At 42.4% G+C, this 230,686-nt stretch carries 255 protein-coding genes, 1 tRNA gene and 1 pseudogene (2 of these 257 running past the window's edge); 113 read left to right on the top strand and 144 right to left on the bottom strand.

The annotated features are described in order from the left end of the window. The 6 genes from surA to BI198_RS02840 all read left to right on the top strand — a co-directional run. On the top strand, positions 1-318 hold the end of the coding sequence (surA, locus tag BI198_RS02865; protein ID WP_070048198.1) for a peptidylprolyl isomerase SurA. The gene continues 972 nt to the left of window position 1, outside the view; the window shows 318 of its 1,290 coding nt (coding positions 973-1,290); its start codon lies beyond the left edge, outside the window; its stop codon occupies positions 316-318. Then, the gene (pdxA, locus tag BI198_RS02860; protein WP_070048197.1) at positions 318-1,313 is read left to right on the top strand and encodes a 4-hydroxythreonine-4-phosphate dehydrogenase PdxA; all 996 of its coding nucleotides are present in this window, start codon (positions 318-320) and stop codon (positions 1,311-1,313) included. Before surA ends, pdxA begins: the two co-directional genes overlap by 1 nt. Continuing rightward, a complete protein-coding gene (gene rsmA / locus BI198_RS02855; RefSeq protein WP_070048196.1) occupies positions 1,306-2,118 on the top strand; it encodes a 16S rRNA (adenine(1518)-N(6)/adenine(1519)-N(6))-dimethyltransferase RsmA in 813 nt (270 codons plus the stop codon). The genes pdxA and rsmA overlap by 8 nt, the downstream gene beginning before the upstream one ends. Continuing rightward, positions 2,115-2,492 carry a Co2+/Mg2+ efflux protein ApaG gene (gene apaG / locus BI198_RS02850; protein WP_070048195.1) on the top strand — a complete coding sequence of 126 codons (378 nt, stop codon included), beginning with the start codon at positions 2,115-2,117 and terminating at the stop codon, positions 2,490-2,492. Before rsmA ends, apaG begins: the two co-directional genes overlap by 4 nt. A 31-nt stretch (positions 2,493-2,523) precedes the next feature. Then, positions 2,524-3,342: a symmetrical bis(5'-nucleosyl)-tetraphosphatase gene (locus tag BI198_RS02845; protein ID WP_070048194.1), complete on the top strand. Its 819-nt coding sequence runs from the start codon at positions 2,524-2,526 to the stop codon at positions 3,340-3,342. A gap of 73 nt (positions 3,343-3,415) precedes the next feature. Then, complete coding sequence (locus BI198_RS02840; protein WP_070048193.1) at positions 3,416-5,428, top strand: methyl-accepting chemotaxis protein; 2,013 nt, start codon at positions 3,416-3,418, stop codon at positions 5,426-5,428. A gap of 78 nt (positions 5,429-5,506) precedes the next feature. On the opposite strand, the gene BI198_RS02835 is transcribed toward BI198_RS02840, so the two are convergent. The 5 genes from BI198_RS02835 to rplU all read right to left on the bottom strand — a co-directional run bounded on the left by BI198_RS02835 (position 5,507) and on the right by rplU (position 8,373). Further along, the gene (locus BI198_RS02835; protein ID WP_070048192.1) at positions 5,507-5,878 is read right to left on the bottom strand and encodes a DUF3718 domain-containing protein; all 372 of its coding nucleotides are present in this window, start codon (positions 5,876-5,878) and stop codon (positions 5,507-5,509) included. A gap of 89 nt (positions 5,879-5,967) precedes the next feature. Next, on the bottom strand, positions 5,968-6,456 hold the full coding sequence (gene folA, locus BI198_RS02830) for a type 3 dihydrofolate reductase (RefSeq protein ID WP_074467403.1): 489 nt from the start codon (positions 6,454-6,456) through the stop codon (positions 5,968-5,970). Positions 6,457-6,465: 9 nt separating this feature from the next. After that, positions 6,466-7,635: an Obg family GTPase CgtA gene (gene cgtA / locus BI198_RS02825; protein WP_070048191.1), complete on the bottom strand. Its 1,170-nt coding sequence runs from the start codon at positions 7,633-7,635 to the stop codon at positions 6,466-6,468. A gap of 156 nt (positions 7,636-7,791) precedes the next feature. Then, a complete protein-coding gene (rpmA, locus tag BI198_RS02820) occupies positions 7,792-8,049 on the bottom strand; it encodes a 50S ribosomal protein L27 (RefSeq protein ID WP_070048190.1) in 258 nt (85 codons plus the stop codon). 15 nt (positions 8,050-8,064) lie between these two features. Next, positions 8,065-8,373: a 50S ribosomal protein L21 gene (rplU, locus tag BI198_RS02815; protein WP_070048189.1), complete on the bottom strand. Its 309-nt coding sequence runs from the start codon at positions 8,371-8,373 to the stop codon at positions 8,065-8,067. 211 nt (positions 8,374-8,584) lie between these two features. Between rplU and ispB the strand changes: the two genes are divergently transcribed. Continuing rightward, on the top strand, positions 8,585-9,556 hold the full coding sequence (gene ispB, locus BI198_RS02810) for an octaprenyl diphosphate synthase (protein WP_070048188.1): 972 nt from the start codon (positions 8,585-8,587) through the stop codon (positions 9,554-9,556). Positions 9,557-9,670: 114 nt separating this feature from the next. Here ispB and mdh read toward each other — a convergent pair whose 3' ends face one another. Beyond that, positions 9,671-10,609 (bottom strand): malate dehydrogenase, encoded by a 939-nt coding sequence (mdh, locus tag BI198_RS02805; protein ID WP_070048187.1) that lies wholly within the window; start codon positions 10,607-10,609, stop codon positions 9,671-9,673. 184 nt (positions 10,610-10,793) lie between these two features. Between mdh and argR the strand changes: the two genes are divergently transcribed. Next, positions 10,794-11,261 carry a transcriptional regulator ArgR gene (argR, locus tag BI198_RS02800; RefSeq protein ID WP_070048186.1) on the top strand — a complete coding sequence of 156 codons (468 nt, stop codon included), beginning with the start codon at positions 10,794-10,796 and terminating at the stop codon, positions 11,259-11,261. Between the two features lie 35 nt (positions 11,262-11,296). Here argR and BI198_RS02795 read toward each other — a convergent pair whose 3' ends face one another. Both BI198_RS02795 and ilvC read right to left on the bottom strand, forming a co-directional pair. Beyond that, positions 11,297-12,235, bottom strand: a complete 939-nt coding sequence (locus BI198_RS02795; RefSeq protein ID WP_070048185.1) for a Dyp-type peroxidase — start codon at positions 12,233-12,235, stop codon at positions 11,297-11,299. Positions 12,236-13,156: 921 nt separating this feature from the next. After that, on the bottom strand, positions 13,157-14,635 hold the full coding sequence (ilvC, locus tag BI198_RS02790) for a ketol-acid reductoisomerase (RefSeq protein WP_070048184.1): 1,479 nt from the start codon (positions 14,633-14,635) through the stop codon (positions 13,157-13,159). A 142-nt stretch (positions 14,636-14,777) separates the two neighbouring features. Here ilvC and ilvY point away from each other — a divergent pair, with 142 nt between their 5' ends. After that, complete coding sequence (gene ilvY / locus BI198_RS02785; protein ID WP_070048183.1) at positions 14,778-15,662, top strand: HTH-type transcriptional activator IlvY; 885 nt, start codon at positions 14,778-14,780, stop codon at positions 15,660-15,662. Positions 15,663-15,687: 25 nt separating this feature from the next. Here the strand turns inward: ilvY and BI198_RS02780 are convergent, their stop codons facing one another. The 8 genes from BI198_RS02780 to zapE all read right to left on the bottom strand — a co-directional run bounded on the left by BI198_RS02780 (position 15,688) and on the right by zapE (position 21,793). Then, positions 15,688-16,101, bottom strand: coding sequence for a ClpXP protease specificity-enhancing factor (locus tag BI198_RS02780; RefSeq protein WP_070050589.1), 414 nt, complete (start codon positions 16,099-16,101; stop codon positions 15,688-15,690). A 5-nt stretch (positions 16,102-16,106) separates the two neighbouring features. Next, entirely contained in the window at positions 16,107-16,745 is a 639-nt protein-coding gene (gene sspA / locus BI198_RS02775; RefSeq protein ID WP_070048182.1) for a stringent starvation protein SspA, read from the bottom strand. Between the two features lie 74 nt (positions 16,746-16,819). Beyond that, the gene (locus tag BI198_RS02770; RefSeq protein WP_070048181.1) at positions 16,820-17,557 is read right to left on the bottom strand and encodes a cytochrome c1; all 738 of its coding nucleotides are present in this window, start codon (positions 17,555-17,557) and stop codon (positions 16,820-16,822) included. Then, on the bottom strand, positions 17,557-18,831 hold the full coding sequence (locus BI198_RS02765; RefSeq protein ID WP_070048180.1) for a cytochrome b: 1,275 nt from the start codon (positions 18,829-18,831) through the stop codon (positions 17,557-17,559). Before BI198_RS02765 ends, BI198_RS02770 begins: the two co-directional genes overlap by 1 nt. Further along, on the bottom strand, positions 18,831-19,421 hold the full coding sequence (petA, locus tag BI198_RS02760) for a ubiquinol-cytochrome c reductase iron-sulfur subunit (RefSeq protein WP_070048179.1): 591 nt from the start codon (positions 19,419-19,421) through the stop codon (positions 18,831-18,833). Before petA ends, BI198_RS02765 begins: the two co-directional genes overlap by 1 nt. 241 nt (positions 19,422-19,662) lie before the next feature. Beyond that, complete coding sequence (gene rpsI / locus BI198_RS02755) at positions 19,663-20,055, bottom strand: 30S ribosomal protein S9 (RefSeq protein WP_070048178.1); 393 nt, start codon at positions 20,053-20,055, stop codon at positions 19,663-19,665. A gap of 12 nt (positions 20,056-20,067) precedes the next feature. Beyond that, a complete protein-coding gene (rplM, locus tag BI198_RS02750) occupies positions 20,068-20,496 on the bottom strand; it encodes a 50S ribosomal protein L13 (RefSeq protein ID WP_070048177.1) in 429 nt (142 codons plus the stop codon). 205 nt (positions 20,497-20,701) lie between these two features. After that, on the bottom strand, positions 20,702-21,793 hold the full coding sequence (gene zapE, locus BI198_RS02745; protein ID WP_070048176.1) for a cell division protein ZapE: 1,092 nt from the start codon (positions 21,791-21,793) through the stop codon (positions 20,702-20,704). A 125-nt stretch (positions 21,794-21,918) separates the two neighbouring features. On the opposite strand from zapE, the gene BI198_RS02740 reads away from it, so the two are divergent. From BI198_RS02740 to BI198_RS02730, 3 genes are all read left to right on the top strand, one after another. Further along, positions 21,919-22,365, top strand: coding sequence for a YhcB family protein (locus BI198_RS02740; protein WP_070048175.1), 447 nt, complete (start codon positions 21,919-21,921; stop codon positions 22,363-22,365). Positions 22,366-22,451: 86 nt separating this feature from the next. Beyond that, complete coding sequence (locus BI198_RS02735) at positions 22,452-23,801, top strand: DegQ family serine endoprotease (protein WP_070048174.1); 1,350 nt, start codon at positions 22,452-22,454, stop codon at positions 23,799-23,801. Between the two features lie 94 nt (positions 23,802-23,895). After that, positions 23,896-24,978, top strand: a complete 1,083-nt coding sequence (locus BI198_RS02730; RefSeq protein WP_070048173.1) for a trypsin-like peptidase domain-containing protein — start codon at positions 23,896-23,898, stop codon at positions 24,976-24,978. 74 nt (positions 24,979-25,052) lie between these two features. Here BI198_RS02730 and murA read toward each other — a convergent pair whose 3' ends face one another. From murA to BI198_RS02695, 7 genes are read right to left on the bottom strand one after another with little or no spacing between them, the layout of a single operon-like run. Then, positions 25,053-26,312 (bottom strand): UDP-N-acetylglucosamine 1-carboxyvinyltransferase, encoded by a 1,260-nt coding sequence (murA, locus tag BI198_RS02725; protein WP_070048172.1) that lies wholly within the window; start codon positions 26,310-26,312, stop codon positions 25,053-25,055. A gap of 6 nt (positions 26,313-26,318) precedes the next feature. Next, on the bottom strand, positions 26,319-26,576 hold the full coding sequence (locus BI198_RS02720; RefSeq protein ID WP_070048171.1) for a BolA family protein: 258 nt from the start codon (positions 26,574-26,576) through the stop codon (positions 26,319-26,321). Between the two features lie 9 nt (positions 26,577-26,585). Next, complete coding sequence (locus tag BI198_RS02715) at positions 26,586-26,879, bottom strand: STAS domain-containing protein (protein ID WP_070048170.1); 294 nt, start codon at positions 26,877-26,879, stop codon at positions 26,586-26,588. Continuing rightward, a complete protein-coding gene (locus BI198_RS02710) occupies positions 26,876-27,526 on the bottom strand; it encodes an MlaC/ttg2D family ABC transporter substrate-binding protein (protein ID WP_070048169.1) in 651 nt (216 codons plus the stop codon). Before BI198_RS02710 ends, BI198_RS02715 begins: the two co-directional genes overlap by 4 nt. A gap of 3 nt (positions 27,527-27,529) precedes the next feature. Further along, positions 27,530-27,994 (bottom strand): outer membrane lipid asymmetry maintenance protein MlaD, encoded by a 465-nt coding sequence (mlaD, locus tag BI198_RS02705; protein ID WP_070048168.1) that lies wholly within the window; start codon positions 27,992-27,994, stop codon positions 27,530-27,532. Position 27,995: 1 nt separating this feature from the next. Then, positions 27,996-28,778, bottom strand: coding sequence for a lipid asymmetry maintenance ABC transporter permease subunit MlaE (gene mlaE, locus BI198_RS02700; RefSeq protein ID WP_070048167.1), 783 nt, complete (start codon positions 28,776-28,778; stop codon positions 27,996-27,998). Further along, positions 28,775-29,578, bottom strand: coding sequence for an ATP-binding cassette domain-containing protein (locus tag BI198_RS02695; RefSeq protein WP_070048166.1), 804 nt, complete (start codon positions 29,576-29,578; stop codon positions 28,775-28,777). Before BI198_RS02695 ends, mlaE begins: the two co-directional genes overlap by 4 nt. A 292-nt stretch (positions 29,579-29,870) precedes the next feature. On the opposite strand from BI198_RS02695, the gene BI198_RS02690 reads away from it, so the two are divergent. The 11 genes and pseudogenes from BI198_RS02690 (at position 29,871) to BI198_RS02640 (ending at position 37,588) form a co-directional block, all read left to right on the top strand. After that, entirely contained in the window at positions 29,871-30,845 is a 975-nt protein-coding gene (locus BI198_RS02690) for a calcium/sodium antiporter (protein WP_201243385.1), read from the top strand. A 9-nt stretch (positions 30,846-30,854) separates the two neighbouring features. Then, positions 30,855-31,823, top strand: coding sequence for a KpsF/GutQ family sugar-phosphate isomerase (locus tag BI198_RS02685; RefSeq protein ID WP_070048165.1), 969 nt, complete (start codon positions 30,855-30,857; stop codon positions 31,821-31,823). A 1-nt stretch (position 31,824) separates the two neighbouring features. After that, complete coding sequence (gene kdsC, locus BI198_RS02680; protein ID WP_074467402.1) at positions 31,825-32,379, top strand: 3-deoxy-manno-octulosonate-8-phosphatase KdsC; 555 nt, start codon at positions 31,825-31,827, stop codon at positions 32,377-32,379. Further along, on the top strand, positions 32,376-32,930 hold the full coding sequence (gene lptC / locus BI198_RS02675; RefSeq protein ID WP_070048164.1) for an LPS export ABC transporter periplasmic protein LptC: 555 nt from the start codon (positions 32,376-32,378) through the stop codon (positions 32,928-32,930). The genes kdsC and lptC overlap by 4 nt, the downstream gene beginning before the upstream one ends. Further along, positions 32,920-33,411: a lipopolysaccharide transport periplasmic protein LptA gene (gene lptA, locus BI198_RS02670; protein WP_070048163.1), complete on the top strand. Its 492-nt coding sequence runs from the start codon at positions 32,920-32,922 to the stop codon at positions 33,409-33,411. The genes lptC and lptA overlap by 11 nt, the downstream gene beginning before the upstream one ends. Beyond that, positions 33,408-34,130 (top strand): LPS export ABC transporter ATP-binding protein, encoded by a 723-nt coding sequence (lptB, locus tag BI198_RS02665; protein WP_070048162.1) that lies wholly within the window; start codon positions 33,408-33,410, stop codon positions 34,128-34,130. The genes lptA and lptB overlap by 4 nt, the downstream gene beginning before the upstream one ends. 48 nt (positions 34,131-34,178) lie before the next feature. Further along, positions 34,179-35,661, top strand: a pseudogene (locus BI198_RS02660) (RNA polymerase factor sigma-54). A 25-nt stretch (positions 35,662-35,686) separates the two neighbouring features. Then, positions 35,687-35,974, top strand: coding sequence for a ribosome hibernation-promoting factor, HPF/YfiA family (hpf, locus tag BI198_RS02655; protein ID WP_070048161.1), 288 nt, complete (start codon positions 35,687-35,689; stop codon positions 35,972-35,974). Between the two features lie 7 nt (positions 35,975-35,981). Next, positions 35,982-36,452: a PTS IIA-like nitrogen regulatory protein PtsN gene (ptsN, locus tag BI198_RS02650; protein WP_070048160.1), complete on the top strand. Its 471-nt coding sequence runs from the start codon at positions 35,982-35,984 to the stop codon at positions 36,450-36,452. Next, complete coding sequence (gene rapZ, locus BI198_RS02645; RefSeq protein ID WP_070050582.1) at positions 36,452-37,309, top strand: RNase adapter RapZ; 858 nt, start codon at positions 36,452-36,454, stop codon at positions 37,307-37,309. The genes ptsN and rapZ overlap by 1 nt, the downstream gene beginning before the upstream one ends. A gap of 9 nt (positions 37,310-37,318) precedes the next feature. Further along, a complete protein-coding gene (locus BI198_RS02640) occupies positions 37,319-37,588 on the top strand; it encodes an HPr family phosphocarrier protein (RefSeq protein ID WP_070048159.1) in 270 nt (89 codons plus the stop codon). 30 nt (positions 37,589-37,618) lie between these two features. Here BI198_RS02640 and BI198_RS02635 read toward each other — a convergent pair whose 3' ends face one another. Genes BI198_RS02635 through BI198_RS02610 form a run of 6 tightly spaced genes read right to left on the bottom strand, consistent with a single transcriptional unit; the run spans position 37,619 to position 43,511 of the window. Then, on the bottom strand, positions 37,619-37,990 hold the full coding sequence (locus tag BI198_RS02635) for a Na+/H+ antiporter subunit G (RefSeq protein ID WP_070048158.1): 372 nt from the start codon (positions 37,988-37,990) through the stop codon (positions 37,619-37,621). An 8-nt stretch (positions 37,991-37,998) separates the two neighbouring features. After that, positions 37,999-38,268: a K+/H+ antiporter subunit F gene (locus tag BI198_RS02630; RefSeq protein ID WP_070048157.1), complete on the bottom strand. Its 270-nt coding sequence runs from the start codon at positions 38,266-38,268 to the stop codon at positions 37,999-38,001. Then, entirely contained in the window at positions 38,262-38,789 is a 528-nt protein-coding gene (locus BI198_RS02625) for a Na+/H+ antiporter subunit E (protein ID WP_070048156.1), read from the bottom strand. The genes BI198_RS02630 and BI198_RS02625 overlap by 7 nt, the downstream gene beginning before the upstream one ends. Continuing rightward, positions 38,786-40,372 (bottom strand): monovalent cation/H+ antiporter subunit D, encoded by a 1,587-nt coding sequence (locus tag BI198_RS02620; protein ID WP_083256538.1) that lies wholly within the window; start codon positions 40,370-40,372, stop codon positions 38,786-38,788. Before BI198_RS02620 ends, BI198_RS02625 begins: the two co-directional genes overlap by 4 nt. Then, positions 40,372-40,716, bottom strand: a complete 345-nt coding sequence (locus tag BI198_RS02615; RefSeq protein WP_070048155.1) for a Na+/H+ antiporter subunit C — start codon at positions 40,714-40,716, stop codon at positions 40,372-40,374. Before BI198_RS02615 ends, BI198_RS02620 begins: the two co-directional genes overlap by 1 nt. After that, entirely contained in the window at positions 40,716-43,511 is a 2,796-nt protein-coding gene (locus BI198_RS02610; RefSeq protein WP_070048154.1) for a monovalent cation/H+ antiporter subunit A, read from the bottom strand. The genes BI198_RS02615 and BI198_RS02610 overlap by 1 nt, the downstream gene beginning before the upstream one ends. Positions 43,512-43,902: 391 nt before the next feature. Between BI198_RS02610 and BI198_RS02605 the strand changes: the two genes are divergently transcribed. The 8 genes from BI198_RS02605 to BI198_RS02570 all read left to right on the top strand — a co-directional run bounded on the left by BI198_RS02605 (position 43,903) and on the right by BI198_RS02570 (position 54,815). After that, positions 43,903-45,279, top strand: coding sequence for a class II fumarate hydratase (locus tag BI198_RS02605; RefSeq protein ID WP_070048153.1), 1,377 nt, complete (start codon positions 43,903-43,905; stop codon positions 45,277-45,279). Positions 45,280-45,410: 131 nt separating this feature from the next. After that, the gene (locus BI198_RS02600; RefSeq protein ID WP_070048152.1) at positions 45,411-47,069 is read left to right on the top strand and encodes an amidohydrolase; all 1,659 of its coding nucleotides are present in this window, start codon (positions 45,411-45,413) and stop codon (positions 47,067-47,069) included. Beyond that, complete coding sequence (locus BI198_RS02595) at positions 47,066-47,815, top strand: TrmH family RNA methyltransferase (protein WP_070048151.1); 750 nt, start codon at positions 47,066-47,068, stop codon at positions 47,813-47,815. The genes BI198_RS02600 and BI198_RS02595 overlap by 4 nt, the downstream gene beginning before the upstream one ends. A gap of 144 nt (positions 47,816-47,959) precedes the next feature. Beyond that, complete coding sequence (locus BI198_RS02590; protein ID WP_070048150.1) at positions 47,960-49,348, top strand: porin; 1,389 nt, start codon at positions 47,960-47,962, stop codon at positions 49,346-49,348. Between the two features lie 22 nt (positions 49,349-49,370). Beyond that, complete coding sequence (locus BI198_RS02585; protein ID WP_070048149.1) at positions 49,371-50,996, top strand: BCCT family transporter; 1,626 nt, start codon at positions 49,371-49,373, stop codon at positions 50,994-50,996. Positions 50,997-51,180: 184 nt separating this feature from the next. Continuing rightward, positions 51,181-53,046 carry a DUF294 nucleotidyltransferase-like domain-containing protein gene (locus BI198_RS02580; protein WP_070048148.1) on the top strand — a complete coding sequence of 622 codons (1,866 nt, stop codon included), beginning with the start codon at positions 51,181-51,183 and terminating at the stop codon, positions 53,044-53,046. 3 nt (positions 53,047-53,049) lie between these two features. Then, positions 53,050-53,811, top strand: coding sequence for a 3'-5' exonuclease (locus BI198_RS02575; protein ID WP_070048147.1), 762 nt, complete (start codon positions 53,050-53,052; stop codon positions 53,809-53,811). 107 nt (positions 53,812-53,918) lie between these two features. Then, the gene (locus BI198_RS02570; protein ID WP_070048146.1) at positions 53,919-54,815 is read left to right on the top strand and encodes a hypothetical protein; all 897 of its coding nucleotides are present in this window, start codon (positions 53,919-53,921) and stop codon (positions 54,813-54,815) included. Here the strand turns inward: BI198_RS02570 and BI198_RS02565 are convergent. Both BI198_RS02565 and BI198_RS02560 read right to left on the bottom strand, forming a co-directional pair. Next, positions 54,784-56,463, bottom strand: coding sequence for a methyl-accepting chemotaxis protein (locus BI198_RS02565; protein WP_070048145.1), 1,680 nt, complete (start codon positions 56,461-56,463; stop codon positions 54,784-54,786). The genes BI198_RS02570 and BI198_RS02565 overlap by 32 nt on opposite strands. A 321-nt stretch (positions 56,464-56,784) precedes the next feature. After that, positions 56,785-58,464 carry a methyl-accepting chemotaxis protein gene (locus BI198_RS02560; RefSeq protein ID WP_070050580.1) on the bottom strand — a complete coding sequence of 560 codons (1,680 nt, stop codon included), beginning with the start codon at positions 58,462-58,464 and terminating at the stop codon, positions 56,785-56,787. 240 nt (positions 58,465-58,704) lie between these two features. Between BI198_RS02560 and BI198_RS02555 the strand changes: the two genes are divergently transcribed. The 6 genes from BI198_RS02555 to BI198_RS02530 all read left to right on the top strand — a co-directional run bounded on the left by BI198_RS02555 (position 58,705) and on the right by BI198_RS02530 (position 64,537). Next, a complete protein-coding gene (locus tag BI198_RS02555) occupies positions 58,705-59,931 on the top strand; it encodes a threonine/serine exporter family protein (protein WP_074467401.1) in 1,227 nt (408 codons plus the stop codon). Between the two features lie 255 nt (positions 59,932-60,186). Beyond that, the gene (locus BI198_RS02550) at positions 60,187-60,984 is read left to right on the top strand and encodes a MipA/OmpV family protein (protein ID WP_141728828.1); all 798 of its coding nucleotides are present in this window, start codon (positions 60,187-60,189) and stop codon (positions 60,982-60,984) included. Then, positions 60,984-61,358 (top strand): DUF3019 domain-containing protein, encoded by a 375-nt coding sequence (locus tag BI198_RS02545; RefSeq protein ID WP_070048143.1) that lies wholly within the window; start codon positions 60,984-60,986, stop codon positions 61,356-61,358. The genes BI198_RS02550 and BI198_RS02545 overlap by 1 nt, the downstream gene beginning before the upstream one ends. Next, on the top strand, positions 61,358-62,050 hold the full coding sequence (locus BI198_RS02540; RefSeq protein WP_070048142.1) for a winged helix-turn-helix domain-containing protein: 693 nt from the start codon (positions 61,358-61,360) through the stop codon (positions 62,048-62,050). The genes BI198_RS02545 and BI198_RS02540 overlap by 1 nt, the downstream gene beginning before the upstream one ends. A 9-nt stretch (positions 62,051-62,059) precedes the next feature. After that, positions 62,060-63,286 (top strand): ATP-binding protein, encoded by a 1,227-nt coding sequence (locus BI198_RS02535; protein WP_070048141.1) that lies wholly within the window; start codon positions 62,060-62,062, stop codon positions 63,284-63,286. A gap of 72 nt (positions 63,287-63,358) precedes the next feature. Further along, positions 63,359-64,537: a multidrug effflux MFS transporter gene (locus BI198_RS02530; protein WP_070048140.1), complete on the top strand. Its 1,179-nt coding sequence runs from the start codon at positions 63,359-63,361 to the stop codon at positions 64,535-64,537. Positions 64,538-64,553: 16 nt separating this feature from the next. On the opposite strand, the gene BI198_RS16025 is transcribed toward BI198_RS02530, so the two are convergent. Further along, the gene (locus tag BI198_RS16025; RefSeq protein WP_201243383.1) at positions 64,554-64,709 is read right to left on the bottom strand and encodes a hypothetical protein; all 156 of its coding nucleotides are present in this window, start codon (positions 64,707-64,709) and stop codon (positions 64,554-64,556) included. A gap of 139 nt (positions 64,710-64,848) precedes the next feature. Here BI198_RS16025 and pyrC point away from each other — a divergent pair, with 139 nt between their 5' ends. Continuing rightward, entirely contained in the window at positions 64,849-65,883 is a 1,035-nt protein-coding gene (gene pyrC / locus BI198_RS02525; protein ID WP_070048139.1) for a dihydroorotase, read from the top strand. Between the two features lie 15 nt (positions 65,884-65,898). Here the strand turns inward: pyrC and BI198_RS02520 are convergent, their stop codons facing one another. Together BI198_RS02520 and BI198_RS02515 are read right to left on the bottom strand one after the other, a co-directional pair. Beyond that, on the bottom strand, positions 65,899-67,401 hold the full coding sequence (locus BI198_RS02520) for a YifB family Mg chelatase-like AAA ATPase (protein ID WP_070048138.1): 1,503 nt from the start codon (positions 67,399-67,401) through the stop codon (positions 65,899-65,901). 65 nt (positions 67,402-67,466) lie between these two features. Continuing rightward, positions 67,467-68,045, bottom strand: a complete 579-nt coding sequence (locus BI198_RS02515) for an SRPBCC family protein (RefSeq protein ID WP_070048137.1) — start codon at positions 68,043-68,045, stop codon at positions 67,467-67,469. 193 nt (positions 68,046-68,238) lie between these two features. Between BI198_RS02515 and BI198_RS02510 the strand changes: the two genes are divergently transcribed. Together BI198_RS02510 and BI198_RS02505 are read left to right on the top strand one after the other, a co-directional pair. Next, a complete protein-coding gene (locus tag BI198_RS02510) occupies positions 68,239-71,442 on the top strand; it encodes a DEAD/DEAH box helicase (protein WP_070050576.1) in 3,204 nt (1,067 codons plus the stop codon). Between the two features lie 96 nt (positions 71,443-71,538). Then, positions 71,539-72,300, top strand: a complete 762-nt coding sequence (locus BI198_RS02505) for an endonuclease (protein WP_070048136.1) — start codon at positions 71,539-71,541, stop codon at positions 72,298-72,300. A 42-nt stretch (positions 72,301-72,342) separates the two neighbouring features. On the opposite strand, the gene BI198_RS02500 is transcribed toward BI198_RS02505, so the two are convergent. The 7 genes from BI198_RS02500 to BI198_RS02470 all read right to left on the bottom strand — a co-directional run bounded on the left by BI198_RS02500 (position 72,343) and on the right by BI198_RS02470 (position 79,458). Further along, positions 72,343-72,879 carry a phosphatase PAP2 family protein gene (locus tag BI198_RS02500; RefSeq protein ID WP_070048135.1) on the bottom strand — a complete coding sequence of 179 codons (537 nt, stop codon included), beginning with the start codon at positions 72,877-72,879 and terminating at the stop codon, positions 72,343-72,345. Positions 72,880-72,969: 90 nt separating this feature from the next. Next, positions 72,970-73,380: a TM2 domain-containing protein gene (locus tag BI198_RS02495; protein WP_235605202.1), complete on the bottom strand. Its 411-nt coding sequence runs from the start codon at positions 73,378-73,380 to the stop codon at positions 72,970-72,972. Continuing rightward, positions 73,355-73,612: a membrane protein insertion efficiency factor YidD gene (gene yidD, locus BI198_RS02490; protein ID WP_070048134.1), complete on the bottom strand. Its 258-nt coding sequence runs from the start codon at positions 73,610-73,612 to the stop codon at positions 73,355-73,357. The genes BI198_RS02495 and yidD overlap by 26 nt, the downstream gene beginning before the upstream one ends. A gap of 1 nt (position 73,613) precedes the next feature. After that, entirely contained in the window at positions 73,614-73,832 is a 219-nt protein-coding gene (locus tag BI198_RS02485; RefSeq protein WP_070048133.1) for a DUF4177 domain-containing protein, read from the bottom strand. 30 nt (positions 73,833-73,862) lie between these two features. After that, a complete protein-coding gene (locus BI198_RS02480) occupies positions 73,863-75,128 on the bottom strand; it encodes a hypothetical protein (RefSeq protein WP_235605201.1) in 1,266 nt (421 codons plus the stop codon). Further along, positions 75,125-75,745, bottom strand: a complete 621-nt coding sequence (locus BI198_RS02475; RefSeq protein WP_070048132.1) for a condensin complex protein MksE — start codon at positions 75,743-75,745, stop codon at positions 75,125-75,127. Before BI198_RS02475 ends, BI198_RS02480 begins: the two co-directional genes overlap by 4 nt. Continuing rightward, entirely contained in the window at positions 75,742-79,458 is a 3,717-nt protein-coding gene (locus tag BI198_RS02470) for an ATP-binding protein (protein WP_070048131.1), read from the bottom strand. Before BI198_RS02470 ends, BI198_RS02475 begins: the two co-directional genes overlap by 4 nt. A 258-nt stretch (positions 79,459-79,716) precedes the next feature. Here BI198_RS02470 and BI198_RS02465 point away from each other — a divergent pair, with 258 nt between their 5' ends. Then, positions 79,717-80,652, top strand: a complete 936-nt coding sequence (locus BI198_RS02465) for a PEP-CTERM sorting domain-containing protein (protein ID WP_070048130.1) — start codon at positions 79,717-79,719, stop codon at positions 80,650-80,652. Positions 80,653-80,701: 49 nt separating this feature from the next. Here the strand turns inward: BI198_RS02465 and BI198_RS02460 are convergent, their stop codons facing one another. Further along, complete coding sequence (locus BI198_RS02460; RefSeq protein ID WP_235605199.1) at positions 80,702-81,340, bottom strand: trimeric intracellular cation channel family protein; 639 nt, start codon at positions 81,338-81,340, stop codon at positions 80,702-80,704. Between the two features lie 273 nt (positions 81,341-81,613). On the opposite strand from BI198_RS02460, the gene BI198_RS02455 reads away from it, so the two are divergent. Next, the gene (locus BI198_RS02455) at positions 81,614-82,561 is read left to right on the top strand and encodes a hypothetical protein (RefSeq protein WP_070048128.1); all 948 of its coding nucleotides are present in this window, start codon (positions 81,614-81,616) and stop codon (positions 82,559-82,561) included. A gap of 73 nt (positions 82,562-82,634) precedes the next feature. Here the strand turns inward: BI198_RS02455 and BI198_RS02450 are convergent, their stop codons facing one another. Next, a complete protein-coding gene (locus tag BI198_RS02450) occupies positions 82,635-83,042 on the bottom strand; it encodes a VOC family protein (RefSeq protein ID WP_070048127.1) in 408 nt (135 codons plus the stop codon). Between the two features lie 72 nt (positions 83,043-83,114). Here BI198_RS02450 and BI198_RS02445 point away from each other — a divergent pair, with 72 nt between their 5' ends. Then, complete coding sequence (locus tag BI198_RS02445) at positions 83,115-83,600, top strand: redoxin domain-containing protein (protein WP_070048126.1); 486 nt, start codon at positions 83,115-83,117, stop codon at positions 83,598-83,600. A 5-nt stretch (positions 83,601-83,605) separates the two neighbouring features. Here BI198_RS02445 and BI198_RS02440 read toward each other — a convergent pair whose 3' ends face one another. The 7 genes from BI198_RS02440 to BI198_RS02410 form a co-directional block, all read right to left on the bottom strand. Then, on the bottom strand, positions 83,606-84,082 hold the full coding sequence (locus BI198_RS02440) for an NYN domain-containing protein (protein WP_070048125.1): 477 nt from the start codon (positions 84,080-84,082) through the stop codon (positions 83,606-83,608). A gap of 18 nt (positions 84,083-84,100) precedes the next feature. Then, the gene (locus tag BI198_RS02435; RefSeq protein WP_070048124.1) at positions 84,101-85,645 is read right to left on the bottom strand and encodes a phospholipase D family protein; all 1,545 of its coding nucleotides are present in this window, start codon (positions 85,643-85,645) and stop codon (positions 84,101-84,103) included. Positions 85,646-85,688: 43 nt separating this feature from the next. Then, on the bottom strand, positions 85,689-86,084 hold the full coding sequence (gene yqfB, locus BI198_RS02430) for a N(4)-acetylcytidine aminohydrolase (RefSeq protein WP_201243382.1): 396 nt from the start codon (positions 86,082-86,084) through the stop codon (positions 85,689-85,691). A gap of 116 nt (positions 86,085-86,200) precedes the next feature. After that, entirely contained in the window at positions 86,201-86,452 is a 252-nt protein-coding gene (locus BI198_RS16450) for a DUF6868 family protein (protein WP_070048122.1), read from the bottom strand. Between the two features lie 43 nt (positions 86,453-86,495). Next, on the bottom strand, positions 86,496-87,026 hold the full coding sequence (locus tag BI198_RS02420; protein WP_070048121.1) for a DUF488 domain-containing protein: 531 nt from the start codon (positions 87,024-87,026) through the stop codon (positions 86,496-86,498). A 17-nt stretch (positions 87,027-87,043) separates the two neighbouring features. Beyond that, positions 87,044-87,310: a DksA/TraR family C4-type zinc finger protein gene (locus tag BI198_RS02415; protein ID WP_070048120.1), complete on the bottom strand. Its 267-nt coding sequence runs from the start codon at positions 87,308-87,310 to the stop codon at positions 87,044-87,046. Between the two features lie 167 nt (positions 87,311-87,477). Further along, positions 87,478-87,909 (bottom strand): MgtC/SapB family protein, encoded by a 432-nt coding sequence (locus BI198_RS02410; protein WP_070048119.1) that lies wholly within the window; start codon positions 87,907-87,909, stop codon positions 87,478-87,480. Positions 87,910-88,048: 139 nt separating this feature from the next. On the opposite strand from BI198_RS02410, the gene BI198_RS02405 reads away from it, so the two are divergent. Further along, positions 88,049-89,689: a M28 family metallopeptidase gene (locus BI198_RS02405; protein ID WP_070048118.1), complete on the top strand. Its 1,641-nt coding sequence runs from the start codon at positions 88,049-88,051 to the stop codon at positions 89,687-89,689. Positions 89,690-89,809: 120 nt separating this feature from the next. On the opposite strand, the gene BI198_RS02400 is transcribed toward BI198_RS02405, so the two are convergent. The 4 genes from BI198_RS02400 to BI198_RS02385 all read right to left on the bottom strand — a co-directional run bounded on the left by BI198_RS02400 (position 89,810) and on the right by BI198_RS02385 (position 94,082). Beyond that, positions 89,810-91,207: a mechanosensitive ion channel family protein gene (locus tag BI198_RS02400; RefSeq protein ID WP_070048117.1), complete on the bottom strand. Its 1,398-nt coding sequence runs from the start codon at positions 91,205-91,207 to the stop codon at positions 89,810-89,812. A gap of 51 nt (positions 91,208-91,258) precedes the next feature. Continuing rightward, positions 91,259-91,726, bottom strand: coding sequence for a potassium channel family protein (locus BI198_RS02395; protein ID WP_070048116.1), 468 nt, complete (start codon positions 91,724-91,726; stop codon positions 91,259-91,261). Positions 91,727-91,835: 109 nt separating this feature from the next. Next, positions 91,836-93,002, bottom strand: coding sequence for an MFS transporter (locus tag BI198_RS02390; protein WP_070048115.1), 1,167 nt, complete (start codon positions 93,000-93,002; stop codon positions 91,836-91,838). Positions 93,003-93,194: 192 nt separating this feature from the next. After that, positions 93,195-94,082, bottom strand: coding sequence for a LysR family transcriptional regulator (locus BI198_RS02385; protein WP_070048114.1), 888 nt, complete (start codon positions 94,080-94,082; stop codon positions 93,195-93,197). Positions 94,083-94,186: 104 nt separating this feature from the next. Here BI198_RS02385 and BI198_RS02380 point away from each other — a divergent pair, with 104 nt between their 5' ends. Beyond that, the gene (locus BI198_RS02380; protein WP_070048113.1) at positions 94,187-94,687 is read left to right on the top strand and encodes a lactoylglutathione lyase family protein; all 501 of its coding nucleotides are present in this window, start codon (positions 94,187-94,189) and stop codon (positions 94,685-94,687) included. A 13-nt stretch (positions 94,688-94,700) separates the two neighbouring features. On the opposite strand, the gene BI198_RS02375 is transcribed toward BI198_RS02380, so the two are convergent. From BI198_RS02375 to BI198_RS02350, 6 genes are all read right to left on the bottom strand, one after another. Then, positions 94,701-95,696 (bottom strand): 2-hydroxyacid dehydrogenase, encoded by a 996-nt coding sequence (locus BI198_RS02375; protein ID WP_070048112.1) that lies wholly within the window; start codon positions 95,694-95,696, stop codon positions 94,701-94,703. Between the two features lie 68 nt (positions 95,697-95,764). After that, positions 95,765-96,286: a GrpB family protein gene (locus BI198_RS02370; protein ID WP_070048111.1), complete on the bottom strand. Its 522-nt coding sequence runs from the start codon at positions 96,284-96,286 to the stop codon at positions 95,765-95,767. Positions 96,287-96,322: 36 nt separating this feature from the next. Further along, entirely contained in the window at positions 96,323-96,703 is a 381-nt protein-coding gene (locus BI198_RS02365) for a VOC family protein (protein ID WP_070048110.1), read from the bottom strand. A 92-nt stretch (positions 96,704-96,795) separates the two neighbouring features. Continuing rightward, positions 96,796-97,206: a DUF1801 domain-containing protein gene (locus BI198_RS02360; RefSeq protein ID WP_070048109.1), complete on the bottom strand. Its 411-nt coding sequence runs from the start codon at positions 97,204-97,206 to the stop codon at positions 96,796-96,798. A 44-nt stretch (positions 97,207-97,250) separates the two neighbouring features. After that, complete coding sequence (locus BI198_RS02355) at positions 97,251-97,634, bottom strand: VOC family protein (RefSeq protein WP_070048108.1); 384 nt, start codon at positions 97,632-97,634, stop codon at positions 97,251-97,253. Between the two features lie 89 nt (positions 97,635-97,723). After that, a complete protein-coding gene (locus BI198_RS02350) occupies positions 97,724-99,901 on the bottom strand; it encodes a TonB-dependent receptor plug domain-containing protein (protein WP_070048107.1) in 2,178 nt (725 codons plus the stop codon). Between the two features lie 127 nt (positions 99,902-100,028). Here BI198_RS02350 and BI198_RS02345 point away from each other — a divergent pair, with 127 nt between their 5' ends. The 3 genes from BI198_RS02345 (at position 100,029) to BI198_RS02335 (ending at position 101,077) form a co-directional block, all read left to right on the top strand. Beyond that, entirely contained in the window at positions 100,029-100,421 is a 393-nt protein-coding gene (locus tag BI198_RS02345; protein ID WP_070048106.1) for a MerR family transcriptional regulator, read from the top strand. Positions 100,422-100,511: 90 nt separating this feature from the next. Next, the gene (locus tag BI198_RS02340) at positions 100,512-100,727 is read left to right on the top strand and encodes a DUF6500 family protein (protein ID WP_070048105.1); all 216 of its coding nucleotides are present in this window, start codon (positions 100,512-100,514) and stop codon (positions 100,725-100,727) included. 83 nt (positions 100,728-100,810) lie between these two features. Continuing rightward, the gene (locus BI198_RS02335; RefSeq protein ID WP_070048104.1) at positions 100,811-101,077 is read left to right on the top strand and encodes a hypothetical protein; all 267 of its coding nucleotides are present in this window, start codon (positions 100,811-100,813) and stop codon (positions 101,075-101,077) included. A gap of 41 nt (positions 101,078-101,118) precedes the next feature. Here BI198_RS02335 and BI198_RS02330 read toward each other — a convergent pair whose 3' ends face one another. Beyond that, positions 101,119-101,460, bottom strand: a complete 342-nt coding sequence (locus BI198_RS02330; RefSeq protein ID WP_070048103.1) for a cupin domain-containing protein — start codon at positions 101,458-101,460, stop codon at positions 101,119-101,121. A gap of 247 nt (positions 101,461-101,707) precedes the next feature. Here BI198_RS02330 and BI198_RS02325 point away from each other — a divergent pair, with 247 nt between their 5' ends. The 3 genes from BI198_RS02325 (at position 101,708) to BI198_RS02315 (ending at position 105,325) form a co-directional block, all read left to right on the top strand. Further along, entirely contained in the window at positions 101,708-102,052 is a 345-nt protein-coding gene (locus tag BI198_RS02325; RefSeq protein WP_070048102.1) for a PadR family transcriptional regulator, read from the top strand. A gap of 2 nt (positions 102,053-102,054) precedes the next feature. After that, the gene (locus BI198_RS02320; protein WP_070048101.1) at positions 102,055-103,002 is read left to right on the top strand and encodes an HAAS signaling domain-containing protein; all 948 of its coding nucleotides are present in this window, start codon (positions 102,055-102,057) and stop codon (positions 103,000-103,002) included. A gap of 244 nt (positions 103,003-103,246) precedes the next feature. Continuing rightward, positions 103,247-105,325: a TonB-dependent receptor family protein gene (locus BI198_RS02315; RefSeq protein WP_070048100.1), complete on the top strand. Its 2,079-nt coding sequence runs from the start codon at positions 103,247-103,249 to the stop codon at positions 105,323-105,325. 124 nt (positions 105,326-105,449) lie between these two features. Here the strand turns inward: BI198_RS02315 and BI198_RS02310 are convergent, their stop codons facing one another. The 43 genes from BI198_RS02310 to BI198_RS02100 form a co-directional block, all read right to left on the bottom strand. Continuing rightward, on the bottom strand, positions 105,450-106,016 hold the full coding sequence (locus BI198_RS02310) for a dienelactone hydrolase family protein (RefSeq protein ID WP_070048099.1): 567 nt from the start codon (positions 106,014-106,016) through the stop codon (positions 105,450-105,452). Between the two features lie 162 nt (positions 106,017-106,178). Beyond that, entirely contained in the window at positions 106,179-107,165 is a 987-nt protein-coding gene (locus BI198_RS02305) for a diaminopimelate dehydrogenase (RefSeq protein ID WP_070048098.1), read from the bottom strand. A 97-nt stretch (positions 107,166-107,262) separates the two neighbouring features. Further along, positions 107,263-109,356 carry a VWA domain-containing protein gene (locus BI198_RS02300; protein WP_070048097.1) on the bottom strand — a complete coding sequence of 698 codons (2,094 nt, stop codon included), beginning with the start codon at positions 109,354-109,356 and terminating at the stop codon, positions 107,263-107,265. 322 nt (positions 109,357-109,678) lie between these two features. Then, entirely contained in the window at positions 109,679-110,365 is a 687-nt protein-coding gene (locus BI198_RS02295; RefSeq protein WP_070048096.1) for a type 1 glutamine amidotransferase domain-containing protein, read from the bottom strand. Positions 110,366-110,498: 133 nt separating this feature from the next. Then, complete coding sequence (locus BI198_RS02290; RefSeq protein ID WP_070048095.1) at positions 110,499-110,900, bottom strand: putative signal transducing protein; 402 nt, start codon at positions 110,898-110,900, stop codon at positions 110,499-110,501. 33 nt (positions 110,901-110,933) lie between these two features. Further along, positions 110,934-111,149, bottom strand: coding sequence for a TIGR02450 family Trp-rich protein (locus tag BI198_RS02285; protein WP_070050571.1), 216 nt, complete (start codon positions 111,147-111,149; stop codon positions 110,934-110,936). A 220-nt stretch (positions 111,150-111,369) separates the two neighbouring features. Beyond that, positions 111,370-111,816: a hypothetical protein gene (locus BI198_RS02280; RefSeq protein WP_070048094.1), complete on the bottom strand. Its 447-nt coding sequence runs from the start codon at positions 111,814-111,816 to the stop codon at positions 111,370-111,372. A gap of 49 nt (positions 111,817-111,865) precedes the next feature. Then, positions 111,866-112,441 carry an undecaprenyl-diphosphatase gene (locus BI198_RS02275; RefSeq protein WP_070048093.1) on the bottom strand — a complete coding sequence of 192 codons (576 nt, stop codon included), beginning with the start codon at positions 112,439-112,441 and terminating at the stop codon, positions 111,866-111,868. Between the two features lie 80 nt (positions 112,442-112,521). Next, the gene (locus BI198_RS02270) at positions 112,522-112,710 is read right to left on the bottom strand and encodes a hypothetical protein (RefSeq protein ID WP_070048092.1); all 189 of its coding nucleotides are present in this window, start codon (positions 112,708-112,710) and stop codon (positions 112,522-112,524) included. A 14-nt stretch (positions 112,711-112,724) separates the two neighbouring features. Continuing rightward, positions 112,725-113,132 carry a VOC family protein gene (locus BI198_RS02265; RefSeq protein WP_070048091.1) on the bottom strand — a complete coding sequence of 136 codons (408 nt, stop codon included), beginning with the start codon at positions 113,130-113,132 and terminating at the stop codon, positions 112,725-112,727. Positions 113,133-113,166: 34 nt separating this feature from the next. Further along, positions 113,167-113,637, bottom strand: coding sequence for a DUF2306 domain-containing protein (locus tag BI198_RS02260; protein ID WP_070048090.1), 471 nt, complete (start codon positions 113,635-113,637; stop codon positions 113,167-113,169). A 474-nt stretch (positions 113,638-114,111) separates the two neighbouring features. Then, positions 114,112-114,525 (bottom strand): hypothetical protein, encoded by a 414-nt coding sequence (locus tag BI198_RS02255; protein ID WP_070048089.1) that lies wholly within the window; start codon positions 114,523-114,525, stop codon positions 114,112-114,114. Between the two features lie 58 nt (positions 114,526-114,583). Further along, a complete protein-coding gene (locus BI198_RS02250) occupies positions 114,584-114,970 on the bottom strand; it encodes a hypothetical protein (protein ID WP_201243381.1) in 387 nt (128 codons plus the stop codon). 220 nt (positions 114,971-115,190) lie between these two features. Next, positions 115,191-115,628: a thiol-disulfide oxidoreductase DCC family protein gene (locus BI198_RS02245; protein WP_070048087.1), complete on the bottom strand. Its 438-nt coding sequence runs from the start codon at positions 115,626-115,628 to the stop codon at positions 115,191-115,193. Between the two features lie 120 nt (positions 115,629-115,748). Beyond that, positions 115,749-116,651 carry a GGDEF domain-containing protein gene (locus tag BI198_RS02240; protein ID WP_070048086.1) on the bottom strand — a complete coding sequence of 301 codons (903 nt, stop codon included), beginning with the start codon at positions 116,649-116,651 and terminating at the stop codon, positions 115,749-115,751. 120 nt (positions 116,652-116,771) lie between these two features. Further along, entirely contained in the window at positions 116,772-117,524 is a 753-nt protein-coding gene (locus tag BI198_RS02235) for an RluA family pseudouridine synthase (protein ID WP_070048085.1), read from the bottom strand. Next, positions 117,517-117,999, bottom strand: a complete 483-nt coding sequence (locus tag BI198_RS02230) for a GNAT family N-acetyltransferase (protein WP_070048084.1) — start codon at positions 117,997-117,999, stop codon at positions 117,517-117,519. The genes BI198_RS02235 and BI198_RS02230 overlap by 8 nt, the downstream gene beginning before the upstream one ends. Positions 118,000-118,116: 117 nt before the next feature. Then, positions 118,117-118,416, bottom strand: coding sequence for a DUF6958 family protein (locus tag BI198_RS02225; protein ID WP_070048083.1), 300 nt, complete (start codon positions 118,414-118,416; stop codon positions 118,117-118,119). A gap of 94 nt (positions 118,417-118,510) precedes the next feature. Further along, the gene (locus tag BI198_RS02220) at positions 118,511-119,053 is read right to left on the bottom strand and encodes a DUF4287 domain-containing protein (protein ID WP_070048082.1); all 543 of its coding nucleotides are present in this window, start codon (positions 119,051-119,053) and stop codon (positions 118,511-118,513) included. Positions 119,054-119,127: 74 nt separating this feature from the next. Beyond that, positions 119,128-119,628: a DUF3592 domain-containing protein gene (locus tag BI198_RS02215; RefSeq protein ID WP_070048081.1), complete on the bottom strand. Its 501-nt coding sequence runs from the start codon at positions 119,626-119,628 to the stop codon at positions 119,128-119,130. Between the two features lie 147 nt (positions 119,629-119,775). After that, a complete protein-coding gene (locus tag BI198_RS02210) occupies positions 119,776-120,216 on the bottom strand; it encodes an SRPBCC family protein (RefSeq protein ID WP_070048080.1) in 441 nt (146 codons plus the stop codon). A gap of 293 nt (positions 120,217-120,509) precedes the next feature. Next, positions 120,510-120,716 (bottom strand): cold-shock protein, encoded by a 207-nt coding sequence (locus BI198_RS02205; protein WP_070048079.1) that lies wholly within the window; start codon positions 120,714-120,716, stop codon positions 120,510-120,512. A gap of 498 nt (positions 120,717-121,214) precedes the next feature. Further along, entirely contained in the window at positions 121,215-121,916 is a 702-nt protein-coding gene (locus BI198_RS02200) for a Crp/Fnr family transcriptional regulator (RefSeq protein ID WP_141728825.1), read from the bottom strand. A 198-nt stretch (positions 121,917-122,114) separates the two neighbouring features. Then, positions 122,115-122,321 (bottom strand): cold-shock protein, encoded by a 207-nt coding sequence (locus BI198_RS02195; protein ID WP_070048078.1) that lies wholly within the window; start codon positions 122,319-122,321, stop codon positions 122,115-122,117. 234 nt (positions 122,322-122,555) lie between these two features. After that, positions 122,556-122,981, bottom strand: a complete 426-nt coding sequence (locus BI198_RS02190; RefSeq protein ID WP_070048077.1) for a hypothetical protein — start codon at positions 122,979-122,981, stop codon at positions 122,556-122,558. A 28-nt stretch (positions 122,982-123,009) separates the two neighbouring features. Next, entirely contained in the window at positions 123,010-123,432 is a 423-nt protein-coding gene (locus BI198_RS02185; RefSeq protein ID WP_070048076.1) for a Replicative DNA helicase, read from the bottom strand. Between the two features lie 70 nt (positions 123,433-123,502). After that, positions 123,503-123,853, bottom strand: coding sequence for a hypothetical protein (locus BI198_RS02180; protein WP_070048075.1), 351 nt, complete (start codon positions 123,851-123,853; stop codon positions 123,503-123,505). A 71-nt stretch (positions 123,854-123,924) separates the two neighbouring features. Beyond that, a complete protein-coding gene (locus BI198_RS02175; protein WP_235605198.1) occupies positions 123,925-124,125 on the bottom strand; it encodes a YkgJ family cysteine cluster protein in 201 nt (66 codons plus the stop codon). 274 nt (positions 124,126-124,399) lie between these two features. After that, on the bottom strand, positions 124,400-125,896 hold the full coding sequence (locus BI198_RS02170) for a helicase HerA-like domain-containing protein (RefSeq protein ID WP_070048073.1): 1,497 nt from the start codon (positions 125,894-125,896) through the stop codon (positions 124,400-124,402). A gap of 184 nt (positions 125,897-126,080) precedes the next feature. Then, positions 126,081-126,362: a DUF503 domain-containing protein gene (locus BI198_RS02165; RefSeq protein WP_070048072.1), complete on the bottom strand. Its 282-nt coding sequence runs from the start codon at positions 126,360-126,362 to the stop codon at positions 126,081-126,083. 30 nt (positions 126,363-126,392) lie between these two features. Next, positions 126,393-126,629 carry a hypothetical protein gene (locus tag BI198_RS02160; RefSeq protein WP_070048071.1) on the bottom strand — a complete coding sequence of 79 codons (237 nt, stop codon included), beginning with the start codon at positions 126,627-126,629 and terminating at the stop codon, positions 126,393-126,395. Between the two features lie 44 nt (positions 126,630-126,673). After that, positions 126,674-126,895 (bottom strand): hypothetical protein, encoded by a 222-nt coding sequence (locus BI198_RS02155; protein WP_070048070.1) that lies wholly within the window; start codon positions 126,893-126,895, stop codon positions 126,674-126,676. A 287-nt stretch (positions 126,896-127,182) separates the two neighbouring features. After that, the gene (locus BI198_RS02150) at positions 127,183-128,055 is read right to left on the bottom strand and encodes a mechanosensitive ion channel family protein (RefSeq protein WP_083256536.1); all 873 of its coding nucleotides are present in this window, start codon (positions 128,053-128,055) and stop codon (positions 127,183-127,185) included. A gap of 77 nt (positions 128,056-128,132) precedes the next feature. Beyond that, positions 128,133-128,471, bottom strand: a complete 339-nt coding sequence (locus BI198_RS02145; protein WP_070048069.1) for a tRNA-binding protein — start codon at positions 128,469-128,471, stop codon at positions 128,133-128,135. A 151-nt stretch (positions 128,472-128,622) separates the two neighbouring features. Beyond that, positions 128,623-128,841 (bottom strand): hypothetical protein, encoded by a 219-nt coding sequence (locus BI198_RS02140; protein ID WP_070048068.1) that lies wholly within the window; start codon positions 128,839-128,841, stop codon positions 128,623-128,625. A gap of 145 nt (positions 128,842-128,986) precedes the next feature. Then, entirely contained in the window at positions 128,987-129,439 is a 453-nt protein-coding gene (locus BI198_RS02135) for a DUF302 domain-containing protein (RefSeq protein ID WP_070048067.1), read from the bottom strand. 224 nt (positions 129,440-129,663) lie between these two features. Continuing rightward, on the bottom strand, positions 129,664-130,398 hold the full coding sequence (locus BI198_RS02130) for a CPBP family intramembrane glutamic endopeptidase (protein ID WP_070048066.1): 735 nt from the start codon (positions 130,396-130,398) through the stop codon (positions 129,664-129,666). A 114-nt stretch (positions 130,399-130,512) separates the two neighbouring features. Next, positions 130,513-130,755 (bottom strand): hypothetical protein, encoded by a 243-nt coding sequence (locus BI198_RS02125; RefSeq protein WP_070048065.1) that lies wholly within the window; start codon positions 130,753-130,755, stop codon positions 130,513-130,515. A gap of 81 nt (positions 130,756-130,836) precedes the next feature. Further along, on the bottom strand, positions 130,837-131,469 hold the full coding sequence (gene catB / locus BI198_RS02120; protein WP_070048064.1) for a type B chloramphenicol O-acetyltransferase: 633 nt from the start codon (positions 131,467-131,469) through the stop codon (positions 130,837-130,839). Positions 131,470-131,522: 53 nt separating this feature from the next. Next, on the bottom strand, positions 131,523-132,341 hold the full coding sequence (locus BI198_RS02115) for a hypothetical protein (RefSeq protein ID WP_070048063.1): 819 nt from the start codon (positions 132,339-132,341) through the stop codon (positions 131,523-131,525). A 98-nt stretch (positions 132,342-132,439) separates the two neighbouring features. Then, on the bottom strand, positions 132,440-132,781 hold the full coding sequence (locus BI198_RS02110) for a hypothetical protein (RefSeq protein WP_201243380.1): 342 nt from the start codon (positions 132,779-132,781) through the stop codon (positions 132,440-132,442). 108 nt (positions 132,782-132,889) lie between these two features. Continuing rightward, positions 132,890-133,219 (bottom strand): hypothetical protein, encoded by a 330-nt coding sequence (locus BI198_RS02105; protein WP_070048062.1) that lies wholly within the window; start codon positions 133,217-133,219, stop codon positions 132,890-132,892. A gap of 103 nt (positions 133,220-133,322) precedes the next feature. Further along, a complete protein-coding gene (locus BI198_RS02100; protein WP_070048061.1) occupies positions 133,323-133,703 on the bottom strand; it encodes a VOC family protein in 381 nt (126 codons plus the stop codon). A gap of 143 nt (positions 133,704-133,846) precedes the next feature. Here BI198_RS02100 and BI198_RS02095 point away from each other — a divergent pair, with 143 nt between their 5' ends. Further along, the gene (locus tag BI198_RS02095; protein ID WP_070048060.1) at positions 133,847-134,890 is read left to right on the top strand and encodes an IS110 family RNA-guided transposase; all 1,044 of its coding nucleotides are present in this window, start codon (positions 133,847-133,849) and stop codon (positions 134,888-134,890) included. 464 nt (positions 134,891-135,354) lie between these two features. Here BI198_RS02095 and BI198_RS02090 read toward each other — a convergent pair whose 3' ends face one another. The 5 genes from BI198_RS02090 to BI198_RS02070 form a co-directional block, all read right to left on the bottom strand. Next, positions 135,355-135,768 (bottom strand): SRPBCC family protein, encoded by a 414-nt coding sequence (locus BI198_RS02090; protein WP_070048059.1) that lies wholly within the window; start codon positions 135,766-135,768, stop codon positions 135,355-135,357. 116 nt (positions 135,769-135,884) lie between these two features. Then, positions 135,885-136,244, bottom strand: a complete 360-nt coding sequence (locus BI198_RS02085; RefSeq protein WP_070048058.1) for a nuclear transport factor 2 family protein — start codon at positions 136,242-136,244, stop codon at positions 135,885-135,887. 108 nt (positions 136,245-136,352) lie between these two features. Then, a complete protein-coding gene (locus BI198_RS02080) occupies positions 136,353-136,703 on the bottom strand; it encodes a hypothetical protein (protein ID WP_070048057.1) in 351 nt (116 codons plus the stop codon). A gap of 239 nt (positions 136,704-136,942) precedes the next feature. After that, positions 136,943-137,233, bottom strand: a complete 291-nt coding sequence (locus tag BI198_RS02075; protein ID WP_070048056.1) for a hypothetical protein — start codon at positions 137,231-137,233, stop codon at positions 136,943-136,945. Positions 137,234-137,617: 384 nt separating this feature from the next. Continuing rightward, positions 137,618-138,589 carry a LysR family transcriptional regulator gene (locus BI198_RS02070; RefSeq protein WP_201243379.1) on the bottom strand — a complete coding sequence of 324 codons (972 nt, stop codon included), beginning with the start codon at positions 138,587-138,589 and terminating at the stop codon, positions 137,618-137,620. 73 nt (positions 138,590-138,662) lie between these two features. Here BI198_RS02070 and BI198_RS02065 point away from each other — a divergent pair, with 73 nt between their 5' ends. Continuing rightward, on the top strand, positions 138,663-139,712 hold the full coding sequence (locus BI198_RS02065) for a zinc-binding alcohol dehydrogenase family protein (RefSeq protein ID WP_070048055.1): 1,050 nt from the start codon (positions 138,663-138,665) through the stop codon (positions 139,710-139,712). A gap of 11 nt (positions 139,713-139,723) precedes the next feature. Beyond that, positions 139,724-140,014: a putative quinol monooxygenase gene (locus BI198_RS02060; protein WP_070048054.1), complete on the top strand. Its 291-nt coding sequence runs from the start codon at positions 139,724-139,726 to the stop codon at positions 140,012-140,014. A gap of 261 nt (positions 140,015-140,275) precedes the next feature. Here BI198_RS02060 and BI198_RS02055 read toward each other — a convergent pair whose 3' ends face one another. After that, complete coding sequence (locus BI198_RS02055; RefSeq protein ID WP_141728824.1) at positions 140,276-140,719, bottom strand: VOC family protein; 444 nt, start codon at positions 140,717-140,719, stop codon at positions 140,276-140,278. 242 nt (positions 140,720-140,961) lie between these two features. Here BI198_RS02055 and BI198_RS02050 point away from each other — a divergent pair, with 242 nt between their 5' ends. Then, positions 140,962-141,930 carry an integron integrase gene (locus BI198_RS02050; protein ID WP_070048052.1) on the top strand — a complete coding sequence of 323 codons (969 nt, stop codon included), beginning with the start codon at positions 140,962-140,964 and terminating at the stop codon, positions 141,928-141,930. Between the two features lie 70 nt (positions 141,931-142,000). Here the strand turns inward: BI198_RS02050 and leuD are convergent, their stop codons facing one another. Genes leuD through leuA form a run of 4 tightly spaced genes read right to left on the bottom strand, consistent with a single transcriptional unit; the run spans position 142,001 to position 146,776 of the window. Then, positions 142,001-142,603, bottom strand: coding sequence for a 3-isopropylmalate dehydratase small subunit (leuD, locus tag BI198_RS02045; RefSeq protein WP_070048051.1), 603 nt, complete (start codon positions 142,601-142,603; stop codon positions 142,001-142,003). After that, the gene (gene leuC / locus BI198_RS02040) at positions 142,600-144,021 is read right to left on the bottom strand and encodes a 3-isopropylmalate dehydratase large subunit (RefSeq protein WP_070048050.1); all 1,422 of its coding nucleotides are present in this window, start codon (positions 144,019-144,021) and stop codon (positions 142,600-142,602) included. The genes leuD and leuC overlap by 4 nt, the downstream gene beginning before the upstream one ends. Positions 144,022-144,023: 2 nt before the next feature. Beyond that, positions 144,024-145,199, bottom strand: coding sequence for a 3-isopropylmalate dehydrogenase (leuB, locus tag BI198_RS02035; protein WP_083256535.1), 1,176 nt, complete (start codon positions 145,197-145,199; stop codon positions 144,024-144,026). Continuing rightward, entirely contained in the window at positions 145,196-146,776 is a 1,581-nt protein-coding gene (leuA, locus tag BI198_RS02030) for a 2-isopropylmalate synthase (protein ID WP_070048049.1), read from the bottom strand. The genes leuB and leuA overlap by 4 nt, the downstream gene beginning before the upstream one ends. 618 nt (positions 146,777-147,394) lie before the next feature. Between leuA and BI198_RS02025 the strand changes: the two genes are divergently transcribed. The 9 genes from BI198_RS02025 (at position 147,395) to BI198_RS01985 (ending at position 156,634) form a co-directional block, all read left to right on the top strand. After that, positions 147,395-147,481: transfer RNA gene (locus BI198_RS02025), tRNA-Leu, on the top strand. A 313-nt stretch (positions 147,482-147,794) separates the two neighbouring features. Continuing rightward, the gene (locus BI198_RS02020; RefSeq protein WP_070048048.1) at positions 147,795-149,918 is read left to right on the top strand and encodes a YfaP family protein; all 2,124 of its coding nucleotides are present in this window, start codon (positions 147,795-147,797) and stop codon (positions 149,916-149,918) included. Between the two features lie 352 nt (positions 149,919-150,270). Then, positions 150,271-151,497 (top strand): adenosine deaminase family protein, encoded by a 1,227-nt coding sequence (locus BI198_RS02015; RefSeq protein ID WP_070048047.1) that lies wholly within the window; start codon positions 150,271-150,273, stop codon positions 151,495-151,497. Between the two features lie 364 nt (positions 151,498-151,861). Continuing rightward, the gene (locus tag BI198_RS02010) at positions 151,862-152,074 is read left to right on the top strand and encodes a hypothetical protein (protein WP_070048046.1); all 213 of its coding nucleotides are present in this window, start codon (positions 151,862-151,864) and stop codon (positions 152,072-152,074) included. A gap of 191 nt (positions 152,075-152,265) precedes the next feature. Then, on the top strand, positions 152,266-153,684 hold the full coding sequence (locus tag BI198_RS02005; protein ID WP_070048045.1) for a sensor histidine kinase: 1,419 nt from the start codon (positions 152,266-152,268) through the stop codon (positions 153,682-153,684). Continuing rightward, positions 153,681-154,286, top strand: a complete 606-nt coding sequence (locus BI198_RS02000) for a hypothetical protein (protein ID WP_070048044.1) — start codon at positions 153,681-153,683, stop codon at positions 154,284-154,286. Before BI198_RS02005 ends, BI198_RS02000 begins: the two co-directional genes overlap by 4 nt. Further along, the gene (locus BI198_RS01995; RefSeq protein WP_070048043.1) at positions 154,273-155,622 is read left to right on the top strand and encodes a sigma 54-interacting transcriptional regulator; all 1,350 of its coding nucleotides are present in this window, start codon (positions 154,273-154,275) and stop codon (positions 155,620-155,622) included. The genes BI198_RS02000 and BI198_RS01995 overlap by 14 nt, the downstream gene beginning before the upstream one ends. A 75-nt stretch (positions 155,623-155,697) precedes the next feature. Beyond that, the gene (locus BI198_RS01990; RefSeq protein ID WP_070048042.1) at positions 155,698-156,051 is read left to right on the top strand and encodes a DUF2288 domain-containing protein; all 354 of its coding nucleotides are present in this window, start codon (positions 155,698-155,700) and stop codon (positions 156,049-156,051) included. A gap of 31 nt (positions 156,052-156,082) precedes the next feature. Then, positions 156,083-156,634 (top strand): acyl-CoA thioesterase, encoded by a 552-nt coding sequence (locus tag BI198_RS01985; RefSeq protein WP_070048041.1) that lies wholly within the window; start codon positions 156,083-156,085, stop codon positions 156,632-156,634. A gap of 107 nt (positions 156,635-156,741) precedes the next feature. Here the strand turns inward: BI198_RS01985 and ggt are convergent, their stop codons facing one another. Beyond that, complete coding sequence (ggt, locus tag BI198_RS01980) at positions 156,742-158,466, bottom strand: gamma-glutamyltransferase (RefSeq protein ID WP_070048040.1); 1,725 nt, start codon at positions 158,464-158,466, stop codon at positions 156,742-156,744. Between the two features lie 129 nt (positions 158,467-158,595). Then, a complete protein-coding gene (locus BI198_RS01975) occupies positions 158,596-158,991 on the bottom strand; it encodes an acyl-CoA thioesterase (RefSeq protein WP_070048039.1) in 396 nt (131 codons plus the stop codon). 134 nt (positions 158,992-159,125) lie between these two features. Here BI198_RS01975 and BI198_RS01970 point away from each other — a divergent pair, with 134 nt between their 5' ends. Next, complete coding sequence (locus tag BI198_RS01970) at positions 159,126-159,848, top strand: 2OG-Fe(II) oxygenase (protein ID WP_070048038.1); 723 nt, start codon at positions 159,126-159,128, stop codon at positions 159,846-159,848. A 30-nt stretch (positions 159,849-159,878) separates the two neighbouring features. Here BI198_RS01970 and BI198_RS01965 read toward each other — a convergent pair whose 3' ends face one another. The 5 genes from BI198_RS01965 to BI198_RS01945 all read right to left on the bottom strand — a co-directional run bounded on the left by BI198_RS01965 (position 159,879) and on the right by BI198_RS01945 (position 165,853). Further along, a complete protein-coding gene (locus tag BI198_RS01965) occupies positions 159,879-160,334 on the bottom strand; it encodes a GNAT family N-acetyltransferase (protein ID WP_070048037.1) in 456 nt (151 codons plus the stop codon). 31 nt (positions 160,335-160,365) lie between these two features. After that, a complete protein-coding gene (locus BI198_RS01960) occupies positions 160,366-162,789 on the bottom strand; it encodes a putative bifunctional diguanylate cyclase/phosphodiesterase (protein ID WP_070050563.1) in 2,424 nt (807 codons plus the stop codon). Between the two features lie 3 nt (positions 162,790-162,792). Continuing rightward, on the bottom strand, positions 162,793-163,986 hold the full coding sequence (locus BI198_RS01955; protein WP_235605197.1) for a hypothetical protein: 1,194 nt from the start codon (positions 163,984-163,986) through the stop codon (positions 162,793-162,795). Then, complete coding sequence (locus tag BI198_RS01950; RefSeq protein WP_070048036.1) at positions 163,976-164,389, bottom strand: type 2 periplasmic-binding domain-containing protein; 414 nt, start codon at positions 164,387-164,389, stop codon at positions 163,976-163,978. The genes BI198_RS01955 and BI198_RS01950 overlap by 11 nt, the downstream gene beginning before the upstream one ends. Before the next feature lie 177 nt (positions 164,390-164,566). Then, positions 164,567-165,853, bottom strand: coding sequence for a DEAD/DEAH box helicase (locus tag BI198_RS01945; RefSeq protein WP_083256533.1), 1,287 nt, complete (start codon positions 165,851-165,853; stop codon positions 164,567-164,569). Positions 165,854-166,142: 289 nt separating this feature from the next. Between BI198_RS01945 and BI198_RS01940 the strand changes: the two genes are divergently transcribed. The 5 genes from BI198_RS01940 (at position 166,143) to argA (ending at position 171,310) form a co-directional block, all read left to right on the top strand. After that, entirely contained in the window at positions 166,143-167,450 is a 1,308-nt protein-coding gene (locus BI198_RS01940) for a hypothetical protein (protein ID WP_070048035.1), read from the top strand. Between the two features lie 114 nt (positions 167,451-167,564). After that, a complete protein-coding gene (locus BI198_RS01935; RefSeq protein WP_070048034.1) occupies positions 167,565-167,978 on the top strand; it encodes a DUF350 domain-containing protein in 414 nt (137 codons plus the stop codon). A gap of 9 nt (positions 167,979-167,987) precedes the next feature. Next, positions 167,988-168,635, top strand: a complete 648-nt coding sequence (locus tag BI198_RS01930) for a DUF1190 domain-containing protein (RefSeq protein WP_070048033.1) — start codon at positions 167,988-167,990, stop codon at positions 168,633-168,635. Between the two features lie 3 nt (positions 168,636-168,638). After that, positions 168,639-169,787 (top strand): glutathionylspermidine synthase family protein, encoded by a 1,149-nt coding sequence (locus tag BI198_RS01925; protein WP_070048032.1) that lies wholly within the window; start codon positions 168,639-168,641, stop codon positions 169,785-169,787. A 203-nt stretch (positions 169,788-169,990) separates the two neighbouring features. Further along, positions 169,991-171,310 (top strand): amino-acid N-acetyltransferase, encoded by a 1,320-nt coding sequence (gene argA, locus BI198_RS01920; protein WP_070048031.1) that lies wholly within the window; start codon positions 169,991-169,993, stop codon positions 171,308-171,310. A 2-nt stretch (positions 171,311-171,312) separates the two neighbouring features. Here argA and BI198_RS01915 read toward each other — a convergent pair whose 3' ends face one another. The 3 genes from BI198_RS01915 to BI198_RS01905 all read right to left on the bottom strand — a co-directional run bounded on the left by BI198_RS01915 (position 171,313) and on the right by BI198_RS01905 (position 174,123). After that, a complete protein-coding gene (locus BI198_RS01915) occupies positions 171,313-172,389 on the bottom strand; it encodes a glycerol-3-phosphate dehydrogenase/oxidase (protein WP_070048030.1) in 1,077 nt (358 codons plus the stop codon). A gap of 11 nt (positions 172,390-172,400) precedes the next feature. Then, complete coding sequence (gene proB / locus BI198_RS01910) at positions 172,401-173,504, bottom strand: glutamate 5-kinase (protein ID WP_070048029.1); 1,104 nt, start codon at positions 173,502-173,504, stop codon at positions 172,401-172,403. A 100-nt stretch (positions 173,505-173,604) separates the two neighbouring features. Next, positions 173,605-174,123 (bottom strand): DUF4124 domain-containing protein, encoded by a 519-nt coding sequence (locus BI198_RS01905; RefSeq protein WP_070048028.1) that lies wholly within the window; start codon positions 174,121-174,123, stop codon positions 173,605-173,607. Positions 174,124-174,370: 247 nt separating this feature from the next. On the opposite strand from BI198_RS01905, the gene BI198_RS01900 reads away from it, so the two are divergent. Then, positions 174,371-175,018, top strand: a complete 648-nt coding sequence (locus BI198_RS01900; RefSeq protein ID WP_070048027.1) for an OmpA family protein — start codon at positions 174,371-174,373, stop codon at positions 175,016-175,018. Between the two features lie 83 nt (positions 175,019-175,101). Here BI198_RS01900 and BI198_RS01895 read toward each other — a convergent pair whose 3' ends face one another. The 3 genes from BI198_RS01895 to speE form a co-directional block, all read right to left on the bottom strand. Next, complete coding sequence (locus tag BI198_RS01895) at positions 175,102-177,672, bottom strand: TonB-dependent receptor plug domain-containing protein (protein WP_070048026.1); 2,571 nt, start codon at positions 177,670-177,672, stop codon at positions 175,102-175,104. Between the two features lie 198 nt (positions 177,673-177,870). Beyond that, complete coding sequence (locus BI198_RS01890) at positions 177,871-178,320, bottom strand: DUF4124 domain-containing protein (RefSeq protein ID WP_070048025.1); 450 nt, start codon at positions 178,318-178,320, stop codon at positions 177,871-177,873. A 108-nt stretch (positions 178,321-178,428) separates the two neighbouring features. Beyond that, positions 178,429-179,286, bottom strand: a complete 858-nt coding sequence (gene speE / locus BI198_RS01885; RefSeq protein WP_083256532.1) for a polyamine aminopropyltransferase — start codon at positions 179,284-179,286, stop codon at positions 178,429-178,431. 136 nt (positions 179,287-179,422) lie between these two features. On the opposite strand from speE, the gene speA reads away from it, so the two are divergent. Together speA and BI198_RS01875 are read left to right on the top strand one after the other, a co-directional pair. Continuing rightward, complete coding sequence (speA, locus tag BI198_RS01880; protein ID WP_070048023.1) at positions 179,423-181,309, top strand: biosynthetic arginine decarboxylase; 1,887 nt, start codon at positions 179,423-179,425, stop codon at positions 181,307-181,309. Positions 181,310-181,515: 206 nt separating this feature from the next. Next, positions 181,516-182,406 carry an acyltransferase gene (locus BI198_RS01875; RefSeq protein ID WP_070048022.1) on the top strand — a complete coding sequence of 297 codons (891 nt, stop codon included), beginning with the start codon at positions 181,516-181,518 and terminating at the stop codon, positions 182,404-182,406. Between the two features lie 35 nt (positions 182,407-182,441). Here BI198_RS01875 and BI198_RS01870 read toward each other — a convergent pair whose 3' ends face one another. Beyond that, complete coding sequence (locus BI198_RS01870) at positions 182,442-183,674, bottom strand: methyltransferase (protein ID WP_070048021.1); 1,233 nt, start codon at positions 183,672-183,674, stop codon at positions 182,442-182,444. A gap of 171 nt (positions 183,675-183,845) precedes the next feature. Between BI198_RS01870 and BI198_RS01865 the strand changes: the two genes are divergently transcribed. Further along, on the top strand, positions 183,846-184,232 hold the full coding sequence (locus BI198_RS01865) for a response regulator (protein ID WP_070048020.1): 387 nt from the start codon (positions 183,846-183,848) through the stop codon (positions 184,230-184,232). A 20-nt stretch (positions 184,233-184,252) separates the two neighbouring features. On the opposite strand, the gene BI198_RS01860 is transcribed toward BI198_RS01865, so the two are convergent. After that, positions 184,253-185,098, bottom strand: coding sequence for a tetratricopeptide repeat protein (locus BI198_RS01860; protein WP_083256531.1), 846 nt, complete (start codon positions 185,096-185,098; stop codon positions 184,253-184,255). A gap of 369 nt (positions 185,099-185,467) precedes the next feature. Here BI198_RS01860 and BI198_RS01855 point away from each other — a divergent pair, with 369 nt between their 5' ends. From BI198_RS01855 to BI198_RS01830, 6 genes are all read left to right on the top strand, one after another. After that, positions 185,468-187,207: an acetolactate synthase 3 large subunit gene (locus BI198_RS01855; protein WP_070048019.1), complete on the top strand. Its 1,740-nt coding sequence runs from the start codon at positions 185,468-185,470 to the stop codon at positions 187,205-187,207. 1 nt (position 187,208) lies between these two features. Beyond that, positions 187,209-187,700: an acetolactate synthase small subunit gene (gene ilvN / locus BI198_RS01850; RefSeq protein WP_070048018.1), complete on the top strand. Its 492-nt coding sequence runs from the start codon at positions 187,209-187,211 to the stop codon at positions 187,698-187,700. A 267-nt stretch (positions 187,701-187,967) separates the two neighbouring features. Continuing rightward, positions 187,968-189,878 (top strand): S9 family peptidase, encoded by a 1,911-nt coding sequence (locus BI198_RS01845; RefSeq protein WP_070048017.1) that lies wholly within the window; start codon positions 187,968-187,970, stop codon positions 189,876-189,878. A 4-nt stretch (positions 189,879-189,882) separates the two neighbouring features. Further along, on the top strand, positions 189,883-191,184 hold the full coding sequence (locus BI198_RS01840) for an APC family permease (RefSeq protein WP_070048016.1): 1,302 nt from the start codon (positions 189,883-189,885) through the stop codon (positions 191,182-191,184). Positions 191,185-191,367: 183 nt separating this feature from the next. Continuing rightward, the gene (locus BI198_RS01835; RefSeq protein ID WP_070048015.1) at positions 191,368-191,634 is read left to right on the top strand and encodes a hypothetical protein; all 267 of its coding nucleotides are present in this window, start codon (positions 191,368-191,370) and stop codon (positions 191,632-191,634) included. Between the two features lie 2 nt (positions 191,635-191,636). Continuing rightward, positions 191,637-191,885 (top strand): GNAT family N-acetyltransferase, encoded by a 249-nt coding sequence (locus BI198_RS01830; RefSeq protein WP_070048014.1) that lies wholly within the window; start codon positions 191,637-191,639, stop codon positions 191,883-191,885. Here BI198_RS01830 and BI198_RS01825 read toward each other — a convergent pair. Then, on the bottom strand, positions 191,877-193,139 hold the full coding sequence (locus BI198_RS01825) for an NRAMP family divalent metal transporter (RefSeq protein WP_070048013.1): 1,263 nt from the start codon (positions 193,137-193,139) through the stop codon (positions 191,877-191,879). The genes BI198_RS01830 and BI198_RS01825 overlap by 9 nt on opposite strands. 209 nt (positions 193,140-193,348) lie before the next feature. On the opposite strand from BI198_RS01825, the gene BI198_RS01820 reads away from it, so the two are divergent. The 3 genes from BI198_RS01820 to BI198_RS01810 are packed head-to-tail and all read left to right on the top strand — an operon-like array spanning position 193,349 to position 195,240. Continuing rightward, a complete protein-coding gene (locus BI198_RS01820) occupies positions 193,349-193,948 on the top strand; it encodes a peptidoglycan recognition protein family protein (RefSeq protein ID WP_070048012.1) in 600 nt (199 codons plus the stop codon). Further along, on the top strand, positions 193,948-194,319 hold the full coding sequence (locus BI198_RS01815; RefSeq protein WP_070048011.1) for a hypothetical protein: 372 nt from the start codon (positions 193,948-193,950) through the stop codon (positions 194,317-194,319). Before BI198_RS01820 ends, BI198_RS01815 begins: the two co-directional genes overlap by 1 nt. A gap of 57 nt (positions 194,320-194,376) precedes the next feature. Next, positions 194,377-195,240 carry a hypothetical protein gene (locus BI198_RS01810; protein WP_070048010.1) on the top strand — a complete coding sequence of 288 codons (864 nt, stop codon included), beginning with the start codon at positions 194,377-194,379 and terminating at the stop codon, positions 195,238-195,240. Between the two features lie 73 nt (positions 195,241-195,313). On the opposite strand, the gene ilvA is transcribed toward BI198_RS01810, so the two are convergent. From ilvA to ilvG, 4 genes are all read right to left on the bottom strand, one after another. Then, entirely contained in the window at positions 195,314-196,861 is a 1,548-nt protein-coding gene (gene ilvA, locus BI198_RS01805) for a threonine ammonia-lyase, biosynthetic (RefSeq protein WP_201243561.1), read from the bottom strand. A gap of 123 nt (positions 196,862-196,984) precedes the next feature. Then, positions 196,985-198,850, bottom strand: a complete 1,866-nt coding sequence (ilvD, locus tag BI198_RS01800; RefSeq protein ID WP_070048008.1) for a dihydroxy-acid dehydratase — start codon at positions 198,848-198,850, stop codon at positions 196,985-196,987. Positions 198,851-198,887: 37 nt separating this feature from the next. After that, positions 198,888-199,142, bottom strand: coding sequence for an acetolactate synthase 2 small subunit (gene ilvM / locus BI198_RS01795; RefSeq protein WP_070048007.1), 255 nt, complete (start codon positions 199,140-199,142; stop codon positions 198,888-198,890). Beyond that, complete coding sequence (gene ilvG / locus BI198_RS01790) at positions 199,142-200,797, bottom strand: acetolactate synthase 2 catalytic subunit (protein WP_070048006.1); 1,656 nt, start codon at positions 200,795-200,797, stop codon at positions 199,142-199,144. The genes ilvM and ilvG overlap by 1 nt, the downstream gene beginning before the upstream one ends. 441 nt (positions 200,798-201,238) lie before the next feature. Between ilvG and BI198_RS01785 the strand changes: the two genes are divergently transcribed. Then, a complete protein-coding gene (locus BI198_RS01785; protein WP_070048005.1) occupies positions 201,239-201,481 on the top strand; it encodes a DUF1289 domain-containing protein in 243 nt (80 codons plus the stop codon). Between the two features lie 25 nt (positions 201,482-201,506). Here the strand turns inward: BI198_RS01785 and BI198_RS01780 are convergent, their stop codons facing one another. Next, positions 201,507-201,752 carry a GlsB/YeaQ/YmgE family stress response membrane protein gene (locus tag BI198_RS01780; protein WP_070048004.1) on the bottom strand — a complete coding sequence of 82 codons (246 nt, stop codon included), beginning with the start codon at positions 201,750-201,752 and terminating at the stop codon, positions 201,507-201,509. Further along, the gene (locus tag BI198_RS01775; RefSeq protein ID WP_070048003.1) at positions 201,749-202,327 is read right to left on the bottom strand and encodes a 4'-phosphopantetheinyl transferase family protein; all 579 of its coding nucleotides are present in this window, start codon (positions 202,325-202,327) and stop codon (positions 201,749-201,751) included. Before BI198_RS01775 ends, BI198_RS01780 begins: the two co-directional genes overlap by 4 nt. Positions 202,328-202,479: 152 nt before the next feature. On the opposite strand from BI198_RS01775, the gene BI198_RS01770 reads away from it, so the two are divergent. Genes BI198_RS01770 through BI198_RS01745 form a run of 6 tightly spaced genes read left to right on the top strand, consistent with a single transcriptional unit; the run spans position 202,480 to position 206,820 of the window. Further along, positions 202,480-202,875 carry a hotdog family protein gene (locus tag BI198_RS01770; protein ID WP_070048002.1) on the top strand — a complete coding sequence of 132 codons (396 nt, stop codon included), beginning with the start codon at positions 202,480-202,482 and terminating at the stop codon, positions 202,873-202,875. Beyond that, a complete protein-coding gene (locus BI198_RS01765) occupies positions 202,868-203,755 on the top strand; it encodes an ABC transporter ATP-binding protein (RefSeq protein ID WP_070048001.1) in 888 nt (295 codons plus the stop codon). Before BI198_RS01770 ends, BI198_RS01765 begins: the two co-directional genes overlap by 8 nt. Continuing rightward, positions 203,752-204,939 (top strand): ABC transporter permease, encoded by a 1,188-nt coding sequence (locus tag BI198_RS01760; protein ID WP_070048000.1) that lies wholly within the window; start codon positions 203,752-203,754, stop codon positions 204,937-204,939. Before BI198_RS01765 ends, BI198_RS01760 begins: the two co-directional genes overlap by 4 nt. Next, the gene (locus BI198_RS01755) at positions 204,921-205,187 is read left to right on the top strand and encodes an acyl carrier protein (RefSeq protein WP_070047999.1); all 267 of its coding nucleotides are present in this window, start codon (positions 204,921-204,923) and stop codon (positions 205,185-205,187) included. The genes BI198_RS01760 and BI198_RS01755 overlap by 19 nt, the downstream gene beginning before the upstream one ends. Continuing rightward, positions 205,184-206,275, top strand: coding sequence for a beta-ketoacyl synthase N-terminal-like domain-containing protein (locus tag BI198_RS01750; RefSeq protein ID WP_070047998.1), 1,092 nt, complete (start codon positions 205,184-205,186; stop codon positions 206,273-206,275). The genes BI198_RS01755 and BI198_RS01750 overlap by 4 nt, the downstream gene beginning before the upstream one ends. After that, a complete protein-coding gene (locus BI198_RS01745; protein WP_070047997.1) occupies positions 206,275-206,820 on the top strand; it encodes a hypothetical protein in 546 nt (181 codons plus the stop codon). Before BI198_RS01750 ends, BI198_RS01745 begins: the two co-directional genes overlap by 1 nt. A 4-nt stretch (positions 206,821-206,824) precedes the next feature. On the opposite strand, the gene BI198_RS01740 is transcribed toward BI198_RS01745, so the two are convergent. From BI198_RS01740 to BI198_RS01725, 4 genes are read right to left on the bottom strand one after another with little or no spacing between them, the layout of a single operon-like run. After that, the gene (locus tag BI198_RS01740; RefSeq protein WP_070047996.1) at positions 206,825-207,829 is read right to left on the bottom strand and encodes a BtrH N-terminal domain-containing protein; all 1,005 of its coding nucleotides are present in this window, start codon (positions 207,827-207,829) and stop codon (positions 206,825-206,827) included. Position 207,830: 1 nt separating this feature from the next. Next, positions 207,831-208,247, bottom strand: coding sequence for a hypothetical protein (locus BI198_RS01735; RefSeq protein ID WP_070047995.1), 417 nt, complete (start codon positions 208,245-208,247; stop codon positions 207,831-207,833). Further along, the gene (locus BI198_RS01730; RefSeq protein WP_070047994.1) at positions 208,234-209,397 is read right to left on the bottom strand and encodes a beta-ketoacyl-ACP synthase III; all 1,164 of its coding nucleotides are present in this window, start codon (positions 209,395-209,397) and stop codon (positions 208,234-208,236) included. Before BI198_RS01730 ends, BI198_RS01735 begins: the two co-directional genes overlap by 14 nt. 51 nt (positions 209,398-209,448) lie before the next feature. Beyond that, positions 209,449-210,366, bottom strand: coding sequence for a hypothetical protein (locus BI198_RS01725; RefSeq protein WP_070047993.1), 918 nt, complete (start codon positions 210,364-210,366; stop codon positions 209,449-209,451). 171 nt (positions 210,367-210,537) lie between these two features. Between BI198_RS01725 and BI198_RS01720 the strand changes: the two genes are divergently transcribed. The 23 genes from BI198_RS01720 to BI198_RS01615 are packed head-to-tail and all read left to right on the top strand — an operon-like array spanning position 210,538 to position 227,856. Next, positions 210,538-211,242, top strand: a complete 705-nt coding sequence (locus BI198_RS01720; RefSeq protein ID WP_070047992.1) for a beta-ketoacyl synthase chain length factor — start codon at positions 210,538-210,540, stop codon at positions 211,240-211,242. After that, a complete protein-coding gene (locus BI198_RS01715) occupies positions 211,230-211,994 on the top strand; it encodes a lysophospholipid acyltransferase family protein (protein WP_070050559.1) in 765 nt (254 codons plus the stop codon). Before BI198_RS01720 ends, BI198_RS01715 begins: the two co-directional genes overlap by 13 nt. A gap of 1 nt (position 211,995) precedes the next feature. Beyond that, positions 211,996-212,259 (top strand): phosphopantetheine-binding protein, encoded by a 264-nt coding sequence (locus tag BI198_RS01710; RefSeq protein ID WP_070047991.1) that lies wholly within the window; start codon positions 211,996-211,998, stop codon positions 212,257-212,259. Between the two features lie 3 nt (positions 212,260-212,262). Further along, complete coding sequence (locus BI198_RS01705; RefSeq protein WP_070047990.1) at positions 212,263-212,532, top strand: acyl carrier protein; 270 nt, start codon at positions 212,263-212,265, stop codon at positions 212,530-212,532. Next, positions 212,510-213,064 (top strand): COG4648 family protein, encoded by a 555-nt coding sequence (locus tag BI198_RS01700; protein ID WP_083256529.1) that lies wholly within the window; start codon positions 212,510-212,512, stop codon positions 213,062-213,064. The genes BI198_RS01705 and BI198_RS01700 overlap by 23 nt, the downstream gene beginning before the upstream one ends. Continuing rightward, positions 213,045-214,397: an AMP-binding protein gene (locus tag BI198_RS01695; RefSeq protein WP_070047989.1), complete on the top strand. Its 1,353-nt coding sequence runs from the start codon at positions 213,045-213,047 to the stop codon at positions 214,395-214,397. Before BI198_RS01700 ends, BI198_RS01695 begins: the two co-directional genes overlap by 20 nt. Further along, entirely contained in the window at positions 214,390-214,746 is a 357-nt protein-coding gene (locus BI198_RS01690) for an ApeI family dehydratase (protein WP_070047988.1), read from the top strand. Before BI198_RS01695 ends, BI198_RS01690 begins: the two co-directional genes overlap by 8 nt. After that, complete coding sequence (locus tag BI198_RS01685; RefSeq protein ID WP_070047987.1) at positions 214,739-215,485, top strand: glycosyltransferase family 2 protein; 747 nt, start codon at positions 214,739-214,741, stop codon at positions 215,483-215,485. Before BI198_RS01690 ends, BI198_RS01685 begins: the two co-directional genes overlap by 8 nt. After that, a complete protein-coding gene (locus tag BI198_RS01680) occupies positions 215,475-216,458 on the top strand; it encodes an LpxL/LpxP family acyltransferase (RefSeq protein WP_070047986.1) in 984 nt (327 codons plus the stop codon). The genes BI198_RS01685 and BI198_RS01680 overlap by 11 nt, the downstream gene beginning before the upstream one ends. Next, the gene (locus BI198_RS01675; RefSeq protein WP_070047985.1) at positions 216,439-218,028 is read left to right on the top strand and encodes an HAL/PAL/TAL family ammonia-lyase; all 1,590 of its coding nucleotides are present in this window, start codon (positions 216,439-216,441) and stop codon (positions 218,026-218,028) included. The genes BI198_RS01680 and BI198_RS01675 overlap by 20 nt, the downstream gene beginning before the upstream one ends. Then, positions 218,018-218,443, top strand: coding sequence for an acyl-CoA thioesterase (locus BI198_RS01670; RefSeq protein WP_070047984.1), 426 nt, complete (start codon positions 218,018-218,020; stop codon positions 218,441-218,443). The genes BI198_RS01675 and BI198_RS01670 overlap by 11 nt, the downstream gene beginning before the upstream one ends. After that, on the top strand, positions 218,440-218,961 hold the full coding sequence (locus BI198_RS01665) for an outer membrane lipoprotein carrier protein LolA (protein WP_070047983.1): 522 nt from the start codon (positions 218,440-218,442) through the stop codon (positions 218,959-218,961). Before BI198_RS01670 ends, BI198_RS01665 begins: the two co-directional genes overlap by 4 nt. Beyond that, entirely contained in the window at positions 218,961-220,031 is a 1,071-nt protein-coding gene (locus BI198_RS01660; RefSeq protein ID WP_070047982.1) for an MMPL family transporter, read from the top strand. Before BI198_RS01665 ends, BI198_RS01660 begins: the two co-directional genes overlap by 1 nt. A gap of 35 nt (positions 220,032-220,066) precedes the next feature. Continuing rightward, the gene (locus BI198_RS01655; protein ID WP_141728822.1) at positions 220,067-221,227 is read left to right on the top strand and encodes an MMPL family transporter; all 1,161 of its coding nucleotides are present in this window, start codon (positions 220,067-220,069) and stop codon (positions 221,225-221,227) included. Then, a complete protein-coding gene (locus BI198_RS16020) occupies positions 221,214-221,582 on the top strand; it encodes an NAD(P)/FAD-dependent oxidoreductase (protein ID WP_201243378.1) in 369 nt (122 codons plus the stop codon). The genes BI198_RS01655 and BI198_RS16020 overlap by 14 nt, the downstream gene beginning before the upstream one ends. Before the next feature lie 2 nt (positions 221,583-221,584). Then, positions 221,585-222,448: an NAD(P)/FAD-dependent oxidoreductase gene (locus BI198_RS01650; RefSeq protein ID WP_201243559.1), complete on the top strand. Its 864-nt coding sequence runs from the start codon at positions 221,585-221,587 to the stop codon at positions 222,446-222,448. After that, positions 222,436-223,002 carry a DUF3261 domain-containing protein gene (locus BI198_RS01645; protein ID WP_070047980.1) on the top strand — a complete coding sequence of 189 codons (567 nt, stop codon included), beginning with the start codon at positions 222,436-222,438 and terminating at the stop codon, positions 223,000-223,002. The genes BI198_RS01650 and BI198_RS01645 overlap by 13 nt, the downstream gene beginning before the upstream one ends. Then, the gene (locus BI198_RS01640) at positions 222,999-224,183 is read left to right on the top strand and encodes a beta-ketoacyl-[acyl-carrier-protein] synthase family protein (RefSeq protein WP_070047979.1); all 1,185 of its coding nucleotides are present in this window, start codon (positions 222,999-223,001) and stop codon (positions 224,181-224,183) included. Before BI198_RS01645 ends, BI198_RS01640 begins: the two co-directional genes overlap by 4 nt. Beyond that, complete coding sequence (locus BI198_RS01635; RefSeq protein WP_070047978.1) at positions 224,180-224,632, top strand: hotdog family protein; 453 nt, start codon at positions 224,180-224,182, stop codon at positions 224,630-224,632. Before BI198_RS01640 ends, BI198_RS01635 begins: the two co-directional genes overlap by 4 nt. A gap of 2 nt (positions 224,633-224,634) precedes the next feature. Then, on the top strand, positions 224,635-225,357 hold the full coding sequence (locus BI198_RS01630; RefSeq protein ID WP_317133692.1) for a 3-ketoacyl-ACP reductase FabG2: 723 nt from the start codon (positions 224,635-224,637) through the stop codon (positions 225,355-225,357). Further along, positions 225,357-226,586: a beta-ketoacyl-ACP synthase gene (locus BI198_RS01625; RefSeq protein ID WP_070047976.1), complete on the top strand. Its 1,230-nt coding sequence runs from the start codon at positions 225,357-225,359 to the stop codon at positions 226,584-226,586. Before BI198_RS01630 ends, BI198_RS01625 begins: the two co-directional genes overlap by 1 nt. 3 nt (positions 226,587-226,589) lie before the next feature. Continuing rightward, positions 226,590-227,432 (top strand): MipA/OmpV family protein, encoded by an 843-nt coding sequence (locus tag BI198_RS01620; protein WP_070047975.1) that lies wholly within the window; start codon positions 226,590-226,592, stop codon positions 227,430-227,432. Next, the gene (locus BI198_RS01615; protein WP_070047974.1) at positions 227,422-227,856 is read left to right on the top strand and encodes an excinuclease ABC subunit A; all 435 of its coding nucleotides are present in this window, start codon (positions 227,422-227,424) and stop codon (positions 227,854-227,856) included. Before BI198_RS01620 ends, BI198_RS01615 begins: the two co-directional genes overlap by 11 nt. A gap of 66 nt (positions 227,857-227,922) precedes the next feature. Here BI198_RS01615 and BI198_RS01610 read toward each other — a convergent pair whose 3' ends face one another. The 4 genes from BI198_RS01610 to cysC form a co-directional block, all read right to left on the bottom strand. Then, on the bottom strand, positions 227,923-228,531 hold the full coding sequence (locus BI198_RS01610; RefSeq protein WP_235605196.1) for an START domain-containing protein: 609 nt from the start codon (positions 228,529-228,531) through the stop codon (positions 227,923-227,925). 43 nt (positions 228,532-228,574) lie between these two features. Further along, a complete protein-coding gene (gene rsuA / locus BI198_RS01605; protein ID WP_070047973.1) occupies positions 228,575-229,264 on the bottom strand; it encodes a 16S rRNA pseudouridine(516) synthase RsuA in 690 nt (229 codons plus the stop codon). 121 nt (positions 229,265-229,385) lie between these two features. After that, complete coding sequence (cysQ, locus tag BI198_RS01600) at positions 229,386-230,159, bottom strand: 3'(2'),5'-bisphosphate nucleotidase CysQ (RefSeq protein WP_070047972.1); 774 nt, start codon at positions 230,157-230,159, stop codon at positions 229,386-229,388. Then, on the bottom strand, positions 230,160-230,686 hold the 3' portion of the coding sequence (gene cysC / locus BI198_RS01595; protein ID WP_070047971.1) for an adenylyl-sulfate kinase. 109 nt of this gene lie beyond the right edge of the window; only the last 527 of its 636 coding nucleotides appear in the window; the start codon falls outside the window, past its right edge; it ends in the stop codon at positions 230,160-230,162.

Raw genomic sequence — 230,686 nt, 5'->3', positions numbered from 1 at the left:
GCTAAAGAGTACTCTGAAGATCCAGGTTCTAAACTCAATGGTGGCGATTTAGGTTGGAGCGATCCAAGTGTTTTTGTACCGGCATTTAAAGATACCCTTAATCGCTTACAACAGAATGAAATTAGTGAGCCATTTCGTACCGAACATGGTTGGCACATCGCGCAAGTACTTGATAAGCGCACTATGGATGCTACTGCCGATAAAAAGAGTGAGCAAATATACCGAATGATATTTAATCGTCGCTATGCTGAAGAGTCAGCAAACTTTTTACGTGAGCTACGTAACGATGCGCATATTGAAGTGATGTCGGAGGATTAATGACATTACGCATTGGTATTACACCTGGAGAACCAGCAGGTATAGGCCCAGATTTAGTGATTGCACTGGCGCAGCAAGATTGGCCAGTGCAACTGGTCGTTTGTGCCAATGCCGACTTAATGCAGCAACGTGCTGCACAGCTTAACCTGCCTTTGCGGATTATTCCTTATAACAAAGCTGAAATAGCGACACCACAAGCCGCTGGTACTTTAACCATAGCCGACTTTGCGATAGAAGAACCAGTAGTAGCTGGACAATTAAATCCGGCTAATGGTCAATATGTGGTGAGCACCTTAAATTATGCGGGTGAAGCTGCAATCAATGGTGAGTTTGACGCTATTGTCACCGGGCCTGTGCATAAAGGTATTATCAATAAATCTGGTATCCCTTTTAGTGGTCATACTGAGTTTTTTGCTTTATTGTCCAACTCAGCGCATGTAGTCATGATGCTGGCAACAGAAGGGCTAAGGGTCGCGTTAGCCACGACTCATATTCCGTTAGCGTATGTTGCTAAAGCCATTACCCGCGATAGATTAATCAATGTCACTCGAATATTGCATCATGATCTGAAACACAAATTTGCCATTGCAGATCCTAAAATTTATGTCTGTGGCTTAAATCCCCATGCTGGTGAAGACGGTCATTTAGGTCGAGAGGAAATAGATATTATGATCCCTGCCCTAAATGAATTGCGGGCAGAAGGCATGAACTTAATTGGCCCTTTACCTGCCGATACCCTGTTTCAACCTAAATACTTACAGCATGCCGATGCCGTATTAGCCATGTATCACGACCAAGGTTTACCGGTGCTTAAATATATGGGCTTTGGTAAATCGGTTAATATTAGCCTTGGCTTGCCACTGATCCGTACCTCTGTAGACCATGGCACCGCGATTGATTTAGCCGCTACAGGCAAAGCCGATACTGGCAGCTTATTTCATGCTGTCCATCAAGCCATTCACTTGGCCACAAAAACGAACTTAACTCATGACTGATAATGTACACCAGGGCCATCGTGCCCGTAAGCGCTTTGGCCAGAACTTTTTACATGACCCGCACGTTATTGATCGCATTGTTAAAGCAATTGCGCCAAAACCACACGACTTTTTAGTCGAAATAGGCCCAGGCTTAGGTGCTTTAACTGAACCCGTTGCTGAAAAGTCAGGTCATCTAACGGTAATTGAGCTAGACCGCGACTTAGCCCAGCGCTTACAACAGCATCCAACATTAGCTGATAAGCTTACTGTGCATCAAGCTGATGCCATGAAGTTTGATTTTGCTAGCTTAGTACCAACAGATAAAAAAATGAAAGTGTTTGGTAATTTGCCCTACAACATTTCAACCCCATTACTATTTCATTTATTTCAATATGCTGACCAAATTGAAAATATGCATTTTATGCTGCAAAAAGAAGTCGTGATGCGCATGAGTGCTAGCCATGGCAGTAAAGCTTTTGGCCGTTTAAGTGTTATGACCCAGTTTTTTTGTCATGCAATGCCAGTGGTTGAGGTTGGCCCAGGCGCGTTTAAGCCGGCTCCTAAGGTTGACTCAGCCGTTGTCCGCTTAATACCGCGCCCAGTATCAGAGCGGCCAGATGTCCCAGCAGAAGTATTAAACCGGGTGTGTTTAGAAGCCTTCAATCAACGGCGTAAAACTCTGCGCAACTGTTTTAGTAATATAGCTACTGCAGAAGATTTAGAACAATTAGGCCTAAATCCAGGCTTGCGTCCTGAACAACTCGCCGTCGAAGACTTTGTCCGTCTTGCCCAGTGGCTACATCAGCAGGAGATTAATAAATGAGTTCGCATTTCAACGTTCCGGTTGAGGTAGAAACTTTTTATATTGCTGCACAATCTGATCCGGCAGCAGAACGTTATGTGTTTGCCTACACTATAACCATCCGCAATTTAACCAGTGATACTTTACAACTTTTACGCCGCTACTGGTTAATTAACGACGCCAACGGTAAACAAACAGAGGTTAGCGGTGATGGCGTGGTAGGCGAGCAACCGCAACTGGCTCCAGGCAGCAGTTATCGCTATACCAGCGGCGCAGTATTAGAAACTCCCGTTGGCACTATGCAAGGCCATTACGAGCTGATTACCGCGCAAAAAGAAGCCGTAACCGCGACTATTCCATTATTTCGTCTTGCTATGCCTAACATTTTAAATTAATGGCATCCTCAACTACTAGCAGCTTAAAGTAATGGCTACCTACGTTATTGGTGATTTACAAGGTTGTTATGAGCCGTTACAACGTTTATTACAGCATATCAACTTTGCACCCGAACGAGATAAGTTATGGTTTTGTGGCGATCTTGTCGCGCGAGGCCCGCAGTCACTAGAATGCCTTAATTTTATTTATAATTTAGGTGATGTCGCTCAAGTAGTGTTAGGCAATCACGATTTACACTTTATTGCCTGCCACTACGGGGTTAGTGAGGTAAACCCTAAAGATCAACTTCAGCCATTACTTGAAGCCGAAAATGTTGAGCAATTAGTTAATTGGCTAAGACAACAGCCATTAATCCATGTTTGTCCGCAGCGTAATGCCATGATGGTTCATGCCGGTTTAGCGCCTGACTGGCAATTATCTGATGCCTTAACGATGGCATCCGAGGTGCAACAGCAATTACAGCAACAGCCATTGTACTTACTGCAAAATATGTATGGTAATAAACCGCACCGCTTTGCTAAAGCCAACACGCCAGAGCAGCGCTGGCGTTATACCATTAACACTTGTACCCGCATGCGCTTTTGTTCTACTAGCGGAGCCTTAGAGTTAAAGCATAAAGGTCATCCCGACAATCAACCCGATTTAGTCCCTTGGTATGAATTTTGTCGAGATAAAGCCTTACCTCAACTATTTTTTGGCCATTGGGCTGCACTGAATGGTTATAGTCCTGTCCCTAATATTCATGCCTTAGATACCGGTTGCGTATGGGGAAATCGGTTAACTGCCTTCTGTATTGATAATCAACAGCGATATAGTGTGGCAGCAACTGAACATAAGCTGTATATTTGAGCGTCTTAAGTATCTTAAAACCAGATTAACATGGTTGTAGCTATCGGCTATTGCGCACATATTGGGAGTTGTTATGAAGTTAACTGTAAAATTAAGAGTGATTGGTGGTTTTATTATCACCTCGCTACTGCTACTTATTATTGGTAGCGCCTCTTATTTCAGTTTAAATAGTATTAGTCAGTCTACAAGCGAAGTAAACCAGGTTTCTATACCTGCTTTAGAGCAAAGCGCGATTATGAAAAGCGAATTTGTTTTAATGAGTAAATTAAACCAAGCCGCTTTTTATGCAACCTCCTTGTCAGACTTAGCCACACTACAACAGCAGTTTAACGTTGAAAAGAAAACCTATGAAAATAGTTATGCCAATTTAGTAAAAGTGGTCGCTAACGATGCCGTACTAAAGCGCGCGGCCAGTAACACCAATGATGTTTATGCCAGTTTCACGCCTATTGCTAGCCAATTATTCAGCACGCTGCAGTTTAGCCTACAAACTCAAGAAACCATCAATAGTGATATGTCTGACTTAGAAGATAATGCAGATAATATGGCCATGTTGATCTTAGACTTTACCGATGTCCGTGACGTACAACGCCGCTTCCCTAAAGCCTATGCTGCAGCAACATCAATAGAAACCGGCATTAACACCTTAATTAGTAGCGTAATAGACTTAAATCGTACCGCCTCTAGCAGCACAGCTGCTACGTTAAGTAATGAAATCAGCTTTCGGTTAGAAGAAATTAACAATCAATTCTCTAGTATCCAAACGGAAACCGCTGGCCAAGTTAACTTAGTTAGCGAGTTAGCAGAAAAAGTTACCAATATTAGTAAATTACTAAGCAGTGACAATGGTATTCCACAATTAAAAACACAGCATTTAAATAGCTTGGCACAAGCAACCTTACTGTTAAGCCAAACCGATGAGCAAACCGTTATTGCCATGAAAAGCTTAGATGCACTACTGAACCAAGCAAGTACCGCAGCAGAAACTATTCAACAAGCCACAGAGCAGAGTGTATCGAACGCTATCTCGATGATATTTGTCGTGGTGATCCTGTCTATTTTATTTTCAATCTTAATTGCCACGCTAACGGTGCGCAGTATCTCTATACCGCTGGCTAAAGTGAATCATATTTTAGGCGTTGTAGCCTCTGGTGATTTAACCCAGAAGTTAGATGATAGTGCTAAGGATGAATTTGGTACCTTAGCCACAAACTGCAACAAAGTTATTCAGAGCTTACAGGCATTAATTCAAGGGATTATCTCTCGCTCGACTCAACTTGCAGCGGCATCTGAGCAAACGTCGGCTATTACTATGCAAACTACGCATGCTATTCGAGAACAAAAATCGCAAGTGACTCAAGCCGCTACGGCAACCACCGAAATGAGCAGTACCGCACAAGGCGTATTACAAAGTGCAAATGACGCAGTAATCGTAATAAGAAATGCTGATAACGAAACCGAACGGGTAAAAGGTATTTCGTTAGAAAATAAAAACATTATTTTGCAGCTATCTCATGAAGTTGATCAAGCTTCGGTCGTCATTAACAAGTTGCATAAAGATAGCGCTTCTATTGGCAGCATCTTAGATGTCATCCGCAGCATAGCTGATCAAACTAACTTATTAGCACTGAATGCCGCTATTGAAGCTGCCCGTGCCGGTGAGCAAGGCCGAGGATTTGCGGTTGTTGCCGATGAGGTACGTTCTCTTGCTAGCAAAACTCAAGCCTCTACTCAAGAAATTCAGGCTATGATCCAAGTACTGCAAAGTGGTGCTCATGCCGCTGTTGAAGCGATGGCAAAAGGTAAAAAACAAGCCGAAAACTGTGTGCAGAAAACTGAAATTGCTACTACTGCATTAGATTCAATAACTGATGCTGTGCATTCTGCTCATGACCGTAGTGAGCAAATTTCAGATGCGGCTAAAGAGCAGAATCAAGTGTCACACGAAATAAGTAAACTATTAGAGTCTATTGTCTCTATTGCTGAAGAAACCGCTTCTGGTGCAGAGCAGACATCTGAGTCTAGTCATGAAGTCGCGCGCTTAGCAGAAGAGTTACGCTTGTCGGTAGCACAGTTTAAAGTTTAACGGTTGCACATCGATTTAAGCCATAAAAAAATCCGCTAGTTAGCGGATTTTTTTTCTAAATATTACTATTACTGAGTATTATTCTGCACGTTGTTTTAACACATCTAATAAAGCCGAGGCATTATGGCCATTGGCTTCAGCCCAAGCAATATCACCTGAATCTGCAACCGCTGACGAAGGTAGTTGCTTAATAATAAACTCGCCAACATCGGCGGCATTATTAATAAACGCATAACGGATCAAGCTATTGCCATCACAAAATATACCCTCATAAACATTTCGTAATCTTAATCGCTGATCACTTAAAACCTTACGCAATCTATTTTTATCGTCTGCAGCAACATAATCACACATTGAAGCAGCTATCTGATCATCAGCTAAGGCCACAGGCGACGAAAACGTCGCAAATCCAACTACAACACTGCAAAGCAAAGTTGGTACTAATCTCATGTACTACTCCTGACTGACTGAATGGATACCAGACTATACTAACAACATGCCAATAAGGGCGCAAATAACTGGCCGTTTTATACTCGGTTTTAGTTACGCTCTAGAGTTATAAAGCGACATGAGTGTGGGTTACGTTGATCCGCCGCATGATATTGCTCATCAACCAATTGCCAGTTTGCTACGGCTTGATAATCCGGAAAAAAAGCATCACCTGGCGTGCTTAAAGCAATTTCTGTTAAGTATAAGCGCTGAGCGAAGGGTAAACATTGCTGATAAATTTGACCACCACCAATCACCATAATTTCTTCAGCATCAGACAATAAAGCGAAAGCTTGCTCTAAATCAGTGACCCAATCAGCGCCTTTATTATCTTGCGGCGATTGTCGGCTAATAACGACATTACGCCGGCCAGGTAATAATCGACCTATAGAATCAAAGGTTTTACGCCCCATCACCACAGGCTTACCTAAAGTAACCGCTTTAAAGTGCTGTAAATCAATGGGCAGATGCCAAGGCATTTGATTATCTAGGCCAATAACACGGTTATTGGCCATCGCTGCAATCATAGAAATTTTCATCAGCTAACCTTAGCGCTGATAAATAACTTCAACGTCATAATCGTCATCATCAAAATCGTCGTCGTCATCATCATCAGCAACGTCAGCTTGGGCTTGTTGTTGCTGTTGAGTTTCTTCATCATCCCACTTAAAGCTAACAGGATCTGTTAATTTTTCAGCAGGCTCTTCAACTGGCATCAATTCAATATAACTAAGTATATCAGCCGCTAAGCGTTCAGTATTGGTGTGACTTGCAGCAGCAATTTTGCATACTGGACCTTGCCAATCTAGCGCAGCAATAACTTTCTGGACTGTTTCTTCTAGCTCATCATCCAGCACTAAGTCTATTTTATTAAAAACTAACCAACGTGGTTTATTCGCCAGTTTAGTGCTGTATTTTGCTAGCTCTTGCACGATGGTTACCGCATTTTCTGCTGGGTCTGAGCCATCAGCAGGTAACACATCAATTATATGTAACAATAAACGGCAGCGTTCTAAATGCTTTAAAAATTGAATACCAAGGCCCGCACCATCGGCAGCCCCTTCAATTAAACCTGGAATATCCGCAATAACAAAAGAACGGTGCGTTTGCACCCTTACTACACCTAAGTTAGGCACTAAGGTAGTAAAAGGATAATCAGCTACTTTTGGCTTAGCTGCCGATACTGAGCGTATCAAGGTAGATTTACCCGCATTAGGTAAACCTAACAAGCCAACATCAGCTAATAATAATAATTCTAAACGTAAGTTACGTATTTCACCTGGAGTACCATTGGTTTTTTTCCGTGGAGCACGGTTAGTACTACTGGCAAAACGGGTATTACCTAAACCATGCCAACCGCCCTTAGCCACCCGTAATTTTTGGCCATGCACCGTTAAATCACCAATAATCTCATCAGTATCAACATCAACAGCACGGCTACCTACTGGAACTTTTAAGGTTAAATCAATACCGCGCTTACCGGTACAGTTAGTACTGCCACCTTTCTCACCGCTTTCTGCGCGATGAAATTTTTCAAATTGATAATCTACTAAGGTACTTAGGTTTTCATCTGCTTGTATATAAACATCGCCACCATCGCCACCGTCGCCACCATTCGGGCCACCCTTAGAAATAAACTTTTCACGTAAAAAACTGATAATACCGTTGCCACCATTTCCGGCTTCAACACGAATTATCGCTTCATCTACAAACTTCATGGGGAGTTCCTGCTTAACGAGGTTAATGAGCTGCTAGCTACTAGCTGACCTATAAGTATAACTTAGCTTAGGCTAAAAATATAAAATACCTAGATCAAAATGAATTTTTTTAATAAAAAACCCCGCACAAGGCGGGGTTTTTTCACAGCAGTAAGCTTATTCGCTTACAATGCTGACGAATCTACGATTGTGCTCGCCTTTCACTTGAAACTTCACTTTACCTTCAGTTAAAGCGAATAAAGTGTGATCTTTACCAATACCAACGTTAGAGCCAGCGTGGAATTTAGTACCACGTTGACGCACAATGATGCTACCAGCTAGAACCGACTCACCACCAAAACGCTTAACACCTAAACGTTTAGATTCTGAATCGCGACCGTTTCGAGTGCTACCTACACCTTTCTTACTTGCCATGTGTCGATACTCCTGTTACGCGCTGATGCTGGTGATTTTCACTTCAGTAAACCACTGGCGGTGGCCCATCTGATTACGTGAATGCTTACGACGGCGGAATTTAACGATTTTAATTTTATCGCCACGGCCATGATTGACCACTTCCGCTACCACTTTACCACCTTCTAATAAAGGTGCACCGATGCTGATTTCTTCGCCATTGGCGATCATCAAAGGTGTAAATTCGATTGTTGCGCCGGTTTCTAAATCTAGTTTTTCTAGACGTAGAGTTTGACCTTCCGTCACACGGTGCTGTTTACCGCCACTTTGGAAAACCGCGTACATAGTTAACTCCGTACAAAGCACGCCATAGCCATATTAAAGGGGGCGTGTTAATTCAATTCACAGGGCGCGAATTGTACGCAATTTCCACTACAGCCGCAAGTAGAAATAAAAAAAGATCATTGATAAGCTAAAATGATCGAGTTTTACTTTGGGACTCGCCTCACGATAGTGTAGAATTGTTACCATTCTTGGGTTTAAGCAGTTGTTTTTTATGTCTCTTCAACAGATCCAGCAACTTACTGCCACCGATATGGCAGCAGTGAATCGGCATATTTTTTCACAATTAAATTCAGACGTAGCGCTAATTAATCAATTAGGCATTTATATTGTTAATAGTGGCGGTAAACGTTTGCGGCCTCTGCTAGCAGTATTAGCAGCGAGAGCCTTAGGCTATCAAGGTGAACAACACCTGTCTATTGCCGCTATTATTGAGTTTATTCACACCTCCACACTATTACATGATGATGTTGTAGATGAGTCTACTTTACGTCGTGGTAAACAAACAGCAAATGCCGTGTTTGGTAACCAAGCCAGTGTATTAGTTGGTGATTTTTTGTATAGCCGCTCGTTTCAGATGATGGTTGAGCTAAATAATATGCGCATCATGCATATATTAGCGGATGCCACTAATATTATTGCTGAAGGTGAAGTGTTGCAGTTAATGAATATTAACGACCCAGACACCACTGAGCAAAGCTATATGCAGGTAATTTATTGCAAAACAGCTAAATTATTTGAAGCGGCTACCCAGCTTGCTGCTGTTATAGCTGAGCAGCCCGAAGCGATAGTTGAAAGCATGCAGCGATACGGTATGCACTTAGGTACTGCGTTTCAGTTAATTGATGATGTGCTGGATTACCAAGCAGATGCTTCTGAGCTGGGAAAAAATATCGGCGATGATTTAGCTGAAGGTAAACCAACGTTGCCGTTAATCTATGCCTTAAAACATGGTACTGCTGAACAACAAAGCCTAATTAAAGCGGCGATAACCGATGGCAATGGTTTAACCCATCTTGATGCTATTATGGCAGCGCTTAATGAAACTAAAGCGTTTGAATATACTCGGAAAATAGCAGAGCAAGAAGCTGAAAATGCTCGGCAAGCTTTGGTTAATATTCCTGAATCTGAATACAAAGATGCTTTGCTGGCATTGGCTGATATTGCGGTATCACGCAATCATTAAGCATTTCTTCTTAAGTATCTATAACTTAAGTTTATATAATAATTAAATCAAACAACAAAAAAGGCGCTAAGCGCCTTTTTTTATCTCTTCATTATAAAGAAGTGAGTTTAAAACTTAGTTATTTTTAACAAAGTCTTCGCCAAGCGTAATATCACCTTGTAACGTTGGTAACATGTCGTTCATGGCTTTTTGTTCAAAAGCACTTAATTCGCCAATAGGTAATAGCTTTTCTACGCCGTTTTTACCTAAGACTAAAGGCTGGGCGAAGAAACGAGCGTGCTCACCGTCACCTTCTACATAAGCGTATTCATTAACCGCTTCACCTTGTAAGCCTTTAACTAATGACAAGCAAAAACGTGCTGCAGCTTGGCCCATAGATAAAGTCGCTGATCCGCCACCGGCTTTCGCTTCTACCACTTCAGTACCCGCATTTTGGATCCGAGTTGTTAATGATGCAACTTCGTCATCCGTAAAGCTAACACCGGCAACTTGAGATAGTAATGGCAGAATAGTTGTACCACTGTGTCCACCAATAACTGGCACGTGTACATCTGTTGGATTCTTACCTTTTAACTGGCCAATAAAGGTTTCAGCACGGATAACATCTAGTGTGGTTACACCAAATAAACGACGAGCATCGTAAGTACCGGCTTTTTTAAATACATCGGCTGCAATAGCAACAGTGGTATTTACTGGGTTAGTAATAATACCCACTAAGGCTTTAGGGCATTGCTGCACAATGGCTTCAGCTAAGGTTTTTACTACACCGGCATTAATATTAAATAAATCTGAACGGTCCATACCTGGCTTGCGTGGCATACCCGCTGGGATCATCACAATATCGGCATCTTTTAATGCTGTATTTAAATCTTCTTTACCATAGCCTGTTACGGTTACAGCTGTTGGGATATGGCTTAAATCAACCGCCACACCTGGTGTAACAGGAGCCAGATCATATAATGCCAAATCTGTTCCAGCTGGTAAGTCTAACTTTAATAGCAAGGATAATGCCTGACCTATACCACCGGCGGCACCTAAAACGGCAACTTTCATGATTCTCTCCAAGTAATGGTTCTATGAAAACGCGTCAACAATACTGAAACCGCGCAAAAATTACAATTGACTTCAGCCTAAAGTCTAAGCATTTTACCTAAATTTAGTGTACTTTAGCCAACAAAGTTTCTTATTATGCCTAATTATTTACCATGCGGGCACACTATAGGAGTATTCAAGCTATATGACTAAGCAAGCCAAACAGGAAGCCTTAATTCAAGCTTTTAAAGCTGTACTTAAAACCGAAGGCTACGGCTCACAAAGTGAGATTGTAGAGGCTTTAAAAACTGCGGGCTTTGACAATATAAGCCAATCTAAAATTTCACGCATGCTTACCAAGTATGGCGCAGTACGCACCCGTAATGCCAAGCAAGAAATGGTTTACACTTTGCCCGCTGAATTAAGTGTACCTACTACACGTAGCCCGTTACGACAATTAGTGTTAGATATTGAGCATAATGATGTCATGATTATTGTGCGTACTAGCCCTGGCGCGGCACAATTAATTGCCCGTTTACTCGACTCTATAGGCAAGGCTGAAGGTGTGTTAGGGACTATTGCCGGTGACGACACTATTTTTATTGCGCCGCAAAGCGTAAAAAATATTAATTTCACCTTAAATAACATTACCGAACTATTTGAAAAAGTATAGGTTGAGAAACTATAAACCGCACTTTATCTAGAGTATTAAGGTTGATGATTAATAGCTAGTTCTAAAAAGCTTATTGAGGGAGCATAAAACGCAGCGCTAAAAGCAAACTGACAATAATGCAATAATTGATCAGGCATCTTAATCTCAGCAGCGTCACTGCTACCTAAACGACGCAGTAAATGAGTAACTAGTGCGTCGGCCGTTGTGGCAAAGCTTACTTCGATATTTCCCTGCTGATTTAGTTGGGCAAACGGCATATTTTGCCGTAGCAGCATCGTTGATATCTCATCACCAACTGACTGAGTTAGCACGGCATGGCTATCTGGGCTAACCAGATCTTCAGCCAGTTCTTTACCCGCTACCTTACTCATGCCCATAACACTTTCTTGCTCAGCTATTGTTAACTGCTGCCACGCTTTTAAATCATAGATAACCTGTTGTACAAAGACATAACTGCCGGCAGCTAATAACGGTTGTAATTCATGATTGACTAAGGCAACTTGGCGCTTTAAACGTCCTTTTGGCGGATTAACCACATCGATAAACCCGGTTAAATTACGACCATCTAAATATCTAAAACCTTGAATTAAATCTTGAATTTCAACATCGCCATCTAATAATTGCAGCACTTGCTGGCAAGCAATATAGGTTACATCTTGTCGATCAGAACGAATTTGAATAAATAAATCAATTGGTGTTGCGGCTAATTCAATATCAATATGTTGTGGATTAGGAAAGGGGGCTAAACCAAGTGGTCGCGTATCTGGGTATAAGCTATCCCAAAAATTACTGCCAATCGCAATGACGCTTGTTAACATGGCTTCTGAGAAATGATCAGACAAACGTTCTATCAATGCGGGTAGGCGGGCTAATTTATAACGTATCTGCCGTTCGTGACCTTCCAGCGCGTTTAACAGCAAATAACTACCATGTAAATTAGCTTCAGTACATATTCCTAACTGTTCGCGAGCCATATTCATCCTTGTGCTTGTGGCAAATCAAAAAGAAAGTCTATACCTAAGGGCTTTCTGCCGACGATCTTGTGAGATATATCTCACAAACTAGTGCGCTTTAACGTCAAAACGCTGTAGTCACATTTGTAATTTATTACATAATGCTTTGTATTTATTACATATAATTACAAAGCCAACTGCATTGCAATAAGTTTACTGTATCCCGATTGATAAAAGTAGCCTCTTTTTCAACATCAAATAGTGCATACTGAATTTGTCGAATGATTGACGGCCTGACAAGATGTTAGGACACAGCAGGACGCTGTAAACTGCAAGGATAGCACAAGGACCGAAACGAGGACATGCTCAGGATGAGCAGAACTATTTAAACGGATATTTGAATAGTAGCAGGATGCGATAGGACACACTTGGATAAGTGTACATTGTTAGGATAACAATGTTTAAGGATAATAGGACAGGCAAGATGCCTTTGGGACACTCCAGGATGGAGCCAAGGATGATAGGCTAAGGACAGTACCGCAATGGATGCAGAACAGGCCTTAGGTGAGCGCGTAGTATGCAGCTCACCTTACCCTGTGCCTTTACCACTTATATATAATATAGATACAATATAGTTATAGTTGCTCGCTTTAATTTTACTGATACATCCCCTTTTCTTTTATTCCCTCTGCTTTATTTACTGGCATGTACTACTTTTCATTTTAATTTTCTGCAGCTTTATTTTTATTCCGTTAATGTGTCTATATTTCTTTCGAAGCTCATGCTTTGAGCAAGGCTATTATTTTAGAAAAAAAAAAGCCCTGCAAGCAGGGCAAAACAACCAAGGTCCACATATAACACCGTTATTGGCTAGAGGCTAAGTTACAAAGGTAACTCAAGCATCGTTAGCCACATTATTCTTTTTAAGCTTGCTCCACTATATTAAACTTGTTCCACTAGGCGTTTCATTGCTTTCATATAACCACGCAATGTTTTACCCACTTGTTCTACTGGATGCTGCCTAATCGCTTCATTCACCGCGATTAATTTTAAATTATCGACACCCGTATCAGCTTGACTGGCGTGACCAATATAATCAGGCGTTAGATTGTTTATGATGCCTGATAATAACGGCACAGCCGCATGCGAAAACAGATAATTACCGTATTCTGCCGTATCTGAAATGACCACATTCATTTCATATAACCGCTTGCGCGCTATGGTATTAGCAATTAGCGGAGTTTCATGTAATGACTCATAATAAGCAGATTCTGCTACAATGCCGGCATCAACCATGGTTTCAAATGCCAATTCCACCCCGGCTTTTACCATAGCCACTAATAAGATGCCTTGATCAAAATAGGTTTGCTCATTAATGGTTGCAGTTGAGGCTTGAGCTTGTTCAAAGCCACTACTTAGAGTTTGCTCACGCCAAGTTAATAAGTCTTTATCATCATTAGCCCAGTCGGCCATCATAGTTTGTGAAAACTTACCGCTGATAATATCGTCCATATGTTTTTCAAATAATGGCCGTAACGTTTGTTTTAACTGCTCAGCTAAATCATAGGCTTTTATTTTTGCTGGATTGCTTAGCCGATCCATCATATTAGTGATGCCACCGTGCTTCAGCGCTTCAGTTACGGTTTCCCAACCGTATTGCAATAACTTAGCGGCATAAGCAGCTTCAACACCATCGGCGACCATTTTATCAAAGGCTAATAACGCCCCTGTTTGCAGCATGCCACATAAAATAGTTTGCTCGCCCATTAAGTCTGATTTTACTTCTGCAATAAACGATGAATGTAACACCCCTGCTCTGTCACCACCCGTTGCTACGGCATAAGCTTTAGCAATGGCTAAGCCTTGGCCTTTAGGATCGTTTTCAGGGTGCACTGCAATTAAGGTTGGCACACCAAAGCCACGTTTATATTCTTCACGTACTTCTGTACCTGGGCATTTTGGTGCCACCATAATCACCGTAATATCGTCGCGAATTTGCTTACCTTCTTCAACAATATTAAAACCATGCGAATACGCTAATGTTGCACCTTGCTTCATTAATGGCATTACCGCATCAACTACAGCACTATGTTGCTTATCTGGGGTTAGGTTTAATACAAGATCGGCCGTAGGAATTAACTCGGCATAATTGCCAACAGTAAAGCCGTTACTGCTAGCCTTTTCATAAGATGCTCGCTTTTGAGCAATCGCTTCTTCGCGTAAGGCATAACTAATATTTAAACCAGAGTCACGCATATTTAAACCTTGGTTTAAACCTTGCGCACCGCAACCAACAATAACGATATTCCAATCTTTGAGTAATTCACAGCCGGCAGTAAATTCTTCAGGTTGCATAAAACGGCATTGTGCTAACTGCTGTAATTGCTGGCGTAAATTTAAAGTATTAAAATAATTGGTCATGTTATATCTCAACTGCTGGCTAACGGCTTATATACAGACTCATTTCGTCTGTTTAGATTGATATTGATGCTAACGGATGTAACTAATTGTCGGAAGTGATATATTCACAACTCTGTATTTCACTTTATGAAAGACAAGACTTATGGACTTACGTAGCGCGCAATTATTTCAACATTTAGCCAGTAGTTTAAATTTTAGCAAAACCAGCGAACAGATGTATGTTAGTGCCCCAACGTTGACGCGGGTAATACAACGACTTGAGTTAGAGTTAGGTAGCCAATTATTTTATCGGGATAAGCGTTCAGTAAAATTAACCGATGCCGGTATACGCTTTCAGCTTTTTGTTCGCCGTTGGCTAGATGAATGGCATCAATTACAGCTCGACTTACAGCTATCTAGTGTTGAATTGACCGGCGAAATTAAATTATTTTGTACCGTTACGGCCAGTTATAGCCACTTACCGTCGATTTTAGATCGATTTCGTTTACTCTGCCCTAAAGCCGATATTAAATTAACCACCGGTGATGCCGCTTCGGCTATAGAGAAAGTACGGCAAGGTGAAGTTGATATTGCGTTAGCGGCACATCCTACGGTATTACCCATCAATATGGCATTTCGCAGTATTGCTAAATTACCAGTACACCTTATAGCCCCGACTATTCCCTGCCGAGTAAACGATTTACTGGGGCAAACTCCTGTGCCATGGCAAGATATTCCGATGATTTTACCCGAGCACGGTCCAGCTAGGCAGCGCTTAGATGATTGGTTAGCTCATCTAGGCATTAAAGCTAAGATTGTTGCTAAGGTAGATGGTCATGAGGCTATGGTATCTATGGTTGCATTAGGCAGTGCTATATCACTGGCAGCAGCGCCTGTTATTCAACATAGTCCGGTACGGGATAGGGTGAAAATAATAGCAACAGACTATCATTTTGAAGAATTTGATCTAGGGATTTGTATGCTGACAAAGCGGCTCAATGAGCCGCTCATTCAGTCTTTTTGGCAAGTTGCGCTAGCTAAAAGTTAACTAAAACCAACCAGAAGCTACTCGCTTATTTAACCACTGTGAGGTGAGAGCCCCTTTTTGGCTTAGTCGGTTCAGGTGTTGGGCTATCGTCTTCAAGGCTGTTGCTGAATATTTCGGCTTCATCCTCTTCTTCTTCTAGCGTAAACACCGTACCGGCACCATTTTCTTTAGCATAAATTGCTAATACAGCTATGGTAGGGATATATAACGAAAATGGCTGACCACCAAACCTAGCATTAAAAGTAATAGCGTCATTACCTAACTGCAGGTTTGCTACCGCAGAAGGTAATACGTTAAGTACTATTTGGCCATTTTGAATAAATTGCGCTGGCACTTTTACACCCGGTGCCACTGCATCGACAACTAAATAAGGGGTACAGTCGTTATCAACTATCCATTCATAAAACGCCCTTAACAAATAAGGGCGGTTTGCGGTCATTTTCATTACAGCTTCATTCCTCGACGGATTTCGCGCTCAACTTCTGTTAAAGAAGCTTGGAACGCATCACGTTCAAAAATACGTGTCATATAAATTTTAAGTTCTTTACTGCCTGGGCCTGTTAGGTCTATGCCTAATAATGGTAAGCGCCATAATAACGCCGCCATATAACAATCCACTAAGCTAAACTCTTCACTCATAAAGTAAGGTGTTTCGTTAAACAAAGGCGCTATTGATAATAAGCCTTCGCGCAATTCTTGACGGGCAATAGCAGCATGTTCATCATTATTTAAAATTTTCAACGCTTGCTGATACCAATCTTTTTTAATCCGATGCATCATCAAGCGTGCTTGGCCACGAGCAACCGGATAGACTGGCATTAAAGGTGGATGCGGAAAACGCTCATCCAAATATTCCATAATAATGTCAGCTTCATATAATGCTAACTCACGATCTAATAAAGTGGGTAAGCTACCGTATGGATTAACCTCGTATAAGTCTTCTGGTAGATTGTCAGCAGCTACCTGAAGAATATCAACGGTGACGCCTTTTTCAGCTAACACAATACGCACCTGATGGCTGAACATATCTTCAACCGACGAAAAAAGTGTCATCACAGGGCGTTTATTGGCAGTGATCGCCATGTATCCTCCAGTAAAATAAAAAAACGGCAAAGGGGCGCTAGGCCCCTATTAACATTACTAATTGTAATAACTAGTTAATGTACATCTTTCCAATATTCTTTCTTCAAAAAATAAGCAAATACGAAGAAAATAAGTAGGAAAACCATTACTTTAATACCGAGTGCTTTAGACTCAAGTTTTGATGGTTCACCTACATACTCCAGATAGTTTACCAGATCTGCAATGGTTTGGTCATATTCTTCGCTATTTAACGCTCCGGTGCCATCGGTTTTCAAGCCAACATAGACTTGTTTAGGTTCGCCATCGACTAAACGCGTCTCGTAAGCTTTATAGGGCATGCCCTGTAAACTCTCTAAGACATGCGGCATACCCACTAATGGAAACACGGTATTATTAACACCAAATGGACGACTTGGATCAGCATAGAAGCTACGTAAATAGGTATATAGCCAATCTGGACCACGTACTCTAGCCACGTTAGTTAAATCTGGTGGTGCTGCTCCAAACCACTTTTCGCCATCTTTAAGCAGCATGTTATTGGTAATATGATCACCGACTTTTTCACCGGTGAACATTAAATTTTCCATACCAATATCTTCTGGTATTCCTAAGTCGCTGAAGGTACGGGAATAACGCTGATACTGCATTTGGTGACAACCTAAGCAGTAATTCTGAAATGTCCGAGCCCCTTTTTGTAATGATTCTTTGTCCGTTAGATCAATTGGCGCCTTATCTAAATGCACTGAACCACCCGCCGCCAACACTGCTGATGAAGCAAGTAAGGCAACGACAGTAAATAAAGTCTTAATCATCAGCTTAACCTCTCTGGTAACGGTTTAGTATTCTCATTTTTACTGTAGAACCATAGTAAAATAAAGAAGCCAAAATAAGTAAATGAGAAGATACGAGCTAAAATTGTATAGGTTTCTGTAGCCGGTAATACACCTAACACCCCTAGCGCAACAAAGCTGACACAGAAAATGATCAAGTTAACTTTATGCATGCCACAGCGATAGCGTATTGAACGCACGGTACCACGGTCTATCCAAGGTAATAATGCTAAGGCAATAATGGCTAAGAACATAAATACTGCACCTAACAATTGATCAGGCACGGCACGTAAAATCGCGTAAAAAGGCGTGAAATACCATACTGGTGCAATATGATCCGGTGTTTTCATTGGATTCGCTGCTTCAAAGTTTGGCGCTTCAAGGAAGTAACCGCCACCTTCTGGCATAAAGAAAATAAACCAAGCAAATACCAATAAGAAACCGGCAACACCAACTAAATCTTTAACGGTGTAATACGGATGGAATGGGATCGCATCAACGATAATCTTCTTACCGCCTTTGGTATAATACTGATGGAACGTAAACTTCTTATCTGCTTCAGTTTGCTCGACGCTACCATCGTTATCACGTTTAATTTCAATACCATCTGGGTTATTTGAGCCCACTTCATGTAATGCCATTAAGTGTAAGAACACTAAAATAACTAACACTAAAGGCAGTGCAATAACGTGCAAAGCAAAGAAACGGTTTAATGTCGCGCCAGAAATAACGTAGTCACCACGGATCCATAACGTTAAATCATCACCAATGCCGGGGATTACACCGAAAATTGAGATGATAACTTGGGCTCCCCAGAAAGACATTTGTCCCCAAGGCAGCATATAACCCATAAAGGCTTCAGCCATTAAGACTAAGAAAATAAGCATACCAAAAATCCACAGTAACTCGCGCGGTTTCTGATAAGAGCCGTACATCATGCCTCTTAGCATGTGCAGGTAAACAACAATAAAGAATGCAGAGGCACCAGTAGAATGCATATAACGCAGCAGCCAACCGTAATCGACATCTCGCATAATGTATTCAATCGAAGCAAAGGCACCTTCGGCTGTTGGTACATAGTTCATGGTTAGCCAAATACCTGTCAATATTTGGTTGACTAGTATCAACATGGCTAACGAGCCAAAAAAGTACCAAAAGTTAAAGTTTTTTGGGGCGGGATATTGAGTAACATGCAAGTCCATTTTTTCTTTAAACGGCATGCGATACTCGAGCCAATCCATTAAGTTTTTAAACATTATGCGCTCCCCTCATCTTCACCAATCATCAGTGTATTGTCATCGAGGAACATATAAGGCGGAATCTGAAGGTTTTTCGGTGCAGGCACCCCTGAAAAGACCCGACCAGCCAAATCATAAGTTGAACCATGACAAGGACAGAAGAAACCTGAATCTACGCCCTTAACATGGGCTGCAAATTCAGTTGGGATGTATGTCGGAGAACAACCTAAGTGAGTACAAATACCTACCGCTACAAATATTTCAGGCTTTTTAGAGCGATGAATATTTTGCGCGTATACTGGTTGCTGATCATCTTCAGACTCTGGGTCGGCTAATTGATTATTAATAGTCGGTAATAGCTCTAGCGATTCTAGGCTGCGTTTAACAACCCACACTGGTTTGCCACGCCACTCTACACGAATTAATTGGCCAGTTTCCAGCTTGCTTATATCAGCCGTCACGGCAGCTCCAGCTTGCTTAGCTCGCTCACTGGGGTTCCAAGACGCAATAAAGGGTACGGCAACACCGACAGCTCCTACACCCCCTACCACTGAGGTTGCAATGGTCAGGAAGCGGCGGCGACCTTGATCTACGGGCGCATTGCTCATCCACTCATCTCCAGGTTAACGCTTAAAGACAATTTAAGCATTTCTATAAGTTTAAAAAATATCGCTGATCATAATGAAAAGCCTTGCTTTACACAAGGATTAAGGCAGCCTGAATCGATATTATCTCACCGCATTACGTTAGATAGTAGTTAATTTTGCTTTGTTTTTGCAGGCTAATAACGATTTTAAGCATAAAAAAACCCGGCGAATAATTGCCGGGTTTTTAATTCTACAAAAACGATTAACGTTTTGAGAACTGTGGACGTTTACGTGCTTTACGTAGACCCACTTTTTTACGCTCAACTTGACGAGCATCACGTGTTACGAAGCCTGCTTGACGCAAGGCTGGACGTAATGTTTCATCAAACTCCATCAGTGCACGAGTAATACCGTGACGGATAGCGCCTGCTTGACCACTGATACCACCACCTTTAACAGTGATGTACAAGTCAAACTTTTCAACCATATCAACTAATTCTAATGGTTGCTTAACAATCATACAGGCTGTTTCGCGACCGAAATATTCAGTTAATGCGCGCTGATTTACAGTAATTTTACCTGAACCAGCTTTGATAAATACACGGGCCGTTGAGCTTTTACGACGACCAGTTCCGTAATATTGATTCTGTGCCATGATATGCTCCGATTAAATATCTAATACTTGCGGTTGCTGAGCAGCATGTTGATGCTCTGCGCCGGCGTAAACTTTTAACTTACGGAACATAGCGCGGCCTAATGGACCTTTTGGTAACATGCCTTTGATAGCAAGTTCCAAAACCATTTCAGGTTTTTTCGCGATCAATTTCTCGAAACTGATTTCCTTGATGCCACCTGGAAAACCAGTGTGTGAATAATATATTTTGTTTTGCGCTTTATTGCCCGTTACAGCCACTTTTTCAGCATTAATAACGATGATGTAATCACCCGTATCAACATGCGGCGTGTATTCTGGCTTATGCTTACCACGTAAACGGGTAGCTATTTCAGTTGAGATACGACCCAGCGTTTTACCTGCCGCATCAACAACATACCAGTCACGTGTTACGCTTTCTGGTTTTGCACTAAAAGTTTTCATTTAACTCTATCCAAATATAAACATAGTTACACCTGATACAGTGCAGGGCTATTGCATCCTGTATCGTTCGCGCACCCCTTCGAGTACATCACTACCGGGCTAACGGCAGTATAAGGCTGTAACGTAGGCCGGGCGCGGATTATATATTAAGCAATTTTAAAAATCAGCATTACAGACAAAAATATCTGCATATTAATGAAAATAGTTAAGCTAAATGCTGTTTTGCTAAATATTCATGAGATTGCATCTCTTGCAAACGACTAATACAGCGTTTAAATTCAAAATTTAATAGACCATCTTGATATAGCTGTTCTAGTGGTTGCTCGGCAGAGACAATCAATTTAACGTGTCGTTCATAAAACTCATCAACTAAGGCAATAAACCGTCTGGCAACATCATCGTTGTACCGGCCCATTACGCTAATTTTAGAGATAAAGACGGTATGATAACATTGACTAAGCTCCATGTAATCATACTGGCTGCGAGCCGTTTCACACAACTCGGCAAAATCAAACCAAATAACACCATCGGCTTCTGCTTTAGCATTAAGTTGGCGGTTAGCCACATCTACTTTAACATTAAAACGCTGCGGTTCTGCCGATAAAGCCATAAAATATTGCTGTAAATTCTGCTCTGCCTGCTCATCCGCAGGATAATGAAAAATATTGGCTTTCTCTAATGTCCGTAACCGATAGTCTATGCCGCTATCAACATTAACAATTTGGGTGTGCTGGTTAATTAAGGCAATCGCTGGCAAAAATCTGGCGCGTTGTAAACCATTCAGATATAAACCATCCGGTTCAATATTAGATGTTGCCACTAAGGTAATACCACGCGCAAATAACGCCTGCATTAAAGTGCCTAAGATCATCGCATCGGTAATGTCGGAGACAAAAAACTCATCGAAACATAAAATATCCGTTTCTTGTTTAAATTTATCAGCCACTTTTTCTAATGGATTGGCTTCACCGTGCAAAAGTTTAAGTTCTTCATGCACTCTATGCATAAATCGATGAAAATGAATGCGTAACTTACGTTTAGTCGGTAGACTTTGGTAAAATGTATCGACAAGGTAGGTTTTACCACGGCCAACTCCGCCCCAAAAGTACAGGCCTAGTAATGGTTTAGTCGACTTTTTGTTTGAAATAAAGCGCTGCCACCAAGAAGGAGTTTCTAAGCGGCTATTACAATAATCGTCATACAAGCGTTGCAGTTGTTTAACGGCATATTCTTGGGCGGCGTCGTATTGAAAATCGTCTCGTGTTAAGTCTTGTTGATACTTTTCTATTGGTGTCATTGAAATCTTGCTTGAAAGCTAATGGCTTTAACCCTAAATTCAGATTTCAATTGTAACATGCCTTACCACTAGGGATAAGAAGTTGGGTTACACTAACTAAAAGAATTTACTTTTCTGGAGCTATTATGGATTTTGTTGTTATCGCCATTGCTACAAGCATAGGTCTAATACTAGGCGCTATTATTAGTCGCTATTTTACGTTACGGCAATTTAATCACGATAAACTGCAACAGGAGCTGCAGTTAAGTAAAAGCCAGCTACACCAGTATCGACAAGATGTTTCGTCGCATTTAGAGACGACCAATCAGTTAATGATGCAATTGCAGGATAATTATGGTCGCATTGCACGGCATATTGCTGACTCTAAAATGCAATTAGTAGAGCAGCCTGCGGATAAACCTGATAGTGAACTTAATTATTTATCGGGTGATATTGCGTCACATATTCGTCAATCACTGGATCAAATTGATGAAAAGCGCCGTGTATATTCTGACACTGTGCAGCAACCGCGTGACTACTCAGGTCAAAGTAGTGGCTTAATTAAGCAAAAAGCGGTTGAGCAAACTAAATAAGCTTTAGATGTTTTATCTAGCATAACGGAACTTTTTTAACAGTTTGCGGTTCTTAACCGCGAACTGTAATTGGAGACTTTTGCGCTATGAATAAGAAATTGTCATTAGTTAGTGCTGCTATCGCAGCAGGCTTGATGTTGGCTAACCCTTTACCAGCTGAAGCCAAAATACCGTTTTTCTCAAGCTCTGAGGAAATACCTACTTTAGCCCCTATGCTTGAACAAGCCACTCCCGCCATTGTCCATATCTCTGTTGAAGGCAGCCGTGAAGTACAACAACGGATACCCGAAGCGTTTCGTTATTTTTTTGGTCAACGTGGCCCAAATGAACAACGCCAAGAACGACCGTTCAAAGGTTTAGGTTCAGGTGTTATTATCGATGCCGATAAAGGCTATATTGTTACCAACAATCATGTTATTGAAGACGCCGACAATATACAAATCCGGCTCAAAGATGGCCGGACTTTTAAAGCTAAGAAGCTTGGTACTGATGCCCAAAGTGATATTGCCTTATTACAAATTGAAGCCCAAAAACTAGCGCAAGTCCCCCTGGCTAACTCGGATAAGCTTCGAGTTGGCGACTTTGCCATTGCGGTTGGCAACCCTTTTGGTTTAGAGCAAACCGTTACTTCAGGCATTATTAGTGCATTAGGTCGTGGTGGTTTAGGCATTGAAGGCTTAGAAGATTTTATTCAAACTGATGCTGCTATTAATAGCGGTAACTCCGGTGGCGCGCTATTAAATTTACGCGGCGAACTTATCGGTATCAATACCGCTATTCTTGGCCCAAATGGTGGCAATATTGGTATTGGTTTTGCTATCCCGACTAATATGATGAAAAACTTAGTTGATCAAATTATTGAGTACGGCGAAGTTAGGCCTGGCAGCTTAGGCATTCGCGGTGGAGATGTTACGGCCGATCTTACCGAAGCGATGAATTTAAAAGTGAGTAGAGGCGCGTGGGTAAATGAAGTCATACCCGATAGCCCAGCAGATAAAGCCGGTTTAAAGTCGGGTGATGTTGTCATAAGTATGAATGACAATCGAATTAGCAACTTTAATGAATTGCGGGCCAAAGTTGCCACCTTAGGAGCGGGCAAGAAAGCTAAGTTGGGTATTTTACGTGATGGTAAAGAGCGTAGTGTAACCGTGACATTAGGTAGCTTAACGGAAGCAACCGTATCCGCTAACGAAATGCATCCTATGTTGCAAGGTGCCGCTTTATCTAATGCTGACAAAGGGGTTAAAGTTGACACTGTCGAAGCTAACTCACCCGCGGCTCAAATAGGCTTAATGGCCGATGACCTTATTATAGGGGTTAACCGACAAGCGATTAAAAATGTCAGTGATTTGCGTAAAGCCTTAGAAAATCGTAATGGTATTGCTGCGCTCAACATCCAGCGAGGTAATACTAATCTGTATGTTTTAATTCGATAGTAAGCCATTAGGCTAGGCAGTGGTTAACTCTACTGCCTAACCTTATTTAGTGCTATGCTAGGCGCATTGTTGTTAAGTATTATTTTAGGTTGCTGTGCGCGCATTTCTCTTATTCCTGTTTAAAAGTATTGCTTATGGCTTAGCCTTAGCTTTTGTTTTGCTATGGCTATTTCCGCTATTAAATAACTTAAATCTGCCAACAATTCAGCATAACAATAATGAAACCCTGCCCGCGCCAATTAGCTATAACCAAGCCGTACGACGCGCTGCGCCTGCGGTGGTTAATGTGTACACCCGCAGTACTTTAGTTGATCCTCGTGGCTTACGGCCTCGCACTATAGAGCGTCAAGAGCTTGGATCAGGCGTGTTAATGAGTGCTAAAGGCTATATTCTAACTAATTATCATGTTGTCTATGGTGCTGATCATATTGAAGTCGCCTTGCAAGATGGTCGTTGGTTAGAAGCGGTATTAATTGGCCAAGATAAAATGACCGATTTAGCGGTGCTTTATGTCCAAGCTGAAAATTTACCGGTTATTCCTCAAGATCCCGAGCTTGAACCTCAAGTTGGTGATGTCGTACTGGCGATTGGTAACCCGTTAAATCTTGGCCAAACCATTACCCAGGGCATTATCAGTGCTAATGGCAATAATGGCTTAAGCTCTCAAGGTAGCTATTTGGACTTTATGCGCATGGATGCAGCTATTAATAGAGGTAATTCTGGAGGCGCCTTAGTTAACACTAATGGTAGTTTAGTTGGCATCAATGCTGCAGCTTACCAGCTAGAGAATCAGGATGTGCAAGGTATTTTCTTAGCCGTCCCCTATCAACTGGCATTAAATGTCATGCAAAAAATTATTAAACATGGCCGTGTTACTCGCAGCTATCTAGGCTTGTCGGGTGATGCTGTGTTAAATGCTTCTGGTGAGCGCTTAACCTCTTCAGGCCAATTATTGTATGGCATTAGGATCACTGCCGTGAGTGCCAATGGCCCGGCAGCAGAAGCTGGGGTACAAGTGGACGATATTATTTTAGAAATAAATGGTCAACGTTTTCGTAATGTACAAGCGGCGTTAAATTTAATCGCAGAAACGGCGCCTAACGCCACGTTAGAATTGACCATAGAGCGCAATTCACAACGCTTATCTTTAACAGCTATCGCCCGCGAAGTTATCTAAAAAAAACGGCCTGCATTAAGCAAGCCGTTTCTTATTCAAGCATCCACTGTTTAAAGTAGAGTAAACAATGCTTATTAGCTTGCGTCCACTCGCTCTATTTGGGCACCTAAACCTTTAAGTTTAAATTCAATTTGCTCATAACCACGGTCTATATGATAAATTCTATCGACCACAGTGGTACCATCCGCCACTAAACCGGCAATCACTAAGCTAGCAGATGCACGTAAATCAGTTGCCATCACTTGGGCGGCTAATAACTTTTCGCTGTGCTGACATACCGCAGTATTGCCCTCTAAACGAATTTTAGCGCCCATGCGTTGTAACTCAGGTACATGCATAAACCGGTTTTCAAAAATAGTTTCTGTCACCATACCCACGCCATGTGCCACTACGTTTAACACCGTAAACTGGGCTTGCATATCTGTAGGAAAGCCAGGGTGCGGCACGGTTTTAACATCAACAGATTTTAATTGACGGCCTGTCATATTAGCCCGGATCCAGTCTGGACCTGTGCTAATTTCAACACCGGCTTCACGCAGCTTCTCTAGCACCACTTCAAGTTCAGTAGGATCGGCATTGCGGCAGGTCACATCACCGCCGGTTACCGCAGCAGCCACTAAGAAAGTACCGGTTTCAATACGATCTGGCAGTACGCTATGTTCAGCTGTATGCAACGACTTGATACCTTCAATGGTAATCGTATCAGTACCTGCGCCAGTAATTTTGGCACCCATGCTATTTAAATAAACGGCTAAATCAACCACTTCAGGTTCACGAGCCGCATTGTCTATGGTGGTGATACCGTCGGCTAAAACAGCCGCCATCATTAGGTTTTCTGTGCCAGTAACACTGACCATATCCATAATAATGTTGGCACCTTTTAAGCCTTTTGAAGTGGCTTTAATATAGCCATTTTCAACTACGATTTCTGCGCCCATTTTGCGTAAACCGTCAATATGTAAATTGACAGGCCTAGCACCAATAGCGCAACCACCGGGTAATGACACTTCAGCTTTACCAAAACGGCTTAACAGAGGCCCTAGCGCAAGAATAGATGCACGCATGGTTTTTACTAACTCGTACGGTGCGAATTGGTTGTTTACACCCGCACCATCGACCGTAACCACGTTATCTGCAAAGCTAACTTCAGCACCAAAAAGTTGCAAAAGTTTAATGGTTGTTTCGATATCTTTTAATTTAGGCACATTGCGAATAGTGCTCGTTGATGCTGATAACAAGCTCGCAAATAAAATTGGCAGGGCGGCATTTTTGGCCCCAGAGATGGTCACATTACCCTGCAAGGGTTGGCCACCTGTTACAAGAAATTGTTGCATATAATACTACGCTGGAGGATTTAAAAGTTTTTCTCTACGCCATTGTTCTGGCGTAAAGGTCTTGATGCTAACAGCGTGTATTCTGCCATCAGCGATTGCGTCCATTAAAGGTGCATACACCATTTGCTGCTGTTTTACCCGACTAACATCGGCAAAACAGCTGCCAACTGCAATCACATTATAATTGGTACCCTCAGCCTTAACATACACTTCTGCTAACGCTAGCTGCTCTAATAATAAATGTTCTAATTGCTTAATATCCAAAGTTCAACCTTACTCAACAATTGGCAATAACGCCCTTACTGCACTCACATCAGCCAATGATAACAGCTGCTGTGGGACATTACACAACTCAATTTTTAAGCCAGTCGCTTGGGCTTGGGCTAATTGCTGGAGCAACCACGCTAAGCCTGCAGTATCAACCACTGTTAATGCTGAAAAATCAAACTGTACCCTTTGTGTTACCGTATTTAACAACTTAAAGGGTGAATACAGCATTAACGTATCACGATTTAGTGCGCCGTCAAAACGAAAGCGATTACCCTCAGCTGTTATCTCAAGTCTCACTTCTGTTCAGCCTTTTGAATTGGCGCCTTGGCTTTTTCAAGTAAAAGGCTAGTCACACTGGGTAAACCTTGCTGGCGAATGATATTGCTTAGCTCTGCCCGCTTACTGTCCAGCAGTGAAATGCCTTCGGCAACCATATCAAATACTAACCAGGTATCACTGTTTTTGCCTCGGCGTAATTTAAACTCAATATTAATATCAGGTTTACCCGGATCGATAACACGCGTTTTAATACTAATAATTTTTTGATTACCAATATCAGAAGCTGGTTCAATCATCACTTTTTGATCAGTATACTGGGTAAAGACACCAGCATAAGTAGCGACCATATATTCTTGAAACGCATCAACAAAGGCTAATAAGTCTTCACGCGGCATATTGCGCAAATCAGCACTATTACCGATAACCCGAAGTGCGGCATATCGGCTATCAATATAAGGTACCAGTTCTTCATTGACAATAACCCGTAAATAATCTGGATCGGCTTCCACTTTAAGCTTATCTTTTGCCATCCGGCTAAAGGTTTTGTCCGCGACCACTTCCATCATTTTGTAAGGATCGGTATAAGTTTCCACCTCTGCTTGTGCAGAAAAAACAAGGCTGCAACAACTAATAAGCACGCCCATTATTAAGGTTGTTAGTTTCATAGATTAGCTTCCTCGATTAAATAAGAATTGGCCGATTAATTCTTCCAGCACAATGGCTGACTTGGTATCTTCGATATAGTCACCGTCAGCCAATATTTCAACGGTTTCATCTATAAAGCCAGGTTGCAGCCCCAAATACTGCTCGCCCAATAAACCAGAGGTTAAAATGGCCAACGAGCTAGTTTCAGGAAAGTTACTATAAGCACTATTAATGGCTATGCTAACAACCGGCGTATAGCGGCTAGTATCTAAGTTTATTGCGGTCACTCGACCAACAACGACTCCGCCCACTTTTACCGGCGAGCGTACTTTTAAGCCACCGATATTATCAAACCTAGCTTGTAATAAGTAGGTATCGCTACCGCCACCTACACCGCTATTAGCAACATTTAATGCCAACATAAAAAATGCAGCTATGGCTAACACTATAAAGCTGCCGACGAGTAATTCAATTTTCCGCGTGGTCATCTTATCCACCAAACATAATTGCAGTTAAAATAAAATCGAAGGCCAGCACGGTTAAAGATGCTGTTACGACCGTTTCAGTTGTGGCTCGGCTAATCCCCTCAGAAGTGGGTACAGCGTCATAACCTTTGTGTAAAGCAATCCATACGACGATAATTGCAAATACAAAACTCTTAATCACGCCATTCATAATATCCTGATATAAATCGACGTTTGCTTGCATAGCTGACCAATAACCGCCGCCATCTACACCTAACCATTCGACGCCAACTAAGTGGCCGCCTAAGATACCAACAGCGTTAAAAATTAACGCTAATAACGGCATACTAATTACACCCGCCCAAAAGCGCGGGGCAATAATACGGCGTAATGGATCGACCGCCATCATTTCCATACTCGATAGCTGCTCGGTTGCTTTCATTAAGCCAATTTCTGCGGTTAGTGCACTACCGGCACGACCCGCGAACAATAGCGCTGTTACCACTGGGCCTAGTTCGCGCAATAAGCTTAAGGCGACTAAAGGCCCCAGCATTTGTTCGGCACCAAACTTAACCAGCACCGTATAGCCTTGCAACGCAAGCACCATACCAATAAATAGGCCTGATACGACAATAATCAGTAACGACAGCACACCGACTACATATAACTGGCGCATTAACAGCGGAAAATTGCGCCGGAAATCGGGTTTGCCGATTAAAGCTGAAAACAGCATAGTGCCAGCTTTACCAAATCCTTGTACGCTAGATATTGCTGCATGGCCTAGTTGTTGAATTTTATGGGCAATCACTTAGCAAGCTCCATTAACTCTTCCTCATAAGGTGCGGCATTAAAATGAAACGGTACTGGGCCATCTGCTTCACCTTTTAAGAATTGCTGAACTAAAGCAGAAGGATGCTGACGCAATTGTTCCGGCGTACCATGACCCACTACGGTTTTTTCTGCGATAACATAAACATAATCTGCAATGCTCATCACTTCATTAACATCATGGGTTACTACAACCGAGGTTAAACCTAAGGCATTATTTAATGACTTAATTAACCGCACAATAACGCCCATCGAAATTGGATCTTGGCCAGCAAAGGGTTCGTCATACATAATAAGTTCTGGGTCTAGCGCAATCGCTCGAGCTAATGCCGCTCTGCGTGCCATACCGCCAGATAACTCGCCCGGTAATAAATCACGCGCGCCTCTTAAACCAACGGCTTCGAGTTTCATCAATACAATTAAACGAATTAAAGATTCACTTAACTTAGTATGTTCTCGAATTGGGAAGGCTACGTTGTCAAATACCGACATTTCTGTAAACAAGGCACCACTTTGAAATAGCATGCTCATTTTTTTGCGAGCTTGATATAACTCAGATCGAGAAAGCGTAGGAATATCTTGGCTATCAAACATAATATGGCCTTGGCTTGGTTTTAACTGACCACCAATCAAGCGCAGTAATGTTGTTTTACCAATACCACTGGGGCCCATAACGGCAGTAACTTTACCACGGGCAAATTGCATATTAAGGTCGCGATATATCTCTCTATCACCACGACTAAAGTGCAAATGTTGAATATCTATTATCGTATCCGACAAATTATTTCTCCGTATATCAAACCGTATATTAGCGCTTTATGAATACCGCGGTTATACCTTGATTATACTCATTTATAGAGGGCGACAATATACATACATGTGTGTATGTTTGCAATTAACACCAACTTGGTTACTATCATTGTAAACCCGTTCAGGTGTAAAGTCGTTACTAAAAATCGTTACAAACTGTGTAGAAATGCTAACATTTAGCTAATTAACAGCTTTTTTTGCATTTCAGCCTGATAAGCTGGAAAATACTATAGATATGCTATTACTGCAGAGGAACTAACAATTGTCACCCTTGCTCATCGCGATTATTGTGGTATTTGTTGGCTTAGTACTTCTGGTTTGGAGTGCTGATCGTTTGATCTATGGCGCTGCCTCTGTCGCGCGCTATACCCGCATATCGCCTATGCTGATTGGCTTAACCGTCATTGCACTTGGCACTTCTATGCCTGAAATTCTAGTGTCTTCCATTGCAGCATATAAAGGTCATTTAAGCACTGCTGTGGGTAATGCGCTGGGTTCAAACATAACTAATATATTATTAGTTATTGGTTTTGCAGCTTTACTGAAACCCATTAGAGTGACCTCGCTGACCATTAAACGTGAATATCCGTTGCTACTTGCCAGTACCTTTTTAGGTTTTTACTTTTTAGCCGACCATCAGCTAACTCAGTTGGAAGGGTTGATATTACTGGCAACTTTTTGCTGTTTTATTGCTTTTATGGTGTATTGCGCCCGTACCGTTAAAGTAGACGACCCTTTGTTACACAATATTAGCCATGAAGAAAGCTTGCCTATCTCACTAAGCCAAGCATTATTTTGGCTTGTTCTTGGCATGATATTACTGCTTGCGGCTTCACAGCTATTAGTCCACGGCGCTGTGTATATCGCCCGTTATGTTGGTGTCAGCGATTTAGTTATCGGCTTAACCATCGTTGCCTTAAGCACCAGTTTACCTGAGTTAGCCACCAGCATTGTTGGCATTATTAAAGGTGAAGTTGATTTGGCGTTAGGTAACATTATTGGTTCTAATATTATTAATATTCTAGCGGTACTGGGATTAAGTGCCGTTATCGCCCCTGGGGCCATTGACCCACAAGCGGGTAATCAAGATGCATATATTATGATTGCCGCGACCCTAGTGTTACTACTAATGTCATTAAGGCCAACCAGCCGTCCCCGATTGAGTAAAGTTGAAGGCCTGCTATTATTAACAGCATTTATTGGCTATCAATATTATTTATTTTCATCCATTGCCTAAGAGAGAACCATGAGCACAGATTTTCGTATCCGCGCCAGAGAAGTTATTGCCATTGAAGCTAATGCAGTAGAGCAATTGGTCCAATATATAGATGATGAGTTTAATCTTGCCTGTGAACTTATTATAAATAGTAAAGGCAAAACCATTGTTTCTGGCATGGGTAAGTCTGGCCATATTGCCAATAAAATTGCGGCCACTCTAGCCTCAACCGGTACGCCTGCTTTCTCTATCCACCCAGGTGAAGCTAGTCATGGCGATTTAGGTATGTTGTCAGCTGAAGATGTAGTGATAGCAATATCTAATTCTGGTGAAACAACAGAAATGTTAACTATCGTGCCGGTGATTAAACGCCGCGGAATTAAGCTTATTGCCATTACCGGTAATCCCGAGTCAACTTTAGCTAAATTAGCCGATGCCCACTTATGTGTGAAAGTTGCTCAAGAAGCCTGTTCACTTGGCCTAGCCCCAACCTCCAGCACTACGGCAACTTTAGTGATGGGCGATGCACTAGCTATGACCTTATTAGATGCTCGCGGCTTCTCTGCCGATGACTTTGCTTTATCGCATCCCGGTGGCAGTTTAGGCCGCAAATTATTACTGCGTTTAGAAGATGTTATGCATAAAGATGACAATGTGCCTATTGTCAGCCTAAATGCCACTATTAAAGATGCCTTGCTAGAAATCTCCAAGAAAGGCTTAGGTATGACCGCTATTGTTGATGAAAACGGCGTTATGGCAGGAATTTTTACTGACGGTGATTTACGGCGTATTTTAGATCTTCGGCTAGATATCCATAGCTCTTTAATTAGTGACGTTATGACTCGGCACTGTATTACAGCCAATAGCCAAATGTTAGCAGCCGAAGCATTACAAATTTTACAGCAGAAAAAGATTAACGGCCTTATCGTAGTCGATAGTACTAATGTGCCCGTTGGCGCGATGAATATGCACGATTTATTACGTGCTGGGGTACTATAAGGTGGCATTATTTACCCAGCTATACCAAGCAGTAACAGATGATGTTATGGCACGCGCGGCTAAAATAAAGCTGCTAATTTGCGATGTTGATGGCGTGTTTTCAGATGGTCGAATTTATCTAGGTAATAACGGTGAAGAACTTAAAGCCTTCCATACCCGTGATGGATATGGCATTAAAGCCTTGCGCACTGCGGGCATTGAAGTCGCTGTTATCACCGGTCGCACATCAGCCATTGTTCAACAACGAATGACCTCATTAACGGTGCCTTATATATATCAAGGCCAAGAAAATAAACTGGCCGCTTTTGCGGAACTGCAACAAAAAATGCAACTTACCCCAGATCAAATGGCCTATATTGGTGATGATTTAGCCGACTGGCAAGTTATGCAACATTGTGGTTTAGCCGTAGGTGTCGCTGATGCTCACCCTTACTTGCGTCTTAACGCCCACTACAACACCAGTTTAGCCGGCGGTTATGGCGCTGTACGCGAATTATGCGACTTATTATTAATTAGCCAGCAGCAATTTTTGCAATTTGATGGCAGCAGCACATGAGAAAACTATTCGTTATACTGGTTATATTACTAGTTATTACTGCAAGTTATTTATGGTTTCAGCCGGATGACAACTCAAGTATGCTGCAAGCGGGTCAAGAGTTACGCCCAGATTATATTGCTAGTGATATAACCCGTACGTTATATAACGCCGAGGGATTTAAAACTGATTCGGTGACTGCCGAGCGTTTAGAGCACTTTGAATTACTCGGTTTTACTCAGTTCGAGCTACCTATTTATACCCTATATAACGGGCAACACCTGCCTAGCTGGACCGCGCATAGCAAAATAGCCACTTGGTATCCAGAAGATAGAATCATCCTGGAACAGCAAGTCGTTATTGAAAGTTTATTACAGAATGAACTGATAGAGCGCATAGAAACAGATACACTAGAGATGTTATTTCCTGATAACCGCTTGCAAAATAATCAGCCAGTGCGGGTACAAGGTAAAGGTTTTTATATTGAGGGTGTCGGTATTCAGGCAGACTTAACCGAGAAGACCCTACAGTTATTACAACATAATAAAACGGTATACCAAAATGAAGGCTAATTATATTACGGCTGCAGCCCTACTGCTAATGACTTTTAGTACTGTCGCTGCCGAGCCAGATTACAAGCAACAAATTCAGATTGACGCCGATAACTTGTCTTCGATCAAAGAGAATGTGCTGACATACCGTAATAATGTCATTATTACGCAAGGCTCAATGCAAATGAAAGCCGATTTATTAGAGATTGATGCCAGCGCCGGTAAAGGCAAAGAAATTTATATAGCGACTGGCCAACCGGTGCTTTACTCACAATTGCTAGAAGGCGGCAAACAAGTCACCGCTGAAGCCAAACAAATGCGTTATGAGCCCTCTTCACGCACTTTAACCTTAAGTGGCGATGCTGAATTAGCCCAAAGTGGTAGTGTTGTTCAGGCATCCACTATCCGTTATAACGTTGAAAAGCAGCAATTGAGTGCCGATAGTAATAAAAACAAACGGGTAACTACCATTTTTACGCCAGAGGAAAAAAATAACCCATGAAGTTAGTCGCAGCAAATCTGGCAAAAAGTTATAAAGGCCGACAAGTGGTTAAAGACGTCAGCTTAGAAGTTAATGCCGGACAAATTGTTGGCTTACTTGGCCCTAATGGTGCCGGTAAAACCACCACTTTCTATATGATTGTTGGCTTAGTGCCGTCTGATAAAGGCAGTATTACCCTTAATAATCAAGATATGACGTTTGAACCCATTCACGCTAGAGCGCGCCAAGGTATTGGTTATTTACCCCAAGAAAGCTCTATTTTTCGTAAGCTTAGCGTGTATGATAACTTAATGGCCATTTTAGAAACCCGTAAGTCACTTAGCCGTGCCAAGCGTGAAGAAATAGCTGATGAGTTATTAGAAGAGTTCCATATCGGCCATATTAAACATAGTTTAGGCATGAGTTTATCTGGTGGTGAACGCCGCCGAGTAGAAATTGCCAGAGCGTTAGCTGCCGAACCTGCTTTTATTTTACTCGACGAACCTTTTGCTGGTGTTGACCCAATTTCAGTATTAGATATTAAAAAAATTATCCAGCATTTAGGTCAACGAGGTATTGGGGTATTAATTACCGATCATAATGTGCGTGAAACGCTCGATGTTTGTGAAATCGCTTACATCGTTAGCCATGGTGAATTAATTGCCTCTGGTCCACCACAACAAGTGCTTGCTGATCAAAAAGTACGGGATGTATACCTAGGTGAACAATTCAGGCTATAGTAAGCAAGCATTGTTATCACTTAAGTTTCAGGAGAAAAGCAGAAGTACATGAAACCATCTTTGCAACTTCGTTTAGGGCAACAGCTGACCATGACGCCACAGCTGCAGCAGGCTATTCGCTTACTGCAACTGTCGACTATTGAGTTACAGCAAGAGATCCAAGAAGCGCTGGATGCTAATCCGTTATTAGAAGCTGATGATGACGTTACGCCAAGTAACGATGAAAATTTACAGCAAAACAGCCAAAAAGAAGATAACGCTATTGCTGAAAATGATAGCAAAGTTGATAACTCAGAAACCGATGCTAGTGATGGCATGGCTGAGCAAAATATTCAAGAAGACTTACCGCTAGATAATGATTGGGATGACTTGGTTAGTGCTATGCCTGTTAGTTCAAGCAGTAACAGTATTAGCGACGATGATAATGCGTACCAAGGTGAAACCAGCCAAAGCTTGCAGGACTACCTACGTTGGCAAATGCAACTCACTCCTTTTTCTGAAATTGATTTAATTATTGCTGAAATTATAATTGAAGCGATTGATGAAAATGGCACCCTAACTATCAGCTGTGACGATATATTACAGTCTCTCGATATAGACGATGTTGAAGCGGACGAAGTAGAAGCAGTCATTAAGCGCATTCAATTATTTGACCCCATCGGCGTTGGTGCTCGCTCAGTACAAGAATGCCTATTAGTCCAATTACGTCAGTTTTCAGCCGACACACCTTTTTTTAGCTCAGGCTCAGGCCTTATTACTTGAACATACCGACTTTTTAGCTAATAGAGACTTTCGTTCTTTGATGCGAGTGACTAGACTCAAAGAAGACGAACTTAAACAGGTGATGCAACTGATTCAAAGTTTAAACCCGCGGCCAGGTGCCGATGTGATAAAACAAGAACAACAATACGTTATCCCTGATGTTAGTGTGACCAAAGTAAAAGGTCGCTGGCAAGTAGAGTTAAACGCCGAGGCAATGCCTAAAGTTAGGGTTAATCAGCAATACGCTGCTATGTCCAGAACAGCTAAAAGTAGTTCCGACAGCCAATTTATACGCTCGCATTTACAAGAAGCAAAATGGTTTATAAAAAGTTTAGAAAGTAGAAACGAAACCCTATTAAAAGTGTCCAACTGTATAGTACAACAACAACAAGGCTTTTTTGAGCTTGGCGAAGAAGCCATGAAACCGATGGTATTGAATGATGTAGCAGAAATGGTTGGCATGCATGAGTCAACTATTTCCCGAGTAACTACCCAAAAGTATATGCATACACCTAGAGGAATATTTGAACTGAAGTACTTTTTCTCTAGTCATGTAAGTACCGATAGCGGTGGCGAATGTTCATCCACTGCGATTCGAGCCTTTATTAAAAAATTAGTGGCGGCGGAAAACCCGGCCAAACCGCTTAGTGATAGCAAAATGGCCGAAATACTACTAGAACAAGGGATAAACGTTGCAAGGCGTACTATTGCCAAGTATCGTGAGTCTTTATTTATTCCACCGTCAAATCAGCGCAAGACCTTGATGTAAGTAAGCCAAAAAGAGGAATATGTCTATGCAAATCAATCTAACTGGTCGTCATGTCGAAATCACAGCCGCATTAAAGGAATATGTAGACACTAAATTCGCTAAATTAGCCCGACACTTTGAGCATATTAATAACGTAAATGTTGTTTTAACGGTAGAAAAGCTCAAGCAAATAGCTGAAGCTAAGATTAATTTAAGTGGTGCAGAAGTATTCGCTATCTCTGATGATGAAAACATGTATGCCGCCATTGACCAGCTGATCGATAAACTTGATCGACAAGTAATTAAACACAAAGAAAAGCTAATTCGACACTAAATTAACTATGATAAATTTAACCACAATGTTGACGGAGAACTGCACTAAAAGTGCAGTTCTTTTTAATAGTAAAAAGCGTATTTTAGAATATATTGCTGAGCTTGCGCAGCAGCAATTACCTGAAGTAACTGAATACAGTATTCTTGAATCACTAATGGCGCGTGAAAAGCTTGGTTCTACAGGCATAGGTGGTGGTATCGCTATACCGCACGGTAAACTTAGCAATGTAGAAAAACCGATTTTGGTGTTTGTCGTCAGTAAAGAAGCCATTGCTTTTGATGCTAACGATAATCAACCAGTCGATATATTTTGTGCGATTTTATTGCCAGAAGATCAGTGCCAAGCCCATTTAAGTACCTTATCTAGTATTGCTAAGCTACTCAGTCAAAAAGAATTAACCAAGAAAATTCGTAATGCAGAAACTAACCAACAACTCTATCAACTGCTTATAGAGTATTGTGAGGCTAATACAGAATGATGAAGTTGCTTGTTGTCAGTGGGCGTTCTGGCTCTGGTAAATCAGTCGCTTTACGAGTAATGGAAGATCTAGGATATTACTGCGTAGATAATATTCCGGTTAATTTACTGCCTACGTTAGCAACAACAGTAATGGGTCAGTACGAGCGAGTCGCAGTCAGTATCGATGTCCGCAACTTACCAGTAAACCCTGATGACTTAACGGAAATCTTGTCATACTTACCACGCAAAGTTGACTTACATATACTGTATTTAGATGCTGATCACAGCACCTTAATTCGCCGGTTTAGTGAAACCCGTCGCATGCACCCGCTGTCACACCAAGCCATGTCTTTAGATGAAGCCATTATGCGGGAACAGCAGTTACTCGACCCCATAGCCAGCGCTGCAGACTTGTACATTGATACCACAGAGCTAAATGTTCATCAGCTAGCAGAGCAATTACGTGAACGTATTTTAGGTCAAAAAACCGGTCGTTTAGTTATTCTGTTTGAATCTTTTGGCTTTAAGTACGGTATTCCCAAAGATGCAGACTATGTATTTGACGCTCGGTTCTTGCCAAACCCGCATTGGGAGCCTGATTTAAAACCCTTAACGGGTGTGGATCAACCGGTAAAAGATTATCTGGCTTCGCAGCCAGTCGTTGCCAAATATATTTGGCAAATTAATAGCTTTATTAGTAGCTGGTTACCACATTTAGAGCGTAATAACCGTAGCTACTTAACCGTTGCAATTGGTTGCACTGGCGGCCAACATCGTTCAGTTTATATTGCTGAATGTTTAGCAGAAAGCTACCGTAATCAACGTGACGACGTGCAAATACGTCATCGAGAGTTAGTACGTCACCACCAACGTTAGAGCCAGCTTATGCGATGCAAACAAGACGTCACTATCGTTAACCATCTTGGCTTACATGCGAGAGCCGCCACTAAGTTGGCTCAATTATGCCAGCAGTTTTCAGCGAAAATACAATTAATTCAAGATAAACAAACCGCAGATGCTAGCAGTGTATTAGCGCTATTAATGTTAGCTAGCAGTAAAGGAAAGACCTTGCAAGTTGCGACTGAGGGTGAGGATGCAGAGCAAGCATTAGCCGCAGTAGTCAGTTTAATTAATAATGGCTTTGACGAGACCTAATTCAGCTAGAGCCAGCTAAAATCATTAAAGTTATTGCTCTGCGTTTTCGTCGGTCTTGTCTACCAGTGCTTTATCACCAATATTCTCTATACCTTGAGTCTTATCGATGGCTTTAAGCTGATGATGTATCGCGGCTTTAATTAACATATGGGCGCTAATTGGCGCTGTAATCAATAGAAATATGGTAATTAATAGCTCGTGAGCACTAAAGTTTCCTTGGCTACTAAAGAAAAATATAGAGCTGAGTAAAATTCCGCCCATGCCCACAGTTGTGGCTTTAGTTGGGCCATGTAAGCGCATAAAAAAGTCAGGCATCCTCATCAAACCAATAGAACCAATAAGCACAAAGGTGCCACCAATTAGCAGAAAGCTCACCACTACCCATTCCATAAATTGTTGCATGTCTGTTCCTATTCGATTATATCGCCACGCAGTAAAAACTTACATATCGCAACCGTACTAACAAAGCCTAACATCGCTAACAATACTGCGGCCTCAAAGTACAACCAAGAGCGCATTAGCAAGCCATACAAGGAGATTAAGGCGATGCTATTAATATACATAGTATCTAACGCTAACAAGCGATCAGGTAAGCTTGGACCGCGAAATAAACACCATATGTTTAATAACAAAGCTAAACTTATCATGGCAAACACTAAAATTATGACGTTGTCTAACATTGGAATATTTCCTTTAAGGGTGCTTCATACCGCTGTTTAATCGAGGCAATTAACTTGGCTTCATCGGTTAAATCTAAGACATGAATTAATAACCAACGTTGCGGTAATGGCTGACTAGAGTCAATCGATTCAGCATGCGGATAAATATCAGCACTCACAGTACCCGGAGTCAAAGACACGGTATTTGCCAGTATGGTCAGCGGCAAACTATGGTGCAAATCAATGGGCACCCGCACAAAAGCGGGCTTTAATTTATGTCTCGGCCCCAAGATAATAATCGCCACTTGCACATTGGCAACAATAATATCGGCTAATACTCGTAGCATATAGCGTAGTGCCAATAACGGTCGTTTGATTCGCGGTTGTGGATCTCGAAATCTGGCGGTGACTAATGGCAAAATAACAGCCAAAATGACACCAAAAAATATATGCACGGCAGCAATACTTTGGCTTAATAATAACCAGACAAAAAATAATACTAAGCTACTAAAAGGAGCCGGTAGTAAACGATTGCGCATCATTGGCCTCCTATCGCTGTGTTAGTGCTTATATTTGAAGTTATATTAGGGATTAGATTAAGTGTTTCAGGTGTCATGTCAAAACTTGGGCTACCCAATACTCGTTCAGTTAAGCTGTTAATATCGTATAGCTCGCTAGCCGCATTTTGGCTTAATTGAGTCAGTGGGCCAGCAAAGACGACTAACAATATACTGGCGAGCAATAGCCAACCCACTGCGACTGTTTGAAGTGGTTTGACATGCTCTGCGTCTGATTCTGTACCGCTAACCCGCCAGAACAACGTAGTACCAGCCCGAGATAAACCTATAATGACCAGTAAAGTACAGCTTAATACCACGCCCCATATCAGCAGTTTATTCATTGGCTCTACTACCGCTTGCAATACCATGAGTTTACCAATAAAACCGGAAAACGGTGGAATACCGGTAACACTCAGCACAGCAATAAAAAACATAGTACCTAATAGCGCTGGTTGAGCTATACGTCGCCCGGGTACTAAACGGTCACCTGCTTTGCCGCGTTGATTAGCCACTAAATCGGCAATTAAAAATAAAGCTGCACACACTACCGTTGAATGTACGGTATAAAACACTACCGCGCTGGCAGAGGCTGGTGTTTGTAAAGACACTAACGTTACTAAGGTTCCTACAGAAATAAGCACTAGGTGCGCTACAATTTTACGAAAATCTTTGCTGGATATCACACCTATAGCACCGATGACGATAGTGATTAAACCCACAGGCAATAACCATACAGAGGCAATGCCTGCTAAAGGGCCAGCATGTTCACCAAATATAGTGCTATAAACCCGGAGCAAACCATAGACACCAATTTTTGTCATAACCGCAAATAGCGCCGCCACTGCGGGTGAGGCGGAAGAATAAGCAGCAGGTAACCAAAACTGCAAGGGTAAAATTGCGGCTTTTAACGCAAATACAATCATCAGCATTAATCCGCCAGCTTTTACCAGCATGACATCTTCAGGCGCTATATTGGCAACTTTGCCAATCATGTCTGCCATATTTAAGGTGCCTAAGGTGCCATATAACACAGCTAAAGCAATCAGAAATACTGCCGATCCCGTTAAGTTAAGTACGACATAATGCAGGGCAGCTTTAGTTTTATTTTTACCACCGCCATGCACTAATAAAGCGTATGAAGCGATAAGTAGCACTTCAAAAAATACAAACATATTAAACAAGTCGCCGGTTAAAAATGCACCATTAATGCCCATCACTTGGAATTGAAATAATGGATGGAAAAACGAGCCTTTTTCATCTTCGCCAGCACTACCATAGATAATAGCACCCAAGGCTAAAAAGCTGGTTAGGCACACCATAACCACAGAAAGAGTATCGGCAACTAACACTATGCCAAACGGGGCCTGCCAATTACCTACTGCATAATGTAATAAACCGTGCTGCTGAACTTGCAATAGTAGTACTACAGCAATAATAAATTGGATACCTGCCGATATCATACTGACCCAGCGTCGTCTGGATGGCCGACGATGTATTGGTGGTAAAATAATCAACAACGCCGTTAGCATAGGCAAAATAATCGGTAAAACCACTAAATGCCACATTAACGCTGCCCCTTGCCTGTTTCTGGTAATTTACCATCAACATGATCATTACCTAAATCTGCCCGTGCTCTAATCGCTAAAATCACCAAAAAAGCCGTCATGGCAAAACCAATAACAATGGCGGTTAAAACTAAAGCTTGTGGTAAGGGATCTGCATAATTATCTGAGTTACCTAATACCGCCGCGCCGCGTAAGGTCAGTCGACCTGACGAGAAAATAAATAAGTTAACCGCATACGACAACATAGTTAAACCCATCATCACCGGGAACGTGCGGCCGCGAAGCATTAAAAACACGCCGCAACTGGTTAAAAAACCAATACAGCTGGCAAACAATGTTTCCATTAGATTGTTTCCTTATGTACAGGTCGATGGCTAGTGGTCATTTTGCCTAAATTGGCCAAAATCAATAACGTTGCCCCCACTACTGTAATATAGACGCCTAAATCAAACGCTATCGCACTGGCTAGCTCAATTTCGCCTAATATCGGTATATGATAATAATCAAACCAAGAGGTTAAAAAAGGCCGGTTAAATAACATGCTACCTATGCCGGTGACTAAGGCGATAGTTAAACCAATTGCAATCACTCGCTGATATTCCACATCCATTCGGGTTTTAACCCAATCCACACCATGAGCAATATATTGTAAGATAATGGCAACTGCAGTCACTAAGCCTGCAATAAACCCACCACCTGGCAAGTTATGACCACGGAAGAAAATAAACACCGATACCATTAACGCTAACGGTAATAAGCCTTGCGATACGGTGGCTAATAACAATGAATGACGCTCAGTACTCCAAGGCCGGCCATCGCCATCGCTGCTGGGTTTAAATAACGGAATTCGGGTAAGTAACTTAAAGATACCTAAAGCGGCAATACCTAAAACCGTAATTTCACCCAAGGTATCAAAGCCCCGGAAGTCGACCAAAATAACGTTAACCACATTAGTACCGCCACCGCCGGTTTTAGCATTAGCAATAAAGAAATCAGAAATAGTGCTAAAAGGTCGAGTCATTAAAGCGTAACTTAAGCTACCCACGATAACACCTACCATGCTGGCAATACCGACATCTGACAGTACTCTTCTTGCGCTCGACTGTTTCGGTGTTTTATGCGGTAAAAAGAACAACGCTAGCATTAATAAAATAATGGTCACGACTTCCACTGAGAATTGAGTTAGCGCTAAATCGGGCGCAGAGAAACGGATAAAGGCAATTGATACTATTAACCCCACTACCGAAATCATCAACAAAGCCACTAAACGATAGCGGTGCAGCACTGTGGTGGCAAAAGCACCCATCATTAACAACGCAGCACCGGTAATATCCACCGCACCCACTTGTAACTCTGTGCGACCGCCCCATAACGTATCTAACTGTAATAATGGCACACCTGCCAATACCACAAAGCAAAGTAATAATAGCTTCATATAACGCTGCATCGAACCGTTATCCAGCCAAACATAGACCGCATTACAGCCACGAATAAATTTAGCCAGATATAACTCAAAGCTTTGCAACACATCAATGCCAGGCAACGTATGCTGAAAATCGAATAAATGCTTACGGTTAACGTAGATAATCGTACCGCCTATTAGCGCCAGCGCACTCATTAATAGCGGTAAATTAAAACCATGCCAAATCGCTATGCTGTATTCTGGAACCGGCCCACCCAATACCGCCACTGCTGCAGCATTTAAAATGTCTTGCACAAAATAGGCTGGGAAAATACCGACTAAAATACACAATGCCACTAACACCTCTACCGGCACTCGCATGTAACGCGGCGGCTCTTTTGGTGTTTTAGTTAATCCTTTTGGCTGGCCATTAAAAAACACATCGTGAATAAAGCGCATAGAATAAGCGACCGAGAATATACCAGCTACAGTAGCTAACACCGGTATTACCCACGACAGTGAGCCAAGTAAATGCTGATGTATGGTTTCAGTAAAAAACATCTCTTTGGATAAAAAGCCATTTAGCAGCGGCACGCCCGCCATGGCTGCAGCCGCCACCATGGCTAAAGTGGCCGTAATGGGCATAAAGTGCCATAGCCCATTTAACTTTCGCATATCACGCGAGCCGGCCTCATGATCAATAATACCCGCCGCCATAAATAATGATGCTTTAAAGGTGGCGTGATTTATAATATGGAATATACCGGCAATGGCGGCTAAGTCTGAGCCAATACCAAACAACATGGTAATTAAGCCTAAGTGGCTAATAGTGGAATAAGCTAATAAACCTTTTAAGTCATGTTTAAATAGCGCTAAATAAGCACCAATCAGTAAGGTGATGAGACCGGTAACACTAACAATAACAAACCATAATTCAGTACCCGACATCACCGGATAAAAACGGGCTAATAAAAATATACCGGCTTTTACCATAGTCGCAGAATGTAAGTAAGCACTTACCGGTGTGGGTGCGGCCATGGCATTAGGTAACCAAAAATGAAACGGGAATTGTGCCGACTTAGTAAAGCAGCCAATTAAAAACAGCACTAGCATCAGCGGATATAAATGATGCTGTAAAATAATATCCTTACTTGCCAGCACTAGATCTAAATCGTAACTACCTACTACTTGGCCAATTAAAATAAAGGCTGCTAATAAGGCTAAGCCGCCAGCACCTGTTACTGTTAGGGCCATACGAGCCCCTTGGCGGGCTTCAGTTTGCTGCCACCAAAAGCTAATCAGTAAAAACGAGCTAATACTGGTTAATTCCCAAAATACCCATAGCTGTAGCAGATTTCCCGACAATACTATGCCCAGCATGGCGGTCATAAATAGAATTAAATAAGCATAAAATCTCGGCAATGAATCTTGTGTGGATAAGTAATAACGAGCATATAAAATTATCAGCAAACCAATGCCAAGAATTAAAAGGCTAAATAAGTACGCTAGGCCATCTAAGCGTATAACAACTTCTAAACCTAGAAGCGGCACCCACTCTAATGTAAAGCGTAATACTTCGCCGCTAAATACTTCACCGGTTAATGAAACCAATATGGCTAATGCTAATGCAGGGGGAATAGCTGTAAATAGTGCGCATGCGCTACGGCTAGTTTTTGCACTCAATATTGGTGCAAAAGTGCCAAGCATGGGTAACAGCAAAATCCATAAAAGTGTCATAGTTACAGCTTGTCCTTATCGCGGTGTGCAAATGTAATAAGCTCATTCGCTCTTAGCAGCAATGGCAATGGAATATTTAAAATAATAAACCGCTTTCTAAACATAATAGGCGACTTGTGGTCAAAACGATGGCTAATAGAAAAAACCAGAGGCCATAATGGCGATATATATACCGTTATCTCAGTGAAAAGTCCATAAAAGCCCAAGGGCCTCACTGGGTTTTAGTCGCATCATTTAGCCTATTTGACGAAGATTTCCATTACCTATACTAGTAGTTTTAATAGTGTTACGAGGACTAATATTAACAGTGATCCAACTCATTAGTATGATCTTTGCTATGCTCAGACAATATTCCTTAATCTAAAACGGCAATAAATCTTTTGGAGTCCAAATGAAAACCAGAACCGAACATGACAGCATGGGCGAACTACAAGTACCTGAAAACGCTTTGTATCAAGCCCAAACCCAACGAGCCGTACAAAACTTTCCGTTTAGTGATCTTGTTTTCCCTAAGCCGTTTATCGCCGCTTTATTGCAGATTAAAATAGCCGCAGCTCAAGCTAACCACAGCCTAGACTTATTAGATAACAAAAGGTGTCAAGCTATCTGCCAAGCGGCCGAACAACAATTAGCCAATATTGATATGCAGCAGTATCCCATTGATATCTTTCAAACCGGCTCTGGCACCAGCACTAATATGAATGTCAATGAAGTACTGGCTACCCTTGCGTCTAAATCATTGGGCGAAACGGTACACCCAAATGACCATGTTAACTTAGGCCAAAGCAGCAACGACACTATTCCTACCGCTATTCACGTTAGTGCTGCCTTAGCCATTGCACAGCAATTAATGCCAGCCCTGCAGCAATTACAGCACAGCTTAAGCAACAAAATAGCAGATATTGGCCATATCGTTAAAACCGGCCGTACGCATTTAATGGACGCCATGCCAGTAAGCTTTGCCCAAGTACTCGGCGGCTGGCACAGCCAATTACAACACAATCAGCATCAACTAGAGCAGCAGTTACAGCAACTACAAGGATTAGCCCAAGGCGGTACAGCGGTAGGAACGGGTATCAATGCCCACCCCGACTTCGCTAAGCAATTTAACCATAAACTAAACCAGCTAACGGCAATGCAGTTTCGTCCTGCTGACAATTTATTTGCCGCTATTAGCTCACAAGACAGCGCAGTAGCCTGCTCTGGATGTTTAAAAACCATAGCCGTCAGTATTATGAAAATAAGTAATGACTTACGTTTGATGAACTCAGGACCGCTAGCTGGTTTTGCCGAAATAGAGCTAGCCGCCTTGCAACCTGGTTCGTCTATTATGCCGGGTAAAGTTAACCCTGTGATCCCTGAAGCGACTGCAATGATTTGTGCCCAAGTTATTGGCAACGACAGCACGATAACGATTGCGGGGCAGTCAGGTAACTTTGAGCTTAATGTTATGTTGCCGGTTATTGCCTACAATTTATTGCAAAGTATCCAATTACTTAGCACTGCTTGCAATGAGCTAGCCAGCCAAGCTATCGATAGCTTCACCGTACGTGAAGATAATATTGATAAAGCCTTAGCGCGTAACCCTATTTTAGTCACTGCCCTTAATTCTGTAATTGGCTATAGCAAAGCGGCGACTATTGCTAAACAAGCCTATCAACAGCAGCGACCGGTTATAGATGTTGCTTTAGAGCACACTGATTACAGCAGAGCACAACTTACTGAATTACTCGATCCAAAAGCACTTACTAAACAATCAGCTAATTAACAGCAACTAAGCTGTGCAGTTGCATGGTCTATTTAGTTTTACCGATTTAGTTTTTCCGATTTAGATATGCCGATTTCGTTAAAACACTTTTGTTGTTATAGTTGAACGTCTATTCATGGGAGTTATCATTTATGTTATTACTTACCCGCTGTTCATTGCTTGGATTGCTTTTTAGCGCCAGCAGCTTACTCGCTGCACCCGTCGTGGTTACTAATATCAATGGTTACGGCTTTAATGCTGAACGAGAAGTTAGCCCGTTTAAAGTATTAGTATTCGATGATGCAACGGGTAAAATTATCGCTCGTGGTGATAATGACTTAGCAGCAAAGTACGCAGCGGCTAAAACTATAGACGGTAAAGGTAAAACACTATTACCAGGGCTAATCGATGGTCACGGCCATGTTTTGGGCTTAGGTTTTAACTTATCCATGACCGAACTTCGTGGTAGTTCAACTGAGCAAGACGCCGTTAAACGGGTTGCTGAGTTTGCTGCTAAAAATCCAGAGCTAAGTTGGATTAAAGGTCGTGGCTGGAACCAAGTATTGTGGCCAGAAAAGCAATTCCCTACCTCAACACTATTAGATGAAGCTGTTGCCAATAAACCCGTATGGTTAAGACGCGTTGATGGCCATGCCGGTTGGGCTAATAGCAAAGCGCTAGCGTTAGCAGGTGTCACTAAAGACACCCTTGACCCAGCTGGCGGTGAAATTATTCGCGATGCTAAAGGTAATCCTACTGGCGTATTAATTGACAATGCTATGGCATTAATTGAAAAACATATTCCAGAAAGTACTGATGCCGAAAAGCTGCATGCCCTTAATGCTGCTTTTAAACATTTATTAGCACTAGGTATTACCAGTACCCATGATGCCGGTGTTGATACCGCCACGGTAAAGTTATACCAACAACTAGCAGCAAAATCTAAGTTGCCACTACGAATATACCCTATGTTAGCTGCCAACGATCCTGAGCTAGCCAACTGGTTAAAGGCCGGCATTATTGATGATAAAACGGATTTTTTAGATATTCGCTCGGTGAAAATTTATGGTGATGGCGCTTTAGGTAGCCGCGGTGCAGCTTTAATAAAGCCTTATAGTGATAAACCGGATCAAAGTGGCTTATTAGTTACCGAGCCAGACCAACTGCATGCCGTTATGCAGCAAACCATTAATGCTGGCTTTCAAGCTAATGTGCACGCTATTGGTGACTTATCTAACCGGATTACTTTAGATCAGTTTGAGCAATTAGTGCCCGCAGAACAACGTATAGCCAGTCGTCATCGTATCGAACATGCGCAAATTATTGCCCCAATCGATATACCGCGCTTTGCAAAACTAGGTGTTATTCCCGCCATGCAGGCAGTTCATGCCACTTCAGATAAAAATATGGCGGCCGATCGTTTAGGTGAAGAACGATTACGTGGTGCTTATGCATGGCGTACTTTTATTGATCAAGGCAGTATTATTGTCGGCGGGTCAGATTACCCTGTAGAATTAGCCGAGCCGTTTCATGGTATTCATGCCTCGGTAACGCGCCAAGACCAGCACAATCAACCAAAAGGCGGTTGGATCCCTGAGCAGCGTTTAACCTTAACCGAAGCTCTACGCTCCTTTACTGTAGATGCCGCTTATGGCGCCTTTCAAGAAAATATGATGGGCACTTTAGCACCCGGCAGCTGGGCTGACTTTATTTTGATCGATCGTGATATTTTCACTATCCCTGAAACTGAGCTATGGCAAGTTGAAGTAGAACAAACTTGGGTCAACGGTGAGCAGGCTTTTAATAAATGATCAGTCAGAAGTGGAGTAAGTTAATTCGGGGTTTACACCAAAAAAAGCAGCGTAAAATTGAGCAGTGTTTTATTGTTGAAGGTGAAAAAGCTGTATTGGAATTATTAGCGTCAAACTGGCAGATAACAGCGTTATTTGCCACAGAGCGCTTTTTACAACAACACGCCAGCGCGGTTACTGAGCTAACGCTGGTGCAAAGTTGCAGTGCTGACGAGCTAGCCAAAGTTGGCACGTTTTCAAGCAATGATGCGGCTTTAGCTGTAGTGGCCATGCCGGAGGCACAAGCTTTTAGCTTAGCTGAACCTGCTTGGATATTAGTGTTAGATCAAATTAACGACCCCGGTAACCTTGGCAGTATTATTCGTATTGCTGATTGGTATGGCATTAAGCATATTGTCTGTTCAACCGATACCGCTGATATGTATAACCCTAAAGTGATTGCCGCAGCCAAAGGCTCTTTTTTACGGGTAAATTTATATTATCAAGATTTAGCCCCAGTTTTAGCCCAGCAGTTGCAACCCGTTTATGGCGCTTACCTTGGCGGAGAATCAGTACACTCGCTTACGTTAAAACAGCCAGGCGGTTTTATCGTTATGGGTAATGAAGCCAATGGCATTAGCGCTGAACTGAGTCCATTAATCACTAAAAAAATCACCATCCCTGCTTATGGTGCTGCTGAATCGCTAAATGTAGGTATAGCGACGGCCATTATTTGTGACAACCTATGTCGGTTAAGTGTCGGCTAAGCGTCGTTTAATGTCGCTTTAATAGCCCGTTATTCCATACCCAAGTAAGGATACTAATATGCAATATTAGCCCTACTTGGGCTCTAAGCGGAATTTTGCTATACTATAGAGATGTTTAATCACTGCCCTATGCAAAGGAACCACATGGCTATCCGAACTAGCTTGGCACTCAGTATTTTATTACTTTGTAGTCCAGCTATCGCACAACAAACTCAAGACCACGACCTAACCGAATTAAAACAGCAACTAGAACTTCTAAAACAACAAGTTGCGATACTGGAACAAAAGCTACAAGCCCCCAGCAAACAACAAGTTAAAACCATTAAAGTCTTATCTCTCGATTCAGACGACACTTCCTCTGCCAGCCAATTAGCCGAAATAGAGCAAATCATTGCTGAGCATGGTGCCGCCGACCAAAACAATACCCTTATCATCCAAACCGTTGCAGCGGACACTCCTGAGCCTGAGTCTACAGACGGTATTAATCTTGGTGGTGCCATCCGAACCAATTACAGCCACACTTCTTATAGCGATGGTAATAAAAATCGCGGTGGTGATTTTGCTTTTGATATTTTCCGCTTAAATTTAAATGGCAGTGTCGGGGATGTCACCCTTAATGCTGAAATCCGTTTTTTTGATTATATGACTGCCGTGAAATCAGCTTACGTTGGCTATGGTTTTAGCGATAATTGGCAAGTTTTAGCCGGTATCACTCAAGTACCTTTTGGTAACTGGCCGTATAACTCGCATAACTATTTTTTTAGTAGCAACTACTATCTGGGTTTAGAAGACGATTACGATTTAGGCATTATGTTTAAACGAGCTATTGCCGATAATTGGCAATTAGATTTAGGCTTCTTTAAAAACGATGAATTAGGTGGTGTTGACGGTTATGTAGGCAGCCGCTCTGATCGCTATTCTTACGATATCGTTGGCAGTCGCTTACCGGCAGATGGTATTTATGATGACCCAGCGCAACCCTTAGGTGAGTACAATACCTTTAGTGGTCGCTTTGGCTATCACTTTAGCCATAACGATATTAATACCGAAGTCGGTGTTTCAGGGTTAGCCGGTGGTTTGCATGATGGCACGCGTCGCGCAGGTGATTATTATGCTTGGGCCGCACACTTAAATAGCACTTACGATCGCTGGAATTTACAGCTGCAATACACCCAATATAAATATCAGGTCGATAACAGTAACAGTATCGCAGTGGGCGCTTATGCTTTCTACGACTCCATTGCCGCAGAAGCAACTTCTGCTACAGCAAACATTGCTTATAGCTTACCGCTAGCATGGGGCCCAGTTAGTGGCATCCAGTTTTATAATGACTTTAGTTTAATTTATGACAAGTCAGACAATACCGCTAATACCATGATGAATGTCACCGGTTTTTCTGTTGCTGCTGGCGGCTTATTTACCTATTTCGATCTAGTCCATGCCCGTAACCAACCCTTTGTTGGCGGTAGTATGGCGGGTGATGACAGTGAAACCGAACGTCGATTTAATATCAACATTGGCTATTACTTCTAATAAGAGATACAAGGATTAAAAAATGACAAATAAGAAAGATCCGATGATCCCAGATGGCCAAGTCAATCCTATTGATACTGACTACCAAGTTGGCCAAGATAATATTTTAGTGAAAGTAGGCCCTTTCGGCCTAGATATTCATAACCGAGTATTTTTAATCTCGGGTTTAACGATTATCATTTTTGTGGCGCTAACCATTATATTTCAAAACCAAGCTGAGCCTATTTTTAGCAGTATGCGAGGTTGGCTTACCAGTAATTTAAGCTGGTTTTTTATGTCGGCTGCTAATATTTTTGTGGTTTTATGCTTAGGCTTAATTATTTCGCCATTAGGTCGGGTGCGTTTAGGCGGTACAGAAGCGAAACCTGACTATGGTTACCTTGGTTGGTTTTCAATGCTGTTTGCTGCTGGTATGGGTATTGGCTTAATGTTTTACGGTGTATCAGAGCCGTTAACCCATTATGGTACCTCTATGGCTGGTGTCAGTGTAACCGACGGTGTACGTACTGACTGGGCGCCACTAGGTGGTGCAGAAGGCGACGCAGCTGCTGCCGCAAGTTTAGGTATGGCCGCCACTATCTACCATTGGGCATTACACCCTTGGGCAATTTACGCCATTTTGGCCTTAGGTTTAGCCTTATTCTCGTTTAATAAAGGTTTACCGTTAACCATGCGCTCTGTGTTTTATCCACTATTAGGTGAGCGTGTTTGGGGTTGGCCTGGGCATATTATTGATATTCTAGCCGTGTTTGCTACCTTGTTTGGTTTAGCGACTTCACTGGGTTTTGGTGCTGCTCAAGCGGGCGCAGGCTTACATTACTTATTTGATGCGCCTGAAGGGTTAACCGTACAAATTCTGTTGGTTATTGGTATTACCTTAATCGCGTTATTATCAGTAGTCGCGGGCTTAGATGCCGGTGTTAAACGACTATCAGAAATCAATATGGTACTAGCAGCATTATTATTGCTGTTCGTTATTATTGTTGGCCCAACATTAGCCATTTTAACCGGTTTTTTTACTAACTTAGGCTCTTATTTACAACATCTACCGGCTTTAGCCAATCCATTTGGTCGTGAAGATGCCAATTATAGCCAAGGCTGGACCGCCTTTTATTGGGCATGGTGGATAAGCTGGTCACCATTTGTTGGTATGTTTATCGCTCGCGTCTCGCGGGGTAGAACTGTCCGTGAATTCTTAATCTCAGTATTAGTGATCCCTTCTTTAGCCTGTGTATTATGGATGACAGTATTTGGTAGCACCGCCATCAGCCAAGTGGTAAACGATGGTTATAACGCCGCTATGAATGCCGATGTACCATTACAACTTTTTGTGATGTTAGATGCCTTACCATTCGCTCAAGTGACTTCTTTTATTGCCATCATTTTAGTCGTGGTGTTTTTTATCACCTCGTCTGACTCTGGCTCATTAGTCATTGATACTATTGCCGCTGGCGGTAAAGTGGATGCCCCTCTACCACAACGAGTGTTTTGGTGTACATTTGAAGGTTTAGTGGCTATTGCCCTAATGGTGGGGGGGGGCTTAGTTTCGTTGCAAGCCATGGCCGTTTCAACTGGTTTGCCTTTTACTATAGTGTTGCTAGCAGCCAGTGTTGCAGTAGTGAAAGGCTTAATGTCAGAGCCGAGATAGCCCTGCATTGATGACAGTACTTTAATAAGAGTGCTTTAATAACAGTACCTTAATAACAGCACTTTAATAACAGTACTGTCATCACAAGACTTAAATAGCCATCAATATCCAGCTGATAAAAGCTGGATTAAAACTAGCACTGATTAAAAAATTGCGGATTAACTGCACTGGTTGATAAAGTATTATGGAAATAGAACAAATTGAAATTCTTGAGTTCCTAAAGCGGCATCCGCCGTTTCAGGACTTGCCAGAGCAAGAGTTACTAGATATTGCACTGAACACTGACATTGCTTATTTTCAAGCTGGCAGTGAGATTTTAATCTTTAATCAACCGCTTAGTGCCTTGCACTTAATCCGTAGTGGTGTTGTAGAAACTTTCCGCCGAAATGGCGACTTATATAACCGCCTCACTGAAGGCGGTATATTAGGTGAACAAGGTTTATTACGCGGCGGTAAAGTGCGTTTTCCGGCCACGGCCGTTGAAGATAGTTTAATTTATTTAATTCCAGATCATATTTTTCAACACATATTTGATAGCAATGACCTGTTTGCTGACTATATTGAAGTCGGTGACACTGAGCGGCGTAAATCGGCTAAAAGCATTAAACAAGCTGAAACCGATTTATTAAGCGCCCAGGTAAGAACCTTAGTCAGGCGAGAGCCAGTGTGTATAGAAACCACTGCTAGTGTTTGGGATGCGGCAAAAATCATGACTGAACAAGGTGTGTCCTGTTTACTCATTTTACATGGTCATGACCACCCTGAGTTTGCAGGGACCTTAGCGGGCATAATGACTGACCGAGATATTCGTTCGCGGTTAGTCGCCCCAGGCCTTAAATCTGAGATTGCCGTCAGTGACATTATGTCTACTGAGCTGGTAACCATTGAACAGCAACAATATGTATTTGAAGCTATGATGCTAATGTTACGCCATAACGTGCATCATTTACCCATCGTAAGGCAGCATAAACCGGTCGGTATTATTGCCCTGTCGGATATTATTCGCTATGAATCTCAGAATAGCTTATTTGTGGTCAGCAGTATCTTCCGCCAACAAAACGTTGCTGAGCTAAGTGCCCTAGTACCCGATGTTGAAGCGAGTTATATTCGCATGGCAAACGAAGATGCTAACTCACAATTTATTGGCAGTGCCATGGCCGCCATTGGCCGCAGTTTTAAACAACGACTTATCGAACTGGCTGAACAAGAATTTGGACCACCGCCCATTCCTTACTGTTTTATCGCCCTTGGCTCTATGGCGCGGGATGAGCAACTGATAGTGACCGATCAAGACAATGCTTTAATCTTAGATAACAGCTTTGATCCTAAGCTACACGATGACTATTTTTTAAAACTAGCTAATTTTGTTTGCGATGGTTTAGCCGCCTGTGGCTATACTTATTGTACCGGTAATATTATGGCCACTAACCCGCAATGGCGGCAACCGTTAAAAGTTTGGCAGCAATATTTTACCGACTGGATTAACAAGCCAACAGCAGAACGTTTACTACACAGTTCTATATTTTTTGATTTAGAGGCAGTGTCAGGCCAAATGCGCTGGGCGGATCAATTAAATCAACTGATTATAAAATTGGCTAAAAACAATCAACATTTTCTCGCTTGTATGACCCGTAATGCATTACAGCGCACCCCTCCGTTAGGCTTTTTCCAAGACTTTGTCATGGAAAACGATGGCCGGCATAATAATAGTTTAAATATTAAACGACGCGGCACAGCGCCTATGGCCGATTTAATTCGGGTTCATGCTTTAGCTATTGGCTCTGAAGCCACCAATTCATTTGAGCGCCTCAATGATATTATTGCTGCTAATGTGCTGCCCAAAGGTCGAGGGGAAGATTTACGTGATGCTTATGAAGTGATAGCCATAACGAGGATCAAGCAACAAGCTTTAGCCATGCAGACAGGTGACATTGTCGATAATAATGTTATGCCTGAGCATTTATCTGAATTTGAACGCAAACATTTAAAGTCGGCATTTTCGGTATTAAGCAGTGCGCAAAAATTTCTTAAATTTCATTTTAGGGCGTAAATCATGCTTTATTTAGGGCCAGTAAAAGCCCCACCACGTAGCACCTCTACACTGGATTGTGGCATTACCGACTGGCAACAATATTATCAACAGCAAGCGGACCTTGTTAAGCACCCTTTACTGAAACAATTTTATCAAGCTGGTATGGTGGCCGCGGATACGCCATTAAGCCAAGTACCATTAGTAGCTTTAGATTTTGAAACTACCGGTATCAATCCTTCTAGTAATGGCATTGTTAGTATCGGTTTAGTATCAATGACCTTAACTCGCATTGCTAGTTCTAAGGCTAAGCAATGGTTACTAAAACCTAAATTTGCCTTAGACGAAGACTCCATTACCTTGCACGGCATCACTCATTCTGATATTGCCCAAGCGCCCGATTTAGTCGATATTTTACCGCAGTTATTACCTTATCTTGCCGGTAAAGTCATAGTGGTACATTATCGTGGTATTGAGCGGCCTTTTTTACAAGCCGCAATACAGGCTCGTTTGGGTGAGAGTATTCTATTTCCGGTTATTGATACTATGGATTTAGAAGCCAAACTGCACCGCCAACAATCCGCATCGTGGTGGAGTAAATGGACCAAAAAACAGTTAAAACAACAAGCCTCTATTCGCTTAGCCGACAGCCGCAAGCGTTATAGCTTGCCAGATTATCGTCCTCATCATGCCGTCACTGATGCTATAGCTTGTGCTGAGTTACTGCAGGCACAAATTGCCGCTCGCTTTGATCCTGACGTGCCCATTTGCCAACTGTGGCGCTAATAACAGCAGGATAACTATAGTGACGTAATTCTGCTTTAACTGTTGCTGCTAGTCGGTAATACTGCCATAAGTTATATTATGTCTAACTTAGTATGTCGGAGAGCCAGATGAAAGCATTGTTTAATCGTATCGCTAAAACTCGTGGCCAGCGCATACTATTATTACTCATGGTTTTAGCTTTATTAACTACAGCTATATACAGCGGCTTTTTGCAACAACGCATCGTTAATCCTTTATTGGCTCCGCTAGATAATAAAGCTCACATTGCGCTAAAACAGAGCTTAGTGTTAAGCAGTGCCTCTTTTGCCACCGCGCGCTTAATCGATCGTGGCATTGCTTTTGTTTCAGAGGCCGAAGTGGGCGTTGGGGTAGCCAGTATTAAACCTGGCCAATTACTTAAACCGCTACAAGATATGGCGGTGCGCTATTCCGACTTAATGGTGGTCGCCATGACCTCGGTTGGCATGCAATTATTTCTTTTAGAATTTGGTAAAGTTGCCGCCTTACCCTTATTTGCTAGCGGTATCGTCGTCATGCTGTTAGCGTTATTGCTCGGGCCCCGTGCTTGGCAACAAAGCTCATTGTTTTTACTGCGAACCTTTGTCGCATTACTGGTCGTTATCCGCATTGGCATTCCGCTAGCGGCTTTTGGTGTGGCATCGTTATCCGATTGGGTATTAGAGCCACAGCGTATCGAGGCGCAAGCAGCGTTAAGTGGGGCGACGGCAACACTGAATACTGAACCTGCTTTGCCAACTGAAGATGGCGGCACGTTAAGCTGGTTAAAGTCTAGTGCTAATAGCGCTAATGAAGTATTTAATGCGGTCAAACATTTTACTGATGGTATGGTCGAAAACTTAGTACAACTTATTGTCGTCTATACCCTACAAACGCTAGTCTTTCCGTTGTTATCATTATGGCTGCTGTGGCATTTAGGCCGTTGGTTTGTCCAACGGCCTTATTTACAGCCGACTAAACCCGAAACGCCTGCACCAGCGCACTAAGACGTTGCTCTAAGCTGGCGAGTTCACGGGTAGATTGGGCTAAGGCCGCCGCATTATCAGCTGCCTGATCTGCCAAGCCAGCAATATCATGAATACTGCGGCTAATATCGGCAGACACCGCAGTTTGCTCTTCTGCTGCCGTAGCAATTTGTATATTCATTTGGGTAATAGTGCTTACCGATTGGGTAATCGTTTGTAGCGATGCACTGGCTTTACCGGCTTGCTCAATGGTTTGTATTGATTGCTGCCGGCCCCGTTGCATAACAACGACCGCTTCTTTAGTACCTTGCTGAAACTTATCAATCATCTTTTGAATTTCATTAGTACTTTGCTGGGTACGGGTGGCTAAGGTGCGCACTTCATCGGCTACGACCGCAAAACCTCGGCCTTGCTCACCGGCTCGCGCGGCTTCAATCGCCGCGTTTAAGGCTAATAAGTTAGTTTGTTCAGCAATACCGCGGATCACGTTAACCACAGTACCAATTTGTTCCGCATCTACCCCAAGTTGCTCTAATTTATCACCGGCATGGTTTACATCTTCGGCCAGTTTATTAATCGAGCTAATGGTTTGAGCCACACTTTGTTGACCACCACTGGCTTCTTTATCGGCTTCCTGGGCTGCACTAGCGGCAAGCCCTGCACTGGTGGCTACTTCCTGCACTGCTGTCGACATTTCGTACACAGCCGCAGCAACTTGAATTGTTTCTGATTTTTGGGTATTAGCATCTTGATCGGTACGACGCACAATATTTTCAATATGGGCAGTTGAGTCACTTAATGCCAGTACCGCTTGTTTCACTTCGCTAACGAGTTGCTGGATTTTCTGCGCAAAAGCGTTAAAACCCTGAGCCACTTCGCCCACTTCATCTTTACTATTAGCGCTTAAACGCTGAGTAAGATCACCCTCACCTTGGCCAATATTTTTTAGCGCGGCTGATGTTTGCTGTAACGGCTGCACCATTATCCTAACCACAAATAATGTCAGTAGGACGATGATAATTAGTAATACAATAGCGCCAAATAAAATCATTATTTGAGTACTATAAATACGCTGGCTTATTTCTGTTTGTTTAACTAATACGCCGCGCTCAATATCATCAATATAAAAGCCACTACCTAGCATCCATTGGTTTTTGAATAAAGGTAAAGCGTAACTTAGCTTTGGTGTTAAACCGCCTCGTGTTTTTTCATCCCACATATAGGAAACAAAACCACCACCTTGCTGAGCTGCGGTTAACAATTGCCGAATAACATAAACGCCATTTGGATCTTGCAGTTGACTTAAATCTTTACCTTCTAAGCTAGCATTGGAACCATGAACTAAATTGATACCGTTTAAATCATAAATAAACATATAACCGTCATCAGAAAAGCGCATCGCCCGCAATACGGCTTTCGCTGCAGAAATTTGCTGCTCCGTCGGTGTAGTTTGATTTAAATACGGTGCAACTGCACTGGCCGCAATTTGCACATGACTGGTTAAAGCTGCTTGCTTTTCTTGCAGCATATCACTTCGAAACTGATCAATTTCTTGCTGCCCCATGCTGCGCATTTCAGTATAAATCAGTATCATTAACAGCATAACAACAGTGATAATTGGCATGATAACCAATAGTAATATTTTATTTTTCAAACTCAAATTGGCCATAGTTCATTTCCAGTAGCAACAGCAAGGTTATGCTATAAACAGCATAGTTGGGGCAACAGCATAAAACTACTTGAGCGTAATTTGATTAGTGCTTTTGTTAGTATCGGCTGCTTAACTGTATTATCCAGTTAAAACAGTATAAAAAATACTATCCTAGTCTAAATCGCTATATTTTATATTATTGACACTTTATGAGCTTTAGAAACGAACTTGAGGTATTGGTTGGTGTTAACCGATGCTAGCTGGTCTAATCGTTATTTTATTTATACTTGCTGTGGTATTAAGGCCGTTGGTTTGGACAACGGCCTTATCTGCGGCCAACTAAACCCGAAACGCCTGCACCAGCGCACTAAGCCGTTGCTCTAAGCTGGCGAGTTCACGGGTAGATTGGGCTAAGGTTTCCGCATTAACGGCAGCCTGATCTGCCAAGCCAGCAATATCATGAATACTGCGACTAATATCGGCAGACACCGCAGTTTGCTGCTCTGCTGCCGTAGCAATTTGCATATTCATCTGGGTAATCGTGCTTACCGATTGGGTAATGGTTTGTAATGATGCGCTGGCTTTACCGGCTTGCTCAATAGTTTGTATTGATTGCTGCCTGCCCCGTTGCATAACAATGACCGCTTCTTTAGTACCTTGCTGAAACTTATCAATCATCTTTTGAATTTCATTAGTACTTTGCTGGGTACGGGTGGCTAAAGTGCGTACTTCATCGGCTACGACCGCAAAACCTCGGCCTTGCTCACCAGCTCGCGCGGCTTCAATCGCTGCGTTTAAGGCTAATAAGTTGGTTTGTTCAGCAATACCGCGGATCACATTAACCACAGTACCAATTTGTTCCGCATCTATCCTAAGTTGCTCTAACTTATCACTGGCATGATTAACATCATCGGCCAATTTATTAATAGAGCTAATGGTTTGGGCCACACTTTGTTGGCCACCACTGGCTTCTTTATCGGCATCTTGTGCTGCACTAGCGGCAAGCCCTGCACTGGTGGCTACTTCCTGCACTGCTGTCGACATTTCATACACCGCGGCGGCAACTTGAGTTGTTTCTGACTTTTGGGTATTCGCATCTTGATCGGTACGACGCACAATATTTTCAATACTGGCGGTAGAATCACTTAAAGCCAATACTGCTTGTTTCACTTCGCTAACAAGTTGCTGGATCATTTGCGCAAAAGCGTTAAAACCCTGGGCAACTTCGCCCACTTCATCATTACTATTAGCACTTAAACGCTGAGTAAGATCGCCCTCACCTTGGCCAATACTTTTTAGTGCTGCTGATGTTTGCTGTAATGGTTGTACCATTAACCTAACCACAAATAATGTTAATAGCACGACCATAATCAGTAAGACGATAGCGCCAAATAAAATCATTAATTGAGTACTATAAATTCGTTGGCTTATTTCTGCTTCTTTCACCACTACCCGTTGTTCAATATCTTCGATATAAAAGCCGCTACCTATCACCCATTGCTTATTAAATAACGCTGTAGCATAGCTTAACTTAGGGGTAAGGCCGCCACGGGACTTTTCATCCCACATATAAGAAACAAAACCACCACCTTTTTTTGCTGCAGAAATAAATTCTCGTACTATATAAACACCGTTGGGATCTTGCAGTTGGCCTAAATTTTTTCCTTCCAAGCTGGGGTTAGTACCGTGGACCAAAGTGTTGGCATTTAAATCATAAACAAACATATAACCATCATCTGCAAAGCGCATAGCCCGTAATACTGCTCTAGCCGCTGCAATTTGCTCCGATGAGGGTGCAGTTTGAGTTAAAAAAGGCGCTACGCCACTGATCGCAATTTGAACATGGCTAATCAACGCCGTTTGCTTTTCTTGCAGCATATCAGTTCTAAACTGGGCTATTTCTTCCTGCCCCATGCTGCGCATTTCACTATACACCAACAACATTAACAGCATAACAACGCTGATAATGGGCAGAATAACTAACAATAATATTTTATTCTTTAAACTTAAAGTAGGCATATAACAATTCCATTGCAACAGCATTATGCTGCTTAGATAACAGCATATTACAGCCATAAAAACAATGCCTTAATGGAGAACACAGTTCTAAAGTATTAATTTGCTAATGTCATTTAGCTGCATTATGTAGTGATAAATAGTATAATAAATGTAAATTTGATCCAGATCGTTATTTTTTCTATTGTTATTACTTTTTAGTACTACAATATCACTTTGCGACCACGCAACTGAGAAACACTATTGGATAACGCCGACTTTATTCAAAAACGTAAGTTTATTGTCAAACTTGGCAAGATGCTGCATAAGTATGGTACCCCCGCCTACCGTTTAGAAGCGCATTTAAAAGAACTCACCCAACATTTAAAACTTAAAGGCTCTTTTTTAATATCACCTACCGCCATGACCTTTGTTATCTGGAGCGAGGGCCATGATCAAGAATATACCCATGCCGAACGTGTCGATCCGGGTGGCATTGATTTAGGCTCGCTTTCTCGATCTGATGATTTAGTTGAGCAGTTACTGCGTGGCGAAGTTAGCTTACAACAAGCTGATGCCATGCTGGATATTATTCATGACCGCCCCAGCTCTTATGGTTATCTAGCCACCGCTTTTGCTATGGCATTATCAGGCGGTGCTTTTGCCATGCTAATGGCGACCAGTTGGAATGACGTTTTATGGTCGTCCTTGCTATCATTATTGGTTTATCTCTTTATGGTGTGGGCTGAGCGCTCGGTACGCATTGCCCATATGCTTGAGCCCTTAGTTGCCATGGTCGCAGCCCTTGCAGCTTGTGCAATTAGCCGTTATATAGACCCGGGTATTAATATCCGCTTAGTTGTGCTTTCGGCCATTATTGTATTTATACCCGGTTTGGCTCTCACACTGGGTTTTGCCGAGCTAGCAGCGCGGCATCTAGTCTCAGGCAATGCCCGCGTGATGGACGCGTTAATGCTGTTGTTTAAGCTATATTTTGGCGCTTTTATAGGTATTGAAATAGGCTTTAGTATTTTTGGCCAAGTTGATTTTTTAACCCCAGAGCCTATCCCGCATGTTATGGCTTGGCTGGCTATAGGTATTTTATGTTGCTCATTAATGGTACTGTTTAAAAGCCGAGGCAAGTATACGATATGGTCATTAGCATCAGGTTTTATCGCTTATGGAGTCAGTATTGTCGGCGCTAATATGTTTGATTACACTTTAGGCGCATTTTTGGGCGCTTTTGCGGTAGGTATTTATAGTAACTTATTTACACGGTTAGCCAACGCCCCAGCGGCAATTGTCGCCACCCATGGTTTAATTGTATTAGTGCCAGGCAGTAAAACCTATATCGGCTTAAACACGTTAATTTCTGGTCAAGAGTTTGTGGTCTCTACCGGTATTGGTCAGCAAACATTTTTAATTTTTATGGCTCTGGTCGCGGGTATTATTTTTGCCAACGTTGCCTTACCCCCCAGTAAAAGTTTATAGCAAATAATGTGTCTAATCGTCTTTATTTATGCTCATTACAATTAACATTAATGAGTTTTTTTGTTTTTTCTTCCTGATTTTATTGGCAACTTTACTGGGTGCAAGCGGGATATTTGTTAAACATTGTTAGCACGGCTTAAAAGTAGCCACTAATATTGCTAAACTTGTGCCGTGCTATTGGTTTAACTAAGGTCTGTCGTGCGGTATTTCGCCCTTTTATTATTATTCTGTACTATCAGTATAAGCGCTAACGAAGTGACTGATTGCGATAGCGACGATTGTGTTGATAAGTCTCAGCTAATGTTAAGCCTGACCTTAGGCTATGGCCAACGCTCTAATCCGTTATATGGCGGAGCTGAATTACCTTTAATTTTACTACCTGATGTTTATTATTATACTGAGCACTGGTTTTTTGATAACGGTAAACTGGGTGCTTCTTGGAGCTTAAACCCTGAATGGCAACTCAGTTTTATTGGCCAGCTTAATGCCGAAAAAGGCTATTTTCAAAAGTGGTTTGGCAGTAATTTCACCCCTTTTACCTACTCTAACTCCAGCTTACCTGAATCGACTGCGGTAGAAAAAGCGGCTGCAAAAACGGCCAGTATCCAGCAAGTTAGTAAAAGACCTACCGCATTTGATGCCGGGTTACAATTAGACTGGTTTAAACAAAGCTGGCATGGCCAAGCCATTATTTGGCAAGATATAAGCCATAGTTATAATGGCCAACATGCCAGTGTTAGCTTAGCTAAGCAGTGGCAGCATACTACTGGTTGGTGGCAATTTACCGGCCGTTTGTTATGGAAAAGTGCCAAACTAATGGATACTTATTATGGTATTAACCATGATGAAGTTTTTAATATTCAGCATTATCACGCTAAGGCGAGTTTACAACCGGAGATAAGTTTGCAATGGCGACAGCCATTAACTAATCGCGCTACACTGGTTGGGTTCTTTCGTTATTTATATCTGGATGATGCCATGACCAATAGCCCACTGACACGTTCAGATCATATAACAACATGGTTTTTCGGTGTTAATTACCGGTTCTACTAATGCATGGACTTTTATTGGTAATGGCCCTTGCTACGGCAAGTACAGCCCCTGAGCAATGCAATGCAGGCGTTTGTTGGCGCGTTAGCCCCATTACCTGTATCACTGAGCATATAGAGCAATCGTGTCAATCGACACTTACTGTGCAATGGCACAGTGCTACAACCCAATCTTTATGCGTGGCTATTGCTGGGCAAACTTTACATTGTTGGCAGCCAACTACCGCTGGCGTTTGGCAGCATAATATTCCTTGGCAAAATACCACTTTGTCACTGCAAACAGATACAACGACGATAATTTTACAAACTGAACTGCAAGTGCTTAGTCGACAGCCGATTAAACCACGGCGGTTAAATGGTCCATGGAGCATTTTTTAATGACAAAAATCCTGCTAGTCGAAGACGATAATCGTCTCGCCTCTTTGGTGCAAAGCTTTTTAACCCAGCATGGTTTTGAAGTGCAATGCCAAGCAAGAGGCGATGCCGTTGCTGAACACTGCCGCCAGTTTCAACCCGACGCTATTGTACTAGACTTAATGCTACCCGGCTTAGATGGCTTTGGTGTTTGTCGACAAATTAGGCCATGGTATAAAGGCCCAGTGTTAATTTTAACCGCTAAGCAAAGCGATATTGATCAAGTGTTAGGCTTAGAACTCGGTGCCGATGATTATGTTATCAAGCCAGTAGAACCTCGAGTGTTAGTGGCAAGAATTAATGCTCTGCTGCGCCGCGGTCATGTTAATCAACCTTCCGCTCAACAAGAGTTATTGTTTGGTCAACTACTATTAAAGCAGCGCGCCCGTGAAGTTTGGTTAAATCAGCAAAGAGTTGAACTCACTAGTTATGAGTTCGATTTACTGTGGATGTTAGCCCAACATGCCGGACAAACTTTAAATCGTGATGCTATCCATCAACAAATAATTGGCCGTGAATATGATGGTTTAGATCGTACAGTAGATGTGCGCATTTCCCATTTACGTCGTAAACTTGGCGATAATGCCGAAACCCCGTTTCGGATTAAAACCGTATGGGGAAAAGGCTATTTATTTGTAGCTGACGCATGGCAGTAACAGACTAATATGCAACGATTATTTTGGCATTTTTATGTTTTTATCTTCTTAGTCTTGCTCGGCAGTGGCTGGGCGGTAGAGCAATTGTGGCAGCAATGGCAACCTAGCCAAGTCCCCGCTTGGCTGCCAAGTTACGAAAAACAGCTAACACACACGCTAAGTCAGCCCAGTGCGAGCTGGCCACAACATATCGACTTAGCTATCAGCCCTTTAGATATTGATAGCATCAATTGGCTGCCAACAGAACATCAACAATTACAACAAGGCAAGATTATAAAGCTATTTCAAGCTGATGCCGTGTATTTTTATTATTTACAGCAACAACAATTATGGCGCATTGGGCCATTACCTTTAACCCAAGAAGATAGTTCAACATCTTGGTTTACCTTATTATTCTTTATATTATTAGCCATAGCCCTCGCTTTATGGCTATGGCCAATAGCACGCGACATCCGTAAATTACAACAAGGCTTACAACGTTTTGATCAGCACAGCAAAACCAATTTAATCCTGCCAAAACACAGTGTAATTGCACCGATAAGCCATAGTGTTCAGCAACTAACCGAGCAAATTCGTAACTTGTTAAACTTACAGCGTGAAATGACCCAAGCCGTATCGCATGAATTACGCACACCAATAGCACGGTTAAATTTTGCGCTGGAAATGGCCCATCAACTGCCTGAAGATGAGCGTAAAATGATGTTGCAAGATGTGCGAGAATTACAACAATTAGTGGATGAGATTCTTGATTATGCCCGGCTAGAAACAGCAGAGTCACCGCTAAATTATCAGCATATAAATTTAACCGAGCTGATGACAAATCTACAAGAGAAGCTTAGCCCATTACCGGGTGCAGCAATTAGTATGCGATTGGCCGATGATGCCATGATGTACGGTGATGGCCACTACATAGAGCGGGCTCTTCAGAACATTATTATTAATGCTAAACGTTATGCTAATCAGCAAATCACATTAACTCTGCAGCCCATAGCACAAGGTTGGCAAATTATTATTGAGGATGATGGTCCGGGTATTCCTGCTTCATTACGCCAGCAAGTATTAGAGCCATTTTATCGCCAAGAGACTAGCCGCAATAAACAAGGTGGCGGCTTTGGTTTAGGCTTAGCAATTGTCCATCGTATTATGCAATGGCATAACGGCCAAATTAGCATTAGCGATTCAACGCTCGGTGGTGCTTGCTTTACCTTAACCTTAGTTCAGCGTAAATCAGAATAATAAACATTAGCATTGGGCGTATTGCGTTAAAACACGTATCATGGCGCACGCTGTTTTTAGGAGCCTGTTATTATGTCTAAACCACCCGCTAATTGGATCATCTTTTTATTAGCGGCTATCGTTGCGACTACGCCGTTAGCTATTGATATGTACTTGCCTGCTATGCCGATAATGGCTGAGCAACTTAACACCACTATTGGTATGGTTCAGCAATCACTCAGTATATTTTTAGCTGCCTATGGCATCAGTATGCTTATTTGTGGTCCGCTAGCTGATAGGTTTGGTCGACGTCCGCTTGCGTTAGTGGGATTATCTGGCTTTATTGTTACCAGCGTTATTTTAAGCTTTGTTACCAGCATTGAGTGGTTTTTATTCTGGCGCGCCTTACAAGCTTTATTTGGTGCTGCAGCAACCGTTGTCGTGCCTGGCATTGTCCGTGATATTTATCAGCAACATACCGCTAAAGGTATGTCGTATGTGTCGATGATTATGATGTTAGCCCCGCTAATTGCCCCGGCTATCGGTAGTGGTATTTTATGGGTGAGCAGCTGGCAAATGATTTTTATTGTGTTAGCTATTTATGCCTTATTAATCGTCACTCTTAGTTGGCGCTTTTTACCTGAAGCCGCACCGCAACAAGAAACCACAAAAGCCCAATTTTTTGCTGGCTATAAAATAGTCTTTGGCAAAGTCAGCGCTCGGCCCAATATCGCCACCTCTATGTTCGCGTCATTTTCTTTTTTCTGTTTTTTAACCGCAGTACCTTTTGTTTATATTGAATACTTTAAGGTTAACGAGCAGCTGTTTAGTTTATTATTTGGCTTTAATGTCGCCATGCTTATGCTGGCCAATTTTGTTAATAGCCGCATGGTTACCCGACAAGGCCCGCAACGCATGTTGCGCTTTGGTTTAATGATGGCTGTAATAAGTGCCAGTGCTTTAACGGTATTTAACTTTTGGCAATATCCACTCGTCTATACAGTACTTACCATAGCGCCATTAATGGCCAGTTTAAGCCTTATAGCGACTAACGCTGATGCAATGATTATTATGGAGTTTCCAAAAAACAGTGGCACTGCAACTGCGGTTATTGGCACGTTGCGCTTTGGCAGCGGTGCCTTAGCTGGCCCGTTATTGGCTTGGTTTTACAATGGAACCGCTCTGCCATTTTCTTTATTAATGTTGGCCGGCGTCTTACTTATTGCGATAAGCCAGTTATGGCATAAAGCCAAAACGCCAACTGAAATTTAAACTACAAAAAATAGGCTTAAATTTTACAAGCACCACCACTACAGCCGTCATCATCGTCATGCAATAATGCTTCAGCGGCAGCAGCTCGGGTTATTTCCTCTTGCTGTTGTTGCACATTTTGCTCAGCACTTTCAAAATCCAAATGGTCCAGATCAAAATCTAAATCAGACATAGTTTAACTCCAATATAATAAGCGGATAAGTTTAGCAAATTAGTGCGTCGGGCTAAAGCTGATTTAAGCAATGCAGGACTTAGTTGAAGTTGTTAGAATACGTTAGCTATATTAGCCCTACCGCTTGCAGGAGTTTGCTATGACCCATTTAACGATCCTCACCCCAGATGATTGGCATTTACATTTTCGTGATGATGATATGTTGCTTGAAACTGTGCCAGCCACGGCACGCCAGTTTGCCCGCGCTATTGTTATGCCAAACTTAGTACCACCAGTAATCAATGCAACCATGGCTAATGCATATCGGCAACGTATTTTAGCTGCTCGGCCTAAAGGCAGTAACTTTGAGCCATTGCTAACCTTGTTTTTAACCGATAAAACCAGCCGTGACGATATTCAGCAAGCTAAAACTGCAGGGGTCGTTGCAGCCAAGTTATATCCTGCAGGTGCTACTACTAACTCTGCCGATGCCGTAAGCGCGTTAGAAAGCTTATATCCGGTATTTGAAGCCATGGCAGAAGCGGGCATGTTATTGCTCGTGCATGGTGAAGTGACGGATCATGATATTGATATCTTTGATCGAGAAAAAATATTTATCGACCGTTATTTGCAGCATATTGTCGCTAAGCTGCCCAGTTTAAAAGTGGTATTTGAACATATTACAACGGCAGATGCGGTTAGCTTTGTCACTGAAGCGCCAGCTAATGTTGGTGCGACTATTACGCCACAACATTTATTATTGAACCGAAATGATTTATTAGTTGGCGGTGTGCGGCCACATAACTATTGCTTGCCGGTACTTAAGCGTCGCACGCATCAAGAAGCCTTACGTGCTGCTGTCGCCTCGGCTAACCCTAAGTTTTTCTTAGGTACAGATTCAGCACCGCATGCTCAACACGCCAAAGAGTCGGCGTGTGGTTGTGCCGGTTGTTACAGTGCCCATAGCGCTATAGAGCTGTATGCCCAAGTGTTTGATGACTTAGGTTGCCTAGAGAACTTACAAGGCTTTGCCAGTCATTACGGTGCCGATTTTTATGGTTTACCGCGCAATACCAGCACCGTAACCCTAGAGAAAAAGCAATGGCAAGTGCCAAATGAAATAATTCTACCTAACGGCAAGCCGATAGTGCCATTTTTTGCTGGCAAAACCCTAAACTGGCAGCTAAAGGCTTAAGCCTTTACAGCTTACTCAACTTTTCAAATAACTCAGCAGCCGCTCTAACGCGCGGTAGCTGAGTGCTTCCATAATATGGGCTTTACTAATATCGGTTTGTAATTGTAAATCGGCAATGGTGCGCGCGACTTTTATCACTTTATGATAAGTACGAGCCGATAATTTAAATCGATGAATGGTATCCTCTAAAAATCCGGCATCCGCTTGGCTTAACGGACAATACTGTGCGATCTCTCGGCCATTTAAACGTGAGTTAGCCTTACCTTGACGTTGTAACTGAATTTCTCTTGCCGCCAATACCCGCTCACGCACGCTGGCACTGCTTTCTTCTTGGCACTCTTGGCTTAACATACCCTTGGGTAATAATGGCACTTCAATTTGTAATTCAATGCGATCAATAAAAGGCCCAGACAAGCGGTTTAAATAACGCATCACTTGCTCGGGTGAAGAGCGGCCATCTTCATGGTGTCCGGTTGGACTAGGGTTTAGTGCGGCTATTAATTGAAATTGCGCCGGAAATTCGGCCTGACGCGCAGCTCGACTAATGTGCACCTTGTTGGTTTCTAGGGGCTCGCGCAGCACATCCAATACTTTTCGCGGAAACTCCGGCAGCTCATCTAAAAATAAAATGCCGTGATGCGCTAACGAAATCTCACCCGGCCTTGGCACGGAACCGCCACCTACTAACGCCACAGCTGAACTAGTATGGTGCGGGCTACGAAAGGGCCGTTGTCGCCAATCGGTTAAATTACGGGTTATGCCGGCTATAGAATAAATAGCTGCTGTCGCTAATGCTTCCGACTCGGTTAATGGCGGCATTATACTGGGTAAGCGTTGCGCCAACATCGACTTACCGGTACCCGCTGGGCCTAACATTAATAAATTATGCTCACCGGCTGCGGTTATTTCTAACACTCGCTTAGCATGAGCTTGGCCTTTAACGTCGGCTAAGTCAGCTTGTTGCTTCGTCTCAGCAACAGGTAGTGGCGGAATTTGTGGTAAGGCTTGTTGAGCCAATAAAAAACTATGCACTTGCAATAAGTGCTCGGCACCATGCACAGTGACATTAGACACTTGCTGGGCTTGCTGAGCATTTAACATCGGTAATACAATGGCTCGCTTAGCTTCACGACAGGCAATAGCCACCGGTATTTCGCCTAATATTTGCCGAATTTCACCGGACAAAGCTAATTCACCGCAAAATTCAAAACCCAATAAACTTTTTTCGGCTAATTGGCCACTGGCCACGATAATGCCTAAAGCAATAGGTAAATCAAAACGGCCACCCTCTTTAGGTAAGTCCGCTGGGGCTAAGTTAACAGTAATTTTACGATCAGGAAAAGCAAAGCCGCTATTAACCATAGCGCTACGGACACGATCGCGAGATTCTTTTACCGAGGTTTCTGGTAAACCCACTAACTGAAATGCGGGTAAACCATTACTAATATGCACTTCTACCGTTACCAAAGGCGCGTCTAATCCATATCGCGCCCTGCTATACACCACCGCTAATGACATCCAATGTCCTGCAAACTTAAATTAACAATAACCTAATATTTAGCATATAATTAACAATTAGCAAGTTAGTGGCTTAAAGCAACTTGAGTTAGCATGACTTTTTGCACTGGTGGTGTTTCTAATATGAGTTTTAAATTATCTAAACCCTGCTGTAAATCTTCGCCAATCATGGCTTCCATATCGACAAATAACAGCATCAAATTCATTGGATAAGGCATGCTACCTTCAAAAATCCAAGTGACTTCTGTTTCATCTGGGCCAATTGCTTTGGTTAACATTTGCGCCGGCGCGGTGGCGGTAAAAGGCTCTAAGAAGCGAAGTTCGTAATCAATTCGCTGCTCTTCTACAATCGCGATAATTTCTTGCTCTCCCGTACCTACATCTGGGTGTTCACTGTGCCAAGCCGCAACAAAACCGACCGTGCCATCAATACCCCGGTAAGATTTACTCATTTCAGGGTCAATATTGGCCCAAACGCTAAAGTTATCTTGGTTAGCTAAAAATCGAATATAATCAAACACAACGGGAACGGGTTGTTTAATGATAACTTGGGTGGTGACCACATATTGGTTTTTAACAAATAATGCTGTTATTAAAGGGATAGCCAGCAATACCAGTAATGTTATTAGAATTTTTTTAATCATTATTGTTTCCTACCTTGCCACTTATGCTTAAATTTACTGTTGTATCATCAAGTTAATACTCGCTAACCATAGTCGGCTTTAGCTAATAAAACCAGTTTAAAATTGGCCATATCTAAGCATTATTTTCTGGATGGCTTTGGCTTCTAGCCAATCTGCGGTAGCATAACGCCTTTGAGGTAAAGTATTGGGTGCTATGACGGATTTATCTGCTTCGCCATTTAATCAACAACAACTGCAACAGTGGTTTGATACGGCAACGTTTCATCGCGCTCAGGCTTACCTGCAAGCAGGTAAAGTATTAAAGCTCGAGTATAACGACGATCTATCCGATATTACGGCGCAAGTATGGGGGGCGGCCTTTGCGCCCTATCGTCAATACATCAGTTTCTCGCAACAAAATGGCCAGTGGCAACTGCAAAATCGGTGTACTTGCCCAGTGGGTGCCAGTTGCAAGCATGTACTGGCCGTTTTACTTAAACTGCAGCGCGACTATCAGCATTATAAACTGCAACTACAACAGCAGCCATTACGAGCGCTAGACAATTGGTTTAGCCAAGTCGAACAAACCATGCAACCTAAGTCTGATGATAAAGACAGCATTTTATATTTGCTGTCTTATGGTCAAGCTGGGCTGCAGCTTAACCCTCGACGGGTGCGTATTAGTAAAAAAGGTGGCTATACCAAAGGCACTGCTATTGGTAAATATGATTTAGTTAGCCCTACTATGCCGCCTTGGATAGATTTGCAAGATTATCGCTTACTGTCTTATTTCCGCGCTCAGAGCCAGCATGATCTGCCGCTATTAGAAGGGGAATGGGGTTATCAGTTACTGCAGCAGTTACTGGAAACCGGACGGGTATTTTTTAGTGAGGCCAGGCACACTATTCGCTGGGGTGCCACGCAAAAAATGCAATTTCGTTGGCACAGTACTGAAGCGGGTCAGCAATTAACCTGGTCTGGTGATGACGAAAATACTAAGCTAGAAGTGGTGTACACTGAGCCGCCTTGTTATTTGAATACCAATACCTATACCTTGGGAGAACTCGATACTGATCTTAATAGCCAGCAATTGCGCTTATTAAAAAAAATCCCACCGATCCCGCAAAAAGCGTTGGCGTCCAGTATAGGTCGGCTGCAGCAGTTGTTTAATAATCAAGCCTTACCTGTGCCGATTGCCTCTGGCGTTAAACAAATTAGCACCGAGCCAAAGCCAGTACTGCAGTTAAAAATGTTAGCTTTGCAACCTAAACAACGGCGTGAACCTGTTGCCATTTTGCAGTTTAATTATGCTGATTATTTACTACCGCTAAATTTAACCCAGCCGCAAACAGAACAATTTGATGGCGAAGATAGCGTATTTATTAAGCGCAGCCGTGGCAGCGAAGTCGATGCTTTAGAGCAGTTAATTGCTTTAGATTTACAGCAAGTCGATATTGTCACCCCACCTTGGCCTGAACATAGCTGCTTTAATGCCGGCAGCGGCCCTGACAATCCGTTGTTATGGAAGCCATTATTAGAAGCATTACCACAATTAGAGCAACAAGGTTGGATCATCCAGCGTGATGAAGACTTTAATTTAGATATCCTAGTTGAAGCGCCTTATTTGCAGGTAGAAGATAGTAACAGTGGTGGTTTTTCATTAGCCGTACAAGTGGATATTGATGGCCAGCAAGTCCCGCTACTGCCTTTAATTAGCCAGTGGTTACGTCAACACGGTTTGCCTGAAGCTAATAAGCCAATTTGGCTATCATTGCCACAAGGCAAATTAGCGTTATCGCCTGAGCTAATACAGCCTTTTATCGACACTATTTTACAGTTGCTTAATCCATCTAAACCCGCATTTAGTTTAGAGCTACCCGCTTTTAAAGCCGCACTGCTGCCAGAGGAATTGGGCAAAGACTTAAAGTTTATAAATGCGCAAAGAGCACAGAAGCTAAGTCAACTGTTACATAACTTTAGTGGTATTGATGTCTGTGATGTGCCTGAAGGCTTACAAGCATCGTTAAGAGATTATCAACACCAAGGCTTAAACTGGTTAGAGTTTTTACGCCAGTATGGCTTAGGCGGAATATTAGCCGATGATATGGGGCTGGGTAAAACCCTACAAACGCTTAGTTTATTACTATTACAAAAACAACAGGGCCAATTAAAGCATCCGGCATTAATTATTTGTCCTACCAGCGTACTTGGCAACTGGTTAAACGAAGCCGCTCGCTTTACGCCGCAATTACGGGTATTGCAAGTACATGGCAATAAACGCCAAGCTTTATTTAATCAGCTAATGGATTACGATGTCATTGTGACAACTTATCCGTTAGTGGTTCGTGATCATAAGTACTATCAGTTGCAACCCTTATCAACCGTGATCTTAGATGAAGCGCAGCATATTAAAAATGCTGGCAGCCAAGCAGCAAAAGCCGTACGAATGTTGAAAGCCGATTTTAAATTAGCGTTAACAGGTACGCCGCTAGAAAATCATTTAGGTGAATTAAAGTCGATTTTTGACTTTGTTTTACCAGGGTTGCTTGGCAACGATACCCATTTTAATAAGGTTTATCGGAAACCGATAGAAAAGCATGGCGATATGGAACGCGCCCATGCCTTAAAACAACGCATAGCACCGTTTATCTTGCGCCGAACTAAAGCCCAAGTAGCAGCTGAATTGCCAGAAAAAACCGAGATTATTCAGTTATTAGAGTTAGAAGCCGACCAACGTAACTTGTATGAAAGTATCCGTTTAGTCATGGAGACTAAAGTTCGTGAATTGTTTTTACAAAAAGGCGTTGCTGCCAGTCAAATTCAATTTTTAGACGCTTTACTTAAACTGCGTCAAGCCTGTTGTGATGCACGATTGGTGCCGGTTGAACATGCCCGCTCTGTTAAAAACAACGCTAAATTACAATGGTTGCGCGATACCCTGCCAGAAATGCTAGAAGAAGGCCGTAATATTTTATTATTTAGCCAATTTGCTAGTATGCTTGCGCTGATTGAAGACGAGTTAAAAGCCTTAAAAATTAGTTACAGCAAACTAACTGGGCAAACTAAACATCGCCAACAACAAATTGATGCCTTTCAGCAAGGTGAAACCCGGGTGTTTTTAATTAGTTTAAAAGCCGGGGGCACCGGCTTAAACTTAACCGCAGCCGACACGGTTATCCATTATGATCCTTGGTGGAACCCTGCCGCTGAAGCGCAAGCGACAGATAGAGCGCATCGCATTGGCCAAAATAAATCGGTGTTTGTATACAAGCTTATTGCTAGTAATACCGTTGAGCAAAAAGTGCAACTTTTACAGCAGCATAAACAACAATTAGCCGACCAAATGTTCGCCGGCGGCAAAGGGCAACCATGGCAAGGTAAAGCAGATGATTTATTAGCCTTATTTAGTACTGATTAAGGGCTATTCATTTAGCCGTTAATCATTAAGTTTTCGTAGTTTCACTGTAGTAGCAGTTAACAATAACTCTAAAAAGAGTTTATTAGGTAGTAGTGAATGAAGTCTCGAATAGTCATACTCATTTGGCTTTGCTTTGCCAGTATGCAGCTGGTTGCCGCACCGACTAATTTTAGCCAAGCTAAAGTTATCGCCCAAACAATCTATGCCCCCTATAGCAACAGTTTTTACTGTGACTGCCCTATTCAATGGCAAGGTAAAAAAGGCTTACCCGATTTAGCCGCTTGTAATTATCAAGTACGTAAAAATGCTAATCGCGCTAATAGAATTGAATGGGAACATGTGATGCCAGCGCATCATTTTGGCCATCAGCGGCAATGCTGGCAAAACGGTGGCCGCAAAAACTGCGTCAAAACCGATGCCGTATTTAAAAATATGGAAGCTGATTTATATAACTTAAAGCCGGCAATCGGCGAAGTGAATGGCGATCGTAGTAACTATCAATTTGCCATGCTGCCAGCAACACCCGCACAACATGGATCTTGCCCGGTAAAAGTGGATTTTAAACAACGTAGCTTTGAACCTGCTCCGCCGATTCGTGGTGATATAGCGCGGATTTATTTTTATATGGCCGATAAGTATGGCTTAACGTTATCGCGCCAACAACAACAGCTATTATTAGCCTGGCATCGCCAAGATCCAGCCGATGCTAACGAGCGTGAGCTTAACCAAAAAATTGCGAGTGAAATGGGTCACGAAAACCCGTTTGTTAGCGGCATCCGTGAATGGCATTTAGGCTATAAACCGCGCGGGTATGGCTTAATCATAAAGCAGCACTTTAATCATAACAACAGCAACTAACGCAATAGCTTGACTAGCACCCTAAGGCATTTAGCTGCTGTTTTACCAACGCTTACTAATATTGAGTCCAAGCATATTGCTAGTTGCGTAAGGTTGAATGGCAAAGCCTTGATAGCGGGTAGTAAAAAAGTAGCTGCTTAAAATCCCCACAGCGGCGCCAGCCAAAACATCACGACTATCGTGCTGATCTGTTTTGACTCGGCTATAGCCAACATAAGTAGCCAAAGCATAAGCGGCGGCCCCTTGTTTCCAGCCATAACGCTGTTGAATAAAAGCCGCACCTTGAAATGCCATCGACGCATGCCCGGACGGAAACGCATCGTCATCTTCACCATTAGGTCTTTGTTTGCTAATCGCCATTTTTAAACCATAGGTCACAGCTATATTGGTCGCAAAGCCATAATAAAACTGCTTAGTACCTTCATCATCAGCGTAATACTGGCTGAGGCCCCACGCAGCGGCTGGAATAGCAATGCGCAATACATCTGCCGTCGTTTCTGTGGTACTCGCTTGCACGTTATTAGTGCTAAGCATTAACAGCAAGCTTAATAATACAGTAGTGCAGGAAAATTTAGGCATAGTTAGTCTAGGCATAGTTTGTTAATTATATTAAGTTGCAAAGGGCAGCGACTATAGCAATAAATAGCGGTTATTTTTAGCGAATAATGGCTAGGATAATATCGACTGTTGGTTAAGAATTTTCTGCATCAACTGATTATTATAATGCTGTACTATTATTTGCGAGCGAAATAAGGCCCAAAATTCAGCCGCACTGAGTAGCACTAGCAGTACGACACCGGCCAGCCAGAACGGGCTGAATAGCATAGCGATGCCTATAACCGCGACCAATAAGTTGATTAAACCGCGCAGCCAAGCGCCTAAATAAAAATGATGCGCGCCAGCAAAAAAACACCAATTTAGCACTGCGTAAGTATCGGGATCTTTAACCTGTTGTTTAAAGACAAGATAAAACTGTTGGCGTGCCGCATCAGATAAGTCTGTTACTTGTTTACGTATCTGCTCTTCTTCTGCATCAACTGCACTTTGTTTTAACCTATGAGTTAACATCTGATTTAACATTGCCAGTCCTTGGTATTACCGGATCAATACATTTATAGAAGCAATCGGGTTGACGACAAGCTTTAATCCGCCGCCAGCCCATAGTAATTCCTGTTGTCACACCATACGCTTTTATGGCATCGGCGGTATAATATGAGCAACTAGGCTCAAAATTACACTCGATACCAAACCAACGCTTGCTACCGCCACTGCGTTGGTAACACTTAATCAGCCACAACAGCAATTTGGCCATTTTACCGGCCTAAAGTAACAATCATCGCTTCCCGGCTCCAAAATAACCAAAAGCGTTTACTTTCAATTACCTGAAACACCACCTGCCAACCGGAAGCTGCTTGCGAATTTAATTCTGCTTCAACTTTTTTTAACGGCAAGCCAGACGCGCCAAGAAAAATAGTGCCACAACCGCCCTCGGCAATATGGATGACTTTATATTCTTTAAATTGTGTCGCCATAGTTTAATCCTTTTTAAATTCTAATGGTTTTTATGCTGTTATCTGCAAGCCAATATTAATATCACGAATAAGCAGTAAATTATTCATCTCGCTTTGAGCCGCTTCTTCTCGGGTTATCTTAAACAGCTGTTTTTCCGAGACGGGTAAGGCTTGATGTTCGGCAATAATTTGATATAACCAAATTTCGCTATCCCAGGCTAACTGTTTTTCTAGCAGATAATCTAACGCACTCAGTGTGCTAGTTGTGCCGGGTGTGCCGGCGTTATCGATTACCTTAAGATAAAAGTTTTCGACATCGACTTTTAGCGCTTGTTGCCGAGCAATAATGGCGGCATCTTCTTGCAACATACTGCCACTACCACTTTGCTGTTGTGGTTGCGTGGTTAAGCTTGGCCTTGGTAAATGCCTGACTAACTCCGCTAATTGCTGCCGTTCACTAGCGCGATCTAAGGCAATGGCCGCTTGCGGTTTTATCGCCGCTGCCTGATTAAACAAAACGGGCACTTCTGAACGATTGGCATAGTCAGCTGGCTGATATTTTGGATGCTGGCGTAAAAACGCTGCCATATTAGTAATAAGCATGGAGCGGGCTTGTTGCTGGCGAAATTTAGCCAATAATTCTAATAGCCGTTTTTGTACTTCCAACAAGCTACTATGGTGCGAGCTTAACTGATTTTGTAACTGACTAACCAATAGCTTACGCAAATGGTTATTGCCTTCAGCTAGTTCTATTAACTCATTAAAGTCTAATAAATCTAAGCCATCTAGCAAGCGACGCAGCTGCTTTTGGGCACGTTCGTTTTCACGAATTTTATCATCCAAGCTACTGACAAAACCAAAGTCACTATTCAGTCGGTGCCATAAGCTGTCTATGGCTTCTTCAAACTGACCACTTAAATCGTACACCTGTTCGGTTAGGCGCTGTAATTGCAGCTCAGCAACGCTGTAATCGCCCTTATACTGCGCATCGCGATAGGCTTGTACTCGGTTACGAATTTGCTCTAGTTTCTCAGCCACATCGGCATTGATCTGACGTCGACTTTCATCGGCCACCATACTGGCAATTAACTCACTGACTAAAGGCCGTAATGCCAGCGGTTGTTGCTCATCTGGTCGCCATAAAATACGCGCTGAAATAAGCTTTTTAAGCGCGATTTCGCTAAAGGCGGCTTCATCTACATAGCCAGCAACATAACCTTGCATTAAGGCTTTATGATGCTTTCCTAATAGCGCTAAGCGTTCAGCCCCTATACTAAACAGGTTAGAAGTCATATTAGCTTCTGTTACCGTGCTCACAATAAATGCTCCTGCGCTGGCGTATCCTCCACTGGCAAGTGCTCTTCATCACGAATAAAGCGAATAACATCAATTAAGTAATCAATTTTAGCCGTAACAATGTAGTACTGCCGATCGTTATGCGGCTGCAGCAAGTAACCATGCTCTTTTAAGCGACGAAAAATTAGCTTAATTTGATTATCTAAGGCGTCACTTTGGCTATTAAAAAACCGATCACTGGCTAATTGCTGCAAGCGATGGCGCAAGCTTTGGTTATCTTCGGTGCGCAAGATAAACTCTTGCAGTTTAATGGTATCACCCGCGGTAATAGCACTGTCGCGACCTAAGGTTTCTTGCACTAATTGTAACCATTCAAGTAACGGCAATAACGACTGGATAGTGTGGCTAAATTGGCTGCTTAAATGCTCGCGTGCCGTACTGTTTAGCTCATGATAAGCCAGAAAATACACACTATTATCATCATTGCTGACTAACCGCCGATTTAACGGCCGTAAGTAATGGTCGATCTGTTGCTGAGTTTGCTCATTGGCTAAATGCCTAAACGCCTCGCTATCACTAATTTGGCAAATAAAGTCACCTGAAAGCAACCGCTCTAATAACGCGCCATGCTGGATCATAAGCTAACCTCCTGTTGCCGTTGTGCTAAGCGTTCACTTAGCCTACTTACTTTAGGTTGAATCCGTTTTAACTGGCGCTGACTGGGATCATGCTGACTTGGCTCAATTAAATAGCGATGTTGAAATAGCATCAATACGTCGGATTCTGGATTAGGGAAGGCACCAACAATAATAATATTATTGCTACTACAAGCCATAAATAGCATTTCCACATTGTGATAGGCCAAAGTACCAATTTCATCTATAGGCCAATGAATAGCCACATTGGCGTCGCCACGTAATAAGCGGGTGAATGCTAGTAAATACTTACATAAAATAAGATAGGCCATGCCATGGCTGGACGATTCTAGTAATTGCCGATCACTTTTAATTATTAACTCTGAGCCACCCTCGGTTAAATGTAGCTCTAAGCGTAATAACGATTCTATGCTGTATTGCTCATCGGCTCGCAGTAATTCAACCACGTCGGCTAGCGCATTTAAGTAGTCTTCAGACGGTAGCGCTTTACCCGAGTTACCCCAATCATCATATAACTTGGCAAAATGCTTTAACGGCTGCCAAAAACCTAATTCATCAATGGTTGATAAAATGCGCACTTCAGACTTGCTGATACCTTCTAGCACTAAGTCATCCGCTACAGCGGCACTTAAGCGCCGGCTTTGCATAGCAATACGTTTATTAATATCGCTAAATACGGTGAAGAACTTCTTCAAGTCACCACCAATATTTTCGCCCATCTCCAGTAGCTGTTGTTGTTGATCCTGTAAAATACGCAACAAGTCAGCCAAAATAGGCAACTGCTGTCGCTTACCGGCAAACTCTGGTAACTTGCGTTTTTCATGCTCTAAGCGATCTAAAAATTCACTGCCGGCATCTTTACTTAAGCTGGTTTCAAACTGCTCTAGCTGAGTACTTAACTGCTGCTCAACTTTACTACGCTCGGCTAAGGCTTCATTACTGCGCGCTAAACGCTCTATTAGATCCATAGTCGGGCTTATTACCGCTGGAGTAACAGCAGTCAGATGCAAATCAGCAAATTTGGCTAAGGTTATTTTTAATTGCTGCAAGGCTTGTTCTGCTTGCTGCATTTGGTCTTGCCACTGCTGCCGTTGTTGTTCTAATAGTTTTTGGCTGGCGGTAAACTCGGTTTTTAACTGGGTAAGTTGTTGTTGTAATTGCCGCTGTTGTTGCTTCAGTGCAGTTTCTTTTTCCAGTAATTGCGGTCGTAATTGCTGCCAATCTAATTGCATAAAGCGCAGCCACTGTGCCAATTCATCTTGGCGGCTTTCCACGTTTTTAATCTTGGTTTTAAGCTGTTCTTGGCGTTGCTTTAAATCGATTAACCGACGCGGATCAATACCTTTACTGGAAAGCTCTTCATTAAAGGCTTGCTGTAACTCTTTAATTTGTTGTTTATTATCGTCACGTTTATCGGCTAACTGCTGGTCTAATTGCTCCAGTTGCTGATCAAATACCTGTAGCTCAGCTTGCCAGTCTGCTTTTAATTCAATTTTCTGCGCTTGATGATCATCCGTTAACGCTTGCAAGTCTTGTTGTTGTTGCTGTTTTAATTGCTCTAGCTGTTGCTGCTGCTGACTTAGCTCAGCTCGCACTGTTGCTTGGCGTTGCTTTACAAGCTCGCGGTGCGTGGCTTCTAAGCGCTTACTGGCATCGCTGGCGTATTCAATGTTTTGCTCTAATTGGCTGTATTGCCACTGTGCCTGCTCTTGCTGAGCCCGCACTAATTCGGCTTGTTCGTGCTGTTGTTGCAATTGCTTTTCAGCTTGCTGCTTGTGCTGCGTAGCCTGCACAAGCAGTTGCTCTGCAGTTTGGATGCTATGGCGAATTGCAGCTTCGTCTTGAGCATGCTCGGGGCTATCAATCGCCGTTAACTCTAACTGTAAGCCAAATAAACTGTCCGCTACAGAGCCAACTTTCTGATCTAACTTTGCACCTGGCTTAGCCTCTAACTTAGCCGCCAACTTGGGCTGTAAATCTAGTCGTTCTAATAAATCCGGTTCTAATACCTTGCCCAGTGTTTGCTCCCAACCAGGGTAATGCAAGCGTAAAAAGTGACGTAAGCTGCCCTGCTCTGGGCTTAACTGGCGATGCAATTGTTGTAAGTGTTGTTCGGCATGGTGCAACTGCTGCCGCGACTGCTGCAATTGGCTATCGGCTTGCTCGCGTTGTTGCCGAGCTTTTTGCCATTGCTGTTGAATTTGCTGTACTTGCCGCGCTTGTTGTTGGGCTTGTTGCTGGGCTTGTTCTAAACGTAACCCCGCAATTTGCCGCTCTTCATGCTCAGCATCGGTTAACACTGAAGCCGTCAATTGGCTTTGTAATACCGCTATAGCACTATGACATTGGCTTAGCTGCTCAGCGAATTGGTTTTGCTGTTGCTGTAAACGCTGCTGAAATCCTTGCTCTAAACTGGATAAGGCATCGTCTTGCTGTTGCCTAGTGTGATCTTTTTGTTGTTGTAACTGTTTGGCTTTTAACCGCTGCTGCTCACTTAAACGATTAAAGGCTTCCGCTAATTTTGCTTTACGTTGTTCAAGTTGGCGCTCTAAATCACCATGTTGCTCTACCATCAATTGATATTGCTCAAGCAAATCTTGCAGGCTGTCACGCCACAAAGGTAGGGCATCCGTATCTTGTTGCAATTGACTCATATCGCGACTTTCATAAGCTTCATATTGCAGTTGCAATTGATCGAGTCGTGCTGTGGTTTCGGTTAAATCAGCCTCCGCTTTACTTAAACTGCTGTTTAAGGTCATTTGTTGCTCTGAAAATAACTGCTTATGGCTATTTATTTGGCCCCGTAACGTATTTATTTGCTGCTCAGCATCCGATTTTTGCTGCAGTTGCTGTTGTTCATCCTGCTGCAATAAGGGCAGCAAGGCGGCTAAACTGGCTTCTGCACTATCAAGCTGACGCGCCAGTTGAGTTAAGTGCTGAAAACTTTGCTGCAAAGTATCAATCCGCATTGATTGGCGCATTTGCAAAATCCATTCTCTAGCTTTGGTATTTTTCATTTTAGTGGTCGGTAAGATCACGCCATCTTCTTCAAAAATGGCCGCTAACATGGCTTTTAGCGTTTCCATTTTGCCTTCTTTGGCATGCACCGCACTAACTAATTTTTCAATATGGCGTAGTTTATGGCCACTACTGACTAAACTAAAACTCGCGGCTAAACGGCGTAACTTAACATTATCATTGCTATTACCCCGTAATGCGGCAGCATCATTTTGAATAATGCTACGATACTCGCTAGTAGCGGCTATTTTATGGGAAATTTGCAGATCAGAAATTCCGCGCATCGCGCTCGCCCACTCGGCATAACTATAACCTTTCACGCCATCAGCGGTTTGCTGTAAATAGTGTTCACTTAAATACGCCGCCGCAACAAAGCGATATTCTACGCCGCCATCGCTTTTACGCGTTAATACCACTTGGCAAATATCCGCATTATCGCGCTGGTATTCATAAATAATGTAACTGTTAGAAAACGGCAGATAAAATTGATCAAACTTCTTGCGCGTTTTCGGCACTACCCTATTGGGCTGCTCGCCATAAAATACCGGCACTAAACGCTGTAAGGTGGTTTTACCCGAGGCGTTAGTGCCACAGATATTAGTATGCTGATCTAACTGTAATTCAACTACACCAGGTAAATGGGTATGAATAAGAATAATACGTAATAATTGTGCCATAGCGCATCCTATCGGCCGCACGTGAATTACCAGAACATAAATGCTGTGCGGCGAAAAACATTGTTGTTTATTATCCACGGAATGACGCTAAACACCAGTCAAGTCTGGCAATAATAGTCGTCAACTATCTTTACAATATATTCCTAGCCTTGTTTGTGCTTATTAACTAAGTTGCTGTTTTTAACCTTTTTTTAAGTTATGGCATTTAATATGCAATTACAGCTATGGCAATACACTGCCTGAATCAAGGATACGATCATGAAAACTAATAAAAGTATTTTGCTGAGTTGTGTAGCGGCAGGCTTACTCGGCATATCTAGCATGGCACAAGCAGGCTTAGTGTTAGATACTGGCGCTCTTACTATGGGCGTGGACGATAACGGTGGCTTAGGCTTTGGTGGTGTCGGTATCGCCCTCACCGGCGGGCCAGGTGATGCTATTACCCCAGGTTGTTTATGTGAAGGTTGGGGTGCGGCTTCTGATGGCACCGGTAGCTATACTTATGGTGGCGCTACCTCTGGCATTGCATCTGCGATGTTTAGCAGTACAAGCCTTACCGATGCAGTCTCTACGGTAATTTTAACTAGCGGATTAAGGATCGTCCATACTTACTCTTCCGCAGCAGCGGGGAGTTTATTTGGCGTTAATGTACAGATATTTAATGATACTGCAGCCGCAGTTACCGATGTTCGTTATGCCCGTACTTTAGATTGGGACGTACCACCCGGACACTTCACTGATGACTTCACGACCATTTATGCCGGCCCTGGTGGCGCGGGTGCGCCCGGAAGTAAGGTACTTCACACCTCTTTTGACCCATTTGATGAACCCGATCCAATGGTAACTCGAGGCTCTATGGCTGATACTAATGCTATAGATCAAGCTGGCGATTTAGGTGCTTATTTTATTCTTGGCTTTGGTGATTTACTAGCCGGTGAATCTGTTAGTTTTGATACCTATATAGGTGCTGCTTTTAGTACTGCAAGCTTATTAAGTGCGTTTACCAGCGTAGGCATTGAAGCTTATTCGTACACTTATGATAATGATGGTACGGTAACGTATGGTTGGGGTTTTGCTAACATCGGCTTACCACCAATTGGTGAGACAATCCCAGCGCCAGCTACACTAGCCTTATTTTCACTAGGTTTATTCGGCTTAAGTTTAAGATTACGTCGTAGAAAAACCGCTCAATAAAGCAGATTAGTCTGCTGTTAATTAAAAAAGCCAGCTTAGCTGGCTTTTTTTATGGCTCGCCTAAATCATTATGATGTTTGCCAAATACCGGTATGGTTAATTTCCACTTGATAGAGGCGGTACGAAACAGCAATAAACTAAACATTGCAATAACCATCGCTTGCAACTGCTCTACCCCAAGCGCTAATAAACTGGTGTAAAGTACACCGGCTAAAATGCAAGTTATGGCGTACAATTCACCGCGAAATACCATCGGAATTTCGCGGCATAATACATCACGGATCATGCCTCCACAGACTCCGCTCATAGTGCCTAATAAGATAGCCACCATCACTGAAGTACCATGGTCAAGGGATTTTTGCGTTCCGGTAATAACAAACACCGCTAAACCAAAAGCATCGGCTATTTGTAAGGTATTATGCGGCACCGTTAACCGGTTGCGCAGTAATAATATAGTGCCAACAGCGGCAATAAAAATGGCGTAAAAATAGCTATTATCATTAATCCAAATTACCGGTACGCCCAGTAATAAGTCGCGCAAAGTTCCACCACCAATAGCCGTAACACTGGCTAAAACGATTACGGCAAAACCATCCATTTGATTCCGCCACGCCGCTAAGGTGCCCGTCACCGCAAACACGGCAATACCAAATAAATCAAACCAATGAAAATAGAGTTCCATACTCATTCCTAACGTCTACTCCTAAACTATTTTTGCATAGCTATAGCACATACCATATGGGCCTAAACCTATATATCTTAACATATGGCTCTAAACATCAGCCCTTAAAACCTAACAATAAGTACCGGCTGCTAATTAATGGCAGGCTGCTTAACTCAGGTATAAATTGATTGCTGTCAGATGTTTAACTTTAAAAACTGCAAATACTAACTTTTTATAAATATGCTTCTATGTTAACATTTTGCTGATTTATTAACATTGATAACGTAAAGGATTAGCATGAAAAAGTCAGTAATAGCGTTGGTTGTCGTGGTCGCTGCAGTGGGCGGATTATATTTTGCCAACAAAAAAGCCGAAGATGCCATTAAACAGCAAATCAGCCAAGCCAACCAAAGCTATATTGAGCTGGCCGCACAGGGCGAAATGCCACTTATTGCTTTGAGCTACAAGGATGTGTCGGCAAATGTGCTTACTTCAACTTACCGCATTCACGATTTAGCAATCAGCTTAGGTGAGTTTGGCGATATCGCCACTGTCACTGAAATTGTTGCTACCGGCGTTAAACCAAAGCAATTAGCCGATAAAGGCAGTATGACGTTAACAGGTTTAAAAGCGGCTTCAGCTGCGTTACAAATGTTGCCGCCAAATTTAAGTGCTTTTGTGCAAGGCTTAGAAGTACATGGCGACTATAGCTATGCTTATCAACAAGATGGCTCGTTACAATTTAACCAAGCTACCCATATTAATGATGAGTTTAGCTTAAGCTATGATGTAACTTTAGCTAACATGCAACAATTTTGGCAGTACGCAAAAGAAGTTACGGCCATGCCTGCTGAGCAGCAACAAGCCCTAACCACGAGCGAAGATTATCCTAAACAGATGCTTGAGCAATTATTAACTGGCGCTTTAAGCAAAGGTGAAGTGGTACTTGTTAATCAAGGTTTCTTACAACGCTTAACACAAGTTGCAGCCGAAAATGGCCAAGCGGCTGACTTTCAAACCCTGCAAGGTATTGCATTAATTACCGTATCTAGTGCAGAGAACATGCCTGCAGCTATTAAAGAAAGTGTTATTAGCTTTATCAATAATCCAGAAAAATTAGTTCTTAACTTCTCATTTGCAGAACCGTTAAAGTTTTCTGAAATGGAAAATGGCCAGTTAGCAACAAAAATGAACTCACCAGAAGATTTTATTGAGTTTGCCAACTTAAGCTTAACCGCTAACTAAGCTTAAGCTCCCAATAAAAAAGCCATGCCAGATATCACCCGCATGGCTTTTTTTATGCTTAATTTTTAATGCTTTAGTCAATTAAAGGTTTAAGCTCAATCACATTCTGCTCTGGATCTGCAATGTAAATTGACTCAGTTAAACCTGCAGCCCCATAACGTAAAGCGAACTCTGAATGCTTAATTTGATGCTGAGCTAAATATTGCTTTAGATTATCTTGGCTTATAGCGGCTACTTGCAGACAAACATGATCCACATTACGGCCATCTTGCTCTGGCGCTTTACCGCCTAACTGACCAAGTTTGCTATCAACTTGTACCAGATCAATTAACGCCGAACCTGCCCGAAGTTGAATTAAACCGTTATCATCAAGCTTATCTCGCTCTACTGTACAGCCTAAAACATCGCAGTAAAACTGCAGCATCGCTTCAAGTTTAGTGGTACGAAATACCACATGATCAAGGGCAATTATTTTCAACATAGCATTTACCTAACCTTTAATCTAACCTGTATTAAGCTTGTGAATTTTTCACTTTCCTAAGCAGGAACCAAGATGACACAACCTAATAACTACCCACTTGCGCCAGAGCTAGAAACCTGTGCTTGGTTTAATACCGAGCAGCCATTACTGCTTGGCGCATTACAGGGCAAAATTATCGCGTTATTCGCCTTTCAAATGCTCTGCCCTGGCTGTGTTTCTCATAGCCTGCCACAAGCCAGCGCGCTACAAAAACTATACCCAACAACGCAGTTACAAGTTATTGGCTTACATACGGTATTTGAACATCATCAGATCATGACCATTGAGGCATTACAGGTTTTTATTGCTGAATATGCTTTGCGCTTTGCAATCGCGGTAGATCAACCCTCAACTATAGAGTCTCAACCGCTCACGATGACAAAGTACCAACTACAAGGTACGCCAAGTATAGTGTTAATTGATAAACAAGGCAGGGTAAGGCTTAAGCACTTTGGCCATATCCATGATTTGCAATTAGGCATTATCATTGGCCGGTTATTAGCGGAGCCAAATAATTAAAAGCATTAATTTAATAATAAATTTTGATCTATCGGTATAAACTCGCTCGCGGCGTTAATCAGTGAGATAGCCGTTAACGCAGGTACGCCGTAAACATACACTTTTTTACCTTTATCTTGGCGCAGCTTTTGCGCTAGCAAGTCAAAATCGCCATCGCCCGATACCAGCACAACGACATCTGCTTGCTCGGCATAATCTAAAGCATCAATAGTAATACCAACATCCCAATCGCCTTTAGCCGAACCATCGGCACGCTGAATAAAAGGTTTAAGTTTAATTTCAAAGCCAATTGCGCGTAGAATATTTTGAAATTGGCGTTGTTTTTCATCGCCACGATCAATGGCATAGGCACTGGCTTTAACCACTGTGCCAATTTCATTAAGCTGACGCCAAAATCCATTATAATCAAAGCGTTTACCATAGGCATCTCGGGTGGTGTAATACACGTTTTGTACATCCACTAATACAGCAACTTTTGTCATTTAATGCCTTGTTTTAGCTTATAACAGCCATTCAATCGGAAATAAGGCCAGTAAAGAAACACCAAAGCGTTTCCACCAGCCCATATTAGGTTCATGATCATGCCGCACTTCTGTACCATCTTTTTGCTCCAGCCAATATAAATCACCTTTAGCATTTAGCATTACTCGATAAGCGTGTTCTGATGCATTAGCAAAAGACTCTTCCATTTTTGTGGTTAATTCTGGGCTTTCAATCACAAAGCCTAACTCAGTGTTTAAGTTGGCAGAGCGCGGATCAAAATTAAACGAACCAATAAATATGCGCTTACTATCTATTGTAAAGATTTTAGCATGCAAACTAGCAGCTGAACTTCCAAACATAGCCATATTAGTTTGTTGCTCACCAGCACGCATTTCAAATAACTGCACACCCGCTGCAAGCAGTTGCTTGCGATAACGAGCATAACCGGCATGTACAGCTGCAACATCAGTGGCTTCTAAAGAGTTAGTTATAATAGTAATTTTCACCCCGGAACTGGCTAATTTAACTAAGGCTTCTGTACCCGCTTGGGTGGGCACAAAGTAAGACGACACTATGGTTAAATGAGACTCCGTAGTACCAATAACCTTACTTAGTCTGGCGGTTAGCAACTCGTCAGGATCGGCCTTACCGACCCCTTTAGCAGGATCATCGCTAATCAAAAATGTCGTCGCCCACACCATGCTAAGATCTTGTTGCAATAGCGAGTTTATTGAAGAATCATTTTTTAATGCTTCAAAAAAATCAGCGGCGTTATCACTCTCGGTAACCTGCTCTGCAGCTTGAACCAGCAAGCTACTATCAGTAGCAACGGTATCTATAATTTGCTGCAGCGGAAAAGCTGATTCGCTAGCCCAATAACGGTCGAAATCGGCTGATACTTCTGCTACGACGGGGCCTATGGCTAACACATCAACATCTGAAAACATTAAATCTTCACTGGCACCGAAATATTCATCACCAATATTGCGGCCACCAATAATAGTTACCGTATTATCAACGGTAAAAGACTTATTATGCATCCGTCGATTTACCCGCGAAAATGCGGTTATATAATCAATTATACGAAAACTGCGATATATAAAGGGATTAAATAAACGGATTTGAACATTTTTATGGCTATTTAAAGCCAATAGCAAAGGCTCTAACTCATTGTCATTCATATCATCGAGTAAAAGTCTTACCCTAACACCGCGCTCTGCTGCGTCTAAAAGCGCTTTTAACATTAAAGTACCGGTAATATCTTTGCGCCAAATATAATACTGTATATCAAGGGATTGCTCGGCAGAACCGGCTAACGACATGCGGCTAGCAAAGGCATTACGTGATTCGCCCAAGGTATAAATACCAGATGCATCTGTGTGTTCGCTAACGCCTAACGCAATAGCAAGACCAAGTTTGGTTTTTGAAGCCAATTCCATTTCAAGCGCGGTTGAAGACTCCCATTCTATTGGAGGTGGCGCTTGGCATCCGGTTAGGCTCATGCTGATAACAACAAATAATAACCCGCCATAATACAAAAATATCGCTTTAAGCTTGTGCATAATTGCCTTATTAATAACTCGCTTAACTTGATAAACATTATAGTTAGGCTTTTACAATGTGCTGAAAAGAGACAACAAAAAGTTGTTGCTCACTGGGATAAATGTCTGTAATCACCTGTTTTAACTCATCTAAGCTCATATTTTCTTGTTCAGCATGTAAGTTAGATAAGGCTGAAAATAAAATCGGTGTTACCGTTAAAATCTTTGCTTGACCAAACACCCGCCCGCTTTCGTGTGTGGCAAGGGTAACTGTACTTCCCGGCAAGTAATTGCTTTCACTGCCATCACGAATGGTAATGGTTTTTTTACCGGCTAAAATATCTGCTTCAAATCGAGTAAAAAAAGTCATCAGCGTAGGCGCGGGTTCAGCAGTATTGATAGAAGATGCTTTCATAGCTGTTGCAGTACTAGTAGGTGCCGCCTTTAAAGGTATGGTCATAGCAGGTCTCGTGTAAAAAAATGAGGAATAACAGCGTTCGGTATGGCTTGTTAAAGCAAGATACACATCCTACTCCAGCACTATATAAGTACTATAGACGCAATAATCTTAATCCACTAAGCTGAAGTCATTATTTTTAAACTTAAATAGGGGGTTAAGCTAAATAGAATGATGCCAATTTTGTAATAAGCTAAGTATTTAAAATATACTATATTGAGCTGAGCTTTTTCTAAGGCAAATAACTGAGATTGTAGAGACTTTATTTGCGGTCTAAAGCTAATGAGCATAATAGTAGTAAACAACAGAATACCGGCATTAATTAGCAAGCTCCAACCAAAGAATTGAGTCAATAATATTAGATCAGACATTGTCACCTCTATTAATTATGTACTTGTAACGTGATGCAGTAAATTACTGCGGATAAGTTACAATATTTTCACTGTTGAGTTGGCTACCTTGAGTTAACTGTGCTGGTTCAACTTTATCTTCTGCCATTAAATGAAACACTTGATAGCCTCGCGCCAGCAAATGATCAGCCACAATGCGCCTGTGACAACGCCACCACACCGACTCTGCACACATTATAGTGCATATTTTCAACTCACCTAAGCTGATTAATTGCTGTAAACCGGCTTGAAATGCGTCGGTTAAAGCATAATCGGCATAATTATGAAAACTTTGATTTTGCCAAAAGCCATTCACTATTGGCGGTATTTGTTTGCTTTTCTTACGTAAGCCGCCAAGCGCAGCAATATGCTGGTACTCAATATTATATTTGGCTAAAAGCGGTTTAAGGATATCAGTATTATATTGCGGGTTAGTACGAGACTTAGGTATGGTGCGGATATCAACCACTAAGGCAATATCTACTAGACGCAGCATATGAATAAAAACATCCATACTGCGTGTAGAGTGACCAATGGTATAAAATGGCTTTGCCATGATTTAGTCGATCCAGCTTACCTTAATTGGCTATCTTTGCTACCACGCCGATTAATGCCACCAGAATCCGTATGTTCATCTTCTAACTGCTGCTGGCACTTTATGCATAAGCGCACACCATGAATAGCTTCGCGCCGCGCTTCAGGAATAGCACAATCGCACTCTTCACAATGCGTTAAACTATCGCCATGGGTTAAATGGCTTCTTGCTTCTTGCACAGCATCTTCAATGCTGGCTTCTATTTGTTCTTGAGTGGCGCCATCTCGCGCCCAGCCGCCGGCCATATTCTGCTCCTAATTATTGGTTAACGCAGTACGCAGCAAAAGATGCTTAAACTAGCTCTATTAGCTTGTACCATTAACACCAGTATAGTAGATCCTAAGCCGTGTAGAGGGATATTAAGGCTCTAATTATGGTTGAAGATTAAAACTGAAATAAACGTCAATGCTAGCTATACAAGCTTCTTTTTTACTTTGCCAATAATTTTTAAAGTAACAAAAGTCATCAAACTTAAGGCAATGGCAATTTCAATCCGCTCTAAGCCAACCGCAATCCCTACAGCACCCGTTGACCAAATTGCCGCGGCAGTTGAAGTACCACTTACTTGCGATGAGCTTTTTAAAATAGCGCCACCGCCAATAAAACCGATACCAGTGACAATGCCGGCAATGATTTTACTTTGTGCCTCAGGATTATCAAACGCAGACATTGCCAGAATAGTAAAAGTACATGCTGCCATTGACACTAAAGGAAATGTTCGCAACCCTGCAGAACGGCTACTTGATTCACGCTCCCACGCAGTTAAAAATGGTAACAGTAATGCAATAAATAATTGGGCGATATTTTTTACAACATGCTCAAAATCTATATCAAATAATTCCATAACCAAGTTTCCCCTATCATCTGGCATATTCACATGCCTAAGCATATAGGCAAATTATAGTCGACCTAAATACACGTATAGACATCTAGTCACACAATACTTTATAGTCGAATTCTGTTTTCTATTGAATATATTAACTATGACTCTATTAAAAACTAGCTGTGTCTTGCTTAGCTTAGCACTGGTTGCTTGCTCTGATCCGGCGTCTACTGCAAGTAAGACCAGCCCTGCAGCCTTACCTAGTGCCCCCTCAACCGCAATAGAGGTCAACTTAAGTAATGTGCATCAAGATATCAAAATATTAGCCTCAGATGAATTTGCTGGCCGCGGACCGTTAACCGCTGGTGAAACGTTAACCATTAATTATTTAGCTAAGCAATACCAAGATATTGGCTTAGTCGGTGCGGTTGATGGCAAGTTTATGCAGCCAGTTGAAATGGCGCAATTAACCCCAGATCAAAATATGACCTTAAGCATTGGTCAGCTCAGCTTTAATGCCGGTAGCGACTTTACTGCTCGTACCCAGCAAATTCAGTCATTAATTGAGCTTAAAGACTCTGAAGTGGTGTTTGTCGGTTACGGTATTAACGCCCCTGAATATCAATGGAATGATTTTAAAGATGTTGATGTTAAAGGAAAAACGGTTGTTGTATTAGTTAATGACCCTGGTTTTGCTACCCAGGATGATGACCTGTTTACAGGCAACGCTATGACCTACTATGGCCGCTGGACCTATAAATATGAAGAAGCTGCTCGCCAAGGTGCAGCAGCAGTGTTTATTGTCCATGAAACCGCACCTGCCGCTTACCCATGGAGCGTAGTAGAAAGCTCTAACACTGGCAGTAAATACACGCTAATTGATAACAATAAAAATGCCTCTCAAATCCCTATTATGGGCTGGATTGATGTCGAAGCTGCGGGCGAGATTTTTCAACAAGCTGGCTTAGATTATCAACAGTTAAAACAACGGGCGCTACAGCCTGACTTTACTGCAGTGCCCTTGAAAGCTAAGGCTAACTTAACCTTAAGAAATCAGCTTACGATGGCTAAATCGCATAACGTCGTAGCCCAATTAACGGGTAGTGAAGCTCCTAATGAATATATAGTGATTAGTGCCCATTGGGATCATTTTGGTACTAATGAAACTGAAACTGGGCCAAAAATCTTCAATGGTGCAGTAGATAATGCTTCAGGCACGGCTGCTACGTTAGAAATAGCGCGAATGATGGCAAAAATGCATCAGCACACACCCTTTAAGCGCTCTATTATTTTCGCCAATTTTACTGCAGAAGAAACCGGCTTAATTGGCTCAGAGCAGTTTGCTAGTGGCGATATTCTTCCCACTAAGCAAATGGTGGCGTTGTTAAATATTGACGGTATGAATGTACTTGATGCTGTCGATTATACGCTGCAATATGGCAAAGGCTTATCAGAAATGGAAGACTACTTAGTTAAAGCCGCTAGCGCGCAAGGCCGTAGCGTAAAAATGGACCCTAGACCGCAAAATGGGTTATTTTTCCGTTCAGATCATTTCTCGTTAGCCAAACAAGGCGTACCCAGCTTACTGTTTATGAGTTTAGGTGATACCGATCCGGATTACATTACTCATAAATACCATAAAGAAGAAGATGACTACTCAGCAGACTGGTCATTAGGTGGCGTAAAACAAGATATTGAACTGATCGTCGATATTGCCGCGCAGCTGGCAAATAATGGTGATTGGCCAAAATGGAAAGCCGAGTCTGATTTTAAAGCTCGTCGCGTCCAAGAGCGACCGTAACATTAGCTTTTTGCGCTGTTTTTTAAGCTTACCGATTAAGCTATACGCATAACATAAAAATCGCCCTAGCAACTTATATAAAGTAGCTAGGGCGGTTTTTTACTAGTAATCAATTTCCGACTACGACTTATCACCTGCTAATGCTGGAACCGCACTATCTACACTTTTAGCATCATCTACATTTTCTAAACTTTCTACACTATCAGTACTATCAGCATCTTCTGCTAAGTTCGTGTTTTCGGCCGCGCTAGATTGCAGTGGTGTTTTTAAAGCTCTAATATCATGACCGGTTGGTGACTCATGCGCTCTTAAACCAAACTCCGGTAAAATAGCAAAAATATGATCAAAGATATCCGCCTGTATATCCTCATACTCAGCCCATTTAGTCGTAGTGGTAAAGGTATAAATCTCTATCGGTAAGCCTTCGCTAGTGGGGCTTAATTGTCGCGCTAACAAGGTCATATCTTGGTGAATAAAAGGGTGGGACTTTAAAAAAGTTAATAAATAGCGCCTAAAAGTACCAATATTCGTTAGTCTACGACCATTTATACTTAACGACATATCTAACTGTTTTTTACTATTATCTTGCTCAATCGCTTTGGTTGTTTCATCTATATAACTACCCAATAACTCGGCTTTTCTTAAACGCTGCGTCATTGCCTTATCTAAAAAGCGAATGCTGCTGGTATCAATTAAAATACTGCGTTTAATCCGTCTACCACCCGATTCAGACATGCCCCGCCAGTTTTTAAACGAGTCAGATATTAAAGCGTAAGTAGGAATAGTGGTTATGGTTTTATCCCAGTTACGCACTTTAACCGTGGTTAAGCCAATATCTATCACATCACCGTCAGCGCCATATTTAGGCATTTCTAACCAGTCACCGACCGAAAGCATTTCATTCGCAGAAAGTTGAATACCGGCCACTAAACCCAAAATAGGATCTTTAAATACCAACATTAACACTGCAGACAAAGCACCTAAGCCACTTAGCAATATTAGAGGTGACTTACCCATTAATAATGAAACGGCTAACACTACAACAAAAACACTAGCAATTAACTTAATGGTTTGTAATACACCGCGTAGTGGAAAACGCATTTCCATTACTTTGTTGTAGGCTAAGCGTTCTAAAAAATCTAAAAATGAAAAGAATACTAATAAACTAAACAGTAAAATCCATTGATCAGTAACAATTTTAATAAACCATAATAAAGCATCAGAGCCTTCCAGCCATAAACCGGCTTGAACCTGCAATATTATGCCTTGAATAATTAAGGCAATACGCTGAAATAGCTTGTGTGTCAGTAACAGTTGCTGCCAATTGCCTTGGCCTTTATTAGCTAACTTAGTCACGCCACCAAATATAGGACCATGCAAAAAGTAGTGCAAAAAAATGGTAAATAACGCTAACCAAGCCAACACTAAACCATCAAAAGCTAAATCTGCTTGGCCCGGTAAATATTTCTCTAACAAGTTTAATAAAAACAATTTAAATTCGCTGCGTAAGCCATTCACGTTGCTGATCCTCCTTTAAGCTCGATGAGCTTGTTAAATTTTAGGTAAGCGTTATTTGTTACTATCGTTACTGTTATTAATACTGTGGGTATTTGAGCCATCACCCCAGTAGCGCTGCATTTCTAAAAATAAAAATGATGCTGTCCAAGTAATTAAAACTAAACCGGTTAACGACTCAATACCGGTTAAATAACGTAAGTCGCCACTAGGCACAATATCGCCAAAACCCAAAGTACTAAACACTGTAAAAGAAAAATAGGCGCAATCCATTAAAGTACCATTAAAGTTGCCACTTAACTGCCCCCAGCCTTCTGTTTGGTGCATATAGTAATAGGCGATAGCAAAAATCCAGATCTCTATAGCATGAGCAATTAACGAGCTAAAAACAGCCAGTACAATTCTTGTGCGATGGTTAATGCTCATTTTGGGTATTTGCGCGGTGACTCGATGCAAAAATTCATAATGCAACATGACACAAATGGCCACCACAAAACTATTGATAACAAACACTTCAAACATACTGACCCACCCGTTTGATTAACACTAAAAACGTTTTTTAGTAACAAGCTTAATTGGTTAGCTAGCGCTAATAAAATATAGTTTACCGTATCTATTTATTGCTGTGGCGTTATTTACTATGCTGACTTTGCTGCCGCTCAAGATAACCATACAGTATAGATAGCCCGACCATCAGGGCAGATATGACAACCAAACCGGTAAATGGCAGCATATAGCTGTCACTGTTGTCGCGGGCAATGCCAACTAATGATGGCGCCAGCGAACCAATGCAGAAACCAAAGGTTAGCATCATCGAGGTTAAACTAGCCGCCTGTAGCGGTGTATCTGTTTGTTGAATGGGTAAGGTTAATGCTAGAGCAAACATACCCGTTAATGCCGCACCTAAAAAAATGCACACTAACCAAGGCAACTGCATCGGCCACAATACAATGCAAATTAACGCTAAACAAACCGTTAAGTTCATCACGACTAATAACTGATAGGTACGAGGCACTATACGTAACAAAACCGGTGCCAAAAAAGCCCCCACTAAACCCGCGAACATAAACAAACTAGCATAACTGCTAGCTTGCACTAAACTGGCACCCGCTTCTTCATAGCGCGCAACCAGCCAAGTTGTTAACGCATAAAATATACCGCTTTGCACCGCAAACAGTAAGGTTAACAACCACGCTTTTGCCGAGCGTAAAGGCAGCTTTGGTGCAGTAGTACGGGTATGATTTACCTGCTTTGGCAACATAGGCTGCCATAAAAACCACGCTAGCAGCACAGGTAAACTCCACATAGCCATTGCCCAGCGCCAATCTTGCAAATAGGCTAATAACGGCACAGTCAACACTAAACCAAAGGCCGCACCCAAGGTAATACCCAGAGTGTAAACTGGCATAACTGTATGTAAACGCTGGCTAAAACGTTGTTTAATAAAACCTGCTATCAAGGTGCCACATATCGCAATACCTACACCAATACCAATGGCAGTTAATAATAATACCGTAGCATTATTAGCAAAAACGCGTAACGCTAACGATATCGTCAACAAAGCTAATGCCCAGCTAATACACCGCTCTAAGCCAAAGCGTGCAGCAAGAATGGGCGATACCGACGCCATAATCCCCATCATTAACACCGGTAAGGTGGTAATTAAACCTACTGCCGCACGCGATAATCCGGTATCGGCAACAATCAGTTCAATAAGGGGCGCAATAGAGGTTAAAGCAGGTCGTAAATTAAGACTGACTAATACTAACGCTAACAGCGGCAGCCAACGAATATACATAAATAGCTTCCTGCAAAGTAATTTGGTAACAGTAGTTAGATAACAATAGTTAAGTAAAAATAGTTGCTTAAAAGTAATAAGGCTTAAGTCTTAAGCTAAAGGCGGATCTTAGCATGAATATAATGCGCGCTATCAATGCAGTTTTTTTTTCAAACTCCCCCTAGCTGTTAACCTATTATTGCTGTTTACAGCTTAAGCTATTTTCAATCGCCGTATCGACTCGGCAATAACAGTTTGTACTCTATTAGGCAATGATTTATCCCGTCGTGTGCCAAGGTATAGCGTTTCTGCCACTGAATTCGTTAAGCGATAACTATTAATTAATTCAGGCTGAGCAAAAGCCTCTACCGCATAAGCTGGTAGCACCGTAAAACCTAAACCTAGGCTGACTGGTTGTAAAATCAAACTAATTTGATTCGAGAAACCTTTTTTCTGTAATAAATTGCTATGTTGGAATTGCGGATAATTAGCGGCTAACAAGGCCCCTGCATGATAAGCACCATCAGGATGATCAATAAACCCCAATGCCTCTAAATCTGACCAACTTGGCTGTGTGCTTGGCTCAAAAGTTGCCGGCGTGACTAATAACAAAGTTTCTTTAGCTACACTTTGGCAATTCACCTCAGCGCGACTACTCATTCGGGTCATAAAGCCAATATCAACATTTTGCTCTGCAATAGCCTGCTCTATCGCGCTATTGGGCGCAAAGCGATAATCAATCACTAACTTAGGATGCAGGCATTGCAACGCTAGCAAGTGCGGATACAGTTTCAGGCCCACACTCCCCGGCGACATAACCCGCACAATACCAGTATAGGCAGGATCGTCTTTTATCCGCTGCGACAAATTTACTAATGCTGAACTAAGGTCTCGACCTTCGGCATACAGGCGCTCACCGGCTTCGGTCAACATAAATTGTTTACCTTGGCGTGACAACAACGCCAAACCCAATTGTTGCTCCAGCTTTTGAATATGCTGGCTAACACCAGATTGGGTCATATGCAGTCGTTTTGCCGTACGAGTAAAATGGCCTTCTTCAACTAAACTACAAAAGGTGCGTAGCCAAACTGCATTAATCATTACGTTTTGCACTTATCTAGATAACAAATGATAATTTTACATAATGATGGATGCTTTGTAAGCTGTTTTCAGACATTGTTAATCACAATCGGAGAACACTATTTATGAACAGCGTATATCCAAGAAATTTTTCCCATATCGGCATATCAGTGCCTGACTTAGAAAAAGCCGTAAAATTTTATACTGAAGTATTAGGTTGGTATCTCATAATGCAGCCAACCGAAATAACAGAAGATACCAGTGCCATTGGTGAAATGTGTACTGATGTATTTGGTGCTGGCTGGGGCAGTTTCCGTATCGCCCATTTATCAACAGGCGACCGTATTGGTATCGAGCTATTTCAATTTCCGCAGCAAGAAAACCCAGAGAATAATTTTGAGTACTGGAAAACTGGCATCTTTCACTTTTGCGTACAAGATCCTAATTTGGAAGAACTCGCTGAGCGTATAGTCGCCGCAGGTGGTAAAAAGCGTATGCCTAAACCACGTTATTATTATCCGGGTGAAAAACCGTATCGGATGATTTATATGGAAGATCCGTTTGGTAACATCTTAGAAATATACAGCCACAGCTACGAATTAATTTATGCTGAAGGCGCTTACTAAACTGGCTAACAGCTTATGGTGCAGTAACTTCATTAATACAATTCGCCCCCTGCTGTATGGCTGTAATATTGGCTAATGTCGTGTTAGCAATGGTGGTAATCGCCTCAGCGGTAAAAAAAGCCTGATGGCCGGTAATTAACACATTTGGCATGGTTAATAACCGGCTAAACATATCATCTTGTAAAATCTGCGCTGAGCGGTCGCTGAAAAATAAAGCCGCTTCGTGCTCATAAACATCCAAGCCTAAATAACCAATTTTGCCATTCTTTAAATGTTTAATTGCTGCCTGAGTATCCAACACCGCACCTCGGCTAGTATTAATTAACATTACGCCAGGTTTCATTATACTCAGCGCCTTATCATCAATTAAATAACGCGTTTTTGCTGTTAAAGGGCAGTGCAAACTAATAATATCTGCACAACTAATTAAGCGCTGAAAATCCATATATTCAACCCCCATTTGCTGACAATTAGGGTTTGGCTCGGGATCATAGGCTATAACGGAGCAGCCAAAGCCCTGCATAATGCGACAAAAAGCTTCACCTATTTTACCGGTGCCAACAACACCAACGGTTTTACCGTGTAAATTAAACCCCAGCATACCGCTGAGCATAAAATTGTTATCTCTAACTCGGTTATAAGCCCGGTGTAATTGGCGGTTCAGCGCCAAAATTAAACCGACTGCATGTTCAGCAATGCCTTCAGGTGCATAATCTGGCACATATACCACTTTTATGGCTAAGGCTTGTGCTGAAACTAAACAGACATTGTTATAACCGGCGCAACGCAACGCTATGGTATGAATACCCATGGCAGCTAATTGCTCTAAACAGGCTTTATCTAGCTTATCATTTACAAATACACACACCGCTTGGCAGCCTTTGGCTAGACTTGCCGTCTGACTATTAAGTGGCTGCTGTAAAAAAATTAATTGATGAGTAAAGCTTTGATTAGCTTCAGTAAAAGCAGTTCGATCATATGATTGGGTACTAAATACCGCAACTTTCATTTTCGCCACTCCCTGCTTTCAAATTAGACAGACGCCATAAGTCGGTTTTACATAATAGCGCCAGCTTGTTACACAGCTAATTGACTAAGCACCGATTTCACAAAGGGTGCTTTTTGCTTAGCGTAAGCCTCTTGCTCGGTCACGCCTGTGGCTAAGATAACTTGTTTAGTTTGTTCGTAACTACTGCGTGCTTGCGGATCCTGCAGCAAAAAAGCCTTGTACTGCAATTGCTTATAATGCTCATCTGAAGCACGCTCTATGACATGAACATGAATAAGATACTTAATGCCATCAAATAATACCGCGCCATCTTTACGCGGCCGCTGCGGCGGAAAAGGCTTAGTACTCACTTGATCTTGAAAACCCACTTCAGCCAGACGGTTCAAGGCGAGCTGGATCTTGCCACTGGGGTATAACACAGATAAATCAATAATCCCTTTACCGCCCACTTTAGCCGAAGTCGAGCCAAAATGGATCACGTCTAATTCAGCGCAACTTATCATGTCTATTAAAGCCTGCGCCACGGCCAAATAAACCGGCTGCCAAGGCTTAAATTCGGCTACTACTTTTTCATACGGCAAAATCTTCATCTAATATCTAAGCCCACTAACCAACTTGCAGCTATTTTACTGTGCTGAATGTAAACCAAAAATATTTCCCTCGGTATCAATGGCTAAACAAATAAAGCCATATTGGCCTATCGACATTTTAGAAGTTTGTATTTTACCGCCATTAGCGATGACTCTAGATTCTTCCACCGCACAGTCCTGACAAGAAAAATACACTATAGTGCTGTTATGTCCGGCCTCAATACCAGGCATTTTTACTAGCGAGCCGGTCGCGCCATAGCTTTCCATATCGCCAGCAAAGCACCACATTTCAAGCTCCATTCCCGGCGGTTTTTCTAACGGCTCTAAACTGACAGCCAACACGGCTTGATAAAACTTTTTGGCTCTATCCATGTCATTAACATAAATTTCAAACCAACTAATCGGATTAGGTTGCATAACAATATCCTTAACAATGCAATGATACACCGATCAAGCTTAGTCTAGAATTTTGCCTTTAGTCGTGCCTTTTCTCAGGCAGTGATTCACTATCAACGCTGTGTGGTATGAGTATAATCAGCCGCAATAATATCCTGCAACACCTGTAAATCTACATCATCAAGCTTATTAATATACAAACACGCTACCGATTTTTTATGCTTACCTAACGCGGCATAAAGTCGTGCAGCATTGGCAAACTTATCGCCAACATAAAATGTCATATTGGCTTTTCGCGGTGAAAATGCCGCTGCGGGCATGGTGCCTTCTCGGCCACTATCATAACGATAAGACACCTCGCCAAAACCGATAATTGAAGGCCCCCACATAACCGCCGGTAACCCCGTTATCTGTTGGTACATATTTAATGCCCGCTCAGCATCCGCTTTACGCCGCGCATTATCTAACCCAGCAATAAAGGCATCCACCGAGGCTAATGTAGGTTGAGTTTGATTTTCAGCCACTATTCTTCCTTAAAATAAAATGGGTCAGAGTGATTTAATTTAAGCTAACTCACCGCTGGTGCTTTTTCCGACAAAACAGCTTCAGACCAAACCGCAAATTCATTACCACTTGGTTCAGTAAAGTGAAATCGCACACCGCCCGGAAAATCAAAAATTGATTGAATTACCTCTCCACCGTGCCTAATAACTTGGCGCAGTGTTGCCTGAATATCAGCACTATAAAACACTAACAAAGCGCCACCCTTTGCGGTAAGGCTACAGGCATTGGCTTTATAAAATCCGCCATCCAAGCCTTGATTAGAAAATGAAGTATATTCAGGACCATAATCGACAAAATGCCAGCCAAATACCGCCGTAAAAAACTGTTTAGTTGCCACTAAATCTTTAGCCGCAAACTCAACATAATTAAGTTTTCCATCTTGGTTCATTGTTTAGTACCTTTAGCTTAAACTCACTTTAATCTGCTTTAATAGCATAGATTCAAATCACTGAATTTCCTATAGGGATAAAACCAGCATTAATCGCCAAACTTAAGCCTAACCCCAGCATTAACAATAAAACCGTCGTTCCGAGACCACATATCCGTTGTCCATTGTCCGCTTGGCGCTCGGCTAGGCAATATCATCGGGTGTTGATCCGTTTGTTTAACATCAAGCAAATTTTCTAAGTTGATAAACCAGCTGAAACTACCGACTGTAATTTCCCCCATCAAGCCAAGGTGCCAATAAGGTTTTGAGTAATCAGTAAAAGGGTTATCGTTTAATCGCTGTTTTCCGGTGTAATACGCTTCAAAGCCGGCTCTAAAGTTACCGTGTTGCTCCCACATGGCGACAAAGCCAGCCGAGTGTTTGGGCGTTAGCGCAATTTTGCGCCGCTGCGCTGTAGCTGGATCTGTACCTGCTAATGTATCTGGTGCGGTATCTGGCGTTTGCTCTGTGGCATCAAGATACAAATAACTGGCCGTTAATTTTATATCTCGCCAGTAGTAACGCAGCAGCAGTTCTGAACCACGTATTTTACTCTCACCCGCAGCATTAACTAAACGCACCCGATCAGGAGAACCCACACCGTCAGCGGCAAAGGCCTCTAAGCCAGTGACATTATCGATGTTAGAGCCAAAAAAAGTTACGCTGCTTTCCATATTGGCAAAGTTGTAGGTGAAGTCTATTGAGGCAGTTTGGGCAGACTCTTCCTCAATATCAGCTATAGGTTCTAACCTAGATAATCCTGCGGCTTCAATTTCTTCTACAAAAGGCGTGGGCGCAAAATAACCACTGCCGTATGACGCTCTAATTGTCAGGTCGCCTGGGCGATACAACAGCGACAATCTGGGGCTAAACTGGCTGCCAAACTCATTATGCTGTTCCAGCCGGGCACTTAACGAAGCGGTGATAATAGGGCTGAACATATAATCTAGCTGAGAAAACACACCCGGCACTGAGTAAGAGTAATTAAATTGTTCAAAGGTATCAGAGGTAAATCTGTCGGCCTGATACGCAACACCTAGCACCCAGTCAGTATTGTCGCTATACCCTGCCAAACTAGACTCAAGCAAATAACTTTCATGCTGATCATCTTCCAGCACTAGGCCAAAACCATGTTCATGCTGTTGGCGCATAGCAGAAGCACGACTGTTAAGCGTTAGCTGATCAAAAATCGGCATAGTAAAAATAGCACCGGCATCCAAGCGCTCTGAATCTTGAGTCTGAGCAAAAGGGTTACCATCAGAAACCGTACTACCGGCCCCATCTTTTCCAGAAAGAGTCCCGCCTTCTCGACGCTCCGACATTAGCCCCACTGTGGTATACAAGGTTTGGCCATCATCACCCTGCCAATACAATCTTGGCCGCGCGGTGTAGCGCTTATAGCCAGCTAAATCAATCCAACCATCCTTATCTACATCGGTAACAGCCTGATGATGCGCACCCGCAGTTATTGAGCCCTGAACAGAGGACGTTAGTGGCGCTTCAATATAGGTAGTGACATCCTGGCCATCCCTAGTAGTAACATTAAGTAATGCTTCACCCTTTACGCTATCACCGGGCCTTCTTGATACTAGGTTAATAACCCCACCCAGCGCTGAACCGCCGTACAAAGATGAAGCCGAGCCTTTAATAATTTCCACCCGGCCCAAATCTGTGGGTGGAATTTGCAATAAACCAATAGATGCCGCCTGATTACCATACAATGGCAACCCATCAGCTAACAATTGGGTATAACGACCATATAAACCTTGCAGCCGAATATTGGCACTGCCCAAGGCCGGTGACGTTGTTTGCACCCGTATCCCGCCGGTTTCTGCTAACAACATAGAAATATTACCCGGGCGCATAGCGGCTTTTTCTTCAATTTCTTCGCGGTTTATCAGCTCTACTCTGATAGGTTGGTCATCGGCAATCCTGCCTGAGCGTGAAGCTTGCACCACTATTCTTTCGACTTTATCGTGATGGTCATGCTCTTCATGTTCACCATCATCATGCTCGTTATGATCAGCCAGCTCGTTTTCATGTTCATCAGCATGTTGCACAGGATCAGACAGCTCCTCAATGTCAGAAGACGCGATCGGCGTTTCTGGCTGCGAAAACGTAGTACTTTCAAGCGTTGCATCGGTTAAAGATAATAAATCTGCGGCTTGGCAAACTGAAACAAACCCCAGTGATAACAGTAATGTTGTAGCTTGTGACATTTTAGACATTGGCTGGCCTTAACATGCAAAAAACCTTATTTAACTAAATTCAACTAGTTCTAATAGCAATGAGTATTTAACCTCATCACGTTATGATAAATTGCAGCCTAAAGGTTACAGTAGCTGGAAGGTCAAGATGAAAATCAGTCAACTCGCGCAAGCAACTAAAGTTCCGGCCAAAACCATTCGTTATTATGAGAGTATCGGCTTGTTAACCCCGCCTTCTCGTGGCGAAAATGGTTATCGCTATTACCGAGCGCGTGATGCAGAAATGTTGATATTTATCAGGCGCTGCCGCGAGCTGAATATTCCTATTCAAGATATAAAGCAGTTAGTACAAGTACAGCAAAATCCCGAGGCATCCTGTGCCACGGTAGACTTTATCATTGCCGAGCAACTGCAAAGGGTTAGACAAATGCAGCAAGAACTCAACCAACTAGAGCGAACCCTTAATTCATTAGTCACCTCTTGCAGCAGTGAACAAATTCAAGACTGCTGCATCCTACAAAGCCTTATGACGGTTGAATAAGGCTAAGTGACGCAAACTTAACTTGCTGGTTTCAGTCTTTACTGCGAGCATTAATAATACAATAACTTATAAAATCGGTGCATTGATTCAATGAGAGAAAGCTTAAAAAGAAAAATCATACAGGTTTGCGATAAGAAAATTTCTGCTAAGGGGGCTAATGTTGGTCTTTCGTTTTATGCTTTTTTTGCCAATAAAAATGACGACCCAGCGTTACTGATGGAAGCTGCTCAGTGGTGGATCATGACGCATAAACTTGATCACTTTGAAAAAGCAGTAAAGATAAAGGAACTGGTGCAAGCCAGTTAATGCATCAACCACTGATCAGCAGTTTGGCTGCATTACCTGCTCTGTACTATTCTGTACCGCAACTTAAATAAGGATGTTGTAGGATGAAATTAGTTACCTTGATATGTTGTGCTTTACTGATATTGGCTGGCTGTGTTGTGGTACCGACTAAAGATTTATCAGTGGTTAATAAATGCGAGATTTCTAGCGATCGTAAAACCTTGAAGATAATTAATGGTTTTGATGACACTAATACATTCTACTCAATCAGTGGGCTACTATTAGTGCCAATAACGGGCGTAGTATCTGGTGCTTATGTGGCAATAAACAATATATATCACCTTGGTGAAGAGAAGATTGTTTGTGGTTAGGCTAAAGAGAAACCAGCTTTTGCCTCCCTTATACCTAAACCCTATACTTCAACCCTATCGCCATGGCTGGGCGGGGTCGATGTTACTGTAAAAACTAAGTCGGATGTTTGTTGATTACTTAATTGATGTTTTGCACCTGCAGGAATATGAATGCCGCTATTTTTATTTATAGTGAAGATATCCCCTTCCAACTCCATCGTTGCAACACCGTCTAATATGAAAAAGAATTGCTCGGCCTTAACGTGAAAATGTCGAGACTCTGAACAGCCAGGTAGAACGCGTTCTTGAATCACGCTTAAATTACTCGATTTCACCAAGTGCCAGCCATCACAATTCTCGCCCCAAGTATAATGTTCAGCAGTTTTATTACTGATAATTGGCAAGTTAACTCCTTAAAAAATAATAACTTCATATCGAGCACGTTGGCTGAAATTGTACTTAGTACAACGTCTTTTTAGTTTTATCTTATTGATAACAAAAAATCTTAAATTACATCAGCACTGATATTTACTCTAGCACCAGAATTGGATTCCAGTTTTAAATGAGAATCGCACACAAAAAATAAAACTTGCCAACTTACTGTGCGCCGCCTAGTATAATACTGTGTTGCACATAGTATGGAAATTATTAATGACGACAGCTCAATTAGACAAAATGCGACTTGAATTGCGCCGTGGCGTTTTAGTGCTAGCGGTGCTGGCATCGCTAAAGCAACCGCATTACGGCTATTCGTTAAGAAAGCAGTTACAACAAGACGGTATTGATATTGATGAAGGCACCTTATATCCGTTGATCCGTCGCTTAGCTGATCAAGAGCTATTAAGTAGTGATTGGCATACAGCTGAGGGCCGAGAGCGCCGCTACTACCAGTTATCTGCATTAGGCGCTGAGCTGCTGGAGCAGTTAACCAACGAATGGCAGAGCCTGAATGGTGCAATAGCTAAGGTGTTAGTTAAAGATATAAAAGGGGCATGAAAATGGAATTAGTAAAACGCTATATCGCCGCAGTTCAGCGCGAATTACCGGAAAATAAACGTGATGAAATTGGCCGTGAGTTAAACGCCAATATTATGGACCAGCTGGAGGCGTTACAAGAACAGCAAGGCACATTAAATAACAGCGCTATTGCTAGCGTGTTAAAAACACTGGGCCACCCGCGCACGGTAGCGCAGCAGTTTGTGCCGCAGCAACCCTTAATTAATGCTGCTTACATGCCTGTATTTAAAAACACTTTATTTATGGTGTTAGGTATCTTGTTTGTGATCCAAATGTTCAAAATGACCACCGTTTGGTTAAGTTTCGACCATATTGGTCTGTTTGGTTATTTACATGGTTTAGCCAGTGGTTTTGTCGAAAAAGCCTGTTTTGCCTTTACAGCAATTACTCTTAGTTACTGGCTTATTTCACGGCAGCATTCGGAAAAGCAAATCGACAGGGCGAACGATTGGCAACCAGAAAACCTACCTGCAGTGGGCGCTAGCTGGCAGCATATTTCACTGCAAACCATTTTTACCGATTTAGCCTCTTATGTTTTTCTACTGGTTATTGTTTGGTTTCCACTTTTTGCGTCAGTAGAGAAAATTGCTTCTGGCAACATCATACTAAGTACCCAGGCTTTATGGATACTGCAACTGAGTAGCCCAGTTATTATTGCCGGTGTGCTATTTTCTTTATGGCAACTGCGCCAGCGGCTATGGAGCCGACCAATGCTAAAAGCGAATGTGTGTTTAAACGCATTGTTGGTGGCTATTGCGTTAACTCTAGCCAATATCTCACCCATATTGCAGCTTAATACTGAGCAGTGGCAAGGTATTATTAGCGTGGCGAGGCTGGAACGCAGTGCGATGATTACCCTACTTATTATTGCTTTATTTCCTGCTTGGGAAGTGCTGCGAGATTTATACCGGTTACGAAAAACAACCTAACCGCTTGCTTAATAAACCACTCAAACTGGCCAACAAATACAATTAACAGCATGTTGCTGGCTGGTCAGTTTGTTTACTTAAGTCCTCGTAGTTGCCTAGTAGTATAGGTTTGCATTACCTCCATTGCCCTTAAAAATATAATTTCCCACCACATCAAAAAAACACAGTAATGATATTGATTCGCATTAGCGTCTGTGTTTTAATTGCGCTCGTTGTCATTTTATCACTAACATTTGGAGTTGTTATGCGGACTAAATTGTCTCGCTCATCGCTAGCCGTAACACTAGCTCTTATCTCGCTAAACACCTTAGCTCAGCAAGAAACAGTCGCTATTGATGACAGTGTTAAACGTCAAACGATTATGCCGACACTAGAAGTGATCCGGATAGTTGGCGACGCTGTTCCCGTATTGTTAGAGCAAACCGGTACTGTCGTTGTGATAGACCGCAAGCAAATTGAACGCATTCAGCCATTATCTACAGAAGATATCCTGCGGCGTATTCCAGGTATCAATATTAAAAGCGAAGAAGAAACTGCAATTGTATCTAACTTCGGTATCCGTGGTTTATCTGCTAGCGAGTCAAAATCGTTAATGCTTGAAGATGGTGTTCCAGTTGCACCCGGTTTATTTGTCGGCAACGATCGTTACTTTAATCCCCGCATCCAACGGGTAGAACAAATCGAAGTATTAAAAGGCTCTGCCTCATTGCGCTATGGCCCATCTACCATTGGTGGCGTAGTGAATTACCAAACTAAAACTCCCGATGATGGTGTTAAATTAACCGGCCGCGTCGGTTCTTTTAATATGCAAGAAGTCAGTGTAGAAGCAGGTGGTAAAACGGTTTCTGGCGATGCTTTTGCCGGCATAGTCGCCACCCATGCCAGCAGCGATGGTTATATGGATAAAGACTATGAAATGACCGATCTGATGGCCAAAGCCGGGGTTATATTCAGTAACAATCAGAAACTAGGCATTAAAGTCTCTCGCTATGAAAATGACGCTAATATCTCTTATCGTGGGTTATTGTTAGGCGATTACCAAGCAGGTGCCGACTACAACCCAGCACCGGACGATTATTTTCTTACTGACCGTACCGCCTTTGATATTAACCATGAATGGTCGCTATCTAGCCAAGCTACGTTAAAAACCGTGCTGTATTGGAGCGAAATGAGCCGTGACTATTGGCGCTATAATGTCGATACAGCGGCATCAGACGCAGCCGGGCGCTGGGTTTATACCGATGCATTAACTGGTAATAATCGCTCGTTTGACCGCCTAGGACTAGAAACTCGATTAAGTATTGATCATAACCTTTTCGGCCTAGTGAGCAGCAGCGAGTTTGGTTTGCGCCTGATGCAAGAAGAAGCCAACGACACCAGAATTAGAGCCGTACGTAGTGCTGATCGCACTGGGCTCAATGATCGACATAGAATTGACTCAGCCGACAGCGTGGCCGGTTATGCCCAAAGCCGGATTGAACTGAATGATCGTTTTGCCGTGACGCCAGGTTTACGCATTGAATCTTACCAGCAACAGCGGGTAGATTTAACCGATGATAATGCCACCGCCAAAACCAGCAATACCGAATATCTACCAGGTGTCGGCGTAACCTATAACTTAAGCCAGTCAGCGCAGTTGTATGGTGGCGTGTACCGCGCATTTTCACCGGCTTCAAACGGTGTGGCGCTCGATGGCCTGACCGATCAGAACCTAGATGGCGAACGTTCAACTAACTATGAGTTGGGCTTACGTGGCAAACAAGGTGCTGTTAACTATGAAATAGCTGCTTTTTTAATGGATTTTAGCAATCAGGTCGTTACTGGCAACAGTAACCCTAATTTATCGCAATCTAATGGCGGTAAAACCGAACATCATGGTCTAGAAGTTATGCTGGGTTATCAGCTGGGTGGCGGTTTTAGTATCGACAGCAATGCCACTTGGGTACCTACTTCAGAATTTACCAGTGGTGATAACGCAGGCAATCGCTTGCCATATGCGCCAAAATTTATTGCCAATCTGGCCTTGAACTATCAGCAAGAGCAATTAAGCGCGGCTTTATCAGCACATCACCGCGGTGAGCAGTATGGCGATGCCAGCAACACGGTCGATATACCAACCGACGCCGCTGGCGGTATCTGGGGAGGGTTAATGCCTGCTTATACCGTGTTAGATTTCACCGCACAATATCACCTAGCAGACAATGTACGCATATTTGGCGCGGTGAAAAACCTCACAGACAAACGCTACATTACAGGTCTGCGTCAAGGTATCTATGTTGGCCCAGAGCGTTCATTCGAGATTGGCGTAAGCTACGGCTTCTAAACTATTCGTTACAGCTAAAAACCTCTGCATTGCAGAGGTTTTTTTATTTATAGCTAAGTCTAATAAGTAACCTAAAAAATTGTTTGAGATAAGCGCTAATATCTTTCCTTACAACGCTAGTAAATTATTCATTCGATAATTCTTTGATAAAAGAGCGACAGCTTGCAGCATCATAGTTGTCTGAGTGTCTATTCATAAAGCCATGTAAATATTTTACCTGCTGGATGCTAACATTAGCTCGGCCTGCGAGCTGACGAATAAGCTCGGACACAGAAAAGTGAGGCTCTTGGGCTGGGAAGATCAATTGCAGCGGAAATGCCGGCTGGATATCTAAGTGATAGCGTATTTGCGAGCCATAAAAGCAGGTTGCCGCCACTACCTTAGTTAACTGTTTATGGCTAGAAAGCTGCCATACAGCCGCAGCGCCAACACTAAAGCCGATTAAAGTTACAGGGGTGGTTTGCATTAACAAGCGCTGAAGTAATTGCTCAGTGTAAGCAGCTAGCCCTACTTCTGTCGTAAAGTAAGCATAAGCGTCTGCTTCATTATTAAAGTCTAACATTTGTGCTTGATAAGGGTCGATAATGTCGACAGTCGTTACAGAGGTTGTAGTAATTGTAGTGAGCTCTGCTGCGATATTCTCTAACGCTTTGGTTCTGCCAAAAATATCGGCGACTAGCAGGTAATGCATGGTGTTTTTTCTCACTAAAAATACAGAATCACCACTTATAAACGCCTGTTGCTAGGTTAAGCTACATCCATTTACGTTTAAAAGTGGCCCTTGAATTGTCTTTTCTCCAACATTAAAGACCACAGTTTTAATATATGAGTTCTATTATATACGCCGTAATGCTTAAAGCAGTTCTTTACGCAGTTGCGCGGGGCTTTTCGGTGACAATAAACCTGGCGCGATATCAAACACGGTTTTCGCGCCAACTTCTCCCGCACAAGCCAAACGGTGTACTGCTCGAGCATAAGCTACTAACACACTGGCGGTAAATTCTGGGTTACTGTCTAGCTTAAGTGAGTACTCAATAGTTTGTTTACTGCTTGTGCCGCTAACCCCACTGCGAATAACAAAACCGCCGTGCGGCATATTGTTATGCTCTTTATCAAAAGTAGTTTCATCAATAAAGTTAACCACGGTATCAAAATCAGCAAAGTAATCAGGCATAGTCACTATGCTATTACACACAGTCTCGGCATCTGCGCCTTGGCTTAGCACCACATAACATTCACGATTATGCTTTTCCCGCGTGCTTAATACTGGTTGCTCGCCATTGCGTACTCTAGCTATAGCATCAGCATTTGGCAGGGTATATTGCACGGCCTTTTTAACCCCGGCTACCCGACGCACGGCATCGGAATGACCTTGACTTAGCCCCTTGCCCCAAAAGGTATAAGTTTCGCCTTGGGGTAAAATAGCTTCACCAAACAAACGGTTTAACGAAAACAAACCTGGGTCCCAACCCACCGACAATAGCGCAACATGGCCAGTTTTTTTGGCCGGTGTATCTAACGCAGCATGGTATTCATTTACTTTTGCGTGGGTATCAAAGCTATCTACGGTATTAAAAAACTGGGCTAAATACGGCCCCTGTTCGGGTAAATCGGTTTTAGAGCCACCACACAGAATCATCACATCAATATTAGCCTGATGCTGCTCAACCTCAGCCATTGCGTAGACTGGCACTTCGGCATTGAGTAGAGTTACGCTGGTAGGTTCGCGCCGACTAAACACGGCCACCAATTGCATATCAGAATTTTGCTGTATAGCAGCTTCAACACCGCGACCTAAATTACCATAACCCGCTATACCTACCCTGATTAGAGCCGTCATTACTTACTACCTTATCCAATGAAGAAATTTGCTTAAAAATTGATATGACATACTAAACATAGCGCTATGCCCCAGCAAGATTCACTGGGGCCTTTATTTAGTTTTCTGTCACTTTAAACGCTTGTTTGGCCAATACAACCGCTTGACCAGAGCCTTTTAAGATATAACGCACTTGATACTCACCGACCTTAACCGGCGCTTTAAGTTGTTGCGGCTCGCCATCTTCAGCGTTTCGAGTATAAAAATAGCTTAACTCGCCGCCAATACGCTTATGATCAATAGCAACAATATCAATATAGTCATCTTTGCCCGCGGGGCCTGTCCATGTTACGTCTATCATTGCGCCAGCTTGCACTGTCGCAGCAACAGACACACTAGCCTCTGGTTTAGCCACAGTAAATGCTTGCTTAGCCAACACTATTGCTTGACCAGAGCCACGTAGGATATAGCGTATTTGATACTCACCGGCTTTTGCCGGGGCTTTAAGCGATTGTGTCTCGCCACTTTCTGCGTTTCGAGTATAAAAGTAGGTTAGCTCACCACCAATACGGTTATGATCAATAGGGACAATATCAACATAGTCTTCTTTGCCCGCGGGGCCTGTCCACTCGACTGCAATAGCGCTACCCGCTTGTACGTTAGCGGGAACAGAAACACTTGCGGCAACTTCGGTTACGGTAAAAGCTTGTTTAGCTAGCACACTATCTGCACCTGAGCCACGTAACACATAACGCACTTGGTATTCTCCAGCTTTGCTCGGTACTTGTAACGGGTGTGACTCGCCATCTTCTGAGTCTCGGGTATAAAAGTAGGTTATTTCGCCGCCAATGCGTTTATGGTCAATCGTTACAATATCAACATAATCATTTTTGCCTGCAGGCCCTGTCCAAAATACCGATAACACAGATCCAGCTGCAACTTTTTCAGGGGCTGATACTGTGGCTATTGCTTCTGTTACTGTAATTGGAATACTGAGCAAGATTCGCTTCTGATCAGCCGCTTGCAATATGTAACGAAGGTTATAAACACCTGGTTTTGTCGGCGCAATTAACTCTACATCCGTCTCAGTATCAGCAGTGGTATACACATAGGTTAACTCGCCACTGGTGCGCTTAAATCCTTCAGGAACCAAGTCAATATAATCACCTTTATTAGCAGGGCCCTTCCACTGAATAGCAATAACCCCACCCGCTTGCACATTATCTGGCGCCACCAACGCCACCTCGCTGTCAGTAATTTCCACATTGGTTTTAGCAATAACGTGGCGGTTATTATCAGTGCCCCGCCATATATAGCGCACCTGATAAATACCCGGCTTACCTGGGGCTCTAATACGTAAAGGGGAGCCTTCTTTAGTGTAGGTAAAGGTAAGCTCACCATAAGTTTTTGTATAATCCAACGGCACTAGATCAATGTAATCATGCTCTGTATTAGGTCCGGTCCAAATCACATTAAAATCAGCGCCTATGGCAATCGTTTTCGCTTGGGCACTGTTTTCTGATTCGCTTTGTTCTAGCGCTATTGTCGCCTCGGGGATAACTAAAGGCTCAGGCTGGGCTTTTTGAATCTGGGGCTGTGCTACTGTGCTTTTCAGGGCATCGCGCAATTCTTCGGCATTAGTGGCTGCAAAATAACGGCCACCGGTATTTTCGGCTAAACACGCTACCTGCTTACCTTCTGCATCCGTCAAATCAAAACCGACAACATGCGCGGTAAAATTAATGCCCTTTTTTGCTAACTCTGCACTTACAGCACATGGATCTGCATTACAGTTTTCTAAACCGTCTGTTATTAAAATCACGGTAGCGTTATTTTTGGTGTAGTTTAGTGTTTCGGCGGCTTTTATGACTGAAGCAGATAACGGCGTTTTGCCTAAAAATTTCATCTTAGCCGCAGCTTGGCTAATGGCCGCTCCCGTGCCTGCTGCAGGCTTTACTATAACTTCAATATCGTTACAGTTACCGCCTTCTCGATGACCATAAGCCATTAAGCCCAACTCCATTTCAACCGGCACACCTTCTAATACTGTTGTTAATGCTTCTCGGGCTATTTGTAGCTTAGGCTTACCATTAATTTGCCCCCACATTGATCCCGATGCATCTAGTACAATCATCGTTTGCTCAGCGGCAAAAGTAGCGTTGGTTGATAGCGTGACTAAACCCGCTAAAAGCAAAGTGCATATAGGCTTCATCTCTACACCTCAGTCAATTATTTATGGTTGAATAAATATCGAACAGAAAAGTATAGTATCGTCCAACTTGTTAGGTATTGCCCCAGTAAAACATAAGTCTTATTTTTTGGCCAAGTTGGTGTCTTGTCTTCTGGGCCATAAGTACGAATTAAACTGAAGTTTATCTGCAACGCTAAACCAAAAATGTCTTGATAAAATTTAGCGTCGCAAGCGGGATTGGGCTAGATAAGGTGCAGCCAGATTTGGCTGCTATTTTAATTTTAAACTGGCAATCTGGCTTTCGGTTTTAATTAACATTTTATTAATTAACTCCGACCCCATTTTAGTTAAGGGCTTTTATTAACGCTTTTGCTACTGCTGCAGACGAGCCTGGGTTTTGCCCTGTGATAAGCAAGCCATCTGTTACCACTAACGTATTCCAATCATCTGCTTTTTGATACAGCCCACCCAACGCCACTAGCTGATCTTCCAGCAAGTAAGGTACCACGTCAGTTAATTCCACGGCGGCTTCTTCTGAGTTACTAAAACCGGTGACTTTTTTACCTTTGACTAAAGGCTCACCTTGGTTATTTTTGGCTTTTAATAACACGGCTGGGGCATGACACACCGTTGCAACCGGCTTGCCTGCGCCAATAAACGCCTCAATTAAAGCAATAGAGTCAGCATCATGATGTAAATCCCATAACGGGCCATGGCCACCTGGATAGAACACGGCATCAAAATCTTTTGCCTGTAGCGTGGCTAATTTAACGGTATTGGCCAGTTCGCGCTGCGCTGTTGCATCAGCTTTAAAACGTTGGGTATCTTCTGTTTGCGCATCTGGATTATCGCTTACCGGATCTAGCGGTGGTTGGCCTCCTTTGGGTGAAGCCAACGTCATATTAACCCCAGCATCTTTAAACTGATAATAAGGGCTAGCAAATTCCTCCAACCAAAAGCCGGTTTTTTTGCCTGTATCGCCTAATTTGTCGTGTGAGGTTAAAATAATCAGTACTTTTAGTGCTTTCATTTTCGAGTTCCTTATTTAGTTAAATTTATGCAATTTAAGTTATATTCAATTTCTGCCATGGAGATTTCATTATAGGAAATCGTATACAGCTGGGTGATTGAGGCAGTTTATACTTGTCGACTAATACCAGCAGTTAGGTTTGCCAAAAGTGTGCACATTGATTGCATTTAAGACCATGCTGATAAAAAAACAACGGAAACCCAGCCAGTATAAATACTAAAAATGCCGATTTTTTGCCTTGAGTATAAGCGGCAATATCATCTGAACCACATTTTGGACAATGCTCTGGATTAGACGCACACGTTGTATCAACTGAATCAGAAAAATCGGCTTGCAGAATGTTTTTTGCCTGCTCTACATCTTCTTCTGCCACAAATAACCTTACGCCGCCCATGGCGTTTGAATATAACCACTGCATATTTATGGTGTGCTCATCGGCTACGAATGCTGGAATACCCACACTTTCTAAGTTTGATTTGGCAATTTGGGCATCAAGAGGAAATGAAAATTTAGCCACTACCACAGCTTTAGTCATAACATCCTCCAGAGAATTAAACTGTTAAGAAATTTACAGCCAACCTTGCAGCCAGTTTTTATTATCCTTAAGCGCTTGCCATTCAATCATCGCGACGCGCTTAGAGTAAACAGCTTCAATTAAGCAATAAATAACATTATCTTCTTGATCAAACTCTAGCTCAGTTATCAAAAAGTGCTTCTCTTTGTTAACCGGATTAACCGCAGTCCATTTACTGCTTAATAGTTTTTTAGGGTTAATTTTATTCATAGCTACTCGTTTAATATAAAGTTGCACTTAATGCCGCTTAAGACTCCCATTACAGATGCGTAATAAAAAACAGGACAGTCAGGGATACCTACGTTATTAAAATTTATCGAGCAATATCAAGCCAATTCTGTGCTATCAAAAAATGCCCAGAACTAAATAACAGTATATCGGTTTGCAATACCTTACCTTTACTGCATTAATTGTCTTAGTTTCGCGTCGCTTAATAACGGTTAATTTTCAGTACAGGCCATGCCTTGTATGTACCTACTGCATAAAAAGCTCCCATAACCAAACAAATACCGGAACTAACCAACCAAAAGGTTAAACTGTTGCCTGGAAAGAACGGTATTAAATATACGAAACCGACAGCGCGAATTAACAATATACTCGCGATAGCGCATAGCACCAAGCGCAACAAGGGTAATCGCTTGATTAACCCAGCGCCCGATAACGCATACAGTGACCAGAGCAGTAATACTGCCACTAGCACTGACGTGACAACAGTTGGATACCAGTAGCCATTTTCGGCCAGTTGTGCCATCTGTTCACCTGCTCCCAGAAATCGATACCAATCAGCACCGAAAATAATACAGCCTAAGTGGGCAAGCGCCGCAATAGTGGTGCTTATCGCCGCCGCCATTAAATACTTATTTTTATCTGTTGGCATTTTTTCATCCTTGAATTGATAAACTTTTTTTAAGCTTATCTCTTAACTTTTAATCTCGTGCCTTTAGCCCACTAAAAGGTATGGTTTTTATAAAAAATTTTAATAGCCATTGGCTTTTATCTCGTAATGTAAACACAACTATTGACGAAAATAGTGCCACTAAAATAGCGCCTACTATATCTAGCGGGAAATGCACCCCAACATACACTCTGGATAAGCCGCTAATTAAGCTAAAGCCACATAAAACGCTAGCCAATACTCGAGTGCTGCGATTAAACAGTAACATTATGGCTATACAAAAAATAAAGGTGGTGTGATCAGAAGGGAAGGAAGAATCTGGCGCATGCTCAACTAATTGTCTGCCTAAACCTTGAACAAATGGCCGCGAATGGTAATAAAGAAATCCAATACTATAGCTGGTCAGCATGCCTAACAATACCGCTAAGCCGGCATTAAAGCTCGTCTTCATCTTTTCTAAGTTGCCGCTAAACCATAATAAAGCCAGTACCAAAATAAAAATATACGGTGTCACTTCTGCAATACTAATTAAAATATAATCTAACACGCTATTTTTACCCGCATATTGATTAATCAATAAAAAAGCGGATTGGTTGAATTGTTCCATTTGGCTAATTTAGTCTCCATATAATAATTATTTAACCTTACAGCTTAAGTATCAGTTTCAAATACAGTTAATAATGCAAACTAACTCTTATTCTCGTCTGTATTAATATCATCTTCATCCATAGTTGATTGTTCGGCCATGGCCTGCATTTCCTCTGCTGTTTTTAAGCGACACACAGCTAACTGGGCTAAGCGCATGGCTTTAATAGCGGCTAAAGGATCATCTGCCTGATTATCTATAGTTATTAAGTCGTCTGTGTTATCTGTCATAGCAAAACCTTATCTTAGTTGGCAGCGGGTTGTAGCAAATCCCATTTAGTACCGTATAAGTCTTTAAATACCGCAACAGTGCCATACTGTTCCGTACGAGGTTGCTCAGTAAACTCAACACCTTGCTGTTGCATAAACTCGTAGTCACGCCAAAAGTCGTTAGTGTGCAAAAATAAAAATACCCGACCGCCGGCCTGATTACCGACCGATTGCAATTGTTGCTCATTGCTGGCTTTAGCTAATAATAAATTAGCGCCAGTAGAGTTTGGCGGAGACAACTGAACCCAGCGTTTACCTGCTCCTAAATCGGTATCTTCTACAAGTTTAAATTGTAATTTCTGGGTATAAAACGCTATAGCGTCATCATAATCTGCAATAACTAAGGCGATATTAGCAATGCTTTGTTGAATAGGTTTGTTCATTACAGACTCACGTGAATTAGAAAAAAACCGAATTTTAGCTTATTTGGTTAAGAATGCGGGGAATAAAACGGAACATAAGCAGAATGCCGATAAAAATTACCGTTAGCGAAACAATAGTTACCGCAGTAAAGAAAGGCAGCCACAAATATCGAGTCATCGTTTCGGCAGCAAAGGCGGCTAGCAAACCGACGTATGAGCCACACATAAAGTAGGCATGTTGGGCTTTCCAGCCAGGCTTACGTAATCTAGCAGGCACATAGCCGATAACAACTGACAACAAGCTAAATAGTGCCATCCAATGAAACAAACCAAACCCGCCAAACAATTCGTAAATTAAAAACGCGGTGACATTCACTGCTAGCATCATGGCCACATAAGCTCGGCCTAACCATTTGTGTTTTGAAGTCCCTTTTTTAGCTAAAACCACAAGTGCACCTATCACGATAGCTAACATCGCAACGACAAGATGCATTAGGCCTATAGGATGTTGTAGCGTGTGTTCCATTGTAATTTCACCTCAAACTAGCCTGCAGCAACTGATAAAGCTTACTCTAGGTAATGCAAAAATACGATTTTTAGGCATTTAATGCTCGACTATACCGAGTAAAAAGCAATTTTAGACTACCGCTATCTATTGCTCTATCTTAAGTCCATACTGAGATTGTTACGTAACAACTTGATAGTTTCACTAGCCAAGTATTGCGTATCTGCTGTTCGTAAGTTAGCTCAAATTGATTTTAAGTTTATTAGGTTATTTCAAGAGGAAATTATCATGAGTAAAGGCCAAGACAGTAAGAAAACCACCAAGAAGAAGCCACTTTTAACAGCAAAAGAGAAAAAAGCGGCAAAGGCAAATAAAAAAACCTCATCCAATCCTTTATAATTAATTTCTTGATAGCCATCGATATTTTCGGTGGCTTTTACCCCATGCATGTTTCCAAGTCACGAAATTCGACATTAACCCGCTACTAACCTTCAGTTAAGTACGCGCTGACTTAGTACTACGAACTAAGAAATAAAAACATATCGCTAAAAGAATATAACGCGGCAAGGTGGTTACCAATGTAAATAGCAGTTGCTGCTGAGGTTGTAGCAATAAGTACAGTTGCAGCGCAATTAAAGGTGCTAGCAGCAACACATAAAACAGTAAATTAGGCTTTTTTTGTAAGGTTTTACCAATAAAGGCCACAATCAGAAATGCGGCAGAAAGCGGTATGGCGATAGTAATTAGATCCACCAAGGTAAACGCTAGCAGGCTTGATACTTGGGCAATGGGTGATAATAAATCTGCAGGAACTGATACTGCAGCACCAATTCCAGCGATAAACACCGAGGCCCACGCTAAAGCTAAGCCTAAAATTATAGCAATAAATATATTTTTATTCCTTTGCATCTGTTTTGTCCTTTTTATTAGTTTTTATTACTTTTATTACGCTGTACTACTTTAAAACCTAGCGTTGGTATCTGTTATACAATGTTGCTATCGAACTGGTAAAAAGATCGTTTAGCTTTACCTTGGCCTCTGCAATAGACACCATATCAAAATCTTTACTAACCGATTTACGGCCAAACAGCTTAAATACACCCGGTTTTAGTACCACAGACAAGGTGAGAAAACCGACATCTGCATCAATGGGTACAAATTGATAATGGGCATATTGGCTGTTTTCATCGCCTAACAAAAAGTTAAAGCCACCACCAATACCCAATTTCTTAAACCAAGCCAACTCTGCTGCCCAAGGATAATTATCAATTATCTGACATACATCTTGATGGGTGGATACCTCTTTCTCATGTCCAACTAACTCTTCACCACCACCAATACGATGGTCATACATAACTTTAACCATATACACAACAAGCCTTTTTACTGCTAACACCACGCTTAAACACGCAGACCGTTTCTTAGTGTTTTAAATTTACATTTTGTTAAAGTTACAGGCTTTATTTATTAAATCAATAACATTTAATATTTAATTACCCTACCTTTTATCCCTCCAAGCTCATGGCCTCTAGTTGATTACAAAGCCAATCCGCCGCAATGAAAATGACAAAACACTAACTTTGCGTATTTGAACTGGCGTCTAAAAAGCGGTCACTAACATCTTGCTCCGGTATCCAACAAGCTTCGGTGCGACCAAACCAACGATAGCGTCGTGCGCCAACGAAGTCGTAAACCCAATCACGAAACGGCCTAGGTAAAATTAGCAATAGCCTCAGCAGCGGCCAGCCTGCCGTTAACCGGCCGGCAACTCTAAGTGCTGCGCTAGACCTAAACCAAATACCATCGTCGTCAATAAGAACTATAGATCCAAGGTAGTCGGTGGGCTTAACTGTGTTTAGGCCGAGCAACTCTTTGGCAACCGTAGACTGCAACGAGGCAAACAGAAACTGCTTTTTAGGATCGCGCTGGATAACAAAACGTACCGAGCCGGTGCATAAATTGCAGACGCCGTCGAATAATAAGATTGGTCGTTTATTGGTAGTTGATCTCACGTCGGCAAGTCCGACTTGAAGGGCATGCAAATGATAATACGATTTAAAGATTGCCGAAAACTCATTATGATTTATCCGCCCAAGTTAATAACAGATAACAAATGCACGTTGACGAGTTATTTAAGCCGAAACCACTTGGTTTTTGCCATTTCGTTTTGCTTTATACAAAACATTATCCGCCCGTTTTAGAGTATCTTCATACGAGCGATCAGTTGGCAGCATGGTCGATACACCTATACTAACTGTCACCTCAGCACCATCAAAAGAAAAATGCTGCAGCGCCAAATTAAAGCACTCGCGCAATCGATCAGCAAATTGCGCTGCATGCTGCAAATTGGTGTTTGGCAAAACAATAACAAACTCATCGCCACCAAAACGACAAGCAATATCTGTTTTTCTAAGCTGCTCTCGACAAATGTCTGCCACGGCTAAAATCATCTTGTCGCCCGCATGATGACCCAAGGTATCATTTACCTGCTTAAGGTTATCAAGATCTAATATTAAAATTGATAGCGGTACCGAGTGTCGCTCAAAAGTTTCATAATGAAGCGTCAAATCAGTTTCAAGTTTTCTACGATTAAAAAGCCTGGTTAGCTGGTCGGTATCACTTAGTTCACGCAGTTTAATTTCTTGTTCATGTCGTTGGGTAATATTACTCGCAACCCACAGCACCACGTCTTCTTGGTCAACCATAAAATCTAAAGCTTGAATACGGCCTTCGAACCAGATTGGCTGCTCTGGGCCACCTTCTGGCAAACCTTTTACGTCTTTGTTGCTAAGTTCATATTCTTGAATTAACAAGGTTCCTGAAGCCAGCGCCAGCTTGATCTGTTGTAAAAACCAGTTGGCCTTCTCAGAGTTAACCACATCGTTAATATTCAAACCTACTAAACCATTACCATCGTGATAGTAGCGAGCATCGCTACCACCGAAAACAGCTACATATTTTCCGCTGCGTGACAATATGAATGCTGGGTCAGGTAATGCTCGTAATACAGAGGCCATCTTTTCAATGCTAACCATCAACGTTAACCATAAATATTTACCCTATTTAATACTCTAGATGTGACTCTAAAAGCGACTCTAAAAAACGATTTACACACCAGAGGCTGCGATAAGTGTAGCAAATGATAAACGTTATGGTTAAAACGGACAGGCGCATTGGCCATGAAAAGTTTCACCGCTAGTTGGATGCTGAAAATATAACGCACTAGCGTGTAATAGTAACCGTTTTGCCAACTGCTGACTATGCTCACTATGATACAGATCACAGCCAAGGATTGGATGGCCTATTGCCAAGCTGTGAATACGTAATTGATGAGTACGCCCAGTATGCGGGGTGTATTGCACTAGGCTGCGATTGGGTTGCTGAGAACGCTGTAAAACTGTGTATTCAGTTAGGGCGGTCTTGCCGCTGCTGGGGCAAATTTTTACTCTAGGAAAACAGCTTTTATCTTTGGCGATGGCAGCTTCAATCTGTCCTTTATCATCTGCAAGCCAACCCTCTAGCACCGCTAGGTAGCGCTTTTGTATCGTGCCTGCTTGAAACTGTTTGTTGAGATGTTGCGCCGACTGGGCATTTAGCCCCACTACCATAATACCTGAGGTACCAAAATCTAAGCGATGCGGTAACTTTGCTTGCGGAAATGCCGGTGTTACTCCGGCTTGGCCATGCACTAAACGATAGTGCACTGAATCCCAATTTAACGGATTTTTACCCGACAAACTCAGCAGTCCACTAGGTTTATTGATCAGCAGAATGTCGGCATCTTGATATAGAATTTGCACAAAATCGGCACACACTGGCGCGACAAAGTTGTCAACAACATCAAATTTATCAACGGCATCAAATTTATCAACGGCATCAACGATAATGTCCGTAGTCGAGCTAAGCATTGGCAAAGTCGTTTAGTGCTTTACCGGTTAAGCGATACCCTATCCATTCGTCTTGTGGTTTGGCACCAATAGATTGGTAGAACTTAATAGCTGGCTCATTCCAGTCCAATACACTCCATTCAAAGCGGCCACAGTTTTTAGCTAGTGCAATGTTTGCTAAGTATTTAAGCATCGCGGTGCCAGCACCTGAACCTCTACACTGTGCAGAAACGTACAAATCTTCCAAATACAGCCCAGGTTTACCTAACCATGTCGAATAATTAAAAAAGTACACTGCATAACCTACTGGCGTATTATCGATACTACAAATCACCGCTTGTGCATTGGCATCTGCACCAAATAACGACTCCTCAATATCTACTTGGGTTGCTTTTACTTCATGTTCGGCTTTTTCGTAAATGGCCAAGTCTGTAACAAATTTAAGGATTAAAGCAGCGTCGTCTATGCTTGCTGGACGAATGTGTATTGTCGACATTAATTTCTCCAAGTTTTACTGCATACAATGTTGACCGCATATGTGATGCAAATGCCCGATATTGTATTGATTATAATTTGTACTTTAACATATTGGTATAGATTGCTTTATTATGATTTACGCTTTATGCCAACGTAATGGCTTGCATGTTTCCCGCTTTACAACGCCCTTTGCTTCTAGATCAAGCTGCACCGTTTTAGCCCACCACCCTGATGTCGCACCTTGAGGAAAAACGCTTTCAGGTAAGTGCGCTTTCACTTGCTGTAGTATTTCTTTTTGAGTTAACCCAGGGCGAGTAGCTGATAGGATTTCAAGCATGGCTTTTTTCATAGCCAAATATTTAGTAGCATCCACGTTGCTAGATTTACCCGGTATATTGATGTTTTCTACGGCAATTTGATGCGCTTTTAAGCCCATTGCTTATCTCCCGTAATTGAAAAAAGCCTAATAAAAAAGGTAAATTGTGGTTTGAGCACATGCCTGAAAAATATAGATATTGATTACATTTTCATTAAACTGAACGCTGATAGGCTAATAGCAACCAATCAATCACTTCAGCATTTATATCAGCAACAGTATGTAGCTGTATGCGATGAGTGCACATGGTGCCAAATGGCCCTGAATTTTCTAAGCGTCCTTGTACTTGCACATCAGGTAACTTTAAACCCAAGTCTATTCTGGTTTTAGTAGCAGGCTTGATTAAAGCAAACTGAATTTTTCTAATTAAACTTACGCTGCCTTTTTTCGGCGTAATGACAACATCCTCACCAAACTTTTCTACTGCGGCAATTAGTGCGGTATAAATGGGCTTAAGTTGTTCTTTACCCGTGTATTGGTTAGCAACTAAATCCACGCTAGGGGCATCTTTTTCTTTAGATAAAGTCACTATGGTATTGGCAAAACCATGGCTTACGCCATGTTCGGTTTTTAAAAACTTCACAGCCATTGCATGCTTTTCGAAGTTTTGTTTGTTTAATATTTCAATCCACTGTTCTAGATTTTTACCGGTTTTCTCTGGCATGTTATTTATCATCGTTTGCAGAGCTTTATCCATGACTCTCACCTTTAAGCTAAATTTATTCATGCTAATTATACACCTACGCTAAACAACGAACTTAAGCGTATTGGTTACGTATAGTATTTAAAATAAAAGCCGATTAATGGCAGCACACTTATTACGAGGGTAATAAATATACCCATTTTTCCGGCAATAATTAGAAAGCTTTTTTGCGGATTACTTGGCTTGTAGTAAACCTTAACTTTCCCACTAGGCAAGTGCTGAATACCCAATAGTTGCTTTTCAAGGATAGCTTTTGCGTTGTGGCTAACCACTACAACCCAAGGCGAAATTTTGTTGCCGTTATAATCTACACCAGACACCCTGTACTGATACAACGCTTTAGAGACGTATTTTTGGTTAGATATAATTTTATCTGTTGCACCAAACTTCGCAGTGCCAATATTAGATAAGTCGCCTTCAACCCAAGGCCAGTGTCTTGTACTTAGTTGTAGTTTCACTGAATAAACACACACAATAAAAGTATACAAGCCAGCCCAAAACCAAATCCCCTGAGTTTGCCCTTGAATTGCCAATTGCCACATTTCTTGAAAATAAATAATTAACTCCATTATAGATAACGCCTAACCCTAGCTTTGATTACGTTGCTATAACATTAATGGTTACATCTAAAATCTCTGCTCCTGCAGCTGCTAGTGTGACTTGAGATATTTAAATATATTGCTCTATATATTGTCGACTTACTATGGGGGTAATAATCAAGAATGGTCTATTTGAATATCATTTGGAAATGGTCTGCCTTGATTAGTTTCCACTGCATCTTTGAGACTGATTAAAAAAACAGCCCACTTAGTGCTGTAATGCGCCATAAAATCGGTAGATTCTTGCCAATTTGAATGGGTAAACCTAACAAATGTTTGCTGGCCATCAACTTGTAGTTGAAACAATATTTCTGTTCCCATCCATGACTCAGGAACATGCCCTGAGTGCTGCCAACGCACCGCTTTATTAGGTATTAGTTCTGTAACTACAAAGTCTGGCCCTGCGCCATTAAAGCGAAATTTAATTGTTGAACCGACATCTCCAGCTCCTGATATATCGTTTGTCCACCATAGAGCCAAGCCATCATCTGTAGTTAATGCGCTATAAATCTTTGCCGGTGAAGCATCAATACCAACTCGGTGATTTATTTCAAACATAATATTCTCCTAATGTTGGACCAACACATAACATTAATTTCAGCATATCCCATAAAACCAACATCTCGCTCTTTCTTCATAGGCAGGTTTTGCAAAAGACAATTATTCAAAAAACTAATAAACACAAGAAAAGTGGCACTAAAAATTTAAACGGAATGAGAGATGAAATGACCAACCACTTATGGTTTTATAATATTTAAGACTTTCAACATAAAGTGTGGGATCTAAAAATAGCTAACGCCTAAAAAACCGACAGTGTAACCGTCAATTTTTTAAGCGTTATTAGTTGCAGCCTAAACAGGAACAACTTTGTTAGCACAAGGACCTTTTTGGCCTTCACCAACTTCAAATTCGACCGCTTGGCCATCACTTAAAGTTGCATAACCACCACCAGCTTGAATTTCAGAGTGATGAACAAATAGATCTTTACTGCCGTCTTCAGGTGTAATAAAACCAAAACCTTTTTCAGCGTTAAACCACTTAACTGTACCTTTAGCCATTTTCATTTACTCATAATTATTGGTGAAGAATATCAATTATAAACGAATCCACCAGTTCGAATATAAAACCGTAATTTTAGACTAGAAGCATATAGCCTCTAGTTCAAGCCAAAAACTGCGCTGACAACCTAATAATAGTACATATCACGCAACAAAGTTTACTAACAACTTAGCAAAATAACTTTTAGTTGGGTGCGGTAGCACACAGAACATTTCACAAGACACTGCTATCGTTATATCGACCAGCGCAATCCTGTGCTGGTAGAAAATAATCAAGAGGTGTTTTATGTTTCAATTAAATGCATCTAATCAACCGGGTCAAAATAACCCATCTAAAGATCATGATCAAAAAGATAAACAGCGAGATCAGCACTCTCCACAAAAACCAAAAAATCCTTCTAGATAGGATACCAGCGTTATAAAATTTCAAGCTTTATGCTTACTTTGCGCCGCTCAATCGTAATTGAACGGCGCAACGTTTTTCAGTTAATGAAATTACTAGGCTCCTCTTTGTTTAAGTACTGAATAACAGTCACACCCTAACTGCTGCAGCTTGTTTTTATCTAATATGCTGATACAACCGCGATGATAACTAATAGCACCTAACTGATGCAGTTTACCAGCTGCAATAGTGACACCTTCTCGACGCACCCCTAGCAGTTTAGCTATTTGCACTTGAGTTAAGGTCAAGAATCGGTCTGGGCAACGATCTGCGAACAATAACAAACAACGACATACTTGCTGTTCAATAGTGTGGTAACGATTGCATAGGGCAACTTGTGCCACATGAAAAAATAGTCGTTGAATGTAACTTAGCATCACCAGTTGTATTTGTTTGTTACGACTAAATTCATCTTTTAAAACAGAACTTAATAGCCGATAAGCATTACCTTCACCATGCACCTGCGCTCGGATTGTATAGTCATCACTGCCCATTAATACTGTCACACCAATAATACCTTCATTACCTACGGTGGCAATTTCTGCCGACTCGCCAGATCCCATTGAGTACAAGATTGATACAACACTATTTGTAGGGAAATACACATAGCCTAGTTTATGCTCCGATTCATACAGATCTTTCTTCGCGGGCAATACTACCCGCTCTAGAGCAGGATAAATTCGCTGACGAGCTTCGTCTGACATCGCAGCTAATAAATAATTTTGGCTCGGTGTTGGTTGATACAAACGGCTAATCATTTTCATTTTCTTAAAATAATATTTACATTATTTTAGTTCATGATTTGACTATAGCGAGCAAGGAAATTGAAAAGAATTATAGATATTCCGTAGGATGTTTCATCAGTGCAAAGCATACAGCGCGAACTAACTGATAACAGGCAAAAAAAAACCGGAAGGCAAAGCCATCCGGTTTTTTCATTTGTTATAGCTTATCGCTTAAACAGGAACTACTTTATTTGCACAAGGACCTTTCTGGCCTTGACCAACTTCAAACTCGACCGCTTGGCCGTCGCTTAAAGTTGCGTAGCCACCACCGGCTTGAATTTCAGAGTGATGAACAAACAGATCTTTGCTGCCGTCTTCAGGAGAAATAAAACCAAAACCTTTTTCAGCGTTGAACCACTTAACTGTACCTTTAGCCATTTTCTTTACTCATAATTGTTGGTGAAAAATAAAAAGTTATAATCGAATCCACCAGTTCGAAAATAATACATTACTATAAAACTAGAAACGTTAACGCTCTAATAACAAGCTAACTATACACATTATAGCACTAAACTAAAATGAGTTATTTTTTAATAAACCGTTTTCAGCATTAGCATAGACCGAAGCTATAAAAGCTAGAGCAGTAAAAAATAATTCTAATCATATAGTCACCTATTTATTATCCTTATTTATTCTCTTGCTATCTGTTATTTCGCTAGTTGATATCTGTTTTCGTTCTGCTGCAGTTAATGGCCTATACCAGCGAGGGTAAGACCAACCATAGCCCCATCTAAACGATGTCGGTAAATATGGGCTGCCACCTACACGAACTCCTGCGAGCATTAAGTAGGCTATATGTTGTTGCCCTACTTGAGCAACACATTGGCGTAGTTGTTTATCTGCTTGCAACCTCTGTGCATAAGTACCACCTTGCCAATACGCAAAATCATGAGCGGTACAACACGATAACCATAATTCGTTTTGACTAAAGGTACCATCGGGAAAAGCACTACAGCCATCTGTTGTAAAAGGTTTTATTGTTTCGGCAGTCAACGTTATTGAAAACAGCAAACACAACACAGTAAGCACGATACGCATAAATTTCTTCTGCCGATACTTATCGGGTTTAGTCTGCTAAAAGCTTGGCCAATAGCTCGTCTATTTCGACTTTAAATTCTCTATCTTCAATTTTATTAGCGCTAATTTTTGCCGCTTGCAAATTGTTGATAGCCGCGTCAGTTTGACCTAGTTCAATTTGCAATATCGCCATGGAGAATGCGATAGATGCCATATGGTCTTTTGAATTAATAGCGACGGCTTTTTCTAGGGCTTTTTCATATCCCGCCAATGCGTCTTCTAGCTCTTCTGTAAAGTCGGCAAGCGTTTCCCATTGTTCTGGGTGATCTTTATTGGTATTTTCGTTATCGATACAAATGGCCTTCAACTCTGCATAATGCGTATCAAATGCCTGTTTATTGCCTTTTTTGTCGGCGTCCATTAACTTTTCAGCTAAGGTATACACCGACTTATATATTTTGGTATTTATCATTACAGATTACCTTTTTTACTACTATAAAAATAACCACGAGGCTAAGCCTGCTCAACCTCGCATAATCGTTTTACCACTCACGCCACTGTTCAGTGATATCGTCTTGGTAATCGTGTCCTGCATGTTGCACAACTAAACTAATCAGTGCACAAATATCTTCACGTTGATGCGCTTCAATTAGCTGATGAACATGCTTACGGTTTAATTCATTTAGGTTTAGCACTAACGCTTCAATTTTTGCACAAACCCAAGAATAGTCTGAACGTTGACTGCTTTCACCTACCTCTTTAATAAATAAAGATATTATTTTATCAAATTCTGCCACGTCACTTTTTAAGTATGCAGGTTCATCGTCATCCTCGATAAAGTCATACATCCAATGCAGCAGATATTGCTTTTTATCTTCAATTTTCTGAATCATTTACACTATCTCTAATAAGGTAAGGCTTCTCAAATAAGGCAGTATGGGTGGAGTGATATCTTAGGAATAAACTAGGTTCTTTCAGCCAGGCATTCATAGCCGCCCATTTCAAATTCGCGGCAAATTAACGGCCGATTTTCATAAATACGACAAAGCATGGTAGAGCGGTCTAAAGCTGCACACCAGCCATCATCTAAGCGCGCCATCGTCATGCCGCCCCAGTTATCTACAGCAACATACTGTTCAGGCACGCCGGTATCGGTAATTAACATGACCTCTAACCGGCAACAATTAGCCTTGCAAGTTGAGCAAGTGACAGCATCACTAGGTACATTCTTAACGGCAATATTCATTGTGCGTCACGCACAAATTTTATCGGGCTAGTTTTATTAGATAATCGTTTTTGCATAACAACCTGTTTAGTTTTAAACCACCTAAACCTTGAGCTAGCCAGTTTAATAGCTTATTTTCGGCTCAAGTATTAGGGCTAACTATACAGTATTGTTGATGTAAAATTCGAGGTAAATACCCTGTGCCAAAATTGTCTTAACGCTTACCAAATAATGAACCCAAAATACCCCTAATTAACTGGCGGCCAATCTGACTGCCCATGCTTCTGGCGGCACTTTTCACCATTGCTTCAACCGGAGTTTGCCTAGTACGCTTACTTTTAACCGCTGACGTTTTAGCTTCTTTCTCAGCTTGTTTTTCGGCTTGTTGCTGGGCTGCTATATCAGCATTTGACTCTGCGAGCTTCTCAGCTTTTTGTTTTAATAATTCATGAGCCGATTCACGGTCGATAACTTTATCGTAACGGCCTTTATAAGGTGAGCGAGTGATATAATCAGCACGCTCCGCATCGGTTAAAGGCCCGACTCGCGACTCAGGTGGTTTAATATAAACCAGTTCAACCGGTGTTGGCTTACCATCCGCGTCTAATACTGAAACCAAGGCCACTCCCACACCTAACTCAGTAATAAGCTGCTCGGTATTAATATCAGGATTTTGTCTAAACGACGCTGCAGATGCCTTCACCACTTTTTTATCTTTTGGGGTAAAGGCGCGCAAAGCATGTTGAATTTTCATGCCTAATTGACCCAGTATATCTTCCGGTATATCCATCGGGCTTTGGCTAACAAAATATACCCCAACCCCTTTTGAGCGTATCAGCCTTACCACCTGTTCTATTTTGTTAACTAATACATCGGCGGCACCATCAAATATCAAATGTGCTTCATCAAAAAACAACACAAATTTCGGTCTATCTGCATCACCTACCTCTGGCAAGTTTTCAAACAGTTCCGCCAGTAACCAAATCAAAAAGCAGGCATATAATTTTGGTGACTCATGAATTAACTTGGTTACATCCAGCACGTTGACCACGCCGTTACCTGAAAAGTCGGTCTTAATTAAATCGTCTAGTGCAATGGCCGGTTCATTGAAAAAATGCTCAGCGCCTTGCTCTTCTAACACTAATAATTTTCGTTGAATGGCACCGATACTAGAAGAGGATATATTGCCATACTCGCCTTTCAACTCCTTTGCGTTGTCGGCCAACCAGGTTAACATCGAGCGCAAATCTTTTAGATCCAGCAGTAACCAGCCATTATCATCTGCAACCTTAAAGCAGGCATATAACACACCACTTTGGGTATCGTTCAACTCTAACAGGCTAGCAAGTAGCAAAGGCCCCATATCTGAAATGGTAGTGCGGATATTATGACCTTTATGGCCAAACATATCCCAAAACACCGTAGGCACAGAGCGAAATTGATAATTTTCAATCTTCAGTTGCTTAACTCGGGCGTCAATTTTGGGGTGTGTACTGCCCGGCGCGGCTAATCCAGAAAGATCGCCTTTCACATCAGCAAGAAAAACCGGCACCCCTAAACGGGAAAAGTTCTCTGTCAAATTTTGTAAGGTAATGGTTTTACCCGTACCCGTTGCGCCAGCAATTAAGCCATGCCGGTTAGCCATGCTCGCATCCATCAAAAAATGACCGGAAGCAGTGCCACCGATTAATAAACTAGGCTTATCACTCATCGAGTTCTCCATTACCGAAAAAAATAATTTATGCCAATACGCTTTAGCGACATAATATTTAGTATAGAGGTCGATCAAAGACCCTCCACTAAATTAGGCAATTTAAATGGATTTAGGGGAGGCAGAGGGGTTATGGGCAGCAACGTTAAGGAAAACATAAGCAAGTGGACTTTTGCTTTTTTAATTAAATCCGTTCACACGTTATATTGATGATACGTCCTTGAACGCTGTGCTGAATTTTGTCTTCAATTTGACTACACAGCGATTCGACCTCGCGTCTTGAGGCGCCTACCACCACAAACGACCATTCGCTGGCATCGTGCCGGTTGTGTTCACCGCTTTCACAGACCGCTACTGCAGGATTACGCCCGAATTTTTCATGCAGGCCGCCCATACGTTGCCTTTTTTCTTTCAAAGAACCACAGCCCGGTAAAGAAAAGGCCATGGTTAGAATACTAATATGCATACGGTTTTCCTTGGTTTACGGAAAGCCTTATTATATGCACTCTTCCTTTTCACCTGATAATGTAATGGTAAATAAAGCTAAAATACCATTAATGATGTCAGTACTAGCCTTTTCATGCCTCTGGCCGGTACGTTCACTTTGCTGCTTTCTTGCTTGCTCAGACTCGTAGGTGCCTGTTACAAATTTACAGCCATTATCTGCTATTTGATGAGAGGCACAGGATGACACTGAGATAACAACAAAAAACAGTAATAACAATTTAGACATAACTTCCCTGTGCATATAGAGCGTAATACTTTGTTCTGAGCCTGTTAGCCATTTACTGACGCAGTGACTGAATTAACATCTTTTTTCAGAACTAAAACAATCAAGTAAACTAAACCAAATGGCGGAATAATAGATAACGCGGCCCCAATCAGACCGGCGATAATAGGTGTTTGGGTTTTACGACGACCAAGGTAATAGCTTAAAGTACCTACAATTAGTGCAAAAACAATAATAAACTGACCTAGTATTGTGGCATCGAAATTCATCCTGATTTTCCTTATCGTTTTAATTAATGAGGCTCCATTCCAGCCCCAACATACGCTGCACACTAATTATATTAGAGCTTTCGTATTAGAGGCCGCGTCTGGGCTAGGCTTAGCTTTGAACTAAAGCCGTTTTGTATTGATAAATGATACAATACTAGATTTTATCATGGTTAACAACAGTGTAACTTTTAAGATGTATTGCTCCACAACAGCTGATATAAAGCAGACTACCGCACAGTCATTTAAGCAATCTTCAGTACTTAATAGGCTGATAGCCAACTAGTTTGCTATTCGTCCATCTGCTGATTAGTGTTAATACTAACTGGCTGATTAAAAGTGAGCGTTCTATATGGAAATGGAATTTCGATATCCGCATTATCCAGCGCAGATTTAATAGCGGCAATGACTTCGTCTCGTGACTGCCTAATATCTATTGGCTTAGATCCCGTCCACCACGTTACTTCAAAATTCACCGACGAATCGGCAAATTCATTAGCAAATATTTGTACAGGACGTGAGTCACTGATTACCGTTTTACAGTCAGTTACCGCTTGTTTGATAACCGACCTAGCTTCATCCACATTTTCGCCATAGCCCACTCCACAGATAATGGTGGTTCTACGTTGGTCAATATCGGTTTTTATCGTCAATGGATTTTTGAATAACATACTATTGGGCAGTATCACTAATTCACCATCTGTTTTACGAATATGGGTCTCACGTACTAATATCGCCTCAACAGTGCCCTCATAACCTTCACATTCTATAAAGTCATTGATGCGCATTTCTTTGCGGATCAATATGATGATCCCGGCTAAAAAATTCTCAAATATATCTTTAAAAGCAAAACCAATTGCTACCGAGCCTATGCCCAAACCTGCCAGCATTTTTGTCGGGGTTAGATCTGGAAAGGCGATAATCGCAGCAATCATTATTCCGAATAGCCAGATGGCTAAAGAAGAGAATAACACCAGCAGCTCCGCCAAGCTCTGGCGTAAATGGGTGTGCTTAAGAATACGTTTGGCAATGTTTTTGGCTAATTTGGCGAAGGCATAAGTTAAAACAAGGATGATTATAGCAATGAGTAACTGCGGCAAAATCTCGATAGCACTTCTTGCCATATCCTTAATCTGGGCGAGTAGAATGTTAATGGGCTCCATGCATCCTCTTTACTATTATTAGAGTTAGAGTGATAGGGAATGTTAATAATTATAACTGAAAAATCTTAGTCTGCTTGTTATGCCAGCCTTGTGCCATTAGGTAGCTTCATATCAACAGTTGCTAGCACCACAGAACCATCAGGGCGGTACAGCCCAGTAACTAAACATTCAGACATAATAGGGCCAATTTGTTTTGGTGGGAAATTTACTACTGCTAACACCTGCTTACCCAACAGTTCTTCTTTTGCATATAGATTAGTGATCTGCGCACTAGACTTTTTAATACCGATTGCTTGACCGAAATCAACCTTCAATTTGTAAGCAGGCCGACGCGCCTCTGGAAAGTCTTCGACATCAATAATGGTCCCAACCCGAATATCGACTTTTTGAAAATCATCCCAATTAATATGTTCCATAAATTACTCAGAATAATATTTTGCCTAACGCAGAGCTAACCGACGGGCAATAAGCGTAGTGAAGCACCGCATTTACCCGTCCGTGTTGAGCGAATTATTAGGCGCTAATAAGGTCGTGATTTTACCTTTAATGGTCAGGGGGACGGTGTTCTTACAAATTTCTATTCCCAATGCTCGGCCACTTGGTAAACGCAAGAAAATACAAAAGAATCACGTTAATGATTGGAACCACCATAAGCAAACTTAGCCACTTCGAGTAGCCCGCCTTAGAAAAGATAAACCAAAACGGCAATATCACCAACGCTGCCATCACCAACATCATTAGTGGTCCCATAGGCCACATTCCCATACCAGGCATTGTTTCAGACATAACATTTCTCCATTTCTATAAATGGTTGCTCAGTGGCGCGCAACCTGCGCCTAACGCTTTAGCTAAAGGGCGTGCGTCTAGCACCTCCCGTGGAGGCCGTCCCCTAACGAAATTGAGAGGTGAGGTCGTCCTCACTTCCGAATGCCTACTTGGCAACTGCAGCTTTTGACAACTTACCTAAAATACCTGAAATCTTATTAATTACTTCATCGCAATTTTTTATATCATGACGCTTCATTAGGTAACTCGGATTGTTGTAAGATAACCAAACTTTATTATCGGCGTCCTCACTAACCAATACCTTTTGCGGTAAATCAATTGCAACATCCTGAGCACATTGCATTAAAGGCGTGCCAACTTTAGGATTACCAAAAATAATAACTTCCGTTGGACGTAGTTCTAGCCCTACACCACTAGCATTTTTTTGATGGACTATTCTTGCAAATAGCGTTAATCCTTTGCTCTTAGCAATACTTTCAAAACGGTCAGCGGTTTCTTTTACTGAGTGATGACTTTCATATTTAACCAAACCATCCGAGGCTGCTACTGAAAACGAGGCTGCAAGTAGAACGAGCCCTATTGATACTAATTTTTTCATTTTTCACCTCTGAGATTAAACTCATTTAATTACATAATTCGCCTAACGCACGCCACAAACGCGAGCAACTTGTTGCGAGTTGAGCGTCCAACTGACGCGTTTTTGATGGCGTTGGTTAAATGCTTACTTGGTCAATACTATTGTTCAATAGTACTTCACCGCCCTATATAAGCATCGATACGTTCATAAAATCAGTCATCATTTTTTAACTTAGTCCCCTACTCCTAAGGGACAAAAACCAAGCTAGCATTTATCATAAAATGTATAACAATTAAAATCTCGAGCCGTTTAAATCTAAGCAGAATAAAGGTAGCGCCAAAAATCAGACTAAAAATCAAATAGTTTAAAGTTAGGCTAATGGAGCGAATTTCACCATGAATAAATACAAATGATACTGCTATTATTGGCAATATAAACCAAGGGTTTTTTATAATTCTATTTAATCGTGTTAATGCAAAACCTCTAAATATAATTTCTTCTGTAATAGCAGCAGTGAATGCGAGGACAATAATAGCGGCTAAGCGTTCTAATGTGCTGATTGGGCCGATAAATCCTGCTTGAGATCTTGCTGGTAGCTCACTTCCGTAATATATATTAGGAACGATAAATGCTGAAATAACTAGTACAACAAGAAGCCCGATATACCAATATTTATGTTTAGCGAACCAAGACCAGTTAACACCCACAGAGCTCCAACTTTCATTATTTTTAGCTAATGCGTACCAGATAAACAGAAGTGGAGTCCAATGGTAAAACAGGTTAGAAAAAATAAAATACCACCATCCAGCTCTTGCTTCGTTGTTATACAATAGTGAAGTAAATTCATCGGGCAAGAATGGAAGCAACATTGAGCTAAAAAAATCATTGCTATACAAAACAGGGTAGACAATCAAGCCTATTAGTAATGCTAGAGTCGTATACTTGTCTAGAAAAGCTTTAGTTTGAACGTCCGAATTCATTCATCATCCTTAATTTAACGCCTAAATAACAGGTTAAGTAATGGTTGGCTAAAATTGTGAGCAAAGCGAAACATTGCCACCTGTTACATGCCCTTGTTTATTTTCTCGTTATGTTTACCTATCATCAGAATTTTGATTGTTATTAGGTATATCATTGCAAACTGCACAATTAATATTTTGCCGATAGTTATAGAAACGTCTAATTGCAAAAATCACAACGGATATCAATGACCACAACACTCCGAATTCAATAGAATACTCGAGGCTTCTACCTTTTAAGAATTGCACGCCAGCTAATAAAACAAAAACTATTGGCAGTGCAATAGCATATTGAATAATCCATTTTTTTATTGGCATATTATCTTCCTTAACACTCCAAGCTAAAAGTAAACATAACGCCCGCATTTGCGTCAAAATAAGTACGGAAAAATGTGCTTGTTATGTGCGAATTTCAGCAAACCAGTGCTTATACAAGCCTTCAATATCTGCTGAACATAGTAAATTCATGCACGCTTTCAATTCACTATCCGACCAATTCCACCACTCCATTTCTAATAGCATTTTAATTTTTTCGCTAGAGAAGCGGTACTTGATATGTTTTGCTGGATTTGAGCCAACGATTTCGTATGGTTCCACATCTTTAGTCACAACAGCTCGACTAGCTATTATTGCCCCATGGCCTATTGTCATCCCTGACATAATCATTGCTTCTGAACCAATCCAAACGTCATTTTCTATGACTGTATCACCTGCGCGCTCAAAGCCATCTTGCGCACTGGAAAATTTATCATTGCCTTTATAGAAAAATGGAAAGGTACTTATCCAATCATGTCGATGGCCTTGATTACCCGCCATCATAAAGACAGCCCCAGAACCAATTGAGCAGAAATTGCCTATGATAAGTTTGTCAACGTCTGTTCTATCTGCCGCTAAATAGCGCACACAATCATCAAAACTATGCCCATGGTAGTAACCTGAATAATAGCTATGCCGTCCGACTACAATATTCGGATTTGCAACCTGCTCCTGTAACGGGATGCCAGAAAATGGAGATTCAAAAAAGTTCATAATTGCAACCGTATCCTAAAGTCACATAACGCCCGAGCGGCGCGTATGTGCTGGGTTCATACACTGCGCCATCTCCTTACAGCCTTGGTGACCAGCGCAACAATACAAGCTACCACTGAAAACTGCCCCAACATTTGAAGAGCGAGTTTAGGCCAGAAATCAACTTCTTCCGTAAAAAGTGGATGCCATACATAAACAAGCGACAAATTACCAGGATAAAGTAACACTCGAGCTCCCGGCATAGGCCCCCCCCAAAGTTCCCACAAGTTCCAACTTAAAGCAAAAGCGACTAAACCGATCACAACTGAAGCAGTCCCCGAAATAATTGCTATCGTTGATGTTTTAAGCTGACTCATTGTGCTCCATAACGCTTGCCACAAACGCGAGCAACGTGTTGCGAGCCGCGAAGCGGCGTTTTGATGGCGATTGTTAGGCATTTTTTTACCAAGTACATATCGCTTAAAAACATAACCCCAAGGCACTGCTATAATTGGCAAAACAACCAGTGCAAAAGCAAAAGCGGTTTCTTCAATGCCTGAACCTACAAGTTCATTAGATCGCCAGAGCGGATACACTACCAAAATTAGCCATAGCACTTTATAGAAAATTTCAAGTAAAAGAATGGGTATCATTTCAACTGTTCTGAATATCCCCAACAGCGCCAAAGCTGAAAATGCAGCCCACACACTCCACGCCACGGCCTCTTTTTCATCCCAGTTGCCTGAATAAGATAAGATATAACCCCAGACATCCTTGCCTAGCACAAAAAACATTAAGATATAAATCAGCCGCATGAAATAAATGTTTATCGGTCTGATGCCTTCAAACTTTGTGCTCTTGGTGAATAAATTCTTAAACATTGTCGGAATATCCATATAAACATTTTCGCTTAGCCGAATTGGCCTAACGCTCCGCGAATGCGCGCGAACTTGTTAGCGTCTCAGGGGCCGCAAGCCCCGAATGACGCGGCTTGTTAGCTGCCAACTTTACTAACCAGTAACGTCAGTTTTTGAGAGCCTATTTCCATTGTAGCTTCTTTGCCGTAGGCAACCGTGAATGACGGGGTTACTGTGTCATTGCCAACGGTAACAGCAGTAATAACACCAACAGTATCATCTTGGTTCGGCTTAACAGTAAGATTAAAGCTAAAGTCATTGCCAATAGTGATTGATGCCATTTTATCTGCTTCAACCACCATAACAGGTGACGCAATCAATTCACCATTTGCATATACTGACGTAGAAACTTGGTAGGTCTCAGCAGCAAAACACGATACAGAAGCCAACAAAGATAACGCTAATAAACTCGCTTTCATTTTAATTTCCTTTTTAATGTGAGGGTGAAGCGCAGCTAACGCCCGCCACAAACGCGAGCAACTTGTTACGAGTCCAGCGGCCGCAGGCCGCGATGTTTAAGCCGTTTGTTAGTTGCCATATGCGGCTTTAAGTACAGCCATTACCACAGCAATAATTGCTATAGTATAAACAATAGCTAGTATCGAATTGATTCCTAAAAGGGTTAGCCACCAGATATTAGTGATTCCCTCCCTTAGGCGAACTTTCCTATTCCATAGCCGGAAAGAGCTATTCAACAAAATTACTGCTGATACAAGCAGCAAGGAAAAAACTACTATTACTCCAATGCCAGCCGTTGGTGCTGTGTCGGTTAGTTCAGAAACTCCGTGAGTAATAAAGTAGAGATAGACGCAGGCTAATAAGGTAATTAAAAGGCCGCTGACCTGTGCTGATTTCATGAGCCTCCTGGGCAACTAACGCCTACTTAAGCGGAATAATACAGTTGGCTATAATGTGAACGGAGTGAAACAGCCAACTGTATTTTTCCGTCTAAAGTTCTTGTTAGGCACGCTTATCTACTCTCCAGGGTGGATTGAGTCTATTTTCGCCTGCCCAGTATAGTTTGATTTTATTACCTGATGGATCCTGTAGTATTGCTTCACGCCATAGATAACTTTGCTCTGTTGGCTCTTGATCAAACTCGATACCAATAGACTTTAAATCCGATACCCATTGATCTAACTTTTCATGTTCAAAATAAATTACTACACCATTTGAAAAATCACCAGTTTCTAGTGAAAGTGAAAAAGTTGAATTTCCTTCGGTGCATTCGAAGCGTGCATAATGGGGAGTATCTACAATTTGGGTAAATCCTAGTTTTAAATAAAACTCTGTAGCTTCATCCATGTGTTTAACTGGTAATGTAACTTGATTAAGATTCACGATACTTCCTTGTGTTCCAAACGCTCAAAGCAGCCGCGCGTTAAGCGTCGTCTGGAACCACTTGATAATCATTGAGCCTTCTCCCTCAGCTTTGCCAGATTGGCTAAGCTGAAAGGCGACGAAACCCAAAAGGAGAAGACCCAATGAAATTTTATACTACACAACATCCGTACTATTGTGGAATTGATTTGCATGCTCGCTCTTTATACGTTTGCATTCTGGATGCTGCCGGTGAAACCATCTTACACCGTGAAATCAAAGCATTGCCAGAACCATTACTAGATATCTTAGCACCTTATATCGGTAATGTTGTCGTTGGCGTTGAGTGCATGCACTGCTGGTACTGGGTAAGCGACTTATGTGCTGAACATGGTATCGATTTTATTCTTGGTCATGCTTTGTATATGAAGGCCATTCATGGCGGCAAAGCAAAAAATGATCGCATAGATTCCTATAAAATTGCTCACCTTATTCGCGGTGGCAATTTCCCGCAGGCCTATGTGTATCCGCCAGAAATGCGCTCTGCCCGTGATTTATTGCGCCGCCGCACTCGTATTGTTCGCCATGGCGCCGACTTAAAAGCACATGTAAAAAACACCACTAGCCAGTACAATTTACCCCCTAACAACCTAAATTTACGCTACCCTAACGCCCGCGAAGCTATGCGAGATCGCTTTGATGATCAGTTCGTACAGCGCAATGTTGATCTGGACTTAAACATCATTGCTTTTTACAACCAAGAACTTAGTTCTATTGAATGCTTTATTGAAAAACATGCTAAGCATCATAACGGCAACGATTACCATATCCTGACCAGTTTTCCCGGTATTGGCCGCATTCTGGCGCTAACCATCTTATACGAAGTTGGCCATATTGAACGCTTTAATACCGTTCAAGACTTTGCTTCATATAGTCGGTTGATTAAGTGTAAAGCAGAATCTGCGGGTAAAAGCTATGGCACTCAAGGAAACAAAATTGGTAACGCCCATTTGAAATGGGCCTTCGGCGAAATTGCCGTGCTTTACCTGCGCGGTAACGACAAAGCGAAAGCTTACTTACTTAAACTACAAAAACGTATGAGTAAAGCTAAAGCTCTCTCAGCATTGGCACATAAAATTGGCCGTTGTGTTTACTACATGCTAAAAAATCAGAAGGTGTTCAATGAAGAACGTTTCTTAACGTGTTAAGTCGCGGGACAAGGTGAGCTGAACGTCTAACTGGAACACCATGGCTGATGCTCAAATGAAGGCTGGTAGCCAATAGCAACATGCTGAACCACAGGCCTTCTGGCACACTGCCGTAGCCAGCGCGCTTGATTAGACACCTTGTCGCCGCGCATTACCATCAGCAAGATGGTTTGCACCTGTACTGAGCCTGAAACTAACTGGCTTTAAGCCCGTCGCCTTGAATAGTGCCAGCAACAGGTTAACCGATTAATGTCTGGTGCCCCTACTGTCAGCAAGGATGCTGAAATCAGCAGGCTCTCACTGAGAGTGAGATAAGAGAGCCCCTATATGTGTTTGTTGCAGGCTATCGCCTGGCAACCATGATGACAGATGAAGCAGAGTATCTTGCTGATGGACAACAAACTGGCCGCTAACGCGGCCAGAAGAGCGGCTTTACCTATTGACTCCGAGAAGGCTCATATGTGTTAGTTGCTTTTACTTTCAACATATTGTTTAAAGTTTTCGAGAATCATTGACCAACCTTGGCGCTGTTGTTCCCCTGAATTTTCATCTTCTGCTTCAAAAGTTTCAACTATTTTGGTTTTGCCACCAATTTCAGTAAATATGCAGGTAACTTCGCGATTATCTTCGAGTTTATAATTTATACTTTGAAGAGGCACAATTGATGTAAATTCTCCCTCAAAGTCAAAACCCATAGATTCATCTTTAGCTTCCATACGATAATTGAATTTACCACCAACAACTAAGCTAATTTGTGCCTTTGGGCAAACCCAATCATTAGTAGCAAAATTCCAGTTTGTAATGTCTTCGGGTGTTATCCAAGATGACCAAACTAAATCTAGTGGTGCATTAATGATTGTTTCTATCGATATTTTCATACTTACTCCAAACTTATGAATTGACGAGCAACTAACGCCGCAATAACCGGCGCGAGGCACGAGCGTCCGGCGCCGCAGGCGCGTAGTTAATTGCTTTGTTAGTTGCCCGTGCCACCTCAGCCAGCGTATGACTCGATTCGGCAAACCTGATTACACTTTGCCGAAGTGAACTCTATGACATGGCAAAATCGTTGCTCGCTTTTTCCTCGCGCGGCATCTCCATTGACGGCGCCGACTTTTCCGTGGGACATAACACGATCAATCATCACACTGGCCGGTGCATTTAGGGCTCCAACGTGATCGAGAATGGCTTCCGCGGTTGTCACAGTACCACCCACATAATTCCATGTAGCTTCGGAATCAAGGAGCGTAGAAAGAAATTCAATGTCTCGAGTTTCCAACGCGACCACAATATCTTCTGCCATCTTGTTCTTAGGCGAATTGCCACAATCCGCACTGCGGTTTACTCGCGCCATCGGCACTTCTCCTCTGAGCAACTAACGCCCAAATAATGGGCTAAAAATAGAGGGCTAAAATGGAGCGAAGCGAACAGCCCGCTGTTTTTAGTCCTGTTAATTTGTTTGTTATGTTGCAGGTTGACCACTGCCTTCCAATACTGGGCTGTAAACACCCCAAATAGCAAATGGTACTAACAACAATGACAATGCAAAAAGCCAAATTAGTAATTTCATAGATTTGCTGCTTTTAGTCTTACTAACTTTATAAAGAATAAAAGCTGAAATTAAGCCCAAGACTCCCCAGTAACGATAAGAGCCAATTAATATGGAAGTTTGAATTGGTAACTCAGCTTCGAAAGAGTCAAAGATGCTTTCGAATTGCTGAATAAATAGAAAAGCTCCATAGGCAAATAACCCAAAATAAAGCGTTGATACCGTAGCTGCTATTACTTGAAAATTACTCTTAACTTGATTCATACTCTGCATCTCCTTTTGCAACATAAACGCCCCAATAAGGGGCTAAAAATTGTTTGCTAAAATGTGCAGCGAAGCGGATCCGAGCAAACTATTTTTAGTCCTGCTTAATTGGCTCTTGTTATATGCTCTTTAACGTTTTTGCTGATTTGGTGTTGGATCTTTAGATTTTTTAACGTACTCAACGTATTGTGGTGGTGAAGGTATTTTCTGGTTGTTGTTTTCCTGCTTTTTATCGTCACTCATTTTGAGAACTCCATAATTGCTAATATAATATTAAAAAATAAGAAAAACCAAGCACTTAAAACCAATTCATTATAAGAATGCTCTAAGTTTTTAGACTTGTCTTCAATTGCGCCCGATAGCTCTTTCACTGTATGTATAAAACAATTTGTGATGTATTGCTCCCTAGCATCATCATCAACTTGTAACAAATAATCAGATACCTCTTTCGATCTTGGTAATACTGGACTATCGCTAATTTTTAAAGCTAATAGTGCATGACCCCATGAACAAGCAATGCAAATAATCATTAATACGTAACTTATAAACAAACACCATTCTATTGGTGTGTTTAAAGCAAATACATTCTCATGTGTCAGCCTAGTTATAATTAATGTCGCACCAATAATTGCTGTCAGGAACGTAAGAAACTGAGAACACTTTGTCTCAAAATGTTTAAACCTATCAAGCTCTTCTTCATAGCGATCTTTAAAATATTCGATAGTTTTAATTTTAAACTCCTAACTAGGCATGAGCATATAACGCCGCCATAATTTGCCACTTGAAGCGCAGCGAAAAGCGGTCAAATTGATGGCCTTGTTATGTATTGATTTCACCATATTATATAGAAAACCTTGATATCTGCTTACGGATTTGAGCTCAAATATTTTATCATAATCAACAATCTTCAAACTCTAAGCAAGAACACTCTTGTCTAAAATTCCTTTGTCGATCAGTTGATTCAAAATGGCTACACTCTTCTCTTTGAAAGAATCTCTGAGTAGCCGAGCGGCCGGCGTGATCGATTGTCTGCTTGGAAAAATCAGCCAAAGTTCAGTAGACCTAGGTTTGAACTCGGGCATGATGCTGAAAACCCTTCCTGATAATAAATCAGCGGACATATCAAGGCAGGATTTAACCGCCAAGCCTTTACCTGCTACGCACCAACGCCTTACAAGGTCGCCATCATTAGAGGCGCGATTACCATTCATCTTGATCTTATATTCTGCTCCCGTGCTACTGTGCGTGAATGTCCAATTATCGTGGGTAATGTCGTAAAGCTGATAAAAAAGCCCGTTGTGTGTGACTAATTCATGCGGGTGTTCAGGTGTACCGTGTGTATCAAGATAGTCTTGGGTCGCACAAAGTAGTGTAGGCACAGTGCATATCTTAAACCCATAAAGATTCGCATCACTGGGCGATCCATAACGTAAAGCGATGTCTACTGAATCACGATAGAAGTCGATATTACTATCTGTGATATTCGTCTTTAAGCTCACCTCCGGGTAGGTTTCCATAAACTCATCAAGCCACGAAATAGCCAAGTTGCGCCCCAAGTCTGAAGACAATGCGATGCGCAATTCTCCATCGACAATATCTAGGTCATCCTTCATGTTCTGCTTCGCTTGATCCAGCATGAGCAGTGCCTGCTCACACTGGGGAATGTATTTTTCACCTGCACTTGAAAGACGAAGGTTCCGAGTTGTGCGGGTAAATAATTCCACACCCAAAGCGCTTTCTACCCGTTTAAGTGCGGCACTAGCCGTAGCCGTACGCATATCTAATTGCGTTGCGGCAGCAGTAATGCTGCGAAACTCAGCCACTTTTAGCACTAATTGAAGGTCTTCTAACAGCATATTATCAAATATTTTTTGAGAAATTATCAAATACTATACTGTTTAAAGAGTGGCAATCAAGGCGTATTATTCCTCCCAACAACTACGCAACTGGAGAACGACCATGAAAGCTATTGGCTACACCAAATCTCTACCCATTATGAACCCAGAGTCTTTAATCGATATCGAACTACCTCAGCCCATTGCCACAGGTCACGACTTGCTAGTTAAAGTAAAAGCGATTGCCGTTAATCCGGTGGACTATAAAATACGCCAGAATGTCACAGCCGAAGATGGAAACTACAAAGTGATTGGCTGGGACGCCGTAGGCGAAGTGGTAGCCATAGGTGAAGCTGCAGCCTTATTCAAACCAGGTGACGTGGTTTTTTATGCCGGTGATCTTAATCGCCAAGGCAGCAATGCTGAATATCAGCTGGTTGACGAACGTATTGTTGGCCACAAACCTAAAAGCCTTTCTGATGCAGAAGCCGCCGCGCTACCCCTGACCGCCATCACGGCCTGGGAAATTCTGTTTGAGCATTTAGCGATACAGCAGCAATCACCAGATTCGACAGAAAAATCAAATGAAGTGATTCTGGTTGTTGGTGCTGCCGGAGGTGTTGGTTCTATTTTGTTGCAACTGGCTAAAGCAATTACTGGTGCAACAATTATTGCCACTGCATCGCGAGAAAGGTCACAAGCTTGGGTAAAGAAACTTGGCGCTCATCATGTTGTTGATCATACCCAACCCCTGCAACCACAAATCGAAGCGCTTGGCGTTGGGCCGGTTACACATATTGCTAGCCTGAATAATACCGAGTCTTACTTCGAGGCATATACAGAAATACTGGCACCCTTTGGCAAGATCACCATGATTGATGACCCTTCCAAACCACTTGATGTGATGAAACTGAAGTTAAAGAGCCAGTCGTTGCACATTGAGTTTATGTTTGCACGCTCCATGTTTAATGCACCAGATATGGATGAGCAAGGTCGATTATTGAATCGTGTATCGGACTTGGTTGACCAAGGTCATATCCAAACCACCGTTGGTAAAAATCTAGGCATTATTAATGCCGACAACTTGAAGGCAGCACATAGGGAGTTGGAGTCAGGTAAGTCAATTGGAAAGATTGTTTTACATGGGTTTGATCAAACTAAAATTAACCAATAAGGAAAAGGGATATGGCAAAATTAACTATCGTAGCAAATATAACCGCTAAAGCCGAAAAAATTGATCTGGTAAAGGCTGAGCTTGAAAAGCTAGTCGAGATCACCCGTGCTGAAAAAGGCTGCCTGCAATACGATTTGCATCAGGACAATGAAAACCCAGCTCACTTTGTGTTTTATGAAAATTGGGAGTCCCGCGAGCTTTGGCAGACACATATGGGTGCTCAACATCTGAAGGACTATATGGCTGCAACTGATGGCGCGGTTGATTTATTCACTTTGAATGAAATGACAAGACTGGCTTAGTCTCGCCAGCACACTAAAAATAGATTTTACGCCTCACTGTAGTGAGGTTTTTTGCTGCAGCTTTAATCATTAAGCAATTACTAAGCTAGAGTAATAATCATATTTAAATACTTACTTTGGGTTGTGGATATTCTTGAAATACATAACGCAAAGCTTTGGGGCTGCAGTAGCGCAGCGTAGGCAGTCCCAGCCGCGATAGCGGCGACAACAGCGCATTGTTATGTGCTTTAACCATTACTACTGCCAACAACATACTTTTTATCATTTATTAAATTGACGAAGTTGAATGTGGTTACCATCACGATCTGCGATGTTTGATACTTTAAATATTGGATTGCTCCACTCGCCCTCAAATGCTTGACCACCTAATTTAACGGCCTCCTCACGCGACATAGCCATATCATCTACCGTGAGGAAAAGCTTAATGGGGCTGAAGGCTTTAGTCGGAATATCGAATGGTGGCACATGAATGATCAAGTTGAAGCCATTCGTTTCTAAGCTAATAAAATCATTGGTTTTGCGAACAACTCGCATGCCAAAAAGCTTCTCGTAAAACTCTGATAGGTTGTTCAAATCGCCAGAATAGATAAGAACACCGTTTTGCGCTGGACCTGACATGTGCTGTTCCTTGCTGTGTACAGTGGATTGAAATAATGCAGATAAAACAAAGAATGCAAAAGCAAAATAATCAATTTTGTTGAACACAGATGCCTCCCTGCACATAACAGCTTAATGTGATGGGGAACACACGCTTTAACGCCGTTATGCTTCCCTTCTATCACGAATTTACATTTTGCTAAATTAACTAACATTTTTCACTAAATCAACTACATCTTACACCTTTGCGCAGAAACGCTCGGCGAGAAAGAGTGTTTTAAACCTGCTATTAACTTGATAACACATAATTAACCAACTACTGTATATTAAAACAGCGTGCGGTGAATGTTATGCCATCTCCATTTTTACAGTATATAAGTGAGTTTATGTTTGCGCGCCGTTATGCCAAGCGTACGGTAGAAACTTATTTATACTGGATAAAATTTTATATTGTTTATTGCGACAAGCAGCACCCATCGAAATTAGGAGATGCTGATGTTGAACGGTTTCTTAGTTACTTATCTAACCAACGCAATGTTGCACCTAGAACACAGGCTACAGCACTAAATGCGTTATGTTTTCTGTACCGTAATGTGTTGCAAAAGCCCTTGTCATTAACATTAAACTTTAATAAATCGCAAATATCGACCAAATTACCCATCGTGCTTACTCAATATGAGGTGAGTAACTTACTAAGAGTTATTGATCCTAAATATAAATTATTGGCGCAGCTAATGTATGGCAGCGGCCTACGGTTGATGGAAGCGGTTCGGCTTAGGGTGCATGATATAGATTATGACTATTTGTCTGTTTTAGTATGGCAGGGTAAAGGCAATAAAAACCGTAGGGTTACGCTAGCTTCCGAGTTGGTAACAACTTTAAAGCAGCAAACACATTATGTGTTGCAATATTTTCAGGCTGATTTAGTAAACCCTGTATATGCTGGCGTTTGGCTGCCACATGCGTTAGCTCGTAAATATCCGAATGCACCGCGCGAAATTGGTTGGCAGTATTTGTTTCCGTCTGGTCAATTAAGCCAAGACCCTGACACTAAGCTTATTCGGCGGCATCATTTAGATGAAACTTGTGTGCGTCGCGCTATTAAATGTGCAGCTAAGCAAGCACAAATTAACAAAAATGTTACTTGCCATACCTTACGTCATTCTTTTGCTACCCATTTATTGCAAGCCGGTGCAGACATTCGCACAGTGCAAGAACAGCTTGGTCATTCTGATGTTAAAACCACCCAAATTTATACTCATGTACTGAAGCAAGGTGGTAATGCGGTAAAAAGCCCTCTGTCGCAATTAGCTCTTTAAAAGTGTAACGAGAGTGCGCTAAACCAGCTGGCGTTACACCAGCCGATTTTATGTTGCTGTAAGTAACGAATTAACCCAACCAAGGTTGATTAGCTTTACGGTTTTGTTCGTATTGAGTGATTTGGCTATTTAGCTGCTCGCTACTGCCGATAAAGTCTAAGCCTGATAACAAGCGCTGTTTAATATCAGGGTCGATACTAAAACCTACTGCCGCATTATTGCCGACCATAATCTCTTGGCTTTGTAAGTCTATTTGCCAGTGTTGCGGTTCTTGTTGGCAGCGATTAAATAGTAAGTCGATATTGGTTTTGCTTAATTGAATTAATAACATGGCGTTGTTAACGCTGTTATTAAAGAAAATATCGGCAAAGCTTTCGGCGATAATGACATTAAAACCAAACTGCTGAATGGCCCATGGGGCGTGTTCGCGGCTAGAGCCACAGCCAAAGTTAGCGCGGGTTAATAGCACTGATGCGCCAGCGTATTCGGGTTTATTAACCACAAAATCTGGGTTTGGGCTACCGTCGGCTAGATAGCGCCAATCGAAAAACATAGCGTCAGCGAAGCCATCACGGCTAACGCTGGTTAAAAATTGTTTAGGAATAATTTGGTCGGTATCAACATTGTTTTTATCTAATGGACACACTAACCCTTGGGCAAATATCTGGCTCATGCTGTTACTCCTGTTACTTGCGCACTGCTGGCGATATTAACAAACTTACCAGCGATAGCGGCAGCGGCAGCCATGGCAGGGCTAACTAAGTGGGTGCGGGCACCACGGCCTTGTCGACCTTCAAAGTTGCGATTACTAGTAGATGCACAACGCTCGCCAGCAGCAACGCGGTCATCGTTCATGCCTAAGCACATGCTACAACCTGGCTCGCGCCATTCAAAACCGGCGTCTTTGAATATCGTGGCTAAGCCTTCCTGCTCGGCTTGGCGTTTGACAATACCTGAGCCTGGCACCACTAACGCTCGCACACCCGCGGCGACTGTTTTACCTTGCACTATGCTGGCTGCGGCGCGTAAGTCTTCAATTCGGCTATTGGTGCAGCTACCAATAAACACCACATCAACCGCATAGTCGGTTAACTTAGTGCCGGCATTTAAGCCCATATAGGCTAACGCGCGCTCGGCAGCATCGCGTTTAGTGGCATCGGTAAAGCTGCTTGGGGCGGGTATAACTTGGTCGACAGCAATTACTTGCTCAGGGTTAGTGCCCCAGGTAATTTGTGGGGTCACTTTGCTGGCATCAATAACTACGCTTTTATCAAATGTGGCATCTAAGTCTGAATATAAGGTTTGCCAATACTGCACAGCTGCGGGCCAATGCCGGGCGCTGGGCGCATGCGGTTTGCCTTGCAAATAATTAAAGGTAATCTCATCTGGGGCAATTAAGCCGGCTTTAGCGCCCATTTCTATGCTCATATTGCATAGGGTCATGCGGGCTTCCATGCTTAAGTCGCGAATGGCGCTACCGCAAAATTCCGCCACAAAGCCATTACCACCGGCAGTTCCTAACTGGCCTATTACCGCCATAATGATGTCTTTTGCCGTAACATGAGCGCTTAGTTGCCCATTTATTTCAATTTTTAACGTTTTTGCCGTTTGCTGCGGTAAGGTTTGGGTGGCTAATACGTGCTCGACTTCCGAAGTACCAATACCAAAGGCTAACGCGCCAAAAGCACCATGGGTAGACGTATGCGAGTCACCACAAACAATAATCATACCCGGCTGAGTTAAGCCTTGCTCAGGGCCGATAACATGCACTATGCCTTGGTCGGGATGGGTTAAGTCTAATAAGGCAATTTTACTGTCTTCGCAGTTAAATGCTAACGCTTCTAATTGTTTACGTGAGGTTTCACCCGCCGCATCTATACTACGACGCTGTGTGGACACGTTATGGTCCATAGTGGCAAAGGTTAAATCGGCACGGCGTACCTGGCGATCGGCTAATTTTAAGCCAGAAAATGCCTGAGGTGAGGTAACTTCATGAATAAGATGGCGGTCGACATATAATAAGTCGGTACTTGGATTTAACTTACCTACCACATGGCTGGCGTAAATTTTTTGATATAACGTTTGGCCCATGGTTAGTGCGCTCCTTGAATGTGTTTATTTTCGCTAACGGGTTTAGCGGGCGAAGCTGTAGTAGTTTTATTTGTTTCAGCAACGCCCATGCTATCAATTATGGCAACAACCGCTGCGCCCACAGCAGAGGTGCTGTAAGTAGATTTAGGATCAATATCACGAGTCACAATATGCTGCGCTAAGCATTGTTGTACCGCTTGCTCTATCGCTTGTGCCGCCTCGATTTGATTGCAGCTAAAGCGCAGCATTAAAGCCGCACTTAAAATTTGGGCGATAGGGTTAGCAATACCTTTGCCGGCGATATCAGGCGCGCTGCCACCTGCTGGTTCGTATAAACCAAAGCCATTACCATTTAAACTAGCCGACGGTAATAAGCCTAACGAGCCGGCAATAGCAGCAATTTCGTCAGATAAAATATCGCCAAATAAGTTGTCGCATAACAACACATCAAATTGTTGTGGGCTGCGAATTAACTGCATGGCGGCATTGTCTATATACATATGCTCTAGCTCAACTTCGGGATAGTGCTTAGCAATGTCAGTGACGGTTTCGCGCCATAAAATGCTGGTTTGCAATACGTTGGCTTTATCAATAGAGGTGACTTTTTTACTGCGGGTTAAGGCGGCTTTAAACGCAACATGGGCAATACGCTCTATTTCGGCTTTGCTATAACGTTGCGTATCAAAAGCTGCATCGCCATCGCGGCCTTTTTCACCGAAATAAATACCGCCGGTTAATTCGCGCACGCACAATACGTCCATGCCTAAGCTACTCACCCGAGGATGCAATGGCGATAAGTCGGCAAATTCAGGGTAAATCTGTCCAGGGCGTAAATTTGAGAATAAATCGAAATGTTTGCGCAGTGGTAATAACGAGCCACGCTCCGGTTGCTGATCTGGTGCTAAATGGGTCCATTTTGGGCCGCCGACCGAGCCAAATAATATGGCATCGCTTTGCTGGCAGATAGCCATAGTGGCTGCTGGTAATGGCTCACCGCTGGCATCTATGGCGGCTCCGCCGACTAAGGCTGGCGTTAAGTTAAGGCTAAACTGAAATTTATTCGCTACCGCATCTAACACTTTAATGGCTTCGGCCATAACTTCTGGACCAATACCGTCGCCACTTAATACCGCTATGTTGTATTGATTGGTTAAAGAGCTGGTTGACTGCTGACTCATATTGCACCTACTGCAGTTGCTTCTGCGCCGTTACGGCTATGTTTATGGGCATCAATCGTTTGTGCGCGCTGGATCATATTCAGCACATGGATATAGGCTAAAACTGACGAGCGAACAATATCGGTGGCTAAACCGGCACCATGAAAACGCCGACCTTCATGTTCTGCTGTTATATCCACCTGACCTAAAGCAGACTCACCACTGCCTTTGGCTTGTAAGTTAAAGTCGACCATTTTTATCTGTAACTTGCTAATACGAGTAATGGCATTAAATGCCGCTTCAACTGGGCCATTGCCGGTGGCAGCTTCAGTAATTAATACGCCATCGCATTTTAAGCCAACCGTGGCACTAGCAACTTGCCCGGTATTCGTAGATGAGCTTAAAAAGTCTAAAACGTAGTAATCGTTTTGCTCTTGTAAGGTTTGAAAAAACACTAAGGCTTCTAAGTCGTAATCAAACACTCGGCCCTTTTCATCGGCTAAGGCGACAAAGCTTTGATATACCGCATCTAAATCGTAATCATCTTTGGTGTAACCTAATTCGGCTAAGCGATGCTGGATAACGTGCCGACCAGAGCGCGAGGTTAAATTTAACTCATTTTGGCGAATACCCACTTGCTCAGGTGACATAATTTCATAGGTGTTTTGCGCTTTTAATACGCCGTCTTGGTGAATACCTGAACTGTGAGCAAAGGCATTTTCGCCCACTATGGCTTTATTAGGCTGAATAGGCATATTACAAATTTGGCTAACTAAGTGACTGCTGCGGTATATTTCAGTGGTTTTAATATCGGTATACAGCGGCATAAAAATATCCTTACGGGTATTAATAATCATCGCCACTTCTTCTAACGAACAGTTACCCGCGCGCTCGCCAATGCCGTTTACGGTACATTCTATTTGCCGTGCCCCGGCTTGAATGGCACTAACACTATTAGCAACCGCTAAGCCCAAATCGTTATGGCAGTGTACGCTTAACCGCGCTTTGTCCATGTTTGGCACCCGGTTTTTTAACGCCGAAATAATGGCTGAAAACTCATTGGGCACGGTATAGCCCACGGTATCTGGGATGTTAATGGTGGTGGCGCCGGCAGCAATAGCCCGCTCAACTATCCAGCATAAGTCGTCAATTGGGGTGCGCCCGGCGTCTTCGCACGAGAACTCAATATCATCGGTATAGCGACTGGCTAACTTAATGGCTGCCACCGCTTGATCGCTAGCTTGAGCTAAGGTTTTACGTAATTTATATTGCAAATGCAGTGGTGAGGTAGCAATAAAGGTATGTATACGACGACGCTCAGCGTGTTGTAATGCTTGGCCACAGGCTTCTATATCACCGCTAACGGCACGGGCTAAACCACAAATTATCGGCCCTTTAACTTCGCGAGCAATTTGTTGTACCGAGTTAAAGTCGCCGGGGCTAGACACCGGAAAACCTACTTCCATTACATCGACATTTAAACGCGCTATGGCATGCGCTAACTGAATTTTCTGCTTTTGACTCAAGCTGGCACGCAACGCTTGTTCGCCGTCACGTAAGGTTGTATCAAAAATCCAAATTTTATTATCACCGCTCATGTTATGTGTCCTGTTCCGGTTTGTATCGGTTAGTTGGCGCATTTTTGGCGGGATAAAAAAGCAAAAACCCCGGCCAATGGCACGGGGTTTTGTTTATTAGTATCGTTACATTTTTACCAATAAGCAGCGCCCCGCACACCAATGAGGAGTACGAGGAGGCTAATAATAGAAACGTGACGATTAAAATTCATAATGGCTCTTTAAGGTTTACTAGTGTTTAAAATTGCAGGTTCAAGCTGCAGCAACGTCATTAGTAATAACATGGTTATTTTTTAACTGCAACAGTGTAGATGGCCAAATTTTAAAGTTTAATTGATATTTGCCAGTTAGACTTTAAATTGGCTAACTAAACGACGCTAATGTTCAGCCCTATTTTGCAGTGCAAAAGCTTTTTATGTTCTGGTCCAGCATTGGCTAGCAATATATGGTCTTAATTTTGCCCTGCTATACAGTGTGTTTATTTTATAGCCAATTAATGCTGCACCCTTACTAAATCTATCAAAAAATAAGCAGTTGATAGCAACTTAGTGATCTTATGCAGAAAATCGCTTGCATCTTAGTTCAAGGTTAAATACTATGTGCGCCGTCTGACCAAGCGTATTAATACGCAGCAACTCTGCCCGGGTGGTGAAATCGGTAGACACAAGGGATTTAAAATCCCTCGCTCGAAAGGGCATGCCGGTTCAAGTCCGGCCCCGGGCACCATTTCTACAAACATCTTATTTTTCACCTCTTTTGTTTTCACTTCCCAGTTTTAGCTACATATTCAAATCATCAAATAACCCTGTTTATTTATTTCGTTTTTTACACTTAAACAACTATCTAGCATCTACTTATTTGAATCATATTAATATTCTTATTTAAAAATTAAATATTTCAAATAATTTATTCTTTCTGATAACATCTCGCTTTTGAATATGCTCCCATAAAAGGAACTGCATATTTTATGTTTATTGCAGGTAAGAATACCTGCTTAAAATAATTTATTAATAAACTTTAGAATTTAAATGGATGTTTTATGAATATATCAATGAAGTGGCTATCAACTGCTGCAATGGTTGCCATACTGGCAGCATGTGGTGGTTCAGATAAAGATAATACACCGGATTCTCTTTATAAATTATCTGGTACCGTTTCAGGTCTGAATGGCACATTAGTCTTGGCCGTTAATACCAATAATATAACGATTAACAACAGCGGCAATATCAGCCTTGGTAGTCAATTCACCAGTGGTACAAGTGTTAATCTAAGTATCACCTCTCAGCCCAATGGCCAGAGTTGTCAAGTTTCTAGTGCAAGCACTATTACTTTTGCCAATGCCGATATTAATAACGTTGCGATTTCTTGTACTAATTTGCAGTATAACGTTAGTGGCACTGCTACGGGCTTAGAGCGACCTATAACCTTACAATACAGCTACGGTGCACAAACAGATAGCACTGAAATTAATGGCGATGACAACTTTACCTTACCGCATACCTTTGTTTATGGTAATGAAATAGATTTTAACTTACCGCCAGCGATTGGCCACAATTGCACAATCACACCGCAGAATATTGTAATAACAGAAAACGTTAACAACTTAGAAGTTAACTGCTCTACTTTTGGTCAAATTAGTGGTCGGGTAAATGCATATAACACTGGTGTGGCTTTAAATGGCGCACAAGTTGAAGTCTTCGTCTTAAACCAAGATAGTGAGCCAGTTATTATTCAAACAGTATTATCTGATGATAATGGTGATTTTTCTGTAAAAGGTGTGGGGTATTTCGACCGTATCACTCTGCGAGCAACTGCGGATAATTATGTAACTCGTTCAGAGGTTGTTCGCACTAGTGAACTAAATCCTGATACGACCGTTAGCATTGGCATGTTAAAAGTCGATTTTACAGAGACATTTGCTGCTAATGAAGCGAAAGAGATCATAGATCCAAATACAGCATTACGCATCACATTACCTGCAAATGCCTTTGTGGACGGTCAAGGTGCAATATATAATGGTCAGATTACTGCAGCAATAACCAATATTGATGCTTCGTCAGATCCAGCAATTATGCCTGGATATTATCTAGCCATTGACCCAGATAGTGGCGAGGAAATGGTATTTGAATCTTTTGGCGCTTTAAATGCGGTTTTTAGTGATTCCAATAATAACCCTCTACAGTTGGCTGAAGGTTCTAAGGCTCAAATTCGTATTCCACTTGCTGCCCGTGGTGTAAATCCACCAGCTACCATTCCGTTAATACATTTTAATGAACAAACGGGTATTTGGGATGTTGAGGGTGAAGCACAATTAATAAGTGATGACCAAAACCGTAAATACTATGCTGGCGAAGTAACGCATTTCTCCACTTGGAACGCTGACTATTTATTTGAATCAGTTAATATTTCAGGTTGCGCAATAGATAACCAAACTCAGTTACCTGTTGCAGGGGTTCGCATGATATCTGACGGCGTTAACTATATTGGTCGTTCAGTGGCTTACACTAATGTCACTGGTGAGTTCAGCATCGCTGTAAGACCCAACAGTGAAGTATTATTATCAATTCGTGATGCTGATGGTCAAAGTAATACCATGCGAGTGAATGTGGCTGCAGGAAATGTTAATTTAAATAACTGCCTGACAACAGATCAAGGTGCGATGATAGTAAGCCTAACTTGGGGTGCTAACCCTAGAGATTTAGACACTCACTTTAAAGGGCCCACAATAGCTGACAGTTTAACTGACCGCTTCCATATCTATTATGCTCGTAGCTCATCCACAGTCGAAGGTGTAACCATGTATCTAGATGTAGATGATACTAGCAGTTACGGTCCGGAAATTTTAACAATCCCAAGATTCCCTTTGCCTGGTAGATATATCTACTCAGTTCATCATTATTCTGGCTCAGGTACTATTTATCAATCGCCAACTCGGGTTGAGGTTTTATTAAATGGTATAAGTTATGTATTTTCGCCCTCTGAAGACGATGAAACCAGCGGCATTAACAATACTTGGCTAGTGTTTGAAGTTGTAGTAAGCAATGATGGTACAGTTGAATTGATTCCAATTGACAGTTATACCAGTGTCAGAAATAATGATCTTCCTGCTGCAGTAAATTTAACTCCACTTATGCAGCTACCACCTAAAGTAATGGTTGATTAGTAGTTATTACACACAACCTGCAGGTTTTGTATGATCTGCAGGTTGTAGCTTCCAAGTAATACGTTGATAACTTAAACCTAATTGCACATACAAGTCGTTACCGTTTACCATACGCTAACCTAAACCAAAACCTGATGTTTCGGCTTTTTTCCTTGCTCAGTACACATTGAAAGCACTTGTTCCTAACACCAAAAGCTGCCTCTACCGAGCATTTAACTATAGCTACTACCAAATATAAGCTAATATTTACTGCTTTATACATTAGTTACCCATACTTTTAACTTGCTAAGCCTACTGTAATTTAGCCTAGTGCGATAAACTAACCCCATCTGTTTATTGTCTCGGAGCTTTTATGGCGCGCTATTCAGCTGAATTTATCAAAGAAATGCCTAAATCAGATTTACATCTGCACTTAGATGGTAGCTTACGCTTAGAAAGCTTAATTGCTATGGCAAAACGAACCAATACCAAGCTACCGTCAAATACGGTTGAGGGTATGAAGCAATTGGTATTTAAAGATAAATACGCCAACTTAGGCGAGTATTTACATTGCTTTCAATATACCTGTGCCGTATTACGCGATATGGAAAACCTGCAACAAGCCGCCTATGAGCTAGCAATAGACAATCAAAATGAAGGCGTTAACTATATTGAAGTCCGCTTTGCGCCGCAGCTATTAATTGATTTACCCAACGGTATTAATTTTGATCGGGTTATGCATGCGGTTAACGATGGTTTAAAGCAGGCCATGCAAGAATACAATTGTAGTAAAGCTGTATTAGGTGGCGATAAGCCACCCTTTGCTTACGGTATTATTAACTGCGCCATGCGCATGTTTGGCGATAAAGGTTTTTCGCCTTATTACACCAATTTATTTCAGTTAATGCGCGACTTTGAACCAATGGATGTGATTAAACTTGCCGCTATGGAGTTAGTGCGAGCCAGTGTCCGTTTGCGTGACGAAGCGGGTATACCTATCGTTGGTTTAGATTTAGCCGGGCAAGAATCGGGCTATCCTGCTAGTAAGTTTAAAGAAGTGTATGAATATGCTCATCAACACTTTTTACTTAAAACCTTACACGCCGGTGAAGCCTACGGCGCTGAAAGCGTGTTTGAAGCTATCACCGAATGCTATGCCGACCGCATTGGCCATGGTTATTCGATGTTTATGCCAGAAATGATTTCGGACCCCAGCATTACCGATAAAGCAGCTTATATTCGTAACTTAGCGTCTTATATTGCTGATAAGCGCATTGCGATAGAAGTATGCTTAACCAGTAACTTGCAAACCAACCCACTGATTACTGATATTAAACAGCATAAATTTAAAGATATGCTAGAAAATCGCATGGCGACAGTGATTTGTACCGATAATCGTTTAGTGTCAAACACCACCGTCAGTAATGAGTATCAACTGGCTTTAGATAACTTTGATGTGCCTATTAAGCGCTTAAAAGACATGGTTGCTTATGGTTTTAAGAAAAGCTTTTTCCCGGGTAACTATGTCGAGAAGCGAGAATACGCTAAACAGTGCTTACACTACTTTGATCGCGTTGCTACCAAGTATGGATTTATATAATTAAATCAGCTACTTAAAATAAGTGTCGCCAATTGCATACACACTAAGTCATTGAAATATATCATATAATTATTTAAGCCTGCTTTACTGTCTCCAAACTGCGACAGTAAAAGCTAGGCTTAGGTTCAGTTTCACTTCCTACCATTAAAAATAAAACCTAACTATCTGTTTTTGCTGATTAAACTATTAAACAATAAAGTTGGCATAGGCGTTGCATTATCTATAGCAACGACAGCGCAGCAGCATGTCGCAAACACAAAGTTTAAGGCGCGTAATTATAAACAGGTACCGCCAAACAATAGTGTCTTTGCCAGATGTTGCTTCTGACAGTTAGAAGGCAATTAGCCGTATTTTGGAGGATGTTATGGATTTATTTTTATTAGGTACAGTTATGTTTCTGCTAGCCAATGTTGCAGTAGTGATTAATATGCTGCGCCGGGTGAACTTACATAACGACAGCGTATTAGCTTGGGAGCAAGCACAGTTCACTTCAGTTACTCCAGCCATGGCTCCGGTACTGCAATACCCAGTGGCATTAGCTCAACCACAAGCGGCGTATTTAGCTGAAGCCGCTTAACTTGTAACAAATTTAACAGTTCCCATATTTCAACCTTAGGGTTGAAGTTTTTGGCCAGTACCCCACTGGCCTTTTTTTTGCCTTTTTTTCCTTGACCCAAAACCGTTATGCTACAAGCTTCAGTATTAATGTATGCTACAGGCATCAATCATTAGTCATGGTCGTTGTCATAACTGAAACGAAAAATTCTTATGCGCAATTCTTTGCAAACGGCCTCACTTAGGCAATTAGTTATCTTAAGCTTTTTTATGGCCTTAATTCCGGTCGCGGTTTTGTTATGGCAAAGCTACACCGCCTTAAATGGCGTTAGCCAATATGCAGTCGCTGAAGCTGAGTCGGCTATATCCAGTGTGCGCCGGGTCGAAAATATGCAAAACATGGTGGTGGATATTGAGCGCGCCGTACGCCAATTTGCTGTTGTTAAAACGCCTGCGTTGGCCAAAGTAGCCGCTAATCATTTAGATAATTACCAACAGTTATTACAGCAAGTTTGTAATAATGTTCAGCAAACTGAGCTTTGCCAATTACAACGGCAACAGTTACAGCTACTGCAATCGCGTTTTCAGCAGTTAGACAGTAAACAATTAGAACCCGTTATTCTGCAATTTAGGCAGCAACAACAGCAGCTCACGCAAACTGTGTGGTCAATGCTAGAGCAAAATCTACAAGCTCAGCAAAGCTTTGTGGTGGAAAGCCAGCAACAGCTAGCATGGCAAACCGTGGTGTTAGTGATAATTACCTTGCTATTGGTGTTGTGGGCTTCTGGCCGCATTGCTGCGCCGGTTAAAAAATTAGATATTATGATCCGTGCCATTGGCCAGCAACATCAATTTCCGGATGAAAAGCTAGTCGGTCCGCGAGAGCTAACCGAACTAGGTGAGCAGTTACGCTGGTTAAGCTCGCGGTTACAGCAATTAGAAGCCTTACGCTTAATTTTATTGCGCCATGCCTCACATGAACTAAAAACGCCATTATCCAGTATTCGTGAAGGTTGTGCGTTATTAACCGAGCAGTTAGTAGGGCCTTTAAATCCCCAGCAATTAGAAGTGGTGGGCTTATTAAATGGCAGTGCCGATAGACTAAGCTTATTAACCGAGCAATTATTAGACTATAACCGATTACTACAACAAGCTAAACCCGAGCCGGATTGGCTGTCGCCACAACAATTATTTACAGACTGCTTTGCTGATCATGCGTTATCGTTACAACAACGCGAGCAAGTTATTGAATTAGATTGCCAACTTAGTGCAATTTTCACCGATGCGACTTTGTTTAGACGTATACTAGATAACTTAATTAATAATGCTCAGGCTTATGGTAGTCAGTCCAGCCCGGTTTGGGTTAAGTTATATCAACAAGAGCATCAGTTAGTGTTAGATGTGGCTAACAATGGCAACCCGATACCAACCGCTTTGCGGCATTCGTTATTTGAACCGTTTCAACGCGGCACTACCCCTAGGTTTGATGCGGTGCAAGGCTCTGGCTTAGGTTTGTCTATTGTTGCTGATTGTGCTCGATTATTAGGTGGCCATGCTGACATTGTCGACGTGATATATGCCGATGTCTGTATTCGCGTTCGCTTGCCACTGTTAGAGGAAAAATTATCATGAAATTATTCTTACCGCTCGTGGCGGTAATATTGCTAAGTGTGCTAAGTGGCTGTCAGCTCGCTCCACTTAAACCAATCTCGGTTGAAGCTGAACCGGAAAACTCTCAGCCAGAGTTACCGCCAATAGTGGAGCCAACCCCAGCTATTGAGCCCGTATTAGCTATTGATAACAGTCCTGAAACGTTACAAGCCTGGATCCAGTATCGTGCTGAACTGTTAAACCAAGTGGCCGACGAGCGCGAGCAGTTAAGCCCGCTTGAAGTAACGGATGCGGTAACAGAGTTAAAACGTACTATTTTGCAATTGCATCCTGACACGCCGTATTTAACTCGACTAAAACAACAAATGCTATTATCCGACAAGCTGAATAAATTACCGCCTTCACTCGCTGCTCTTTTTAGCTGGGATCTGGCCTTTAATCAAAAGCTATTAGAAGCAGAGTCAGCAGTAAGTGCATTAACCCGACTGAATGCCCAACAGCACGACAATATTGAACGCTTACAAAAAACCAATAAAGAATTACAAAAGAAAATTGATGCCTTAACCCAAATTGAGGCTCAGCTTAATCAACCGCCGCTTGAGGATAATAATGGCCAGCCCTAAGCCACGCTTACTGCTTGTTGATGATGATCCAAGCTTATTACGCTTATTAACGTTACGCTTAGAAGGCGAAGGTTATCAGGTGTTTAGTGCCGATAGCGCCGAGACCGCTTTAACCTTATTGCCCAAGCATTCGCCCGATGTGGTGTTAAGTGATTTGCGTATGCCCGGTTTAGATGGCATGAGCTTATTTGATGAAATTGCTAAACGCTATGCTGGATTACCGGTCGTATTAATGACAGCACATGGCTCTATTCCAGAAGCGGTAGCGGCAACTCAGCGCGGTGTATTTGGTTTTTTAACCAAGCCCTTAAATCATGCTGAGTTACGGGACATTTTGCATCGGGCAGTGCGTCAGTCTGTACCGGAGCAAGCCGAATGGCGTAGTGAAATAGTGACCCGTGCCAAAGTAATGGAAGACGTATTAGAACAGGCTTATCGGGTCGCGCAACGCGATGTTAGTGTATTAATTACTGGCGCCAGTGGTACTGGTAAAGAATTACTGGCCAAAGCCATTCATAAAGCCAGCCCACGCGCAAAAAAACCTTTTGTGGCTATTAACTGTGGTGCCTTACCTGAGCATTTATTAGAGTCTGAGTTGTTTGGCCACACTAAAGGTGCCTTTACCGGCGCGGTAACCGAGCATGGCGGGTTATTTCGTGAAGCCGATGGCGGTACTTTATTTTTAGATGAAATTGGCGATATGCCTGCTCCGTTGCAAGTTAAATTGCTGCGAGTATTGCAAGAGCGACAAATTCGTCCCGTGGGTAGCACTAAAACCTTTAGCATTGATGTTAGGGTGTTGTCAGCGACCCATCGTGATTTACAGCATGCTATGGCCGATGGTAGTTTTCGCGAAGATTTATATTACCGCTTAAATGTTGTTAACTTACCGTTACCCACCTTACAACAACGCCCAGAAGATATACCGTTATTAGCCCGGCATGTGTTGCAACAAAGCATAGCTCGGCATCAGGTTGATGTTAGCCGTTTTTCTGATGATGCTTTGCAATTACTGGCCACAGCTAAGTGGCCGGGAAATGTGCGTCAATTGGTTAACGTGGTAGAACAGTGCGTAGCACTGACCAATAGCCCGGTGATTGGCGCAGCGCAAGTCGAGCAAGCTTTATCACAAAATAGTAGTTATTGGCCGCCCTTAAGCGAAGCTAGAGATCAGTTTGAACGCCAGTATTTAATCCGGGTATTAAAAATGACCGATGGTAATGTTACCCGAGCCGCCGAATTAGCTGGGCGAAACCGGACAGATTTGTATAAACTACTCAAAAAGCATGACCTAAGCGCTGCCCAAGTTAATGAACAAGAGCAAGATGAAGATTAGGCCTGCAAGCGATTAATATTGCAGTAAGTATATAAATTAATGCATAAAATATTTAAATATGAAAGAGAGATCCAGATGAGTACAACACCACCTGACGCCCACTTGGCAGAAGATGCTGAAGATCCGGCATTAATTAGAGCAAAAATTATTAGCGAAACAGCACAAATAAGCTGGTTAGAGTTACAAAAATTTTATGCTGCAGGCTCAGTGATTACGGTGCAGCCAGAACTGGATTTAATTGATGTTGCGTTTGTTTTTAACCAAGATGATAAGCAACAAGTCGCAAGCTGGTTAGCCAATAACAGCATTAGTCGCACCAGCAAAGAACAAGCTCAGCAATGGTTCGATCAAGCAACAACCTTATGGGCAGTGGTGATTTCACCGTGGATTTTAGTGCAAGATAAGCCCGATAGCACAACGTTAAATTAATTGCCCTAACCGGCTTAAGTTAAGAGTAAACATGACCGATAATTATCAAAAAACCAATAGCTCACGGGTAACACTGTCGCAGCTAATGTTGCCATCACATTCAAATTTTAGCGGTAAAATTCATGGTGGTTACTTACTATCGTTAATGGACCAAATTGCTTTTGCTTGTGGCTCAAAGTTTAGTGGTTTGTATTGTGTAACAGCCTCGGTGGATAGAGTTGATTTTTTAAATCCCATTGAAGTTGGCGAGCTTGTGACGTTAAAAGCTTCGGTAAACTATGTCGGTAATAGTTCGATGGTAATCGGTATCCGAGTTGATGCCCAAAACATTCAAACCGGCAAGGTAACCCATTGTAATTCATCTTATTTTACGATGATTGCTAAAGATGCTCAGGGCAATAATATTCGGGTGCCGCGGTTAATTTTAACCAGTAAAGAAGACGTATTGCGCTATATGAAAACCATAGAGCGGCTAAAATTACGTCATAGTTATGCTGAGCTTTGTACTGATTTTAATGGTGATATTCAGCAAGCCATTAATAGCATAACTGAAAAAGGTGATGTAAAAGTTCAACTAAGTTAACCGTTCAATTAAGCCTTCAGACAACTAAAATAAAGCCGCGCACTACCTTCGCGGCTTTATTATTTAGTGCTGTATTATTTAGTGTTTATCATTAGTGAAATCAGCTATTAATATCCAGCGGCTTGACCGTCTTTACGTGATTCAGACGCGCCAATCCAGACTTTATTTTTATCATCACGCATGATGGCTTGATAGCCTCCATAACCGCCTAAGCCATAGCGAACATCGTGGCCTTTGTTCATTAATTCGCGCACAGTTTGATACGGCACACCACGCTCAACTTCAATATAGCCACCGTTTTCCAGATACATTGCGCTGCCATCTGTAGGTTCAGTGCTACCTAAGTGTTGCCAACGTGCAGCGTCACCCGCCTCTTGCAGGTTCATACCGTAATCAGCAATATTAATTAACACTTGGACGTGGCCTTGCGGCTGCATAGCACCGCCCATGACACCAAAGCTAATTAACGGCTTGTTGTCTTTAGTTATAAAGGCCGGGATAATCGTGTTAAATGGCCGCTTGCCGGGTTGGTAGGCATTGGCATGCTGTTTATCCATTGAGAATAATTGACCGCGATCTTGAAAAATAAACCCTAAACCTGGCACCACAACACCAGAGCCCATACCGCGATAATTACTTTGAATTAACGACACCATATTGCCGTCTTTGTCGGCAGTGGTCATATAAATAGTGTCGCCTTGGTATAAGTTTGGGTTACCAGCATCTACCCGTTTTGCGGCTTTATCGGTAATGAGTTTCGCCCGTTCACGGCCATATTCGGCAGAGATTAAACCGGCAATCGGGCTTTGATTAAAATCTTGATCGGCATAAAACTTAGCCCTATCTTCAAAGGCGAGTTTTTTTGCTTCTACCAGTAAATGTAAACTCTCTGGAGTATTAAAACCGGTTTTGGCTAAATCAAAGTTTTTTAAAATCTGCAGCATTTGTAGTGCCGCTATACCTTGACCATTGGGTGGTAATTCCCACAATGTATACCCTTTGTAATCTACACCAACGGGTTCAACCCAAGTAGAACGATGGTTAGAAAAATCAGCAAAACGTAAATAGCCGCCATTGGCACGCATAAAACGATCAATTTCTACTGCTATATCACCTTTATAAAAGGCATCGCGACCGCTTTGAGCTAATTTAGTTAAGGTACTGGCTAAGGCCGGGTTTTTAAACATCTCGCCTTTAGCTGGTGCTTTACCATTGATAGTATAAGTACCGACAAAGTCGCCCGGTTGCTTACTTAATACAGGTACGCTGCGATCCCAGTAATAGGCAATAACCTCACTGACAGGAAAACCTTGCTCGGCATAATTAATAGCCGGCTTTAAAATATCAGCCATGGCCAAGCTGCCAAACTTGTTATGCAGTTCAAACCAACCATCTACTGTGCCGGGGACACTAATAGGCAACATGCCATGTGGCGGTAAATCGCTGCGGCCCAGCTTTTTAAGCTCATTTGCCAACATGTCATAACTTAAGCTTAGTGGCGAGCGACCCGAGGCATTTAAACCAAACAATTTTTGGCTTTCTTCGTGCCAAACAATGGCATATAAGTCACCCCCTATACCGTTTCCTGTCGGCTCCATTAAGCCTAAAGCGGCATTTGCCGCTATAGCCGCATCGATGGCATTACCGCCTTGACGCATAATATCTAGTGCAACTTGGGTGGCTAATGGCTGACTAGTCGCCGCCATAACATTAGGGGCGATAACTTCAGAGCGGCTAGCAAACGGCTGGCCTGTGATTCGATCGTAGCTATGTGCTGCGCCAGTGCAGAATAAACTGACACCAACAGTAATGCTTATAAATACTTTTTTCATGGCCAAACTCTTAGGTTAAATCAGGTTTTAGCTTAGTAGCCAGTGTTTTTATGCGCTAGTTTTTTACGACCAGATCAAGCTGCATTGCGGTAATTACACTCTATACTCGGCTTCATGGTATATGTATCACTATGCTGAATAGCTGTGCTGCTGTAATTGCTCAAGCTGGCTGTTATTCAAGGGTTTAGCTTTGTTATTACTATAATCAAACTGCACCATCACCGCCGTGCCCGATACCGTTTTCACTCCGTGTTGCCATGCTTCTTGATAAACGTCGAACGAGCTGCCACCAATGCGACTAATATAAGTACGCAGTTCTACTTCAGCGCCATAATGGGTTTGGGCGTGATAATCTAGCTTTACGCTAGCCACTATTAATGGCCAATGCTGTAAATCTAATTCTGGGGTGAAAATACGAAATACGCCTTGGCGAGCGCCTTCAAACCAGACCGCAAATACGGTGTTATTAATATGGCCTAAGGCATCGGTATCAGAAAAGCGTGGCTGTAGGGTTTCAGTAAACATGAGCACCTCAAATAAATAGATTTATTAAACAGATAACAGCGCTAGACTATAACAAGCAATTCGCTCTTTCGTCACCATGGCAAATACAGTATGGTAATTAAAACCTAACATTACTGTTTGCTGGATATGAATGTATGAACGAGTCTACGCCTGATTTTATCGAGATTTATGACAATGCACTCAGTGCTGAGTTTTGTCAGCAGTTAATCAAAACCTTTGATGCCAGCCCGCATACGACGGCAGGCCGAACCGGTGGTGGCGTTGATACCAGTAAGAAAAACAGCACAGATTTATATCTGTATCAGCATCCTGAATATCAGCAACAATTACAGCACATTTGGCAAGCGACCACGCATTTCGCCCTAGAGTATTTTAAGAAATATCATTTTGCGCTAATCGGCCCCGTTGGCTTAACTATCCAACACCCTAAAACTGGGCAACCGGTCGCTATTACCCAAGATAATTATGCCGAGCTAGGTGAACCTAAAGCGGTCGATTTTATGCGCATGTTGTATCGATTGGGGCCTGTTCAAGCCCAAAAGTATCAAGCAGGTAAGGGGAATTATAATTATTGGCACTCAGAGGTTTATCCACAACAAGGCAGCACAGAACCTTTACACCGTGCCTTGTTGTTTATGTTTTATTTAAATGATGTCACTGAAGGTGGCGAAACCGAGTTTTATTATCAACAAAAAAGCATTACACCGAAAACAGGCCGTATGGTGATTGCTCCGGCTTACTTTACCCATACTCATCGCGGCTGCATTCCAAAATCAAACGATAAATATATTCTTACTAGCTGGATACTGTTTAACACTGCCGAGCAACTTTATAAGCCTACTCAGCAAGAGCGCTAACAAGGGCCGCTATGTGGTCGACAAAACGAATTAAGCTCTAGGTAAGATCATGGTGATATGCGGAATATCATCTTCAAGGTAAGATTCGCCAGCGGCATTAAACCCTAGCTGTTGATAAAATTGTTCTAAATAACACTGGGCAGAAATATAGATATCGGTGGCGGGCCAAAGTTGTGCTATTACATCAATACTTTTTTCAACTAGCACTTGGCCTAAACTTAAACGTCTGGCGGTTTGCGACACACAAACCCGGCCAATGGCTGGATAATCTTCAAACACCACGCCCGGTGCAAGCACTCTAGCGTAAGCGATAACTTTGTCGCCTTTTTTCAATATAATATGTCGAGTATTTAATTCCAGATCTCGATCGTCAAGTTCAGGATATGGACAGTTCTGCTCAACCACAAACACATCGACTCTAAGCTGCAATAAGCTATATAAGGTTAAGGTATCTAATTGAGAAAATGTCACTACTTGCCACTGCATCGGTTAACCCTGTTTTTTAAATTTACGCTTACTATTGCAACAATGCCTGCGGCCATTGCTGCGTTAATACTTGTTGAATAAATTCATTAATTTCTGTTTCTGGAATTGGCCGAGAAAAATAATAGCCCTGCAAAATGTCACATTGATAATAGCGTAATTGAGCAACATTTTCTGCCGTTTCTACTCCTTCGGCAACAACTTGTAAACCAAGCTTATGCACCATAGCAATGGTAGAAATTACAATTTGTAAGTCAGCTTCATTATCTTGCATACCTTGAATAAAGCTTTTATCAATTTTAATAGTGTCTACTGGCATCCGTTTTAGGTAATTAAGTGACGAATAACCGGTGCCAAAGTCATCAATAGCAAAAGCAAAACCTAGGGCTTTTAATTGATGCATAATGTCTAAGGTTTGGCTGACATTATTAACTAAAGTGCTTTCTGTTAGCTCTAATTCAAATTGAGCGCCATTTAACTGATACTTAGCCAGTATCCGTGCAAAATTGTCGGCTAAATCGACTTGTAGAAATTGAGTTGCCGATAAATTTACAGCCATAACAACATCGGTTAAACCTTGCTGCATCATTTGTACACATAACTGACAACTACGCTCAAATACCCAATAACCAACATCCACCATTAACTGAGCTTGCTCTAAAGCATCAATAAAAAGATCGGGTGGCACGGTGCCTCGGGTAGGATGTTGCCAACGTAATAAGGCTTCAAAACTATGTAATTTGCGCTTAGTTAAACATACTTTAGGCTGCAAACTTAAACTAAATTGCTGTTCAGTTATGGCTTGCTTTAACTCAGCTTCTAACTGTAATCGAGCCGCTAAATCTACTGACATTTGATCATTAAACACATAATAGCAATTACGGCCATGATGTTTAGCTTGATACATGGCTAGATCAGCTTGTCGGCTGAGTTCTTCTGCGCTGCAATTTAGCTCATTGGTATAACTGATACCTATACTGGCACTTAACGCTAACTGAGTACTGGGAGTAACAAAGGCTTGTTGAAATAATGCTTGTACTTGTTGCGCTATGGTTTCAGCAAGTTCAGGTTGGTTAATCAACGGCAGTAATAGCGCAAACTCATCGCCGCCAACTCGGTATATTTTTGCTCGTTTTCTAAGCTGCTGTAATCGGTCTGCTACAGCAATTAAAAGTTGGTCACCAATAACATGGCTACGACTATTATTAACATTTTTAAAGTTGTCTAGGTCAAAAAAGACTAGACCCACATAATGGCCGTTGCTAGCGAGTTCCGCTAATGCTTGGCTTAGATCCTGCTTTAAACTGTTGCGGTTGGCTAATCCCGTTAAGCTATCAAACATAGCCATTTTTTGTAACTCAGCGGTATTTTCTAATAGTTGTTGATCTAAATCTTCCAGCTCATTGGCTAATGACGTCACCGATTGTTGAAATGTAGTTAATTCGTCTTGAAAAAAACCTGATGGTAATTGGCTATGGTGATGGAATTCTTTATATTGCCGCTTCGCCAGTAAAGGCAACGCGTGCGAGAGCTGTAAAATGCGCCGGCTCATACGCCGAGTAGTAAACCAGATTAACAATAGCAGTAAGAAAAAGCTGACCAAAGCAATCAGCATTATTTGCTGTTGGTAGCGTCGATTCTCTTGGATTACCGCGCTAATATCTTCCACCATTAACAGCATATGCATACTATCGGCGTTATCATCCAAAGCAATCAGCTGCAGATAATAAGAAAGGTCTGCCACTTTAGTTATTAAACCATGTTGTTTTACTTCACTAATATCAACATGAGCCGTTTCTTCGCTATATAAACTTGCTATTAATTGTCTTTCTGAAGCTTGGATAATTTTAAAGCGTTGTTGCAACGGTTTATCTTCTTGATAGCTAATAATCGCGACGTCTAAGTTTAATGCTTCATGCAAGCTGTATAATACGTCGGTGAGATCGGTTGTCATCATCAATACAGCCACTTCGCCTTGACGATTTAACAAGGGCAAGCCTAACTGTTTATAACATTGTTCTAGACAAAAGATACTGGACTGAGGTTGTTGTAGCTGTGCCACTTGTTGGGTTAAATAATGCGAAGTTGCTAAGGTTTCAGGACCAAACTGATATAACAATTGCTGCTCTGGATCAAACAATGCCAATTGCTTAACACCAAAGTGAATTTGTAATGACTCACTTTGTGCCGCTATTTTTTGAGCGAAACTATTAAAATCATCATTTTTATCCAGCTCTTGAATATCGGCAAAAGTCTGGATCCAGCTTAAAAGCCGTTGTTCTATCGCTTGATTATATTGCTGAAAATATTGTTGGCCTTGAATTCGCTTTTGTTGCTGTTGCCGAGTAAATTGATCATTTATATGCAGCAATGACAAACCAGTAAAGCAAACCAGCACTAATATCAGCAATAGCTGCATCACCAGTAGCACTTTCCAAGATAAGCTTAAATACCGCACCAATTAAAACCTATACATTAATTGTAATGCATAAAGCTGCCAATATTCCGTAGGGTTATTGACTCTGTCAGGTACGATAATTGGTGATAAGCGGCCAACCCCTTTAACCCAATGCACTTCCGCACTTAGGCTGAGTTTGGCTGTAAGATCAACATTAAAGCCACTGGCAACGGTATGCTGATAAGCAAAATAATCTGGAATTTGGCCAGCACTGTCTGCGGCAATATGCTTACCATGTCGATCATCTTTATTATTTACTGAATAATCTATAAAACTAAACCAACGCCAATTCACGGTCGGTCTATATTGAAATAATAAATAGCCAGCTTGACCAAGATGATCTTGACTAAAGCTTGGCGCAAAAAAACCATCGAACTGCAGTCGCTCTTGTTGTACTTCTAGCGCCAACTCCCAATGTTCTTGCTGGTAGCCCATATGTAACATAAAACGCTGTACCGAAAACTCAGCATTAGTATAGTTTTGTTCAGATTGTTTTTTATAGCTAAAACCCGTTTCAATTAAAGATACGCCTAGATTAATTCGGCTTAGCTCAGGTTGCCAATATAGACTGGCTTTATGATCGTAGTTTTGCGAAGTTTTACCTAATACATCACGGCCTAATAATATCCTATGCTGCTGATCAGATATTGGCGTAATGCCGTAACTCCAGTTAAAGGTAAAGTCACCATAGGCGTTACTATGCCGAGCTTGAAAAGCGGCGCCATCACTACTAACAGCAATATCGCGAAAAGCATCAAAATACACTGATTGTGGTAATACAATGGATGGCCGAGTAAAAGGCACATCACGGGTAGCGGAATATAACCAATGTTGATTTTTAAACCGACCTAAGTATAAATTCGCTTGCCAATCTAGGCTGCTATAAAAATTCCAGTCAATAAATAAATAATCTAGCCTAGCACCATGTGGATAACGATTTCCGCCGTCTAAATACACCACTTGCGCCGCAACACGTAAGGCAGGGGCTAAACGAAAGCGAGTATTAATACCCACCTCAGTTAAATGAGCTGAAATATCATCGTTAAATTCTACAAAGCTGTCGTCAGTGGTTTTTATCAGGCCTTGCGCAATAAAGCCTTGCCATTGTATTTCTGCGGCATGGGTCGGAGCTAAAACACTGCAAAGTATAAAAGCAGTACACAGCGTTTTTATCAGCCGACAATATTTAGTATTCAATGCGAAGCTCCTTGACGCTTTGGTCCTTAACAGCGCGACTACCGTAACCAATACTGCCTGGGGTCATTCTAAGTTGCTGCAACATCATTAACTCATCATCTACTAATTTGGGTCGAGTACCAGTACCGGAAAAACTTAATCGGTCCCATATCATATTCAGTTGATAAGGGAATAAGTGTAATAATTTACGGCTAAAATGCTGATGCAGGGGATCGGAGTCAGGTAAAGTAAACACTTTAATCGGTGAGCCATCAGGCCATTGCGTTTGCCGCATTGTAAAAATGCTGCGTAATTGCGCTTGCGTAAGTGATTCTAAAGGCACAGAGCTATGTACCAATATTGTCGTAGCAGACAATGGCAACGAAAATAATAATAATAATAAAATTAAGCCTATAAACCGCATATGCTCAGTGGCAACCTCGTTTCAAATGCATATTGAACAGTGATCTTCACTGTATTTATTTTTCTTATAAAAAGCATGCAACATACCAAAGCAAATAAGAAAGATGAATATAGCATTTTAGAAACAAAGTTGCTGCCACTAATTTAACAACAACTTAAAGCTATTCCTTTCTTTAATTTAACTTGTTCTATTATTGTTAGCAAATTGCTTAGGAGCTGCAGCATGATGCGGCGCGTTGGCTTTTTGCATTATTGGTTTTGAAGTTGCTGGTTTTGGTTTAGCTTTTTTCGGTTTATAAGGTTTGGTATTTAATGGCAAAACCGGCACGGTATTAACCGGCGCATAACCTTCCACAGTCGTTCGTGGTAGCTGTTGCTTGATTAAACGCTCAATCGCAATTAATTCTTTGGTTTCATCGACACAAACTAATGAAATAGCATGCCCCGCAGCGCCAGCACGCCCAGTACGACCAATACGATGCACATAATCTTCGGCTACGTTAGGTAATTCATAATTTACCACTTGCGGTAATTGATCAATATCTAAACCACGTGCCGCAATATCTGTCGCTACCAGCGCACGAATACTGCCGTTTTTAAAATCGGCCAAAGCCTTGGTCCGTGCATTTTGACTTTTATTACCATGAATGGCTGCCGCTTTAATGCCTGCAGATTCTAAATGGGTGGTCAGTTTATTAGCTTGATGTTTTGTTTTAGTGAAAACCAGCACTTGTTGCCAGTTATTTTCATGCACTAATTGGGTTAGCAACGCCGCTTTACGGCCTTTATCCACCGGATAAATACTTTGCTCAACACGCTCGGCTGTACTGTTTTCTGGGCTAACAGACACTTCTAAAGGATTAGAAACTAAACCTTTAGCTAATTTACGAATATCTGCCGAAAAAGTAGCAGAGAATAGTAAGTTTTGGCGTTTTTTAGGTAATAGCGCCAGAATTTTTTTAATATCATTAATAAAGCCCATATCTAACATACGATCGGCTTCATCTAACACTAACACTTCTAATTGACTAAAACGCACCGCGTTTTGTTGGTATAAATCCAATAACCGACCTGGCGTTGCTACTAAAATATCGACACCACGGCGTAATGCCATCATCTGTGGATTAATTTTCACACCACCAAACACCACGGTGCTTTTTAACGGCATGTATTTACTATAGTCAGCAACACTTTGTGCTACTTGTGCCGCTAGTTCACGGGTAGGTGTTAAAATTAATGCCCGAGCTTGGTTTGGTTGTACTTTTGCGCCGTCACTTAATAACTGCAGCAGAGGTAAAGTAAAACCTGCAGTTTTGCCAGTACCGGTTTGGGCTGCTGCCATTAAATCGCGGCCAGCTAAGATACCAGGAATGGCTTGTTCTTGAATTGGCGAAGGAGAGCTATAACCTTTATCGGCAATAGCTTTTAATAGCGCAGGCGCTAAGTTTAAATCGGTAAATTGCATGCGAGATCCCGCAGTTGTGCTGCGTGATACATCTGCCGCAGCTGCAGTCGCCTCCAAAACAGAGGGGCGCGCAGTTTACAGTAAAAGCGTAGATAATGCGAGCTAACAAGCTAAGTAACACAGCGCTTACTATTGTTGTTAATTACGTAGGAATTTGCGCTAGCATAAAGAAAACATTTGCTTTAAAACTGCTTTTAATTCAACTATTAGTCGCTTTATTACTGCAGCTGATTAAACTATAACTTAGGCCATCATCACTGTTTTATTTTTTCAACGCTGGGATCCGCTTTTGAAATCAAATCGCACAGACTCGCATGAAACTGTTTTTATGCGCCATCTAAAACGTATTATGGCTGCGCTATATACTGATGAAAGCAATCTAGCTAGCCAAGCAGAGCTGTTTTATCAAGCAGCGGACACTCAGCCTGCTAACATGCTGCCGGATCTACTGTTTACAGCAGAGCGACTTTTAAATTTAAGCGAAGGTGCGACTCAGCAAGAAACTTTAACCCGCTCTGCTAAAATTCTCGGTTCATTACAGCTGACTGTACCCACTTCAATTCGCCGCTGGCGTGAAGTGCAGTTTAGCTACAAACCTATTTATCGTGCCGTATTAGCCTTACGTTTATTAGATCATGCCTTAGAACATAACCAGTTAACTGATGCCCTGTTACAAGGCTATTATGCTGCGCGTCAACCTAATGATGCCGATTGCCAATATCGGCTGTATGTGCAAATGCCGCTTGTTATGGCTATTTTATTGCTAGATGCCGGCTTACAACACAGCCAAACGGCAGCCATTTTGTATGGTAACCAAATCCAACAACTTGATCCGCTGCGGGCTATGTCTGGCGAAGAGCGCACTGAATTTAATAGCGTCAACCAAGCGGCCAGACTGTTATTGGCCAAAAAAGGTTTGCAGCCCACCGCTTATCGTGGCAACTGCAAATTGCAGCAGCAACAGCACCAACACTCTCAGCAACAACAAATACAATTAATTCAACAAATATTACAGCAAGTTGAAAACTCGGAAAGTCTTTTAGGTAATATTGTCAAAATACCCCAAGTGTATAGCTCGGTCGTGCTGCCTGGACGCAATCGCTTTCGTTATGAAACCTTACCTAAAGTGGCGCTTATTTTAAAACAAGCCGCCAAACGAAAACAAATAGATGCGCTATTAGTGGATCAATTGCTACGTATTACCGGCATTTTTCCGCAAGGCTATGGCATTACTTTTTTACCCAAACAGCTCGATATTAGCAGCCAAGAAAAATATGAATTAGCTATCGTTAACCAGCTTTATCCCACGTCGCCCGAGCAGCCGCTGTGTCGGGTGGTTAGCCGCAATTTACACTATCGTCGTGGCGGGCAAAACTGCCAAATTAGTGTCGACTATAACCTGTACTTTAAACCCGCCCGCGATAAGTTAACCATTATGCCTGAAGCCAGATTACGTGAAATTTTAACTAAACTGAGTGCCGATTGGCAGCCCGGTCAATTACGCCGTTTAGTGCCGCGTTATTGGCAACCCAATGAATTTTTTAGTCATTCTGAGCAACAGAACCTATGGAATCAAGCGGCCAAAGTTTTAAACTAAGATGACTACACCACGCTAGAATGAAGTACATCTGCGGTTAAATAATAAATTAACTTGAATTAAGCCAGGATAAAACGCAGGATCGAGCATTATTTGTTTAACTGGGCTATTTCCATGCTTGATACTGCAATGCACTCTTTAAACGGTTTACTGGCTTTTGCTACTTACTTTGCACTAGCCGTACTGTTACTCCTGATATTTGTTCGTAGCTACACTTGGCTAACTCCCCATGATGAATTTGGCTTAATTCGAGCCAACAACTCTGCCGCAGCCATAGCATTTGGCGGTGCTATTATAGGTTTTGCTTGGCCGTTAGCCAGTGCAATAACTAACTCATTATCGTTATTAGATTGTGCAATTTGGGGCGCAGTCGCATTGTTAATTCAATTAATCGCATTTTTTGTTAGCTCATTAATGTTAAAACAACTGCCTAAACGTATAACAGAGGGTGAAATGGCCGCCGGCATTTTTTCAGCAAGCTGTTCGATCGTGGTAGGCATACTGAATGCCGCGAGTATGAGTTACTGAGGAGACATAATGTCAAACGTATTTAAACGCAGTAAAACTGCACGCTTAATTATGATGGTACCCGCAGCGGGTTTAATGTTAACTGGCTGTGGCGAAGAGCCTGTTGAAGTGCAAGTGTATAATACGCCTGACGAATGTGCGGCTTTTTACAATCCGCCAGCACAATGCCAAGCCGCTTTTGCTGAAGCTAAAGCACTGCATCCACAAGTAGCGCCGCGGTATCATAATAAAACCGAATGTGAAACCGATTTTGGCTCTGGTCAATGTGAGTCGGCACCGATTATTGCCAGCAATTCAATCCAAACGGGCTCGGAAACCGCGCCGCAAGCGCAAAGCCAGCAAAGCAGTGGTTTTTTTATGCCGATGATGATGGGTTTTATGGCCGGACAAATGCTTAATCGCGGCGGTTTAGGTGGTCAAGCGCCACAAGCTGCAACAAAAAATGCTAGCCCAGTAGCGTCACAACCGTTGTATAAATCTCGTGATGACAGACAAACTTTCCGCACCGCCACTAATACTGCCGTCGCCAAGCAACCTGGTGCAACTCGGATTAAACCATCATCAGTACAACCAAAACCGGCAGCAATGGCACGCCGTGGTGGCTTTGGCGCCCAAGCAGCAAGACGTAGCAGCACTAGATCAAGTTTTGGTGGCTAAGGCATGAAAAAAATCAATTGCAGCCCCAGACCCGGCTGGCAACAGTTTGCCGAGAGTGTTGGTTTTGCGTTTCATACCTTTGATGGTGAACCGTACTGGGACGAAACCGCTTATTACCAGTTTAGCTTGCAGCAAATTGAACAAGATTTAGAGCAGCCAACTGAAGAATTGCATCAAATGGCCTTAGCCGTGGTTGAAGATGTCGTAAATAGCGAGCAATTATTGCAGCAATTAGCCATCCCAGAAGCTTATTGGCAAGCGGTGCGAGACAGTTGGCAAAGTGCTCAGCCGCATTTATACGGCAGAATGGACTTTAGTTACGATGGTAACGGCCCCGCTAAGCTGCTTGAGTTAAATTACGATACGCCTACTTCATTATTTGAGACTGGTTTTTTTCAATGGGTATGGTTAGAAGATCAGTTAATGCGCGGCGAAATCCCACAACATGCTGATCAATTTAACTCGCTACAAGATAAGTTACAGCAAGCCTTTTCTGAGTTAGCCTTACCGCAACCATTTTACTTTAGTAGTGTTACCGACAGTATTGAAGACAAAGGCACCGTTGATTATTTAATGGATATTGCCCTACAAAGTGGTGTAGATGCCCGTTATATTGGCTTAGAGCAACTAGGTAATGCCGATGGTCAGTTAGTGGACTTAGATGGCTACGCTATCGAAGGGCTATTTAAGCTGTACCCATGGGAATTTATGCTGCAAGAAGATTTTGCTAGCACGGTGCTCACCAGTAAGACTCAATGGATAGAGCCGTTGTGGAAATCGATTATTTCTAATAAAGGCATTTTACCTTTGTTATGGCAAAAGTTTCCTAATCATCCTAACTTATTACCAGCTATGTTTGACCAAGGTAAAGCATTAACCCCTGGATGGGTTAAAAAGCCATTATTTTCTCGTGAAGGCGCTAATATCGAACTGCTGACCCAGCAAGGACAAACGGTAAAGCAAGATGGACCTTATGACGATAGTGGTTATATTCTGCAAGCTTTACATCCATTACCAAAATTTGCCGATAGCTATAGCTTAATTGGTAGCTGGGTAGTGGGTGACAGTGCCGCTGGCATTTGTATTCGTGAAGATAACAGTTTAATTACCAAAGATAGCTCTCGATTCTTGCCGCATATAATACTGGATTAGCACCAAGTTATTACCTGTGATTATGAGATTACCAAGGGTCACACCTGAATTAATATTCATTAAAACTGGATATTCAACCAGAATAATTTTATCATGCCAACCATACCGGTTATCGGGTTGGCATTTTAAAACTTTGCAGCCATCTTTAACTTATACTATTACTTATCACATTGTTATGCTTATTAATAAGGAAGCTCTTGCCCGTGCGTACTACTGAACTTGTATCTGGATTTCGCCAGTCGGCACCTTATGTTAATGCTCATCGCGGCAAAACCTTTGTCGTAATGTTAGGCGGTGAAGCGATTAATCAAGCTGGTTTTCGCAGCATTATTAACGATATTGCGCTATTAAATAGCTTAGGCATTAAAATCGTTCTGGTTTATGGTGCCCGACCACAAATTAATCGGGCGTTAGAAAACGCCGGTTTAGCGCCCAGTTTTCATCAGCATATTCGCATTACCGATGACGACTCGTTTCGTTTAATTAAGCAAGTGGCTGGCGAGTTGCAATTAGATATTACCGCCCGCTTATCAATGAGTTTAAGCAACACGCCAATGCAAGGTGCGCAAATTAACGTGGTTAGCGGTAACTTTGTTATTGCTCAACCCTTAGGCGTAGATGAAGGCGTGGATTATTTTCATAGTGGCCGAGTGCGTCGTATCGACACGGCAGGTATACGCCGCCAGCTTGATACTAACGGCATTGTGTTAATGGGCCCTATTGCGGCTTCTGTCACCGGTGAAAGTTTTAATTTAACCGCAGAAGATATTGCCACTCAAGTCGCGATAAAGCTAAAAGCGGACAAAATGATTGGTTTTAGCGAAATTGGCGGTATTACCGATGAAGATGACCGCATTATTGCCGAAATGATGCCAAACTACGCCGAACAACTGGTACAGAATGCTCAACCCACTTTAGCGGCTTGTCCTAGCACCTTAGCCTTTTTACAAGCGGCTATTTTAGCCTGTCGCGGCGGCGTGCCGCGTTGCCACTTAGTCGGTTTTGCTGATGACGGGTCTTTATTACAAGAGCTATTTTCTCGCGATGGTATTGGTACCCAAATTGTTACCGAGTCGGCCGAAAAACTACGTCAGGCCACCATTGCTGATATTGGCGGTATTTTAGATTTAATTCGCCCGCTAGAACAACAAGGCTTATTAGTAAGACGTTCACGCGAACAATTGGAATTGGAAATTAATCAATTTACATTAATTGAACGCGATGGTTTAGTGATTGGCTGCGCCGCTTTATATACGTTTCCAGAAGACAATGTGGCGGAGTTTGCCTGTTTAGCCGTGCATCCAGAGTATCGTGATGCCGATCGTGGCAGTTTATTACTGAATAGTATTATTCAGCTTGCGCGGCAGCAACGCTTTGATAAATTATTCGCTTTAACTACCCGCAGTATTCATTGGTTTTTAGAGCAAGGCTTTGAGCTATTAACCGTAGATGATTTACCGGCGCAGAAAAAACAAATGTACAACTATCAACGCCGTTCAAAAATATTAGCTTTAACTTTATAGCTTCAATCAACTTTTTGTTGAATTTGTTGCAGCACGTGCTTAGCCAAAGCGCGTGCTGTGGTCCATTTTCCGCCCGACACCGTTAATATCTTACCTTGCCAATTCAATTGATATTCTCTGCTAGCACGACTGGCATTATCGCTACCTGCAAGCAATGGCCTAACACCGGCAAAATCTGCCAATATATCTATACTGGCTTTTGCAGGCTGAAAATAGTGATTATAGGTGTTTAATAGGTAATCTCGCTCTTGTACCGAACAAGCGATTGGTTGTTCTAGCTGCTGTCGCACTTCAGTAGTACCCACTAAAGTGTGGCCTTGGTAGGGTAAAACAAAAATTAAACGTTGCTCGTGCGGTACCTCTAACATGTGACCATATCGGCCCATAGCGGGTAACAGTAAATGACTGCCTCGCACTAAATCTAGCTTTTGCTTTGGGGTAATTGTAGAGCGCTCTAATAATTGCTGACTCCACGGCCCTGCCACATTGATGACCCGATCAAACTGCTGCCAACCTGCAGCAATTAAAACCCCGCCTTGAGCATTTATTTGCTGCACTTCGGTATGTTGTTTAATAATAACGCCCGCTTTATCACACTGCTCGGCCATCCATAAACCTAATTTATGGTCGTCCATTTGGCCATCAAAAAATAAATAAGCGCCGCGTAAACCCTCGGCCTTTAGCTGTGGTGAGCAACGTAAGGTTTGCTCAGCCGTTAACCAACGGTGCTGGCCTATGCCTTTACGTCCAGCAAATTTATCGTATAACCATAAGCCAATTTTAACCTGCCAGCGCGGTCGCTGGGTGTGAGTATAAAATGGATATAAAATGGCTAAGCGGCGGGTTAGTTTAGGCGCTTTTTTTAACCACCAACGCCGTTCTTGTAATGCTTCATAGACTAAACGAAACTCTGCTTGCTCTAAATAACGTAAACCACCGTGCAACAATTTAGAAGACGCGCTGCTGGTGGCTTGCATTAAACCATCACGTTCAAACAAGGTCACTTGATGGCCCGCTAAAGCTAATTGCCAAGCGCTGCTTAAGCCATTGATACCGCCACCCACCACGGCTATATGCATATTCTCTCCGGTTAACTTAAAGCAATATCGTCGCGATGCACCACCACTTCGCTGGGGCAAAAACCTAATATCCTAGCAATATCTTGGCTGTGCTGGCCTTTAATAAGTTGTAGTTCAATCGCACTATATTGGCTAATTCCTTTCGCCAGTTGTACGCCGTTTTCGTTACATAACCAAACGGCATCTCCTTTATCAAACTGGCCAGTACTATTGAGTATGCCTTTAGCGAGTAAGGACGCCCCTTTTTGCTGTAACGCATTCGCTGCGCCATTATCCAACACAATACTGCCGGTACTGGTAATGCTATGTAACAACCAATGCTTTTTGGCACTTAGCCTATCTTGTTGGCGTTGAAATAGCGTCCCTGTAACTTGCCCCGCCAATAGCCGATCAAAGTTTACCGCCTGCTGGCCATTAATAATTAGGGTATCGACACCTTGCCGAGTTGCTTTTTCTGCTGCTTGTAACTTAGTTACCATACCACCGGTGCCAATAGTATGGTGACTGGCACCCGCCATGGCATAAATGTCGGCATTGATTTTCTCTACTAGCGGGATAAATTCAGCATTAATCGTCGTTTTTGGATTGGCGCTATATAGCCCATCTATATCTGAGCAGATTATGAGTGCATCGGCATCGACTAATATTGCCACCATCGCCGCTAAATTATCATTATCACCCACTTTTAATTCAGCGGTGGCAACCGTGTCGTTTTCATTAATAATCGGCAATACTTGATTAGTGAGCAAGGTGCGAAGAGTGTTATCAATATTTAAATAACGCCGCCGATTAGCAAAATCATCATGGGTTAGTAAAATCTGAGCACAGCGAAAATCAAATAAATGACTCCACGTTGCCATCATTTCTGTTTGGCCTACTGCGGCCATAGCTTGCTTAATATTAATGGGTAAAGGCTGGTGAGCAAAAGCAATAGCAGATTTACCGGCCGCGACACTACCGGAAGAGACAAGAACAACTTCAACGCCTATTGCGCGACACTCACTAATAAAACGAGCAATACTTAATAAATAACGGGTAGAGCACCCATTGGCGGTTGGCGAGATTAACGCACTGCCTACTTTGATCACTATTCGGCGCCAGCGCAAACTTAACATACTACACCTAATTGATAATTTTGATTCTAGCAGCTTAAGGTTTAGCAATCTAAGTGTCTATATAAAAGTGTCTATATAGGTGTGGTTGCCCCATGTATTTTTAGTCATTTGCATTAGCCATTACTACATCGCACTCGCCTGCGGCCAAATGTGTAAAGCCGCCATAAGCCGCAATAACTAAGCGCTCATCGGTCAGGGTTTTCACTTGCCAGCTTACTTGGCCATTGCCAAAAGCGGCATGATTTATGACAAAACTACCGGGTTGCTGGCGAATAGCATATTTAAAAGTGTCTGCATGCTGGCCTTGCTCGATGTGTTGTACCATTTCGCGCTCCGTAAACTGCCAAGTTTTACGTAAAGCACTATCGCGTTGTAAGTCACCGACTAATATCTCAGAAGTGCCGACTTCACACCAACTACCGATAATTAAACGATCTATTGTTTCTGGAGTTTGTTCGGCAAAACGCAAATCTAATTTTAACTCTTCAGCATCACGGCAAGGTTCACCCTGAAACACCACATTACCCGTATTATCTGTGCATTTATAAACGGCTGCCTGTACATTGGCCGAAATTAGGCTAAAACTAAGCCACAATGTTAAATATAAAGCTATTTTCATGCTTGAGTCCTGTAAGTCACTAACCGTTTATGCTTTGTCAGCAAACGGTTACACCATACGCAATAACTCATTAAAAGTGAATAACAACCCAATATATTAAACAATTATTTAACATTTGGCATTTTCTAAGTGTTGATTTTAAAGGCTTATATTAAAGATAAATTTAAAGGCGAATTTAAAAGCAATAGTTCAGCGCTAATTCATATGGCTAAACTATAATTGAGCAATAATAAAAACGGAGTACGATATGCGATTTTCGACCTTAATGGTAACACTACTATCTGCGGGCTTGGTTATTTCTGGCTGCGCGACACAAAATGGTGCTGGCGTCAGTAATGCAGGCAAGGGTGCAGCTATAGGTGCTGTTGTTGGTGCTATAGCCGGTAAATCTACCTCGAACCATAAGAATAAGCGCTTAGTGATTGGTGCTGCTGTGGGTGCTTTAGCGGGCGCAGCAGTGGGTAGCTATATGGATCAGCAAGAAAAAGCACTGCAACAAGAGTTGTCAGGTAGCGGCGTTAAAATTATTCGTGATGGTGATAAGTTAAAACTTGATATCCCTGCCCAATTAACGTTTGAATTAAACCGCTCAGATATTCGCTCTAATTTATATCCAGTATTTAATGATATTGCTAAAGTTTTACGTGATTACGAAAAAACCATGTTAGTCATTGCAGGCCATACCGATGATACCGGCCCTTATCAGTACAACATGAATTTATCACAGGCAAGAGCCGGCAGTGTTAAACAATATTTAGTGTCTCAAGGCGTGCAAAGTATACGCGTTGAAACGCAAGGTTATGGCCCAAGCTACCCTGCAGTGCCAAATACCTCTGAAAGCAACAGAGCAGCGAACCGCCGCGTAGAAATCCATATTGAGCCGATTGTTGAATAATCGTTAAAGCCAGCTCATGACTTGAATTATTCAGCAGATATAAAAATAGCGCCCATTGGCGCTATTTTTTTCTAACATATTAATTAAAACTTATAGCTAACTTTACCGTAAATAAATTGACCTCTTGGATTATGTACACTCGATGCATAACCATATAAGTCACCATTACTATCACCAATAGCGAACGGTGGGTCTTCATCTAAGGCATTATTCATCCCTAATACCAGCTGAGTACGGTCGTTAATATTATAACGGGCCTGTAAATCTAATAACCATTGCGCATCTATACTACGGGTTTTGGTCGATTCAACTTCGCTTGGTGCGGCATAATCTTCAAACTCACTAATATAGTTAATGCTAGCAACAAAGCCCCACTCACCTATCGTCCAGTCAGCTGACGTAACCCAACGATGCTGCGGATAGTTATATTCACCGGTGTAATCAATGTCATTCTTTTTAAAGCTATTTAAGTAAGACCAATCTAGAGATAGTCTTAACAAGCCCATATCATCTAGATTTAAACGATAGGCGGTTGATAAATCAACACCACTGGCTTCTTGCGAGCTAATATTAACGTAACTATTATACAATCTAGACATTTCACCTAGCGTCTGGCCCGGTAACGGCGCTGACCGCTGACATATAGTACTGGCTTGATTGTTACATTCAGCAGCGTAGACCGTTTGATAATCATTTTTATCAATTTTATTGTCTTGGGTAATTTTCCAGACATCTAAACTCAGATCCCACGCATCGGTAGCTTGCCATACTGCACCGATATTCCACGTTTCTGATTCTTCTGGCTGTAAGCCCTCACTGCCGACAAATACAATCGTATAGTCAGTAGCAGCACAAGCTGGATTACTGGCATCCGGCGTTGGGCAACGGTAAGTATCGGTAAAGAAATTAGACTCTTGCGATGGGCCTAGGCCAATTTGCGCTAATGATGGTGCTCTAAAGCCCTGACCAAATGAGGCTCGTAAGGTAAAGTTTTCTACTGGTCGCCACTGCGCAGAAAGTTGCGGGTTGGTGGTAGAACCAAAGTCACTGTAGTTATCGTAACGACCGGCTAATGTGAACTCTAAAGTATCACTCACTGGCATTAAAAACTCTACATAAGCCGCATATTGATCGCGCGCTGCTTGTGCTGATACCGATTCTGTACCAAATATTAAGCCGCGCTGGAACTGATCATCAGGCTGGTCAAACACATCTTCTTCGCGATACTCAACACCCGCAGCCATAGATACCATTTGATCGCCTAACGTGAATATATCACCGGTAATACCCGCATTATAAGCGGTTAAATGTGACTCACCACGACGCACTAAGCTGGTGGTGATAGCATCTATAACATCGGGTGAGTTAAACACGCCGCCAAATGGATTATAGCGACCGGCGTCTATTTCACGTTGTAAAAAATCAGTGCGCACCCAGCCTTGGGTTTTACTACCAGTTTGCATCGATTCACTGCGCGCTTTTTGCGCTGAAACATCCCATTCCCAATTATTGATATTACCGCGTAAGCCAACCACTAAACGCAAGGTATCCGACTCAATATCCCAAGTTCGTGGACCGGCATCAACGGTACGTAGCCGATTAATGCTAATATCAGTACCAAAAGGGTTGTTAGGGTGAGACGCCGGTACGGTTAAACCGGCATCACCATCCAGAGGTGTTGGTGCACCGGCGGCTTGTGAGCGGTTATGCTGTACGGCTAATTCTAAATAACCTTGTAATTGATCTGATAACTGCTGGCTGCCTTGGAATATTGCGCCTAAACGTTCAGCCTCTGGCATGGCCATACCATAAGGACCATAATCAAACACACAGGTTTGGCCAATAGCCCGCTCTGGAGGACAATCTGGATCAATTCTCACCTCACCATTAACAATAAAATTGCCCGGAAAACCACGTGATGAACGTTGATCTAAACCACCATAGGGTGCTTGGTTAGCCGTACCAAAACGGCCCATTTCGGCACCGGTAATAGAGGTATTTTTAAAATAATCTAAAATTAAAGTCGCACTTGCGGTATCGGTTTGTGCGCCCCAAACAAAGCTGGCAGCGGTTTCATCATACGATGGGCCAGTGGTGCCACCATGACTAAGGCTGACTTCAGCGCCCTCATAATCTTTACGTAAGATAATGTTTACCACACCAGCAACCGCATCTGAGCCATACACGGCTGAAGCGCCATCTTTTAATATTTCCACTCGCTCAATGGCGGCCACAGGAATGGAGTTAATATCAACAAAAGAGTTAGCAATATTTTCCGCAAAAGCACTGGTAGATACCCGACGACCGTTAATTAGCACTAAGGTTGCATCCGATCCAAAACCTCGCAAACTGATAGCCGCGCCACCGTTAGCAGTAGAATCCTGACTATTACCACGGGTTGAGAAAGTACCTACACCAGTAGCTGGGTTACGCTCCATAATTTGTTGTAAGTTAGAAAAACCGGACTTAGCAATATCATCTCTGCTTATTACCGATATCGGAGATGCGCCCTCTAAGTCATTGCGTTTTATGCGAGAGCCGGTCACTTCAATCCGCTCGACACTGGCTTCTTTCTCCTGTGCATATACAGCTCCGCCTCCTAGCAAACTGCCAACAGCTAGCGCGCACAGTGAATAATTTATTGATTTGTTCATCTCAACCCCTTTCTGATTTTATTTTTTATATTTACCTATAGCACTAAAGTTGTAGCACAAAATAATATAATTAACACAAAAAAGATTGGATTATGACCATTGTTAAAAACTTGTTTGGATTATATGTACAAGCGAAGCTATTTTAGACAATAAAAAACCCCGCTATAAGCGAGGTTTTTTGATATCTAGTGTTAACAATTAGTTTTGGGCGTATTGCCGCTCTAAATTATTTGTTTTTGCTTTAAGGCTGAATAAGTTTCTACGCTCGGCATTAATTTTTTCATCAAACTGCTGTTCTACATGAGCAATTCTTTTATTAAGTGCCGATAATTCTTCTGAACGCGGAAAGCTGCGGCGTAATTTATATAGTTCTGCTTTTAACTGATCAACTTCGAGCTCTTTATCATGCTCAAGTTTACTAATTTTAAATTCTACAAAACGACCTTTTCGCTTTAACGCATTCACTTGCTGTAGATATTCACCACGAGTACCAGACAGCGCTGTCCCAACCGGGCGCATATCAACTTGTTCAGCATTGCTTGCACATGGAAATTGGCTAAACTCAACTACGCCATTTTGTTCACACTTATATACCGCTGCTTGAGCGGAAAATGCGCCACATAGAAACAATAATGCGAATCTCATCATCTATCTCTCCACTAATGAGCAATAAATGTACAAAATGCCAGCTAATTAAGCAAGCTCAGATGAACATTTATTTTCTTAGCAAAATAAAACTAAGCTGAATCTAATCAATTATTTGCTGTTTAATGCTTTTTTCATAAAGTTTGGCCAAGCCGATGCCGCTTTATGGACTTCTACATTGTAATACTCGGTATTAAAATTGGCTTGCTCGGCATCACTTTCACGGAAACCGGTAAACTGACCTTCTTTGCGGGCTAAGGTACAGGTCCACCAACCTGATGGATATACCATTTGCGGGAACAATAAGGTTTGTAACGCTGAGAAACCAACATCAGTCATAGCATCGCGCATATCTTTTAATAGCGGCATATGAATTAACGGCGATTCACTCTGCTGTACTAAAATACCATTAGGCTTTAAGGCTTTACGGCAGCTGTCATAAAAAGCACGATTAAATAAGCCTTCACCTGGGCCGATAGGATCGGTTGAGTCAACAATAATGACATCGATAGATTCTGCAGCCGCTTCGCGCATATATTTAATACCATCGTCAAACTTTAACGTTGCTCGTGGATCATTGTTTGAGGCACAAAGTTCAGGAAAGTATTTTTCTGACATTCGGGTAACTTGTTCATCTATATCGATTTGAGTTACGGTTTCAACATCAGTATGCTTTAATACTTCACGTAAAGTCCCACAGTCACCACCACCTATAATCACCACATTTTTCGGTTTGTCATGGCTAAATAATACTGGGTGGCTTAACATCTCATGATAAAGAAAGTTATCACGGCTGCTTAACATGATAACATCGTCGATCACCATTAAATTACCAAAGTGAGTCGTTTCAAACATTTCAATATGTTGAAATGGTGACTTAACTTCATCTAACTTTTTAGTGATAGCTAAACCAAAAGCGCTACCGCTAGCTGCGAATATCTCGGTGAACCATTTGTTATCGCCTGACATAAGTAATACCCTCAAAACCATTTAGCCGTACATTTTGCCTTGTGTAGGCAATTAGAACAAATATTTTGCCAAATTTTACTGCAGCTAAGCTGTAATGGCTTTAAACTATACAGAATCAACTTTTAAAGGAACGATAATGTCTGACTGGGGTACTGAAAAAGCACGCTCGACCTATAATGTCGCGGTATGGAGTGAAGGTTACTTTGATGTCAATAAAGCGGGCGACTTAGTTGCCTATCCGGATCAAGATCACAGCAAACCGGGGATTAGTTTTCCTGAGTTAACCACTCGCTTTAAAGAAGAAGGCTTAACGTTACCGGTGTTAGTCCGTTTTACCGACATTTTAGAGCACCGTGTAGATACCTTAATTAAATCTTTTCAACAAGCAAAAGCAGAGAAAGATTACCAAGGCCAATACACCGCGGTATATCCCATTAAAGTTAACCAGCAATTCTCGGTAGTAAAGCGGTTAATTAGCCATGAAAGTGGCAAAGTTGGTTTAGAAGCTGGTAGTAAACCAGAGCTGATGGCGATTTTAGGGGTAACCGAAACACCGTTACAAATTGTGTGTAATGGTTATAAAGACAGTGAGTTTTTACGCTTAGCCACTATTGGCCATATGATGGGCCATACGGTTTACATTGTGATTGAAAAACTGTCTGAATTAAAAACCTTATTGCGTGAAATTGACAATTTAGGTACAGCGCCACGCATTGGTATTCGGATTAAGCTTAACTCTGTTGGTAAGGGGAAATGGCAAAATACCGGTGGTGAAAAAGGTAAGTTTGGTTTAACGGCTACTCAAGTATTGCAAGCTATTGATATTTTACGCGAAGCAGGAAAGATTGATTTATTGCAACTGGTTCATTTCCATATTGGTTCACAAATTGCCAATATTCGCGATATTCATAACGCCATTCGTGAATGTGCTCGTCATTATGCCGAATTGCGCACTTTAGGCATACCAATTGAAACCGTTGATGTTGGTGGTGGCTTAGGCGTGGATTACGAGGGTTCTAAATCACGTTCAGCTTGCTCCATGAACTACACTATGTATGAATATGCGCGTAACGTCGTCAACGGCTTAAAAGAGGTTTGTGACGAGTACGATTTACCGCATCCAAATATTATTACTGAGTCGGGTCGTGCTATGACGGCGCACCATGCGGTATTAGTGACTGATGCTATTGATATTGAACGCGCACCAGGTTTAGTTAACCTACCTGAGCCTAGCGACGAATCGCCTACCGTTATTTTAGGCTTGTGGGAGTCATATCAAAACGTGACACCGCGTACAGCAATAGAAGCGTATCACGATGCGGTGCATTACTTTACCGATGCCCATTCTCAGTACGTGCACGGTTTGCTAACGCTGCAAGACTGGTCTTTATTAGAACAGCTATACTTCGCGACGATTAATAGAGTTAAAGCTAATTTAGATTTAACATCCCGTTCGCATCGCGCTATTCATGACGAATTAAATGAAAAATTAGCTGATAAGCTGTTTGTTAACTTCTCTTTATTTCAATCAATGCCGGATGCTTGGGGTATCGATCAAATATTCCCAGTAATGCCATTAGAGCGCATGAATGAGTCGTTAGAGCACCGAGCTATTATTCAAGATATTACGTGTGACTCTGACGGCCAGCTTAAAAGCTACGCTGACGGTAACGGCATAGAAAGCACCCTGCCTTTGCCTTTCTATAAAGAAGATGAGCAATACTTGTTGGGTATGTTTATGGTTGGCGCTTATCAAGAAATTTTGGGCGACTTACATAACTTATTTGGCGATACCGACTCGGTACATGTTGAATTAACAGAAGATGGTGGTTATAAACTGACTAATATCATCAAAGGCGATACGGTTGCGGATGTTTTACGCTACGTACAATTCGACGCCAATAAGTTAATTCGTTCTTATACTAAGCAACTGGCAAAACTAGATTTAGCCGCCAGCAAGAAAGATCGTTTACTCGATGAATTAAAATCGGGCGTTTATGGTTACACCTATTTTGAAGATTGAAAGTTTTGAAGATTGAAAATTTTGAAGATTGAGAATTTTGAAGATTAAGTTACACTAAGCACTGATCGGATGTGTTAACAGTAAGCCCGCTTACTGTTAACACTTTTGCCGACTAATTAATTTTCAGCTATTCGTATCGACCTCAAGAGTATCGAAATCAAGAGCATCGAAACCAATAGCCTTGAAACCATATTTTAGGTGCCGTTATGCTATCTTTTTTACCCAGCGCACTGACTGGGACCCTTTCATTAATTTTATATATTATTAATACCCTGTTTTGGTTTGTGCCTGTTACGCTTTTAGCGATTCTGAAATTATTGCCTTTACCAGGCTGGCTACGACTTATCACTTACTTATTAGACGGCTGCGCGGTCGCTTGGATCAGCCTGAATAACCTTACTACGGCATTATTTACTCGCATCAGCTGGCAAGTTACTGGGGTAGAAGGCTTAACCAAAAAAGATTGGTACTTAATTTTAGCCAATCATCAATCTTGGGCCGATATACTAGTTCTGCAAAAAATCTTTAATCACAAAATTCCTTTTATTAAGTTCTTTTTAAAAAAAGAGCTAATGTATGTGCCTTTTTTAGGTATATGCTGGTGGGCACTCGACTTCCCTTTTATGAAGCGCTACAGCAAACAGTTTTTGCAGCGTAATCCTCATTTACAGGGTAAAGATATTGAAACCACACGCAAAGCCTGCGCTAAATTTCGCTTTAAACCAGTAACAATAATGAATTTTGTTGAAGGTACTCGCTTTACGCCGGCTAAACATTTACAGCAGCAATCACCGTTTACCAACTTATTAAAACCCAAAGCCGGTGGTGTGGCTTTTGTATTAGGCGCCATGGGCCAACAGCTGCATAAAATTCTTGATGTGACTATTTTCTACCCTAAAGGCATTCCGACATTTTGGGACTTTATCTCCGGAAAAGTACCGCAAGTCACGGTTAACGTTGTCGTAAAACCGATCCATAAAGAATTATTGGGTGACTATAACAATGCCCAGTATCGTGAGCAGTTTCAATTGTGGATCAATGAGTTATGGCAGCATAAAGATCAACAAATCAGCGAGCTGAAAAAAGGGTCAGAGTGATTTAACCAACACGTTAAATCACTCTGACCCCTTTTTTAATTTTTGGTAGCGGTTAACAGCAAGTTGCGAGGCGTGAGTTGGTAATCGCAAAACTCTATAGCGTCGACTGTATAGCCATGCTGTTGTAAATACAGCATTTTATCTAATAATAACCAGTGTTCTAATGGTCGACGAAATAAATGCCGCACTAATTCGATAAGCTGGATTAAATGTTGCCGTTTAGCGCCAGCATTTAGAAAAACCTGCCAGTTGATATTGTCAGGTAGCGGCCATTGATGTTGCTGAGCCGCCCAAGTTGCAAAGTCACTAAAATCAGCACTAAACCAATGTTTACCAGCGGAAGCTAGCGGCCGATATTGGCTATCGCCAATATAATGTTGGCGTAATAATTCATAAGACAGTCGCCAATGCACTTCAGTATGGCGCAACCTTTCTATGCGTTCACCTGCGGTTACTTGGCCTTGAACAATCAACTTTAATTGTTGCTGATCTAATCCTAAATCATGTTGCTGCGCTAGGTCGGATAAAGGTTGGTAGCAAGATTCAGCAATAAGATGATAACAGCAAGGCGCTAAGTGAATATATTCGCAGCCGGCTTGAACCGCTTGTTGTAGCATGCTGATATGCAACTGACCACAAGCGTGCAATGCCACTACATGTTGCTTGGGTTTAAGCACAGCCGCTAATGGCGAGTTTACTGACGAGCCCAATTCAGAACTTAGTCCAGAACTTAGTACATCAACTTGAATAAAATGCTGCGGTAACGAAAATTGATTGGCTAATTGCTCACCTTGCTGACATAACTCTTGCTGCCATTCTAAACTGATCACGGGCTGCTCAAAGCGATAAGCTAACATTCTGCCTAAATGGCCTTTGCCCGCGCACCATTCTACTATTGGCCGCGAAGAGCTATGCCAATGCTGACATAAGGCCTCTATTTGACCCAATTTACGGCCAGTAATGCCATTAGTTAACCAAAAAGGTAATTCAGCTATCGTTTTCGGCTTGCTTGCGCTGGTTATTGACGGCAAGTTAAATAACTGTGGAAAAAAATCACTAAAATACTGCTGCTGTAATTGGCTATTCTGGTCAATTAATGCAATCTGTTGATCTGAAAAGCCATGTAATACTTGTTGTAACCTAGGATCAGTCCAGGGTAACTCTGTACAAGTAAATGGTGTTAAACGCCAATACGCTTGGTAATGCTGCAAAACTTGGCTAAGCTGCAGAAATTGTTGCTGAAATTCTTGATGAAAAGACAAGGCCATTATATTTAATTATACTATTTAGTGGGTAAAATTTAGTTATGTTAATCTTAGGCATTAAAGCGCTAAAATCGTAATTAACAGCACAATAGACACAAATTTGATTAATTGATATAGCATAGTGTTTAGTGAGTAGTTTAACCGCTGCAGTCTATATCAGCACAGGGAAATGTAATGGACGAATTAAAGAATATTATGCATGTTGAAGATGACCCTTCAATTCAAGAAGTTGCAAGGATTGCACTTGAAGCTGTCGGTGGCTTTACGGTTCATAGCTGCAGTAGCGGCAAACAAGCTTTAGCTGACTATGCTGATGCTGCGCCGCAATTAATTTTATTAGATGTGATGATGCCCGGTATGGATGGTCCAACTACGTTGCAGCAATTAAAACAACAATTTGATTTAAGCCATATTCCCATTGTATTTATGACCGCCAAAGTGCAAAGCAATGAAATTGCGTCTTATAAAGCCTTAGGTGCAGTCGATGTTGTGGTTAAACCGTTTGATCCCATGACATTGTCGAGCCAGCTGCAACAAATCTGGCACGACTTTCATCAATAACCTTGCATAAACCTATAGCGCTAGTACAGCAAACTATATAATTTACGCCGATAGGATGTTGCTACGCTATCGCCTTTAGGTAGCGCGGCTAAAATATCTAAATACAGCTTTTTACTAGCGCCAAAGTTTAAGTCTTGCTGCAAAATACTTAGCAATAATACTAAGGCTTCTTCAGAGCGCTGAACCGCTTGGTATTGCACCGCTAGCTGCTCTTTTAAAGTAAAACTATCTGGCTCTGCTGCTAATGACGCCTCTAAAGCCTGAATTTCCGGAGAGTCTGCCGCCTCTTTAGCTAATTCTATTTTAGCTTGTACTGATTTGAACACCGAGTCTTGATCGGCAAGTTTAATCTCAGCTAATAAGGCTTCCGCTTGCGGTAACAGACCTAAACTAACAGCGGTATCGGCTAACCATAATTTAATATCTACTCGCTCCGGGGCCAGCAGTAACGCTTGTTTTAAAAACGAATACGCCTCTTGATAGTTTTGTTCGGCTAAGCATGCTTGGGCTTGGTCAATTAAACTATCTTCCGGCTTAGGTAAATAAGCACTTAGTTTGGCTAAAATAGCTTCTTCAGATTCCACACCCGCAAAGCCATCGACTGGCTTACCGTCTTTAATCATCATAACGGTAGGTAAAGACTGCACACCAAATTGCATGGCTAAATCTTGCTGACTGTCGCAATCTACTCTGGCCAATAATAACTGCTGCGGATATTGCTGAACTATTTTTTCTAAGATCGGCGTTAGCTGCTGACAGCCTTCACTGCGAGCTGACCAAAATTGAAATAACACCAGTTTTTGTTGTGATGCATCTAGCACCTCGCGGGCATTATTCATGCTTACATCGATAATTGAAGGCATCATAAAAACGTACTTCCTGTGATATAAAATATTTTGTACTAATACTTAATACTATGTGGGTGCATAGCTAACTTTACAAGCATGAAATAATTGCCAATTTGGCTTAAATTGAGCCATGAATACTATCGACATCTCGCTGCTGATGTCGTAAATTGAACTAGCGCATAACAATATGACTGCTCAGCAGCGACAACAGCGCAGCAGTGTTAAACACTGCCTGATATAACAACCAGTCCACGTATAAATAATTAACTAAGTTTTAGCTATCTAGCTATCTAACCTATAATCTTAGTTAACGTCTGCATATAGCTGCGAATTATTGCTAATAATCGCGCTATGGTAGGGTATTTTTGCTAAAACGTGAGACGTAATATGACAAGCCAAACAAAAGCAGCTGAGATGTTATCTGGCGCTGCCATGATAATTAGAGCACTTGCCGACGAAGGCGTGGAATACCTGTATGGTTATCCCGGCGGTGCAGTACTGCATATTTATGACGCCCTATTCCAACAAAATAAAGTCAAGCATGTGCTGGTTCGTCATGAACAAGCGGCAACCCATATGGCCGATGCTTATGCCCGTGCAAGCGGTAAAGCTGGCGTGGTGCTGGTCACATCAGGCCCAGGTGCTACTAATGCTGTGACGGGTATTGCTACTGCTTATATGGATTCTATTCCGATGGTGGTGCTTACCGGCCAAGTCATGAGCCATCTTATTGGCGAAGATGCCTTTCAAGAAACCGATATGCTCGGCATTTCACGGCCAATTTGTAAGCATAATATGTCGGTGCGTCGACCAGAAGACATTCCTTATCTAATTAAAAAAGCCTTCCATATTGCGCAAAGTGGTCGCCCCGGTCCTGTGGTATTAGATATCCCTAAAGATATGACTATGCCCAATCAAAAATTTGCTTATCATTATCCTGCTGAAATTAGTTTACGCTCTTATCAGCCAAAATTAAAAGGTCATGCTGGGCAAATTAAAAAAGCCATTACGGCGCTAATGAAAGCTAAGCGACCGGTATTGTATGCCGGTGGTGGCGTTATCTTAGGCCAAGCGGCAGAACAGCTAACTGAATTTGCCCAGTTACTTAACTTACCGGTTACCAACACCTTAATGGGCTTAGGCTGTTATCCTGGCGACGACAAGCAATTTATTGGCATGTTAGGTATGCATGGTAGCTATGAAGCCAATATGACTATGCATAATGCCGATGTTATTTTGGCCATTGGTGCTAGGTTTGATGATCGTGTAACCAATAACACCAAAAAGTTTTGCCCTGATGCAACCATTATTCATATTGATATCGATCCGGCCAGTATCTCTAAAACCATCAATGCCAATATTCCGATCGTTGGGTTAGTTAAACCGGTGCTGATAGAAATGCTGCAATTGGTTAAGCAGCGTAAAACGAGTTTAGACAGCAATGCCATGCAGCAGTGGTGGCAGCAAATTGAGCAATGGCGAGCTGTACATGGTGGCCGTTATGACACTACTGCGCCATTATTAAAACCACAATATGTGATTGAGCAACTATCAAAAATTACCAAAGGTGAAGCGTATGTGTGTAGCGACGTAGGTCAACACCAAATGTTTGCTGCTCAATACTATAAATTTAACAAACCTAACCGTTGGATAAATTCCGGTGGCCTTGGCACCATGGGCTTTGGCTTACCTGCCGCTATGGGCGTAAAGTTAAATTATCCCGATGCCGACGTAGTCTGTGTTACCGGTGAGGGCTCTATTCAAATGAATATCCAAGAGCTTTCAACCTGTAAACAGTATGGTTTAGGGGTAAAAATTATTAACTTGAATAATGGTTATTTGGGCATGGTTAAGCAATGGCAAGATATGAATTATGAGTCGCGCTATGCCAGCTCTTATATGGATTCACTGCCCGACTTTGTTAAATTGGCAGAAGCCTACGGCCATGTTGGTATTCGTGTCACCGAGCCGGAACAACTGCAGCCAGCGCTAGAACGTGCTTTTGCGCTAAAAGATCAGTTAGTGTTTATTGATATTCATATTGATCCCAAAGAGCACGTTTATCCGATGTTGATCCCTGGCGGTGCCATGAATGAAATGTTTTTAAGCAAAACGGAGAGAACTTAACATGCGACATATTGTTTCTGTGCTGCTAGAAAACGAACCCGGCGCCTTAGCTCGTGTTGTTGGCTTATTTGCCCAACGCGGTTATAACATTGACTCGCTAAACGTGGCGGCAACTGAAGATAAAACTTTATCTCGACTTACCCTGGTTACTCACGGTAACGATCAAGTGATTGAACAAATAAGTAAGCAACTGCATAAGCTTATCGAAGTGGTTAAGGTATCTGATATTAGTGACTCGCCGCACATTGAACGCGAATTAATGCTGGTAAAAATGAAAGCCAATGCGAGTCAACGTGAAGAAATAAAACGCTGCGCCGATATTTTTCGCGGCCAAATTGTTGATGTCACACCGGGCAGCTACACCATTCAATTAGTGGGTACTAGCGATAAATTGGATGCTTTTTTGCAGGCTTTAGGCACTACGCCGATTTTAGAAGTGGTTCGCAGCGGTATTTCGGGTATTGCCCGTGGAGATAAAGTACTGGCACTGTAAACGCTATCAACTGCGACAGCTATTAGCTTAGCTGTCGCAGTTATGTCACCCCGCTCATCCCCCCTAAGCTTGCCACTATTCGCTGCTGCATTGTTGGCAATAACCTGCATATGTTCCATACTGCTGTAGAGTTACACAGCTAGAGCTTGGGCGAATGCTCAGGATTTACTTTTTAATAAGCCCGCTGCTGGTATTTCTAAAGTAGTATCACATCCATCACAGGTGAGGCAGTCGTGATGGCACCCTTAAATGGATGAAGGAAAGAATATGTTATCTCGCCTCACTTTTACTTGGGCGGTGCTGCTAAGTAGCACCCTGTTAACCGGTTGTATTTATAATACCACCGCACCAATCACACCTCAAAGCAGCACAATTACTATGCCTCAATATAGCGCCGAGCAATTCTTTGCTACCAAAAGCTATTTTGGTAATGATATTAACCACGACGCCAGTGCGATGTTGGTCGCTTCTGATGAAACCGGTGTATTTAACCTGTATCGGGTTAGCTTAGATGGTAAGCATTGGCTGCCGTTAACCCAGTCGACAACTGATCCAGCTTTTCCGATCGGTTGGTTTCCCAACGATGACCGGTTGCTGTATACCGCTGATCAGGGTGGCAACGAGCTAAACCATGTTTTCGTCCGTGAAATAGACGGCACGATAAGCGATCTAACCCCCGGTGATAAGCTTAAAGCCTCTTTTGCCGGCTGGAATAAAGATGGCAGCTTTTATATTGTCAGCAACGAGCGCGATCCACGCTTTTTTGACCTGTACCATTACAACGGCAGCGACTACAGCCGCCAGTTGGTATTCAGTAATAATGATGGTTATCTCATCAATGCCGTCAGTAAAGATGGCCGCTACCTAGCACTGAGCAAAGTGCGCAATAATGCCGACAACAATCTATATTTGGTTGATCTAAGCAACGCCAAGCCCAGTCCAGTGCTTATTACTGAGCATCAAGGCAATATTTCACACGAGGTTTATGATTTTAGCCCCGATAACAACGCATTATTGTTTGGGGCCAATGGCAGTGGAGAATTTGTTTCAGCTTATAACTACAATCTGCAAAGCGGCACCACGTCGCCGTATAGTCAAGCCGACTGGGATATCAGCTTTATTTATTTCAGCGAAGACAAGCAATACAAGGTGCAAGGTGTTAATGCCGATGCTTCTACCGAAATTAGTATTACCAACCTGCAGACTGGCAAAGCAATGCAATTACCCACTTTGCCAGCGGGTGATATACGCAGCGTGTCCTTCTCTGATGACAGCAAATACATGAGTTTTTATTTAAATGCTGATAACAGCCCGTCCAATCTTTATATTTGGCAATTAGGCAGTGCCAAAGCGCAGCGGTTAACACAAGCGCTGGACAGCAGCATTAATGAGCAGCATCTGGTGCAAAGCGAAGTCGTGCGTTTTAACAGTTTTGATAACGTAACCATTCCGGCATTACTGTATAAGCCGAAACAAGCCAGTGCTAACGCCAAAGTGGCCGCGTTAATTTTGATCCACGGCGGCCCAGGAGGCCAGTCTCGCACCGGCTACAGCCCGATGATCCAGCATCTGCTTAATCACGGTTATGCTGTGTTGTCGGTCAATAACCGCGGTTCATCTGGCTACGGTAAAACCTTCTATCACTTGGACGACCTGCGACACGGTGAAGATGATTTGCAAGATATTGTGTATGGCAAAAAATACTTGCAACAGCTTGACTGGGTTGCCGGCGAGCGCATCGGCGTTATCGGTGGCAGCTATGGCGGTTACCTAACGATGGCCGCCATGGCCTTTACCGATGAGTTTAAAGCGGGCATTAATATTTTTGGGGTCACCAACTGGGTGCGTACTTTAGAGAGCATTCCACCTTGGTGGGAGGCCTTTCGTGAGTCGCTTTATGCTGAGCTCGGCGACCCAGCGGTAGACGGTGAAAGACTGCGTCGTATTTCTCCCGTTTTTCATGGCGATAAAGTTAAAAAACCAGTATTGGTGGTACAAGGTGCCAATGACCCCCGGGTATTACAGGTTGAAAGCGACGAAATGGTTGCCGCTATTCGAGCCAACGGCGTACCGGTTGAATATGTTTTGTTTGACGATGAAGGCCATGGTTTCCTTAAAAAAAGCAACAGGATAACTGCCCAGCAAGCTTATCTAGCGTTTTTAAAACAATATTTGTAAGTGAATGGCAACAAAAACCAGCGGTACTATCCTACCTCGCAACCTCGGCTTATTTAGCCTGTGGTTGCTGGTAGTAAATGGTTTAATTGGTGCCGGCATTTTTGGCCTGCCCGGCGGTGCAGCCAGATTAGCAGGTGAATATAGCCCGTTAATATACTTGCTCTGTGCGCTTTTGATATTACCCATTCTGTTGTGTATGGCCGAGCTGGCTAGCTATTTTCGTGCTAGTGGTGGTCCTGTTCGTTACGGCACAGCGGCTTTTGGCCCTTTTGTTGGCTTTCAAGCTGGATGGTTGTATTACATTGCCCGTTTAGTATCGTTTGCCGCTAATAGCGTATTATTGGTCGATAGTATTGGTTACTTCTGGTCGGCGGCATCAGTAGGTTTTAACCGTGCCCTATTATTGGCCGTGATTATTGCCAGCTTAACACTCATTAATGTCGTGGGCTCAGTGCGAGCGATGCGATCGCTGGCACTGCTTACCGTGATTAAGTTTGCGGTATTACTACTGCTAGTGATTTGCAGTGCCAGTATATTGGGACCTAAGTTACTACCAGAATTTAATCCACTTACTGCTTTCAACAGCCCATACGATATCGGCGCTGCCACCCTGTTATTGATATATGCATTTGTCGGTTTTGAATCAGTGGTTGTGCCGGCGGGTGAAGCAAAAAATCCAGCTCGGGATATGCCAAAGGCGCTCATCTTGGGCTTAGTGCTGGTAACCTTACTGTATATCAGTATTCAACTGGTGAGCGTAGCGGCGGTACAAACAATTGCTCAGTCTAGCAGTCCACTGTTGGATGTCGCCGCCGAACTGTTTGGCCCGTTGGGCGCCATGGTGCTGATGTTAGGAGTAGTGGCCTCTGTCGCCGCTAATTTGCTCGGCGCAATATTCTCCACCCCGCGGGCCAGCTTTGCACTAGCGGAAGATGGCAGCCTGCCGCGCTGGTTTGCGGCGATACAACCGCGCTTTTTAACACCAGCTAACTCTATTATCTTTTTTGGCGTCTTGGCGCTATGTCTTACCTTATATGGCTCATTTTTATGGCTGGCAGCCGCGACTGTGGTATCACGCTTGCTGCTATATGGCCTCACCTGCGCCGCCGTACCAGTGCTACGGCCAAAACTGGCTACCCGCGATAGCTTTGTGCTGCCATTGGGTTACAGCATTCCGCTGCTAGGCATACTGGCCTGTGGTTGGCTAGCACTGCAAGTCAGTTTATCGTCGGTCATTGCTACCACGCTATTTGTGCTACTGGGCACCGCACTGTATTTTTTGGCGCGCTGGCAGGACAGAAAATAATTTACTGCCAACAACAGCAGTGCGGTGTCGCAAGTATTGACCAATACGCCTGTTTAGCCGTTGGCTCTGTTATGTCACCCCGCTAATCATCCACTAAGCTTGTAAAATAGCTCCTGCATTGTTGGCAATAACAAGCAGATGTTCCATACTGCAGCAGAGTTTATATTTTTTGACGAGATATTCATGAGCGATGAAGAACAGCTAGATCAAGCCATGCTATTTGAAGTGGTGGAAAACCAATTAGCCGATAATTACCCTAAAGAAGTCAAAGCCACCTTACTGCGCTTGTGTATGACCGGCAATAGCCGTGATGACGCCATAGAACTGATTGCCTGTGCTTTAGCACCGGAAATGATTGATGTTATTGAGCATCAGCAAGATTTTAATTTAGAGCGTTATATTGCCCATTTAAGCTTACTGCCGCAAACACCTTGGATAGACCAGGAGTAATAATGGAATCAGCAACAGTACAACACCAACCTGAACTACAGCGCTTTGTGTTGCAGCTCGATGGCAATGAAGCCGTACTCGATTATCAATTAAACAATAATGATATCGACTTTAACCACACTTTTGTTCCGCCAGCCTTTCGCGGCAAAGGCTTAGCCGAAAAACTGGTCAGAACAGGCCTTAGCTGGGCCAAGCAGCAGCAATTTACTATTTATGCCAGCTGCAGCTACGTGCAACGATTTTTACGCTAAAGCAAGATACCAAACCAAAAACAGTAACGCAAAGCCGGTTAAATAGGTTAAGCCTGCCCAACTTAACCAGCGCAAGCCGCGGTTAAGTTTAATGGCGGCATTGTTCTGCATTAAGCTGTAATTTAACCACGCAAATACTGGTGTGGTTAAAAAAGATAATGTCATGGCAAAGGTAAGCATCGGTGCCAACGCCCCTTCAAAAAACAATATCAGCAACATTCCACTGGCTGCTTGCGCTACTAGCCAAAATTTATAGCCAACGACACCTTTAAACCAACCTAATTGCATAAATGACAAATTTAGCGTGCGCGCATAACCATCTAACACGGTTAAGGTGGTACCAAACATACATAAAAATGCGATTAATGCCACTAACGGCGCTGACCAACTGCCAATAGTGCTGGCATACATATTAATAAGTTGCTGAGCAAAGGTCGAACCGGCTAATGCTATTGGTTGATCCGTACCATATTGGACTAACGCCCCTAGCGATAAAAAAGTTAGTGCTAAAATAGCAGTAAGCCAATAGCCTAAATTAAAATCAAATAAACCTTGCTGGCGATTAATCGGCATCTGCTCTTGCTTGGCTTGCAGCCACACCGAGCTAATAACTGAAATTTCAATCGGTGCCGGCATCCAGCCCATTAACGCCACCAAAAAGCCTAAACTTGCTAAGGTCCAAGGCGACACAGGCACATAATCAGCCGGTACTTGGGCACCATGATAAAAGGCTATACCTGCCGCGATAAAAGTGGTGACCGTCAGCAATAGCATAATGACTTTAGCCACATTATCTAACGCATTGAACTTACCTAATAATAAGATTAATAAACAGACGGCTAAAATTAACCAGCACAATGTACTTACTGACAATGTACTTACCGGCAACAACCAAGGTAAAACATATTGTAATAAGCTAGCGGTAAGCAGTAAAACCCCGGCCGTGTTTACCACCGCAGCAATAATATTCAACACAATAAAGCTATAAAAGTAGCCACGCCCTTTTTGCTGATAGCCTTGTAATAAATTTTGTTTTGTCAGCAAGGTATAATCGACAGCAAAACGAAAAAACGGATATTTAAGTACGTTAACTAACAGTATTAACCAAGCCAGTTGCCAACCAAATAAGGCGCCAGCTTGCGTAGATGCCACTAAATGCGAGCCCCCTATTGCTGCTGTTGCCATTAAAATGCCAGGGCCTAAAGCGCGAATTTTATTGACCCAACTATTGTTATTATTAGCTACTACATCCATTGATCACACTATTTGTATTGTTATTATATGTATCGAGCTTACTCAATCGGTACAATAATTACTATCCAACTATCAGCTTACAGATGTTAAAAATTGTTGTCGGGCTCTAAAAATAAAACTGATAACACCCATTTAATTAAATTATAATTTACATTTAATTAAAGCTGCGCTATATCTATACAGATACTGCAGCAAGTTAAAGGTAAATCATGTCGACAATAGACCAGCAAGGCATGCTAATAGACAGCAAAGTACAACTTAAACGTTTCGAAAGCATTGAGCACGGCAACTTATCCTCTGTAAAAGCTATAGTAGTTCATCAGACCGATGCACCCACTGCACAGCACACATTTAATAGCTATAACGGTGGTGGCAATGGTGCCCACTTTCTTATTGGTAAAGATGGCACAATTTATCAAACGGCAAGCACAGCTAAACGCTGTTACCATGTTGGACGGTTAATTAAATCGAAATGTCTTACCTTAAATAAAGATAATTGTAACAGTGTAGAAATGGCAAAAATATTGGCCAAATCGTGGTCAAGTCAAATTAAAGCTATAGATAACCATGAGCGTCAGAAGTCCTATCCAGATAGATACCCTGTAAACAGTGACGCTTTAGGTATTGAGATCGTTGGTAAGCATTTAAATGATCAACAATACGAAGCGGTGAATCCGCTACAAAATGAATCGTTAAAATGGTTAGTTGCAGAGTTATATTGCCACTTTGGTTTATCTGGTGAAGATGTATATCGACATCCCCAAGTCTCTTATAAACATCCTGGCGAAGCTAAAGGAGCGAGTTGGTAATGCGCGTTTTCACTTTTTTAATCACAATATTATTAACTGCTTGCGCTAATAATGTTGCTTTTAATACTGAGCAATTAACCGCGTTATATGTTGCCGATTTTAATTCTGATGAAATTACTCGCTGTACTCCTAGTGATGTCGATTTAAGCAATCGCGAAGCATTAGCATTTTTTAAGCAGGCTAAATTAATCGATAGCAACACATTACACGACTATTATGATTATGCTCCATGCGCTATTGAAGGACCGGTACAATATCAACAAGCTAACTGTAATTGGCAGATTAGAGCCGGTGCGACTGGCCATATCCAATGTGCAGAGCAACGATGGTACTTTGCCTGTGACTCTCAGACCTGCGAGGCATTATTTTAATCATTGGATTAAACTTAATGCTTTACTAAAGTATTAACCAAAAACTTTGGAGCAGTAATGATGCAACAAGCGGCGTTAATTACACTACATGGTATGGGAGAAACAGACTCTGGCTATGCTAATAAACTGCTAAAAACCGTCCTGCGCCAGCTAGGTATTAACGCCAAGCAGTTGCATAGCAACAGTGTTTATTATCAAGATATTCTGCAGCAAAACGAACAGCGTGTCTGGCAAGCAATTGGTTTTCGGTTACGATGGAATAAGCTGCGACGCTTTATGTTATTTGGCTTTGCCGATGCGGCAGGTTTAGAGCATCGCAAAGAAGCAGAAAATAGTAGTTATCTTTTTGCCCAACTCAGTATTGCTCGGGCGCTGTATGTCGCAAAACAACAGCTTAGTCCAAGCGGCAAGGTAGTCATTTTAGCTCACTCTTTAGGCGGCCATGTTTTTTCTTGTTACTTATGGGATGCCGGCTGCGCCCGTGCTGGCAAAAAGGTTACAGCCGGTATATGGCAAAATATACGCGCTTATCAAGCCGCTATTAGCGGCGATATACCGTTAACTGATGACGATATTGCTTTTTTACAAGGCAACGCTTTAGCCGGTTTAATTACCACGGGTTGTAATATTCCGATCTTTGTTGCTGCCCATGCTATGGAGCAAATTGTGCCAATTACTCGGCCTAGCCCTGACTTTTTTTGGCATAATTATTACGATAAAGATGATGTGTTAGGTTGGCCGTTAGCCGATTTATCGCCGGGTTATCAACAATTAGTTACCGATTATAGTATTAATGCCGGTGGCGGCTTTTTTGGCTGGCTTGCGGCAAGCTGGAACCCATTATCCCACAACCAATATTGGCAAGATAAGCAAATAATAACCGCTGTTACAGAGCAATTAAAAAAAACAATATCGGCTTAGCTTTATGTCTAAGCCGATGCAGCAAACCGATTACAGCCAGCTATTTACTCTGTTTTAGTTGCTCTGCTATTAGCTATTCTGCGGTTAAAAATGCTTGATAACTCTGATTACTACTGACGAGTTGATATTGATAACCTAACGTCTGTAAAAACGGCTTAATATCATCATGGCTCGCCACTTCAAAACCAGCCAACACATCTCCGGTTGCCGCACCATGATTACGATAATGGAACAGAGTGATATTACAATTTTCGCCTAAGGTGTTTAAAAAATTCATTAAGGCTCCGGGGTATTCCGGAAAGTTAAACTGATACACTTGCTCTTGTAATTTTCTCGGTGGTATACCGCCAACCATATAGCGCACATGTTGCTTGGCCAGTTCGTCATCCGATAAATCTTGATACTGATAACCGGCTGCGCTCAATAATTGCTTAACGGTATCTAATTCTGATTGGCCATAACGTAATTTAATGCCGACAAAAATATGGGCTTTATTATCACTGGCATATCGATAATTAAACTCAGTAATCGCGCGCCCGCCCAATGCTTGGCAAAAACGGCGAAAGCTGCCTTTTTCCTCCGGAATGGTTACCGCAAATACCGCTTCTTTCTTCTCCCCCAACTCACAACGTTCAGAAACATAACGTAAGGTATCAAAGTTTAAATTAGCGCCACTTAATACTGCCGCCAGTTGCTGCGGCTTAGCTAATGACTGCTGTTGTGTCTGCGCTTGTGTTTGTTTTTGCTGTAGCTGCTGACTGTATTTTTTTAAGCCCGCTAATGCTAAAGCGCCTGCAGGTTCGGCCACGGCCCGTAAATCATCAAAAATATCTTTAATCGCAGCACAAATTTCGTCACTAGACACAGTGATAACCTGATCACAAAAGCGCCGGGCTAAATTAAAGGTTTCCGTGCCTATCCGTTTCACGGCAACACCATCGGCAAATAAGCCCACCCGATCTAACGTGACGGGATGGCCAGCAGCAAGTGCCGCTTGAAAGCAGGCGGCATCTTCAGGCTCAACACCTATTACCCGAACATTAGGCTGAATAGCTTTAATATACACCGCCATTCCGGCAAGAATACCGCCACCACCTACCGGAATAAAAACAGTATCTAATTGATTATGTTGACTGAGTAATTCTTTAGCTACCGTACCTTGGCCAGCAATAACATCAGCATCGTCAAAAGGGGGGATATAAATAGCACCATCAGTATTGGCTAAGTTCATGGCGTAACTATTGGCTTCATCAAACGCAGTGCCATGCAATACCACATTGCCACCTAAGGCTTTAACCGCAGCCACTTTAATTTCTGGCGTGGTAATAGGCATGACAATAGTCGCTTTTAAGCCCAGTTTACTTGCAGATAGCGCCACACCTTGCGCATGATTACCCGCCGAGGCGCACACTACCGCGCTATTCGGACTTTGTTGCTGTACTTTATGCAACTTATGAAAAGCACCACGGATTTTAAAGGAATACACCGGTTGCTTATCTTCACGCTTTAACAGCACTTGATGGCCTAAGCGCTGACTGAGTTTCGCCATGCCATCTAAGGGGGTTTCTACTGCAGCTTGATACACTGGCGACAGTAAAATTTCACGTAAATACTGCTGCATTAATTCTGTATCTGTTTTAGCACAAGAATCAGTGACCGCATTAGTAGCAGCACTAGATTTATCTACGTATTGTTGAACTGTTGCCAGGTTACTCATTGTTACTCCACTGCTGGTCTTTAATTACTAGCGACTGTTGGTTAATTGTTCTAATTTTGCAATATCACGTACCGCACCTTTATCTGCACTACTTGCCAGCAAAGCATAAGCTTTTAAAGCGTTACTCACCGGCCGTTGTCTATTCTCTGGCTTCCATGCTTGTTTGCCCTTAGCTTCCATAGCCTTACGCCGCTCAGCCAGTATCTGATCGCTAACAGCGATAGCAATTTTTCGCTGCGGAATATCAATCTCAATAGTATCGCCTTCTTCAACAAGCGCGATGGCACCACCACTAGCCGCTTCTGGTGATACATGGCCAATTGATAAGCCTGACGTCCCCCCAGAAAATCGACCATCGGTAATTAAGGCACAGGCTTTGCCTAAACCCATCGATTTTAAGTAGCTGGTTGGATACAGCATTTCTTGCATACCCGGGCCACCTTTAGGGCCTTCGTAACGAATAATTACCGCATCACCCGCAATGACTTGTTTGGCTAAAATTGCGCTGACAGCATCATCTTGGCTTTCAAAAATACGCGCACGACCGGTAAATACTAGGTTTTCTGGCTCAACACCTGCGGTTTTTACAATACAGCCTTGAGGGGCAATGTTGCCAAATAACACCGCTAAACCACCATCTTGCGAATAAGCATGTTGTTGACTGCGAATACAGCCTTCTGCACGATCATCATCTAAGCTGGGATAACGGCAGCTTTGCGAAAACGCTTTAGTGGTACGAATACCGGCAGGACCGGCAAGATACATTTGCTTAGCGGCATCGGTACCGGTAGAAGCGATATCCCACTCGGCCAGTACAGCCGCTAAATTTGTACCCGAGACATGCGGCGTATTGGCATTCAATAAGCCAGCACGATTAAGCTCGGCTAATATGGCCATTACACCACCGGCGCGATGTACGTCTTCCATATGATATTTAGGTGTTGAAGGCGCCACTTTACACAGATGCGGCACTATGCGAGATAAGCGGTCGATATCGTCCATGGTAAAATCCACTTCACCTTCTATCGCCGCTGCTAATAAATGCAGCACGGTATTGGTGGACCCGCCCATGGCAATATCTAACATCATGGCGTTTTCAAACGCAGTTTTATTGGCAATATTACGCGGTAAAGCGCTGGCATCATCTTGTTTATACCAACGATTACATAACTCCATAATCCGAAAACCGGCCTGAACAAATAATTCTTTACGATCGGCATGAGTCGCTAACAAAGAGCCATTACCCGGTTGGGCTAAGCCTAAAGCTTCAATTAAGCAGTTCATTGAGTTGGCGGTAAACATACCGGAACAACTGCCGCAGGTTGGGCAAGCACTTTTCTCTATTGCGTCGCTGTCTTCATCTGACACCGTAGGATCAGCGCCTGATACCATAGCATCCACTAAATCTAATTTGATAATTTGGTCAGATAATTTGGTTTTACCCGCTTCCATTGGGCCACCAGAAATAAAAATAGCTGGCACATTTAAGCGTAATGCTGCCATTAACATACCTGGAGTTATTTTATCGCAGTTCGAAATACACACGATGGCATCGGCGCAGTGCGCATTGATCATATACTCTACCGAGTCGGCAATTAACTCGCGCGATGGCAGGCTATACAGCATGCCGCCGTGGCCCATCGCAATACCGTCATCTACTGCAATGGTATTAAACTCTTTAGCAATACCGCCAGCTTCTTCAATGCTGGCGGCAACTAATTTTCCTAGATCGCGCAAATGAACATGACCAGGAACAAATTCACAAAATGAGTTAACAACCGCAATAATGGGTTTACCAAAATCGGTATCTTTAACACCTGTAGCACGCCAGAGCGCACGAGCACCTGCCATATTGCGGCCTTCAGTAACAGTGGCGGATCGTAGTTTTGGCATAGCGGTGACACTCCGTAATAAAATTTAAGCTAAAAAATTAAGCCTGCAACACAGCTAAGGTTGCACCAGCTAATTGTAATTGTTGAATATCATGTAATTTATTTAGCTGATTAGTCAGCAACTGGATGGGCTTTTCGCTACTCACTGTTAAGGTTATCTCTAGGCCCAGACTATTCGCTACAGCGTTAAACTCTAAGCCTAGCAGTTGATAGCCGCGATAACGGGTTACCTGTAATAAACGTTCGATAACAGTCGGCGTATTTGTCGCAGTGATGGTTATTACATGTTGCATTAGTTTGCCTCCATTAACATACTTTCATTGCCAGCCCCAGGTGGTACTAAAGGCCAAACGTTATCTTGTTCATCTATTGATACATGCAGTAAATAAGCCCCAGGCCACGTAAACATGGCTTCTAATGCATCTGCGACTTCTTCTTTACGGCTGATACGATGGCCCGGGATAGCGAACGCCGCCGCTAAGGCCACAAAGTCAGGATTATCGGACAAGTCAGTTTCGCTGTAGCGCTCATTAAAAAATAGTTGCTGCCATTGCTTAACCATACCTAAGCGTTGATTATCAATAATGACGATTTTGACCGGTAAACGAAAACGTTTAATAGTGGCTAACTCTTGCACGTTCATCATAAATGAACCATCACCCGACACCGTGATCACCGTATCAGTGGGCCGGGCTAGTTTAGCGCCAATGGCCGCTGGTAAACCAAATCCCATCGTGCCTAAACCACCACTGGATAAATGATTCCGCGGACTGTTAAAGCGCATATGCTGCGCCACCCACATTTGGTGCTGGCCCACATCACAACTGACTACCGTGTTGTCCGGCATCCGCTCGCTTAATTGCTTTAATAATAACGGGGCATAAATACGCTCACCCGGATGATCATAGCGCCAGCCAAATTGTTGTTTTAATGCTAAGCAATGGCTTAACCACTCTTTACAGTCTGTTTCGCTGCTGATTGCCGGTAATATTTGCTTCATGTCGCCTAATAATGCGGCATCAGCAAAGCGAACTTTATTGATTTCAGCCGGGTCGATGTCAACATGGATCACCTTAGCGCCGGCAGCAAATTTGTCTAAATTGCCAGTCACCCTGTCATCAAATCGGGCACCTAAACAGATTAATAAATCACATTGTTGTACGGCTAAATTAGCTGCTTGGGTGCCATGCATACCCAACATACCTAAATAATAGCGGTTATCTTTGGCTACTGAACCCATGGCTTTTAACGTCGTTACCGAGGGCATAGGGTTAGCTTGCAAAAACTGTTGTAATTCCGCCATGGCATCGGCCATATGCACGCCACCGCCGATATAAGCCATGGGCCGTTTTGCTTGTGCTATTAACTCGCGCGCTTTAGCAGCATTAGCTAAAGAAGTGGCTATCTCATTATTGCTGGTTGCTGCTATAGCAGGTAGCTCGGCAGCGCTAGCAGCAGCCAGTTGCACATCTTTAGGAATATCAACTAACACCGGTCCCGGCCGGCCAGAACTAGCTAAAACAAAGGCTTGCTGCAAGATGTCGGCTAATTCATCAACATGGCGCACCATAAAGCTGTGCTTGGTCACGGCTAAGCTTAAGCCTAAAACGTCAATTTCTTGAAAGGCATCAGTGCCCATTACGGTTTGCGATACTTGGCCAGTGATAGCAACTACAGGAACAGAATCTAACAAGGCATCGGCAAGAGAGGTTATGATGTTGGTTGCACCAGGGCCTGAAGTGGCCATGCACACGCCTACTTTGCCTGAAGCTCGGGCATAGCCGACGGCAGAGAAAGCTGCACCTTGTTCATGCCGACATAAATAATGCTTCAGTTGGCTTTGATACAACGCATCGTAAATTGGCATAATGGCGCCACCGGGATAGCCAAAAATGGTTTCAACGCCGTGCTGCTGCAGTACTTGAACCACTATTTCTGCGCCTGTCATTTTCTATCCTCATGTACCGTTAAATTTGTTTGTTGTAAGCCTTAAACGAAAAAACCCCCGATTCTTGCGAAGCGGGGGTTTTTGGAAAAGCAATGTAAGCTAGTTTATTTTTTCCAAATACGCGCCCCCGCGGCGACTAATAATCACCACGCTAATGAGGATAATAATATTTAGAAAACTAGCTATACGCATAAATTGCTCTTAATAACTTTTCTGTTATAAATTAGGTTATAAATTAAAATTCGTTGTCTTAAGTCAGCAATTTAATACATTCGCCAACTGACCTACCTATAGAAATAGCCGTCTATCAGTCTTAAGTCAACTGTTTTTTTATAATCTGGCCTTTTAATTTTGGTATATTGATAAATGTCATATTTGCTAGTTAGCAAGGTCGCAGCTTACACTTGAGCTATCTGTTATTGCTATCGAGGAGGGCTTGTAGTGTCTCAGCTAGAACTATTTGACTTACCCAATCCGTGTATTGGTGTCTGCCAAAGCAATAACAGAGGCTATTGCATCGGCTGTTTACGCTCGCGAGATGAACGTTTTAACTGGCATGATAAACCGGTTGCAGAGCAGGCCCGAATTTTAAAGTTGCTAGCGCAACGTCGGCAGCGTATTCAGGTCAAACAAAAAAAAGAAAATGACTCACCGCAAAACGGTGAATCGTTAGATTTATTTTAATCAATCAGAAATCAATCAGAGTTAATTAGCCATTCTTTTTGATTAAACCAATTAAGAATAACAACACCACAGCGCCCACGGTTGCCGTGACTAAAGAGCCAATTAAGCCATAAGACCCTAAGCCTAATAAACCAAATATAAAGCCACCAAGTAAAGCGCCTATAATCCCGACGACGATATTGATCAAAAGACCAAAACCGCTGCCTTTCATAATCAACCCAGCTAACCAGCCAGCTATAGCACCTATTATTAAAAACCATAGAAAACTCATATATTATCCTCGTAGATTAAATATTGAACATTGTTTTGCTTACTGCATAAGCAAAGCATATAACCAGATAATAACAAGTGCTTATACTGTACTTCTTTTGCTAAGGGCTGCTGTAAAACACTTAACAAAGGCTCAGCACTATACTTACTGTAAGCTTCTGCTGCAGTCCAGCATCGATAAAAAGCCGTTAAATTATCCGCATTGGTTAATGCTGCATATTCGGCACTAAACTCTGCAATATTCCGTGATTTTATTTTTTCAACATCTAAACCTAAGCGACTTTTTTTGCTTACAGCCACTGCAACTACTTGGCCTGAGTGGCTAATAGAGAGATGCCAAGGCTGATGACAAACCGTTAATGCCGGTGCTTTATCTGAGGGTAATTCTATCGCGACGCTAGCAACACTGTAACAAAAATGTTGTTGCAGTAATTGACGAGTCAGGGCGCGACCATTACAAAACTGGAGCTGACGTTTTTGGCTTAATGTTTGCGCATATTGCCATTCTTTATTAGTGAGATGTTGGCGACATTGTTGTAACGACAATAATTGCAACCTGTAGCTTAGCAAAATCATATTTTAGCCCTAGTTTCTCTAGCTGTGCTAATGTTTGCCAGTATACCTGTGAATCTGAGCGACTGTCACACCTTGGCTATTAAGATCTGCCGTGACAATGCTTTGTCGCTGGGGTAGACTTCTTGCTTTTAATTTCCAGGCACATTAATCCTTTGAATCGCGCTGCTTTAAAACAACTATTACCGCATAGAGGTACTGCACTTTGGCTAGACTCTGTTAGTCAAATTGAGCCGACGCGTATTGTTGGTGCAACAACAGCTGATTGCCTGGCTTTATATGGCCCAGATTGTCCAAGCTACTTACTCTATGAAGCTGCCGCGCAACTTTGTGGGGTACATGGCGCAAGTCAGTCAAAGCAAGCTAAACGGGCCTATGTGGTAAAAGTACAGCGCTTAAAAATATACCAGACTGTTGCTGAAGCTAAGCCTGTAATCGTTCGCTGCGAATTACTAAATAACAATGGGTTAGGTGCCCAGTATCAATTTGAGATAAGCCAAGATGAAGTTTTGCTTAGCGGTAACTTATTGATGGTAATAGAACATGCTTAAATTATCAGCTGTGTGCTATCGCTACCCAGGAGCCGATATAGATGCTTTGGCTGGGATAGACTTGTTACTACAAGCAGGAGATATAGTAGGGTTATTAGGTGCCAATGGTGCAGGTAAAACCACATTATTTTCATTGTTAAGCGGGCTGACCCAGCCCGTAAGTGGCCAGTTAATTTGGCAACAAGCGGATATGCGCGTTGGTTTGGTGCCGCAACATTTAGCATTTTATAGTCAACTTAGCATTATTGAAAACCTCACTTTCTTTGCCGATATATACCAACTTCAAGGCAGACAACGACAGCAGCAATTGCAAACTGTAATTGATGCTTGCAACTTAAACGCCAGATTAAAGCAACGTGCTGCAACCTTATCTGGTGGCTGGCAGCGACGGCTGAACTTTGCTATTGGTATCTTACAGCCAGCAGAGGTATATCTTTTCGATGAAGCAACAGTGGGTGTTGATGCCCAATCGCGTCAGCAATTACTTACCGCGGTTAAGCAGCTAGCAGCTGCTGGCAAAACGTTACTTTACACTAGCCATTATCTTCAAGAAATTGAGCAAATCGCTAGTCGCATACTAGTGATGCAACAAGGCAAGCTCTTACTAGACGTTCCACTTAGCCAATTTGGTTCAGAGAGTTGGCAATTAATGGTGCAATGGCCACAGCAAGAACCCAGTGGCTGGTTAGAGTTACTGGCAAACTTGGCATTAACCGCACAACCGATAGCCCGAGGCAGTATTATAGACCTGTCGAGTGCAGACCAATGGCAAAGCTTAAACCAGTTTATTACAGCCCAGCCTGTGCAACCTGACTTAATACGCTACGGCAAACCTTCGTTGGAGCAACTGTATTTGCATGTCACTGGGGGCCAGCTATGAGGTTGTGGGCATTATTGAGTAAAGAGTGGCGTATACTCTACCGAGATCTGCATGCTTTAGCCGTGCTCTTTTTAATGCCGCTAACGTTTGTGCTATTGATGTCGTTTGCCTTATCCGATCTTAATTCTGGCGAGCCCGCGTCAGCTAGCTTGCAGCTGATTCAACACTCTGATGACACTAATAGTCGTTTTTTTGCCGCCGCATTGGCTGAGCAAGTCATGTTGGTACCTCAAAGCGGCGAAGAGACGATAACGGTTATTACTAGTACTGAGTTTAGTGCGTTACTAGAACAAGAAACGACAGCCTCATTACCCCAACTCCAGCTTATTTTCCCAGCCAGTACCGCCCCTGTACTGCGTCAGCAGATACGAGCAGCGGTTACCTTAAGCTTGGCTCAAACCCGTTTACAGGCTTTTTTAACCGCCAATGAGATGTTGTCTGATCAACAAAGCTTAAGCCAACAACTGGCGATTGTACGACAGCAAACCGATAGCACCCTTGATGAGCAAGATAGAGGCCGTGGCGGTCAGGTTTTTGATCAGGCTAGCGCTAGCCAGCATAGCGTACCGGCTTGGTTAATTTTTGGTATGTTTTTCGTTATGCTTCCTATGGCAAACACACTGCTTTCTGAGCAGCAAAGCGGTACTTTATTACGATTAAAGTCTGCCAATTTACCCCCTCTCACACTAGCTGTTGGTAAATGCTTACCCTATTTTTTCATTAATTTATTGCAGTTTACTGTGTTGCTTGCGGTAAGTCGCTGGTTGTTACCCATGTTAGGTTTAGAGCCATTACAGTTAAATGGTAGTGTACTTGCATACTTAGTTTTGGCCTGTAGCATAGCGTTATGCAGTAGCTGTTTTGGCTTTTTAATTGCTAGCCTAGTACGTAGTAATGAGCAGGCTCTGATGCTAAGTGGCGGCTGTAATATTATTTTAGCTGCCATTGGCGGTATTATGGTGCCAAAGTCAGTTATGCCAGAAGCAATGCAACAGCTAGCAGCCTTGTCACCAATGAGTTGGGCATTGGATGGTTGCCTTATTTTATTAACGGGCCACGGTGGTGTTACTGACATTGTCCCTGCCGCTTTAAAACTAACCTTATTTGCGCTAAGTAGTTTTACTTTAGCGTACTTCATTTATCAATTTAAGCTGAGTCGAATAAAATGGACCGCAATTTATTAACTGAAAAATTAAAACAATTGCTTATACTTGAGTGTGACAAGGAAGATGAGCTGGAATCGCAAGATATTAGTAATAATGAAGTATTATTTGGTAATACTAGTCGACTCGATTTAGATAGCCTAGATGCCTTACAGCTTAGCTTAGCTGTACAAAAACACTATGGCGTTCGCATAGAAGGCGCAAGCCAAGGCCGTAAAGTACTGCATAATATTGATAGTATCGCTGACTATATTTTGGCAAATAAATGACAGCCGTTTATCTTAGCCAGTTTCATTTGAGTTCTGCTTTGGCGACGGATCTACCGCAAGCGGCTGCACGATACGCTAAAGGTGAGCTGCCCTTACCTAGTTATGCTGAAGATGCATTGTCACTACCCTATTTTGCGGTAACCGGTGCGGATCTAGCCTTACATGAAAGATTACATCAGCTATTACAAACAACGCTGGATGCAGCTGGCTTAGCCGCGTCTGAATGCTTATTACTCGTTGCGTCTACAGCGCTAGATGTCAGCCTGCTAGAACAGCGGTTAGAACAAGGTCAGCCGCTAAGCTATGCCTTGATGCCTTCTTTCGATAGCTTTAAGCATAAACTTACTGCTGAATTTGATTTTGCTGCCGTACGTATTATCAATACCGCCTGTACTAGCGCAGCTAATGCACTGCTTTATGGCCAGCGTCTGCTACAAGCGGGCTTATACCGCCATGTGTTAATATTAGCGTTTGAGCCACCGGGTAAAATTACTCGTTCTGGCTTTAGTACCTTAGAATTAACCAGCAGTAGTGGCCAATACCGACCGTTTCACCCGCAACGTGATGGCCTAATATTAGGCGAAGCCTATGCCACTGTGGTAGTGAGCACACTTCCAGATAACACCCCAACTGCCGAGTTGCTAGGAGGATATAGTGCTTGTGACACATACAATATTACGACTACCTCAGAAGATGGCAGCCATATTGCTCAAGTTATGCAGCTAGCGTTAGAGCAAAGTCGCGTTAACCCCGCTCATCTTGCTTTACTTAAATTACATGGTACCGCAACTCCCGCTAACGACACCGCTGAGCAAAACGGTATCAGACGCCTATTTGCGGATAAAGTTCCGCCTTTAGCGGTGTTGAAACCCTATTTAGGCCACACCTTAGGTGCCTGCGGTTTAAGTGAATTGGCGCTGTTGTTTGCTTCAGCACAAGAGAGCACTATTCCCGCTTTACCTTATGCTAGTGAAGCAAGCCTACCTTTTAGTCATGAAGAAGTAGCACTTAAATCACAAGATATTGTAATGGCAAACTTTTTTGGCTTTGGCGGCAATAATGCCAGCTTACTGTTGAGGAAGTGCTGATGTTTAGTGTTGTCCAACATTACGAGCTAACCCTCGATGCTAATAGTACTGACAAGATGCTAAAGCAACAATTAAAGCAACAATTGCCACGTATGCCGCGGCGTATGGATCGATTAGCGTTGCTAACATTATTGTTGGCACTGCCATTTCGCGGCCAACTCGCGAGTCGTTGCGGTATTTATTTAGCTGCGGATTATCCATCCTTAGCTAATATGTATGCTTTATTAGATACCGTTATTGTTCAGCAGCAACTGCCTAAGCCATTTGAATTTGTAAATAGTGTCAGTAATGCTGCCAGCTTTTATGCGGCTCAAATGTTAAATTTAGATGGCCCCAATGTGTTTATTGGTGCCGGAAGCGAGCCGTGGCAGCCATTAGCCGAGTTAGCTTATGCCGACTTACATTGCGATATAGTACCAGAGGCACTATTAATCCGCTGCCTACAAGGCAACAACCAACTGAGTGGGCAGGCTGTGCATCTACGCCCTGGTCACTGGCAGCCTAAAAATTGGCAGTTTAGTGATTTTGCCACGGCAGCGCGTTAACGGTTTAACCATTCGCAGTCTGTTTGCTCCACGCCGCTAACTGTTGCATCAATTGACGCTCTTGCACAGCCAATTGCCGTAAGCTGGTGGCCAGTACCGAAAAATCTGTATCCGCTTGTTTGGCTTTACAATACTGCACCAATTGTGACGCAAAGCCGCGCCAGCCATCACCAATTAAGGTCATTTGATTGGCGGCATCGTGCAATACCGGCTCATTAAGTTTTGTTGCCGCTTCTTGTAAAAATGAGGCGTACATAAAACGAAACCCAGCCCCTCCAGTACCAATCTCTTCTTGCATCCGTACGATATGGGTCAGATATAGTCGATTATACTTCTTAGCGCTAGGATCCAGCTTTTCAATTTGCTTAGCTAAATGAAAAATACCGCGCACACCAATCCAAGGTAAAGGTAAACCATCGAGAATACGGGTAGTGGCTTTAATACTTTGCCGAATAAGCTTAGGCCAGTTTACCTCAGTTGGCGTGCGCCCTAAGGTATACATTAAACCTTTAGGCGCCAAGGCGCCTTTAGCAAAACGGGCTTTATTTAGTGCCATACTGTCACATTGCACCACTTCTTCAAATACTGGGTCACTAATTAAGTAATTATCATTTTCTTTACCGTAAACCAGTAAGTTATGGGCGTTAAAATGAAAACGCATTTCTGCTGGAAAATAGGGTAACCAAAACACACTAGTTTGTAAGCCAACAGCTTGCTGATTGGCTAAAGCCTGATCAAGTGCCAACTGACCCGCCTCAACTCGGCTAAAACGTTGACTCTGAATATTCAAACCTAAGCGTTTATTCAAAGTATTAATAATATGCTTTGGCGGCATCCGATACGCAATTAATGGCATGCCATTTAGCTTAACAATAGGTAAATAAGCAAAAGCTAATGCCGATGATAATCCAAATACCATTGGCTCACTGATAGCAAAGCCGGCATTTGTCAATAAGCTAGACATTACACCGCTTTCACAATGTGCGCTTTGTTGATGAGTAAAGGTCATATTATACCTGCTGATTAGCTTGCAACTGATAGGCTTGAAGTTGAGACAAAGGTACAGCAAGGGCGTCACTGTATCGTTGTAAGATGGTGCTAGATAGACCCCGATAATGAGCGGGATTAAAATGACGGCGAATACGCCAGCGCCAAAAGCCACTGATCTGACTTAGGCCTGCTTCATCTAACCTAGCCTGATACATCAAAAAAGGTAGGGGCGACAAGAGCCCTTGTTGCCACTGCTTATGGGCCTCATGCGCTTGCTGTTCTAATGTTTCTACCGCTAAAGTGGTAGCAAAGGCCTCGGTATCCCAGCCGCTACTTTGCGTACCGGTATAACGGCCATCACGCGTGGTCGCGTACAGGAGCTTTTTATGACCACCATAACTGCTGCTGTCATCTTGAGGCACATCATCCAGCTCCATTACTGGCTACCTCTAACAACATAAAGGCACTTGAAAAACGACCACTTTCGGGAATGTAACAGAGAATTTTTTCGCCTACTTGCAGTTTTCCGCTGTGAAAAAGCTCTTCTAGCATAATAAAAATAGAGGCTGAACCAGTATTACCTTTGCTGGTTAAATTAGTAAACCATTTATGTTGTGGGATCACAAAATCAATATTTTCTAACCCTACTAATAACCGATCGCGAAAATATTCTGAAGAATAATGTGGTAAAAAATAATCTATTTGTTCAGGTAACATAGGGTGTTTTTGCAATACGCGTTGTAAGGCTTGCTCGACGGTTACCGTGACAATATTTTCATTTAACAGTTTAACATTTTGCTTAACGGACATCACCGATTGCTCAGCACGACCGGCGGCATCAAACTGGGTCCAGCCCTGTAAGCCAGTGGCAGTTTGTTCAGCACCTGCATACATACAAGCCGGTAATTGGTTGGCAAATGAAATAATTTCAATCCAGTGAATGCGTAGGCTTAGCCCTTTTTCTGCAGGTTTATTTTGCAACCAAACCGCACCGGCACCGTCAGACAGCATCCAGCGTAAAAAGTCTTTTTCAAATGCTAACTCAGGTTGCTTATCTAGTTGGGCAAGTTTCGCAGCGCTTTCAGCACTAAAGTTACGAGCATGCATCATATTGGAAGCCACTTCAGAGCCGCACGCTACCGCATTTTCGCTATTTCCACTGGCAACACTCATCCAAGCGTACTTTAAAGCCGTAATACCACAGAGACAAATACCTGCCGTTGCAACCACTTCGCACGGCGGATTACCAAGCTCACCGTGTACCATAACCGCATGGTTCGGCATCAATTGATCGGGTGCTGAGCTACTAGCCACTAGGCATTCAATACTATTTAACTGTTCCGGTGTTGCACAAAGCTTACGAATGGCCAAAGCAGCTAGCTGGGCATTATTAAACGCTGCTTTTCCCGTAGCTGGATCGATAACGTAATGACGCTGTTTAATACCATTACTGCGTAAAATTAACCGTCTAGCGCGAGAAGGTTTATTGCCTACTTGCCCCAGTCGGGACTCCATATCTTCATTTGATACTGCATCAAAAGGTAACTCTGCTGCAATACGACTAATATACACTGGCTTTACTGACATCAAATTCCCTTCAACTCATGTCTTCACTGTTTATTACTACTTATTACTACTTTATTCGCCGGACGGAGCCGCAAAATAGCGTTTTTGCTTAGCAATACGTTTTTTCGTTAGGGGAGCAAGTAGCTTCTTAGCCAAGGTGGTAATAGGCACTACGGTAATTATTAATAGCAATAAAAAGCACACGTAGACTGCAAGACCAAACTTACGGCGTATGCTCTGCTCTGGGCCTAACCGGTATAACAACTTGGCCCAGACACTAAAACTATGGTTACCTACCCGCTCACTCGCAATCAGTTTTTCATCAATAGTCACTGCTTGTAAACCGGTTAACATGCTGCAGGTAATAGCGCTGCTATCTTCTTGAAGCCGCTGGGCGATGCGATCACCAAAGCGACTCGCCGCCTTGATATCTTGCTCACTAATTCCAGCCTTTGGCAGCCAAGACTTGGCTTTTTGCTTGCCCGTAAACATCCACATTGGCGTGGCAATAAAGCTGGCTGCACTACCGCATTTATCAATTAACGCAATATTATCAACCAGCCTAGCTTGTAGCCGCTGCAAGTGAACTTTAACTTTTTCTTGTGCCATTAGCCACATGTTGCGACAGCCAATCAAAGTAACAACAGGCGTATTCTTAAAAATCTGTTGCGCTAGGGGGGTCTGTAAAAAGCTGCTAATGGGCAAGGATGGCGATAAAAACCACACCTGATAAGCTAAGATAATCAGATCGTACTTTTCGGCTAATTCGGTCGTGGGAGGCAGCAGTGGCTGCGGAATTTGTAATACTGTTTCTGGAAAAACAGAAAAAAAGCGAATCAAAGACCAAGGAAACGGATAAGGTGTAACCGGTTGCACAGCAATAAAATCAACTTGAATGTCATCTGCCGTTAATAAAGGAGTACAGACAGAAGAAACAAGCCTATTAAGTTGGCCCGTTTGCGAATAATTTATAACTAAGATTCTGCGCATCTTGTATCACTTTATCCCAATTGAATATTTCAAGCCGATGATTTTGCCCGCTAACTGCCCTTAGGGTCAATCAATATTGAATTAAAGTGTTTTTAATTTACTTTTTATAACTAATTTATATATCATAGCCGCTTTTTAGTGTTATTAATTTAGGATAGGGATGATGCTGACGTGGAATTATATATAAAATCCTGGGCGGTTTGGACGCCGTCAGCAAACAAAGATGGCGCTATAGTTTCAGCACAACCTACTTTAAGCCAAGTGCCAGCGATGACACGTCGACGCTTTAGCAAAATGACCAAACTCGCCTTTGATGTTGCTCTACAAGCTGTTGAACAGCACGACAATACTCCTCTACCAACCATTTTTTCTTCTCGTCACGGTGATTTGCATAAAACGTTAATGCTGCTGCAACAATTGGGTAATCAGGAGCTGTTATCACCCTCGCAGTTTGCCTTATCTGTGCATAATGCTATTAGCGGCCAATTTAGTATGTATAGCCAAAATCAGGCCGATAGCAATGCCATAGCGGCGGGTGCTGATAGCTTGCATTATGCGGTATTAGAGGCTGCTGCTCGCTTTTATAGCGAGCCTGATTTAATGCAACTTCTCGTCGTTTACGCAGATGAGCCTGTACCTGAACCCTATCAGCAATTTTGCCAAGACCCGTCAGCGTCTATCGCTCTAGCGATCCTGCTGCACCGTACTGAAGGTGAATTAGTCCAGTTTACTATGCATCCCAATGAGCAAAGTCTAGCGGACGCTGATCAGGCGCTTAAGTTATTAACTTTTTTACAAGGTGAGCAAGAACAGTTAATTTTGCCTGGTCATCAGCGGCAATGGCAGTGGAGCAAGGCAAAAAAATGCAACAATTAAATCATTGGTATCGTATTCTAGCGACAGGGTTTTGCTTTGCCGTTTTCGGTATTGGCGGTGTTTTACTGTCTTTAACCGTATTTCCGCTACAGCGTTTATTTATTCGTGATTTAGAACAACGTAAACGCCATGCTCGGCATACTGTGCATAAAGCGTTTAAAGGTTTTATTGCCTTGATGCGTTTTGTCGGTATTTTTAATTTCAACTTTACCGCCTCTGCTCAATTAGAGCAGGCTCGCGGCCAAATTATTATTGCTAATCATCCTAGCTTGATTGACGTGGTAGCGCTAATTGCTATGACACCACAAGCCGATTGTGTGGTAAAAGCACAATTATTTTCCAATCCTTTTATGCGCGGTGTAATCACTAGCACTGGTTATATTAGTAATTCTGATCCAGACAAGCTATTAGATGATTGTGCAGCCTCTTTAAATAAAGGTAATAATTTAATCATTTTTCCAGAAGGTACTCGCAGTACTCCAGGATCTACATTGGTATTTCAGCGTGGCGCTGCTAATATCGCGCTTCGAGCAAAGCGGGGCTATCTAGCATTGTATATTTGTTGCCAGCCAAGTACCCTCACTAAACAGGAAAAGTGGTATCAGGTTCCCGCAAAAAAGCCAACGTTGAGCATTAAATATTTACAAGATATTCAGCTTACCGATTATTTGGAACGCATTCAGTCCCCTTCGTTAGCTGCCCGCCAGTTGACTAGGGATTTACAGTATTTTTATCAACAGGCAGTGAAGTAACATGGACTCTTTGAAACTCGAACTTAAGCAGCTAATTATTAATACATTGGAGCTGGAAGATATAACTCCAGATGATATAGATGATGACGCACCGTTATTTGTTGACGGCTTAGGGTTAGATTCAATTGATGCATTGGAATTAGGCCAGGCATTAAAGAAACAATATAATATTAAACCTGATGCAAACTCTGAACAAAATAAACAGCATTTTGCCAGCCTAAATAAATTAGCATTGTATGTTAAGCAACAGCAGTTAGTGGAGTAAACAATGAAAACGAAACAAGATGTGTTTAACCTGCTGCAACAGCTTATGGTAAAAGAGTTCGAGCTTGATGGCGAACAAATACACTTAGATGCGCACCTTTACGAAGATTTAGACCTAGACAGCATTGATGCTGTTGATTTAGTAGTGAAGTTGCGTGAAATGACCGGGAAGAAAATTGAACCCGAAGCATTTAAGACGGTGCGCACTGTTGGTGATGTAGTTAATGCGGTTTATGCGTTAATTGAACGTAATGCAAATAAAAGCTTGGCTTAAACGTGCTTTAAAAGTTGCGTTATTGCTCTACCCCCTTTACGTGTGGTGGGCAATAAACCATTGGCACCCGGCAGCAGCATTGTTGCCGATTGCCGGTATCGCACTGTTTAAATCTTTTACCGGCCAAGGAGGTTTAGCTAGCCGTAGTTTTTTTTTGGTCACTTGCTTAAGTTTGATACTGGCGATGCTGCTAGGACAAGCTGAACATGCAATGCTGTACTATCCCGTTTGGATGAATGCCGGTATGTTGTTGTTATTTGGTTATTCATTGCTTTATCCGCCCACGGTAGTTGAGCGTATAGCAAGGTTAATGGACGGCGAGCTTGATCAAAAAGCGCAAACTTACACCCGTAAAGTAACACAAGTCTGGTGTCTGTTTTTTCTAATAAATGGCAGCATTGCTTTGTTAACCGCTACTTTAGGCGATTGGGATTTATGGCTGTTGTACAACGGTTTTATAGCTTACGTACTAATGGGATTATTGATGTTTATCGAGTGGCAGGTACGGCGCGTTGTTAAAGCAGCAAAATAATTACTGGCAGTTAAGTTGGCCCTCGCCAGCACAGCCGTTATTTACCGACGGTACTAGCATTACCACTGCCCAACAGTGGCAATGCCAGTTACAACAAGTAAACAACTTTATTGATAGCCAGTCTGGCGATACGGTTTTACTGTATCATCCGGACAGTTTATGGTTTTCACTTTGGTTTATTGCTTTGTCTCAGCAGGGCAAACATATTGTAATAGCGCCAGATAATCAACCGCAGACATTAACGCTAGCAATGCAAAACTGTGATTGGAAAACGCCCGTGATACTGCCTGAAAGTGATCCGTTGAGTAGTAAGAACCAGCCGTTATATCATGACTCATTACCGTTAGATAACCTAACCAAGATAAGCTTTTTTACGTCGGGCTCTACCGGCCAGCCTAAGCTTATTAGCAAAAAATTGTCGCAACTACTGCTTGAGGTGCAAGTGCTGCAAGCTCAGTTTGGGTCAGAGTTTAATCAGCAAACCTTATTTGCCGCCACCGTCTCTTATCAACATATATATGGCTTACTCTTTCGTTTATTATGGCCGCTATGTTATGGTCATTTACAATACCGAGTTCAGTTAAGCTATTTAGAGCAATGGCAAGACCTACTACAACGCCATCAAGTGGTCTTTGTTGCTAGCCCAGCACACTTGGCTAGATTTGATGACATTGCAATTCTTGCACCCGCTGCCCAGCACTGTTTAGCTATTTTTAGTTCTGGCGGACCTTTAGCTGATGACGTTCCTCCGCGCTATCTAGCCGCGCTAAAACAAGCACCTATTGAGGTATTTGGTAGTACTGAAACCGGTGGCATTGCCTTTCGTCAGCGTGATATAGCAGATGCAGTTTGGCAAGTGTTCGATGCTGTGAGTATTAGCCAAAATGACCAGCAAGCACTACAAGTCTCTTCACCTTACCTAGATGTTGCAGGCAACTTTACCACCTCTGATCAAGTGCAGTTATTAAGCGCCAAACATTTTCGGCTATTAGGCCGACTTGACCGCATTGTGAAAATTGAAGAAAAACGTTTATCATTGCCCGAAGTTGAGCAGCACTGCCTTTTGTCCCCTTTGGTTGGCCAAGCTGCGGCTTTGGTGCTACGCCAAGCGAAAGTACAATTAGCGTTAGCGGTAGTATTAACCGAAGACGGCGAAACGTTGTTGCAACAACAAGGAAAACTAGCAGTAAATCAACACATAAAGCAACATTTACTGCAACGCTTTGAACGAGTAATGTTACCAAGAAAATATCGGTACGTGTCAGCACTGCCCTTTAATCAGCAGGGTAAACTGCCACTGCAGCAACTGGAAGCCTTGTTTTATCATGACTAACTTATTTCCTGTGGTACAGCTACAACAACAGACGCCTAATAAGATTGAATTACAGCTGGATATTAGTCCAGATATTGCTTATTTCGATGGCCACTTTCCACAAGCACCCGTCCTGGCAGGTGTTAGCCAACTGCATTGGGTTGTACAATATTGTAAACAGTACTTTCCTCAGCTAGTCGAAGTTGCCTCAGTAGAAGTTTTAAAGTTTCAGATAATGATTCGCCCGCAAGATCGGCTATTACTATCTCTAGAATTAAGCGCGGCAAACACCACCCTGTTTAGCTATATAAAACAAGGTGAAAAAGTGGCCTCGGGGCGTTTAAAATGGACGCTAAAAAACGATGAATAACTGCTTTATTATTCCGATTTATAACCACCATGACACTATTAAGCTCACTGTTCAGCAGCTATTACCCTTTGGTTATTCAATTATTATTGCTGATGATGGCTCAAACATTGCTACCAAACAGGTGCTAGCCGAGTTAGCTGCACAGTATTCCCAAGTTAATATTATTACCTTAGCCCAAAACTCCGGTAAAGGCGTAGCGATGTGTACAGCTATCCAATATGCCTATCAACAAGGCTTTAGCCATGGCTTACAAATTGATGCTGACGGTCAGCATGATGTAAATGATGTGCCCTTATTTTGGCAAAAAGCCACGCAGTATCCTGAAGCGCTTATTAGCGGCGCCCCGTTATATGATAGCTCTATGCCTTTGGGGCGAAAAATCGGCCGTGAAATCACGCATTTTTGGGTACGGATTGAAACGCTTTCTTGGCAAATTAAAGACTCAATGCTAGGGTTTCGGGTCTATCCATTGCATAGTAGCAACGCTATTATTCAACGTTACTCTATAGGCCAGCGCATGGATTTTGATACCGACATTATGGTGCGTTTGTTTTGGCACGACATCCCGGTACACTTTATTTCCACCAAGGTTATTTATCCATTAGGTGGTCGTTCTAATTTTAATATGCTAAGAGATAATTGGCTCATTACAAAAATGCATACTAGGTTATTTTTTGGCATGCTTTGCCGTGTGCCAAAATTGCTAACGCGCCAGCAACGAGTCAAATATGAAAGCTAAACCAACCCACTGGGCCAGTAAGGCTGAAAATGGCAGTTACCTAGCGATCCGAGCGTTACTCACTTTATATCGCTTTGGTGGTAAGTGGCTAATAATGTTTTGTTTAGCTCCTATATTAGCCTATTTCTTTTTGAAAGACCGCAATGCTCGGAATGCGTCATTACAATTTCTGCAACAAGTACATCATTTTAAAGGGCCAGCTAGCCCTTTCAAACAACAACCAAACTATTGGCAAAGCTATAAACATTTTTGGCAGTTTGCGCTAGCTGCATTAGCCAAGATTGACGCTTGGTTAGGCCGCTTATCACAAAACAACGTCAGCTATGGCGGCAGCTTGTCCTTTGAAAAAATTGCTCTTTCTGGCAAGGGCGCAGTAATCATTGGCAGCCACTTAGGCAATCAAGAGGTTTGCCGAGCGCTGGTACGCAGTAAATACCCTATTCGTATTAATATTCTGGCTCATACTCAGCACACTGCGGCATTTAATCGTATTTTAAAAGAAAGCAGCAGTGATGTTGATTTGCACTTAATCGAAGTCACAGCATTAACACCTGCCGTTAGTGTCATGCTAAGCGATTGCATAGAGCGCGGTGAGTTAGTTGTGATTGTTGGCGATCGTATCTCTGCTCAAACGCCTGAGCGTGCCGTATGGGCAGATTTCATGGGTAAACCTGCTCCTTTTGCAGTTGGCCCTTGGGTGCTAGCAAGTGTGCTGCAATGCCCTGTTTATTTAATGTTTTGCCTAAAGCAACAGCAAAGCTACAACCTTATCTTTGAACCCTTTTCTGATGGTATTCATATACCGCGTAAGCATAGGCAGCAAGTGTTAACTGAGTTGGCACAACGCTACGCTAAAGTACTAGAAACCTTTGCTTGCCGTTACCCTCTTCAATGGTTTAATTTTTATGATTTTTGGCAACTTCCAACGGCCAAACAACACAAGGAACATTCTGGTGACAACAGTAGTAACTGACCCTGTTAAGCACTCCTCTTCTACTGTTACTTTTGGTAGTGGTCGGATTAGCATTGAACAAATTACCGCCATAGCCCAACAAAATTTACCTGTTGCGCTAAGCCAAGATTCATTTTTTCAGCAGCAGATAGACGCTGGTGTCGCCTTCTTAGATAAGTTATTAGCAGAAGATGGCGTTATTTATGGTGTAACAACGGGGTATGGCGATAGTTGCACAGTCAAGGTGCCTTTATCACAAGTGCATGAATTACCTATTCATTTAATTCGCTTTCATGGCTGTGGCTTAGGCGATTATTTTACCGCCGAACAAGGCCGAGCAATATTAGCAACTCGCTTATGTTCACTAACCCAAGGTTATTCAGGGGTTAGCTGGCCCTTACTAAAGCAGTTAACAGCGTATTTAAATCACAATATTATACCGCGGATCCCACAAGAGGGCAGTGTTGGTGCCAGTGGCGATTTAACGCCATTGTCATATGTTGCCGCAAGTTTAATTGGTGAGCGAGAGGTCTATCATAACAACGAAATTCGCCTAGTGGTCGATGTGTTGCCAGAGCACGGTTTAGCCCCCATTAAATTAAGACCAAAAGAAGGCTTAGCTATTATGAATGGCACGGCTGTCATGACAGCTCTGGCCTGTTTAGCCTATCATCGGGCAGAGTATTTAACTCGTTTATCTAGCCGAATTACTGCCTTGGCCAGCTTGGCCCTAAAAGGTAATAGTAATCACTTTGATGAAATTTTGTTTAGCGTAAAGCCACACATTGGCCAAAATGAGGTTGCTAGCTGGATTAGAAATGATCTAAACCACCATGAACATCCTCGTAATTCAGACCGCTTACAAGATAGATACTCTATTCGCTGTGCACCACATATTATTGGCGTATTACGCGATGCATTACCGTGGTTTAAACAAACTATCGAAAACGAACTAAACAGTGCCAATGATAACCCAATCATTGATGGTATTGGTGAGCACGTACTACATGGTGGCCATTTTTATGGTGGTCATATTGCCATGGTAATGGACAGCATGAAAACGGCAGTAGCCAATTTAGCAGATTTACATGATAGACAAATGGCATTGTTAGTGGATAGTAAGTTTAACAATGGCTTACCATCAAATTTATCAGGTGCTTCAACTGAACGACGTCATCTTAATCATGGCTTTAAAGCCGTACAAATTGGCTGTAGTGCTTGGACCGCTGAAGCATTAAAGCTAACCATGCCTGCTAGCGTATTTTCGCGATCTACTGAATGCCACAACCAAGATAAAGTCAGTATGGGCACTATTGCTGCACGCGACTGTTTACGCGTTTTACAATTAACCGAGCAAGTCGTTGCCGCCTCTTTATTAGCGGTACAACAAGGGGTGCAGCTTAGAATTAATCAGGGTGAGTTACATCAAGCCAGCCTAACCGCGGATATACAGCAGATGTTAAATCAACTGCAAACTGACTACCCATTATTACAAGAAGATAGACCGCTAGAGCACAGCTTGCGTCAGCTAATCGCGCAAATTCAACAACAGCAGTGGCCTTTATATCAGGAAGCTCAAGATGCAAAGTAAAGCCCTAAAGCAGGCTGAAATCATTATTGATGTGCCCTTTTTTGACGTTGACGCAATGCAAGTAGTTTGGCATGGTCATTACGTAAAGTATTTAGAAGTAGCTCGTTGTGAATTATTACGTAGTTTTAACTATGATTACAACGACATGTCAGACTCTGGTTATATGTGGCCGATAGTGGATATGTCCATAAAATACGTGGGATCGGCTTTATTCGCCCATAAAATAAAAGTAGTAGCCACGTTAAAAGAGTGGGAAAACCGGTTGCGGATCGACTATTTAATTACCGATGTGGCTACGGGTAAAAAGTTAACTAAAGCTAGTACTATTCAGGTCGCTATTGACCTGAGTACTCAGCAGATGTGCTTTGAGTCTCCGGCTATACTATTTGAAAAGCTAGGTTATGCTAAACCATGAAATCTAGACACTTGGTTATGTTGCTACTGTGCAGTGTTTACAGCAGCCTCGCTAATGCTGTGCAAATGCCGTGGCAACCTTTACAAGGCAAAGTATGGTTTAAGCAAGTTAAAAATTTGCAAGGTTTGCCGGTCCCCCTTCGCAGTAGTGGTTATTTAGATATAGCGCCGCACCAAATGCTTTGGCATACCACTACGCCCGTTGAGAGCAAGCTGTTAATTAAGGCAACCGGGATCAGCCAATGGCAACAGCAGGAGTATATTGCTGTTGCCGGCAGTGAGTTTGTTGGCCAATTAATGTTGGCGGTATTACAGCAAGATAGCGACTTTATTCAGCAACAGTTTCAGCTACAAATAATCGCAGGTAATTGCATGCAGCTGCAACCAAAGCAAGCGCCTTTAGAACAGTTATTTAGTCAGATAGTATTGTGTGGAAAAACCGAGCTTAATAGCCTTACTTTGCAAGAAGTAAATGGCAATAGCACCATGATAAGCTTACAAACAGAAGACCTGCTTTAGTGAGCCAGCTAAGCAGTAAAAAATATTTATATCTGTGGTTGTTAGCCACGTTAACAGTGCTGCTCTATCTGATTATGGCTGTGCCATCTGCGCATTGGAGCAGTAATATTAGCGCAGCTTTACCGGGAAGCAGTTCGGCTTGGCAGCAACAGTTAGTGCAACAAAACAACAGCAGCCGACATGTTAGCCTATTGCTTAGCGGTACTTCACTGGCCGAACTACAACAAGCAGCCCGTCAATTACAACAACAGCCTATAACCCATTTACATTGGCTTAAACCCGGCGCTGCCTTTGAGCAATTGCAGACATTGTATCAGCAGCATCAAGCGTTATTAGTTAGCCCTGAGCATTTAACCTTGTTACGCTCTGGCCACTATCAACCCTTAGTTAATGCTGCTTGGCAACGACTATATAGCCCCTCTCCCTTATTAACAAACGCCTTACAGCAAGACCCTCTATTACTTACTCAGCAACGCGTAGAACAGCAAAATAATAGTAAGGGTCTGTTACTGCGTCCAGCTTGGTTTGAATTAACTCAGCAAGGCCAACCGGCGGTATTGCTGTATGCAAGCTTAGATATTGACCCTTTTGAGCGCAATAATGCTCAAGTTGTCGCTGAGGCCTTAGAGCAGCAATTACTGCAGTTGCAACAGCAATGGCCTAGGCTCAATATCGATCGCAGTGGCGTATTATTTCATGCCGTAGTCGCCGCTGAAAATGCCAGTTTTGAAATGCAGTTCTATGGTGGTATTTCATTAACCGCTATTTTATTGTTAATTTGGTTTAGCTTTGCTAATTGGCGACCTTTAGTGCTGGCATTAACAACCTTAAGTTGCGCCTCTGCGTTTGGTTTAGCCGCCGTACTACTGATTTTCGAGCAACCGCATGTGCTAGGGTTGGTGTTTGCCACAACCTTGATTGGCATTGCTATTGATTACTCCTTTCATGGCATGCTAGCGGCTAATAAAGGCAGCAAAGCGTTTAAGCGCATGTTGCCGTCGTTACTGTTGGGTTTAATTACTACTTTATTAGGCTATCTGGCGCTTATTTTTTACCTTTTCCAATTTTGAATCAAGTTGCGGTCTTTATGTGTGTCGGTTTGTCTGTGGCTTTTTTAACCGTAAAAATGGTATTTGAACATTGGCTTCCTCCAGCAAGCATGACCGTAAATCCATACTTATTACGGTTTTGTGCCCGCCTCAGCCAAGGCTATTGTCGGACAAGTCCTAAGTGGGTACTGACCAGTCTTGTCATTACCTTGATATTGGTAAGTAGTGGCTTGTTAGTACAAATGCAATTTAGTGATGATGTCCGGCTGTTTAATCAAAGCCCAGCTGAATTACTGCAACAAGAGCAACAAGTGCGCCACGCCGGCGGCCAAAACTGGGATAGCCGTTTTATTGTTTTACTAGGTGATAGTACTGAGCAGCTATTACAACATGAGCATGCCTTACAGCCATTACTGCATACTTGGCAGCAGCAAGGCAAACTAGGTAACTGGCAAGCAACGGTGCAGCGTGTACCGCCTTTACAATTACAACTTGAAGTGCAGCAACTATTACAACAAGCTTATCAAAGCGAATCTATACAAGACTATTTGCAACAGTTACAGCTTAAGCCACCTGCAATAATAACCAATCGACTTACTCCTGAAAGTTTCCCTGCTGATTTTATGCAGCAAATACAGCCGCTTAATAGTCAATTTGCTAGTATTATTTTACTAAGCAAGGTAGCTTTAACCAGCAGTGATTTAGCGTTACTTACCACTTACCCACAAGCCTACTGGCTAGACCCAATTGCGGATACTAATGCGAGTGTCAAAAAACTACGCTATCAGCTCAGTATCTGGTTAGCGCTCGCGTTAGCGCTTGCAGTGGTTATTTTATTCTGGCGCCGAGGCAGCCATGCAGCAAGCGCTATTATGTTAATGCTATTGTTGGCGATCAGCAGTGCTTTATTACTGAGCTTACAACTGCAACAACAGTTGAATATTTTTAATCTAATTGCCGCCTTACTGGTGCTGGCATTAGCCTTAGATTACGGTATATTTTTCACCGCCAAACTACAGCATAAGGATGTGGTGCAGGCTGTCTTATTATCGGCAACCACTAGCTGTTTAGCCTTTGGCTTATTGGCTTTTAGTAAAACCCCAGCCATAGCTAGCTTTGGCTTAACGGTATTTTTAGGCGTGGCTTTAGCGTGTGTACTATCGCCATTGCTTAGTGTCTTGGCTGTAAAGGAGAGCAAAATTCATGCAGCACTTTGATGTTATTATTATTGGTGCCGGTCCATCTGGCAGTACTGCTGGTGCTATGCTGGCTGATGCGGGGAAACGAGTGCTTAGTATCGAAAAGCAACATTTCCCTCGTTTTACCATCGGTGAAAGTTTACTACCGCATTGCATGGAGTTTTTAACAATAGCTGGCTTAGAGCCTGCTGTACAGCAACAAGCTGAACTGTTAGGGTTTCAATATAAAGACGGTGCCGCCTTTTTAAGACGAGGTATGCATACTAATTTTGATTTCACCAAAAAATTTAGTTCTGGGCCTGGTACTACCTTTCAAGTAAAACGGGCTCAATTTGATAAGCTATTAGCAGACGAAGCTGAAAAAAAGGCCTAGAAATCCGTTATGGTATTACTGTCACAGGTTTTGATAACTCTGCCCCCGCAATAACCGTATTAACGGTTGAAGACGAACAAGGCAACAGCAGCCAACTTAGTGCTAATTTTGTGTTAGATGCCAGTGGTTTTGGTCGGGTTTTACCGCGTTTATTAGATTTAGAAGTACCGTCAAACTTTCCCGTACGACAGGCCAATTTTTGTCATATAAAAGATGGCATTACTAGCCCTACTTTTGACCGCAATAAAATATTAATTACCGTTCATGATCAACATCAAGATGTCTGGTTTTGGTTAATTCCATTTAGTGATGGTACAGCCAGCTTTGGTGTGGTAGGTAAAGCTGAACGCTTTGATAGTCGCTTATCAGCCCAAGAAAACTTATGGCAGCAACTGCAACAAACTCCGGAATTAGCCACCTTGTTAAGTAATGCCAAGCCAATACGTGAAGTTAGAACGCTTACCGGTTATTCCGCCAACGTTCGACAATTGTATGGTAAAAATTATGCATTGCTGGGTAATGCCGGTGAGTTTCTTGACCCAGTATTCTCTTCTGGTGTCACGATAGCTTTGCGCTCATCGGTTACCGCGGTACGATTAGTATTACGACAGCTGAACGGTGAGCAGCCCGACTGGGAGCAGGAGTATAGCGTGCCGCTACGTAAAGGCATTAGTACCTTCCGCTATTTTGTTGAAGCTTGGTATGATGGCCGCTTTCAAGATGTAATTTTTAGTAGTAAGCGTAACGATGGGGTAACAGCTATGATCAGTGCAATTTTAGCGGGTTACGCTTGGGATGAAACAAACCCTTATGTGGCTGAAACAGAACGTAGAATGAATGTGTTAAGGGAAATATGTATCGAGTAATTCTGATGTTCGCTTTATTGCTAAGCGGATGCCAGTCAAAGCCTGCGCCAGATGCTGGTTGGACAGCGTTTGGTAAGGGCTATTACCAATTAAGCGATGCTTGGCCAGGCCAGTCTCAGCAAATATTACAGCAAGTGATCTGGCTTGATGAGCAACAGCAACAACAGCAATTTATTATCAGTGCTTTATTGCAACCAGAAGCAGTATTGTTAATCGCTATATCACCGTTAGGACAAGAGTTGTGGCGGCTTAATTATCAACCAGACCACCAGTTGACGGTGTCTGGTATGGCACCTTTTAACCAGCCTGAGTTTGCTAAAACGCTACTAGCTCAAATGCAAATAGCTTTGTTTAGTGAAGAGAAAGTGCGTTCTAGATTGCTACAACTGACAATACAGCAATCTGCCAATGAACGCGGTTTATACGATAAAGATGGAAAGCAATTATTGCAAATTACTAACTCAGCGCAGTTAGCTGTGGGACAAAGTATCACTATTACTGCGCCTATCTATAGCCTGAAAATTACCACATTACAGCAGGATTTTTTACCATGACCAGAATGATACTTAGTGCCATGGGCATATGTTGTGCACTGGGTCAGTCAAAACAGCAGGTGTGGCAAAACGCCATATCTGGCAGCCGTGAAGGGATGCGCTGGCGCACTGATTTATTATATTCTGAACAAGCAGTGGTGGTCGGTGAAGTCAATGCTGATTTACCAGACTTATCACATTGGCCAGCTTACTACCAAAGCCGAAATAATCAGCTTGCAGCCTTAGCATTTGAACAAATTGTGACTGAAGTGACAGCGGCCCGACAACAATTTGGGCCGGCGCGTATTGCTGTGATATTAGGCACTAGCACATCAGGAATAGCCGAAGGTGAGCGTGCTATGCAACACTATATGCAACAGCAGAACTATCCCAATGGTTATCATTATAAAATGCAAGAAATGGTGGCACCCGCTGACTTTATTGCTAAGTTGGCCGAGGTTAGTGGCCCTTGCTATGCAATTTCAACTGCTTGTTCATCTAGCGCACGGGCCTTAATGAGTGCCCGTAGCTTATTGCAAGCAGATCTAGCGGATGCCGTAATAGTAGGCGGTGTCGATTCTTTATGCCAATTGACCTTAAATGGTTTTCACGCACTTGAATCAACCTCTGCAGGTTATTGTCAGCCTTTTAGTGCAAATCGTGATGGCATTAATATTGGTGAAGGTGCAGCACTATTTCTAATGCAAAAAGCCTCTGCCGGTATTGCCTTGCTTGGAGCCGGTGCCTCGTCTGATGCCCATCATATGTCAGCCCCTCACCCTGAAGGCCGAGGTGCTATAGCCGCAATTAAGCAAGCTTGTACTAATGCAGGTATAACACCGGCACAGTTAGATTATATTAATTTACATGGCACAGCCACACCGCTAAATGACAGTATGGAAAGTCAGGCCTTAAGCCAATTAGAGTTAACCAATACTCCGGCTAGTTCTACCAAAGCAATGACTGGTCACACGCTAGGCGCAGCAGGTGCAATTGAAGCTGCACTATGCTGGTTAACCTTATCAGCTTATAATACCGAGCAAAACTTGATTCCACATTGCTGGGATGCAGCACCAGATCCTAACTTGCCTCAATTGAATTTGGTAACAAAACAGCAGCAACAGCAAACACAATACTGTCTGTCTAATTCTTTTGCCTTTGGTGGCAATAATATGGCATTGATTCTGGGTAGAACAACATGATTACAGGCTATAGCATAGAGCAAGTATTACCACATCGAGCGCCGATGATTTTGCTCGACCATTTTGTAGAGGCTGGCGATGATTATGGTATCTGCCGAGTAGCGATATCTGAAAACAGCCCGTTCTATGATGCGGCTAGTAAGGCAGTACCCGCTTATGTCGGTATTGAATATATGGCGCAAACCATAGCCGCATATGCTGGGGCTAATCGATTAAAAGCCGGCGGCCAAGTAAAAATCGGCTTTTTATTAGGTTGTCGTAAATACCTACCACAAGTAACAGAGTTTATTGCAGGCACTGAGTTAACAGTGCTTGCAAAAGAGCTAGTGCGGGAATCCTCTGGTTTAAGCGTATTTGAATGCAGTATTAGCAGCCAAGAGCAAGTGTTAGTTAGCGCAAGGCTGAATGTATTTGAACCTGATGACTATCAAGAATGGCTAACGGAGTAGTAATGAAAAGAGTATTGGTTACCGGCTCAAGCCGTGGTATTGGTAAAGCTATCGCCTTACGTTTGGCGGAACAAGGGTTTGATATAGTCGTACATTGTCGTTCGGGTCGGGACAGTGCAGACGCTGTAGCTCAGAGTATTCAGGCTCTTGGCCGTCAAGCTTCGGTGTTGCAGTTTGACGTTGCCGACCGCGCAGCCGCTCGGGCAGCGATAGAGCAGGATATTGCTCAGAACGGAGCCTATTATGGCGTAGTATGTAACGCGGGTATTACCCGTGATGGCGCCTTTCCTGCTTTGACTGAACAAGATTGGGATCAGGTAATTCATACCAATTTAGATGGTTTTTATAATGTATTACACCCCAGTGTTATGCCAATGATTCAGCTGCGTCAAGGTGGCCGCATTGTCACTATGGCGTCAGTTTCTGGCATAGCGGGCAATCGCGGTCAAGTTAATTACAGTGCATCAAAAGCTGGGCTGATTGGTGCCACTAAAGCACTAGCGTTAGAATTGGCTAAGCGTAAAATTACTGTCAATTGCGTAGCTCCGGGCTTAATTAAAACCGATATGGTGCAAGATGTGGCAGCAGATGAAGTGATGAAGATGATCCCGTTACGTCGCGCAGGAACAACTAACGAAGTTGCGGCTACTGTAGCATTTTTATTTTCAGAGCCAGCTGCTTATATTACGCGACAAGTTATTTCGGTTAATGGTGGGTTAGTCTAATGAAACGAGTGGTTGTCACCGGTATGTCAGTAATTACCGCCTTTGGCGATAGCTGGCCTGAATTTAAGCAGCGGATTATCCAAGGCGAAAATGCGGTGGCTACTATGCCGCAATGGGATAAGTTCAGCAGCATGAGCACGCGTTTAGCCGCACCGATACTGCATTTTAAAAAGCCTGAACATTACTCGCGTAAAATGGTTCGCTCAATGGGCCGCGTGTCGTTAATGGCTACCCGAAGCACTGAGCTAGCATTAATTAATGCCGGTTTGTTAACGCACCCAGCATTAACAGATGGTCGTTGTGGTGTTGCTTTTGGTTCTTCTATTGGCAGTACTGACCCCATTTTAGCCTTTGGCCGCATGATGGATACTGGCGATATGACCGGCGTCACCGCCACTAGCTATATTCAAATGATGGCTCACACTACAGCCGTAAACGTTGGCGTATTTTTTGGTATAAAAGGGCGAGTCTATACCACTAGCTCAGCTTGTACTTCAGGCTCACAAGGTATTGGTTATGCTTATGAAGCGATTAAATACGGTAAACAACTACTGATGGTCGCGGGTGGTGCAGAAGAGCTTTGTGCCACTGAAGCTGCTGTGTTTGATACCCTGTATGCCACTAGTACAAAAAACAACAAGCCAAAATCAACACCTAGCCCCTTTGATAAGGGCCGCGATGGCTTAGTCATTGGCGAAGGTTCAGGCACCTTAATACTAGAAGAACTTGAGCATGCGCTGGCCCGTGGCGCCACAATTTATGCTGAAATAGTCGGTTTTGGTTCAAATTCTGATGGCGTCCACGTTACTCAACCTACCGACACTACGATGGAAAGTGCTATGCGCTTGGCGCTAGAAGATGCCAATATAGCCGCTAGCAGCATAGGTTATGTAAACGCCCATGGTACGGCTACCGACCGTGGTGACATTGCAGAAAGTCACGCTACAGCACGGGTATTTGGCAGCAATACCCCTTTTAGCTCGCTAAAAAGCTATCTTGGTCATACGCTTGGCGCCTGCGGTGCTATTGAAAGCTGGGCCAGTATAATGATGTTGCATGACAATTGGTTTGCACCAACCTTAAATCTGACGGAAGTTGATCCTGATTGTGCGGCACTAGATTATATTATGGGCCAAGGCCGAAACTTACAAACCAACTATGTAATGAGCAACAACTTTGCTTTTGGTGGTATTAATACCTCTCTAATTTTTAATCGTTGGCTTAAGTAAGTTATGAAACTGTACCGCTACTTACTGATGCTTTTGGCATTATATTTTAGCCCTATTAGCCTGAGTACAGCTAAGGCTAATACAGAACCAACAATAGACATTAAGCCACAATTTGCTTTTGGTGTTGGTGTGACTTACAGCCAGTTACCCGATTATCTAGGCTCAACGGTCAATCAACATTATCTGCTGCCTTTTCCATACCTATTTTATCAAAGCGAAAAAATTAAGGTCAATCAAACAGAAGCTTTAGGGCAGTTATTTAAGGCAAAAGACTGGTCTGTAAACCTAAGCTTTGCTGGCGCACTACCCGTTAACAGCGAAAATAACCCCTATCGAAAAGACATGCCTGACTTGCTTTGGATAGCAGAGTTTGGCTCGACACTAGATTATAATCTGCACCAAGTCGATAGCAGTGAGCTAACATTACGTGTAGCACTGAGAAAAGCGGTTGCAACTAATTTACAACATTGGCAAAGTGTTGGTTGGCGGTTTGAGCCTCAGTTGCGTTGGCGTAAATCTCTAAATAACAACATACAATTTAGCAGCCAACTTTCAGCTATTTGGAGTTCGGCGCAATTTCATCAGTATTTGTATGGCGTTGAGCAACAATATGTTAACCTACAAAGAACGCAGTATCAGGCAGATGGTGGCTTTTCCGGTTGGCGTTTATCAAGTGGATTAAGTTGGCGATATCAGCAATGGTGGCTAGGTAGCTTTGTTCGCTATGATAATTTACAGCAGGCAAGCTATCGTGACAGCCCGCTTGTACAGCGTCAACATAATGTCAGTTTTGGTATGGCCTTAGCTTGGATATTTAATCAACAAGGAGTTATTTATGAAAACTAAGTTAGTTTTAGCTGCAGCGTTAAGCACGGTGTTTTTTTCTGCAGCTGCTACTGCACGCGATGACATACAAACCCTGCCTTTAGCGGATATTATTGGCACGGATAAAGCGAAACAAGCACTGTTAGATGTGCCGTTTTATTTTGCTGGGCAAAACCACGCTACCGTGATGAGTAACTGGGGTGAAATTAGCACGAATAAAAAAACCAATGGTCTAGGCAAATCAGACCAAGAAGCTTGCCAATGGGTATTATTATCTGCAATTAAAGCACTACAAGATGCGGCGCAAAAGCGTGGCTATGATGCTGTTGTCAATATTCGCTCTAACTATAAAAATAATGAATTTACTAGCACTACTGAGTTTCAATGTGGTGCTGGCCGTATTATGGCAGGTGTTGCATTAAAAGGTGAGTTAGTAAAATTCTAACAAACTCACTGAGAATCATTTGCGCTATCTCAGCCGAGAACACACTATTATCGGCTGGTTAGCGCTCTAATTTTTCTCGTTAATACCTGGGTAGGGTTCTTGATAGCGACTGAGGATATGCTCTAAATTTTTAAAGGTATTAAAACTGGCCTTTAATGCAGCTTTATTACCTATAAAGTGCGGCAGTTTACCCGCAGGATCGGCTTGGCCTTGATATTGAATTAATACCCCACCTTCCGTCAGCGGTGTTAGTTGCCAACGACCCGATACTTGCTCCATTCGCACGTAGCCTTTTTGCGCTGGATAATCTTGGCCGCGATCGATGATATCTATGCTTAATACACCGCTTATCTCATCTTGTGACCAGATAGATTGCGTAATCATATCTCGTGGTGAAACGGGCCAAAATCCAGAAAAATAACTATGTACGACATGGCTATGTGGATTTACCTGCGCGATGACTTGCGCCCGTTCAGCGCCATCAACCCAGTTTGTTATTGCTGGAGTATCATTGAGCAAATGCATAAACGCACCCAGTTTTGATTGGGTTTGTAGCTCTGCATTAATTTCTAAACGTGCTTTATCCAGCTGCCGAAAATGTACTTTTACCGTCGCCGTTTGCTTATATAGCTGCCAGTCAGAGTCATTGGCGGCTGCAACTAAAGACCAACACATTATCAAAACTTGCAAAACTAGCAGCAATACTCGCATCAGGCGTTTACAACTGCGCATATTCAGCTGCAGTAAGCGCTCGATAAGCGCCTTCGGCTAAATCGTCAGGCAAGGTTATATTGCCAATTTGCTGACGATGTAGTTTGTCGACTTTATTACCAATGGCAGCAAACATGCGCTTAACTTGATGATAACGGCCTTCTTGAATGGTTAGCAGCGCTTCTTTTTCGCCCAGTATTTCTAAAGTTGCTGGTAAAGTAGGATTGGTTTCACTGCGCAACATTACCCCTTGGGCAAATTGTTCAATTGCTGAAGCAGGAATGGCATCAGCGGTCCACACTCTATAAGTTTTAGCTACATGATGCTTAGGACTACTAATGCGGTGCGACCATTGGCCATCATCTGTAATTAACACTAAACCTGTGGTATCTAAATCCAGTCTGCCTACTGTATGTAAGCGCTCCAACAAAGGCTCTTCTAGCAGAGTAAATACCGTTGGGTGATCCGGATCACTAGTCGAACAGATATAGCCTGCTGGTTTATGCAGCATAATATAGCGTAAACCAATTATTTCTATCTGCTGATCGTTTAAACACACCACATCATCAGTGCTAACTTGCAGTGCAGCCTGTTTCACTTTGTTACCATTTAAGGTCACTACACCTTGGCGGATCACTTTTCCTGCTTGGCTACGAGTTAAGCCAGTACTTTCACAAATAAATTTATCTAAACGCATACGTCACCTATATTAATTCCAATTATTGTACTGGAAATGGCCGTACTTTGCCTAAAATGATTGTTTTTTTGGTATAAAATAACTAAGTTTCATAAACTTAGCCTCATCTATTCTCGGCAGTTTATATTGCTGTCATGGTAACTAACGCTGAAACAATAAACTCAGGATTTTGCAAGTCTTCACGCTGATATACCTTGCTGCTAATACCGCTAAATTGCACGCTGGCACCTGCTTCAAGGGCGATAATATGCCCCGCTCCGGTGTCCCATTGCATGGTTGGGCCAAAGCGTGGATAAACATCCGCGGCGCCTTCGGCCACTAAACAAAACTTTAACGAGCTACCTACCGCTACCATTTCATGTTGAGGGAATTGGTTTAAATAACCCGCCAAATCAGGGCTAGGGTGACTGCGGCTACCCACTATGCGTATCACTTTGCCTGGGGTACTTACTTTAGCCTGCTTAACAGCCGTACCAGTTTTAATAAAAGCGCCTTGGTCTTTACTGGCGTAATAGGTTTTACCTAATACTGGCGCGTAAATAACACCCAATACTGGCTCGCCGTTATCTATAAGGGCAATATTTACCGTAAACTCGCCATTACGTTTAATAAATTCTTTGGTGCCATCTAACGGATCAACTAGCCAATAACGCTGCCAGTTTTTACGAATATCCCAGCTAATATCAGCGGCTTCTTCTGACAAAATAGGCAGTAGTGGGGTTAGCTTGCTTAACGCGCTGACAATAAGCTGATGAGCTGCTAAATCGGCAGCGGTAAGCGGTGAGGTATCAGCTTTATCAGTAATATTAAACGCCGTATTATCCTGCTGGTAAATAGCCATAATCGCGCTACCCGCTTGTTCAGCAATGCTAATCACATCAGGTAAAAATTTCATTTAGTTAATAATTTCCTTTAGCGTCAATAGTTGCAGTAATTGCTTAACGCTATCTTGCAGTGAAGTTATTGAAGTATCAATCACCAGATCTGCTGTAGTGGGTGCTTCGTACGGATCTGAAATACCGGTAAATTGACTTATTTCACCAGCACGGGCTTTTTTATATAAGCCTTTAACATCGCGTTGTTCGCACACTGCTAGCGGTGTAGCAATGTGTATTTCAATAAATTTACCGTCGGCTATAAAGCTTTTTACCAACTCACGCTGCTGCCGATACGGTGAAATAAAAGCACTAAGTACTAATAACCCCGCGTCAGCCATTAAACCGGCAACTGCGCCCACACGACGCAAGTTTTCACTGCGATCAGCTGGGCTAAAGCCTAAATCGGCGCACAAACCATGCCGTACATTATCACCGTCTAATAAATAGGTGTGCTTGCCTTGGGCAGCTAAAGCCTGCTCTAGAGCATTCGCTATAGTAGATTTACCTGAACCCGATAAGCCTGTAAACCATAACACAGCACTTT

Source organism: Rheinheimera salexigens, assembly GCF_001752395.1.
Taxonomy (GTDB): Bacteria; Pseudomonadota; Gammaproteobacteria; order Enterobacterales; family Alteromonadaceae; genus Alishewanella; species Alishewanella salexigens.
This window is presented reverse-complemented; position numbering and strand designations above follow the sequence as displayed.

Bases quoted from the DNA above. Each gene is read 5' to 3' on its own strand.
- pdxA (WP_070048197.1), top strand. From the start codon at position 318: ATGACATTACGCATTGGTATTACACCTGGAGAACCAGCAGGTATAGGC.
- rsmA (WP_070048196.1), top strand. From the start codon at position 1,306: ATGACTGATAATGTACACCAGGGCCATCGTGCCCGTAAGCGCTTTGGC.
- apaG (WP_070048195.1), top strand. From the start codon at position 2,115: ATGAGTTCGCATTTCAACGTTCCGGTTGAGGTAGAAACTTTTTATATT.
- BI198_RS02845 (WP_070048194.1), top strand. From the start codon at position 2,524: ATGGCTACCTACGTTATTGGTGATTTACAAGGTTGTTATGAGCCGTTA.
- BI198_RS02840 (WP_070048193.1), top strand. From the start codon at position 3,416: ATGAAGTTAACTGTAAAATTAAGAGTGATTGGTGGTTTTATTATCACC.
- BI198_RS02835 (WP_070048192.1), bottom strand. From the start codon at position 5,878: ATGAGATTAGTACCAACTTTGCTTTGCAGTGTTGTAGTTGGATTTGCG.
- folA (WP_074467403.1), bottom strand. From the start codon at position 6,456: ATGAAAATTTCTATGATTGCAGCGATGGCCAATAACCGTGTTATTGGC.
- cgtA (WP_070048191.1), bottom strand. From the start codon at position 7,635: ATGAAGTTTGTAGATGAAGCGATAATTCGTGTTGAAGCCGGAAATGGT.
- rpmA (WP_070048190.1), bottom strand. From the start codon at position 8,049: ATGGCAAGTAAGAAAGGTGTAGGTAGCACTCGAAACGGTCGCGATTCA.
- rplU (WP_070048189.1), bottom strand. From the start codon at position 8,373: ATGTACGCGGTTTTCCAAAGTGGCGGTAAACAGCACCGTGTGACGGAA.
- ispB (WP_070048188.1), top strand. From the start codon at position 8,585: ATGTCTCTTCAACAGATCCAGCAACTTACTGCCACCGATATGGCAGCA.
- mdh (WP_070048187.1), bottom strand. From the start codon at position 10,609: ATGAAAGTTGCCGTTTTAGGTGCCGCCGGTGGTATAGGTCAGGCATTA.
- argR (WP_070048186.1), top strand. From the start codon at position 10,794: ATGACTAAGCAAGCCAAACAGGAAGCCTTAATTCAAGCTTTTAAAGCT.
- BI198_RS02795 (WP_070048185.1), bottom strand. From the start codon at position 12,235: ATGGCTCGCGAACAGTTAGGAATATGTACTGAAGCTAATTTACATGGT.
- ilvC (WP_070048184.1), bottom strand. From the start codon at position 14,635: ATGACCAATTATTTTAATACTTTAAATTTACGCCAGCAATTACAGCAG.
- ilvY (WP_070048183.1), top strand. From the start codon at position 14,778: ATGGACTTACGTAGCGCGCAATTATTTCAACATTTAGCCAGTAGTTTA.
- BI198_RS02780 (WP_070050589.1), bottom strand. From the start codon at position 16,101: ATGACCGCAAACCGCCCTTATTTGTTAAGGGCGTTTTATGAATGGATA.
- sspA (WP_070048182.1), bottom strand. From the start codon at position 16,745: ATGGCGATCACTGCCAATAAACGCCCTGTGATGACACTTTTTTCGTCG.
- BI198_RS02770 (WP_070048181.1), bottom strand. From the start codon at position 17,557: ATGATTAAGACTTTATTTACTGTCGTTGCCTTACTTGCTTCATCAGCA.
- BI198_RS02765 (WP_070048180.1), bottom strand. From the start codon at position 18,831: ATGTTTAAAAACTTAATGGATTGGCTCGAGTATCGCATGCCGTTTAAA.
- petA (WP_070048179.1), bottom strand. From the start codon at position 19,421: ATGAGCAATGCGCCCGTAGATCAAGGTCGCCGCCGCTTCCTGACCATT.
- rpsI (WP_070048178.1), bottom strand. From the start codon at position 20,055: ATGGCACAGAATCAATATTACGGAACTGGTCGTCGTAAAAGCTCAACG.
- rplM (WP_070048177.1), bottom strand. From the start codon at position 20,496: ATGAAAACTTTTAGTGCAAAACCAGAAAGCGTAACACGTGACTGGTAT.
- zapE (WP_070048176.1), bottom strand. From the start codon at position 21,793: ATGACACCAATAGAAAAGTATCAACAAGACTTAACACGAGACGATTTT.
- BI198_RS02740 (WP_070048175.1), top strand. From the start codon at position 21,919: ATGGATTTTGTTGTTATCGCCATTGCTACAAGCATAGGTCTAATACTA.
- BI198_RS02735 (WP_070048174.1), top strand. From the start codon at position 22,452: ATGAATAAGAAATTGTCATTAGTTAGTGCTGCTATCGCAGCAGGCTTG.
- murA (WP_070048172.1), bottom strand. From the start codon at position 26,312: ATGCAACAATTTCTTGTAACAGGTGGCCAACCCTTGCAGGGTAATGTG.
- BI198_RS02710 (WP_070048169.1), bottom strand. From the start codon at position 27,526: ATGAAACTAACAACCTTAATAATGGGCGTGCTTATTAGTTGTTGCAGC.
- mlaD (WP_070048168.1), bottom strand. From the start codon at position 27,994: ATGACCACGCGGAAAATTGAATTACTCGTCGGCAGCTTTATAGTGTTA.
- BI198_RS02685 (WP_070048165.1), top strand. From the start codon at position 30,855: ATGAGCACAGATTTTCGTATCCGCGCCAGAGAAGTTATTGCCATTGAA.
- lptC (WP_070048164.1), top strand. From the start codon at position 32,376: ATGAGAAAACTATTCGTTATACTGGTTATATTACTAGTTATTACTGCA.
- lptA (WP_070048163.1), top strand. From the start codon at position 32,920: ATGAAGGCTAATTATATTACGGCTGCAGCCCTACTGCTAATGACTTTT.
- lptB (WP_070048162.1), top strand. From the start codon at position 33,408: ATGAAGTTAGTCGCAGCAAATCTGGCAAAAAGTTATAAAGGCCGACAA.
- hpf (WP_070048161.1), top strand. From the start codon at position 35,687: ATGCAAATCAATCTAACTGGTCGTCATGTCGAAATCACAGCCGCATTA.
- ptsN (WP_070048160.1), top strand. From the start codon at position 35,982: ATGATAAATTTAACCACAATGTTGACGGAGAACTGCACTAAAAGTGCA.
- rapZ (WP_070050582.1), top strand. From the start codon at position 36,452: ATGAAGTTGCTTGTTGTCAGTGGGCGTTCTGGCTCTGGTAAATCAGTC.
- BI198_RS02640 (WP_070048159.1), top strand. From the start codon at position 37,319: ATGCGATGCAAACAAGACGTCACTATCGTTAACCATCTTGGCTTACAT.
- BI198_RS02635 (WP_070048158.1), bottom strand. From the start codon at position 37,990: ATGCAACAATTTATGGAATGGGTAGTGGTGAGCTTTCTGCTAATTGGT.
- BI198_RS02630 (WP_070048157.1), bottom strand. From the start codon at position 38,268: ATGTTAGACAACGTCATAATTTTAGTGTTTGCCATGATAAGTTTAGCT.
- BI198_RS02625 (WP_070048156.1), bottom strand. From the start codon at position 38,789: ATGATGCGCAATCGTTTACTACCGGCTCCTTTTAGTAGCTTAGTATTA.
- BI198_RS02620 (WP_083256538.1), bottom strand. From the start codon at position 40,372: ATGTGGCATTTAGTGGTTTTACCGATTATTTTGCCTATGCTAACGGCG.
- BI198_RS02615 (WP_070048155.1), bottom strand. From the start codon at position 40,716: ATGGAAACATTGTTTGCCAGCTGTATTGGTTTTTTAACCAGTTGCGGC.
- BI198_RS02610 (WP_070048154.1), bottom strand. From the start codon at position 43,511: ATGACACTTTTATGGATTTTGCTGTTACCCATGCTTGGCACTTTTGCA.
- BI198_RS02605 (WP_070048153.1), top strand. From the start codon at position 43,903: ATGAAAACCAGAACCGAACATGACAGCATGGGCGAACTACAAGTACCT.
- BI198_RS02600 (WP_070048152.1), top strand. From the start codon at position 45,411: ATGTTATTACTTACCCGCTGTTCATTGCTTGGATTGCTTTTTAGCGCC.
- BI198_RS02595 (WP_070048151.1), top strand. From the start codon at position 47,066: ATGATCAGTCAGAAGTGGAGTAAGTTAATTCGGGGTTTACACCAAAAA.
- BI198_RS02590 (WP_070048150.1), top strand. From the start codon at position 47,960: ATGGCTATCCGAACTAGCTTGGCACTCAGTATTTTATTACTTTGTAGT.
- BI198_RS02585 (WP_070048149.1), top strand. From the start codon at position 49,371: ATGACAAATAAGAAAGATCCGATGATCCCAGATGGCCAAGTCAATCCT.
- BI198_RS02580 (WP_070048148.1), top strand. From the start codon at position 51,181: ATGGAAATAGAACAAATTGAAATTCTTGAGTTCCTAAAGCGGCATCCG.
- BI198_RS02575 (WP_070048147.1), top strand. From the start codon at position 53,050: ATGCTTTATTTAGGGCCAGTAAAAGCCCCACCACGTAGCACCTCTACA.
- BI198_RS02570 (WP_070048146.1), top strand. From the start codon at position 53,919: ATGAAAGCATTGTTTAATCGTATCGCTAAAACTCGTGGCCAGCGCATA.
- BI198_RS02565 (WP_070048145.1), bottom strand. From the start codon at position 56,463: ATGGCCAATTTGAGTTTGAAAAATAAAATATTACTATTGGTTATCATG.
- BI198_RS02560 (WP_070050580.1), bottom strand. From the start codon at position 58,464: ATGCCTACTTTAAGTTTAAAGAATAAAATATTATTGTTAGTTATTCTG.
- BI198_RS02545 (WP_070048143.1), top strand. From the start codon at position 60,984: ATGCATGGACTTTTATTGGTAATGGCCCTTGCTACGGCAAGTACAGCC.
- BI198_RS02540 (WP_070048142.1), top strand. From the start codon at position 61,358: ATGACAAAAATCCTGCTAGTCGAAGACGATAATCGTCTCGCCTCTTTG.
- BI198_RS02535 (WP_070048141.1), top strand. From the start codon at position 62,060: ATGCAACGATTATTTTGGCATTTTTATGTTTTTATCTTCTTAGTCTTG.
- BI198_RS02530 (WP_070048140.1), top strand. From the start codon at position 63,359: ATGTCTAAACCACCCGCTAATTGGATCATCTTTTTATTAGCGGCTATC.
- BI198_RS16025 (WP_201243383.1), bottom strand. From the start codon at position 64,709: ATGTCTGATTTAGATTTTGATCTGGACCATTTGGATTTTGAAAGTGCT.
- pyrC (WP_070048139.1), top strand. From the start codon at position 64,849: ATGACCCATTTAACGATCCTCACCCCAGATGATTGGCATTTACATTTT.
- BI198_RS02520 (WP_070048138.1), bottom strand. From the start codon at position 67,401: ATGTCATTAGCGGTGGTGTATAGCAGGGCGCGATATGGATTAGACGCG.
- BI198_RS02515 (WP_070048137.1), bottom strand. From the start codon at position 68,045: ATGATTAAAAAAATTCTAATAACATTACTGGTATTGCTGGCTATCCCT.
- BI198_RS02510 (WP_070050576.1), top strand. From the start codon at position 68,239: ATGACGGATTTATCTGCTTCGCCATTTAATCAACAACAACTGCAACAG.
- BI198_RS02505 (WP_070048136.1), top strand. From the start codon at position 71,539: ATGAAGTCTCGAATAGTCATACTCATTTGGCTTTGCTTTGCCAGTATG.
- BI198_RS02500 (WP_070048135.1), bottom strand. From the start codon at position 72,879: ATGCCTAAATTTTCCTGCACTACTGTATTATTAAGCTTGCTGTTAATG.
- BI198_RS02495 (WP_235605202.1), bottom strand. From the start codon at position 73,380: ATGTTAAATCAGATGTTAACTCATAGGTTAAAACAAAGTGCAGTTGAT.
- yidD (WP_070048134.1), bottom strand. From the start codon at position 73,612: ATGGCCAAATTGCTGTTGTGGCTGATTAAGTGTTACCAACGCAGTGGC.
- BI198_RS02485 (WP_070048133.1), bottom strand. From the start codon at position 73,832: ATGGCGACACAATTTAAAGAATATAAAGTCATCCATATTGCCGAGGGC.
- BI198_RS02475 (WP_070048132.1), bottom strand. From the start codon at position 75,745: ATGATCCAGCATGGCGCGTTATTAGAGCGGTTGCTTTCAGGTGACTTT.
- BI198_RS02470 (WP_070048131.1), bottom strand. From the start codon at position 79,458: ATGGCACAATTATTACGTATTATTCTTATTCATACCCATTTACCTGGT.
- BI198_RS02465 (WP_070048130.1), top strand. From the start codon at position 79,717: ATGAAAACTAATAAAAGTATTTTGCTGAGTTGTGTAGCGGCAGGCTTA.
- BI198_RS02460 (WP_235605199.1), bottom strand. From the start codon at position 81,340: ATGAGTATGGAACTCTATTTTCATTGGTTTGATTTATTTGGTATTGCC.
- BI198_RS02455 (WP_070048128.1), top strand. From the start codon at position 81,614: ATGAAAAAGTCAGTAATAGCGTTGGTTGTCGTGGTCGCTGCAGTGGGC.
- BI198_RS02450 (WP_070048127.1), bottom strand. From the start codon at position 83,042: ATGTTGAAAATAATTGCCCTTGATCATGTGGTATTTCGTACCACTAAA.
- BI198_RS02445 (WP_070048126.1), top strand. From the start codon at position 83,115: ATGACACAACCTAATAACTACCCACTTGCGCCAGAGCTAGAAACCTGT.
- BI198_RS02440 (WP_070048125.1), bottom strand. From the start codon at position 84,082: ATGACAAAAGTTGCTGTATTAGTGGATGTACAAAACGTGTATTACACC.
- BI198_RS02435 (WP_070048124.1), bottom strand. From the start codon at position 85,645: ATGCACAAGCTTAAAGCGATATTTTTGTATTATGGCGGGTTATTATTT.
- yqfB (WP_201243382.1), bottom strand. From the start codon at position 86,084: ATGACCATACCTTTAAAGGCGGCACCTACTAGTACTGCAACAGCTATG.
- BI198_RS16450 (WP_070048122.1), bottom strand. From the start codon at position 86,452: ATGTCTGATCTAATATTATTGACTCAATTCTTTGGTTGGAGCTTGCTA.
- BI198_RS02420 (WP_070048121.1), bottom strand. From the start codon at position 87,026: ATGGCAAAGCCATTTTATACCATTGGTCACTCTACACGCAGTATGGAT.
- BI198_RS02415 (WP_070048120.1), bottom strand. From the start codon at position 87,310: ATGGCCGGCGGCTGGGCGCGAGATGGCGCCACTCAAGAACAAATAGAA.
- BI198_RS02410 (WP_070048119.1), bottom strand. From the start codon at position 87,909: ATGGAATTATTTGATATAGATTTTGAGCATGTTGTAAAAAATATCGCC.
- BI198_RS02405 (WP_070048118.1), top strand. From the start codon at position 88,049: ATGACTCTATTAAAAACTAGCTGTGTCTTGCTTAGCTTAGCACTGGTT.
- BI198_RS02395 (WP_070048116.1), bottom strand. From the start codon at position 91,726: ATGTTTGAAGTGTTTGTTATCAATAGTTTTGTGGTGGCCATTTGTGTC.
- BI198_RS02390 (WP_070048115.1), bottom strand. From the start codon at position 93,002: ATGTATATTCGTTGGCTGCCGCTGTTAGCGTTAGTATTAGTCAGTCTT.
- BI198_RS02385 (WP_070048114.1), bottom strand. From the start codon at position 94,082: ATGATTAATGCAGTTTGGCTACGCACCTTTTGTAGTTTAGTTGAAGAA.
- BI198_RS02380 (WP_070048113.1), top strand. From the start codon at position 94,187: ATGAACAGCGTATATCCAAGAAATTTTTCCCATATCGGCATATCAGTG.
- BI198_RS02375 (WP_070048112.1), bottom strand. From the start codon at position 95,696: ATGAAAGTTGCGGTATTTAGTACCCAATCATATGATCGAACTGCTTTT.
- BI198_RS02370 (WP_070048111.1), bottom strand. From the start codon at position 96,286: ATGAAGATTTTGCCGTATGAAAAAGTAGTAGCCGAATTTAAGCCTTGG.
- BI198_RS02365 (WP_070048110.1), bottom strand. From the start codon at position 96,703: ATGCAACCTAATCCGATTAGTTGGTTTGAAATTTATGTTAATGACATG.
- BI198_RS02355 (WP_070048108.1), bottom strand. From the start codon at position 97,634: ATGAACCAAGATGGAAAACTTAATTATGTTGAGTTTGCGGCTAAAGAT.
- BI198_RS02350 (WP_070048107.1), bottom strand. From the start codon at position 99,901: ATGTCTAAAATGTCACAAGCTACAACATTACTGTTATCACTGGGGTTT.
- BI198_RS02345 (WP_070048106.1), top strand. From the start codon at position 100,029: ATGAAAATCAGTCAACTCGCGCAAGCAACTAAAGTTCCGGCCAAAACC.
- BI198_RS02340 (WP_070048105.1), top strand. From the start codon at position 100,512: ATGAGAGAAAGCTTAAAAAGAAAAATCATACAGGTTTGCGATAAGAAA.
- BI198_RS02335 (WP_070048104.1), top strand. From the start codon at position 100,811: ATGAAATTAGTTACCTTGATATGTTGTGCTTTACTGATATTGGCTGGC.
- BI198_RS02325 (WP_070048102.1), top strand. From the start codon at position 101,708: ATGACGACAGCTCAATTAGACAAAATGCGACTTGAATTGCGCCGTGGC.
- BI198_RS02320 (WP_070048101.1), top strand. From the start codon at position 102,055: ATGGAATTAGTAAAACGCTATATCGCCGCAGTTCAGCGCGAATTACCG.
- BI198_RS02315 (WP_070048100.1), top strand. From the start codon at position 103,247: ATGCGGACTAAATTGTCTCGCTCATCGCTAGCCGTAACACTAGCTCTT.
- BI198_RS02310 (WP_070048099.1), bottom strand. From the start codon at position 106,016: ATGCATTACCTGCTAGTCGCCGATATTTTTGGCAGAACCAAAGCGTTA.
- BI198_RS02305 (WP_070048098.1), bottom strand. From the start codon at position 107,165: ATGACGGCTCTAATCAGGGTAGGTATAGCGGGTTATGGTAATTTAGGT.
- BI198_RS02300 (WP_070048097.1), bottom strand. From the start codon at position 109,356: ATGAAGCCTATATGCACTTTGCTTTTAGCGGGTTTAGTCACGCTATCA.
- BI198_RS02295 (WP_070048096.1), bottom strand. From the start codon at position 110,365: ATGAAAGCACTAAAAGTACTGATTATTTTAACCTCACACGACAAATTA.
- BI198_RS02290 (WP_070048095.1), bottom strand. From the start codon at position 110,900: ATGACTAAAGCTGTGGTAGTGGCTAAATTTTCATTTCCTCTTGATGCC.
- BI198_RS02285 (WP_070050571.1), bottom strand. From the start codon at position 111,149: ATGAATAAAATTAACCCTAAAAAACTATTAAGCAGTAAATGGACTGCG.
- BI198_RS02280 (WP_070048094.1), bottom strand. From the start codon at position 111,816: ATGCCAACAGATAAAAATAAGTATTTAATGGCGGCGGCGATAAGCACC.
- BI198_RS02275 (WP_070048093.1), bottom strand. From the start codon at position 112,441: ATGGAACAATTCAACCAATCCGCTTTTTTATTGATTAATCAATATGCG.
- BI198_RS02270 (WP_070048092.1), bottom strand. From the start codon at position 112,710: ATGACAGATAACACAGACGACTTAATAACTATAGATAATCAGGCAGAT.
- BI198_RS02265 (WP_070048091.1), bottom strand. From the start codon at position 113,132: ATGAACAAACCTATTCAACAAAGCATTGCTAATATCGCCTTAGTTATT.
- BI198_RS02260 (WP_070048090.1), bottom strand. From the start codon at position 113,637: ATGGAACACACGCTACAACATCCTATAGGCCTAATGCATCTTGTCGTT.
- BI198_RS02255 (WP_070048089.1), bottom strand. From the start codon at position 114,525: ATGCAAAGGAATAAAAATATATTTATTGCTATAATTTTAGGCTTAGCT.
- BI198_RS02250 (WP_201243381.1), bottom strand. From the start codon at position 114,970: ATGTATGACCATCGTATTGGTGGTGGTGAAGAGTTAGTTGGACATGAG.
- BI198_RS02240 (WP_070048086.1), bottom strand. From the start codon at position 116,651: ATGGTTAGCATTGAAAAGATGGCCTCTGTATTACGAGCATTACCTGAC.
- BI198_RS02235 (WP_070048085.1), bottom strand. From the start codon at position 117,524: ATGCTTAGCTCGACTACGGACATTATCGTTGATGCCGTTGATAAATTT.
- BI198_RS02230 (WP_070048084.1), bottom strand. From the start codon at position 117,999: ATGTCGACAATACACATTCGTCCAGCAAGCATAGACGACGCTGCTTTA.
- BI198_RS02225 (WP_070048083.1), bottom strand. From the start codon at position 118,416: ATGGGCTTAAAAGCGCATCAAATTGCCGTAGAAAACATCAATATACCG.
- BI198_RS02220 (WP_070048082.1), bottom strand. From the start codon at position 119,053: ATGGATAAAGCTCTGCAAACGATGATAAATAACATGCCAGAGAAAACC.
- BI198_RS02215 (WP_070048081.1), bottom strand. From the start codon at position 119,628: ATGGAGTTAATTATTTATTTTCAAGAAATGTGGCAATTGGCAATTCAA.
- BI198_RS02210 (WP_070048080.1), bottom strand. From the start codon at position 120,216: ATGTTTGAAATAAATCACCGAGTTGGTATTGATGCTTCACCGGCAAAG.
- BI198_RS02205 (WP_070048079.1), bottom strand. From the start codon at position 120,716: ATGGCTAAAGGTACAGTTAAGTGGTTTAACGCTGAAAAAGGTTTTGGT.
- BI198_RS02200 (WP_141728825.1), bottom strand. From the start codon at position 121,916: ATGATTAGCCGTTTGTATCAACCAACACCGAGCCAAAATTATTTATTA.
- BI198_RS02195 (WP_070048078.1), bottom strand. From the start codon at position 122,321: ATGGCTAAAGGTACAGTTAAGTGGTTCAACGCTGAAAAAGGTTTTGGT.
- BI198_RS02190 (WP_070048077.1), bottom strand. From the start codon at position 122,981: ATGCGTATCGTGCTTACTGTGTTGTGTTTGCTGTTTTCAATAACGTTG.
- BI198_RS02185 (WP_070048076.1), bottom strand. From the start codon at position 123,432: ATGATAAATACCAAAATATATAAGTCGGTGTATACCTTAGCTGAAAAG.
- BI198_RS02180 (WP_070048075.1), bottom strand. From the start codon at position 123,853: ATGATTCAGAAAATTGAAGATAAAAAGCAATATCTGCTGCATTGGATG.
- BI198_RS02175 (WP_235605198.1), bottom strand. From the start codon at position 124,125: ATGTTAATTACCGATACCGGCGTGCCTGAACAGTATGTTGCTGTAGAT.
- BI198_RS02170 (WP_070048073.1), bottom strand. From the start codon at position 125,896: ATGAGTGATAAGCCTAGTTTATTAATCGGTGGCACTGCTTCCGGTCAT.
- BI198_RS02165 (WP_070048072.1), bottom strand. From the start codon at position 126,362: ATGCATATTAGTATTCTAACCATGGCCTTTTCTTTACCGGGCTGTGGT.
- BI198_RS02160 (WP_070048071.1), bottom strand. From the start codon at position 126,629: ATGTCTAAATTGTTATTACTGTTTTTTGTTGTTATCTCAGTGTCATCC.
- BI198_RS02155 (WP_070048070.1), bottom strand. From the start codon at position 126,895: ATGAATTTCGATGCCACAATACTAGGTCAGTTTATTATTGTTTTTGCA.
- BI198_RS02150 (WP_083256536.1), bottom strand. From the start codon at position 128,055: ATGGAGCCCATTAACATTCTACTCGCCCAGATTAAGGATATGGCAAGA.
- BI198_RS02145 (WP_070048069.1), bottom strand. From the start codon at position 128,471: ATGGAACATATTAATTGGGATGATTTTCAAAAAGTCGATATTCGGGTT.
- BI198_RS02140 (WP_070048068.1), bottom strand. From the start codon at position 128,841: ATGTCTGAAACAATGCCTGGTATGGGAATGTGGCCTATGGGACCACTA.
- BI198_RS02135 (WP_070048067.1), bottom strand. From the start codon at position 129,439: ATGAAAAAATTAGTATCAATAGGGCTCGTTCTACTTGCAGCCTCGTTT.
- BI198_RS02130 (WP_070048066.1), bottom strand. From the start codon at position 130,398: ATGAATTCGGACGTTCAAACTAAAGCTTTTCTAGACAAGTATACGACT.
- BI198_RS02125 (WP_070048065.1), bottom strand. From the start codon at position 130,755: ATGCCAATAAAAAAATGGATTATTCAATATGCTATTGCACTGCCAATA.
- BI198_RS02115 (WP_070048063.1), bottom strand. From the start codon at position 132,341: ATGGATATTCCGACAATGTTTAAGAATTTATTCACCAAGAGCACAAAG.
- BI198_RS02110 (WP_201243380.1), bottom strand. From the start codon at position 132,781: ATGAAAGCGAGTTTATTAGCGTTATCTTTGTTGGCTTCTGTATCGTGT.
- BI198_RS02105 (WP_070048062.1), bottom strand. From the start codon at position 133,219: ATGAAATCAGCACAGGTCAGCGGCCTTTTAATTACCTTATTAGCCTGC.
- BI198_RS02095 (WP_070048060.1), top strand. From the start codon at position 133,847: ATGAAATTTTATACTACACAACATCCGTACTATTGTGGAATTGATTTG.
- BI198_RS02090 (WP_070048059.1), bottom strand. From the start codon at position 135,768: ATGAAAATATCGATAGAAACAATCATTAATGCACCACTAGATTTAGTT.
- BI198_RS02085 (WP_070048058.1), bottom strand. From the start codon at position 136,244: ATGGCGCGAGTAAACCGCAGTGCGGATTGTGGCAATTCGCCTAAGAAC.
- BI198_RS02080 (WP_070048057.1), bottom strand. From the start codon at position 136,703: ATGAATCAAGTTAAGAGTAATTTTCAAGTAATAGCAGCTACGGTATCA.
- BI198_RS02075 (WP_070048056.1), bottom strand. From the start codon at position 137,233: ATGATTATTTGCATTGCTTGTTCATGGGGTCATGCACTATTAGCTTTA.
- BI198_RS02065 (WP_070048055.1), top strand. From the start codon at position 138,663: ATGAAAGCTATTGGCTACACCAAATCTCTACCCATTATGAACCCAGAG.
- BI198_RS02060 (WP_070048054.1), top strand. From the start codon at position 139,724: ATGGCAAAATTAACTATCGTAGCAAATATAACCGCTAAAGCCGAAAAA.
- BI198_RS02050 (WP_070048052.1), top strand. From the start codon at position 140,962: ATGCCATCTCCATTTTTACAGTATATAAGTGAGTTTATGTTTGCGCGC.
- leuD (WP_070048051.1), bottom strand. From the start codon at position 142,603: ATGAGCCAGATATTTGCCCAAGGGTTAGTGTGTCCATTAGATAAAAAC.
- leuC (WP_070048050.1), bottom strand. From the start codon at position 144,021: ATGGGCCAAACGTTATATCAAAAAATTTACGCCAGCCATGTGGTAGGT.
- leuB (WP_083256535.1), bottom strand. From the start codon at position 145,199: ATGAGTCAGCAGTCAACCAGCTCTTTAACCAATCAATACAACATAGCG.
- leuA (WP_070048049.1), bottom strand. From the start codon at position 146,776: ATGAGCGGTGATAATAAAATTTGGATTTTTGATACAACCTTACGTGAC.
- BI198_RS02020 (WP_070048048.1), top strand. From the start codon at position 147,795: ATGAATATATCAATGAAGTGGCTATCAACTGCTGCAATGGTTGCCATA.
- BI198_RS02015 (WP_070048047.1), top strand. From the start codon at position 150,271: ATGGCGCGCTATTCAGCTGAATTTATCAAAGAAATGCCTAAATCAGAT.
- BI198_RS02010 (WP_070048046.1), top strand. From the start codon at position 151,862: ATGGATTTATTTTTATTAGGTACAGTTATGTTTCTGCTAGCCAATGTT.
- BI198_RS02005 (WP_070048045.1), top strand. From the start codon at position 152,266: ATGCGCAATTCTTTGCAAACGGCCTCACTTAGGCAATTAGTTATCTTA.
- BI198_RS02000 (WP_070048044.1), top strand. From the start codon at position 153,681: ATGAAATTATTCTTACCGCTCGTGGCGGTAATATTGCTAAGTGTGCTA.
- BI198_RS01995 (WP_070048043.1), top strand. From the start codon at position 154,273: ATGGCCAGCCCTAAGCCACGCTTACTGCTTGTTGATGATGATCCAAGC.
- BI198_RS01990 (WP_070048042.1), top strand. From the start codon at position 155,698: ATGAGTACAACACCACCTGACGCCCACTTGGCAGAAGATGCTGAAGAT.
- BI198_RS01985 (WP_070048041.1), top strand. From the start codon at position 156,083: ATGACCGATAATTATCAAAAAACCAATAGCTCACGGGTAACACTGTCG.
- ggt (WP_070048040.1), bottom strand. From the start codon at position 158,466: ATGAAAAAAGTATTTATAAGCATTACTGTTGGTGTCAGTTTATTCTGC.
- BI198_RS01975 (WP_070048039.1), bottom strand. From the start codon at position 158,991: ATGTTTACTGAAACCCTACAGCCACGCTTTTCTGATACCGATGCCTTA.
- BI198_RS01970 (WP_070048038.1), top strand. From the start codon at position 159,126: ATGAACGAGTCTACGCCTGATTTTATCGAGATTTATGACAATGCACTC.
- BI198_RS01965 (WP_070048037.1), bottom strand. From the start codon at position 160,334: ATGCAGTGGCAAGTAGTGACATTTTCTCAATTAGATACCTTAACCTTA.
- BI198_RS01950 (WP_070048036.1), bottom strand. From the start codon at position 164,389: ATGCGGTTTATAGGCTTAATTTTATTATTATTATTATTTTCGTTGCCA.
- BI198_RS01945 (WP_083256533.1), bottom strand. From the start codon at position 165,853: ATGCAATTTACCGATTTAAACTTAGCGCCTGCGCTATTAAAAGCTATT.
- BI198_RS01935 (WP_070048034.1), top strand. From the start codon at position 167,565: ATGCTTGATACTGCAATGCACTCTTTAAACGGTTTACTGGCTTTTGCT.
- BI198_RS01930 (WP_070048033.1), top strand. From the start codon at position 167,988: ATGTCAAACGTATTTAAACGCAGTAAAACTGCACGCTTAATTATGATG.
- BI198_RS01925 (WP_070048032.1), top strand. From the start codon at position 168,639: ATGAAAAAAATCAATTGCAGCCCCAGACCCGGCTGGCAACAGTTTGCC.
- BI198_RS01915 (WP_070048030.1), bottom strand. From the start codon at position 172,389: ATGCATATAGCCGTGGTGGGTGGCGGTATCAATGGCTTAAGCAGCGCT.
- proB (WP_070048029.1), bottom strand. From the start codon at position 173,504: ATGTTAAGTTTGCGCTGGCGCCGAATAGTGATCAAAGTAGGCAGTGCG.
- BI198_RS01905 (WP_070048028.1), bottom strand. From the start codon at position 174,123: ATGAAAATAGCTTTATATTTAACATTGTGGCTTAGTTTTAGCCTAATT.
- BI198_RS01900 (WP_070048027.1), top strand. From the start codon at position 174,371: ATGCGATTTTCGACCTTAATGGTAACACTACTATCTGCGGGCTTGGTT.
- BI198_RS01895 (WP_070048026.1), bottom strand. From the start codon at position 177,672: ATGAACAAATCAATAAATTATTCACTGTGCGCGCTAGCTGTTGGCAGT.
- BI198_RS01890 (WP_070048025.1), bottom strand. From the start codon at position 178,320: ATGATGAGATTCGCATTATTGTTTCTATGTGGCGCATTTTCCGCTCAA.
- speE (WP_083256532.1), bottom strand. From the start codon at position 179,286: ATGTCAGGCGATAACAAATGGTTCACCGAGATATTCGCAGCTAGCGGT.
- speA (WP_070048023.1), top strand. From the start codon at position 179,423: ATGTCTGACTGGGGTACTGAAAAAGCACGCTCGACCTATAATGTCGCG.
- BI198_RS01875 (WP_070048022.1), top strand. From the start codon at position 181,516: ATGCTATCTTTTTTACCCAGCGCACTGACTGGGACCCTTTCATTAATT.
- BI198_RS01870 (WP_070048021.1), bottom strand. From the start codon at position 183,674: ATGGCCTTGTCTTTTCATCAAGAATTTCAGCAACAATTTCTGCAGCTT.
- BI198_RS01865 (WP_070048020.1), top strand. From the start codon at position 183,846: ATGGACGAATTAAAGAATATTATGCATGTTGAAGATGACCCTTCAATT.
- BI198_RS01860 (WP_083256531.1), bottom strand. From the start codon at position 185,098: ATGATGCCTTCAATTATCGATGTAAGCATGAATAATGCCCGCGAGGTG.
- BI198_RS01855 (WP_070048019.1), top strand. From the start codon at position 185,468: ATGACAAGCCAAACAAAAGCAGCTGAGATGTTATCTGGCGCTGCCATG.
- ilvN (WP_070048018.1), top strand. From the start codon at position 187,209: ATGCGACATATTGTTTCTGTGCTGCTAGAAAACGAACCCGGCGCCTTA.
- BI198_RS01845 (WP_070048017.1), top strand. From the start codon at position 187,968: ATGTTATCTCGCCTCACTTTTACTTGGGCGGTGCTGCTAAGTAGCACC.
- BI198_RS01840 (WP_070048016.1), top strand. From the start codon at position 189,883: ATGGCAACAAAAACCAGCGGTACTATCCTACCTCGCAACCTCGGCTTA.
- BI198_RS01835 (WP_070048015.1), top strand. From the start codon at position 191,368: ATGAGCGATGAAGAACAGCTAGATCAAGCCATGCTATTTGAAGTGGTG.
- BI198_RS01830 (WP_070048014.1), top strand. From the start codon at position 191,637: ATGGAATCAGCAACAGTACAACACCAACCTGAACTACAGCGCTTTGTG.
- BI198_RS01825 (WP_070048013.1), bottom strand. From the start codon at position 193,139: ATGGATGTAGTAGCTAATAATAACAATAGTTGGGTCAATAAAATTCGC.
- BI198_RS01820 (WP_070048012.1), top strand. From the start codon at position 193,349: ATGTCGACAATAGACCAGCAAGGCATGCTAATAGACAGCAAAGTACAA.
- BI198_RS01815 (WP_070048011.1), top strand. From the start codon at position 193,948: ATGCGCGTTTTCACTTTTTTAATCACAATATTATTAACTGCTTGCGCT.
- BI198_RS01810 (WP_070048010.1), top strand. From the start codon at position 194,377: ATGATGCAACAAGCGGCGTTAATTACACTACATGGTATGGGAGAAACA.
- ilvA (WP_201243561.1), bottom strand. From the start codon at position 196,861: ATGCAGCAGTATTTACGTGAAATTTTACTGTCGCCAGTGTATCAAGCT.
- ilvD (WP_070048008.1), bottom strand. From the start codon at position 198,850: ATGCCAAAACTACGATCCGCCACTGTTACTGAAGGCCGCAATATGGCA.
- ilvM (WP_070048007.1), bottom strand. From the start codon at position 199,142: ATGCAACATGTAATAACCATCACTGCGACAAATACGCCGACTGTTATC.
- ilvG (WP_070048006.1), bottom strand. From the start codon at position 200,797: ATGACAGGCGCAGAAATAGTGGTTCAAGTACTGCAGCAGCACGGCGTT.
- BI198_RS01780 (WP_070048004.1), bottom strand. From the start codon at position 201,752: ATGAGTTTTCTATGGTTTTTAATAATAGGTGCTATAGCTGGCTGGTTA.
- BI198_RS01775 (WP_070048003.1), bottom strand. From the start codon at position 202,327: ATGATTTTGCTAAGCTACAGGTTGCAATTATTGTCGTTACAACAATGT.
- BI198_RS01765 (WP_070048001.1), top strand. From the start codon at position 202,868: ATGCTTAAATTATCAGCTGTGTGCTATCGCTACCCAGGAGCCGATATA.
- BI198_RS01760 (WP_070048000.1), top strand. From the start codon at position 203,752: ATGAGGTTGTGGGCATTATTGAGTAAAGAGTGGCGTATACTCTACCGA.
- BI198_RS01755 (WP_070047999.1), top strand. From the start codon at position 204,921: ATGGACCGCAATTTATTAACTGAAAAATTAAAACAATTGCTTATACTT.
- BI198_RS01750 (WP_070047998.1), top strand. From the start codon at position 205,184: ATGACAGCCGTTTATCTTAGCCAGTTTCATTTGAGTTCTGCTTTGGCG.
- BI198_RS01745 (WP_070047997.1), top strand. From the start codon at position 206,275: ATGTTTAGTGTTGTCCAACATTACGAGCTAACCCTCGATGCTAATAGT.
- BI198_RS01740 (WP_070047996.1), bottom strand. From the start codon at position 207,829: ATGACCTTTACTCATCAACAAAGCGCACATTGTGAAAGCGGTGTAATG.
- BI198_RS01735 (WP_070047995.1), bottom strand. From the start codon at position 208,247: ATGGAGCTGGATGATGTGCCTCAAGATGACAGCAGCAGTTATGGTGGT.
- BI198_RS01730 (WP_070047994.1), bottom strand. From the start codon at position 209,397: ATGTCAGTAAAGCCAGTGTATATTAGTCGTATTGCAGCAGAGTTACCT.
- BI198_RS01725 (WP_070047993.1), bottom strand. From the start codon at position 210,366: ATGCGCAGAATCTTAGTTATAAATTATTCGCAAACGGGCCAACTTAAT.
- BI198_RS01715 (WP_070050559.1), top strand. From the start codon at position 211,230: ATGCAACAATTAAATCATTGGTATCGTATTCTAGCGACAGGGTTTTGC.
- BI198_RS01710 (WP_070047991.1), top strand. From the start codon at position 211,996: ATGGACTCTTTGAAACTCGAACTTAAGCAGCTAATTATTAATACATTG.
- BI198_RS01705 (WP_070047990.1), top strand. From the start codon at position 212,263: ATGAAAACGAAACAAGATGTGTTTAACCTGCTGCAACAGCTTATGGTA.
- BI198_RS01700 (WP_083256529.1), top strand. From the start codon at position 212,510: ATGCAAATAAAAGCTTGGCTTAAACGTGCTTTAAAAGTTGCGTTATTG.
- BI198_RS01690 (WP_070047988.1), top strand. From the start codon at position 214,390: ATGACTAACTTATTTCCTGTGGTACAGCTACAACAACAGACGCCTAAT.
- BI198_RS01685 (WP_070047987.1), top strand. From the start codon at position 214,739: ATGAATAACTGCTTTATTATTCCGATTTATAACCACCATGACACTATT.
- BI198_RS01680 (WP_070047986.1), top strand. From the start codon at position 215,475: ATGAAAGCTAAACCAACCCACTGGGCCAGTAAGGCTGAAAATGGCAGT.
- BI198_RS01670 (WP_070047984.1), top strand. From the start codon at position 218,018: ATGCAAAGTAAAGCCCTAAAGCAGGCTGAAATCATTATTGATGTGCCC.
- BI198_RS01665 (WP_070047983.1), top strand. From the start codon at position 218,440: ATGAAATCTAGACACTTGGTTATGTTGCTACTGTGCAGTGTTTACAGC.
- BI198_RS16020 (WP_201243378.1), top strand. From the start codon at position 221,214: ATGCAGCACTTTGATGTTATTATTATTGGTGCCGGTCCATCTGGCAGT.
- BI198_RS01645 (WP_070047980.1), top strand. From the start codon at position 222,436: ATGTATCGAGTAATTCTGATGTTCGCTTTATTGCTAAGCGGATGCCAG.
- BI198_RS01640 (WP_070047979.1), top strand. From the start codon at position 222,999: ATGACCAGAATGATACTTAGTGCCATGGGCATATGTTGTGCACTGGGT.
- BI198_RS01635 (WP_070047978.1), top strand. From the start codon at position 224,180: ATGATTACAGGCTATAGCATAGAGCAAGTATTACCACATCGAGCGCCG.
- BI198_RS01630 (WP_317133692.1), top strand. From the start codon at position 224,635: ATGAAAAGAGTATTGGTTACCGGCTCAAGCCGTGGTATTGGTAAAGCT.
- BI198_RS01625 (WP_070047976.1), top strand. From the start codon at position 225,357: ATGAAACGAGTGGTTGTCACCGGTATGTCAGTAATTACCGCCTTTGGC.
- BI198_RS01620 (WP_070047975.1), top strand. From the start codon at position 226,590: ATGAAACTGTACCGCTACTTACTGATGCTTTTGGCATTATATTTTAGC.
- BI198_RS01615 (WP_070047974.1), top strand. From the start codon at position 227,422: ATGAAAACTAAGTTAGTTTTAGCTGCAGCGTTAAGCACGGTGTTTTTT.
- BI198_RS01610 (WP_235605196.1), bottom strand. From the start codon at position 228,531: ATGTGTTGGTCTTTAGTTGCAGCCGCCAATGACTCTGACTGGCAGCTA.
- rsuA (WP_070047973.1), bottom strand. From the start codon at position 229,264: ATGCGTTTAGATAAATTTATTTGTGAAAGTACTGGCTTAACTCGTAGC.
- cysQ (WP_070047972.1), bottom strand. From the start codon at position 230,159: ATGAAATTTTTACCTGATGTGATTAGCATTGCTGAACAAGCGGGTAGC.